The following is a 230,686-nucleotide window of genomic DNA, read 5'->3' as shown; positions in this document are numbered from 1 at the left end:
AGAAAGAAGGAAGAAAGATTGTAGCTTTAACTGCTTATGACTTCCCCACAGCTAAAATCCTTGATAATTGCGGAATTGACATGATTTTAGTAGGAGATTCCCTTGGAATGGTGGTTTTAGGATACCAAAGCACAATACCTGTCACAATGGAGGACATGATACATCACACAAAAGCCGTTTCAAGGGCAGTAAATCGTGCCTTTGTAGTTGCCGACATGCCTTTTATGTCATATCACATATCAAAAGAACAGACTATGGCAAATGCTGCAAGGCTTATTGCAGAAGGCGGAGCTCACGCCGTAAAGTTGGAGGGCGGAGAAGAAATAGCTTCCATAGTCAAAACCATAGTAGATGCAGGAATACCGGTGGTAGGCCATCTCGGACTTACTCCTCAATCAGTACATCAATTGGGAGGATATAAAGTCCAAGGCAAAGAAAAAGAAAAAGCCAAAAAAATTTTTAACGATGCAAAAGTATTAGAACTAGCCGGCATATGTGCCCTAGTGCTTGAGAGCATCCCAATGGAGCTTGCAAAAGACATTGCAGAAAATATTTCAGTTCCAACTATTGGAATAGGAGCAGGTCCTTACTGCGATGGCCAAATCCTCGTCACCCATGACATGTTAGGTATAACACAAGGTCATAGGCCTAAATTTGTAAAACAATACGCAGATATTGAAAAAATAATGATAGAGGGCATAAATGCCTACATTAAAGAAGTACAACAAGGTTTATTTCCAAATGAAGAACATTCTTTTTCTTTAGAAAAGAGGGAGAATAAATGATAGTAACAGAAAAAATTAATGATGTAAGAAATGTAATTAAAGAACAAAAACTATCAGGCAAAAAAATTGGGCTTGTACCTACAATGGGATATCTCCATGAAGGCCATTTGTCTCTTGTAAGAATTGCAAAAAAACACTCAGATTTTGTAGCTGTAAGCATATTTGTAAATCCAATTCAGTTTGGACCTAATGAAGACTTTGACAGATACCCTCGAGATTTAGAAAGAGATTTAAAACTTCTTGAAAAAGAAGGATGCGACCTTGTTTTTGCTCCTTCTACTGAGGAAATGTATCCTTCCGAGCTTCTCACAACAGTAAATGTAGATAAAATCACTGAAAAACTCTGCGGAGCCTTTAGACCAGGGCATTTTAAAGGTGTAACAACAGTAGTAGCAAAACTTTTTAACATCTTCACACCAGACATAGCGGTTTTTGGACAAAAAGATGCACAGCAAGTTGCAGTGATAAAGAAAATGGTGGAAGACTTAAATTTCCCTGTAGAAATAATAAAAGCTCCTATTGTAAGGGAAAGTGACGGTTTAGCAATGAGCTCAAGAAACGTATATCTAAATCCTGAAGAAAGAAAAGCCGCCACAATACTTTCGAAATCTTTAAAAGTAGCCGAAAAATTACTTTTAAATGGCGAAAGAAATGCCAATACTATAATAAAAAAAGTAGAGGAAGTCTTAAACTCAGAACCTTTATGCAAAGTCCAATATGTCTCCTGCGTTCATCCTGATACATTAGAAGACTTAACTTATATAAAAGATAAAGCACTTATTGCAATAGCTTGCTTTATTGGGACAACAAGGCTTATAGATAATCTATTGTGGGGGGAAAATATATAATGCAAAGGTTTATGATGAAATCAAAAATACACAGAGCAATTGTAACGGAGACAAATTTAAATTATCAAGGCTCTATAACAATTGATAAAAATTTAATGGAACTTGCTGATATACTGCCAAATGAAAAAGTACAAGTTTTAAACATCAACACCGGTGCAAGATTTGACACTTACGCAATAGAAGGCGAAAGAGGCTCAGGAGAGATACGCATAAACGGCGCAGCAGCAAGACTGTGTCATACGGGCGATATAATCATCATAATATCTTACGCAATAATAGATGATGAGGAAGCCAAAAATTACAAACCCAAAGTAATATTCCTAGATGAAAATAATAAACCTATAAATAAAATTTAATGGTAAAGGTACATATTTAATGTACCTTTACCATTAAATATAAGCTCCCTGTTTTAATAAAATATTTCTCAAAGTCCCTACATCAATATTCCAAACTTTTAGGTTTTCCTTTGCTGCTATACTTGCAGCTGTCCCTGCTGCTTGCCCCGTTGCCATAGCAATTGGTGAAACTCTTACTGCTGCGTTGGCTTCATGGGTTGATGATATACACCTGCCTGACACAAGTAAATTATCTACTTTTTTACTATACAAACTTCTATATGGTATATCATAATCACTCCCCTCTTTAAGTCTCATGTAAACAACATTTTCTCCATCAGGAGAATGTATATCAACTGGATAACCTCCTTTTGCAATGCAATCATCAAAACGCTTGTTTGAAATAAGGTCTTCAGCTGTCAATATATATTCACCAACTATTTTTCTAGTCTCTCTCACCCCTATTTGTGGACCTGTTGAAATTAATACACAATTTTCAAAACCAGGTATTCTTCTTTTCATAAAGTTAAATAATTCAATGGCTTGGATTCTGCCTACTATTTCACCTTTAGTTAAATCTTCTATATCTGTACCGTTTAGCCTTTGCACTCTTGTCATGTTTACTATAACTTCACCCGGTGTATTTGTTTCAAAAAATAGCACCATGTCTCTTTCGATATTTATTTCTCTTTTTTTTCTTGCCTCTTTTAATATAGAATAAAAACCGTTTACCGATAGTCTTTTTGCTTTTATGATTTTTTCTTTATCCACCATTCTAAATTCAGTTGGATTATTTAGCATATATTCTTTTATTTTTTCTATGTCCACATTGCCTATTCTTACATTCATTGTCATCGGTTGTGTCAAGTTATCCTGAGGTCTTCCTAATAAATAATCAACGCCACACCTTATAGCAAGGTCTGCATCTCCTGTTGAATCTACATAAATTTTGCTTTTTATAGTCATTTCCCCTGATTTGTTCACAATTTTAATTGATTTTATCTTGTTTCCATCCATCTCAACGCCTAATAAATAGCTGTGAAATAATATCTCTACACCACTATCTATGAGCATCTTTTGCAAAACATATTTCATAAGTTCTACATCAAAAGGTGTTACAGTACTTACAAACCCAGTTGTGTCAATTACGTGGCCAGGGCTTCCACCAACTTTCACAAGGTTATCTAATATCTCTTGTGGTATTCCTCTTACAACCTGTCTATCGCCCGCATGAAACGTCATCATGGGACCAACACCCATATTTGTGAGTGAACCACCAGGGAATCCATATCGTTCAATTAGAAGAGTTTGAGCTCCATTTCTTGCAGATGCTATTGCCGCAACTGTCCCTGATACGCCACCACCAACAACAACTACGTCATATAGTTTCATTCTATCACCTACCATATATCATAAAATTCTTTTACAAACGCATGTGCAGCTATTTCACTCAAGGCTCTCAATTTTCTTTTTAATACAAATGGCCCGATTTTTATCTGTATTTTTTTATTTCACTTGTTAATCCAATATATTTGGTTTCTAAATGGTGAAAATATTCATGGCTCAGAAATAAATCTACAACTTTTTCGTAATCTCTCCAAAAAATATAGTTATCTGGTATGGAAGGAATAAATATGTTTTGTATATTTTTTTTATAGAGGGTAATCTTTTCTTCTCCACTGTTATAATCACTAAAAATAACATAATATGGATTATAACTTTTTTCGTCAGTTTCTACAAGTATATTTTCTTGAGATATTAATTGCCTTATATTTTTGTCTTTTATTTTTTTTGCCTCTTTGATTCCTCTATCCCATGCCATTTCTAGTATATCATTAAGATCAAATTCACATATCCTATTGTAATAAATATCAAATTTTAACTCCTGGCTAATTAATTGTTGTTTATCAAGAAATACAGATGGTACCATCTCATCACCTTTTACTTAATAATATAAATACCCGGTCATTATCAGATAAACCGCCTATTTCTACTTTTGCCAGTGAAATTATTTGTCCTTTGTCAATGAGTCCTGATAAGTCTACTATTCTATTTGATAGTATGATAAAGCAGTCAGGAATTTCAGCTCCACCATCACCGTAAAATATGTTTTGCTCTAATGCTTTGTTTAAATCATTTTCAAAGTTTGTTATATTTGTTCTATATACTTTCCCGTTATTTTTGTTAAGTCTTATAACTCCTTCTTTGTCTATTACCAGTACGCTTTCAATTTTTTGTGATAACAATCCAAAAAATTTCTTCCTGTGTTCTATGCTTTTTACGATATACATTGAACCTGTTTCATCAATTATCTGAACGTTTTTTGCTGACTCAAACTTCATTGATTGAGCTGCTATTTTTTTTATTTCTTCTCTTCCTAAATTTTTGTTTAATATATCCTTCGAGCGTAACTCTGTAGCTCCTGTCGCAATTGCCCTTACTATATTTTTTTGCGAGTCTATTTCTACATATATTTCTACTGTTTCATCTAATGCTCCCGATTTTATTACTGCTTCTTTTGCTTCGTTTCTTATTGACAATATGTCTTTTTCAGTAGGATTTTGTATGGTACGCTCTACTATTTCTCTTACCATTGCAAGTGCTACACCTATTGTAGAGATCACCTGGGCGTTTTTGGCTATTCTATGGTTCATACCCATCATTTTTGCAACATAGGGAACTATAGATGCACTTCCTCCTCCACCACCTACAAGTACTGTAGTAGATTTGTCAAGTTTGTAATCAGTGATAAGTTGTTCAACAACTCTTATTACTTTCATGCTCGCAATGTCCATAATTCTCTTTGCTACTTCTTCAACTGTTTTATTAAGTTTTTTTGCAATTGGTTCTAAGGCCCTTCTTGCAGCTTCTACATTACCATAGGAATAATCTTCTGGTCTTACATATCCTAATACGTTTGCTGCACAGGATACAGTTACTGCAAATACTTTTCCATTTTTACTTTTGATTGCAACATAATTATCAGGATCGTTCTTTTTAGGTTTTATATATACTATTTCAGGTTCTATTATTTCTTCGGGATCACTGTAGACTGCATAAGGTAAACCTGCAATGTGGGCGCTTCTTGGTCCAACGTCTTCTATATCTTTGTCACTAAGCCTTACCATGCTTCCCCCTGCTATTCCTACCGTTCTTACGTCAAGAGAGTTAAGATATGTTTTATGCCCTCCAATTTCTGCATAATTTACCATTACTTTGCCGTTTTTTATTGCAGAGATGTCTGTACTTGTTCCTCCAACTTCAAGAAATATGCCGTCAGATATTTTTTCATACATAAGGGCACCCGCTACACCTGCAGCAGGCCCTGAAAGCAACGTAAGTATTGGCCTTTTTCTTACTTCTGATACATCCATTACGCCACCATCACACCTCATTATCATAAGAGGTGCCTTTATACCGGATTTTTTTACGCTTTCTTCTGTCATGTTTGCTGTTTCTATCATTTTGGGAAGTATACATGCGTTTATTGCTGCAGTCCTTGTCCTTATTTTTAACCCATATAGTTTTGTTATTTCGTGTGTTGCTGTCGCCGGAAGTCCTTTTTGTTCTACAATTTCTATTATTCTATTCTCGGTTGTTGGATCGTCCACTGAAAAGGCTTGAGCAGCAACAACTGCTCCTATCTCTTGCACCTTAAATTCTTCCGCTGTTTCTTCTATCTTCTCTTCAAATTTGTCGTCTAATTCAATATATTTATTGACAATTTTTAATACCTTCCCTGGCGCAAGTTCTATATCTCCAATGTTTGTATCGCTTCTTACTTTTATGCCTTCTAACCCTTTCCCTACTGCTATAATACCAACAGGTACTACATCGCCTTCTAAAAGAGCATTTGTTGCCTGTGTCGTACCATGCGCAATAAAGAGAACATCTTCAGGCTCTATATTATATTCCTCCATAAGCTTTTTTAATACTTCTATAATGCCTTTCGCTACTCCTTCTTTTGCTGTGTGCGTCGTGGGTATTTTCACTGCACCTATTATTTCATAGGTATCATTGTTTATCGCCACAGCATCTGTAAATGTTCCCCCAACGTCTATCCCGATTCTTACTCTCAACATTATCTCCTCCTAAATTTTTATAATAAGGGCTAAGCTGATTTGCTTAGCCCCTCACTTTACTTCAAATTTAGAAAAACATTATCGAGGCTGTAATTACACCAGCAATAGCAAGCAACCATATATATGGCAATAATTTTAATAATAATTTGTTGACATCTACCCCTACGTAATTGCTCAGCCAAACATTATGTGTATTTGTTGGATCTCCTATCGCTTGAATTCTTTCTGTTGATAAAAGTGCACCCATTACTGCAGTCGGTGGCAAAAGTTTTAAGCCAATTATAAGACCAGCTATGCCACTTCCTAATCCCCACAAGTTTAAAGGACCTCTATAAAGAGCCAAGGGAGCAAGTAAACTGAAAAATATAATATAAGAAATGTGGGATGTCGGAATGATATTTTTTAAAACGGGTTCAAGGCTTTTTGCAACCATAGGGTGCATAACTGCATTTAATACCATACCTATCCCTATCATTAAAAGAATAGCAGGTGCTGCATCCGCTATGCCATCATATGCTGTTTTAGTAGTTATACTTAGGGCGTTTTTAATTGATTTTTGTGTTGTAATTATACTGTAAACTATTCCTACAATAAAAGACGAGATAATTGACCATTTAAAAACTAACACAAACAAAATAGGAACAATTGGAGTTAGCAATGCTAAAAAATTAACTTTTTGCTCCACCTCTTGTATATTCTTTTCAGCCCAAGCAAATCTTAAACCTTGGCGTTTAAATTCTATTATTACAAAAATTAATGTAGTAATAGCCGTTAAAACCATAAGAATCAATGCAAAATTTCTAACTTGTTCTAACGTTACACCAGTGGCCGTTATATAAAAAGCCCAATTTCCCATATTAAGTTCAAGACCTATCGCCATACCAAACAAAAATACTGCAATTGCTGTCATAGGAGCTACACCTACTGACATCAATATAGGTATTGTTATACTGCCAATCATTATTACAGCACCAAGACCACCTACAGTCGTAAATAGTAAAGCTATTGCCACTGCAACTAAAATTGTTATTATAAAAGGTCGGTCTCCACCTAACTCCGCTGCTGTCTTAACAATTGCTTTTGATATACCAGTCTGATTCATAATTTGCCCAAGCCATGCACCAAACATTACAGCCGCATATGCAGCAGCAAGTTTTATAGCTCCTCCATCTATCACATAAGCTAAAAGCCCTGTGTCTACTTTAGTCTTAGGGTCTACCATTTTTAGAGGAACACCAGCAATTACCGCTATTCCTATCGCAAGTATTGGAAGTGCTATTAACGTCGGCAACTTCCTTGTTATCATAAGCCCTGCAATTGCTAAAAAAAGAACCAATATCAATACTGCCTGCATGATAAAAACCCCCTTACAATTTATTTATTGCTTCTCTAAACAAACTGGTTATTCTTTCAACTCCTTCTACGGTATTTCCTGTCACAATTGCACCTATCATTATCCCTTTTACTCCTAATTCATATAAGAATCTTACTTCATCCGGTTCTATAATCCTTTGAGTAGGAACTACAACAGGTTTGTCAACATTTTCAACAAGCCTACCATATCTCATTAAATCAAATACATAAATTTTTTCTCTTCTATCATCGGGAAGAACATCAGCTTCTATTACATCTACACCTATTCTATTAACTGCCCTGATATGACCTAAATCATATGTTTCATTAACAGCAATCATCTTGTCAAGATTTGAATCAATCATATAAAGTGGCATATAATGCGCAAACATAGACAAAAAACTAAAGCCAATTTCTTCTATAATTTTAATTTCATCTTTGCTTGCATATAACTGTGCGCCAGGAACAAGGCCCACAGGCACATTGGCATATTTAATTATCTTTTCAAACACCTCCTTTTGTTCCATTACACCTCCGAAATTATTGCCACTCGCCGGATGATAAACATTAGCATGGACCTTTAACGCATCTGCACCTCCTTTCACAGCAGCCTGTGCAAATTCTACTTTGTTTTCAGGTAGACTAACTATTAATGTCATTTTGTTTGAATTAAGCAAATCAAGAAATTCCATAAAGCTACGCCTCCTGTATATTTATTATTTTTTTTAAAGTAAGCTTTGCTGCTTCTCTCATAACATCCTCATCTTTTGTAGATGGGTTTTTAATCACCAAATTCTCACAAGATCTTGCCAGAGAATTAATAAGAGCTGATAATTTTAATATTTTACCATCAAATATAAAGACTTTTATATCCAGTAAATTTTTTAAATTGATAATAGCCACTTTTAAATAGTTACTTACTTCATTTATAAGACGATTTTTTTCTCATCATTTAATATTTCACACAAATTATCAATATTTATTGGAGGTATATTATCAATTTGTTCTTTTTCATGCTCTTCGATCATCATTATTAATGCTCTTTTTATTATTGATTTTATTGATACTACCGCTTCTAAGGTTGGACCATTTTTATCTACAATCATTTGTCCAATATTTATGCTAGTTTCTAAGCGCTTCCCTTTTATAATTACTGAAGACTCAATATCTTCATCTATTTTAATGTAAGCAAGATTCTCCCTCGTATTTAGGTTTTGGTATTCTACCATGGCCTTTAAATTCAATTCATCTTCCTCAACTACAGTAAGTCCAAGCTCCAAAGATAGTGACTGCTCTATCGTTATAAACTCTGAAGAAATAGATGTATTTAAAATTCCTTTCGGTTTTAAAGTTTTAACATCATTGTTCAAACAAATACCTATACCAAATATTTTTTTGCCCTCTTTACATGTTTCTTTTTCAAAAGAAAAATAGCATTCCTTTATTTTTGCCTCTAATTTAGATATTTCAAAATAATCAAATTTAATTTCCTTCTGTGATATCTTATTCATAGAAAAATCAAACAAAGAAGCTATTATTTTATTTTCATCAACCTTAACCACTAAAATATATCCACTTTCAGGATTAAACTGTAGCATAATGGGCCTTCTGCCACCCGTAGATGTACCTATTCCGTTTTCTTTTACAATATTTTCTTCTATTAATTCGTCAACCAAATCTGAAACAGCTGTTAAGCTTAAACCAGTATATTGTGAAATTTCTGTTCTCGACAACGCACCTTTATTAATAAGTGTTTTTAAGATTAATTTTTTGTTTCTGTCTTTTAATTCTTTTAAGTTGTTTTTTCGCCTCAATTACTTTTACCTCCCTAACTTATTAAGAAGTTCGTAATAAGTTTATAAAATAAAATTTAATACTACTTAACAGAAAAACAACTGCGGCCTTCCTTAAAATGACGCTATATGTACAACTTCCTATATTCTAAAGTAAATTTATGTTATTTCTAATTTCTTATTATCTTAATTCTATATATTCGACATTATTTTTTAAATTTCTTCTTAAAATATAAAAAAATTTTTATCATCAATCTTTTAGCTTTTTATAGCTTTATCTCATCTCCTTTTCCACTTTGCACTGATTCCATACCTTTCCTCTATAACAGCACCTAGATATCGAAAAAACCGGGACATTACCCGGTTTTTCAATAGTTTTTACTTTTTACATAATTTATCATTCCGCCTGCTATGAGTACTTCTCTGTTTCTATCTGAAACATCAAGATTTACTTCAAAGGTTGTGCCTTTCGTTTGATTTTTTACTGTGATCCTGCCACCTCTTTTTACTTGTTCTACCGTATTTTCTATCTTTAAAACATCCCCAACCTCAATGTTTTCATAATCTTTTTCATCTACAAAAGTAAGAGGAAGAATTCCACTATTTATAAGGTTTGCTTTGTGTATTCTCGCAAATGACTTTGCTATGACAGCCTTTACTCCTAAGTAAAGCGGAGCCAATGCTGCGTGCTCTCGGCTGGAACCTTGTCCGTAATTTGATCCACCGACAATTATACCACCGCCCCATTCAATCGCTCTTTTTGAAAAGTTTTCATCTATTATTTCGAAGCAGTGTTTCGAAAGCTCAGGGATATTAGATCTTAATGGTAACAACTTAGCATTTGAAGGCATTATATGGTCTGTAGTTATGTCATCTCCTACTTTAATTAGCACCCTCTTTTCTATATCAGAAAGAGGAGTGTTAAGAGGAAATGGTTTTATATTAGGACCTTTTATTACTTCAACTTTTTCTCTATCCTCCGGTGGTTTTACAATCATGTTATCATTTATTTCAAACTTTTCTACATAGGGGACTTCAGGGGCTTCTCCTAATTCTCTAGGATCAATTAAATAGCCTGTCAAAGCCGCAGCAGCAGCAACTTCAGGGCTTACAAGGTATACTGATGCTGACTTAGTACCACTTCTACCATAAAAGTTTCTATTAAAGGTTCTTACAGAAATTGCCCCTGTTGCAGGAGCTTGACCCATGCCAATGCAGGGACCACATGCACTTTCCAATATTCTCGCACCTGCTGAGATTAAATCAGAAAGCGCACCATTTTTTGCTAACATATTAAGGACTTGCCTTGAACCTGGAGCAATTACAAGGCTTACATGTTCCGGAATAACCTTCCCTTTTAATATAGAAGCAACTTTCATCAAATCAGCATAAGAAGAATTGGTACAGGACCCTATAGCAACTTGGTCAACTTTTGGCCTTCCTGCATCTTTTACTTTTACAACATTATCAGGACTATGAGGAAGTGCTACTAATGGTTCTAATTCATCAAGGTTTATTTCAATGACCTCATCGTACTGGGCATCTTCATCGGCAGCCAAAGGCACAAATGCATCTTCTCTCCCTTGGGCTTTTAAAAATTCATAAGTCCTCTCATCTGATGGAAAAATTGAAGTTGTAGCTCCTAATTCCGCCCCCATATTTGTTATTGTGGCTCTTTCAGGTACTGATAAAGTTTTTACCCCATCTCCCGAGTATTCAAAAATTTTGCCTACGCCACCTTTTACTGTAAGTCTTCTTAAAAGCTCCAATATTACGTCTTTTGCTGATACCCAGGGTCTTAACTTACCGGTAAGTCTTACATTTACAATAGAGGGCATAATAATTCTGTAAGGCTCTCCTGCCATAGCCAAAGCAACATCTAATCCTCCTGCTCCTATAGCTAACATTCCTAACCCACCAGCTGTTGGCGTATGGCTATCAGAACCTAAAAGAGTTTTCCCAGGCCTTCCGAATCTTTCGAGATGTACCTGATGGCAGATTCCATTGCCAGGCCTTGAAAAATATATGCCATATTTTGCTGCAACAGTCTGGATGTATCTGTGGTCATCCGCGTTTTCAGGACCTTGCTGTAATGTATTGTGGTCAATGTAAGCAACAGAAAGCTCAGTTTTTACTCTATCGATGCTGAGAGCTTCTAATTGTAGGTACGCCATGGTACCAGTAGAGTCTTGAGTCAAAGTTTGGTCAATCTTAATTGCTATTTCTTGACCTTTCACCATTTCTCCTTCTACAAGGTGAGAAGATAGTATTTTCTGCGTAAGATTCATTGCCTTCACTCCTGTAACATAGTTTTATATAGCCTTTTCTCTGTTTTTAATAACATCCTCATAAAGGTACATCAGCTCTTTATCAAATAACGGCCTTTTTAGCTGTATAGCTAATTTTCTTACATGAGGCAAAAGCTGATTTGCTTCTTCTTCTGTTAAAACTCTGCCGTATTCTTTAAACTTATTTATAAGAGCTGCAGTACCAGAATGCTTGCCTATCACAATCTGCCTTTCAAGGCCTACTTCATCAGGGTTAAATATTTCGTATGTGTAAGGATTTTTAAGGGCACCATCTACATGAATACCTGATTCATGAGCAAAGACATTTGTTCCAACTATAGCTTTCCATGCTGGCAACTGTCTTCCTGAGGCTAAAGCAACGTATTCAGAAATTTCCCTAAATCTAGTTGTATCTATTCCTAAATCTATTTTGTAGACATGCTTTAATGCCATTACAACTTCTTCTAAAGCAGCATTCCCGGCTCTTTCTCCAAGGCCGTTTACAGTAACCCCTATAAAGTTAGCCCCCGCTCTCATACCAGCAAGAGCATTTGCAGTAGCCATTCCAAAGTCATTGTGGGTATGCATTTCAATATCAATATCAACTGCTTCTTTTATTGCTTTGACCATGTCATAAGTTTTAAAAGGATCTAAAAATCCTACGGTGTCGCAAAATCTCAAACGATCTGCACCTGCTTGTTTTGCACACTTCGCAAATTCAATAAGGAAGTCCATATCCGTACGAGAAGCATCTTCTGCGTTGACAGAGACATATACGCCTTCTTTTTTAGCAAATCTAACCGCTTCGGTCATATTATCCAAAACCCATTGTCTTGACTTTTTAAGCTTGTGCTCAATGTGAATATCAGAAGTAGACACAGAGATTGCAACTGCATCAACGCCACATTCCAAAGACTCTTGAACATCTTTTACTACCGCTCTATTCCATGCCATTATGCTGGCATTCAATCCAAGCTTTGCAATTTTTGCAACAGTTTCTTTTTCGTCTCCTCCCATTGTGGGAATACCTACTTCTAATTGGTCTATCCCAATTTCATCTAACATTTGTGCAATTCTGATTTTTTCGTTATTTGCAAACACAACTCCTGCAGTTTGCTCTCCATCTCTTAAAGTCGTGTCAACAATGTAGACTTTCTTGCCCTTTTTAAGAGTCATTCCGCTTCCCCCTTCAAAAACTCTTTATAAGATATTTTATATGTAACTACTTATAAAGTCAATAGTATTTTGCAATTTTGCATTATAAAAATTGCAAAACCCGAACTAAAATTAATTTTAGTTCGGGTTTGTTAAATAGTATTGATTAATCGTTGAATGTGTATTGCAATATATCCTATTTCTTCTTCAGGAACTTCTTTTCCTAACGTATTTTCTATTACTTTTGAGACCTGCATTGCTATCTTATAAGCTCTCTTAAATTTTTTCTTTATTGAGGCTAAAAGTTCATTTGCTATTGGTGTATTTTTTTCTAATCTATCAATAGCAAAACGCAGGTGAGTTACAAGTCTTAGATAATCAATCGAATCTCTATCAATATGTTTCCCTAGGTGGTTTTCAATTGTTGACACTAATTGAGATACCAATCTAGTATTTTTTAAAGTGCTTGATAAGCCAGCATTTTCTAAAGCAGCATGCAAGTGAAGTGCTATAAAGCCTGCTTCATCTTCGGGTAGTGAAATATTAAGCCTTTTCTTTATCAGTTCTAACGCTTTTAATGCAATATTGTAATCATCTTTATATAAAGCTTTTATCTCTATATTAAAAGGATTTTTTATTTCTATTCCCATATTTATTCTTTCAATTGCAAAGGCAATGTGATCAGCAAGTGCAATGTGTATATGCTCATTAAGTTTTTTGCCTTTTATTTTTTCTGCCATAGCTATTATTTCTTCTGCAATCCCTATTACATCTCCTCTTATCTTTTCCATCAACTCAGAAAACTTAATTTTATTAGCATCTTCTTGTACATAAAATATTTTCTCCAACTTGTCTTCTTCAATAATATCACTTGGTCTTTTGCCAAACCCTATACCTTTTCCAACGACTATGCACTCCATACCTTTATCATCTTTTACCATACACACATTATTGTTAAGAACTTTTACCACTTGATACATAATTAATACCTCACTTTTCACTTGAGGTATACTCTCATAATCTTTGTCTTTCCTGCTTTTGCTTCCTCACCATCAGATTCTTTTACAATTTTATCCACTATATCCATATTAGTAATAATAATTGGAGATGTCAAGGGATGTTCTTTTTTAACCAATTCCATATCAAATTTAAGCAACTTATCTCCAATTTTCACTTTTTCACCTTCTAAAGCAAAACTTTCAAATCCATTTCCTTTCATTTCTACTGTGTCCATCCCAATATGAATTAGTATTTCTAATCCTTCTTCTGTTTTTATTCCCAAAGCATGTTTTGTAGGAAATAATTGCACAAGAGTTCCATTAACCGGTGAATATACAATACCTTCTGTGGGTTCTAATGCCACTCCATCTCCTACCATTTTTTGGGAAAATACAGGGTCTGGCACATCTTCGATTTTTAACAATATACCATTAATAGGAGAATATATATCTACGTATTTTTTCTTTTTAAATATGTTAAACATGTAATCAGCCCTTTCTGTATTTTTTATAATATCTTATTATACCCATATATTTCAAACTTCTTAAAATAATTTTGATGGCGGCCAGTTTGCGGCCGCCTAAAACATTTTCACCTTAAATTTTACCTCCTGCTTTTTTCATGTGCTTTTTCATTTCTTGTGCAATCAAATCAGCTTTTGTACCAACAATTACCTGCAGCGCATTTTTGCCCATCCGCATTACGCCTGTTGCCCCTAACTTTTTAAGTTTATCATCGTCTATTATTGTATCGTCTTTTACAGTCAAGCGCAACCTTGTTATACAAGCCTCCAAAGACTGTATATTTTCTACTCCACCTAATACCTCTACGTATTGTGCAGCAATATCTCCAATTTCTGATTTTGACATGTCTGCATATTGGTCAACAGCTTCTTCTTCTAATCTTCCAGGTGTTGGCAGATTGAATTTTACTATTACGTAGTAGAAAATTACATAGTATATTGCTCCGTAGATAATACCTACCAAAAGAAGTAAGAGCGGTTTGGTGGATATTCCATAGCTTAAAATGTAGTCAATAAGACCAGCTGAAAAACCAAAACCAGCTTTTATTCCAAGAACATAAGTTATAGCAAGAGACAAACCTGTCAAAAGAGCGTGTATTACATAAAGTACTGGTGCCAAAAACATAAATGCAAATTCGATAGGTTCAGTAATGCCTGTCAAAAAAGCTGTAAGAGCTGCGCTTATTAACACACCAGACACAGCTTTCCTTTGATTTGGCTTAGCAGCTGCCCACATAGCCAGTGCTGCTGCTGGAAGTCCAAACATCATAATAGGATAAAATCCTGCCATAAAGATACCTGCAGTCGGGTCTCCTGCAAAGAACCTGTTTAAATCGCCAGTTACAACTTTGCCGGCTGCTGTCTTAAATGTACCAAAAACAAACCAGACAAGACTGTTTATAACGTGATGAAGTCCAAAAGGAATTAAAAGCCTATTTAATACACCATATACAAATACTCCAAGTGCTCCCGCGCCAATTATCCACTCACCAAGCGCATATATACCATTCTGTATGGGAGGCCATACATAACCCATGACAAGTGCTAGTATAATCGCAGCAAAAGCCGTTACAATCGGCACAAATCTTTTGCCTCCAAAGAAGCCAAGAAAGTCTGGGAGTTTAACGTCATGATATTTGTTATACAGATAACCAGCTATTAATCCCATCAATATACCGCCTAAAACACCCATATTGATGTCTTTGTTTATTGTGGTAGCACCTTTTGTCAGTACAAAATAGCCCACCGCTGCAGCAAGAGCCGCAACTCCGTCCCCTTCTGCAAAACCTATTGCAATACCTATAGCAAAGATAAGGGGTAAATTGTCAAATACCGCTGCACCTGCTTGCATGATAAAAGGAATGTTGAAAACATCAGGTGCGCCAAGTCTTAAAAGGAGCGCTGCTGCAGGTAAAACTGCAACTGGAAGCATCAAGGCTTTACCAAGTTTTTGAACACTTGCTAACCACTTCATAAAAAACCTCCTTTTTTTATTTTTCAGGCATTTAATATAAAAAGAGCCGGCAAGGTAATAACACCTCCACCGGCTCATGCCTGCTTTAGCAGTAACACGCCGCATATTAGTATTCGTTTACGTCCATATTATATACCTTGTATTTCGCTTTGTCAATAACCATCTTGCAATTTTGCAATATATTTTTAAATCGCATTGCCTATGTCAAATTCAGTATAGGCCTTTTTGTAACCATAAATCACTTATTCAAAGAATATGCCATTCTCCTATAAGTATGCCTTACCCCTCTTATGGCAATAGACAAGGCCATTATATTTTCAGGAAGTGCTATTCCTGCATATCCTGCATCTCCTATATGCTGTATGTCTGCCCCTGCCATTTTTGATTGAACTCCGATAAATTCTATTGTGCTTTTTTGTGAACCTTCCTGTGAGGTACCAATTGTAGTCATTGCTAAAGCACTTTCCTCATGTACTCTATCTATCTGCCTTTTTGCAAGATTTAAATCAATTCCTGGAACAGTACCAGGCGCTGGTATCAAAACACAATCGGCACCTGCTTTTACAAAATCTTTTAAAATTTTGTCTTCAAATATGTTTCCTGAGCCAGCACCGTGCATTTTCCCCGCAATAATCATCATATTTTCACCCAAAATCTCTTTTGCTAATTCTATTCCTTTTATTATTGTGCTGGCACTTACCCCTGTATTGGGATTCCCGGTTATAACGATATAATCAAATCCGTATTCTTTAGCTTTTAAAAGATTTTCTCTGTTTAATTTTCGTCCCTCTACATACTTTACTCCTTCAGGAACTGGTTCTATATTTACACCTATAAACCTTCCAACTATCTTTTTGAGTCTCTTAATATAGTCAAAATCCTCTGCGTTTTTGGAAGCTATTTCAACTATTTTTTGTACTTCGGAAGGTCCAGCCGAAAAGTTTATTTCTATGTCGTCTATACCGAAAATAAATGGTTTTTGAAAGTCAAAAAAATTCAACGTAATCATATCACTGCCAAAAGCCGCTGCAAGCTCCATGTTTGATACCCCATAGATAAGCGGTGGAACTGTAACAATAGTCTCTGCCATTACCGTCCTTCCTTCAGAAGTCTTTATCGTTTCAATAAGCGTATTTTTGTCCATTCTCTCAATGTCTTTCATTGTAAGTTCAAATATCCTTTTCATAAAAATCCTCCTTTCGAAAAATTAAAAGCTGGCAAGGTAATAGTTACCTTACCAGCTCATGCCCTCCTTGGTCGCACGCTGTTTGATTAAATTATAAACCATATAGGTATCTGTGTCAAGATTATAGTTGTTTTACTATATTCGTAATTTTTTGCATATTAGACTTTTGCTCTTCAGTATATTCAACCTGTTCTTTTATGTGTTCAAGATTTTTTAAATTATTTTCATCTACTACATTTATCTCTGCCAAAAGTTGCTGGGAAGAAGCCAATATTTCTTCTACTTGTGCAGATATATTTTGTGATGCTGCCATTACGTTTTTCATGGCTTTAAGCGTTTGACTAGAACTTACAGCTGTCTCTTCTGCCGCAACAGAAATCTCACTAATAACATCAGAAACTTTGTCAAACCCTTCTTTTGTCTGTTCAAATATATCTAATACTTTATTCACCTCGCTGGAAGCTTTTGTAGAAGTATCAATGTTTTTGATAACATTATCAACAGTATCTCTTGTAAATTTGGTAAGAGATTCTATTATCTCTCCTATTCTTTCTACACTATCTGTCGATTGCGCTGCAAGTTTCCTTATTTCTTCTGCCACAACTGCAAATCCTCTTCCGTTTTCTCCAGCTCTTGCTGCTTCAATTGCCGCATTAAGTGCCAAAAGATTCGTCTGCTCAGCTATATCTGATATTGAATAAAGAATATCTTTTATACCACCCATTCTTTTCTCCAATTCATTTAATTGTTTCGAAGTATTTTTAGAAGTTTCCAAGCTTTCTTGTAAAGATTCAATTAATGATTTAACTTCTCCTCCTTGCCTGTTTGCATTTTCTTCTATTTCTTTGATTTTCATCATTGCTTCATTCATGTCTCTCATAAGTTTATCGGAAACTTGTGACAAATTTTCATTAGTCTCTGAAACTTTAGTAATAGACTCAGCAACTTCATTTATATTTTCTGAAATTATGTTAATTCCGTTCACTAAATCTTCTAAACCTTGTTTTGAAGAAGTTATGTTCAAAGTATTTTCTTCTGATTTATCTCTTATGTTTACCGCATAATTCATGACTTCCTCTGATTGTTTTACTGCATTGTCAATTTCGGAATTGATAAGTTTTGCAAATTTCTTTAACTTCCTCACGATTATTGATGCATAAATTAAGATTATCACTATGATTGCACTACTTATACCAAGTGATATATAAAAAATTTTTTATTATCTTCTATCATTTGATTGAAATACGGTAAAAAGCCCTGGGAGTATGTAGAACTAAAGTCGCTTAAAGCACTTTGAAGATGATTTAAGTAATAGGTAATGCTCGTCACTTTATCACTGTCTTCCACCGGATCATATTTTTCAGGTAAATCTTTAATTACCTTTTTTAAATTAGAAATATCTTCTTTCATGAGCGAAATGTCATTTTGCAGTTCTTTGTATTTTTCCTTATTTTTATAATCTTTTACTGTATTTTCTATATTGTAAATATATGTCTCCATGGAACTGACAGATGCCCCTATAGAAAAATTCGTTGTATTGCCAAGCATATAATCATTCAAAGTTTGCTGCAAATTGCCGCTTAACACCGCAATTTGAACTTGAGCACTTGATACATTGATTACCTGATTAACTACATATTTTCTTAGATTTTCAATATTTTTGATGGTATTAATAAGGCCTAAATTAACTGTGAAAGATAAAATTGTAATAAGGACTCCTACTATTACAAATGAACGTATGAGCTGAGCGCGAATAGTCTTTCCCATTTAATACTTCTCCCCTTCTAAATTAGATTTGAGAAAACCTCAGTATATATTTATCGGCTTCAATTAATGAAACTTTAACACAAAAAAGCGATTCTTCTTAGTAAGAATCGCTCAAAATACTACTCAAATATCAATGTAGGCCTTTCTACAGGCTCATCTGAAATCAGAATGTATTTTTTGATTTCACCAAAGGCCCATTCTAATTTATTTTCATCATTGGCATATATCGTAACAATAGGCTCTCCTTTCCTAATTATATCTCCAACTTTTCCACCCAACATTATACCAACTGCTAAATCTATTTTGTCTTCTTTTTTCTCCCTTCCTGCTCCTAACTTCATCGCTATAAGACCTAAATCTAAGGCCATTAAGTCTTTTATATATACATCCCTATCGGCAATCCAAGGTCTTACATATTTGGCCTGTGGCAAAAGTGTTAAATCATCAACAACTCTTTCATCTCCACCTTGTGCTTTTATAAACTCTTTAAATTTTTGTAGGGCTTTGCCACTGTCAAGAGCTTCTTTTAGTTTCGCCCTCGCCTCCGTATCGTCTTTGGCAACGCCTGCAATTTGAAGCATGTCAGAACCTAAAAGCATGCATACTTCTAATAAATCTTTAGAGCCATGACCTTTTAAAACTTGAACAGCTTCTATTATCTCAAGAGCATTTCCTATCGCAAGCCCCAGTGGGTAATCCATATTTGTAACATGCGCCACAGTTTTTCTGCCAACAGAATTACCGATATCTACCATCAATTTAGCAAGAGCTTTGGCACTTTCTAAATCTTTCATAAAAGCTCCTCTACCCACTTTCACATCTAATACTATCCCATCTGCACCTGCGGCAATCTTTTTACTCATAATAGAGCTCGCAATAAGCGGAATAGAATCTACTGTTGCAGTAACATCTCTTAAAGCATATAATTTTTTATCAGCAGGGGTGAGGTTTTTTGTCTGCCCAATAATAGCAATGCCGTATTTATTTACGTTATCAACAAACTCCTCCTCAGTAAGTTCCACTCTCATTCCTGGGATTGACTCAAGTTTATCTATCGTCCCGCCGGTATGTCCTAAACCTCTTCCTGACATTTTTGCAACAGGTGCTCCACAAGCTGCTACCATTGGAGCAAGCACCAGTGTAGTAGTGTCAGCTACGCCACCAGTTGAGTGTTTATCCACTTTGATTCCTTTAATGGCTGATAAATCCATCACATCGCCAGAGTAAGCCATAGCCATAGTAAGATGTGCAGTCTCTTCTGGCGTCATTCCTCTAAAATATATAGCCATTGCTAAAGCACTCATCTGATAATCAGGAAGATAATCTTTGGTATAAGAAGAAATTATAAAATCAATCTCTTCTTTTGTAAGAACTCCACCATCTCTCTTTTTCATTATAAGGTCATACATCCGCATAAATTATACCTCCTGTCATAAAGGTAATTCCCTCAAGAAGGATGTGCCATGTTTCATAGGACCTACTTTGAATATTTCAGCTATAGTAGCTGCAATATCCGCATATGTGCTCCTTACTCCTAAATTAACTCCATGTTTCATTAAAGGACTATAAACTAATAGTGGCACATATTCTCTTGAATGGTCAGTACTTGGAGTAGTAGGATCACACCCATGGTCAGCAGTTATAATTAACAAATCTTCTTTTGTGAGTTTTTCCATAATTTCTGGCAGTCTATTATCGAAATGTTTCAAAGCTTTTGCATATCCTTCCACGTCATTTCTATGACCATACACCATATCAAAATCAACTAAATTTGTGAAAATTAACCCATTTTTAACCTCATCCATTGCTTTTATAGTAGCTGTAATGCCATCGTCATTGTTTGTAGTATGATTTTTTCCAGTAATGCCCTGCCCAGCAAAAATATCTTCAATTTTTCCTATAGCAAAAACTTCATATCCATCCTCTTTTAACATATCTAATACTGTAGGTTCAAAAGGTTTGAGAGAAAAATCTCTTCTATTTCCTGTTCTCACAAAATTTCCAGGAGTACCAGTAAAAGGTCTTGCAATTACTCTTCCTATTGCATGGTCGCCTTTAAGTATTTCCCTGGCAATTTCACAAATTTTATAAAGCTCTTCAAGAGGTATGACATCCTCATGGGCTGCTACTTGAAATACGCTATCAGCAGAAGTATAAACTATCGGGAAACCTGTTTTTACATGTTCTTCTCCCAACTCTTTTATTATTTCTGTACCTGAGGCAGGCTTATTTCCCAAAACTTTTCTTCCAATTCTTTTTTCAAACTCTTTAATAATTTCATCAGGAAAACCATGGGGATAAGTAGGGAAAGGTTTCTCAATAAAGAGTCCCGCTATCTCCCAATGACCTGTAGTAGTATCTTTCCCTGCTGATTTCTCAGCCATTTTGCCATATCCACCAATAGCGTTAGGGTTTTCAGGAACACTTTTTAGAGGAATTATATTCCCTAGCCCTAATCGCCCCATATTAGGAAGTTCAACACCTGTCTTTTCTGTCACATGACCTAAGGTGTTTGAACCTTGATCCCCAAACTTATATGCATCTGGCAATTCTCCTACTCCTACGCTATCCAAAACTATTAGTATGACTCTTTTGAGCATTTTACCACCTCTTCTATGAATTTATGTCCGTATTATTTCTCTAAATCTTTTGAGGTAAAAGCACCTGGCAATAAGTCTTTAACAGTAACAACAGCATAATCGCCTTTCATATTGCTGAGTATTACCGTCATGTCTTCTCCACCCAATTCCAGCATTACCTGTCTACATGCACCACAGGGAGAAACAGGACCTTCAGTATCTGCAACTACTGCAATTGCTTTTAGTTTTCTATCTCCATTTGCATAAGCACTAAAAAGCGCTGTCCTTTCTGCACAATTGGTAAGACCATAAGAAGCATTCTCAATATTGCAGCCTTGATAAGTTTTTCCATCTTCAGTAAGCACACATGCACCTACTTTAAAGTGGGAGTAAGGCACATAGGCCTTCTCCCTTGCTTCTTTCGCTAATTCTATAAGCTTCTCGTAATCTTTATATTCCACTTTATGCACCTACTTTCATAACGTTCTTTTGCGTATAATATAGAAGTCGAATTTAGAAGCATTAAAATAGTTAGAAGAATAAAGAATCGGCATATTGTTTTCATCGTAATGCACTTGTTCTAAAAGAAGTATTGAATCATTTTTGTCCATCATCAGTTTTTTCTCAACAACCGGGTCATGTTTTATAACTCTTATATTAGAAACTGCATAGGTTATTGTGATAGAGTGTTCATTTTCAAGGTAAGAAAACACAGATTGTTCAAATCCAGTAAAAGATTCGCCTACAATGCTTTGTGGTAACCTGTCTATACAATACACCACTGGGACCTCATCTGCTGTTCTTACTCTTTCTACTTTATATATAATATCTCCTGGCTTCAATTTTAAGTGATTTGCCTCATTTTCCGTAGCAGGAAGTTTATATACAGTAAAGTCTTTTGTACCAGGTACCATTCCTTGTCTTTCAATTAAAGTAGTAACACTAAATAACTCTTCCAAGCCACTCTTTATAAGTGGTTTTCTCCTTACAAAAGTTCCTACCCCTTGCTGTTTCACTATAAGTCCTTCATCTTCTAAAATTCTCATTGCTTCCCTTAAAGTAGCTCGACTAATACCAAATTGTTTGGCAAGCTGTGATTCAGAAGGGAGCTTGCTCCCTTCTTTCCACTGCCCTGTCTTGATAAGTTCTTCCATTTTCCTTAAGGCGAGCTCATACAGCGGTTTTTTTTCAGGTAATAACATCGACATAAAATCCCCTTATTTCTTTGGTGTATAAGGTACTCCATCTGCAGCAGGTGGTACGCTCTTTCCGCCCACACCCACAAGTGCAAGGATTGTCAATATATAAGGCAACATCATGATTATATTCTTAGAAAATGCCGTATTTTGAAGCTGCATGCTAAGAGCCGTTGCAAATCCAAAGAGAAGAGCAGCGCCAAAAGACCCAAAAGGTGTCCATTTACCAAAAATCATTGCTGCCAGCGCAATATAACCTCTACCACTTGTCATATCAGGGTTGAAACTATTTAACGCACCTATCGACAGATAAGCGCCACCCATCGCAGAAAGAATACCACTTAAAGCTACTCCAAGATATCTTAATTTTATAACATCTATACCCGCTGTTTCAGCCGCCTCAGGATTTTCACCAACTGCTCGAAGTCTTAGTCCTAAATTTGTGTGAAATAGAAAATAATCGGATATAAATAAAATTATTATCATCAAATATACTACAACACTGTGCCCACTTAAAACTTGGCCTAAAAATGGTATACTTTTAATTCCCGGAATTTCTATAGTAGGTAGCATAGGAGTATCAGTAGGAGTACCTGTAAAACCATACATCGTATTTAAAAGGTATGCTGTAATACCCGATGCAAAAATATTAATGGCCATACCTAAAATTATCTGATTAGCTGTTAAGCTTACAGCCGCCCACGCAAAAATCAAAGCTACTATAAGCCCAATTATCATAGCACCTAAAAGTCCTAACCAAGCACTACCAGTAGCATGAGCAAAGACAACTGCAAAAAATGCTGCAATAAGCATAATACCTTCCATTGCTATATTTACAACACCAGACCTTTCAGAAAAGGTACCCCCTAGCGCAGGCAATGCCAATGGTGTGGCCATCGCCAAAGTAGCTGCCCAAAGTTGAGGGTTCAAAAATATTTCTTTCATGCTTCTGCCTCCTTCTTTTGCTTTTTAGCAAACATACCTTTTATAACTTCTGCTACCCTATGAGCTGCAACGAAGAATACTATAAGCCCTGTAATAACGTCTGCCATTTGACCCGGTACCTGCGCATTAAGCTGCATATACTGAGAACCTGTACCTAAAGCAGCAAACAAAATTGCTGCAAATATAACTCCTATCGGATTATTGTTTGCAAGAAGCGCTACAACTATTGCTGTATAACCATATCCAGAAGTAAAACTGTCATAGAGTCTATGCTGTACTCCTAACATTTGGACAGCACCAGCAAGCCCTGCAAATACACCGCTTAACCCTAATGAAAAGACCATATTCAAAGGCACATTCATTCCTGCGTATCTTGCTGCTCTTTGATTATATCCTACTGCTCTCATTTCAAATCCCCACGTTGTTTTAAACATAAGCCAATATACAAAAACTGCGGCAACAAGAGCAATAAAAATTCCATAAGAAAGTTGCGTATTCTTAATTAAAAATGGTATCACTGCACTTTCCTTAATTACAGGAGATTGAGGAATTGTTCCTCCTTTCTCCATCATAGGACCAAACTCAAGTAAAAAGTGGCTAAAATATATCGCAATATAGCTCATCATCATGGTAGTTATAACTTCATTCGCACCGGTATATGCTTTTGCAAGTCCTGGAATGAGTCCTGCCCAAAGTCCTCCCGCTATCATCGCAGCTATAAGTGCAAAAGGTATATGAATATACCAAGGGAGCCCACTGAAACTGTAGCCAATCCATACACCTACAATTGCTCCTATCCAATATTGACCTTCTGCACCTATATTAAAAAGTCCAGCTTTAAAGGAAATGGCTACGCCCAGTCCTGTTAAAATAAGTGGCACAGCATTTGCAAGAGTGTTTGCAATATTATTGACCGAGCCAAAAGCTCCAATAAATAATGAAGCATACGCAGTAATAGGATTAAAACCAGTAATAATCATTATGATAGAACCTATTACGATGGCTATAAGCACAGCTACAAATGGTATATAAAGTTCTTTTAAAATATTTTTCATTATCTCGCCTCCAATGTCGTCTTATCAAATCGTGAACCAGCCATAAGCATTCCTATTTGCTCTCTTGTTGCAGTCTTGCCGTCCAAAATATCCATAAGCTGGCCATTGTATATGACTCCAATTCTATCTGATAATGACATTATCTCTTCTAATTCTAATGAAACGAGAAATACAGCGGCACCTCTGTCTCTTAATTCAAGTATTCTCTTGTGAATATATTCTATAGCACCAACGTCCATTCCTCGAGTTGGCTGAACTGCAATTAAAAGCTTAGGATTGTATCCTACCTCTCTTGCCAAAATAACTTTTTGTTGATTTCCTCCTGATAAACCACGAGCCTTCAGCATGTACTCAGGAGGCCTTACGTCAAACTCTTTAACTTTTCTCTCGGCGTTTTCATAAACTTTTTTATATTGAATTACACCATGACGAGAATAGGTAGGATCTTTATATTCTCTTAAAATCAAATTTTCTGCAATTGTAAAATCCAAAACAAGTCCATCTGCTTGCCTATCTTGTGGAATATAGGATATTCCTTCTCTATAAAGTTGTTTTGTAGAGAAATTTGTAACATCTTTTCCATAAAATAAAATATTGCCTGACTTCTTAGGCCTTAATCCCATTATAGCTTCCACTAATTCTAATTGTCCATTTCCATCTATACCTGCAAGTCCGAAAATTTCTCCTTCGTGTATATCAAAACTTACATCTTTAACCTTAGGAACGTTCTGCTGGTCAACTACATTTAAATTCTTAACACTTAAAACGACATCCCCTGGCTTGTACTCAGTTTTCTCTATTCGGAGTACTACTTCTCTACCTACCATCAAATTAGCAAGTTCTTGCTCATTCGTTTCTTTTGTGTTCAAAGTACCAACAGTTTTACCTCGCCTCATAACAGTAACTCTATCAGAAATTTCCAATACCTCTTCTAACTTATGACTTATAAATATTATAGACATACCTTGTTTTACAAGTCCCCTCATTATTTCAAATAATTTTTCTGTTTCCTGGGGGGTAAGCATAGCTGTCGGCTCATCTAAAATCAAAAGTTTCGCTTTTCTATAGAAAGCTTTTAAAATCTCAACTCTTTGCTGAAGACCTACAGATAAATCTTTTACTTTTGCTTCAGGGTCTATTTCAAGATGATATTTTTGTGAAATTTCTCTTATAAGTTCATTTGCTTTTTTTCTATCATAAGTTATACCTTTAGGCTCTGCTCCTAATACAATATTTTCTGCAACTGTTAAAACAGGAATAAGCATGAAATGCTGGTGTACCATTCCTATACCTTTTTCAATAGCTTCATGAGGACCAGTTAGATTGAGTTCTTCCCCATCAAAAATAAGTTTACCTGAATCTGGTTTATACAACCCATATATAATATTCATTAAAGTAGATTTGCCAGCGCCATTTTCTCCAAGTATAGCGTGAATTTCTCCTTTTTCAACTGTAAGATTAACATTGTCATTTGCTACAACTTTAGGAAATACTTTCGTAATATTTTTTACTTCCAATATAGCACTCATACTCCTACCTCCAAAAAGGGGCTCAAAGTACGAGCCCCGTTTTTTTGATTTTAGTTTATTTTGAAACTTTATCAGATACTGTTATTTTGCCGTCTTTTATATCTTGCGCTAATTGATTAACTTTATCTATGATAGATTGCGGAACATCTTTATTCACTTTACCTATTCCAACACCATCATTTTTCAAATCAAAGTATACAATACCACTCTTGAAGTTACCATTTAAAGTATCCTTTATAACATCATATGTTGCAACATCAACTCTTTTTACTGCTGATGTCAAAACATGATCCGGAGCTAAATAGCTTTGGTCTGCATCAACACCGATAGCATATACGTTTTTCTCTTGTGCTGCTTTTATTACTCCGTCACCAGTACCACCAGCAACCTGGAAAATAATTTCTGCACCCTGACTTATTTCTGTTAAAGCCATTTGTTTACCTGCTGCTGGGTCATTGAAATTATTTGTATAATTGATGAGAATTTTTATGTCAGGATTTACAGCTTTTGCTCCTTGTTGATAACCTGCAATAAAGCTATCAACTGGTGGTATCTGCATTCCGCCAACAACACCTATGATGTTTGTACCTTTTACTTTACCAGTTTTTTCTTTTTCCATTAATCCAGCCATAGCACCTACAAGATAGCCGCATTGCTCTGTCTTGAACATAGCTGATGAAACATTAGGTCTGTCTGTCACTTCTGAGTCAATTATAAGAAATTTCGTGTCTGGAAATTTTTGTGACACTTCTTCAACAGCATCATGCATCATAAAACCTACCGCAATTACTAAGTTATAACCTTGTTGTGCAAAATTTGTTAAATTTGGAACATAGTCTGTCATCTGCTTTGACTGTATTACGTTAACTGTAACACCTAATTCTTTAGCAGCTCTTTGTAAACCTTCATAAGCCATTTGGTTAAAACTGTGGTCATTGATTCCACCAACGTCTGTAACTAACCCTACTTTAAAATCTTTGTTTTTAGCTTCTTGTGTAGTAGTTTGAGGTTGTGTGCTTTCTTGCTTTGTCTTTGAAGAGCATCCCGATAAGAATACTGATACTGACAGCAGCAAGATCAACACAGATGCTAAAACAACACGCCACTTCTTCATCATATAACCTCCTATAAAAAATTTTTGTTACCGTTTACTACTTATACAAGTAGTAAACATATAGACTTGTCTGACATCTAACTTTATTATAACTTTATTAATCTCTTGTTACAAATTCTAAAATAAGTTATTTTAGTAAGCTCTTTTATAGATATCTTTTAAAATCTTCTCTTTTCTTTATATTTCTGCAGCAACAATTTTTTATGCAAAATTTAAAGCTTATTTTTTTTGGCAATATTGGCTTAAATATAGCATAAAATTAAGAGTGCTCATCGCACTCTACAGCTTGTTGACAAAGTCAAAAATTTTTAAATAGGATATTTTGGATCGTAGCTCCGGTGTTCCAAAGCGAAAAAACTAAGCTCGACCTTCGGGTTCCGGCAGGGTTCCCCGTCAGGCGACATCCTGTCTCAGGTGCCCGCCTCCGCCATCCTGGGCTTTGGCCCTGCCTCCACCCTCGGTCTTGCTAAGTTTTGTTAACGCTTTGTCACAAGTCGCTCCTTATGCAAAATATCTCCTTTCCGAAAGTTTGTCTACAGTCTGAAGAGTGCTCATCGCACTCTATGTAGAAATTTTGTTTAAAACTTTGTTTACAATTTCATCCCTTATATTTTTGTATTTTCCCAAAATCTCATCACATTCTTTATTTGCTTTTTCAGCAATTTCTCTATCTTTAATGTAGGGAATATTCACTTTAACATTCAAAACAGCACCCTCTATTGCTGCATATAGTAGAATCGCTCCAACTGCCGCATCAGATATGGCATTAGGATTCCCGTATTCCGCAATAAGCATTGTCGGGGTAAAAGCCTCTCCACATAATCTCGCAAGTTTTAGAGGAACATCCATAGCGTTAATATAAGCTTTTTGAAGTGTTTCGCTTCTTATTTTTTTATTTTCTTCAGTATCTTTTGGTATCTTAAGTGCTTTCATCACTTCGTCATAAGCTACAGTATCTTCATCAATAAGCTTTACATATTCTGCAAGAAGTCGATTACATATACTAAGCCCTTGTTGAATCTCTTCTTTAATATCATCTGTATATTCCTCATAAAATTTTCGACCTATTGTAAGATTGTAAACCATTGTTGAAAGGGCAATCCCAAGGCTTGCTGATAACGCGGATACACTCCCCCCTCCCGGTGTTGGAGATGAAGATGCCACTTTTTCAATATACTCCTTTAATGAATCATCAATTAACATAAAACCATCTCCTTTTTATAGTATTTCCTTCAATAACTATTATACCAAAAGAATATATAATTTTTGTAATACACCTATTTACAAAACCTTTTCTCTATACTCTTTTGGAGTAAAACCTGTTATGTTTTTAAAAACTTTGCTAAAATAATGTTGATCTGTATAGCCAACGGCTTCAGCTACTTCGTAGATTTTGATCTTTACATCTTTTAAAAGTTCTTTAGCTTTTTCAATCCTATAAGCTGTTAAATAATCTGAAAATGTGACACCCATTTCACCTTTAAATAAAGCACTTAAATAGTTTGGGGTTATATATAATTTTTCAGCAATACTATTTAAAGAAATATTTAAGTCACTGTAGTTTTCCTGTATCAGTTTAATAGCCATTTCAACTAATTTTCTGTTTTTGGAATTTTTAGTAATAGAAACATACTCGCATACTACTTCTATTATATTTTCCATCCATTCGCGAAGTTTCTCTTTAGTAGACAAATCAGAAATTTGTCTCCAAGGGTCCGTTTCTTTAAATAAAATATCTGCATTTTCTCCAATTTCTATAAGTGACCGCGTAATAATTGCGACAAGCTCTAACCCCCATCTTTTTATAAAGTCTTCTGTATAACCTTTGTCCTGAAATTCATTCCAAATATTATTAAAAATGTTTAAAGCCGAATCTTTATCTCCTCGTTTTATCGCTTTTGACAATTCCTCTTCCAATTTTAAAGGATATTTAGAATATTCTGCTTTAAAAAATTTTAAATCTTCCTCATTTAGCGATGGCAATATTTCTTTTTCTTTATTTAATAATTCTTTCCTTTTAAAAATTGCTCGTTTTACAGTTTGTTTTAGAACATCAACATCTATTGGCTTTAAAATATAGTCAAAAGCTCCCAACTTTATAGCTTGCTGAGCATATTTGAAATCGTCATAAGCACTTAACAAAATCACAATAATCAAAGGATCTATTTCTTTTACTTTCCTTGTAAGTTCGAGTCCATCCATAAAAGGCATACGTATATCTGTAAGCACTATATCTATAGAAGACTTTGTAAAAATCTCAAGTGCATTTCTCCCATCCGATGCTGAGCCCACAACTTCCAAATTCATTTCGTCCCAATTTATATTATTTTTAAGCCCTTCTCTTACAATCGGTTCATCATCTACAATTAAAATTTTCATAAAATCCACCTCACAAAACAGCAGGAATTACAATACGCGCAACAGTATTGCCATCTATTACTTGGTAATAAAGTCCATACTTTTCTCCATAATATAACTTAATCCTTTCATTAACATTTTGTATTCCATAACTATCTTTGTCCTCTGCCGGCGAATCCAATAGTTTATTTACTAAATCCAAATCTATAGGATTACCATTGTTTATGATTTCAAATACAATTTTTTCGCCCTCTAAATAACCGTTAATCAAAATTTTTCCTTTCCCTTCATAAGTCTCTATCCCATGAATCATTGCATTTTCAACAAGAGGCTGCAAAATTAACTTTATTGTCTTGTAATGTAAAATTCTTTTATCTATATTAAAATTCACCTCAAACTTATCTTCAAATCTGATTTTTTGAATTGTAATATAGCTTTCGACATGCTTCAATTCATTTTCCACAGTAGTTACATCATTCCCTTTATTAATGCTATATCTCAAAATTGATGCTAAAGATTTTACAATTTTACTTATTTCTGTCACATTGTGTTGTATTGCAATCCAATTAATAGAATCAAGTGTATTATATAAAAAATGTGGATTTATCTGTGCCTGCAAAGCTTTTAATTCCGCGTCTTTTTCCTTTATTTTTGACAAATATGCTTCATGTATAAGTTCATTTATTCTTTTTATCATGTAGTTAAAACTTGAATATAACACTCCTATTTCTCCGCCCCAGTTTTCTTCAACACTTATATTGAAATTCTCTTTCTCAACTTTTTTCATTTCAGTAGCAAGTTTTATTATTGGCTGTGAAATACTGTATGAAAAATAAAGAGAAATTAAGGCTGCAATCACAAGACTCAAAAGCGCAGTAAGATAGATAAAATTTCTTATCATCTCAGCTTTTTCATTAAGTTCAGCCATAGGCACAATACCAACAAGTTTCCACCCATTTTGAGGTAGAGTATTGTATATAACCATTATTTTATTATCATTTATAGTAATAAAATCACTTCCAGAACTGCTATTGTATAATTTAGTGGTATAACGATATAAAAAGCTTTTGTCCTCTGAATATATGAGTCCCCCCTTATCGTCAACTAGATATACCTTACCTGTTTTCCCAAGGTGTATATCAGACACCACTGAAGCAATTTTGGATATGTCCATATCTACAGAAATGACTGCTATAGGTTTAGTAAAATCTTTTACATTGAAAACCAACCTTGAAACAGAAATCATCTGTTTTCCAAAATCGTCTTTTATATGCCAATACAACTTGCCATTTTGCTGTATAGTCTTTTTGTACCATTTTTTATTTTCGACTACTTTTGAAGACATCACATCATTTTGTTCTAATCTCATTGGATATTGATTTTTACGCAAAGCAAAAATTTCTATGGAAGAATAATTTTCATTAAATATTCCAGGATATAATATACTGTTTCTGATAGCCGTAACTTGTCTGTTTATTTCGAAAGGAGTTTCTGCACCATTGCGTGATAAATTATACTGAAGTTCTTTATTCATTGAAACATATAGTATAGCATTTTTCATATTTTCCAGCATTTTTGATATATTTTTATTTGCTTGATTTAAGGTCTGTAAGGTAGTCTTTTTTACCTCTTCATTTATATATCTTGATGTAATATCACCTGTTATCGCCGCCACCATTATAAGTGGTATGACTATTATCAAAATGTATGAAAGCAAAATTTTTTTATATAACATATAAACCACCTTTATATAAATATTTCAACAAAATATACAAACTACCTTCTTTTTAATTAAAAGTTTATAAAAAAGTACACAAAATATTAAAAACGTCACATTAATTTCGCAACCGATTTCTTTTATAATTATTATATAACATTAATCTTATTTAAGGGGGAATTTAGTGTGAACAAAAAAAGAAAATCTTCACTTTACTAATCTCGATGGTACTAATAGTCAGCTTGATTGCCGGTTGTAGCTCTAACACCAGCTCTTCCACATCAAGTAATACTTCTAAAAATGAACCAGTCACAATCACCTACTCCTCTGGTAAAGATTCTACACCTGCAACTCAAAAACTAGTTGAAGCTTTTGAAAAAAAATATCCAAACATTAAGGTAAAATTTCAAGAGTTGCCAAGTTCAACAGATGACCAGCACAATTCATACGTCACTGCATTGTCAGCAGGCGATTCAAGCATTGACGTCTTAGCAATGGACATTATATGGACACCTGAGTTTGCTTCCGCTAATTGGTTGCTTCCATTAGACGATAAATTTACGAAGGAAATGAGAGACAAGTTTTTGCCAGGTCCCGTTGAAGCAGTAACATATAATGGTCATGTATGGGCAGTACCGAGATTTACAGACGCTGGAGTCCTTTATTATAGGAAAGATATCATCCAAAACCCGCCAAAGACCTGGGATGAATTAATTCAAATGGCAAAAGAAAACGTTGGTAAAGCCGGTACCAAATATGGAATAGTATTTCAGGGAAATCAATACGAAGGTTTAGTGTGCGATGCTTTGGAACTTATTTATAGTAATGGTGGAAATGTTCTTGATGGAAATAAAGTCGTAATAGACTCCCCGCAATCAATAGCAGGCCTTCAATACTTGATGGACTTAGTAAAAATTGCCCCTCCAGGTGTAACAACATATCAGGAAGAAGATGCAAGGAATGTATTCCAGCAAGGCGAGGCAATTTTTATGAGAAACTGGCCTTATGCATGGTCTTTAGTAAATGGAGATGATTCCCCGGTAAAAGGAAAAGTAGGAATTGCACCGATACCAAAAGGAAAAGACGGAACAGCAGGTATGCCAGTTTTAGGTGGATGGAATCTTGGCATTAACAAATACTCAAAACATCCCGAAGAAGCATGGAAATTTATAGAATTTGTCACAAGTGAGGAAGGGCAGAAAATAACCGCTTTAGAAGCTGGCCAACTTCCAACAATAAAATCTTTGTATCAAGACAAAGAAGTATTAGCAAAAAATCCTTATTGGGCAGATTTTTATGAAGTATTCATAACAGCAAGGCCAAGACCTGTTTCTCCATTCTATCCTCAAATGTCTGACTCAATGCAAATAAATTTCCACAAAGCCTTGACAGGAGAAATAACAGCACAGCAAGCTATACAAAATGTATCGAAAGATATGAATGACATAATTAAAAAGGGAGGAAAATAAGAAGTACTTTTTCATACAAAACCAAAGTGGCAGCTTTTGCTGCCACTTAATATAAAGAGGTGATATCGTGGTAGAACAAAAAAATTTAACATCCCCAACTAAAAACTCTAAGTTCCAGCTAAGTGAAGCCACATTGGGATATATATTAGTTGCTCCTGCTTTATTGTGTATTATTGCAATAGCTTTATATCCTGTATTAAATACTTTTAAATTGAGTCTTTACTATATGAAACTTCAACTTGTGGGGCTGACCCACTTTGTAGGATTTCAAAATTACGCCCTATTATTTCATGACCCGAGATTTTGGTCAGCTACTTCAAATACAATTATTTTTACAGTTGTATCTGTAACGTTGGAATTAGTGCTTGGAATGATAATGGCACTTTTGATGAATAAAAAATTTAAAGGAACAGGATTGGCAAGGGCTGCCGTGTTAGTTCCATGGGCAATCCCCACTATAGTTTCTGCCCTTATGTGGAAATTCATTTATAATGACCAATTTGGTGTATTAAATGACATTCTTATGAGAATAGGGTTAATTCACAGTTACAGAGCATGGTTGGGTACACCTTCTTTAGCGATGGGTGCCGCTATATTTGCAGATGTATGGAAAACTGCCCCTTTTATGGCTTTATTACTGCTTGCTGGACTTCAAAACATATCTCATGACCTTTATGAAGCAGCAAGAGTAGACGGTGCAGGAAGTATAAGACAATTTTTTAGTATCACTTTGCCTTTGCTAAAACCCACAATTTTAGTTGCTCTTATCTTTAGAACTTTAGATGCTTTTAGAGTGTTTGACCTAATTTTTGTAATGACAGGAGGAGGACCAGGAAACTCAACAGAAACCCTATCAATATATGCATATAAAACACTTTTTAGAAACCTCGATTTTGGAATGGGCTCTGCAATAGCTGTTATAATATTCGTTTTTGTATTCATCTTTGCAATGATGTATATAAGACTTTTAGATAAAAATATTTTAGAATGAGGTGAAAAAATGAAATTTAAAAACACTGTAAATCAACTCGTATTTTATACGTTTTTAATAATATTTCTCGTATATATAATTTTCCCATTTTTATGGCAGTTGCTTACGTCATTTAAAACTCCACAAGAACTGTTTAGCATCCCTCCAACCTGGATTCCGAGCAAAATTTATACGGGTTACTACGTAAATGTATTTACCAAAAGGCCCTTTTTGACATATCTAAAAAACAGCTTTATAGTAGCATCTGTTACCACTCTGTTTAGCCTTTTTGTTTCTTCTTTTGCAGCATATGCTTTAGCAAGGCTTAAATTTAAAGGAAAAGCGATAATACTTTCTTTAGTTCTGTCTGTATCTATGTTTCCGGGAATTGCTATAGTAAGCCCCTTGTTTCTTTTTTTAAAAAGTATAAATTTATTGAATAGCTACCTCGGGCTTATATTAACATACACTACTTTTGCAATTCCTCTTTCTTTGTGGATTTTAACTTCATTTTTTAAAGAAATCCCCTTTGAACTTGAGGAATCTGCAAAAGTAGATGGTGCTACTCCTATGCAAGCATTTTTAAAGATAATAATGCCTCTTGCTACCCCAGGTATGTTTACAACTGCTATTCTCACGTTTATAGCTGCATGGAATGAATTTCTCTTCGCTCTTGTATTTAACACACAAGACTCAATGAGGACAGTCCCCGTTGGTATAGCTATGTTTCCTGGTGAGCATGACCTTCCTTGGGGAGACATTGCAGCAGCATCTGTTGTTGTAACAGTACCCCTTATAATAATGGTCCTCATATTCCAAAAGAGGATAATATCTGGATTAACCGCTGGTGCAGTAAAGGGATAAATAGAGAGAAAGGAGTGTCTTTAAAAATGCAAAAAAAATGGTGGAAAGAGGCAGTTGTATATCAAATATATCCTCGCAGTTTTTATGACTCAAATGGAGATGGAATTGGGGATTTGCAAGGTGTAATAACAAAACTTGACTATTTAAAAGAGCTCGGCATAGATGTCATTTGGTTAAATCCAATTTATAAATCACCAAATACAGATAATGGTTACGATATTAGTGATTATTATGCTATTATGGATGAATATGGTTTTTAGAGTCAAGAAAGTCAAAAGATAATCCTTACAGAGACTTTTATTTTTGGCGAAAGGGCAAAAATAGCAACCCACCTAATAATTGGGCCTCTTTTTTTAGCGGCTCTGCGTGGGAGTATGACCCTACAACCGATGAATATTACCTGCATCTTTTCGCAGTCAAACAACCAGATCTAAACTGGGATAACCCTAAGGTTAGACAAGAGATATACAAAATGATGAAGTGGTGGCTAGACAAAGGTATTGATGGATTTAGAATGGATGTTATAAATCTAATCTCAAAAGTTGAAGGACTACCCGACGATGTAGAAGGTGAAAAGTATGGTGGTCTTGTCGGCGCAAAATATTACGCAAATGGTCCTAAGGTTCATCAATATTTACAAGAAATGAACAAAGAGGTTTTAAGCAAGTATGACATCATGACCGTTGGTGAAACCCCATTTGTAACTCCCGAAATTGCAAAATTATATGTGGAACATGATAGAAATGAATTAAACATGCTTTTTCACTTTGAACTCATGGGCATTGACTGTGGTAATAGCAAATGGGATATAAAACCATGGAAACTTACAGATTTCAAGGAAGTTATGTACAAATGGTATTTAACCCTAAAAGACAAAGGTTGGAATTCGTTATACTTGAACAATCATGATCAACCAAGAATGGTTTCACGCTTTGGAAATGATAAAAAATATAGAGAAGAATCAGCAAAACTTTTGGCCACGCTTCTTCATACATGGCAAGGAACACCATATATTTATCAAGGTGAAGAAATTGGTATGACAAATTGTAAGTTTGAAAGCATTGTGGAATTTAAAGATGTAGAAACTTTAAATTGGTATAACGAAATGAAAAAACAAGGTAAAAGCGATGATGAACTTCTGGAAATTTTGAACAAGCGCAGCCGAGACCATGCAAGAACACCAATGCAATGGGACGATACAAAAAACGCCGGTTTTACAACAGGTATACCCTGGATTAAGGTAAATCCCAATTATAAAGAGATAAATGTTAAAAAGGCATTAAAGGATAAAAATTCCATATTTTATTATTACAAGAAGCTGATTGAGCTTAGGAAAAAATTCCCTGTTATTGTATACGGCGATATCGCGATGCTATATAAAGATGATGAAAAAATCTTTGCATATACAAGAAGTTATGAAAACCAAAGGCTTTTGGTTGTACTAAACTTTTCAGAAGATAATGTTGATTTTGCTGCACCAAAAGAGATATTTACTCATTCTCCCCAGCTTTTAATAAACAACTATCCAGTTGATGATAACATCCAAGAAAAAATTATTTTAAAGCCATATGAAGCAAGGGTATATAAAATATAAAAGTGTAAAAAATCCACAGCTCCTACTGTGGATTTTTTACACAATTATTTTACTTCTAACACTTTATTTTTTATGTCAGATATGAACTCTTCAATATCAGTAAGTTCCGAAGTAATAATCTCATACAGCTCTTCCTCTGTTACCAGATTATATAAATGGACCATGCGATTTCTATATCCAGCCATTTGTACTAACTTATCGCTTAATTCTGGACTTACATATCCATACTCTCCTAATCCTCTTGCAATTGATTTATATTCGGTTGATAAATCAATATTCCCTGTTTTAGCTAAAATGTGCCTGCCTATATCAAATATTGCCTCGAGAGTACGCCTTAAAAAACTTTCAGCTGCTGCTGCATTTCTTTTGTCACTTAAAAAAGAATTCTTATCAATAGAAGCTAAGGCTCTTAATTCTTTTAAATAGCCATCAATAAGCGTAAGTCTTTCTATTATTAACTGACGATTTATCATACTTTTCACCACATTTTTAATACTTTTCTAAAACTTCTTCATTGTATTTATCATAGACATATTTGAAATCTGCTGCACGCCTCAAAATTCGCATTTCATATGCATCTTTAAATTCTTCTGAATAGTAATAAATGCAAATTCCCTTTAAAGCTTCACATTGGAAAATGGAATGCCTTTCTTGTAAAAATATGAGGTCTAATTTGTATGGCTTAAATATCTCTTCCATTTCATTGTAAACATTGGCATAAATTTTATATCGATCTTTCATAAATTCTATATTTTCTAAAAAGACTATTCCAACATCAATATCAGTCAACGGATCGTCAATAACTACTTTTTCCTCTTTCAACAATTTTAGTGCATTTTCCTTTTGCGAGCCAAATAAATACACCAATGCGATATTGTATTTTTTACATATATTAGTTAATTTTTCTGAAACACTATACATACCAATCACCACATATAATTATATCACAAATTGCAATATTTTACATCACCCCAATTACAACCGCCTTATCCTCTTTAGACTTTATGACTGTATTTACATGGTTTACTCCAAAATGGTACATCACATAGTCAAGGTTAGGTGCATCGATTAAAAGTATATCAGCTTTTTTCCCTTTTTCTATTGTTCCTATATCGTTACCCTTATCAATAGCACAAGCTGCATTTAAAGTCACAGCAGTTAAAATCTCTTTGGCAGACATTTTCATTTTTATATACGCAAAAGACATTATAAGCTGTAAATTTTCTGTAGGGCTTGTCCCCGGGTTGTAATCCGTACCAAGAGCCACAGCAAGACCTTTTTCAATTAATTTTCTTGCATTGGCATAAGGTCTATCTAAAAAGTAAGAAACTCCAGGAAGAAGTACCCCTACAGTACCTGCTTTTTTCATAAGTTCAATTCCTTTTTCAGATACCTCTTCAAGATGATCTGCGCTTACAGCACCTAATATTCCCGCCAATTCTCCTCCACCACTTTGTGTCAACTCATCAGCGTGAATTTTAAGTTTCATTCCATACTTTTTAGCCTCTTCTAATATCTTTTTAGACTGTTCATAGTCAAAAGCTCCATCTTCGCAAAAAACATCACAAAACTCTGCAAGATTTTCCTCTTTTACTTTGGGAATCATTTCATTTATAATTTTATCAACATATCCCCAAGAATTCTCCTTAAACTCCGTGGGTATTGAATGAGCCCCTAAAAAAGTAGGAACAATATCCACAAGAGAGATTGAATTAAGCTTATTCATAAGTCTTAAAAGCCTTATCTCTTCTTCTGTGCTAAGTCCATATCCACTTTTTACTTCTACAGTAGTAGTGCCATGAGATAGCATTATATCAAGGCTTTTCATAGCTTTTTCTATCAATTGGTTATCAGAAGCATTTCTGGTTGCATTAACAGTAGAAAGTATTCCTCCACCTTGCTTTAATATGTCTACATAACAATACCCTTTTAATTTAAGTGCCACTTCATTTTCTCTTGAGCCATAATGTATAAGATGAGTATGAGGGTCTACAAATCCAGGAATTGCAATCATGCCTTTTGCGTCAATTTTTTCTTTTGCAGAAATTGCGGCAGGTGATTTCCCTGCCGCTACAATTTTTCCATCTTTTATTGCAATGTAAGCATTTTCAATCTCCTCTATCTTTTCCATGTCACTTCCACATTGTGGGCAATTGCCAAGAGGTGTATAAATTTTCTTAATGTTGTATATTAACAAATCTGCCTCCATTTTAACACCTCATTCGTATATTCTGTTTTCTAAAACCATATTTTCAGAAAAGTTCTCTATTCTTAAATAATAATCTGCCACATCAAACAAAGCCTTTGCTGGCACAAGCCCTATTATTTCACTGCCTATAACATTTACCCCATACCTACTAGCTTCTGCTTTAATTGTTTCAAAAACTCTGTAAATAGGTGTTTTATTAAAATCAGTAAGGTTCATCGACACCTGCACAATTCCTCTTTCTTTTAATTCCACCCCCATCGCCTTTACATACCGGTAACCGCCGTTTGAAAATCGGATAGCTTTAGCAATTTTGTTAGCTATATCAATATTGTCTGTAGCAAGATTGACATTGTAGGCAATGAGAAAATTTCTTGCGCCAATCACTGTCGCACCGCTTTTGGGGTTCATCTCCTGCGGACCAAAGTCTGGCTTCCATTCCGGCTGTTTTATCTTTTCAAAAAAGCCTTCATATTCTCCCCGCCTTATATTCTCTAAATTTTTTCTTTCAGGAGTTATAGCAGCTTCTTCATATAAATACACAGGTATATTAAGCTCTCTTCCAACCCTTTCTCCTACTTCTCTTGCAATTTGGATACATTCTTCCATTGTAGCATTTTTCACAGGTATAAAGGGCACCACATCTGTTGCCCCAATCCTCGGATGTTCTCCTTTATGGTACCTCATATCAATTATCTCTGAAGCTTTTTTAATGAGCTTAAAAGCCGCTTCTTTTACTCCCTTTGCATCTCCACAAAAGGTTATAACTGTCCTGTTGTGGTCTTTATCGGAAGAGTAATCCAAAAGCTTTACTCCTTCAGTCGACACAACTTCTTTGACAAGCTGTGCTATTTTTTCTTGGTCTCTTCCTTCACTAAAATTAGGTACACATTCAATTATCTGATCCATTTATTTCCTCATCCTTTCCAACATTATTTTAGCATAGGCATTTTTATTCCTTTTTCTTTCGCAGTTCTTATTGCAATTTCATATCCAGCATCTGCATGTCTCATAACACCAGAACCAGGGTCAGAGGTCAAAACTCGCTCTATTCTCAAGTCAGACTCTTTTGTTCCATCGGCACACACCACTACTCCTGCGTGTATTGAATATCCTATTCCAACTCCACCGCCGTGATGTACTGATACCCATGTAGCTCCTGAAGCAGTATTTAACAAGGCGTTAAGTATTGGCCAATCTGCGATAGCATCACTGCCATCTTTCATTGCCTCCGTTTCTCTGTAAGGGGATGCGACAGAACCTGTATCATGGTGGTCACGACCTATTACAATAGAAGCTTTCAGTTCGCCTTTTCTCACCATTTCATTTATTGCAAGTCCAAATTCCGCCCTTTGGCCATATCCTAACCAACAAATCCTCGCAGGCAATCCTTGGAATTTAATCTTTTCTCTCGCTAACCTAATCCATCTTTCAAGCAGTTTATCTTCAGGAAAAAGTTCTAAAACTTTTTCGTCAGTCTTGTAAATATCCTCAGGGTCTCCTGATAATGCAATCCAGCGGAAAGGTCCTTTCCCTTCAGAGAATAAATCTCTTATATACTCAGGAACATAACCTTGGATATTAAAAGCCTCTTTTACCCCTTCATCATAAGCCATTCTCCTTATGTTATTGCCGTAATCAAAAGCTATTGCTCCTCTTTTTTGCATCTCAAGCATTGCTGAAACGTGCTCTGCCATAGCTTTTTTAGCTCTCTTTATATATTCCTCCGGATTTGATTTTCTAAGAGCAAATGCCTCTTCTAGTGTCATTCCATTTGGCACATATCCGTTTAATGGGTCATGGGCTGATGTCTGGTCTGTTACAACGTCTGGAATTATTCCTCTCCTTACAAGCTCAGGATGGACATCTGCGGCATTTCCGACAAGTCCAACTGACAAAGGCTTTCCTTCTTCTTTCGCTTTCAAAACCATTTCTAAAGCTTCGTCAAGATTGTCTGTCATTACATCAAGGTATTTAGTATCTAATCTTCTCTGTATTCTATTTCTGTCCACTTCTACTACAAGGCATGCGCCATCCAACATGGTAACTGCTAAAGGCTGCGCTCCGCTCATACCTCCAAGTCCGGCTGTAAGTACAAACTTTCCCTTCAATGTTCCATCAAAATGTTTTTTAGCAAGAGCTGCAAAAGTCTCAAAAGTTCCTTCTATAATCCCTTGTGTTCCTATATATATCCAACTTCCTGCTGTCATTTGCCCATACATGGTAAGCCCTTTTGCCTCAAGGTCCCAGAAATTTTCCCAATTAGCCCATGCAGGTACTAACATTGCATTGGATATGAGCACTCTTGGTGCCATTGTATGAGTTTTAAAAATTCCTACAGGTTTCCCAGATTGTATGAGAAGTGTCTCATCTTCCTCCAAATTTTCTAAGCTCTCTATTATTTTATCAAAAGCTTCCCAATTCCTTGCAGCTTTTCCTGCTCCTCCATACACTATCAAATTCGCCGGGTCCTCTGCTACCTCCGGATCTAGATTGTTCATCAAAGTCCTGTAAGGCGCCTCTATTTGCCAATTCTTGCAATGTAATGTGGTCCCCCTTGGCGCTCTTATAACTCTTGACATATTTAAATCCCCCCATAAATTTTTTAATTTGGTGATATAGTATATTTCTATTTATCACTTCAAAAATCCTGCTAATATTTATACATTTTTAAATTTAAAAAGCGGGAATGACCCCGCCTTTACTCAACTTTAAATTGTTTAATTGCCTCAATAAGCGTATTGGCATAATTCTTAAGTTCATTTGCTGTTGATGCCATCTCTTCCACAATTGCCGACTGTTCTTGTGATGTTGCGGATACTTCTTCCGCTGATGCCGCTGACTCTTCTGATACAGCCGCTATGTTCTGTATTGAATCAACTATTTTGTTCTTGTGAGATTCTATCTCCTTTAAAGATTTATTAAGATTATCAATTTTTTCTACTATGAAATTCACTGCATGAATTATTCCTTCAAACACATCTTTTGTAGTATTGACTACATTGCTTTGCTCTTCTATCGATTTTGTTGAGTCTTCTACTGTTTTGTAGGTATTGTTAATAGTGTTTTGTATTTCAGATATTAAGTTTGCTATGTTTCTCGCTGCCTGTGAGGACTGTTCTGCCAATTTCCTCACTTCATCTGCTACAACTGCAAAGCCTCTTCCTGCTTCTCCTGCTCTCGCTGCCTCTATTGCCGCGTTTAGTGATAAAAGATTTGTCTGGTCTGCTATGCCTGTTATCGTCTCTACAATCTTGCTTATTTCCGTAGATTTTTCTAAAAGATAATTTGTGGATTCTTTTACATTGTTATTTGCTTCTATTGTGTGTTTTGTCTTCTCTATTAGCTCTTTTATTGTTACAAGTCCTTCACTTGATACCATGTTTACATTCTCTATTTCATGGTTTATGTCTTCTGCATTTTTTAATGAGTTATCTATTAGTTGCCCAAGTACTACAGTCGCTGTAGCACTCTCCTCTGCCTCTTTTGCTTGGCTGGAAGCTCCTTGTGCGATTTCTTCAATGGCTTTTGCAACATCCTGCGTGGCTTGAGCTGCCTGCTCTGATGCTACTGCTAAATTCTCTGCAGAATGATTTACAGATTCTGATATGCTCTTTATGTCAAAAACAAGTTTCTTTATTCCTTCTATCATTGTGTTGAAGCTGTTTGCCAGTATTCCAACTTCATCTTTTGATTTAATATCAATATTTACATTCAAATTACCATTTGCTCCCTCTTCCATTGTTTTTGATAGTTCATTAAGAGGATTAAGTTTTCTATTAAGGAACCAAATAATAAGCATAGAACCAACAATTAAATTTATTATTGATATTATAATTATTACATTAAGAACTGTTTTTACTGGTCTATAAAAGTCTTCATCATAAGCACCAACATTTACAAACCAATCCCAGGGCGCAAAATACCCAACTGCATTAGTTTTAGGACGCATTTTTTTCTCGCCAGGATTCTGCCAATAAAAATGTATAATACCATTATTTTTAGGATTCCTACCTTCTTCAATAATAAGCTTTACTATATTATTACCTTTAGGGTCTACTACTTCGGATATATCTTCTCCTTCTTTATATGGATGCATCATTTCTATTCCTTGACTATTTATAGCATACATATAAGCTCCTATATTTAGTTCTAGTTTATCATTTTGACCTCTGGTTTTTCCATCTTCCTTTTTAGGATTTAACATCTTAGATTTAAAAATTTCTTGTGCTTCTTCTCTTGTTAGTTTACCCGCTTGAACTTGTTCTTCTAATGCTTCCATGAAAGCAATTCCCATATTTACTTTATTTTTTAGTGCGGTTTCTCCAAGATTTAAAAGTGCCTTTTTAGATACATTATAAGCAGCAAAACCTAAAACAGACATACTTATTAAAGTTACTGCAATGAACATTAAAACTAATGTTGATTTAATACTTTTTGTACCTACTTTTTTCAGTTTTTTCATTTAATGTTCCTCCTTTGTTTAGTATCCATAGGTCTTTGCAGAACCCCAAAATCCTCACAAATTAAGGGGTTCTGCTATATAAAAATCTTTATTCTCTTTTATTATTTTTATTAAACCTTCTACAAAAAGCAGGATTGCACCCACTATGTGTCGAACATCTAATAACATATCAGACCTCACCTCCCTTTTGATGTTGTTTTGATTTTTTTTACGGTGAGGTCTTTTTTCTACATTTGCACCTCTTTTTCCTGCTTAATCACCTACTGAAATTTTACACTATCTTCTGTGTTTTGTTTAAAAGAATTTATGTACTTATTTAAAACCGATAAAGCTGCTTGATTGGAATCGTTTATCTTGTTTTTAAGAATACTCTCTGCAATATTTGTTGAAAAATATCCTGTTATAACAAGGGGAATTAAAATAAACAAGAGCATAAACACCAAAAGTTTTGTTCTAATGCTTTTCATTTGTTACCCTCCCATTATATAGAAATAAAGTGTTGTTGATCCCCCTTTTTTTCCCACAAGACTTCTTCCAGTGCTTCTACGATTTTGTAATTATATTTTTGTGGTTGGGTTTTTAATTCAAATATTGCCTCGTGTATACTTTTTAACCTCTTTTCATTATAAGGCCTTTTTGTAGTCATTGCATCAAAAGAATCACAAATTCCTATTATTTGAGCACTTAAAGGAATAATACTGACACCAAAAGGATAGCCAGAACCATCTAGCCTTTCATGATGGTAAAGTAACCCTGGGACCAAATCCTTCAATGAAGGAAAAATTTTCAACATTTCCGAGCCATAACTTGAATGTATCTTCACAAACTCGTATTCCAACTCTGTAAGCGGAGCTGGCTTGTCAAGAATGGTGACAGGTACTAATACCTTGCCAATATCGTGTAATAATCCCCCCTTACAGTTATAAATTTGCTCCTCTTTGGGTAATCCTAATTTTTTAGAAACTAAATAAGTAAGTTTCGCAACTCTTATACTGTGTAAATAAGTTATATAGTGATAATGTTTCAAACTCGTCATTAAATGCTTTATAAGATAATACTCGCTGTAATTGTATACTTCCACCGTTTTCCCTTCTTTTCGACATAATTTGACAAAAAAATTATACTATTTGTTTCTTATAATGTCAATTTTAAAAAAGTTTCAAAAAAAAAAAAAAAAAAAAAAAAAAAAAAAAATACAGTTTTTTTCTTATCGAATTTTTTTGACAATCATTCCTTCTCGAAAATGGTATACCCAAAAACGCTATTGGTTGCAATGTACAATAGCTGTTGTAATGATTATCCTCGTTTCATTTGGTGGAGAAACCACAGCTAAATTTTTTGATATGGATTTGTCACAAAAAAGTTTTAATTTTCTAGTTGGTGTGGTATAATTATTATGTACCTGTTATATAGCTTTAATAAAAGCAAAAATCTAAATTAATACGGTCTGTTATACACTCTATAAATACCTGTTATATAATAAAATGAAATATTGTATACTGTGCTATATCAGGTACATCCTTCTTTGATTGGTGACCTTTTTATTTAATTATATTTAAATAAGGAGAGGAGTAAAGAAATGGCTAAAGTAATGAAGACCATGGATGGTAACACAGCTGCTGCCCATGTGGCTTATGCTTTTACGGAAGTAGCTGCGATTTACCCCATAACTCCATCGTCTCCAATGGCAGAAGTGGTAGATGAATGGAGTGCACATGGAAGAAAGAACATATTTGGTCAGCCGGTAAAAGTTATTGAAATGCAGTCAGAAGCAGGTGCTGCAGGGGCTGTTCACGGATCACTGGCAGCAGGAGCTCTAACAACGACATTTACTGCATCACAAGGACTTCTTTTAATGATTCCCAACATGTACAAAATTGCAGGGGAGCTTTTACCTGGAGTATTCCATGTAAGTGCACGTGCCGTTGCAACACATGCTCTTTCAATTTTTGGTGACCATTCTGACGTTATGGCATGCCGCCAAACAGGTTTTGCTATGCTTGCTTCTGGCAGTGTACAGGAAGTAATGGATTTAGCAAGCGTCGCACACCTTTCTGCAATTAAAGGAAGAGTACCTTTCTTGCACTTCTTTGACGGATTTAGAACATCTCACGAAGTGCAAAAAATCGAAGTTTTAGATTACGAAGACCTCAAAAAACTTGTAGACTATGAAGCTTTAAAAGCATTCAGACAAAGAGCACTAAATCCAGAACATCCTGTAACAAGAGGTACAGCTCAAAACCCAGACATATTCTTCCAAGGAAGAGAAGCTGCTAATAGATTCTACAATGCTATACCTGAAATCGTAGAATATTACATGAATGAAATAAACAAATTAACAGGCAGAGAATATAAGCTGTTCAACTATTATGGTGCACCAGATGCAGAAAGAATAATAATTGCAATGGGTTCTGTAACAGAAACTATTGAAGAAACAGTAGATTACTTGATGAAAAAAGGAGAAAAAGTAGGTGTCGTAAAAGTACATCTTTATAGGCCTTTCTCTATAAAACACTTCTTAGACGTAATACCAAAGACAGTAAAGAAAATAGCTGTGCTTGACAGAACAAAAGAACCCGGTTCAATTGGCGAACCTTTATATGAAGATGTAAAAACTGCCTTCTTTGATAGTGAATTGCGTCCAGTCATTGTTGGAGGTCGTTATGGTCTTGGCTCAAAAGATACTACACCTGCACAGATCATTGCTGTATTTGAGAACCTCAAAGCTGATGAGCCAAAAGACCACTTCACAATAGGAATAATAGATGATGTAACCTTTACATCCCTTCCTGTAGGAGAAGAAGTTGACACAGCACCAGAGGGAACAACCAGCTGCAAATTCTGGGGATTTGGTTCTGATGGTACAGTTGGTGCAAACAAGAGCGCTATAAAGATTATAGGCGACAATACAGATTTGTATGTGCAAGCTTACTTCTCTTACGATTCAAAGAAGTCAGGCGGTGTAACAGTATCCCACTTAAGATTTGGTAAAAAGCCAATAAGGTCTACTTATTTAATTAACAAAGCAGACTTCATTGCCTGCCATAAGCAATCTTACGTTTACAACTATGACATATTGGCAGGATTAAAAGATGGCGGTACTTTCCTTCTAAACTGCAATTGGAAAGTTGAAGAATTAGACAAAAAATTGCCTGCTTCAATCAAAAGATATTTAGCTAAACATAACATTAACTTCTACATCATCAACGCTGTAGACATCGCAAAAGAAATAGGTTTAGGCGGAAGAATTAACATGATAATGCAATCTGCTTTCTTCAAACTCACAAACATAATACCAATTGAAGAGGCAGTAAAGCACTTAAAAGAAGCTATCGTAAAAGAATACGGACATAAAGGCGAAAAGATAGTACAGATGAACTACGAGGCTGTAGATAGAGGTATAAATTCTTTAGTCAAAGTAGAAGTACCTGCTTCTTGGGCAGATGCTGAAGATGAGCCAAAAGAAGAAAGACAAGCACCTGATTTTGTAAAAAATGTTGCCGATGTAATGAATAGATTGGAAGGAGACAAACTTCCTGTAAGTGCCTTCCTCGGAAGAGAAGATGGTACCTTTCCACCAGGTACTGCAGCTTATGAAAAACGTGGAATTGCTGTTGACGTACCTGAGTGGCAAATAGATAACTGTATACAATGTAACCAATGCGCTTTTGTATGTCCACATGCTGCAATAAGGCCCTTCTTGCTCACAGAAGAGGAAGTTAAAAACGCACCAGAAGGATTTAAAGTTAAAAAGGCTATTGGAAAGGGCTTTGAAGGACTATACTACAGAATTCAAGTCAGTGTCCTTGACTGTACAGGTTGCGGCGTTTGCGTAAATGAGTGTCCTGCAAAAGAAAAAGCACTTGTAATGAAGCCTTTAGAAACACAAATGGAAGAAGCAAAGAACTGGGAATACGCAATGACTTTATCACCAAAAGAAAACCCAATGAGCAAAGAAACAGTAAAAGGAAGCCAGTTCGAAAAGCCTCTGCTTGAATTCTCAGGTGCTTGCGCAGGATGCGGTGAAACACCTTACGCTAAACTTGTCACACAGCTTTTTGGCGATAGAATGATGATAGCGAATGCTACAGGTTGTTCTTCAATTTGGGGAGCAAGTGCACCATCTACACCATATTGTACAAACCATGAAGGAAAAGGACCAGCCTGGGCAAATTCCCTTTTTGAAGACAACGCAGAATTTGGTCTTGGCATGGCATTAGCTGTAAAACAACAAAGAGCAAAATTAGCTGATATAGTAAAAGAACTGTTGGAGCTTAACATCACAGCAGAGCTAAAAGAAGCATTGCAATTCTGGCTTGACAACATGATGGACGGCAAAAAATCAAAAGAAGCTGCCATAAAATTGTTACCAATACTTCAAAACTATAAAGCAGAAGACGCAAAAGTAAAAGAGCTTATTAATGAAGTACTTGAAAGAAAAGATTACCTCATCAAGAAGTCTCAATGGATATTTGGTGGCGACGGTTGGGCATACGATATAGGTTATGGCGGATTAGATCATGTACTTGCTTCGGGAGAAGATATAAACGTCTTAGTATTCGATACAGAAGTTTATTCAAATACAGGTGGACAATCTTCAAAGGCAACACCAGTAGGTGCAGTAGCACAATTTGCAGCAGCAGGTAAACCAATTGGCAAGAAAGACTTGGGAAGAATGGCAATGACATACGGATATGTATATGTAGCACAGGTTGCAATGGGAGCAAGCCAGACACAATTAATTAAGGCATTAGTCGAAGCTGAAAGCTATCCAGGACCATCTCTCATCATAGCTTATGCTCCATGTATCGCTCATGGCATAAAACAAGGTATGAGCTGCAGCCAATTAGAAGAAAAGAAAGCTGTAGAAGCAGGATATTGGGTTCTCTATAGATACAATCCGCTTCTCAAGAAAGAAGGAAAGAATCCATTCATCCTCGATTCTAAGCCGCCAAAACTCTCTGTTAAAGACTTCTTACAGGGCGAAATCAGATTCTCAGCTCTTGAGAAGACTTTCCCTGAAAAAGCACAAAAGCTCTTTGAAGAAGCTGAGAAGCAAGCTCAAGAGAGGTATAAAATCTACGAAAGATTGGCAAAAGATGAATAAAAAATGGAGGGAACATTCCCTCCTTTTTTATCTCTGCAAAAGGCATGTGTGTAAAATTTTAGTAGGAAAAATAATATAGCTGACATTATGCACAAAGCGCGCGACCTACAAACTTGTGATACACACTGCAAATGTCTGTAACCATTAATATTAATTCTAATGTGGTATAATATATACGGGTGTTTGTCACTTTTGTAAATATATCATATGTAAAATTATATGCACTAGTATAGCATTTTATTTATTTTTTGTTATTCTTGCTCATTTAAAATTTCACTCAGAAAGGACGGTATGGTAAATGAATCCTATAGACCAAGCTATCAGTTTTTACAAAGAAGAAGTTGAAGCTGCCGACCTTTATACATACCTCGCGAAAGTTGAGAAAAATCCACAAACTAAAAGTAATTTTGAAGCACTTGCAAAAATAGAGAAAGCTCACGCAAAATTTTGGCATCAATTTTTAAAAGACAGAAATATAGAAATTCCGGAAGAAAAATCTCGTAAATTTAGGCTTTTTACTTATAAAATATTGAGAACTTTATTAGGAAGTAAATTATTTGTCACAATACTTGAGATGAATGAAGCAACAAGTACCGAATCCTATTATCGCTATTTTAACGAAGCTTCTCTTACAGAAGAAGAAAAATTAATTCTATCAAAAATCATAGAAGATGAACTTGAACATGAAAAAATGTTTAGCAGCCAAAAAGACAAATTCAGCATAGAAAACATAAGAGACTTTATACTTGGAATGAACGATGGTCTTGTGGAAATTTTAGGAACTGTAACGGGACTTTCAGCTGTTTATCCAAAAAGCCCCATCACTGTTGGCACTGCTGGCTTGGTAGTAGGAGTAGCTGGTGCTCTTTCTATGGCAATAGGTGCATACACCTCTGTAAGGTCTCAAAGACAAGTAAATGAGGGTATAAAGAAGAAAATGGAGCTTTTATTTAGAGTCTCAAAAGACAGGGCAAAAGAGGAATTTTTAAATAAACTATCCGAATCCGGTATACCAGAAGATATCGGGAGAGAAATTGTAAACAAACTTAGTGACAATGAAGATGCCATGACAAATCTTTTAACTGAAGAGATTTCTGAAAACGAAATAAAATCTGCTCTATATACTGGTATCGCATACCTTGTAGGACTTGTATTCCCCGTTTTGCCTTACTTTATAATCACTTCATCCTCTTTAGTAGCTCTTGCATTTTCAGTAATTTTTGCAGCAATAGCACTTTCTATAGTAGGAATTATAGTATCTGTCGCTTCAGAAAGTCTGTCTATAAAAGGAAAGGTTTTAGAAATGGTAGCAACAGGCCTTGGAGCAGCAGTTTTATCATATCTCTTTGGAACTCTAGTGCAAAAAGTATTTGGAATAAGTGCATAAAAAATAAGGAGGACGAAAACCCTCCTCATAAACTGTAGACAAAGTATGTTTTTTGATTGGCACTTTGCAAGTCTGCTCCAGCAACAAAGCAGACTAAACTAACGCTCGTTCTCAGACTCAGGCTAATAATCCTCCAAAAAACTTTGAAGAAATAGAACAGTACAATAAAAAACTCATTAAAAAAGATGTTCAGGTAAAGTTACACAATACGGATAGGCGATATATGGCTGTTTTTTTGAACAGTTTATGGCTAAGAGAGAAACTATAAAAGAAGCTATAACCATCTACAGAGGTTATAGCTTTCCTAAATTTTACTTAATTACTTCCCTTTGTTTTACTCTCACTTTTACTTCTTTTCCCCCAATAAAATTAGGATAGTCAATGATTTTTAGTTTAATTGAATTGTCATAAGAAACGTTTGGTATCCTAATTAAAACTTCCTCTACTTTTCCTTCCCTTCCTCCATGAATCTCCTCCCCTAAAAAATGATATTTTTTCATAGATGAATCTTCAAATTCACTGTAAAAAGGACTATAAAAATTATTTGTATTATCTATTTTTTCAAGCGTAAATGTAAGCTGTATATCATTTTTATTGTACACTATATCATTTAACTTCAACTTTTCATCCGGTTTTTTTAAAATCATTTTATTCTTTAAATCTATAATTACCTCCGCCTTATCCTTATCAATTGCTTTAACCTTTGAAAAAGCTACATATAGTTCTTTCGGTTTTTTAAAATAATTACTCTGAAAATAAAGTACTGTATTGTTGTCATCTTTTCTTGTACCAGATACCCCATTACTTATTTGGCCAAATATATCTCCTTTCTCATCCACAATTCCTATATCCGGATAACCAAGTATTTTTTTGCTGTTTAAAGGGTTATAATGAATATAAAGAGCAATACGTGTAGGATAAACAATGGCTTTTTCGAAAGTAATTTTTTGACCATCTATTTCTATTGTTCTATTTACAGTATAAACTTCTTTTAGTCCCTTAAATTTATCTTTATCTATGTGAATAGAAAAGTTAAATGTATTGGATTTTAGGCCTTTAAATTGCATACTTAAATTTAATACTTCCGGTATGCTGTTGTTATCTCCCGAAAAAGCAATATCTATAAAACTTTCTTTTTCTACACTATTATTATCAAAACCACTCCAGCTTAAACTTATTTCTTCTAAAGGTTGATTCTTTTCATTGTATACTTCTATATTCTTTAGTTCCAGTGATTTTCCAGATTCATTTTTGATGGAATAAAAGATTATAATGCGACTTTCATCAACGATAATTCCTCCTATCGTCACTTTTACTCCATCATATTCTTTTGAAATATTAAGAGGCTGTATAAAATCATTTCTTACTGCTAGATCTAGGCCTTTATCATATCTAATAAGATTTACAATTGCTTCAAAACCCGTATTTGGCTAACATACGCTGCCACACTGGGAGATAACCTAATAGACAACACAAAGAAAATTATTAAAATACTTGCAGCAGCATAAGAAAGCATCCTTTTTTTCTTCTGTAATATCTTTTTGTTTCTCCCTTTTTCTATCCCCTTTTTTATATAATTTTCTACTTCTTCAGGAACCTCAATTTTATTTATACTTTCACTAATTTCCATCAGCACTTTTTCTGCATTTCTTCCAATACTATTTCACCTCCATGAAATTTTCTCTTAATTTTTTTAACGCTTTATAAAGCCAAGTTTTTACTGTGCCTTCAGGTTTATTCATTATAAATGCAATATCAGAAATTTTTAAATCATATAGGTATTTTAATCTAATAACTGTTTGATATTTTTCTTCCATTTGATTAAGTATTGTCTCTATCTCTATTCAGTCAAAATTCATAAATGAATTCGTTTCTTGTAACTCTTTTTCTTCTAAAACTTCCTTATTAGTAAACCTTTTTTTATTCCTAAGCTCATTTATACAATAATTTATCATTATACGTATAACCCAACTGTTAAAATATTTAGCCTTTTTTAATTTTTTGATATTTATATAAACCCTATAAGTCACCTCTTGCAAAGCTTCGAGAGATTCTTCTTCATTTTTTAAATAAGAAAATGCGATTCTATAAAGCTGTTCTTTTAAATTACTTATTAATTCGTAAAAAGCATCATCGTCGCCCTTTTTAGCTCTACTCACAAGTTCTTCTATATTCATATAAGCCTCTCCTATCACTTCTATAAATTAGACACAGAAATTTCAAAAATAGTTTTACCTTCATAAAAAATTATTCAGACATTCAGCGGACAAAGGGGACGGTTCCTTTCATCTGAACAACTTAGTAATCAGACAAAAGGAACCGTCCCCTTTGTCTGATTTTAAAAAGTGTTGATATTGCCCTTAATATCTTGTACAATGAAAGTAAGAACAATAAATTTTAACCTCTTCCCGAGGAGGGAGAAAAGATGTTTAAATTCAACCTTAAAAATCTCATCTGGGCAATAGCAGGGCTTGTTCTCCTCACAGTGGCTGTATTTTTTATAGTCAACTGGCCTGTAAATTCAAAAAAATAGCACCTCTAGTGAAAATGCGTAAGTCCATCGAGTAGGAGCTGAATAATTATTTTATTCAGCGTCCTCTCACACCACCGTACGTACCGTTCGGTATACGGCGGTTCATTAGGAACTAATGCACAGTTAGATATCTTTTTGTTAAACTCTTGTATCCAATGCTTTCAAAGTATTTGTTTGTAAGAGTTGCGTTCAGGATTGGGCTGTTGGAAATTCTCCAATAGCCTTTCCTTGTATTGGCATATTCCCAGGCTTTTTGATCTTCTACTCCTAGTTTTACTAAGTTATCATGCTTCGTTTTTATCTTCTTCCATTGTTTCCATATACATGCCCTTAGTCTTCGCCTTATCCATTCGTCAAGGGTTTTCATTATGCTTTTTGCGTCTGCTAATCCAAAATAGTTGACCCATCCTGTTGTTATTTGATTTAGTCTATTTATTCTGTTTTCCATGCTTATTCCCTTGTTCCGATTGGTTATTTCTCTTACTTTTTCCTTAAACCTTTTGATGGATTTTTCATGGATTCTTATCCTCACTTCATTTTCTTTTGTATAGAATGAAAATCCAAGAAATTTTCTTCTCCAGGGTCTATCTACAGCACTTTTTGCTTCGTTGACTTTTAGTTTTAATTTGCTTTCTATGAATTTCTTTATGCTCTTCATTACTCTGTTTCCTGCAGACCTGCTTCTTACATATATGTTGCAGTCGTCTGCATATCGACAAAATTTATGCCCACGTTTTTCAAGTTCTTTGTCTAATTCGTCCAACATGATATTTGCTAATAACGGACTTAGTGGCCCTCCTTGCAGCGTTCCTTCTTCTGTTGATACTTTGATTCCGTTTATCATTACTCCTGATTCTAAGTATCTTCGTATTAACTTTAGTACCCTTTTGTCTCCTATCCGCTTTTCTAGTTTGGACATTATTATGTCGTGGTTTACTCTGTCAAAGAACTTTTCTAAGTCCATATCTACAACCCATGCGTATCCTTCATTTATATATGCTTCTGCGGCTTTTATTGCGTCTTTTGCACTGCGTCTTGGTCTGAATCCATAACTGCTATCGGAAAATGTATGGTTGTAGACTCTATTTAGTATTTGGGCTATTGCTTGTTGTATTAGCCTATCTAGTGCTGTAGGTATTCCTAGTAGTCTTACTCCTCCATCTGGTTTGGGAATTTCTACTCTTCGCACTGGTTGTGGTTTATACTTCCCTTCCAGCAATTGTTGCTTTATGGTTGGCCATTTCTCTTTGAGATACGGTAGAAGTTCATCTACTTCCATCCCATCGACTCCATGGCTCCCTTTATTTGTAACGACTCGCTTGTATGCTAATCTCATGTTCTCTCGTTCTACTATCATCTCAAGCATATTGCTGGTATATCTTTGTACATCGTTTCTTCTATCTTCTGACGCCGATGATATACTATGCACTTCCGTTGTCTTTTGAAATTCCATTTCTCTATTCAACGGATAGCCTCTTTGTTGAGTTGTCTGCAGTCTCTGCATATCTTTCGAGTCCATAAGATTTCCAAAACCTCCTAACGTTCGGTCCTTCCTTATCTATTCATGACTAGATAAGTACTATGACCTCTGCTGACTTCTCAAGGTTCAGCCATACATCACTGCATGGGTTGTCACTTCAGATTTTACTTCCATGACTTATCCTTGAGACCTCCCCGGGTAAGAACGATAACTTTCATCTCATATATCTGCCAGATTTACTGTATGGGATTCGGGTAGTGTTGGACTTCGTTTTGTTACGCAAACTCATCCATCCCAATTCAGCCTCTTATCTGGTTCTTGTTCATCAGACCGAGATTTTGCCTTAAGCTTCCTTCAGATTCCACCTCACGATGGACACCCTTGCTCTTGGCTAGTGGTTCCCACTACCAAGCCCACAGCGGGCTTTCACCGCCTAGTTATCGCCCATGCCGGGCGCACATAAATAAAAAGACCCCACTTGAAAAGCAGGGTCTTTTGCTTTATTTTTCCAGTATTTTTATCAGGAGGTTAATACTTGCCTCTACATCCCTTTTATCCACCATCTCTGAAACGCTGTGGACATACCTTGTGGGAATAGAAATCACCCCTGAAGGTACTCCCCCTCTTGAAAGGTGAATTGCCCCTGCGTCAGTACCCCCAAATTCTAGAATCTCTAACTGATACGGAATATTGTTCTCTTTCGCAGTTTCAATCATCATATCTCTTACAGAAGGGCTCACAATTATTGACCTATCCATCACCTTTATTGCTGCGCCTTTACCAAGAGCTACCGCCATTTTCTTCGCTTTAGGAGTATCTCCCGTTGCTGTAACATCAACAGCAATAGCAAAATCAGGATTAATACTGTAAGCGGCTGTAGTAGCTCCTCTCAAACCTACTTCTTCCTGCACTGTGAAGACAAAATACAGCTCATTTTCTGTCTTCACGTTTTTTAGCGCTTCAATCGCTACATAACAACCTATTCTGTCATCAAAAGCTTTGGAGACTAACCTATCTCCAGCTTCTACAAACTCCCCTACAAAAGCCCCACTATCTCCTATTCTGACAAGCTCTTCAGCTTCTTTTTTATCCTTTGCTCCTATGTCTATATAAAGCTTTTCTAGTTTAAAATCCTTTTTATCTTCCAAATGTTCTACTCCAATCACTCCTACTGTACCATTTTTAAACACAACTCTTCTTCCCACCAGATGCTCTACATAAACGCCACCTATCGTTGTAAACCTCAAGAAGCCTTCCTCTTCAATATGCGTAACCATAATGCCTATTTCATCAGCATGAGCAGCCACCATTATCTTTTTGCCCTTTCCCTTTTTCACACATATCATGTTGCCCATTGCGTCATGAGTAATTTCATCGCAAAAGCCTTTGACTTCCTCTTTTATAATCTCAAAAACCTTCTCCTCACTTCCCGAATGTCCAAAAGCCTGTGTTAGCTTTTTTATAAGTTCCACATTTACACTCATCCTAATACCTCCTCAATATTTTTAATCACTAAGTCTACAAGTTTAACTGTATTATCAAAGTCATTCAGATTAGCTACAGAATCGAAGGAATGAATATACCTGCAAGGTACAGATATAGCTACCGTCTTTATTCCTCCCTTTGTAATGTGAATTTTCCCTGCGTCATTACCACCGCTAGCTATTCTTCTAAACTGATAGGGTATCTTATTCTTTTCTGCTATCTTGACGATTTTATCGATAATCTTTCTATCATACAAAGTGGTTCTATCCACAAGTGAAATCGCTGGTCCTTTCCCTAGTTCTGTAGAAACCAAATGAGGTTCTGAATCCACAACATCTGCAGCGACAGTGCCTTCTACCACTATTGCAAAATCAGGATCTACATTGTAAGCTGCTACACCTGCGCCTCTTAAACCAACTTCTTCTTGAACTGTAAAAGCTGTACAAACAGGATACTCATATGTATTCTTCAGAATTTCTATCAGCACGTTACAGCCTATTCTGTCGTCTAAAGCCTTTGCCTTAACGTATCCATCCCCCAAAAGTTCAAAATTTGATTCAAAGTAGACATAGTCACCGGGTGAAACGTGCTTTAAAGCTTCTTCTTTAGATGCTGCTCCAATGTCTATATAGAGTTCATGAAAGTCAAGAGGTTTTTCCTGCTCTCCTTTTTTCTGAAGATGTATAGGTTTTGCACCTATTACCCCGTTTATCTTCTTCTCCCCTACCTTTACTGCTTTGGCTACCAGAATACGGTTGTCAACTCCACCCACGGGAGAAAAACTCAATGTCCCGTCTTCATTTACAGACTTCACCATTAAAGCAACTTCATCCATGTGAGCAGCCAGCATCACCTTTGGCTTTTCCTTTTTCCCTTTTTTGCAGGCTATTAAATTTCCAATTCTGTCTACATAAATCTCATCCACATAAGGTTTTACTATTTCTCTTATTTTCTCTCTTACCTCTTTTTCATCTCCAGAAGCACCTAAAAGCTCAGTTAACTCCTTTAATAACATAAATGTCCCTCCAATTCCTCAGGCAGATTGGCAATATAGTGTGCCAGCAGTCTGCCGCTTTCTATTATGTCTTTCATATTAGCAGTTTCCACAGAAGTATGCATGTACTTCAAAGGTATTGACACAAGCCCTGTAGGAACTCCTTTTTTTGACACCTGGATTGCCCATGCATCAGTGCCTGAATGCCCAGGAAGCGGCTCTATCTGATAATTTATATTGTATTTTTTAGCTATATCTACAAGCCCTTTATATACAGCAGGATGAATATTAGGCCCCTTCCCAATCGCAGGCCCTTTCCCTACCTCTATGTCTCGGCTAACTCCCCTCGCTTTCGCATGAGTCACATCAATCGCTATAGCTATATCAGGTTCAATATTGCAAGAAGAAGTCGTAGCTCCTCTTACTCCCACCTCTTCCTGAAGAGTGGCTACAGCATATACGTCGTGATAATGGTACACCTTCTTGAGCTCCTCAAGGCATACTGCCATCACCACAACCCCTGCTCTATCGTCCAAAGCTTTTCCCGAAACATTCTCATTCAAAAGCTCTTTAAACTCCCTTTTTACGATTATTATATCTCCAATACTTACAAGCTTTTCTACCTCCTCCTTTTGAAGTCCAACATCCACATACATATCATCTATTTTTATCGCTTTTTCCATGTCCTCAGAAGACAAAAGATGTGGTGGCTTACTTCCTATAACTCCCAATAAATCCTTTTTACCGTGAACTATAACTTCTTGGGAAGGAAGAGTCCTCTGATCAACCCCTCCTACTGTTGTAAATTTTATAAATCCCTTCTCATCAATATCTTTCACCATAAGACCTATTTCATCTAAATGAGCTGCTAACATCACCTTGTACTTGCCTTTTGTGCCCTTCTTTTTAAAAATAAGATTGCCAAAATTGTCTTCTTTAACTTCATCTGAAATTGGCTCAAATTCTTTTTTTAAGAGGTCATAAATTCCTCTCTCATGCCCAGAAACCCCGTAGCTTTCACTAAGCTTTTTTAATAAATCCTTATAATCCATTTTCTACCCCTTCCCGTATAGTTTTATTAAACCACCTTCAAATTTTAATGATTAACCTCTACAAGTTTATTATTTCTACATAGATCTTTAAATTCCTTCTTATTTTTTCTAGCTTAAATACTAATGTTAAGACAGAAATTATAAAAGACAATGGTACAAAAATTGATATTCTAGGTATTCATATTAATATTCCTCCAATAACTATCCCGAATAGTTCTAATGAAATTTCTGACTTACGCCCTCATGAAAATTTTCTGCCGGATAAATCAATTTCAGTAAAAGACATAGATAGCATATCTAGTAAAGAGAATATTAAGGATAACAGTAAATTGCCCTGTCGTGTAAAACTTATTAAACTATAAGGATTGAAGGCAAAGCTATTGATATCTGTTGTGCCCATATATCCGAAAAGCGCATCTAAGAAAACTATAAAAGCGCTCCAACCTAATCCATCCATCTCAAAGCCTGAAAAAGTCATTTGAAGTCCAAATATTGCAAGTAAAAGTATTAAACTTCTCAAAATAGGCTCAAATTTATTTATAAAATGGACTCCTAAAAATATTTCTCCAATAGCAGAAGTTACAATCACAACAAGGCTTAAGAAAATGAGATTGTAAAGGAACAATTCTTTTTTAGAAAAAGGTAGGAAGTATAAAAGTTCTGCATTTTGATGTCTTATATCATACACTATAAAAGTGGCAGACAAAAACAAAAGTGCAATTGTTTTGATTAATAATACTGGTATGAATAGTAGAAGAGTAAGAAAAAGTATTCTTACAGTTTTCTCCTTTAATTCTTTCTGTATATAAATATCCATTTTATTTATCACTTCATTCATTTTTCCAGACCTCCTCAAAAATTAACATAGAAGTATAATAGTCTATACGACTGTTTTTCAATTTTGTGACACATTCTCTTATAATTTTTATTACACCTTCTTCTACATCAATGTCTTTCTTTATAAAATATCCTATGCCTTGCTCTGACTCTATATATCCTTCGTTTTTTAATTTTTCTAAAGCTTTTATAACTGTATTTATATTTACGTCAAATATCACCTGTAAATCTCTGATAGATGGAAGTGGACTGCCTTTTTGAAGGTTACCTAATAAAATTTCTGATTTTATCATGTTTACTATTTGTAAATATGCAGGTACTCCACTGTGTTTATCTACTTTTCTTAACATCTTGCACCATCACTCTCTGATTAATTTTATAATGCCTGAATTTTTTATGTCGATAGGAGCTTTGCTTTTGTTTATAATTTTTAAAGAACCGCCTGTTGCATCTATATAAAATTCACCAGTTTCATCAGAAGTATTTGCCATAATAAAAGATGGGAAAATACTATATACAGATTCCATTGATGAAGCGAAACAAAAACACAGAATAGTTAGCCTAAATGAAAACATAAAAGGGGCAAAAGTAATCGCAGTCCTCAATAACGAAGTCCTGGTAAGAACAGAAGAAGACATAGGCGAATATCCGCACTTAAACCAGATAATCGTAGGCTATCTAAAAAGTACCTAATAAACAAGGTAACAATAAGAAATTTAAATTGATTTTCCTATAAAACATCTATTGATTCTCCCCCTCTGAGATGTAAATCTAGCTCAGAGGGTTATTTTTACAGTTGGTGTACCAATTTATTTTTAAATCTATCTCTTATTCTTGCTGACTATAAAAATCAATGAATATCCTGCTACCACAGATAGTGCATTAATAACATGTCCTAGTACATAAGAAAGGTCCAATAAGATGGGATAAAGATACAAAAAAACTACTACAAATAAGGGTAAAATAAAAGCCAATAGACATTTATAATTTATCATCCAATTCCCTTCTTTCTTTGTTTCACTTAAAAAGAAAGGAATTGTTAATAATATTCCTAAAACGAAATAAAAAATTAGATTACCCCACACAAGTATTATTTGGTTGTATGTAGCTTCTGAAATACGGATTATCTTTTGTAACAATATGTTACCTACGATTAAATAAATATATATTAACAATATAAAAAACATTTTAAACTCTACATTTTCTTCTTTCATTAACACTCTCCCTTTCTTTTATTTTTATAAAAAAGAACGCCTCTGTGTTATTGTAATACTTTTCAATTCTTCTAATTTAATTTCACTTTACATATCCATTATTTAACATCAACACCCATTCACTACTAGTCTCCCTATGAAGTGTTACCCATGAAGTAGAACCATATCCATGCGAAATATCCGTTCTTACAGGTAGCCAACCATTAATCCAGTCCCTGTATCCACCCAAATAAATTCTTTGAGGTTAAAAGTTTTTTCACATCCACTCAACCCCCCATCAAATACTTTACCAACATTATACCATTATTTCGCTTATCAGATATTACAAATTAGTTACAAATTATTAAATTTCTGTTAATTTTCTTAATAAATTAAGCTTTTTAAAAAAATCCTGTCTTAACTTAAATTCAAGTATAAAATGGAAAATGCTACTTAAAAACAAATACTTGCAGAAATAAAAAAGGCAATAAATATATTTCTCATTCCAATTTGTAGGGTTAAATATTTGAAAAGAATGGGAACAAAAATTTAGCAACTTTTTATAAAATCAAATTCTAAGTTTACACAGAATATTTTTCACTCCCTTGTGAAACCCTTAAACATATCTTTATATTTATCATTAATTGATATTTTAGCTTGTTTTACATATTGATCTATTATACTGTCAACATACTTTTTATATTCATTTTGTGTATCAACAGTCATTTTATCTGTTTTTTCCAATTTTCCACTCTTAATCCCTTCATTAATTATCGTGTTGTATAATTTATCAAACAGCAGCATTCTTTTTACATTATACTTTTCATAATCATTCCAGTATTCATCATATGTCATACCACTTGCAGAAATTAACTCTTTCAATTTTTTATCTACTTCTGGAGATTCTTTGAATTGTTGCTTTTCCTTTTCAAGATACGAATTTATCTCACCTTCTGATACTTTTAGATTATACTTCATAGCAAGGTATTCTTTCACTTTCTCCCTCACCAATTTACTTAAAACAAAATTGTTTATATCGTTTACCTGTCCTTCTGATGCCAATGTCAATCCCTTACGCAATTCAAATTCATTTTTATATATCGGTATACCGTTAACTTCTGCAATTATATCCCCTTCGTTGATTTTTAATCTGTCCTTATCACCTTTTAAAAAACTGCCTACTTTTTTGATGACATTATTAAATTGTGATTCATTTGGTTTATCACTCGGATTGGCTTTTGATATCGACAATGCAACAGCAATCATACCCAATGATAAAACAATAGCGAAAGCAATTAATATAAAAATTCTTTTTTCATTAACACTCCACCTCCAAACAAATATTTTATTAACCTTTTCTTCCTAATTTATCTTCTTTTTCTACTTTGTTTTATCTGATAGATTGCCAAAAAAGCTCTAAATAATTTTGCTCAATGAAATTAGCGAGGATATTGTATGTATACCCATTTACTATAATTATACTTTTTTTGTTATCTTTATCAAAGGCTACAAATCCGTTTTCCCCATGACAATAGAAATTGATTGCATAATAAGAAAAATCTATCCTTCCTTTTACAGTGCTACTCATTTTATATTTGTATCCTCTTAACCATCCGGTTAATTCTTTAATTTTTCCTTTATCTTCTGTTATTTTTGACTGCTCATTTCTTAATATCTCTACTTTATAAACATTATCAAGATTAAACCCAATTGCTTCATCAATAGTCTTTACTCTATATTCATACAGATTTTTAGCCAAAATAGCAGCAGAGCAAATTATTACCACTAATATAATAACTTTTACTTTTTTATCCATTTTGTTATCATCCCTCTCCATTTTCTCGTTTTTATCCATTTCCCCCTATACACCTCAAATAATTGTAATTTTAAAACCGTTTATCCCACGTATAACCACCATTTTTACTGTAATATAAATTTGTTCCAGACTTCAACGTAGCTAAAGCCCAGCCAATCTTATGGTCTATAAATTGAATTTGAACAGTATTTTGAGGAACATTGAATTTATTCCATGTCTTTCCCACATCGTTTGTAGCAATCAGTTCACCATCTAATAAAATATACCAGTTGTTTCTATCCACTAAGTCAATTTCAATTGGTTTTTTATCGGACAAAAAAGATGCTTTTTCACTCCACGTACCTCCATTATCATTACTAGTTAAAAAATTGTTTGATAGTTTTTTTGTGCCCCATTATAAATAGAAACTGGCCATATAATTACTGTATTCCCTTTATTATCAAAAAATTTAAAAGGATATATAAGAATACTGTCATTTTTACATTCCGAAAGTAGTGGAATATCTTTTCTATTCCACGTATTCCCTCCATCAGTAGTTATATATAAACCATATTTTCCTGGTTCACGCCTTTCTATCGCAACAAAACCAGTTTTTCCATCAGGTAAAAAAATGAAGCTCTTTTTCTCTCCTTCATATGGAAGTGAATTAGTGGATGATGAAGTATTATTGGGTAATTCTCCTTTGTGAATGAATATCCATTTATCGCTTACCAATTTGTACACATCCACAAATACATTTCCAGAAGCAGGTCCATATTTTTTAAGTTCCCATCCTTGATATTCTCCATCTGAATTTACAAAAAATAATTTGCCCATACTAAAAGGTACTTTCTCGCCAATCCAGTTTTTACCTCTATCTTTCGTTCTATAAAGAGTCTCATTAGAATAAAATATCCAGGCATGATTGGAATCCATGAAATACCATGCGCGAATGTCACCTATAGCAGAAGGTGAAACATTATCCATGTACTGCCTCCCTCATTTGTAATAATACTTTATTTCCTCCAATAGCCCATCCATTCTTTCTATCGACCATTTGAAAATATTGAAAATTAGGAATTAATTTAAGAGCAGTATTTCTTGCATTATCGTCTTTTTTAATTTGACATCCACCAAAAAACAAAATTAAAATTATCAAAATTACAAAGACTTTTTTCATTTTTTACTCAAGCCTCCCATAAATGCTTCTACCAAGATTATACCACTATCTCGTTTATCAGATATTACAAATTGGCTACAAATTATTAAATTTTTATTAAGTATCTTTTAATATCTTCCCTCTTTGAAATTTTTATCATTTTATGTTATCCTTAATAAATAAGTCTAAACACAGTGCTGTACTCTCTCATAAGGAGGCTTTTTTGATGGACACCTTCTTCTCATCAGTTCAAGGAGTTTTAACAATTGTATTTATATTAGTTCTCGGATATTATTTATCTAAAATAGGGTGGTTTGACAAATCAACATCGGATCTGTTTGCAAAGCTTGTAGTGAATGTATCTTTACCTCTTAATATGATTGTAAACATTTCCACAACTTTTTCAAAAGAACAATTGGAACACTCAGTAAGAGGACTTTTAATACCGTTTTTGTCAATACTTATATCCTATTTTATTGCTTATGTACTTGCAGAAATTTTTAAAGTCAAAAGAAAAAGAAGAGGAGTGTTTGTAGCTATATTTTCACTCTCAAATTCTATATTTGTAGGACTGCCAATGTCTCAAGCTCTTTTTGGAGAAGTTGCAACACCCTATACTTTATTATATTACATGGCAAATACTACAATTTGGTGGACATTAGGGGTTTACGGTATTATTCGGGATGTAAATGGAAAGGAGCAAAAAATACTAAATTTAGACACCATAAAAAGAATATTTAATCCTCCTCTTCTAGGTTTCATCATAGGAGTGATTTTTGTCTTTGCAAATATTTCTTTTCCAAAATTCCTTTTTGACAGCTTTAAAATGATTGGAAACCTTACTACTCCTTTATCAATATTCTATATCGGTATAGTCATTTATGAAATGGGTTTCGACAAATTTAAAGTTGACAAAGATGCTATTTTAGTTTTTGTCGGAAGATTTTTAATAACTCCTGCTTTCGTATTGCTTCTAAACATATTCATTCCAGTACCAAAGCTTATGAGAGATGTATTTGTCATAATGTCAGCAATGCCTGTGCTGGTAAACTCTGCAATTATTGCAAGAGTTTACGGAGCAGATTATGAATTTGCCACAAGTATGATCACATATACAACAATATCCAGTGTCGTTATAATGCCCTTTTTGATGGCCTTACTGAGAGTAATTTAATACTCTCTTTCCAATCCATGTAAGAATATCTTCATAAACCTTTTCCCTCTCTACTTCATTGAGAAGCTCATGCCTTTTCCCTGGATAAAGCTTTATATTCACTTGTTTTAATCCTATACTTTTGTAAAGCTCATAGAGCCTCTTTACTAATTTACCATACTCACCTACAGGATCTTCTTCTCCAGAAATTACAAATAAAGGCAAATCTTTTGGTATTGCCAGTAACCTTTGAGTCTTATACAGATTTAAAAGTCCTTTAAAAAAGTAATAAAAAAATCCAACTGTAAAAACGCCACCGCAATAAGGGTCTTCCTCATACTTTTTAACCTCTTCCTTATCTGTTGAAAGCCACTCAAATTTGCTTAAATTATCCTCCTTTATTTTTTTGTTGTAGCTTCCAAATGTAAGTTTATCTAAAATTTTGCTTCTTTTTTTCTCACCAAAGAGGGTTTTTTCAACAAAAGCTAAAGCATAACCAAATCTAAGGGGTAATTCTTTAATCGCAGAAGAACCGCTCAATATAACGCCATTTGTTTCTTTCCCATGCCTTATCATAAACTCTTGGGCTATAAAAGATCCAAAACTATGTCCAAATATTACAACAGGAAGATTTTCGTACTTTTCTTTTAAAAATTTCATTATTACATATTCGTCTTCTACTATTTTTTCAAAGCCATTTTTCCCTATGTAGCCTATATCATCAAGAGTTCCTGCCGTTTTCCCATGACCCCTGTGGTCATTAGCACACACTATAAAACCTTTTTCATTCATATAACGGGCAAAATTCCCATACCTTCCTCCGTGTTCAGCCATTCCATGAAATATCTGAATAATCCCTTTTGGAATTTCTACAGGCTCCCATAAATGAACGTATATATCTACCCCGTCTTCACCTTTTATAAAAAAGTTACTGTAATTACTTGCCATTTTGCTCCCCCTCTTCAAACTTCTTTACAATAATATTTATTCTATAGAAAATTCATTTAACCTGCTAAATTTTACAAAGAAAATTTCCATTGGCAACCCCAAAAGGTCTTTTTCCTTAAAATTTGTGGGAAAAGAGCATATTTCACTCCCCACTTTTTCTCCTTTAATTGCCAAGATTCCTGTCATCAGCAAAATCAAGGCATCTACTATATCGTCTCTTTTCAACCCTTCAATTTTATTTTCAACTATCTCGCAATTAAAATTTTTAAAAAGTTTTCTCAAAAATTCTATTCGCTCTTTATACCCTTCTTCATCTCTTTTACTGAATTTTGCCGCCTCACCTTTTAAACCTTTAAAAGCCACTTCTGGATGCGATTCTTTTATCAATTCAATTGCTTCTGGATTTTTAATTATAAATTCATCCACTTCCTTTATTTTAGGAACAATATTCCAGACTTGTTTTGACAGCCCTTTGCCCAGAACTTCTTTGTTTATAGCCAAGGCCTTTGTGTAACTTTTCGCCTTAAAAACTTCTCTACAAGGGGGAGAAAATATACTGGAAGAGCGAGGATAACCCAAAAATTTCCTCACTTCTTCATCACAGCTTCTATACCTTTTTTGAGAATGAGGAAGACCAATGGGAATGTCAATAAGAATAAGTTTGGCTTTACTCTCATAAAGCTGCCATACATCCTCAATTTTCTCAAAAAATTGGACAAAAACCTCTCCTTTTTTACAAGTGGCTACCACCCATCCCCCTTTAGCGCCGTCTATACCTAAAACTTTTTCGTCAATATCCATAATTTATCCCTTCTTTTTATCCCAATTCTACTTCTTCTGCTTTTTTATAGTAATAATACAATACTAAAAGAGTAATTAAAATAACAGAAGTTGCAATTATTCCTCCCTCCAGTCCAAAATCCCCTCCAGAAAGAAAATTGTTTCTCGGAAAAGCATTGTAAATACCTCTTATAGCATTGCCACTCACATTAAACCAAAATATGTAACCTTGGAAATAATTCCACGATATGTGATATCCAATCGGCATCCACAGATTCCCTGTCTTTAGATACATGTAGGAAAATAAAACTTACAGTATACATAGGTTCTATGGATTCTTACTTCTACGCAATAGGAAGATAATAAGACAGATATTTTTGCAAATGTAAGGAGGAGTTTAAAATTGAAAAGAATATTGGTTCATGGATTACTTCAATTTTACTAATAACTTCATTAATTTTAAACCTGCAACACTATAAAGTTATCCAGAATTATAAAGCTCAAATGGATAGTATTAATGGATATTTTATGAATAGTTTACGCTTTTTAAGTTTAGATATTGAAAAATTTGATGGAAGCGAAAGGGACTTAATATTTTTTAGTTCTATATTTCTCATAAGCATTTGTTTCGCCAAATTCTTTATCTAATTGACGCTTTATTTTTTCATAATCTGGTTCAGGTAATTTTTTATCAATCCATAATTCATACTGTGTCAAGCCTTGATATGTATGATTTATTATCTTCCAATGCCCGTCTTGTTTTTCCAATTCAAAGATATTATCACCTGGACATATAAACATTGGGTAAGCCTTAGTACGATCTATTTCTAATTCCACTACTACTTTTGCTCTGTTACCATTTATATCTATATTTTTGTAATTAAATTTCAAAGGAAATCGCCTTCTTTCAACGTATCCATACCCTTTTTCAAAAGCATATTTTCTTCTAAATGTTAATTCTTTAAGTGCTATTACTTTATTTTGATTCTGTATTTTTGTCATATCCAGATATGGTGTTGTGTCAATATATTCCATTTTTAAGTACGCTTTATACTGCACATTGTAAAACTTTTCAATTGTATACTTAACATGGTCTTCTTCATTTTTAAATGTATAACCACATGCCGATAATAATCCGGATAAAGTAAATAAAACAAGCATGATTTTTAAAGGTTGTTTAAACATCATTTATTGACCCTTTCCATATATTTTTTAATATCTCAAAGACTCTTTCTTCCATTATACCCTTTTAAATGTTAAAATTTATTAAGAAATTCTTAAATTCTGGTTACAAAATGGTTACAATGTAAATTGCTGTCCTATATACAAGCAAAAAAATACAGGGTTTCCCCTGCTATTTGCAAATTATAAAAGATTTTTTACACCCTAAATAGTGCCCATTCCTGCTTAAACATCAAAGTTGCCAAATATACACTAATACCCACATATATTATTGATGAAAATACAAATATACCTATATGTGCCATATTTACAATACCATAAAGCAATTCTTTAAAAACCGAAATAGTTCCAAATACAGGTATTGCAAAATAAGACAATGGTATTTCATTGGGCATTTTATACATCACCATATATGCAGGAATTATCACAATAAACATTATTGGTGAAATATATATCTGCCCTTCTTTAAAAGATTTCGCATATGCACTTAAACCAAGCTCTAAAGCTGCAAATATTGAAGCTGTAAAAAAGGCAGCCACGAACATAACAATCATTGCTGTTGACTCATTTTAAAATCGGCATTTAGAGATGCCATGTCTTTGTTAAAAGCAAAAGATGCGAAAAGTCCCAAAAGTGAAGCAACAGCACTAAGCAGTGCCATAGATGTTACAGCCAAGTATTTTCCCGCCATTATTGAAAGTCTTGATGCAGAAGTCGTAAGCAAAGGTTCTAGAGTCCCTCTTTCTTTCTCACCTGCAGCCAAATCTACAGCAGCCCCTATACCTCCTGTCGCTGTCCATAAAGTCAATAACATTGGTACAATGAATGCTAAAAAAGACCCTGCCATTTTACTCTGTGAAGCTATGTTTTTTGTCTTTACCTCAATTGGATCTAATATTTTAGGATCTATCCCTTTTGCTATAAGTCTTTCTTTTACAATATTATTCGCATATTCTTTTATAAGACCTCTTATCATATTCTCCGCATTTGAAGATTTTATATTTTCCCTTGCAGTAAGCCTGTCGTATAAACCGCTTTCTCCTCCAAAAAGTATCCCAACTTCTTTTCTTATCTCTTCTGGCTCTTTTACCAAGTCTTTTCCACCTATAACTGCTGTTCCACTTTAGGTTTAACCATTGTAGCAAGCATCCTCAAAGTTGTGGTTTTGCCTACACCATTTTCACCTAAAAGCCCGTATATTTCTCCTTCTTTTACCTTAAAACTTAAATCGTCTACAGCTCTTACGTTTTTAAACACTTTAGTCAATCCCTTAACTTCTACCAAAATTACCCCCTCACCTTCAATTTTTATCATTTTCTAGGTCTGACACCAATTTAGATAATGCTTCTTGAATCGCCTGACTGATTTCTTCAAGAAAATCTTTTGAAATTCCCTCTGATTTAATTCCCGGTTCTAGAATAGGTTCAAACCAAGTAAGAAAGAGTTTTTCCATAAATTCTTTAGCAAAATTCTCCGTCACAATGCGATCATCAAAATCTGAAACTGATAGAAGTTTTCTTCCATCCCTAAAAAGTATAAAGTCCCAAAGCCTTATTCTTCCAGTTTCTATAATTTGTAAGAATAATTCTCTTGCCTCTTTTGTCATCTCCCCTTTTACAGCAATAGCTCCCTTCATACCACTCCATGGCTCCACAGAAATTTTAGGTAGCCCAAGAAATTCTTCTCTTCCTTCAGAAAGTGTCATTGTTGGATCATCAGGAAATCGAACTTCAAAATGAGATGCTGAAAGTACACCATATTTAAGTATAAGCTTCCATATATCAGTACCTATTCTCTTCCTTTCTCCTATGTAATAGAATTCTCTTTCTTTTGACATAGTTGTTACTCCCCTCTCAGTAAGAAATATTCGTAACTACACTATAATAAATTTTAAAGTTAAAAACGAAGAAATTTTATTTTAATCCCAACTTCTCAAATATAAAGTTTGCAAAGAGTAAAAACACTCCCGATTCTAAAAACATCATTAAAGATGCTGTTAAAACACTTTATTTATTATTTTTAACTTCTTTTAGCTTATACACAAGTTTTCCATTATCATATTGATACAAAAACTTATTTTCATCATCTGAATACCATATATACTGTCTTGATGTTCCAGCCTTTAATTCAACTCTAAAGCATTCTGCTTCTCCATAAGGGGCAGTAACTTTCTCTTTAGATACAACTTTATTTGTAATAGGCACTATCTGAGCAGTTGAAGCTATTGAATCGTATATAGTAAACTCTGCTCCTATTTTAAAGGGATATGCCCTCATAATCATAAGAAGAGAATCATTGTCATAATAATATTTAGGAAGTTTTACAGTTAGATTCTGCTCCCCTTTGGAAGTTTTAGCCTTAATATTCCACTTATCCTTATAGGTAGTTTCTATCTTTATATCCCCTTGTGGTGACATCACATTGTAGTAAGAACTTACAGGCATTAAAGTATCAGACGTAACTGATGTACTTGTGCTCAACTCTGCTGAGTCAATCTTTGTAATAGATGATATCTCATAAGTATTTGTGCTTTGAGACTTTTCAATTATAAATTCCGCTGTGCCAATTAATTTGTTATTTTCAAAAATGTCATAGGTAAGCCTCTGATAGCCTACCCAAGGAATCTTGCCAATCTCCATAGGCTTTGCACTCTGTGAACAGCCTGCAAGAATAAACAATGAAAAAATTATAACTGGCATTAAAAATTTTTTAAACATACTTAGACTCTCCTTTCCACTTTAATAGCATTTTTATAAAGAAAATAAAGCAAAACATAGCCTAACAGTGTACTTGACAGCAAAAATACTGCATAAACATAAATAAGAACATAACGCAAAGCAGGATAATATTGAAAAAACATTGCAAAGTTGTCAATAAACATGTGATAAAACATTGCAACAACAAAATATATTAAGAGACTAATGAATTTTTTATTAAAAACATACCTGCTAAAGCCTATTCCTATTATGCCTCCCATAATGCCGTGCATTTGAATAGCAAGAAATCTTTCAAAAACATAAACAAAACCGACAAATGTTCCTACAGGGAACTGCATTCCGAAAACTCTACCATATTGAGGATTATAAAGCAAAAACATCAAAGACATCGCTTCACCTATACCATAAGCAAGCCCTGTATATGTAAAAATCGCTGTAGAATATTTTAAATCTTTAAATTGTACCATCATATTCTTATCAAGAAAGTATACTACAACCAAAACAGCTAATAATTTAGCTAATTCTTCCCAAAAAGCATTATCCGCCTGCACAACTGTAAGCACATACCACAATGAAGTGTTTAAACTTAAAAGATAAACTTCCCAGTGTTTTCTCAATAAAAATATTATTTGAAATAAAAAACCAGAAATGAACAAATACACCCACATTCTGTTTTTTATATGTATATCACCTTTTCTCAGTGCTATAAACAAGAACGAAAATACTATAATTACATCAACAAGTACCATTACAAAAAACATTTAAAGCACCCCTTTTAGATTATAAAATCATTTCCATTTTTATACTTTGAGGCTTGAAAGACAGGGATTCATAAAATTTTATTGCTTCTTCATTAAAAGCCCATACAGTCAATTCAATTGAAGAAGCATTAATTTCTTTCCCATATTCAATAGCACTTTCTAAAAGTTTCTTTCCAATACCTTTTCTTTTAAATCTTCCTGCTACGCATAAATCTTCTATATATACTACTACTCTGTCAACAAGAAGCGGATGCTCTTCAATCTTTTTTATTTTATAAATTATATACCCTGCTATCTCATCGTTTTCATTTTCTGCAACCATAATTTTATACTCTGTGTGAGACAACTTATTTATAAAATCTTCTTTGTCCAGTGGAATATCGGTATCTTTGTAATAATCTGGCCTAGCTTTATAATGAATCTCATGCACTTCCTTCACTAGTAATAATAAATTTTCATAGTCCGAAATAATAGCTTCTCTAATTTTTAATCCCATAAAATTACCTCCATTTGGAAGTTATTAGACAAGAAATTTTTTACACAATACTATAAATTCTACAAAATTCCCTAAAATCCTTCTTTTATTTCCAAACCATAGCAAAATTTAACATAGTTTTAACATATCTCTATCAGGTTGCCTTCTCACAGTTCTAACTATTTATAATCAGAAAGGGTACTATTTTCGTATAAAAACATACAATAGAAAAATGTCAAAAAATAAAAGTATAACCCCTGCTGCAATATCATATATCCCATGAGAAATTTTCCTTTTCCCTTTTGCGTGAGGATATTTTATTGCAATATAAGAAAACAACTGCAATATAGGTATAAAAAATATAAATTCCAACTTAGATACAGTATAATTTATATTTCCAAAAGCATCCCTTTGAAGTGGTATACTTTCAGGTAGATACTTATATGCAAAAATATTTATAATAAAGGTTATAACTAGAAACATCCACCCACACTTATACAAATATCTCATTACTCTTTTTAGCATTTTTAACATCCTCCTCTCAATTCACTTGCTTTTATTGTAAAATGTATTTAATATAAAGTCTACTATACTTTTGTATAGTCTATTATTTAGACATACAAAGGGACGGTCCCTCTGTCCGGATTACTCTAGGCAGAAAAACCGTCCTCAAAAAGCACGGATTTTGAACAAATTTTATTTAATGATATTACACCGCTAATTAATATCAAAAGTCCCCCTAATATCAACACAACCCTAACTCTAAAAATCTTTGCCGCAAATCCACCAAAAACTAGAGAAATTATTGATGAAATATTCATTAACATTGTATTCATACTAAATACCCTACCTAGATATTGTTTATCACAACTATGTTGCATAATCGTAGTTCTTGATATAAAGAACAAAGAATTAAATATTCCATTAAAAAACTGTATTACAATGGCCAAAATAAAAAATTTATTTAAAGGGAATATAGTAGTTGAAATTCCTAAACCTATTAAACCCGTTTTAAAAACAGCATCAATTGATACATTTTTCAAGTATTTGTACAGAACCAAAGAAGTTAAAATCATAGCTAAACCTTTAAATGTAAGAATAGTGCCATATCCCTGCGAATTTGTGTTTAAAAACTCATAAACATACATGATTAATAACCCATTTAGCATACCAGCAGCTAATCCAACTATTGTATTTATTAACAATAGATTATAAATAATCTTGTTACTTTTTATATATTCTAACCCTTCAATAAATGAAATTCTATCTATTTGATATAGTCTCACAGCCTTTGGAGATTCATATTTATATAACCTAATCATATAAACTAACACCATTGATATTAGAAATGTTAAGGAATCAACATAAAAACAATACTCTATATTAAGCTTAGAAATAATAACGCCGGCCAATGAAGGACCTATTACCATCATCAATGAAGAAAAAGAACTACTTAAACTGTTAACCTGCTTTAACTCTTCTTTTTCCACTAGCTCTGGCAATATACTACTTCTAGCTGTATCATAAAATATAGAGACAGAAGAAACAGCAAAAATTATAAAAAATATGTATTCTTTAAAAAAGGGTATTAGAAAGACCAAAATAGCCCTTATGAAATCTCCTAAAACTAAAATTTTTTTCTTGTCGTAACTATCAACTATTTTCCCAGCAAAAGCTCCAAATATTATTGAAGGTAATAACATCATAATAGATAAAAATGACATGCTTATAGGTGACTTGTTAATATCGTATGCCAACGTTAAAACAGCAATTCTATCTATCCAATTTCCTATATCTGAGACTACCTGTGAGGATATAAGAAAATTAATATCCCTATTCATATTTTCACCTTTTTATAAAAAATAAGAAGTTCTTTAATTATATCATATACATTAATAAATCTACAGCCTTTTTATCACATCCATAGTATGTCTTTGATACATTTTCTAAAATAAGCATAATTAGTGCAGCTCTTATTAGAAAATTTTTAAATTTATTAAGATGATTACTATATCAACAATTAATATAAGCAGATTAACAAATATAGAATATTAAGTCAGTATAAAGAGTTGTGCTTTTCCCTTTTGTCTTGAGTTTTATATACCCATAAACAAGTAATTGCATCAAGGGAAGTATAAAAACAAATGTTGTTTTAGATGTAGTATTTGAAATACTACCATCAAAATGCCACTGAATAGCAACTGTCTGTGGCAATGCCTTATAAAAAATGATGTTTATGATAAATGTAAAAACAGCAAATAACCAATTATTTTTGCCTAAAAAATTTATTGCTCGCATAAAATTTTTCTCCCTTCTTATATTACGTTTTTCTCTTCATTTAACTTTTTTCTTTTCATACATCAAGCTAAATATAAGAGCTAAAGAGATTATCAGAAATATCGTTATAAATATAACAAAATTTAATATATGCATTTTATATACGTTGTAATATAATATATCAAATATCATCAATTCAAAAAGTGAATATATAAGTAATAGAAATATTGGTAAAAGTTTGCTTATCCTGATCTGTGATATACAATAATACGGCAGAAAAAGACCAATCCATCCCAATATCAATATAACTTCATCTATTACCATTGCTGTAGCTTTTCCAACAACCCACTGATCTGGATTTCCAGTTAAAACTCTAACTCCTTTTTCTTCTTTTATTTTAAACCGCATTTTATATAAAATCTACTATACTTTTGTATAGCCCTTTTCATCGAGGTATAAAAGGTATAACATGGATAGTTCCTCTTCTCTAAATTTTTGTAAAACCGTAATAAAACAAATCTTTTTGTATATTTTCATTAATTCATTTCTATTAAACCCAACTTAATAGCTTTTGCTACTGCTTCTTGAATGTTTTTTGCTTCAAGTTTTTCTACTATCTTTCTTTTGTGATATTTCACAGTCACAACTTCTATTCTAAGAGCTTCTGCTATGGCTAATTCCTTGTACCCCTTTGCCTCTAATGTCAGTATTTTCATTTGCTTATCATTCAATTTAATCTTTATCTTATTTAGCTCTTCTTCTCTTACCCGCTTTTCATATTCATTTGCTATTTTTTCACCAAGCAATTTTATCACCATTACTATTTCATTCGCAATCTTTTTATCAATTGTAGATATGTCTATATAGCCTATTATTTCCCCATCTTTTGTCGTTATGGGCGAAGCAATGCAGTACCATCTTTTAAATATGTTACAGTAGTGTTCTTGGGGTCTGATATAGACTAATCGCTTTAATCTCATCGCCATTGAAATTGCATTTGTTCCACAGCTTTCTTCTTTAAAGGATACCCCTGGTTTAAAGCCTGAATCTTTTATACACCTTTCTTCTTTTGTACTGCATTTTACCTCTAATAAATATCCTTCAACGTCTGTAAGCAAAAATAGATACTCTCCTATTATCCACTCTTCCTCTATACTCTGGTAAAAAGTATCTATAAGCTTTTTATTTTCATATATCTTTATCTCTAACTCCTTTGGGTTTAGCATTATTAACGGTACAGTTGTTGAAGGATCAACACCTATTATGTTACATCGTTTATAAGAAGAAAGTAACTCCCCCTGTGGCCATAAAAAATCCACCTTCTATACCCCCAAAAAATGTAAAAACACTTTTTAAACATTATACAATATTTGAGATTAAATTTGTGAATTTTGGAACGAAAGTGTCATTTTGGGGAACGAAAATGCATTTTTCGCCTAATATTTTACAATTAGAAATTATAAAAAATTGAGGAAAATAACCTCCTCTTTTCCTGGCACTTAATAAATTTACTTAATCATTACAATATTACTTTTTCAGAATTACTTGTGCTATAATCTTAATATAATTTTGATTTGATACGGAACTCGGTTTTCCTGCAAAGGTAGAATAAAAAAAGTGGAGGGTCTAAAGATGTTTCCAATCAGGGATAATATACCAAGCAGACGACCACCCCTCATTACGCTCCTGCTCATAATAATAAATTCGCTCATCTTCTTCACTCTTTCAAGTGCTTCATACAGCACTTTTGCCGGGTTTGTTTACAAATACGGGCTTATACCAGCAAAAATTACAAAACTGGTTATATCCGGTGTACCGTTTTCCGGCAGCGACTTATACCCTTTTATCACCAGTATGTTTCTTCACGGTAACACATTTCACCTAATTAGCAACATGTGGATACTTTGGCTGTTCGGAGATAATGTTGAAGATAGGATGGGTCATATAAGATTCTTCATTTTCTACATCCTTAGTGGGGTAATCGCAGGTGTATTTCACCTGGTTTTTAATCCCATCTCACCAGTGCCGGTGGTAGGGGCTTCTGGAGCTATTGCAGGCGTTATGGGTGCATATTTCGTATTATTCCCGTCGGCAAGGATAATCACCCTGGTACCAACCTTTTTCCTGGTTCCAGTCTTCCTCCCGATACCCGCCGTAGTCTATCTCTTCCTATGGTTCCTGACCCAGCTCTATTCCGGCACGGTCTACTCTGCCATTGGTGGTACAACGGTTGGTGGAATAGCCTGGTGGGCGCACATAGGAGGATTTATCAGTGGTGTGTTGTTAAATAGGTTGTTCCTTAGAGATAGGTATTAATTAACTCGTGCTCACAATGGCGATTTCTCCACAGTCCCAAGGAAGCTAATATGTACCCAATAATCCATTTTTTCTGGCATACCTACTACTCATACCAAAAACTACCGAACCAACTATAAACCACAAGATACCTAGAAGTATAAGTATCAGCAACTCATTGTAAGAAATGGCAATATTACTTACTGATTTTCTCGCTATATCATTTCCCACTGTAAGTGGTAAAATCAAACTAATTGCGCTGGACGAAGATGTTTTAGTTAACGTGTCTGTTATAAAAAGAAGCATGATTTGTATGAGTAGCGTCAATTGATTAATTCTTTTTGCTATTAGGGAAAGTCCTCCCAAAATAAGACCCATGCCATACATTCCAATTAAGGTCGCTAAAAGGGATAGTATAACTTTTCAATTTATTATAATACTCACTCCCATAATTAGGTTTGAAAAAGTAATTATTACAGAAGCTACGATACTGCTTAATAGAAGGCTGCTAATTATATTTCCTGCTATAAGAAAAGGGTAGGGAATTACTGCCATAAATTTTTGTTCCAAAGTCCCTTTAACTGCTTCTATGCTAATTTCAGTGCTTACTCCACTTATAGCTGCTATTGAATAGCTCCAAAAAATATACCCCAAAAGGAGGAGCGTTTTAGAATTTCCCGGATTGTTATAATATTCTCCTAACATACTACCTGTATCCATGAAAATAAGGCCAGCATAAAGAAGTGTTAATACTACAATATCACTGACCAAACCCATTTTATATGAAAAACTTTCCTTTAAACTTCTTATTATTTCGGCTCTTACAATGTTTAAATATTTTAACATACTGATTTAAACCTCCTTCAGATTTGTATGTATTTTATATTTATTTTCTATGTCTTCTGCTGTAATATTGGTATTCTCGAATTCATCAACGATGTTCCCATTGTTTATTATTATAAATCTGTCAACTGTTTTTCTTAAAAAGTCAGTATCATGAGAAGCAATCAATACTGTTATCTTCATCTCCTCTCTCAAGGTCTTAATAGCATTGGTAAGTAAAATACGCGATTCTATATCTAATCCATTAGAAGGTTCGTCCAAAATTAAAGGCTCCAGCTCGTGAAGCAAAGAAGCAGTTATCGCTACCCTTTGTTTTTGCCCCATTGAAAGTGTATTTACTTTTCGTATTAATAATTCTTTTGTTTTTAGAATGTCTTCATATTTTTCTATATTTTTCTTTATTTCTCCCATTGTTTTTCCCTTTATACTTCCAAAATAATAGTAATTATCAAGGACCGAAATAGCCCAGTATAAATTCTTGTTGCCTTCAAGTACTACGCCTATTTTTTCCATTATTTTTAATCGAGTTTTGTCTTCCATTTTGATATTAGATATAATAACTTCACTTGAATCAGGAATTGTTAAACCGCATATTATTTTGAGTAAAGTGGTTTTCCCTGCTCCATTCGGGCCGAGAAGTCCTACTATTTCCCCTTTATTTATATCCATAGATATATTGTTTGAAGCTATAGCCTTGCTTTTATTGTATTTTTTGTATAAATTTTTAACAGTAAGCAAATCTTTTATCCTTCCTTGTTATTGTCTATCGAAAGTATAATTACATCATTTTCTAAACCTGCTTGATTTTAGCATTATTAATGGTGCAGTTATTGAAGTGTCGATACCCATTTTATTGCATCGTTTATAAGAAGAAAGTAATTCCTTTTGTGGACATAAAAAGTCCATTTTTTATACCCCCAAAATGCTATAAACATTTTTAAAAATTTATTAATTCCATAAAATATTATACAATATTTAAAATTAAATTTGTGGAATTTGGAACGAAAAGGATAAAATAATTTTTCTGTTGCGAAAATATGACTTATCCTATATAATAATATTCAAGTTATGCTTTATCAATTTGTATTGATAAATTTTCGAAGTTTTTGTTATATTTCAAACAAAGGAGAGAAATAAATGGCTGATAAAATTCAAATGAAGGTTCCCCTCGTTGAAATGGACGGGGACGAAATGACAAGAATCATATGGAAATTAATAAAAGAAATACTCTTAGAGCCCTATATAGACCTCAAAACGGAATATTATGACCTTGGAATTAAAAACAGAGACGAAACAGAGGACCAAGTCACAGTTGATGCGGCATATGCCATCAAAAAATATGGTGTTGGTGTAAAATGTGCAACAATTACTCCCAATGCCCAGAGAGTTGAAGAATACAATCTTAAAAAAATGTGGAAAAGCCCTAATGGTACAATCAGAGCAATACTTGACGGAACAGTTTTTCGCACACCTATTATTGTAGAAAGTATCAAACCTCTCGTAAAAACATGGAAAAAGCCCATTACAATTGCAAGACATGCCTATGGAGACATTTATAAAGATGTGGAATACAGAGTCAAAAATAAAGGAAAAGCAGAACTTGTTTTCGTATCAAAAAGTGGTGAAGTGTCAAAGCAGACAATACATGAATTTGAAGGTCCTGGAGTTATCCTCGGCATGCACAACACTGATGAATCAATAAAGAGTTTTGCAAGAGCATGTTTTAACTATGCCTTAGACACCAAGCAGGATTTGTGGTTTGCGACCAAAGACACCATATCAAAAATATATGACCACAGATTTAAAGACATATTCCAGGAAATATATGAAAATGAATATAAAGAAAAATTTGAAGAAGCAGGAATTGAATACTTCTACACCCTTATTGACGATGCAGTAGCTCGCATTATACGCTCTGAAGGCGGAATGATTTGGGCATGCAAAAATTATGACGGCGATGTAATGTCAGATATGGTGGCAACAGCCTTTGGAAGTCTTGCCATGATGACATCAGTACTGGTTTCTCCTGATGGCAAATATGAATTTGAAGCAGCACACGGAACAGTTACAAGGCATTATTACAAATACCTTAAAGGAGAAGAAACTTCTACAAATTCTATTGCTACAATTTTCGCATGGACAGGTGCTTTGAAAAAGAGAGGAGAACTTGACGGAATAGAAGACCTTGTAAACTTCGCAGATAAACTTGAAAAAGCATCCCTTCAGACAATTGAAAAGGGCATAATGACAAAAGACTTAGCTATGCTTTCTGACTTGCCAAATAAAACTGTTGTAAATACAGAAAGTTTCCTCATTGAAATTAAAAAGACATTAGAAGAAATATTATAAAAAGGATAGACAAGGGAACCGTCCCCTTGTCTATCGTTCTTTCGTTGCCTTTTGATCAATCTCTTTGATAAAGTAATCCTTCCCTTTAATATATTCCTCAATATTATAGGGATACTTTTTGGCTAATTCGTCTTTTAAGGTAGAGTAGGTCTCTGCCTCATCTGGATGGTTCAATTCGAGCTTTCCTCCTGTCATTTCTTGCATATCAATCCAGCAGTTTATAATAATCAATATTTATAAATATACTAATTAGAAACACAAAAGCAGTAACCCAATATACATCGCTTTTTTAAGTTCACTTGTCATCTTGATTCCTATACCTATGATTATAAACTACCACACCATGAAGGGATCAATACTCCTTAAAAAGCCATATATAGTAGTTCCTTTTAAGGAAGGAACAAGCAATGCTAAAGACATATTCACATAAAGTTGTCCCGTAAAAAAGGATGCAATAAAGCATATTAGAAAATATATTAAAACAGGAGTATAGGCATAACCAGTAATTGAAAATAATTGTGCTACATCCGCTTTTCCTCTAAATACCCATTTGATTACAGCATAAAGAGCTAACACGATAAAAATCCACGAAAGTGTATTATTTATAAGCGTAGAAGTTATTACAGATCTTGGCGCCAACTTAATAGCTAAATCTATTTCCTGTGGCGTAAATCTTTCAAAAAAATTTCTGCCAATCACATAAAATACTATATAAAATTTTTCAGTTATGTTAAAATGTTATTAAAGGGGGGGAACAAAAAGTGTTTAAATTAAGGAAAATTTTACTATTTATAATCTTGTTAATTTTTGTTATACTGCCACTTTCTTCTTTAAAAGCAGTTCCGCCCCAAAGCCCCGTTTATGTACTATCCATTGATGGCCCTATTGTACCAGTTGTCGCTGATTACATTGAAAGCGGTCTTCAGGAAGCAGAAAAAAATGGTGCAAGTTGTATAGTCATAGAACTTTCTACACCTGGCGGTTTGTATTCTACTACTCAAAAAATCGTCACAAAAATACTAAATTCTCATATTCCTGTTGTAGTATATGTCTCTCCCGCAGGAGCTTGGGCGGGCTCTGCTGGTACTTTCATAACACTTTCAGCAAATGTCGCTGCAATGGCTCCTGGAAGTAGAATAGGCGCCGCCCATCCTGTGTCAATGGAAGACGACTCTGCTTTATCAGATGTACAAAGGCAAAAACTCACTCATGACGCTGCTGCCTGGATAAGAAGCATCGCAGAAAACAGAGGGAGAGACCCCAAAAATGCTGAAATGGCAGTTATTGAAAGCAAATCTTTTACTGACACAGAAGCATTAAATGCCCATTTAGTCGATTTTAAAGCTACTAATTTAAATGACCTTCTAAAAAAATAAACGGCCTTACAGTCAAAAATTTTGACGGCACAACTACAACTTTGCAAACTGATGGTCCAATCAAATACTTCCCAATGTCTTCAGCTCAAAAATTTCTCTTTGCAATAAGCGATCCAAATATTGCTTATCTTCTCATGAGCGCTGGTATCTTGGGCATTGTATTGGAGCTTTATCATCCTGGGGCTATCTTTCCCGGTGTGGCAGGAGGAATAAGCTTACTTTTAGGCCTCTACACACTTGGAACATTAAATGCTCAATTAAGTGGAATGCTTCTTGTCATATTAGGGCTTGTGCTTTTGGCATCTGAAGCCTTTGTGGTAAGCCATGGAATTTTAGCAGTGGGCGGTATAACTTCCTTCGTACTTGGCTCTTTAATGTTATTTAGTGGAAACCAAATGGGACTCACTATAAACAAAGGAGTAGTTTTCGCAACAGCCTTTTTCATGGCAGCTTTTGTTTCTTTCCTCTTAGCTGCTGTTATAAAAGCTCAAAAGAGAAAAGTAGTCACAGGAGTAGAAGGTCTAATTGGTGAAATAGGTATTGCAGTAAGTGATATTAATCCAAATGGCATAGTCTTGGTAGAAGGAGAAAGGTGGCAGGCAGAATCTAAAGAGTATATTGCAAAAGGCGAAAAGGTGGTCATTACAGCAGTAGAGGGTTTGACAGTTAAAGTTGAAAAAATAAAAGAGGGAGGCAGTAAAAAAAATGATTGAGAGTTTTGCATTTCTATTCACCTTATTAATAATCCTTATAAGTTTAATTTCCGCATCCATTAGAATAGTACAGGAATACGAAAGGGGCGTAATTTTTCGTCTTGGGCGCTACGTAGGTATAAGAGGACCAGGAATATTTTTCTTGATTCCTATAATAGAGAGAATGCAAAAAGTAGATTTGAGAGTCATAACAATGGAAGTACCAACACAAGAGGCAATTACAAGAGACAACGTTACTGTTAAAGTAAATGCAGTAGTATACTTCAGAGTAATAGACCCTGCCAACGCTGTTATAAAAGTTTTAGACCACATAAGAGCAACATCTCAGCTGGCACAAACTACATTAAGAAGCGTTTTAGGTCAGTCTGACTTAGACGAATTATTATCTCACAGAGAAGAAATAAACAAGAGGCTTCGCGAGATTATAGATGAGGGAACAGAACCATGGGGAGTAAAAGTAAATCTTGTAGAAATAAGGGATGTAGAACTACCACAAAGCATGCAAAGGGCCATGGCAGCACAAGCAGAAGCAGAAAGGGAACGCCGTGCTAAAATTATAAATGCTGATGGAGAATATCAAGCAGCGGCAAAACTCGCTGAAGCTGCCCGCATCATAGCCTCACAACCCGTTTCTCTGCAACTTAGGTATCTTCAAACTTTAAGAGAAATAGCTAATGATAGGTCAAACATAGTAGTTTTCCCAATGTCTTTAGATATTTTTCAGCAATTTTTCCCTCAAGGGCCGAAGGAAAATAAAATCGAATAAAAGCTGCTGAAACCTCAGCAGCTTTCAGACTGTTGACAAAATATCGGGAACCCGTTATTATGAAAAGGGTTCCTTGTTTTTTTATTTTTAGTAGTATAAAGCAAAAGAGGAGAGGAAAAGGAAGATGTTAACAAAGAAACAGGATGCAAGACATCAAATAGAATTTGTAAGCATAGATCAATTAGTACCAAAAGATCACCTTTTAAGAAAGATAGAAAGAGTTATAGACTTTAATTTCATATACGATTTAGTAAAAGACAAATATTCCGAAGATCACGGCAGACCAAGCATAGATCCAGTAGTATTAATAAAAATCCTGTTTATTCAGTATCTTTTTGGCATACCCTCAATAAGGAGGACAATATCAGAGATAAAAACAAATGTGGCATATAGGTGGTTTTTAGGGTATGGGCTAACAGAAGAAATACCTCATTTTTCAACATTTAGCCAGAACTACATAAGAAGATTCAAAGGGACAGACATATTTGAGAAAATATTTACGAAGATTTTAGAAGAAGCAATAAGGCATGGGCTAGTAAATGCGGAGGAAGTATTCATAGATTCAACCCATGTAAAAGCAAGTGCCAACAAGAAGAAATACACCAAAGAAATAGTAGAACAAGAAGCCAGGACTTATCAAGAAAAACTAGAAGAAGAAATAAACAAAGATAGAGAAGCTCATGGCAAAAAGCCATTAAAGAAAATCAAGAAAATAAAGACGAAAGAAGTGAAAGTAAGCAAAACAGACCCAGATAGCGGAATGTTAAATAAAAATGGAAAAGAAAAATGTTTTGCATATTCTTTTCACACAGCCTGCGATAAAAACGGATTTGTATTAGGAGTAAAAGTTGAAGCTGCAAATGTCCACGACAGCGTAATGTTTGAAGAAGTATTAGAAGAAGTTGAAAAGAGAATAGGAAAACCGAAAGCAATAGCAGTAGATGCAGGATACAAAAATCCGTACATATTAAAGACAATATTTGATAGAGAAATAATACCAGCAGTGCCATACACAAGACCAAAAACAAAAGACGGTTTTATGAAGAAACATGAGTTTGTGTATGATGAATATTATGACTGTTACATATGCCCACAAAATGAAATACTAACATATGTCACAACCAATAGAGAAGGATATAGAGAGTACAAATCAAATCCAGAAAAATGCAAGAATTGTCCTTTAAGAGAAAAGTGTACCCAAAGTAAAGACTACACAAAGAGGATATTCAGGCACATATGGGAAGGATATGTAGAAGAAGCAGAACACTTAAGACATACACCTTATTGTAAAGAAGTATATGAGAGAAGGAAAGAGACAATAGAGAGAGTGTTTGCAGATTTGAAGGAGAAGCATGGTTTGCGATGGACAACATTAAGAGGAAAAGAAAAATTGTCCATGCAAGCGATGCTTGTTTTTGTTGCCATGAATTTAAAGAAAATGGCAACATGGTTATGGAGGAGGGGTAAGAGCCCTTTTGGCACTTTAAATTTTTACCCATTATTTGGAACTTTAAGGAAAATTTTATCCAGATATATACAGCCCCTGTTTTCGGGACTAAGAAAACAGGGGCTTAAATTTCGTTTTGTCAATCGAGTAGGAGCTGAATAATTATTTTATTCAGCGTCCTCTCACACCACCGTACGTACCGTTCGGTATACGGCGGTTCATTAGGAATTATGTACAATTCTTAGTACATCGTTTCTTCCATCCCTTGACGCCGATGATATACTATGCACTTCCGTTGTCTTTTGAAATTCCATTTCTCTATCCAACGGATAGCCTCTTTGTTGAGTTGTCTGCAGTCTTCGCATATCTCTCGAGTTCATAAGATTTCCGAAACCTCCTAATGTTCAGTCCTTCCTTATCTATTCATGTCTAGATAAGTACTATGACCTCTGCTGACTTCTCAAGGTTCAGCCATACATCACTGTATGGGTTGTCACTTCATATTTTACTTCCATGACTTATCCTTGAGACCTCCCTGGGTAAGAACGATAGCTTTCATCTCATATATCTGCCAGATTTACTGTATGGGATTCGGGTAGTGTTGGACTTTGTTTTGATGTGCAAACTCATCCATCCCAATTCAGCCTCTTATCTGGTTCTTGTTCATCAGACCGAGATTTTGCCTTAAGCTTCCTTCAGATTCCACCTCACGATGGACACCCTTGCTCTCGGCTAGTGGTTCCCACTACCAAGCCCACAGCGGACTTTCACCGCCTAGCTATCGCCCATGCCGGGCGCACACAAACTGAAAGCTGCTGAAACCTCAGCAGCTTTTTATTTTATACACTTCTTTAATTCTTCCATATTTTTTGGTATATTACTTTCGTCAATAACTCCTTTCTCTTTTAAAATTTCATATATTTCCAAAAGCATAGACCTTCTCAAATCACTCCAATCGAGTTCTTTTGCGTTAGTAAAAACAACCGCAGGTTCGCCTTTTGCAACAACTTTTCCATTCTTTATGACATATATATAGTCAGCCCATGAATAAGCAAAGTCCACATCATGAGTTGATAAAATGAGTGTCTTTCCCTCTTCAACCAATTTGTCAAACAAGCCCATAATCTCTTGAACATGCTTAGGGTCTAAATAAACCGTTGGCTCATCCAATATAATAACTTCAGGCTCCATAACTATAATATCAGCTATTGAGACGCTTTTTTTCTGCCCATAGCTTAAAAAATGGGTGGGCTTGTCTTTTAAATCAATAATTCTCGTTTCCTTCATGGCTTTTTCCACTTTCTCTTTTACTATATTTTCTGGATAACCCAGGTTCATAGGGCCAAAAGAAATTTCTTGGTATACACTAGCAAAGAAAAGCTGTATGTCAGGATTTTGAAATTATTGTAACATTTGTATAGGCATCAAATTCAAAGCATAAAATCATAGTCAAAAAAGCAAATAAAAATTTTTCAACAGGATGTACATTCAACAGGATGTACATCCTGTTGGTGTAAGCATAACTATCTATTAGCATTTTTTCTCCCCTTCGCAACACCTATATAATATCCCAAAAAGCCTGCACCAATTGCAGCCTGTAAGGCGGCAAACAAAAGGCTTTCAATTTCTCCACTTGGTGGCTCCCAAATTGGTTTAAAGGCATAATGTAAAGAGCTCACCATCACAGTGGCGGGACCGTGCAGGCTTTTCACCTGCTTCCCTTTTAACCCAATTTGATTGCAAAATTAGGCACCTGTATTCGCTTGTTATTAAATTTTGTTCTAAATAAAGCATACCATTTTGCAAATAGTTGTCAATAAATGTAAAGATGCCTTTATTCTAATTGCTGACTTATAATTTTCGCCACTTCAAAACTTGTTTCAATCGTTTTTTCAATGTCTTCATCTGTGTGAGCAGTTGACAAAAAGAAGGTTTCAAATTGCGAAGGCGGCATGTATATTCCCCTTTTAAGCATCTCTCTAAAATATTTAGCGTACAAAGTAGTATTTGATTTTAGCGCAGACTCATAGTCTTTTACTTCGTGTTTATTAAAAAACATGCACATCATGCTGCCTATTCTATTTATTGTAACATCAATTCCATTTTGAACCATGCTTTCTTTTAGCCCTTTACACAATTTTTCTGCTTTCTTGTCTAACTCTTCATAAATATTGGAAGTTTCAGATAATATTTTTAAAGTCTCAAAGCCTGCTATCATTGCTAGAGGATTGCCAGACAAAGTCCCTGCTTGATACACCGGTCCATCAGGAGAAACCATTCTCATAATCTCTTCTCTTCCTCCATAGGCACCAACAGGAAGACCTCCACCAATAATTTTACCAAGCGTAGTAATATCAGGCATAATGTTGTAAAGTCCTTGTGCCCCTGAATAAGACACTCTAAAACCTGTCATCACTTCATCAAAAATTAAAAGTGATTTATACTTTGTAGTAATCTCTCTCAATCCCTTTAAAAACTCTTCATCAGGCAAAACAGTACCCATGTTTCCGGCAACAGGTTCTACAATGACACCAGCAATATTTTCACCATAAACTTTAAAAATATCTTCTACCATTTTGATGTCATTGTATCTCGCTATAATTGTGTTCTTTGCTACCTCTTTTGTCACGCCCTTTGAATCAGGCATTCCAAAAGTAAGTGCCCCTGAGCCTGCTTTTATAAGTAAGCTGTCAGAATGTCCGTGATAACATCCTTCAAATTTTACAATGATGTCTCTGCCCGTATATCCCCTTGCCAATCTTATAGCACTCATAGTGGCTTCTGTGCCTGAATTTACCATTCTGACAACTTCTACAGATGGAACAGCCTCAATTACTTTTTCTGCCATCTTAACTTCTAACTCTGTGCAGGCTCCAAAACTGGTCCCAAGTTGTGCCTGTTTTTTAATAGCTTCTACCACTTGTGGATGTGAATGCCCAAGTATTAGCGGTCCCCATGAAAGAACATAGTCTATGTATTCATTGCCATCTTCATCCCAAATATGACTTCCTTGTCCCTTTTTTATAAAAACAGGAGTAGCTCCTACTGATTTAAAAGCTCTTACAGGGCTATTAACACCACCTGGCATAAGTTTTTTAGCTTTTTCAAAAAGCTTTTGCGATTTATCAGTTTTCACAGAACCACCTCTTCCTAAATTTTTATCATTCTCTGTTTAAATTTCATGAATAAATCATAAGTAATTGAAAAATAATAAATCATGTATTATAATCTAAGTAAAAGATGTGTGGAGGTGAAAAAATGATACATGCTACGTCTACAATTACAGGCAAAGGGCAAATTCAATTGCCTGCAGAAATCAGAAAAGCTATTGGTGCTGATATAGGAGATAACGTCATCTTTATAGTACAAGACAACAAAGAAATAGTGTTGAAATTAATAAAAAAGAAAAAGCTTTCACAATTAGGTGGAACGTTAAAATCTCAAGTAAAATTCAAAAGCATTGATGAAGAAACAGAAAATACAAAAGAAATTTGGGTAAATAAAAGAGTAAGGAGAAATTACAATGGAGAAAATATGGATTGATGCCAATGTCATTTTGAGATACCTTTTAAAGGACAATGAAGAATTTTATGCAAAAGCGTATGAAATTATGAAAAAAGCGGACAGCGGAGAATTAAAACTTCTCGTATCTCCTCTCACTATTGCAGAAGTAGTATGGACACTTGAGTCTTTCTACAAAATATCAAAGGATCAAATATCTGATACGCTTATTACCTTTATATGTTCTGAAGCTGTGGAAGCAGAAGAACGGGACACATTAATTCTATCTCTAAACAGTTATAGAGAAAATAATGTTGATTTTATTGATGCGTATATAGCTGCCCATGCAATAAATTCAGGAAACAAAAAAGTATTTACTTTTGATAAAAAACATTTCTCAAGGCTTAACGTAGAATTATTTTAACAGCCCGCTTTTTTCAATAATTTTTCTGTAAACAGCCATTTTTTCTTCTTCAGCAAAATCTTTTTCCTTTAATTCTATCCTCTTCTGATATAGCTTTTGTAATAGTTTTTCATAGTCATCATTGAAGATTGACTCCAACTTTTCCTTTATCATTCTCGAAAGAAGTGGACTTTTGCCACTTGTAGATATAGAAATAATTAAGTCTCCCCTTTTTACAATGGCAGGTACAATAAAAGAAGAAAGGTCTTTATCATCAACCACATTTACAAGCACATTGTATTTTTCTCCATCTGACGCCACAAGTTTATTTACCTTCTCATCATTTGTAGCAGCAATCACAACAAAAAATCCCTTTACATCCCCTTGTTGATACTCACGTCTTATAAGTTCCACCTTTCCTTTTGCTGCAAGCTCAATTATTCCTTGATCAAAAGAAGGAGAAATGGCAGTAACTAAAGCTTCTCCTTCAACAAGAGATAAAATTTTTCTAAGAGCAACTTTTCCACCTCCTACAACAAGGCATTTTTTGTTTTTTATATTAAGCATTACAGGGTAGTAAGCCATTTCGCAACATCCTTTGCAAAGTAGGTTATAACCATGTCTGCTCCTGCTCTTTTAATCGAAGTAAGTATTTCTAAGACTACCGATTTTTCATCAATCCAACCCATCTTAGCTGCCGCCTTTACCATTGAATATTCTCCACTTACATTGTAAGCAGCAATAGGAATATTGAAATTATCCTTTACCCGCCTTATAATATCAAGATAAGAAAGTGCAGGTTTTACCATGACAATATCTGCTCCTTCTTCAATGTCAAGAGCTATTTCTCTTAAGGCTTCATTGGAGTTTCCATAGTCCATTTGATAAGACTTTCTGTCGCCAAATTGTGGGAAAGAATTTGCTGCTTCTCTAAAAGGTCCATAAAAAGAGGAAGCGTATTTAGCACTGTAAGCCATAATAGGTGTGTTTACAAATCCTTTACTATCTAAAAGCTTTCTTATGGCAGCTACTCTTCCATCCATCATGTCAGAAGGCGCTACAATATCCGCCCCTGCCTCAATATGGGACAAGGCTATTTTAGCAATGTAGTACACTGTTTTGTCATTTAGAACTTGGCCATTTTCAACAATGCCACAGTGTCCATGAATTGTATACCCACACATACACACATCTGTTATTACCACAATTTCTGGCACTTTTTCTTTTATTTCTCTCACCGCTTTTTGAACGATGCCTTCCTCACTATAAGCCTCTGACCCCAATTCATCTTTATATGAAGGCACACCAAAAAGTAAAATAGCAGGAATTCCAAGGTTACGCACTTCTCTAACTTCTTCTATAAGCAAATCTATAGAAAAATGATAAACACCCGGCATTGAATCTATCTCTTCTTTTATATTATCTCCTGGCACAACAAAAAGAGGATATATAAGGTCACCTACATCTAAAGAAGTTTCTCTTATCATATCCCTTAAAATGCTGTTCGCTCTAAGCCTTCTTGGCCTTTTTACCAAATCCATTTTATCTCCTCTTTCTATTGGTTTTGATAGTTTTTTAATATTTCTTCAATAAGTTTTCCCGTTGTGTATTCACTTGGCATTGTGTCTACATCAAATCCTTTATCCTCTATAGCTTTCTTTGTTACAGGTCCTATTGCAGCTATTTTAGAGTTTTTTAGAAGATTTATTTCGTCTCCTATTAATTGATGCATATAATTAAAAGTAGAGGAACTTGTAAATACAGCAATATCTATTCCTTTGCGGAGTTCACTTATAAGATTTCCCTTTATTTCATAATTTGGTTCATTTTTATATGCGACAATTTTTTGTACGTTAGCACAATTTTCTAGACTTTCCATTAATATATCCCCGCCTATCTGAGAAGTCAAAAGCGCTATGTTTTTTCCTTCAACATGTTTTTTAAGTGCATTTGCTAAAGAGTATGAGGTGTACTCCTCAGGAATTATATCTGGATATATAAAAATATTTTCTAAAGCTTCCGCAGTCTTACTTCCTATCGCTACTACTTTAATACTTAAATTTCTTAAATCAAACCTTTTTTCTCGGGAAGCTTCAATAAAACTCCAAACGCCATTTACACTTGTAAATACAGCATAGTCGAATTTATGTATTTCTTCTAAAAACTTTACTATATTATCTGAAAACGGCGTGATTTTAATAGTAGGACAAACAACAACATCTGCTCCCTCTTCACTCAAAATTTTTTTCATCTGCTGTGACTGTTCATAGGTCCTTGTAAGCAAAATCCTTTTTCCAAAAAGCTTTTTGTTTTCGTACCATTTTAATCTATCCCTTAATGCCACAACATCTCCTACAGCGATAACTGCAGGATTTTTTATTCCTTCTTTTCGGACGAGACTTGGAATATCAATGAGTTTCCCAGTTACAACTTTTTGCTTTGGAGTAGTGCCTTCCATTACTACTGCTGCTGGTGTATGAGGATCTTTGCCGTAATTGAGAAGTTTTTGCACAATTTTTTCTATATTTTTTATCCCCATGAGAAATACAAGTGTCCCCTCGAGTTTTGATATGACCTCCCAATCGAGGATTTTATCTTTCCCTTCCCGTTCATGACCCGTTATTACGTGAAATGAAGAGCTTAAATCTCTATGAGTTACAGGAATTCCTGCATAGGATAGGACAGCCACTGCAGATGTTATGCCTGGCACTACCTCATAAGGTATTCTTTTTTGTGAAAGGTATTCAGCCTCTTCGCCACCTCTTCCGAATACAAATGGGTCCCCTCCTTTAATTCTCGCTACTTTTTTGCCAGAAAGGGCCTTTTTCGCAATTATTTCGTTTATTCTACTTTGAGGTACTTTGTGATTATCCGGAAACTTTCCAACATCAATAAGCTCTGCATCCTTTTTTGCCATTTTTAAGATATCTTCATTAATGAGCCTGTCATACACCAGCACATCTGCATTTTTTATAACTTCCACTGCTCTTAAGGTTAAAAGCCCAATATCTCCAGGTCCTGCTCCGATCAAATATACAATCCCTGACATCATATACCTCCAAATTCTTTAATAAGCTTTTCTATCATTTTATCGGTTTCTACAATTAAGCCAGTCATTTCACTTTTTAAAAGCTTATCCTCTTTTTGATAAGCAACTTTTATGTCTATTTTTTCTCCATCATTCTCTCTCCCATATTGGGCATAGGCACCAAAAGGCTGTCTGCAATTAACTCCAAAGACTTTTAGAAGTTCCCTTTCAACAGAAGCCTCAAAAAATGTTCTTCTATCAACAATATAGGGATAAAACTCTTGAAATATATTATCAAAACTTTCTGCAATTTCTACTGCAAGAATTCCCTGACAAGGTGCTGGTACAACTACATCAGGTGGGAAATATTCAGTAATAATACTCTCCAATCCTAACCTGTGCAAACCCGCCGCTGATAAAACAATGCCGTCAAGGTTTAGTTCTTCCATTTTTTTGAGCCTCGTCCTCACATTACCTCTTATTGGAACAATCTGTATATCTGGCCTTAAAGCTTTAAGCTGCACTTGCCTTCTTAAACTGCTGGTCCCAATTTTAGCCCCTTTTTTTAAATCTATAAATTTCGTTCCATTTCTTGAAACAAACACATCCTTTGGGTCTTCTCTTTTTAAAACTGCCATGAGCTTGAGCTTTTCAGGTATTTCATAAGGCATGTCCTTCATGCTGTGGACTGCCATGTCAATTTCACCTTTGAGCAATGCACTTTCTATTTCTTTTACAAAAACCCCTTTTCCCCCTATTTCACTAATAGGTTTGTCAATTAATGCATCCCCCTGTGTGGTTATCTTTACTATTTCAAATTCAAAATCCTGCCTAAACTTTTTTATTTCATTTATAACCATTTGAGTTTGTACTAAAGCCAATTCACTTGACCTTGAGCCGACTTTTATAACTTTTTTCATCTTTACCTCCAGATTTTAATAGGCGTTTTCTTTAAGGTACGCTATCATTTTATTAGCCATTTTATTTGCAACTCTTTTTAAAGCGATTTTTATATTTTCCTTGTCTTTTTCAGATACGTCAGTCAATTTATTTATAATTCTTTGAAATTCTGTGTTACAAACTTCATTGGCATATCTACTTACTTCTTTTATATAAGGCTCTATTTCAAGTGTTTTGTACCATTTTTCAAATTTATTCACTTCCTCTTTCACCATTTTTTCAATAACGGGAATAAGTGAAAGCCTCTCTTTTTTGTTTTCCTCCGCTGTCTTTTTTAGATCGTCAATAGTATAAAGACTTACTCCTTCTATTTGTCCAATTCTCGGGTCTATATCCCTAGGAAGAGCTATATCCACCATACAAATTTTTCTGCCGTCGTATATTTTTTTAAACTTATCATAATTTACTGTGTAGTGAGGAGCATTTGTAGCACTTATTACAATATCACTGGTGGCAATGTGCAGGTACTTCTCTTCATAAGGTACAATATTTATCTGTGGAATTTGCTCCTTTAATTCAATAGCTTTTGAAAAAGTCCTGTTTGTAACAAATACATCAGCACCTTTATCTAAAAGATTTTTCATAGCATTTTGCCCCATCTCGCCAAGACCTATCACAAAAGCCTTTTTGCCTTTTATATCCTTAAATACTTCTTGAACAAATTTAACTGCAATATAGCTTATAGACAAAGCCAGATCTTTTATACCCGTATCTGTACGAGCTTTTTTCCCAAGAGTTACTGCATCCCTAAAGAGTTTAAAAAATATCTTTCCGGAAGAGTTGAAAGTCTGTGCGGTATCTATAGCCTCCTTCACCTGTGACAATATTTGGTCTTCACCTACTACCATAGATTCAAGTCCACAGGCAACTCTAAAAATGTGTTCCACTGCATCAAGTCCGTAAATTTGCCTTAAATATTTTATGAAATCTTCTTTTAAGCCAAAGTAATTTATGAAAAAATCTTTTACTTCATCCGTGGATATTTTTTGTGAATAGAAGTAAATTTCACTTCTGTGACAGGTGGAAAGTATTACAACCTCTTCCAGTCCCAACTCTTTTAATTTTATTAATGCCTCTCCAATATCTTTAAAAGAAACTTTTTCTCTCAATTCTAAAGGAGTATCCTTATCTACTCCCACCATTTTAATATTATTTATGTCCACTTTTTGTCACCTCATTTATGAGACTATCAACATCTGTTACTACAATAGGATAATTTATATCAGGCCTTTTTATTAAAATCACAGGAATACCTAGCATTTTAGCAGCTTCAAATTTTTCTAATACTCCTCCCACAATGCCACTGTCTTTTGTCACAACCACTTCCGCATTTCTTTCTTTAAACATTTGATAATTAAGCTCTTTGGTAAAAGGGCCCTCCATCGCTATTATATCTTTGGGTTTTAATCCTAAATCTTCACACTTTTTTATGGCGCTACTTGAAGGAAGCACTCTCACTGTCACCTTTTTCCCTGCTTCCCAAAGGAATTTGAATTTTTCAAGGTTTTTGCTACCTATTGACAAAAAAATACTATCGTATTTCTTACATTCTTCTGCTGCCTCTTCAAAACTTTTAACTACAATCGCTTTGTAGTAATATAGACTTTCTCTTTCATACCTTATATGCTTGATACCAGTTTTGTTACAGGCATTTATAGCATTTATGCTTACATCTTTTGCAAAAGGATGAGTCGCATCAACTACAACATCTATATAGTTTTTATAAATAAAATCAATGAGGCTTAGTTCATCCAGCGCCCCTTTGTGAACTTTAATTCCCCCACTAAGAGGAACAAATTCTCAGAAGCTATTCCTTTTTTGCAGCCTAAACCAATAACTATATTTTTAGGCCTTAATATGACATAAGGTTTTTCTAACGGTTTTTTTATTTCTTTGTCAGTTATGTAAACAAAAGCGTCAACTTGACGGTCATCTTCGTTTTTTACATAATCTTTTAGCAAAGGTATTTTCTCTACATCTTCATCAAGGATAAAACGTACATTTTCTCCATTTACAAAGGCGGCGCTAACCTTTTTTAAATCTTCTTTATTTTCAATTTGGTACCCGTAGTCCTTAGCAATAACGTCAAGGGATATGACTCCCTCTACATCTGTTGCAGTTGTTATGACAGGCTGCGCTCCAATTATAGAATCCACTTTGAGGGCAAGTCTGTTTGCACCTCCCACATGTCCGGACAAAAGGCTTATGGCAAACTTCCCTTTTCGTCTACTACCACAACAGCAGGGTCAGTAAATTTATCCTTCACAACCCCTGCAATTGCCCTTACCACAATCCCTGTAGCCATTACAAAGACCAACCCTTGATATTTTCTGAATATTTTATGGACAAAGTCTATAAAATCTCCTTCTATTGCGTAGCCTTCAGGGATTGTGTATTTTTCTTTTACATACACATCCCCTTTTAATTTTTGGCCAATCTCATTCGCCAACTTTGATGCGTTTTTTGTAAGAGCGATTATCGCTATTCTCATAAATCTTCCTTCTTTCTGAAGCTATGAGAAAATTCCTTATCATAAAGCTTTGAATAAGACGTTACATCTTTTAAAAAATCTCCTACAAGTATCATGGCTGTTTTATTTATTCCCTTTGATTTGACCTTTTGTGAAATGTCATTGAGAGTACCTGTAACAATCACTTGGTATTCCCAAGTAGCTTTGTACACAACTGATACAGGTGTAGTCTCTTCATAACCCTCTTTCAACTCTAAAACAACTTTGTCAATGTCCTGCACACTTAAAAATATCGCCATTGTAGCTTTGTGGCGGGATAAATCTTTTAAGTCTTCTTTTGGAGGTACTTTTGTCCTTCCGCCTATTCATGTTATAATAACCGTCTGGGTTATTTCAGGAATCGTCAGCTCTTTTTTCAAAACTGCCGCTGCTGCCAAAAAAGAACTAACACCGGGAATTACTTCATAATCTATATTTTCTTCTTCCAGCCTTCTAATCTGTTCATGTATGGCACCGTAAATAGCAGGGTCTCCTGTGTGTATTCTCGCTACATCTTTCCCCTCATTATAAGATTTTACCATAAGCTCAATTATTTCATCAAGATTCATTAAAGCGCTATCGTAAATTTCAGCCTCTGGTTTTGCGTATTTCAATATCTCTTTATTGACAAGCGACCCTGCGTATATGATGACATCACAAGCCTGTATTATTTTCATCCCCTTTAATGTTATAAGTTCAGGGTCTCCTGGTCCTGCACCAATAAAATAAACCACAGCTACTTCACCTTCTTTGCAATAATGAGTGACAAATAGTCTATCTTTTTCCCTATATATCTATCAAGGTCGTAGGATATTTTTTCCTCTTTATGGCCGCACTTTATCACAAGGTACCCCTTGAAGCTTTTTTCTTTTAGAAGATTTACTATTTCCTCGTATCTTCTCGAAATTTTCATTAATGCCACGTTATCAAACATATCAAGAGCTTTTGAAATTTCCCACATCTCCTGATGAAATCACTGCAAAAGTCTCGTTTCCCTCCGCAATTGGGATATTTAACCTTGAGGCGGCTGCACTATAGGGGTAATTCCAGGAATCGTCTCTACTTCGTAATCCTCAATTCCTTTTAAAATGTATATGTAGGTGCTGTAAATCATAGGGTCTCCTATTGTTATAAAAGCTACGTCTTTCCCCTCATCAAGCAACTCTTTGATTTTTTTAACATTTTCTTCCCACTTTGTTTTGAGGTCTTCTTTTGAGTAGGTCATGGGAAATTCCATAAATACTACATCGCCTTTTATATAAGGCTTTGCAATCTCATAAGCAATACTTCCTTCTCCTTTGCTTGTGGGCCTACGATCCTGTCATCATACCCTATAGACTTTGCAAACTTTTATCTTTAAACCCGGATATTTTTCTTTTTCTTTTCCAAAAACCTCAGGTATATCATGTAACACATGGTTTCCTTCAAATAAAAACATAGGAACTGCTATGATATCGTAAATTCCTTCTTCGACAAATTCTCTTATGGAAGTAGATATATCAGGCTCGTTAAATTCCATAAAACCTGCCTTTACATCTTTGGTATTTTTTAGGCTCTTTATTTTTTCTACAACCTTAGTAACTATATCTTTAGTCTCTTCAACACGACTTCCATGTGCTATTATTAATAATCCTTTTCCCATAAAAATCTCTCCTTTTTTATAATGACACACTTACAAAGCAAATGAGTGCAGTAAGCTCTGCCAATTCATTTACTGCACCTAAAGTATCCCCAGTCATACCACCTATTCTCAGCGAAATATATTTTGATACAATATAAGTAACAAAAAGCGATATAGTAAGTATTTTTACAAAAACCGCTAAAGGCAGTATAAAATAGCTTGTAGCAATTGAAATAACAAAAGCAATTGCAAATTCCCTTATCCCTACTTTACCCAGCATGAGTCCTCCAAGGCCTTCTCCACCTCTTGCAGATTTACTTATCATCATAGAAAACACAATTGACAATCTCCCAATAATTGGGGTAATTAAAAGTGCTGTTAAAGTAATATTTTCGTGTATATTGGTGAGAAATAATATTTTTAAAACAACTATAAAAATTGCAGCTAAGACTCCATTAGTGCCAAGTCTCGAGTCTCTCATTATCTCCAGCATTTTACTTTTATCCTTATTGCTAAAAAGGCCATCAAAAGTATCTGCAAGCCCGTCAATATGCATTGCTCCTGTTAAAATATAAGAAAAAGCTACAATAAAAGTCATTACAATTTCCCGGGAAAAGAAATCCTTTAAAGCAATATACAAGAGTGAAAGGATACCTCCTATAACAATTCCGACTATCGGAAAATAAGATGCTATTCTATAAAACTCTCTTTTTTCAACATCAATTTCTATTGGTATGGGAAGGCGTGTCATAAATTGCATCGCAAGTACCAATCTTTTAATTTCTTCCATAAAAATGTTGCATCCCTTTCAATTATCCCTTTATTTTAAGAGGTATTCCTGAAACCATTAAATAAACTTCATCTGCAGCATCTGCCACTTTTTTATTCATCCTGCCTGCTATATCTCTAAATATCCTGCCCAGTTTGTATTCGGGCACTAATCCCATTCCCACTTCATTTGTCACAAGAATTATATCCCCCTTAAAATCTTTCTTAGCAGTCAATATTTCATCCACTTCATCAGCAATCTGATTTTCTATATTATCAATCTCCTCCATTCCTGCGTTCTCCCATGTTAAGTCAACTTCCATTAATAGGTTTGTAATCATAACTGTAAGGCAGTCAATCAATGCGACTTTCGCACTGCTTTCTGCAATTACACTGTATAGATTTTTATAGACCTCTTTCGTCTGCCAAGCAGAAGATCTTCTCTCTTTATGCCTTTTGACTCTTTCCTTCATTTCTTCGTCAAAAGGAATAGAAGTAGCTATATAAAGGACACTGTTTCCTCCTTTTTCTAAAGCCAATTTTTCAGCAAATTCACTTTTGCCAGACCTTGCACCACCTGTGATCATAACAAGGCTCATTATATTACAACCCTTTCTTTATCTTCTACTAAATATTTTATATCTATTTCTTTCAAAGCCTGTATCAATTTTTCATTGTCTTCATGTCTTTTTATAGCAACTCTAAAAAAGCTTTTATCAAGATACCTAAAATTAGAAGCATCTCTTATGAGAATTCCTTTTTTCAAAAGTATTTGTTTAAGGTCATTTACCCTTCCTGTTCTTAACTTTAACAATATAAAATTTACTTTTGTATCAAAAGCAACTAAATAATCAATTTTTCTTAAAACATAAAGCATATACTCTATTTCTTTATTTACATATTCCCTTGTTTTTTCTATATAAGCTTCATCTTTAAATATTTCTCTCCCCACAGCATCTGCAAGAGCATTTACTGTCCAAGGTTCTTTGTATTCTTCTAACTTTTGTATCAAAGAAGGACTTCCAATCCCGTACCCCAATCTCAGCCCTGGCATGCCAAAAAATTTTGTGACAGCTCTTACAATAAACAATTTATCATGCTTTTTTGCAAGAGGTAAGGCTTCATAATTTTTATAGTCTTTCATAAATTCAATAAAAGCTTCATCTATCATGACAGGTATATTCAAAATCTCCGCTTTTTTTAATAAAATTCCTATTTCCTCTCTAATTATGGCTTGTCCTGTAGGATTGTTAGGATTCCCAATGATTAAAGAATCCGCCTCTTCCATTTGTGAAATAAGCTTTGCGAGATTTACTTTAAACCCATAGTCTTCTTCCAGCCTGAAATATATCGGTTGACCACCGTTTATGTGGACTGCCCTTTCATATTCCAAAAAAGCAGGAGATGGAATGAGGGGTCTTTTCACCTTAAATGCTCTCACAAAAAGATGTATGAGCTCTGTCGCGCCATTCCCAACAATTATATTTTCTTGTGAATACCCCACATACTGTGAAATAGCCTCTTTTAGTTTTCGATATTTTATATCCGGATATTTCGTTAAATCAACATTGTTGATAATATTAAAAACACATTCCGGCACCCCAAGAGGATTTATATTTGAACTAAAATCAATTATTTCTCCTTCATAGTCATAAACATTTCCGCCATGCTCATAAGGCTTCATTGAAACACCTTCTTTCATTTACGCTAAATCAGCACTCCGACATATGTTAAGGGTTTATCTGTCAGTCCTTTAATAGAGGCTGTATCTTCCTCACTGTGGACTACAAGGCAGCAGGTAGAAGGCCCCCCTGATTTTAATACATCAAGATGTTGTGGAAAATTCGCCTCCACCTTTAATCCTGATATCTTCTCTAATATGCCAATTTCATATTTTATCCCTTTTGAACCCACAGGTATTGCTTCCACTATTTCTTTTGAGTTGGAAATTTTTACGTAGTCTTTCAATGTAAGCACATCGTTTGAGCTTAAAACTTCACTTCCTACACGTGGATAACCTAAAATAGAAACATGCATACCTGTTTTGACTTTTTTTATTTTTAAGTCTCCAATATTTGCTTTTGCTATTACAGTGATTCCTATACCTGTAATAGATGTGGGAAAATTTTCTTCAGTACTTCCTGTAAAAACTACGTCTGAAAGTCCGTTCTCTTCAAGCTCGCTTTTTATGCCTCTTAAAATTTTTTGCCCTGTTGGATTCATTTCAACGGATAAAGTATCTGATATGACTAAGGGTTTTGCCCCTACACATAGTACTTCCGAAAGAGCCACTTTTACAGTAGTCCTTCCTACAATCTCTTCATCAACTTTTAACACATCATGCTCTTTATTCCCTATTGCTCCGAGGCTGTCACAAGATATCACATATGCCACATCATTTTCATAAATTATCACTAAATCTCTGTATCTCTCAATCACTTTTTATTCTCTACTCCTTTTAGGTATCGCTTTGTAAACCAATGCTGCAAGAAATACATTTGCAAATGACGCAATTGTTAGGGGAAGTACCCATGCCGCAAAAAATCCCCATCCGAATATGGGCACAAACAAAAGGGTTGCAACAGGACCATTTAATATCGTAGCAGCGATTACTGCAATATAGATGTTAAATTTTCGATAAAAAAATTTAAACAAATAGGCATATAATGCCATTTGCACTGCTATGTATATGTGATTTGTAAGCCCTAAAGGAAATCCAGAAGTAATTGCTGTAAGCATATGCCCTAAACTTATCACAAGGGCTCCATACCAACCTCCAAGGTATAATGCGGCAAAGTATCCTGGCATTGAATCGAAAGCAACTGTGTTAAAAACTTTTATGAGAGCACCTACTGCACTTAAGGCTATAAGCATAGCAACAAGAGTAAGAGTTTTAACATTTTTTAATGCATTTGCTTTTTCTTTCACATCAATCTCCTCCCTATATAAAATACTACAAGCCCCAAAAATGAAGTCATGTACATTATTTTGATGCTGTCTTTTATATGTTGGGGGGTAATTTTTTCTTTTCCATCCCCAAGAGTTGGTTTAATTTCAGGCTTTCCAAAATAATAATTAAGCCCTCCCAGTTGTATATTTAAAGCACCGGCAACTGCTGCTTCTCCGTGGGCGCTGTTTGGACTTTGATGTTTCAACCTATCTCTTAAAAAAATCCTCCAACTGTTTTTATAATCATAGCCTAATAGAAAAGCAGCTACAACAATTAGAAAACCTGTTATGCGCGCAGGGATAAAATTTAATATGTCGTCAAGTTTTGCAGAAGCAAATCCTAAATCAAAGTATTTTTCATTTTTATAACCTACCATGGAATCAAGAGTACTTGCCGCTTTATAAAAGACAGCCAACGGCGCACCCCCTATAAACGCGTAAAACATAGGAGCTATTATGCCGTCTGATATATTTTCTGCAACTGTTTCTATCGCTCCTCTGGAGATATTCTCAACATCAAGTTTATCTGTATCCCTACTGACTATGTAAGACAGCCTTTTCCTTGCATCAGTGATGTCTCCTTTTATCAAGGCTTCGTATACTTTTCCTGCAGCTTTACCAAGGTCTTTTGTAGCAAGACAGGTATATATAATTAAAACGTCGAAAGCGTACTTTAAATATGGGTGTATAAGTCCTGCAATATAAAGTAGCTCATATGTTGCTGCAAATGCCAAAGTTACTGTAAATCAACACAGCATAAAACCTGCTATTTTTAAAGTTCTGTCACTTTTAGCATATTTTCTAAGTATACTCTCTAAATGCGATACCACTTTCCCTATAATTCTTACAGGATGAGGATATCCTTCAGGGTCTCCTATCAACAAATCTAATAAGTAGGCTAATACCACTTCCATTAATCTTTATACCTCTCCATAATTTCATAGACTTCTTTCATGTCGATACTTTTTCTCACAATATCTGCAAGCTTATCATATTCTCTTTCTTTAAATTCTTTGTAATCAATAATTTCCTCTATAGGAGAAAGTCCTTTTGATTTTCTCACAATATTTATAAATTCCCTGACAAACTCTCTGTTTTCAAAAATTCCGTGTATGTAAGTTCCAAACACTTTTCCATCATCGCTTATACAACCGTCATAGACTTCGATTTTTTCTCCATTTCTATGAGTTATTACTGAAAAAGGCTGACAATCTCCCAAAATTCGACTTTGCCCCATGTGTATTTCATATCCCTCTACAGCAATATTTCTAAGAGGTGATAATATTGATGGTAAATTATTGCGAATAACCGCCTTAATTTGGGTTGTTGTCTTTTCATTTTCAATTACAGTCTCTACATCTAAAAGTCCAAGCCCCTCAATTTCTGAAGTTGTACTTTCAATTCTTCCTGGGTCTTTAATGACTTTTCCTAGCATTTGGTATCCTCCACAAATGCCGACTATAAATTTCCCTTTTTTTCTCATTTCAAAAATTTCCTTGTCAAGCCTATATCCTTTTAATGCTTGCAAATCTCCAATTGTGTTTTTTGTTCCCGGAATTATAACCACATCACAATCTCCAATCCTTTCCCCTTTATTCACATAGCGAAGCTTTACTCCGGGAATTTTAGCAAGAGGTTCAAAATCCGTAAAATTCGATATGTGGGGAAGATTTATAACTGCAATCTCTATATCTCCTTCTGTATTCGTGCGATAAAATCTTTCCGTCGCCCCGTCCTCTTCATCAATGTGCACATCCATATAAGGGACAACACCTAAAACCTTTTTGTGTACAATGTTTTCTAACATCTCCAAACCCGGCTTTAATATTTCAATGTCTCCTCTAAACTTGTTTATAAGTACACCTTCAATGCGATTTCTCTCATTTTCTTTTAAAAGGAGCAAAGTGCCAGCTATTGAAGCAAATACACCTCCTTTATCAATATCTCCTACAAGAAGTACTGGTGCATTTACCATCTCTGCCATACCCATGTTTACGACATCTCTATCTCTTAAATTTATTTCTGCAGGACTTCCAGCGCCTTCTATTACTACAATGTCATTTTGACTTGCAAGAAAATCAAAGTCCTCTTTAATAAACTTTAAAAGCTGTGGCTTAAATTGGTGGTATTCGGCTGCAGACATGTTTTTATAAACTTTGCCTCTTAAAACAACTTGGCTTTTTTTATCAGAGCTGGGCTTTAAAAGGATTGGATTCATGTGATAAGAAGGCTTAACTCCTGCCGCTTCCGCCTGCATAGCTTGTGCTCTTCCTATTTCTAATCCCTCATCAGTTATATAAGAATTTAAAGCCATATTTTGAGACTTAAAAGGGGCTACTCTGTAACCATCTTGCTTGAAAATTCTGCAAAAAGCGGCAACCAATAAGCTTTTGCCCACAGACGATGCGGTCCCTTGTATCATCAATTTAAGTGCCATATTAATCCTCCTGAAAAGCATTTGAGTTTCGGTATTGAACACATTTGTCAACAAACCTCTTGACAGCCTCTTTATATGTGTATAAATTTATGTGAACATACGTCGCCAGACAATTTTTATGCACAAATCCACATTCCCAAGCATTTTCTTTTCCCGGTTTATGCACAACGTATGAGGCTTTCTGTGAAAAACCTTTTATTATTGAGTGGTGAAACTCATGCCCTTTTATTTTATCCCCTTTTCTAAAAAGGACGTTATCTTCAATAACTTCTGCCTCAACATAGCCAAATCTCTGAAGCCTTTTTGTCATGACAGTTTCAAAATCGTAAATTCCTGCCATTTCAAAAGTATTTCCTTGTACATCTGTTATGCTTTTTGTAAGATACATAAATCCGCCACACTCTGCATATGCAGGCATACCTGAATCTATTGCATCTTTAACCGATTTTAATATTTTTTTGTTTTTATTAAGCCTCTCCGCGAAAACCTCTGGAAATCCTCCCCCTATGTACAAACCCGATATTCCATCTGGTAACTTATAATCTTTAAGAGGGCTAAAGGGTACAAGCTCTGCTCCCATTTCTTCAAAAAGTTCCAAACTCTCTTTGTAATAAAAGTTAAAAGCCTCATCAAACGCATACCCTATTTTTACCCTTTTTAAATCATGACCTTCACCAATCGTGTTTCTAAATGTATTTGAACAGTCAATTACACCTACATTAAGAATTTTTTCTATATCAATGTATTTTTCAATATAATCATATAAGGTATCAAACTTGTGTTTAATTTCTGGCATCTCATATATCGGTACAAGGCCCAAGTGTCTTTCTGGCAAATCTAATTTTGGATCCTTTGGAAGATAGCCAAAAACCTCAATACCTAAATCTCTTGTTATGCATTCTTTCAAAAGGGCATAGTGTTTTTCACTTCCAACTTTATTTAATATCACTCCTTTAATTTTTACTTCCCTGTCATAGTGCATATAACCCATTATTAAAGCTGATACACTTGTCGCCATAGAAGAAGCATCTACAACTAAAATCACAGGAATATCTAAAATTTTCGCAATGTCAGCACTGCTCCCCTTTTTTGTAGTATCAATCCCATCGTACATTCCCATAACACCTTCAATTATAGAAATGTTAGCATTGCAGGCATTTTTGTAAAAAAGCGATTTAAGGTTTTGTTCCCCCAACAGGTACAAGTCGAGATTGCAGGAAAAATTCCCTGTGACATATCGGTGATAAGCAGCATCTATATAATCTGGACCTACTTTAAAAGGCTGAACTTTATACCTTTTTGACAGCACTCCCATAATTCCAAGGCTTACAGTAGTTTTACCTGCTCCTGAATGGGTGCCTGCAATCATTAAAGCTTTACACAACTTTGAGTTGCTCCTTTCCATTTAGCGATGGAATGACGTAAGGAGTATGGGTGATGGGATTTTCAAACACTTCCACATCTATTGAAAAGGCTGATTTTATGTTGTTCAATGTTAAAACATTTCCGGGAGACCCAGATGCTATTATTTTGCCTTCTTTCATTATGAAAATCTCATCACAAAACTGTGAAGCGAGGTTAATATCGTGAAGCACAACAATTACAAGTATCCCTTTTAAGGATAAATCTTTTACAAGAGACAGTATTTCAACTTGGTATTTTATATCAAGGTGAGAAACTGGCTCATCCATGAGTAAAATTCGAGCTTTTTGTGCTAATGCCCTCGCTATATACACCCTTTGTCTTTCACCGCCACTTAACTCTTTTATACTTTTGTCTTTAAACTGCCATGTATTTGTAATTTCCATACACTCTCTTACAATATCTCTGTCTTCTTTTCTCTCCAACTGAAACCTTTTAAGATAAGGAATTCTTCCCATCATTACCATGTCATAACAGCTAAATTCAAAGTCGTAAACTATATCTTGAGGCACATACCCTATATATTTTGCCTTTTCTTTTATAGTAAAGTCTTTGATATTTTTCCCTAATATAAAGACATCCCCAGCTGCTGGCTTTAAATAGCCTGATATATTTTTTAAAAGAGTAGTCTTACCACTGCCATTAGCTCCTATTATTCCTAAAACCATATTTTTGTTTATGGTAAAATCTATTCCTTTTAAAACTTCCTTTTCTTCATAAGAAAAGTGCAAATTATCCACCTGTAAAATAGCCATATCATCACATTCCTTCACTTTTTTGTTTGCTCTTTATTAACAGATATAAAAAGAATGGTCCTCCAAATGCTGCTGTAATTATCCCAATTGGAATTTCCATTGGCTTTAAAATAATTCGTGCTAATAAGTCTGCAAAAGTTAAAAATATCGCTCCTGATATAGCACTAAAAGGTACAAGAATTCTATTGTCAGGTCCTACAATAAGCCTTGATATATGAGGCACAATAAGTCCCACAAAACCTATAATTCCACCAACTGACACAGCAGTTGCAGTCACCAAAGACCCTGTAATAAGAATTATTTTCTTGACTAATTCTGTGTTGACACCTAAATGTTCGGCAACTTCTTCTCCTGTCAATATCGCATTTACATCCCTTGAAAATACATACATCACAAAAGAGCCAATTACTATTATAGGAGTAGTAAAGACCACACTATTCCAATTTATGAGGCTAAATCCTCCCATAGTCCAAAAAACAATTCGAGAAAACTCATCATGGTTTAAAAGCATCATGAGAGAGATAATTGCAGACATAAAAGCACTTATAGCTATACCTGCCAATAACATTGTGGTCATGGATACTCTTGTGCCAGTTTTAGAAATAGTGTATACGAAAAATACAGTCATTAAAGAAGTAATAAATGCCATAAAACTAAGTCCAAATATTCCAAGTCCTAATATTATCGCAATAGTAGCTCCAAAAGCCGCTCCTGATGATACACCCAATACATAAGGGTCTGCCATTGGATTTCTCAAAAGCCCTTGAAAAAATGTCCCAACAACAGAAAGTCCCATACCTACAATCGCAGATTCAATAGCTCTTGGAAGTCTTAAATTAAGGATTATTGTCCTAGAGGTTTCACTGCCACCGCCCAAAAAAACATTTAAAATCTCCTGCAGGGGTATTTTTACCGCCCCTGCAGAAATTGATAAAATCATGGTAAAGACAAGCAGTGAAAAGGCTGTACCAAAATATATCCCTTTTTTTACTCCCACTTTACCTAAATGCCTCCGGATGTAAGAATTTTGCGATTTCTTCAAGTCCTAAAACAATTCTATTAGAAGCTCTTGATATTATGTCGTCATTGCTTATCACAAATACTTTGTCATTTTTAACAGCATTAGTATCTTTGTATCCTGCCATATTTTTGATGTCTTTTACATCCCCTGCATGAGGAGATGTTATTATCACATCAGGATTTTTCTTGACTAATTCTTCTACGCTGTACTGCGCCCAACCATTTACATCCTCTGCAACGTTTTTGCCACCTGCAAGGTTTATAAGCTCATCAATAAATGTGCCTTTACCTGCTGTCCAGTTCCCTTCAAGAGAGACCAGATAAAATACGCTGACTTTTGGAAGCTCTTTGACTTTGTCATTTATTTCTTTTATTTTATCTTGCATTTGTTTAATTAACTCTTCGCCTTTTTTCTCAGTTCCTGTTATTTGACCTATTATTCTTATAGACTGGTATATCTGGTCAATATTTTTTGCCTCCAACATTACAACAGGGATACCCATCTTTTCTAAAGATTCCATCTGCTCTTTGCCTGAAAGAGTGGAAGCAAAAATTATATCGGGCTTTTGAGCAGTAATCGCTTCTACATTTGGCCCTTTAAAACCACCCACTTTGGGTACATTCTTGACCTCAGGTGGATAATTGTCAAAGTCTGTAACACCCACTACTTTATTTCCTGCTCCTAAAGCATATATAAGCTCTGTTGTAGAAGGCGCAAGAGAGACTATCCTTTGGGGTTCTTTCTCTATAGTTACTTCTCTTCCCAAAAAATCAGTAACCTTTAACGGGAATTGACTTTTAACAGTTTCAGTTGCTGTTTGAGAAGTGTTTTCTGGCTTTGTAGCAGTGTTTGTTGAACAAGCCGCTAGTGAAAATATTAAAGCAAAGATTACCAATAAAGCAAGTAAACCTTTAAATTTTCTCATACGTACCCTCCTAATTTAAATTTTTCAAGTATCAAAAAAGGCCTACCCTACGGAGGTAGACCTTTTTTACCAAAATTAAGCATAAAAATTCCATTCCACCTTCCCTCCGAAGGCGAACTTCCGAAATCTTATGGCAGGTCTCCTGGCTCGCGATTCATCTTCCACCCTGCCTTCCCACCCGGTACCTCTCTTGAGTGCCAGGCAGTGGCGTTATTAGGGCTTCATCCTCGCTCACAGTAGCGGGGGCTGCAGCGGATTTTCACCGCTTTCCCTTTTAACTTCTCAAGACCATAAGATTTTTTATATTCACTTGCACACCTATATTTTACATCTACTTATTATTTAAGTCAATGGGTTGTGGTTTCGGTCCATAATACTGATAATAGTAAGCTTTTATCATCCCATTGTAAAGTTTCCTCTTTTTAGAAGCTTGTCTTCCAAAAAGTTTTTCAAATTTTTCATGGGAAGTCAGTATATAAAAAGACCACGTATCAAGTTTTTTGAAAACTTTCCCCATTTCTTTATAAAGCTTTTCTACTTCCTCTAATTCCCCCATCCTTTCACCATAAGGAGGATTGCATATTATAACACCATATTTATCATCTGTTTTTAAATCTTTTAATGGGATATTTTCAAAAGTTATGTATTTCTCTACACCAGCTTTCCGCGCATTGTCTTTTGACAATTTGATGGCGTTTTTGTCAATGTCATATCCTTTTATATTTAAAGTTATGTCTTTTTTAATAGCACCAACTGCTTCTTCTCTCGCTTCTTTCCATAATTTATTTGATATTCTCCCCCATTTTTCGGAAACAAATTGTCGTTTTAATCCTGGTGCGAGATTTATACCAATCATAGCTGCCTCGATCGGAATCGTTCCAGAGCCACAAAAAGGATCCATCAAAGGTCTATCCGGTTTCCAAAAGCTCAACATTATCATAGCGGCAGCTAAAGTTTCTCTCAAAGGTGCTTCATTGGACATGACTCTATAGCCCCTTTTGTGTAAACCGATACCGCTTGTGTCAATCATAAGAGTAACCTTATCTTTCATTAATGAAAATTTTATTTTATAAGTTGCGCCGTTTTCTTCAAACCACTCTTTTTTGTATTTTGTTTTAAGCCTTTCTACCACAGCTTTTTTCACTATTGCCTGGCAGTCTGACACACTGAAAAGCTTGGATTTTATTGAATAACCCTCCACAGGAAACCTGCCATCTTCAGGTATCCAAACCTCCCATGGAAGAGCCTTTGTACCTTCAAAAAGTTCTTCAAAAGTTGTGGCAGTAAATTCCCCTATTTTTACGTATATTCTCTCTGCCGTTCTAATCCACAAGTTTGACCTAGCTAAAGCCACCTCATCGCCTACAAAAGTGACTTTTCCATCTTCTACAGTGATATCTTGATACCCTAGCTCTTTTACCTCTCTTGCAGTTATTGCTTCAACGCCAAAAAGAGTTGTTGCTATAAATTCTATTTTTGACATATTTTATCTCCTTTTGCTTCTAAGTTTGACTAATTCAGCCTTATTATATCACTTGTATCTATAAATATAAATCATTTTTTCCCTTTTATCTTGTTTTTATTATGATATAATTAAAATAATAATAAGTTAATGATAGATGATGGAGGGTATTTTATGCCATTGCCCGAAAAAAATAAAAAATATACTTATGCCGACTATTTAACCTGGTCTGAAGAAGAAAGATGGGAAATTATTAATGGTGTTCCCTATCTACAAGCAGCTCCAACATGGCAACATCAAGCAGTATTGTTAGAACTAGCAAGGCAATTTGCAAACTATCTGCAGGATAAATCTTGCAGAGTATTTACTGCTCCTTTCGATTTGCGAATACCAGAAGCAAATGAAAAAGATGAAGAAACTACCAATGTAGTACAGCCTGATATAATCATTATATGTGATAATTCAGGACTTAAAAAGACAGGTTATTATGGAGTTCCAGAATTAATTATAGAAGTAGTTTCTCCTTCAACTGGTCAAAAAGATAAAATAGAAAAGTTTAATTTATACGAAAAAGCAGGGGTAAAAGAATATTGGATTGTAGAACCCGATGAAAAGGTGGTTATGGTATTCACACTTGAAGAAGGACGTTATGGAAGGCCTCAAATGTATTCTGAAGAGGATAAAGTAAAAGTTAGTATATTTGATAACCTTGTAATTGAGTTAAAACCTGTATTTGAGAGAATTTAAAAAACAAACTGAGGGTGTTTCTAAAGTTCCCTCAGTTTGATAAAAACTAAGATATCTAGTTTAGCGGCTAGCTCCTCCGCCTCCGGCAGAACCTCCGCCGAAGCCTCCTCCACCGCCGAAGCCACCACCTCTAAAGCCTCCAAATCCTCTTGAGCCAAAGCTTCCTGGACCCCACCAGTCCCTTCTTATATGTCTTCCTCCTCTTCCAAAGATAATAAATATCAAAATAAGTATAATCACTACAGCAATATCTTCCCACGATATACCACTATCATTGCTACTTGTATTGACACTGTATTTGGAAGCATCCAATCCCTGAAGGTCTATATTGTACTCTTTTGCAACCCTTGAGGCTATAGCCATATAACCAGCGTATATGCCTTTAGAGTACTCGCCTTTTGCCCAAGAAGTTAAAACAAAATCGTCTAAAATCCTCCCTGCAACAGAATCCGGTATTGCCCCTTCCAAGCCATAACCTACATCAATTCTCACTTTTCCAGCCTGACCTTTTAAAAGTCTGTCTTTTACCACTAAAAGGAGAACACCGTTGTTTTTCTCCTTGTCTCCTATTCCCCACTTTCTAAAAAGGCTAAGAGAATATTCCTCAATTGGGTAATCTCCAATGCTGTCAACTGTAACAACTATTATTTGTGCCTTTGTGGCATCATCTAAAGCTTTCCCTACTTTTTCGATCTCTTCTATATCATTTTGGGACATAAGCCCCGCATAATCATATACATATTTAAACTGAATAGGCTTAGATGGAACATCAGGAGCACAAAAAGCTATGGAATTAAATAATAATAAAAAGGCAATTGCAATTAAAAAAATTCTCTTTTTCATTTTGCCTCTCCCTATCTTAATATTTTGTAATTAACTTAATTAAGCTTTAAAAATATCATTCTTTCGCTAAATTTAAACTATTTTAATGTATTACTGTTCATGTCTAGTATATTAGCATAGATAATAATAAGTATCAACACAAATTTATAAAATATGCTGGCTTTTTAAAAAAAGTTATATTATTATCCTGAGAATCGTTAGACCTCAAATAGGAAGAGGCAGATTTTAAAAATATTCGCATTCATGTCAAAAGAACATTATCAAACTTTTATCTCTTTTTTACAAAATTTCCTGGAGCGTTTTCCATGCCAGTAATGCACATTTTACGCGGGCAGGAAAGTCAGATACTCCCTGCAGTACTTGAGCATCACCTAATTCATCAAGATTTACATCTTTTTTGTGCATCATGTCTATAAATTGTTGCACAAGCCTTAAAGCTTCTTTTTTGTCTTTCCCTTTTATAAGGTCTATCATCATAGAGGTTGAGGCTTGGCTTATGGCACACCCATGGCCCGTGAAAGAAGCATCTTCTATAATGTCACCATTCATTTTTAAATAAAGAGTAATATTGTCGCCGCAAAGAGGATTGTAACCTCTTTCTTTGTGGGTAGCATCTTTAAGTTCTTTTTCATGGGGAGAGTTTTCGTAATGTTCCATTATAACCTCAGAATAAAGCTGATTCAAATCGCTCATTTAAACCACTTCCTAACTTTTTTAAGTCCTTCAACAAGTGCGTCAATATCGTCAAAGTCGTTGTAGAGGTAAAAGCTTGCTCTTACAGTTGCAGGAACACCTAAGTACCTCATTAAAGGCAGACAACAGTGGTGCCCACTTCTTACAGCAATTCCTTCTTCGTCTAGTATTGTAGCAACGTCGTGAGGATGGACACCTTCTACATTGAAGGAAATTAAGCCTCCCCTTTCCTTCGCATCGTTGGGGCCATACAATTTTACAAAGTCTAATTCTTTCATTTTCTGAAGGCCATACTCCAAAAGCTCGCCTTCGTGATTATGAATATTGGAAAGCCCAATTTTTTCTATATAATCTATTGCAGAAACAAGCACACAAGCCCCTTTTACGTTGGGAGTACCTGCTTCAAATTTAAGAGGTGGGGGAGCAAAAGTTGCACGGTCTTCAAAGACTTCGTCTATCATCTCTCCACCTCTTAAAAAAGGAGGCACATCAGAAAGCAAGTCCTCTTTTATATAAAGTACACCGATTCCCATAGGTCCGAGCATCTTGTGACCAGAGAAGGCAAAAAAGTCACAATCTATCTTTTGTACATCAACAGGCATATGAGGTACACTTTGTGCTCCATCTATTAACACTTTTGCGCCGTATTTGTGGGCAATATGTGTAATCTCCTCCACAGGATTTATTATACCTAAAACATTTGACATGTGTTGCACAGCAACCAATTTTACTTTGTCAGACATTTTTTCTTTAAAGTCTTTCATAGAAAGCCTAAAATTTTCATCAAGATAGACATATATAAGCTTTGCCCCTTTAGCTTCTGCTACCATTTGCCATGGAAGCATATTGCTGTGGTGCTCGGCTATTGTCAGTATTATTTCGTCCCCTTCGTTTATATATTTCATTCCCCACGTATATGCTATAAAGTTTATTGATTCTGTAGTATTTCTCGTAAATATTATGGATTCTTCTCTTTTTGCGTTAATAAATTTTTTTACTCTTTCTCTTGCCTCTTCATAAGCCTGTGTGGAAAGAGCGCTTAAATAGTGTGGGCTTCTGTATACATTGGCGTTTAATTCTTCATAATATTTATCCATAGCTTTTATGACTTCAATTGGCTTTTGAGTTGTGGCAGCATTGTCAAGGTAAATAAGCTTTTTACCATGAGGTTTAACATTCAATATAGGAAAGTCTTTTTTAATCTTTTCTACATCAACATATTTCACTTTAAAATCCTCCTCCATATATGACCCTTTTAGGTTAATTTATTGTGAAACCAATTATTTTTAGAGCCTTTTGAGGTTTCACAATAACCTAGAGAAATTTTATCATATTGTGCATTTTAGTCCACTTCGCTTGAGGGCCAACAAGCTTTAACAAACACAAATAAGTCATTTTATCTGTTAGGGTATTCGATGTCAAAATTAATATCAATTTCCTTCCTCGCCTGTCTTAGAAAAAGTTCCCCTTCCCTAGTGAGCTCATAATATGTGTGATTGCGATGCTTAACACTTTTTCGTCGTCGATGGTAATATTTAACTATTCTTCTTTCCACTCGCTTGATTAGTCCTCTCTCCTCCAAACTTTGAAGTCGCTTTCTGCTTTCTTCTAATGATAAACCTAGGCGCCTCGCCAAAAGTTTCGCATATTCCGGCCCAAGCTTTTTGAGGTAGGTGAGGATTGTTAAATCAAGAAATTCATCTTGGTCATTGTTGAGTGGCATACTCTTCTCTCCTTTATTATGGATTTACCACTAAGTAGGTTGGTTTTTAAATACTATGACTTAGTAATAAATCATATTGCTGAGCGTTTAAATACCAAAAACTTCTTCAGCATTGTATCTCGCAATTCGAGCAATGACTTCAGGAGAAGCTCCGTTCAATTCTAAGTACCACACGGTCTTGGGTACGCTCAGCAGATCATTGGGTTTTAGATTGCTGTAATCGCTATTTAGTACACCTCGTTGGAAGCGTTCCAGATGATTCATCAATAGTTGAGAAGTGAACCCCTCTTGGCGAATAGTAAGCCCAGGAACGGCCCCAAAGTCTTCGATTAAGTCAATAATATCTAAATTAGCATGGTCTATAATCATTTTTCCGGGTTCCATCCCCACAGTAGCAGCAATCTCAATTATTTTTTCGGTAATTTCAACTCTATTCTGTGGCGGAGTATGAATGATTGCTGGAACCCTGTATTCCTTGGCAATCTTCAATTGCTCATGGAGAACCTCCTGTTCCCGCTTGTTTCCCTCATGTAGCCCGATCTCACCAAGCCCAATGACACCACTCATTTTAAGGTAGGATGGAAGAGCGTCGATCACCCTGGGCCAGTCGTCCGGTATTCCCATGGGGTGAATGCCAATGGCCACGTAAAGCTTAATATCATTTTTAGCGGCATTACTTATAGAAAGAGTTAACATCTGATGGAAATGATCAAAGAGTGTTTCTGCATGTTTTGCCCCAAAAAATAGGGAACAGCCAATAATTTTCCTTACTCCGGCCAGCGCCATACTCTTCCATCCTTCGAATGGAAGTAATGAAACATGTACATGAGAATCTACAATTTCTTTCATCAATCCTATTCGCCTGCCTTATTCTAGATCTTTTCGTGCACCTATGCACGTCTTGATTCCTCACTATTCCATGCCAACTTAACGTTGGGTTACGGGTTTTACATTAAAATTAGACCTGTATTCGGTTTCTGTCCATAATACCCTTTCAGCCACCATAGCTTCTGGGTTTAGTTTAACATCTTTTAATATCATTTCTTTAAATTTGTTATATCCCACTCTGTCAATAAGGTGTCCACCATGGATGTATTCAGGTTTGTTGTTCATAACATAAGCAGAAAATGTCTCCCAGTTTTTAAGTACACCTAAAACCACATCTTCTGTAACCCAGTTTAAAAAGATTTTTCCCATACGAGGTGTTTGCTTTCCTGTTCTGCCGCCGATCAATACTCTGTAGAATTTTTTAGGGTTCCTGGTCCAAGCACCAGTTGGACACACTAGGACGCATTCGCCACAGCCGACGCAGCAGCAGGTATCTTTCACGATTTTTCCTTTTTCTACAGATAAAACACGCGTTGCATGATGAGCACACGCTTCTACACACTTTTTACACCCTATACAGCGCTCATAATCGTATTCCGGCTTTGTAATACCAATTATACCGATATCACTAACGTGAGCTTTAGCACAGTCGTTAGGACATCCTGATATATTTAATTTTATATGATAATCGCTGGGGAATATAATCTTTTCTATTTTTCTGGCCAGGTCGGTTGTATCAATGTTAGCATATATGCAATGACGATTACCTATGCAAGCCATTATATTACGAGCTCCTATGGTCGGATACCCGTTGTCATCAACTGCCATATCAACGCCGCATAAATTTACTTCAATTTCTTCGATATATGGTCTTATATATTTGTTAACCTCATCTATATATTCATATTTGATCCCTGGTATTGAAATTGTCTGTCTGACTCCCAGGTGAAATTCTCCGTTTCCCCAAGTTTCCGCAATATGCTGAAAAAATGACAGATATTTGGCATCTATAACACCGCCGGGAACGCGTATCTGGAGCATGAACTCCCCCCGCACTTTTGACTGACGATAACAATTTCTTCGAACCTTTTTTATATCTATATCGTAACTCATATAATTATCCCTCCGATTAATCCAACAGATTTTTTGCTTTAGTATAATTAAAGACAGGCCCTTCCAGACAAACATATGTCTCATTTATCTTGCAATGGCCACACTTGCCGACGCCACAAGACATTTTCCTTTCAAAAGATAACCAGATTTTATCTTCGGCTACACCGTTCTTTAAACATTCTAAAGCGGCAAAGTGCATCATAACAGGAGGACCTACAATTACTACATTGTAATTTTCAAAGCTGTCAAATGGTATTTTCTTAATGTGTTCTGTAACAAGGCCGACCTCAAAGCCTTCTATCTTATCTTTATCAAGAGTATAAATTGTGTTAAACCTGCTTCTAAAATTATTTAAATCCTCTTTGAACAGTATACTCTTTTCGTCCTTAAATCCCGCGATGAAATGCAGAGAGTGTATTTCATCTGGATGTTCATAAAAATACTTTAAAAGGCTTCTAACAGGAGAAACCCCAGTTCCACCGGCAATGACAACTAGATCCTTACCCTTAAAATCATCTACAGGGAATGAATTACCATAAGGGCCTCGCATAAATATCTTATCACCGGGTTTTAAATTAAATATTTCATTGGTGAGTTTTCCTACTTTCCGTATGGTGAGTTCTACCCAATTATCTCCCATAGAACTTACAGATATAGGGCCTTCTCCGATTTTAGGTAAAGACACCTGAAAGAATTGTCCATGTTTTACCTTTGCATTGGTTTCTATTCTGAAAGTATATTCATTTTCTGTTTCGTGTATAATATCGATTATTTTATGGGGAACTGGAAGCATTATATTTTCACTCATTTACTTTACCTCCTCAATTGATGCTATTTACCTTATATCTTTATTTGTTGTCTCCGCTTTTTTGAGTTTTTCCACTTCATCATACAGGCGATTAATGGTAGCCGGAAAAGATATTAGTTCAGGACATCTTTCATCACATCGCCCGCATCCTACACACATGTGCTCGTCTTTGAAACGAAGTTTATAGTCATAAATTTTATGCAGAGTTCTGAATCTCATCCGCTCTCCCGCGGTTTTCCTGAAACTCAGTCCACCTGCCATTGTCGTGAAATCTTCGTGCATACAGCTAGCCTGAACCCTTCTCCTCTCACCAACTTTTCCGTTTTCTGTGTATATTACGTCTAATGTGTTAAAACAGCTGCAGGTTATGCACACAGCGGTACAGGCTCCACAGCTTATACATCTTGAATTATAACTTTTCCACATATCGAGTTCGTAAATTTTTTCTAATAATTCATGGCTATCAATTTCAGGGATGTTAACTTTTGTCGGGTTAGAGGTAACGAATTTAGGGGTAAATTCTACTTCTCTTTCATCGGCAAATAAATTGGTAAATTCATCGTCTTTTATTTCTACCAATATCTTATCATCGCCAAATCTAACTGCTAAACTGTAGTCGTCGGTTTTATTGGAGCCCATTGAGACGCAGAAACAACTATCCCAACCTCCTTCTTTGCATTCCATTAAAATAAACTTTACTTTTTCCCGTAAACGCTTGTAGTAAATATCTTCTGTTCCTCCGTTTTTGAGAAAGATAGTATCAAGTCGTCTAAAGCCATTTATATCACAGGGGCGTGCAAATATCAGAATCTTTTTGTCATCTACCTTGCTTTCCATATATTCATATTCGGTAAAGTAGAATAGCGCCTGGGTAATCGGATAAATCACTTCTTTTGGTGAAAAATCTGATTTCTCATCGTAGACTACATCCTCAATTGAGTTAATTTCTGCATATCGAATCAAATCAGTGTCTGAATAACGACCACGCTTTTCAAAGCGGACAGGAGCATATACCTTATACTCTTTTTGCAATTCTTTTAAGATTTCATTCATCCTTTTAATGTTTACACAATAACTCATCTTCTTCCTCCTCAATACATGGCATTTGATATTTTTTATAATCTCTTCATCAAATAATTAACCGTCCACGCTTAGCAAAGCACAACCAAGAATGAAAATATATTTTCATGTTAAATAATTAACTTTCTTTGATATAAGTATAACACTCACGAAAATTTTAGTCTAATAATAAATAGTTATATTAATGATAATAATATTTTATATAAACCGCTAATTTTTATACATCTATACTATTGTAAACCAAAATCTAAAAAGTAACATTTCCTAATTGAGCAAAGTACAATAATACGAAAAAATAACAAGTGCAACAAAACACAAGACTTGAGAAGGTTGAAAAGTGCCGAATTTTTTCCTTTTATCTTTTCATTAGTAAAGTATTATGATATTATGAAAATGATAATTTTATGGTTATATGAGGTGATCGTTGTGACCCTCAGGGATATAGAGATTTTCGTAACCGTTTGCGAGTTAAAGAGCATGTCTGCTGCCGCAAAAAAACTTTATATGTCTCAACCTGCTATCAGCCAGGCCATATCGCAGATGGAGGGAGAACTCCAAGTTAGACTCTTTGACAGGATAGGTAGGAATCTCAGTCTCACGTATGCTGGGGAAATCCTGTATAGTTACGGAAAGCGGATACTCAATCTTGTCAAGGAAGCAGAGAGTACTCTTGATGATGTGAAGAACATGAGGATGGGAAGGCTGAGAGTGGGAACCAGTACAACGGTGGGAATTTACCTGCTACCGGAGATAATCGGCGAGTTCAGGAAAAAGTTCAGTATCGACGTCTACTTTACGATTGGCAACACGGCAGAGATAGAAAAGCTGGTATTTAACAATTCTATAGACCTTGGCATTGTCGAAGGTCCGGTCCATTCAAGGGACATTGTTGTAACACCCTATATAGATGATGAGCTATATCTTGTATGCTCAAAAAGCCACAGGTGGGCAGAGAAAAAAAGCATCAGCCCCGCAGAGATTGAAAATGAGGATATAATCATGCGAGAAAAGGGAAGTGGAACGAGGGAGATCTTTGAGGAGACCATGGCGAGAAATAACGTAAGGTACAGAATAAAATACGTTCTTAACAATACGGAGGCCATAAAAAAGGCCATCGAAGCTAATATAGGCGTTTCGGTCATATCCAGGCTGGCCGTGAAAAAGGAGATAAGAGGCGGTAGGCTCGTAAAAGTTGACATTGAAAATATAAGGTTTGAAAGGAAGTTTAGCATCATTTATCATAAAGATAAGTTCAAGTCGAATCTGTTCGAAGAGTTTATAAAACACCTTTATAATTACAGCATAAGGTAGTACCGCAAAGCACAGCCTGCAGCCACACCGGTTAAAATGCACCCATCAGCTTCAACATTTTGACAAGAAGACCTCCGCAAAAAACAGAGATAAAGTAAAATATTAACCATTTTTGCAAAGGCTATTTTAATTTATTGCAGGAATGCTTATTTGGAAAAATCTACTTTAGGCACAGTCTTTGCTGCTTCATCTGTTTTAAAATATTCTCTTTCCTTAAACCCAAACATATTGGCGATGATAGAGGTTGGAAAAGACCTTATCTTGGTGTTATAAGCTTGAACAGCATTGTTATAATCCATTCTCGCTACAGCTATTCTGTTTTCAGTTCCTGCTAGTTCGTCGCTTAACTGCCTGAAATTTGCATCAGCTTTTAAATTAGGATAATTTTCTGCAATAGCAAGAAGCCTTCCCAATGCTGTATTTAATTCATCATTTGAAGCTGCTTTTTCAGCAACAGTGTTGGCACTTAAAAGTTTTTCTCTCGCTTTATTTACACTATCAAAAATCTCTTTTTCATGTGCTGCATATCCTTTAATAGTCTCTACTAAATTAGGAATTAAATCAGCCCTTCTTTGAAGCTGATTATCAATCTGACTCCATTTACTATTTACATTTTCATCTAACGCCACTAATTGGTTATAAGTTCCATAAATTGTTCCAAATACTAATACAGCTATTACAGCCAAAACAATCAATGTAATAATTAGCGGATTTTTCACTGCCATTCCCCTCTCACTATTTTCTAAATATTTTCTATAGTACTATTATATACGATTTATTCCAACAAAGTAAATCTAAATTTGTTTCAAATTTTTTATAATTTCTCTTAACTTTATTTCAAATTCCTTTACTTCCTCATATTGAGGATAATAATTTCCATATCTTACTTTTTCGTAAAGAGCTGTAATTTCCTCCATTGCAGAATGCACAAAAGGAAAAACTTCCACCACTTTTTTATAAACATCTTCACTAGAATGGTTGCCTTTTACAAGAATTTTGTTTTCGTATAAGTGTTTTAAAAATCTTTTATAATAATACCTTACCCTTTCCCTCGAATCCCTATAAATTTTTACTCGCTCTCGAACATTTTCAGCCATTTTCTGGCTTATGCCTTTTAATCTTTTATATGTTTGCAAATCCCCAATTTTTATATCAATCTCTTTTTCTTCTGTAAAATCTCTTTCATGCTTTTCTTTTTGTAGCTTTGTTATTGCTTTTACAATATATACTATCAAAGCAATTATTATAACAACAGCTAATAAAGTAGCTATTCCATTTATCATGTGGACAAGCCAAGCATAATCCTGAGGAATCTGCTCCTCAAACATATTTTCCTTACTATTACCTTGTTTTAAGGCTTCCTCCATCGCCTTTTTAAAATACTCTTCGTCTATATGCAGCAGGCTAAAAAGCTTTGACAACATTAAAAACAAACCATAAGCTAAATAAGAAGCGCCATAAACAAAAATTTTTACAATGCCTTCATACAAATAATGATAGATAAATTCTCTCACAGCAGGAGAAGAAAGTAAAATCATAGTTAAAATTATAAGGCTTACTGCTGCCCACTCAAAAGCCGAAACTCTTTTATTTGAGCTATTATCGGCGTATCTAAGATTTTTAACTTCTAAAAGCAAAAAAATGCTCAACAGAATATAAATAATGCTATATTTAGGAATTATCAATATCCCCTCAAGAGGCATAAAATAGTTCGCAATATTTATGACAAATAGACCTATTAACTGCTTATAAAATTGTTCTACATTTAACATATCATTAACGAATATTCCTCTGTTTTTTACTCCTCTTGACCAAATATACAAAAACACTATGAATATGGCCACCAGTTGATAATAATTTTCACTAATTATTGCGCTCAACAAAATGCTAATTACAACACCTATAGTTAAATTCAATTGTTTATAAGTTTTCTCTTTCATCTCAATTTCTGCATTGTTAAAAACCCCGCTTATTAAAGAAGCTAAAAGGATTATTCCAAAGGAAATACCTTTTTCTCTAATAAAAAGCCCATTTAATAGGGTGTAAATTAAAAATACCATCATGCCGTCTAAAATTGTCAAAAACGTCCTCACAAACTTTTCTCTATCCCACAGTTTCAAGTTGCTTCCCCTCTTCATTATAAAAGAATAACTTAATATTTGTTGGCAAATGACCAATTTCATTAGGCTTTATTGAAACAATTGAAATTTTTGTATTTCCTATGTCAGAAAGAGCATTTACAACTTTATCATCTACAAAAGGCGTTACAACCACTAAATCTGTGCCCCATGACAAATGATTTGTCATAAGCCTTAAAATTTCTTCAAGGTCATATCTCTTAAAAAAAGACAAACCTGCAAAAACCTCAAGAAGCTTTGAAATCTGAGATTCTCCTGCAGAAGGCTCTATAATACTGTAATCCCCCTCAAAAAGGCAGATAGCATTTGTAGAAAATCCAACAGGAATGCCTTTTTTTAATAAATCCACTGATAAAGAAGCTGCTACTTCCACTGCCTTTTCAAACTCTTGTAGGTCAATAGTCTTAAACAGATACCTGTGAAAATCAATGTTAAACAATATCATTATTTTTTTATCTGCTGTATAATCATATTTATTCACTTTTAATGTCTGATTTTTGGCAGTGGCTTTCCAATTTATGTCTTTATAATTGTCAGAAGGAGTATAATCTCTGATTCCACTTATCATAATAGGGTCTTCTATTATCCATCTTCTTACAAACACGTCTCCTTGAAGAGAATCAGCCACAACAAAAGAACTATTCAAATCTATTAGATTAGGATAAACCACCAGTCTCGCATGAGCCAATATTTCACTTTCATATTCCTCACTGCCAAATAAATCGGTAGAAAAAACTTTAACGGGGTCAAAAAGATTGTATACTCCTCTTTTTATACCTACAATTTCAAATTTCCTTGTAACTTTCTGAAAAGGCATCATAGAAAGCACTGTAGTGTGAAAATACTTAACTTTATCATTATTTTCCACCATAGATGATTTTACCATTTGAAGTTCCACAGGAATCTTTTGCTGTAACTTCAAATAAGTAATAGGGAAAATTTTTTTATTTACAAGTGTAACCTTAAGCGTTGTCTTTTCTTCAGGAAAAATAGCTGGATTTTCAAATTTCCGTTCTATTTTCAAATCCTTAAAAATGTATTTTTTATAAAGATTAGCTTGCATGGCTAATACAAAAGCCACAACAAGAATAAACCACAAAGCATTCATTTTCAAAACCACCTAATTTCTATTTTTCAAGAGGGATTGGAACTTCTTCTAAGATTCTTTTCACTACATCTTCCGCCTTTAAATTTTTAAGTTTACCTACCCCTTTTAAAATAATTCTGTGAGAAAGCACAAATGGTGCAATATACCTTACATCGTCTGGTGTCACAAAATCTCTTCCTTTTATATAAGCATAAGCTTGAGAAGATTTATAAAAAGCCAATGTAGCCCTTGGGCTTGCTCCCAATTCTATCTCCCTATCTTCTCTTGTCCTTTCAATTATATCTAAAATATAATTGGCAACATCTTTTTCCACATACACATTGGTATACTCTTTTTGCATTTTTATTATATCCTCTTTGCTGCAAACTGGCTGAATATTCTCTAAGGGACTACCTTTATCAAAAAGGTCTATTATTCTCTGCTCTTCCTCTCTTTTAGGATATCCCATTTTTATTTTCATCAAAAACCTATCTATTTGAGCCTCGGGAAGAGGAAAAGTGCCGTAACTTTCTATAGGATTTTGCGTAGCAATAACAAAAAAGGGTTTGTCTAAAGGATAAGTGACACCGTCTACAGTTACCTGCCTTTCTTCCATACATTCAAGAAGGCTAGACTGAGTCCTGGGTGTCGCTCTATTTATCTCATCAGCTAACAATATATTGGTAAACAAAGGGCCTTTTTTAAACTCAAATTCATTGAGTTTTTGATTGTAAACATTTATCCCTGTCAAATCGCTAGGAAGTAAATCGGGAGTAAATTGCACCCTCTTAAACTCACAACTAATAGATTTAGCTAATGCTTTGGCAATAGTAGTTTTACCAACTCCTGGCACATCCTCTAAAAGAATATGCCCTGAAGATATTAAAGCTGTAAGCATTAAATCAATTACTTCTCTTTTCCCTACTATCACTTTTTCAATGTTTTTCCTTACGTCTTCTAATATTTTTGCATATTCCATCCTATCACCTTTTTCCAAATAAATTTTACCTTATCTTTTTATTATAGAAAACATTTTCTGAAATTTCAATAGTATATGTAAAAGTTAACATTTAATTTAAATTTATGCAAATTTCCTATTGACTTTTTTGCTAAATTGTAATATCATCTTAATTAAGAAATATTTCTTATTTAATAAAGGGTTGTGATTAAAATGCATAAGCAAGAGGCAATAAAAAAATTAAAAGAGCACAATTACAAATTAACTCCTCAAAGGGAATTAATACTGGATATCATGTTAAATCAGCAGGGGTATCTCTCTGTGAGACAAATCTATGAAAAAGTAAAAGAAGTCTTTCCTCAAGTAAGTATTGACACAGTTTATCGCAATTTGAGCCTTTTGAAAGATATAAATATTTTAAATGAAACGACAATTGGCAATAATATTATGTATGTAATGCGAAAAGAAATACACAGTCATACCATGAGATGTTTAAAATGCGGCAAAATCTTTGAACTAGACATATGCCCTCTCGAACTTTGGATAAACCAGATAAAAGACTTTGAAATTGTAGACCACAAAATAGAAATCGTTGGTTATTGCAAAGATTGCAGGAGCAATAAAAACTAACTATAGGAGGTAATATTTATGAAAAAAACTTTAATCGCTATACTGCTTATCATGACTTTAATTTTAGGTATAACCTCTTGTGGCACAAAAACAGTAGAATCTTCAAAACCTGTAGTATATGCATCTTTTTACCCAATTTATGACCTTGCATCAAAAATTGGTGGTGACAAAATAACAGTAAGAACTATAATACCGCCAGGAATCGAACCCCACGATTGGGAACCTGCCACAAAAGACGTGGCAGAAATGACAAAGGCAAAAACTATTCTTTACTTAGGTTTGGGAATGGACTCTTGGATTGACAAAATAAAAACCAATGCTCCAAATGTAACATTTTATGAAGTATCAAAAGGCATAACCCCAATTATTGAAGGCAATCAAACAAATCCTCACATATGGCTTTCGCCAAAAGAAGCTTTGATAATGGCTAAGAACATACATGAGGCTTTACAAAAAAGTTTCCCTAATGATAAAGATTATTTTGAGAAAAATTATCAAAATTTAAAAACTACATTAGAAACTCTTGATAAAGAGTACACTGACACTCTTTCACAGACAAAGCACAAAACCTTTATTGTATACCACAGCGCTTTTGATTATTTAGCAAGAGACTATGGCTTAAAGCAAGAAGCATTGGTAGGTTCAGATGAAGAAGCAGAGGTAAGCCCTGCTAGAATGACAGAAATTATAAATCTTATAAAAAGTGAAAATATAAAATACATTTTCACAGAACCCTTGACTTCTCCAAAGCCTATACAGACTATAGCGAAAGAGTCAGGAGTACAAGTCTTACATCTTAATACAATTGAAGGCCTTACAAAAGAAGATATAAAGAAAAAAGAAGATTACCTTTCACTAATGAAGCAAAACCTTGAAAACTTAAAAAAGGATTGGAGTAGGTGAAAATGAACTTGGTTGAACTTAAGAATGTCAGCTTTGCTTATGATACTAAAAAAATATTAAATAATATCTCTTTAAAAATAAATAAAGGAGAATTTGTTGCAATCATCGGACCTAATGGTTCCGGAAAAAGCACTTTAGTCAACATTATGGTAGGAAATCTTATTCCCACTTCTGGTGAAGTTCTGTACGATGGAGTAAAGCTGCAAAATATAAAAAATAGGTCTTTTATAAGTTATGTACCTCAAAAGTCTTATTCATTTAATGCCTCTTTTCCTGCCAGTGTAGAAGAAGTAGTATCAATGGGTTTATACGCAAAGAAAGGAATATTTAAAAGACTTTCTAAAAAAGATTGGGAAGAAGTATATGAAGCTTTAAAAATTGTAGACATGCTCGATTATAAGCACAGTTTAATAGGAAGACTATCGGGAGGACAACTACAAAGGGTCTTCATAGCCCGCTCTTTAGTTGTAAAACCAGAAATACTTTTTTTGGATGAACCTACAACAGGAATTGATGCAAAGTCTGAAAAGGCTTTATACGCTATCCTTGAAAAATTAAATAAAGAAAAAGGAATAACTATAGTAATGGTAACCCATGATGTTTGGGCAATTACTGATAAAGTATCCAGGATAATATGCATGAGTGAAGGTAAAATAAATGAAAAATGTGAAGCCGTCGACCTTACAGCAGGAGAATTAGCTGAAGTATATGGATATCCAGTAAAAATAACAAAACATCATCACAATGGGAGTGTTAACAATGATTGATATTTTTTCCTATGAATTTATGAGAAGAGCATTTATAGCCGGAAGCATTATTTCAATAATTGCACCTTTAACAGGTAGCTTTCTTGTGCTAAGACGGCTTTCACAAATAGGAGACACCCTTTCTCACGTTGCTTTAGCAGGAGTGGCAGCAGGTATTTTACTTGGAATAAATCCTACATTAGGTTCCATAATTGTAGTACTTTTAGCTTCTTTTGGAATAGAAAGACTGAGGAAGACATATTTCAGGTATTCAGAAATATCAATAGCCATAGTAATGTCTGCAGGAATGGCAATTGCCATAATTCTTTTGAGCTTATCTCGTGGCGGCGCAGCCAACATAATGAATTATCTATTTGGAAGTATTGTGTCTGTAACAAATACTGACGTCCTTTTGATTTCGACTCTCGGTATTGTTGTAGTGGCGTCAATTGTTTTGCTGTACAAAGAGTTATTGTACATCACCTTCGATGAAGAAGCCGCAAAAATTTCAGGGATACCCGTAAGCTATATCAATTTCTTCTTTACAATACTAGTAGCTTTAACCGTTGCCCTCGCCATGAGAATTGTAGGTGCGCTTTTAGTCTCAGCCCTAATGGTAATACCGGCTGCCGCAAGTTTAAGAATCGCCAAAAGCTTTAAACAGACAATATTTTATGCAATACTCTTTTCCTTCATATCAGTTTTTTCAGGAATATTTCTATCCTTTTACTTAAACTTATCTCCCGGTGGAAGTATAGTTATCATCTCACTTATAATAATGGGACTTGCCTCTTTGAAGAAGAGGTAAAAGTAAAAACAGGCCGTTAACAATAGACTTCTATGTTAACAGCCTGTTTATTAACTGTTATTCTTCAATAGCACTTTTCTCTATTACCTCTTTATACCACAATGCACTGTCTTTTAATATTCTCTTTTGCGTGTTAAAATCTACATAAACTATTCCAAATCTCTTTGAATATCCATGTGCCCATTCAAAATTATCCATCAGCGACCATACAAAATATCCTTTTAAATTGCCTCCCTCTTCTATAAATTTTGCTGCCGCTTTTAAATGCTCTTTTATGTATTCTATTCTTTCATCGTCGCGTACTCGTCCATCCTCTGTTACTTCGTCTTTAAATGCTGCTCCATTCTCTGTTATATACATAGGCAGTTTTGTATATTCTCTATCTAATCTCTTTAAAAGGTCATACAAAGACTCTGGGCTTATCTCCCATCCCATCTCTGTCCTCTTACCTGGACCCGGCACATTCTCTGCCTTTAACATAGATTCTTCATCATATTTTACAATGCCTCTTGTATAATAATTGACTCCAAGGAAATCTATCGGAACACTTATAGTCTTTAAATCTCCTTCTCTTATAAAATCAAATTCTCCAATTATTTTACTATATAATTCCATCATGTCCTCTGGATAATTGCCTTTAAATATTGGATCTAAAAACCATCTGTTAGAAAATCCGTCAGCATATTGGGCTGCTAATTTGTCTTCTTCTTTTTCGCTGGCAGGATATACAGGGGTTAAGTTTAGTGTTATGCCTATTTTACTCCCTTTTATATTCATTTCTCTGAAGGCTTTTACTGCTTCTCCATGGGAAAGTAGTATATGATGAGCTGCAATTAGTGCTTCTCTGTAGTTTTTGTGTCCAGGCGCATGTTCTCCTATCCCATAGCTTAATATTGATGCACACCATGGTTCGTTGTGGGTTATCCATAAGGGTATTGCATCCCCTAATTCTTCAAATAGCTTTGTGGCGTATTCTACATACCATTTTACACTGTCCCTATTTAGCCAACCTCCTCTTTTGTCATACGCCCATTTCGGTAAATCCCAATGGTAAATTGTTGCAGCTGGCGTTATATCTCTCTTCAATAATTCATCTACTAATCTCTTATAAAAGTCCATTCCCTTAGGATTGTATTTCCCTTCTTCTGGGAATATTCTTGGCCATGCAATGGAAAATCTATAAGCTTTAACGCCTATTTCTTTCATTATCTCTACATCTTCTTTATAACGGTGATAATGGTCACAGGCTACATCTCCTGTGTGACCATTATAGGTTTTCCCTTCTGTTTTTGAAAATGTGTCCCATATGGAAGGAGTTCTTCCATCTTCATTCACAGCTCCTTCAATTTGGTACGATGATGTAGCTACACCCCAAACAAATTCTTTTGGAAATTTTATCAATATTATCACTCCTATCTTTAATGGTAATTGGTGAAGGATTTTATTTACTTCAAATATTCGCTATTAATTGAGTAATGTCAAATACCTTTACATTCTCTGGATTTTGTGAACATTTTATTTCATATTTTTTGTTTGGCATCATATTTAAACAATTATCCGATAACTCTACATCATTATCAGTCTCTATAAAAACTCCAAATGCTGGAATATCTGTTTCTAAAACTATTTTATTCTCCACTATTTCATAAGAAATCCTTGGCTGTAATAGGTTCAAGTTTCTAAACCTATCAAATACTTTATAATTTTCATAAGTCTTCCCATTAGCGATTATTTCTACATATATTACGCTGTTTAATAATTCTCCATTTTCCTCTATTGGTAATGTACAGCCAGGTATTGCTATGGGCATCTCCTTTGCACGATATCCAATATTTAATTCCTCAATTTGGTAATGAGCTATTTTTGTAACGTCATTTGCTATTAATTTCGTTTTTAAATGTTTCTCTGCAATTTTTTCACCGTTTAGTTTAAAAACTTTCATAACTACATCTACTTCTTCATCACAAGTTAAATCACTTATTCCATAAATTGTGATACCCCCATCTTCTCCTTTTATATATGGTAAAATCTCTGCATAAAATTTCTTTGAATAGTGATACAATGCTTTTTTCCTCTTGTAATAATCAATACAAGACCAGCTTGCTACAGGCCAACAGTCGTTAAACTGCCAGTACAGTGTCCCTCCTGTCTTAAATTTTCTTGATCTCCAATGTTCTACTCCTGTCTTTATAGCTTCTCCTTGGTTAAATTGACTTAAGTAAACAAAGCTTTTAAGGTCTTTAGGAAATCCTAAGTGTCCTACCATAAATCTTATTAATCTTTCCATTCCTTCTACCATTTTGTTGTGAGAAATCATAACTGGACTCAGTATTGTTCTATCTTCAGGATCTGTATAGGAGAGCACTGTTTTCCAATCTGGCATTGATTGGAATCCAAATTCGCTTAAAAATCTTCCTCTATCTCTTGTATACTCTTCATAATCTATCCATCCGCTCCATACATTCCATTGATGTCTATCTCCTTCTGATTCACTATTTGGATCTTCTCCTCCATAAGGACTTGATACCCAATAAGGCCTCGATGGATCTAATCTGGCACACACTTTAGGCAATATTTCTTTATAAATGTAATTGCCCAAATATTTTGGATCTTTATTATTCCACCAGGAATGAAATCCCCAATTGTTTTCATTGTTCCCACACCACAATACAATCGAGGGATGATTTCTAAGACTTAATATGACTTTTTTTGCTTCTTCTTTTGCTAATTCTTGAAACCATTCAAATTGGTCAGGGTACTGAGCACAGGCATACATAAAATCCTGCCATACCATTATGCCCATTTCATCACAGGCATCATAAAATGCTGGATCTTCATATATCCCTCCTCCCCATATTCTTAACATGTTCATATTTGCATCTTTTGCAAGTCTTATATATTCATAATAATCTTCCTTGGTTAATCTGGGTAATAGGTTGTCAGCTGGTATCCAATTGGCTCCTTTTGCAAAGACTTTTACTCCATTTATTTCAAATATAAAGCTTTCTCCTTCTTCATCTTTTTCTCTTATTAACTTCACAGTTCTTATTCCGCTTCTAAAGCTTTTTTCATCTATTATTTCTTCACCCGTTAAAAGTCTTATTCTTATATCGTAAAGTGGCTGTTCTCCAATTCCATTTGGATACCACAATTTAGGATTTTCTATAAGCATTGTGGTTTTTATTCTGTTCTTTTGAACTTTTACTCGCTTTTTCCCATATGAAATGTCGTTATGTATTATCTCTATTTCAGCTTCAAAATCTTGCACTATATACCCTTCTATCTCTGCACTTATTACTACATAAGCTTTGTTTTGCTCAATTTTTTCTGTATAGAAATATGGGTTTTTAATCTCTGCATATTTTACTAAAGACAAGTATACACCTCTCCATAAACCAACTTGAACTATCCTTGGTCCCCAATCCCAACCATAAGAATATTGAGCCTTTCTTACATAAGGCCTACCACTTTCTCCTGACCATTCAAGTTTCACAGGACTTGTTTGTTCCATAGCTTTTATAGTTTTTGTTATGGAATCAAAGTGCACTTCCAATACATTATTTCCATCTTTTATTATGTTTTTAATATCAAATTCATAAGGTATAAACATATTTTGTACTTTTCCTAAATGTATTCCATTTAAGTATATATCAGCAAAAGTATCTATTCCTTCAAAAACTAATTTTATCGCGTCATATTCATTTTTGTCTTTTGCATTAAAATCAAATTCTTTTTTGTATACCCATTCTTTTTCTTCTAATTTGTGAAATTTTACCTCATTCATTCGATAATAGGGATCATCTATTTCCCCAAGTCTCATTAAATCTAGCTGGACACATCCTGGAACTTCTCCTTCATACCATTTCTTAGAATTTGCTTCTTTAAAATGCCATACCCCATTTAAAGAAATACGTTTTTCCATAATTAAATCACCTTTTTTAAATTTTCTTGCCTTACCATTTTTACTGTAATTTAATTTCTATTTTTAATCAAAGTTTTACACATGCAACATAATGGTCTTCCTCTACTAATTTAAGTGTAGGTTTAAAGCAACTTGTATCTGCTATAGGGCATCTATCTATATACTTACATAGTCCCTCTTTCCATATAGCCTGCTTTTTGTCCGAATCTTCAATATCAATTCTGTCAGTTTCCCATTTTCTATCTAATTGTGGTATTGAGTCTAATAGCATCTGTGTATAAGGATGTCTGGGATTAGAAAATACTTTTTCTATTGAGCCCATCTCTACAATTGACCCTCTATATAAAACCACTATCTTATCGCTTATATAATACGCCTGTGAAAGGTCATGGGTAATAAACATTATAGCAGCTCCTATTTCTTTTAAACTAAGCAATGCTTCTAAAACATCTACACGAGTTGAAGCATCCAACATACTGGTAATTTCGTCTGCTACTAATACCTCTACATCCATAAGTAAAGCTCTTGCTATTAATAATCTTTGAAGCTGTCCTCCACTCAATTGGTGGATATACTTGTTTAACACATCTCCAGCGTTCAGTCCCACTTTCTTTAATACATTTTCTACTCTGTCATTCCATTCTGATGCAGGCACTTCTTTTTTAAAGGATTGTCTTACTAATTTAAATACTCTATTTACTTTAAATATTGGATTAAAAGAGGAAAAAGGGTCTTGAAAAATTCCTTGTACTCGTGAGTAAAACTCTTTATTGTTTGATAAGTTCCAAATATCCTTATCCTCAAGTAAAATTTGGCCACCACTTGGTTTTAGCAATTTTAACATCATTTTACCTATTGTAGACTTTCCACTGCCACTTTCACCTACTAAAGCTAAAATCTCTCCTTTGCCTATTTCAAAGTTTACATCATCTACTGCTGTTATTGTATTTTTGCTAAATAAAAACCCCGAATTGAAAATCTTTGTAAGATTTTTGGCTTTGATCATAAGTCTTTCACCTTCCAACAAGCCACAAAGCGGCCTTCTTTAATTTCTTGAAGTGGCGGCTCCTCTACACAACTTTCATCTGCAATGGGACATCTATCTTTAAACCGGCATCCTTCAGGGGGATTAATTAAATTTGGCGGATGACCGGGTATGCCTTCTAATTTTTCTTTGGTGTGTCTTATACCTGCATTGGGCAACGATTTAATCAAAGATTTTGTATATGGATGTAAAGGCTCCATAATTATTTCCTCTGTATTACCAATTTCAGCCACTTTTCCGGCGTACATAATTACTATCTTATCAGCTATCTGGTACAATACTGCTATATCATGAGTTATAAATATTATTGAATTAACTATACCTTTATCTCTAAAATCTTTAAACATAAGGGATACTGCTTTTTGAGAGGATACATCAAGTGCTGACGTGACTTCATCTGCTATCAAAAGGTCTGGATTTAGCAAAGTAGATATTACCAAAACTACCCTTTGCTTCATCCCTCCCGATAGCTCAAAAGGATACATATTTAAAACTTCTTTTGAAAGTTTTACCATGTTTAAGCGTTCATAAAGCCTTCCTTCTATTTCTTCATATTTTATTCTGTGCTGTCCTATTAAATCTTTTATTATTCCCCCTATTTTACGGGTTGGATTTAGAGCATCCATAGCATACTGAGGAATAAGTGAAACTGTCTTGTAACGATACTTTCTCATTTCTTTTGTATTGTCTATTGGCAATCTATCTCCATTAATCTTTACTTCTCCACCTACATATTTCATTGGTGGTTTTAAAAGTATGAGTGAATTTCCCAAGGTTGACTTTCCACATCCCGATTCTCCGGCTATACCTACAATTTCCTTATCATTTATTGTAAAGCTTACATCATCTAATGCTTTAGCATCTCCATGCAACGTCCTGTAATAAATCTTTAATTTTTCTATTTGTATCAAGTTGTTCACTCCTCTCTCAACCTTGGATTGAATATTTCGTCAAGCCCTATATTGAGTAAATATAAAGAACTAACTATCATTGTGATTGCCAACCCTGGAGGAATAAACCACCACCATATACCCAATTGAATAGCATTCCACAAAACTGAATACTGCATCATCAAGCCCAACGAAATGCCTCTTGTTGGTCCAAGCCCTATAAAATCCAATCCTACTGCTGCCAGTATTGCTCCGGCAAACTGGAGAATAAATACCATTACTACATATGACATCATGTTTGGCGCAATTTCCTCAAAAACTATCTTTAAAGGCCTAAGAGCTGTTATTTTAGCCAAATTTACAAATTCTCTTGACTTTAAAGAAAGAGTCTGAGCTCTCACAGCCCTTGCCGTCCACGGCCATGCAGTCAAACCTATAATTATGCTCTGTATACCTATCCCCCTATATGGCAAATACGCAGCTATAATGATAAGTAAAGCTAATGTAGGTATAACTATTAAAATATTGGTCAACATCATTAAAAGGTCATCTACTAAACCACCTTTGTACCCTGCAATAAATCCTATAAAAAGGCCCACTATTGTAGCAATTCCTCCACCAATTAATCCTATAAAGAGAGAAGACCTTAAACCATACACAAACTGAGTAAAAACATCCTGACCAAATGTGGTCGTCCCTAACCAATTTTCTCTATTCGGTGGAAGATTACTCATACTTACATACTCTAGTGGATCTTTATATGGAGTAATATATGGTCCTATTATAGCAAGTACTATGAAAAACAATAATATGCCTATACCTATCTTAAATTTGGTATTACTAAGCGCAAAATGTGTAAATTCTTTCATGAGTTTTCTCCTCCATAACCCAGCCTAATTCTCGGATCAAATACCATGTATAGTATATCTACTATAAAATTAGCAAGCAATACACCTATGATTATAAACAAGAAAGTACCTTGTACTAAAAAATAATCTTGATTCAAAATTCCCTGCAATAATAAATAACCTACCCCTGGATAGGAAAAAACCACCTCTGTAGCTATAGATCCTGCTACAATTGTACCTAATTGAAGGGCTAAACCTGTAATCTGAGGAAGTATAGCATTTCTAAAAGCATATTTTCTAATAAGCCCTTCCGATGCACCTAAAGCTTCCAAATATCTAGAATAGTTAGCATCAAGTTCATATATAATTAAATTTCTCATACCTATTGCCCATCCACCAATCTGCACAATAAACAATGATAGGAAAGGCAATATCCAATGTCTTAAAAAATCAGTAACAAACTGCCAAGACCAATTAGGTCTCATGCTAAAACTATAAGCTCCTGCTATAGGAAAAATTCCAAAAACAACACCTAATGCCCATGCTAATAATATTCCTAACCACATATATGGTATAGATGTAAGGATATAAAAAATCGGTAACATTTTAGAATCCAAACTTTTATGCCTTGCCGCTGCTGCTCCAAAAGTATTGCCTACTATCCAACTTAATAAAATTGATGGCAATAAAACTATTAATGTATATGGTATAGCTTGAGCTATAACATCTAAAACAGGCTTAGGATACATATACACACTAATCCCTAAATCACCTTTAAATACCGCTAACCAAAAGTTAATGTATTGCTTCCACAAAGGTAAATCTAAACCAAATGCTTTAGTTAGGTATCCATACATTACTTTTGCAGATTCTGGTAGCCCCGAAAATCTTGATACTAATACAAGAATGGGGTCCCCAGGCATGAACCTGGGGATTAACCAGTCAATACTTACTGCAAAAAAGAATGTTAACAAATAAATGTACATTTTCTTTATCAAATACTTTAACATTTATATACCCCCATTTATTATTGCGAAGCTTTCGGTTTTATCTTCATCAACATCATTGTACCACCTGTCTGCCATCTGCCGCCCCAAGTAACTGGATACGCATATGGGTCATGTTCTGTAGGCCAATTCTCCCATGCTGCATTAGATGCTTGGAACCAAAGTCCATTGTACCAAAGTGGGATAGCTGGCATATTCTTTAAGAAAGTCTCTTCCAGTTGTGCAGCTGCTTGTTTGGCTTCTGGACTTCCTAATTTTGTTTGATTAAATTTTGCTATTAAGTCTTGTAAACCTGGTACGTCAAATCGTCCAAAGTTTCCATTGTTCTGTGGACCGTTTTCTTGAACTTTATTAAACAACCAATTATAGAGAGTCCATGGCGTTGATGTTACTTGGCTTCCAAAGTTATTAAATGATAAGTCAAATGTTCCCTTCGTTAAATCCTCATAATATTTGCTGTAATCTGGGAATTTAGCTTCCGCATCAATACCTACTGCCTTTAATTGATCCGCAACAATTTTGGCTGCTTCCATCCAATCTGTCCAACCATATGGCACACTAATCTCTAACTTAAATTTTTTCCCATCGGGTGTTGTCCTTACTCCATCACTTCCTAATTTAAATCCTGCTGCGTCCAAAATAGATTTCGCTTTTTCTGGATTATAGGTATATCCATATTTATCTACTACATTTTGATCATAATACTCTTGCCAAGATTTAGCTGGCACAAATCCTAATGGATTTGCTGGCTCTACCTGATTTTCATATACTTTTTCTGCTATTACCTTAGGATTGATTGCATATGCCATTGCTCTTCTTAATTCAACATTATTTAATGGTGTTTTGGTAGTATTTATAAACATAAACACAGTATTATCTGGGATCATATAAGGCGGATTATCATAAAAAGTTGTTATACCATAATTGGCTTTTAGAGTCGGAATACCTGGTAAGAAAAAGTTACTAAGATCTAGCTCCCCTTTCATTAACATTCCTAAAGCAACGTTGTTACTTGGTACCATTAAATAAACTATTCTCTTAGGCGCTGGTGTCATATTCAATGCTTTTATGCCCCACCAGTTGTCATTTCTCTTATATACCATACGATCGTTGCTGTAAGTATCAAATAAATATGGTCCTGACCCTATCGCTTTATCATTTGCACCATTTAATAAATCATCTTTCGATTTGTTTGCCCAAATATGTTTTGGTATAATAGGTATTTGATATAAATTATAGGTCCATTCGTGATAATTGGGAGTAGAAAATTTAAATATTATAGTCTTATTATCTGGAGTATCTATAGATTGCAACCATTGCCACATTGGGCTATAATAAATTTCAGGGTTTTGTTTTGCTAATTCAAAGGTAAATTTTACATCATCAGAGGTTAGTGCTTGCCCATCTTGCCATGTGAGCCCGTCCCTTAAGATAATCTGATAAGTATTATCAGAGGTCCATTCGCCTTTCTCTGCTAACCATGGTATGAATTCGTTTTTAATCGGGTCATAGTTGAATAATGTTTCATAGATTAATCCAACTGTACCTGTTACAGCATTCCATGGGGTTAGTGGATTCCAGTTGCTGGGCGGGCTCCATAATCCCCCACCGAAATATACTGTTTCATTTCTAGGATAAGTTGTCTCCTGCGCAACTTGCTGGGTATTTTTACTTTGCTGGTTGGAATTATCACTTGCTTGTTGATTACTTTGTCCACAGCCTGCCAATGCACCCATTATTAGCAGCACTACTAATAATAGACTTAAAAGCTTTTTCACTTTTTAATCCCCCTTCTTAGTTTGATATTTACTTATGTTTAGAAATTTTATTTTATCCCTTGCAAATTATTCCCCCTTTCTTTAAAATTTTTAAAACAAAAGGCCAAAAGCCTTTTGTTTTACGCATTTATCAAGTTTATTTTTAGTAATTTTATAAAAACGTGTTTATTATTGATAATTATATTTTATCTAAAAGACACTCCACCTCTTTTGTTGTGAAGTAAAAGTTTTCAAAGATGTTGATTTAATTTTAGGTAATACTTTTTACTGAATTTCGAATAACTAAATTTGTACTTAACTTGATATCTTCATATATTTTAGTTGGACTTTCTAGGCGATACAGTAACTGTTGAATAGCTTTTACACCTAATTGTTGCTTAGGGACATTTATAGTAGTTAAAGCAGGATAAGAAATTGTACTGATATCGATATTATCAAAGCCAATTACAGAAACATCTTCAGGAACTTTTATATTTAATTCAGACAAAGACCTCATAAATGCCAATGCAATTTTATCATTGGCACATATCCAAGCGGTTGGAAAATCAGTATCATTTACATCTATTTTCTTTTTAAAATAATCCATGTCTTCTAAAAAGTTTGGTCCTTTCAAATTTATATCAAGCCACACAAATTTTTCGTCGATTTGTATCTTAAATTCTTCCATATACATAATATACGCTTGATAACGTTTTTTAAAACTATATGACCATTCGTTATTACCAATAAATCCTATTTTTTTATGCCCATTTTGAATTAAGTAATTTATTGCATCATAAACCCCCTTTTCATTCGCCGAATTGATATAGTCATTTTTCTTATTGTTACTTAACACGTGTTCACAAATATTCATAAATAAAGGCGTAACGCCTTTATTTCATAGTTAGTGCATATTTATCATTTATTTTTTCTCTTTGCATTTCAATTCTTTTACAGGATTCTCTTTCTACAAGTTTTACAGGAACAACAAATTTAGCTGTAATAGCTATTTCTTCTTCAATAGACTTAATCAAATTTTCTACCGCCAATTCCGCCATTTGCAATAAAGATGCACTCATTGTTGTTAAAGCAGGTTTTAAATAACGAGATATTGTAATATCATCAAATCCGATTATAGAAACATCTTCAGGTACTTTAAATCCCATCTCTTCTAAAGCATGCATAGCTCCTATAGCCATTTGATCGTTTGATGCAAAAATTGCAGTCGGTTTTGCTTTTTTAAATAATTTATATGCAGCTTTATAACCGCTTTCTTCAACAAAATCTCCTTTTACAATTAAATTATTTTTAAATGGAATTCCTGCTTCTTTCAATGCTTTTTTATATCCTTCTAATCTTGCAAATCCAGAAAGTTTTTCCATATCACCTGTTATATGAGCAATTTCCGTATGCCCTAAATTGATTAGATATTTTGTCGCTTCATACGCACCATTTACATTATCCATGTTCACTATAATGCTTTTGTTAAAAGCGTCATCTTCATCTTCCTTAATTTCCTGATCAATTACGGCAGTCTTCAATCCAGCCTCAATTAAATTTTTTATATCTGGATCATCATTTTTTACTCCAATAAAGATTGCCCCATTTATAGTCTTGTTATAAAAGACTTCTCTTATTTTCTTATAATCTCTTGTTTTGTAAACAGTTATCACAAGCACGTTATAGCCTAATTGATTCGCAAAATCAATAACCGCCGTCGTAAAAGGCCCAAAGTAAACATTATCATACACCTTATGAATATCACTATTTTTCTTTAAATCAACTATCACCAATCCAATAGTTTTTGAACTTTTTCCTCTAAGCATCCTTGCTGAGGCGTGAGGAACATAATTATATTCCCTGATAACTTTTAAGACCTTTTCTTTAGTCTCAGGCGGAACATTCGGATAATTATTTATTACTCTTGAAACTGTACTACGTGAAACACCTGCAATCCTTGCAATATCCTTGCTATTCATGCACCTTACTCCTTATTAAGAGATAATTATAAATTCGTGTTTCTCTAATTATAATACAAATTTCCTTATATTTCAACAAAAGAAGCCCTCACCTGCTACAAAAAATTATTTTATTCTGTTCTCTATTTTTCAAGTCATATCTCGGTATTCCGCCTGTACTTTTTTTAAATCTTACCATGCAAAGAAGTGCTATATTTTTTAACACTATATTATGCTATTATTTTTAAAAGCAATATGTTATTAAGAATCTTTATAACACAATCTTATAAACACGTGTTTACGGAATTATTATATAATATAACATTTACAAAAGTCAATATGACTTTTGATTTTCTTTTTGTTTTCAAATTATCAGACATCTTACAACAGCCTGAAGGTCGAGCTTTAGTTTTGTCGCTTTGGAACATCGGAGCGACGATGCAAAATATCTCCTTTGAAAATTTTTTAACTTTGTCAACAAACTGAGGGATAGTACATACTATCCCCTTGAATACTCAAAAACTTCAGTATATTCACTCATAAAAATGTCAATAGGTAAAACCCAATATCCGTCATTATAGTCAATATCAATACCTGTAATTTTATAATATCCTCTCCAAGGAACCAATGAACAATACCAAACTTTTGAGTTGCTTTTATGAGCACTCCAATAATATCTCTCTCCTATATGTTTTGCTATTTCATCGACAACTGCAATTCTTTGTTGTAAAGTGGTATTGGGCACATAAAGTCCCCATGCTTCTCCAAAGTTTTCATGATAAAATCGAATAGACTCGTATATTACTCCTTTATTTGGTTCTGCAGTGAGTAAGCATTCATCATCAACGCTCCCATGATATCTTCTGCTATCGAATATAGCAGCATGTCTAATAGCACCTTGTATGTGAAATCCCGGGCTTGTGGCTAAAACAATATCGCCTATAGTAAAATTTTCAAAAGAGATATTGTTGCGATAGACTTCTTTTTTTCTTTTGGAAGAAATGTTTATCCCAAATACTTCTTCATAATATACGTTTTTTAACAGTTCATAAAGGCTGATTTTATATCTTTTCTCTTCAAACTTTTCCTCATAGGGTTTTGATATCATTATGTGGTCTCCAATTTTCAAAAATCTATTATAAAAAGTTTTTTTGGGTATTGTGTTTTTCCTTTTAATTGCCTCTTTTTGATAGAATTCTATAATGTCAATTCCTTTATATTTTTTTGTTCTATTTTCCTCCCACATATATGCATCATCTCCATGATACATATATGTGGTTAATCCCTTTTATTTGTGCATGTCTTACTTTAATGATTTGTTATATCAAAAATCATTTTCACTGCATACAACAAAGTGACAGAAATCAATATAGGCCTTATAAGCCGAGCTCCATTTTTTATAGCCAGCTTTGTCCCCAATCTTGCCCCCAGTATCATTGCTAACGCCATGGGAATTGCAATAGAATACAATATCTTACCATGTAACGCAAACATAATTAGTGAAGTTATATTGCTTACAAAATTCAGTATTTTCCCATTTCCTGCACTTATTTTAAAATCATAATTCAAAAGTGTTAAGAATAAAAAAATGTAAAATGAACCTGTTCCCGGTCCAAAAAAGCCATCATAAAAGCCAAGAATTATAGAAATTATAAGGCCTATTGCAATAGTCTTTTTATTAACGCCTTCAAATTTGTTTTCATTGCCTATATTTTTAACAAACAAGGTATATATTGCAACAAACATCATTAGAATAATTATAATTATCCTTAATTGCGAGCTATCTAACAAAAGTACAGTTTTGACTCCAAGAATTGCACCTAATAAAGTCCCAAATACCAAGTATTTTAACAAATCTCCATCATACACTCTATACTTTATAAAAGTTAAAGAACTAGTAAAAGAAGCACAAGAAGCAGCAAATTTGTTAGTTCCAAGCGCAAAAGCTGGAGGTACTCCAAGTACTAAAAGCCCTGGAAGGCTTATTATACCGCCTCCACCCGCTATAGAATCAATAAAAGCAGCTGCAAATCCTATACCGCAAAGTGCTACAATATATTCAATTGACAACGTTACCACCTCAATGTAAATAAAATACTCCTCAATTTATAATAGCATCTCTTTTACATTTTGTCACTTATCTTTTAAAAGTCCTGCTAAAATCGCTGCAGGACTCAGGCTGTAGACAAGTTTTTTAATAAGCTTCCTCTTTTTTGCGCAAAGTGCATTTCGAAGTATCTTAGTGTGCCCCTCTGCTCAAAACAAGCTTTAGGCATACTTAGATACTTAAAATGCACTTAAGGATATAAGCAGGAGACTTTTAATACAATAAAAAGTTCGTCTTCAATCTGCATAGGTCTTTGCTATATTTAATAAAAACTCTTTTATTTGCTCATATTTTTCCATTTTAAATACTGCTTCCCTGAGTTTGGCGCTGCCATATAATCCCTTTAAATACCAAGCAATATGTTTTCTCATTTCAAGAATACCTGTACGTTCACCTTTGTATTCTATCATCATTTCCAAATGCCTGATAATCACTTCTATTTTTTCTTGTATTGTCGGCTCGGGAAGTAATTCTCCGGTATTTAAAAAATGTACAGTTCTTTTAAATATCCAGGGATTACCCTGCGCCCCTCGTCCTATTAAAATTGCATCGCATCCCGTTTCCTCCAACATTCTTTTTGCATCTTCTGGTGTAAATACATCGCCATTGCCCATAACAGGTATTTTTACACTTTCTTTAACTTTTTTTATTATACTCCAGTCAGCTTTTCCAGAATAAAATTGTTCTCTCGTCCTTCCATGTACTGCTACTGCTTTAACGCCAACCTTTTCAGCAATTTGTGCTATTTCCACAGCATTTACGTGATTATCATCCCACCCTTTTCTTATTTTAACTGTCACAGGTTTATTTGATGCTTTCACAACAGATTCCATTACTTTTTCTGCTAATTCTGGTTTCAGCATAAGTGCCGCTCCATCACCATTTTTAACTATTTTAGGGGTAGGACATCCCATGTTTATATCGAGAATTAAAGCTTTGCTATCATTTAGCCTTCTTGCTATCTCCCCCATAATATCTGGATCAGAACCAAATATTTGAAGAGCCACCTTCTCTTCCTCATCAATATCTGTCAACACTTTTGTATTTTCACTGCCATAATAAAGGCCTTTGGCACTAACCATTTCTGTGTATGCAAGGCCACAACCCATTTCTTGGCAAATCAATCTAAAAGGCTTATCTGTAACCCCTGCCATAGGAGATAAAAATACGTTATTTTTTAAAACTACATCGCCTATTTTCAACCTTATTTCATCCTTTCGCTGTAAATCTCCTCTATATAATCCACTTACCTATATATTTTATCACATATTTTCTTCTCCCCAACAGTTTTTGCAAAAGAGAAAAGCTGCGGTTTCCCACAGCTTTTCTCTTTTTACATTTATTTTGTATATTTTGCGTATACATATCCAAATCCGCCATTATACTGTATCTGATACCATCCATTATATTCTCCAACTACTTTTAGTTCTGTACCATATGGTACTGCTCCTATCTTCTTTGCATTTATAGAATTCCCTACTCTTACATTTAACCCGCTCTTAGCAGTGACTTTTACAGCTTTCAAAACAGTTACATTTGACGGATTGGGCGTTGCAGCAACGTATTTACCATAGATGTATCCTGTCTTGCCATTGTAGTCAATCTTGTACCATCCGTTGACTTCTTCAAGCAATGTCACAACTTTTCCGGCAGGAAGTACTCCTATAATTTTGCTTGAAGTGCTTGCACCTGCCCTCACATTAAGCGCTGATGCAGTTACAATGCCATAGTTGTATACAGGTTGTGGTGCAGGTTGTGGTTGTGGAGTTGTAGCAGGTGTTGGTTGTGTTACTGGTGATGGTGCTTCTTCTGCCACAGGAGTAGTTGATACATACCAGTAATTCTCGACGGTTGGTGTAATTGTACCATGCTCTTGAATATATCTGATCATCAAATTCCTTACCTGTCCGTCGTCGCCATAAGCTTTTGCGGAATCAAATACAATTTCTGGATTTGTTATTCCAGCAGCTTGCATAAATCCGCCGCCACCATTGAACCTGTAGTTATTTATTGCTACTGTGAATACATCATCGTCTTTGACAAGTTTACCATTTACTTTAAGGTTTTTAATCCTATGTCCTGCTGGTTGTGTTAAATCTATTACATAGCTTGCACCGTACAATTGATCAAGATTGTAATCAGGTATATTCAAAGTAGGATCTTTTGTTATAGGATCATTTGGCGAGGAGACTTGTTTGTAATACCTTGCTGACCATTCCAACCAGTCTTTTAACTGTTTCCCAGTCATCTTTATTCCATACAAGTAATTTTCATATACATATACACCCATAATGTCTTGAATTGTTATATCGCCTTTCAATATCTTTGCTGAACTGCTAAGTGGTGCAGCAATTGATAGATCAGTTTTTGCATAATATTTTTGAACTTTATTGATGAGGTCCATTATAGCTGTCTCTTTTACTGTCTGTTCAGTACCTAAGAAGTCACCTGTTGCAACACCGATTTTTGTTCCTATATATTTAAGTGTTGCATCTTGATATGGTTGTGCAAGGTTTAAAATATCTGAATCTGCTTGTACAGAATCATCCATTTTTATAGTTGCACTCCATTTGCTATCTATTACCCATTTTCCATCAGCATTTTTGCTTATATTAAAGTTTATCTGTGATACATATTGTCCCCATTTACCTGGTTCTGTCACTATAACTGTTTCGCCTGCCGGGTTCTTATATGTGTGCTGTGATATAATAGCATGTGTATGTCCTGCAACTATTGCATCAATACCATTTACTTGAGTTGCAACGGCTTTAACTTGATTTTCAGGTATTACATCTGTCGGTGATTCTTCACCAGAGTGAATTGTAGCAATTATTATATCTGCTCCTGCTTCTCTTAATTTGGGTACCCACTTATTTGCTTCCTCTACAAGGTCATTGAAGTGTAATCCTGCATAGTGGTCTTTGTCTTCCCATGATGGTATAGTTTTAGTCGTAAGGCCTAATATACCTACTTTTACAGGTCCTTGTGGCGTATCAAATGTCTTAATATAGTAAGGGTCAACAAAGTTTGTTCCGTCACCTTTGTAAGTATTTGCTGAAAGTACATGTATGCCTTCATTTCTCATATCATTTATAATCCTGTTTAAAACGTCAAGCCCATAATTGTATTCATGGTTGCCCAATGTCCAGGTGTCATATTTCATTGCTCCCATTACTTTTGCTAATGGATATTCTGTAGTGGTATCTATCTTGTCATAATAGTAAGAAAGTGGTGTTCCTTGTATTGTGTCTCCATTGTCTACTAATACCACATAAGGATATTGCGCTCTTACCTGTTTTACATAAGTAGATACCTTTGCAAGACCTTGGTTAGCTGATTTTGCAGTATTGTAGTCCCATGGGTATATATTGCCATGTATATCTGACGTAGCAACTACTGTTATTGTCGCATCGCTCATTTTAGCTGGTACAATTCTATTATCTATTTTCGAAGTAACTGTCTTTTGGGCTTTAACTGCATCTATGAATGCATCTCTTACAAGCTTATATGTATCAACATAAGTTTTTGCAACATCAGGGTCTGTAAAACCTTTAAAGCCATCTCCGCCAGTGCCCATAAAGTTGTTTGTCGCAACAAGATAAGTTTTATCCATGAGTATTGGCGTTCCGTCGGACTTTCTCATATCAAATACTCTTTGCATTGAAGGCTTAGATGGATCATACTTGAAAGTAAGTCCCGCAACCTGTATACCCTTGCCACCATCTTGTACAGCCTGTTCAAGTATAGTTTTTACTTGCGCCCCTGTCATTTTCATTGTAACTATTGTGTTGTCAAAAGGCATCAATTGATACATCATTCCAACAGTTATATCGCCTTTTGGAATATCTATCCTAAGCCCACCATTATTGGCAAATCCAAAATCTGCTCCAACTGCATCCTTTGTCACTTGTGCTGCCCAATTGCCTAAGAGAGAATCTCCATAAGGCTCAGCACTTTGAGTCCTTGTCAAATCTATTGCAGCTTGACCTATCACTTCGTTAAATATTGGTCCTACATCTTGAACAGCTTTATCGACAATGGCTTGTACTTCAGGATCCACTACAGGATTTTGTGTAGAATACAAACCTGTAATATCAATGTATTGCATATCGCCTGTTGTAACTGTGCCATCATCATTTAATGTTATCTTTAAATCGATGAATCCTCTGCCATAATAGTAAGCAACCCCTACAGGAATTCCATTTACTCTTGTAGTGACAATTGAATGTGTATGTCCACCAAATATAGCATCTACACCTTTAACTTGTTTTGCAAAGTCTATAAGATTGCCTGTTGCATTACCTGACTTATCTTGATATGCACCCATATGTGCCAGTACAACAACAATTTGCACACCTTGTTGTCTTAACTGCTGCGCTAAGTCATTTACAATTGGAACAGGATCTTTAAATTCAACATTTTGTATATATGCAGGCATTATTATATTTGGGAATTCTTTATTGTCTACGATGCCAATTATGCCGATTTTTACTCCATCTCTTTCAATAATTACATAGGGCTTTACATAACTCACAGGCTTCCCAGTTGTTTTATCATACACATTTGCTGCAAGAACGGGAATTGCTGAATCTTTAAGTGTAGCATTTTGCGTATCAATTACTGAATTAATACCCCAGTCATATTCGTGATTCCCAAGAGTTATTGCGTCAAAGCCAATGTTTTTCATCATGTCAATAACTGGCTGTCCTTTTAAGACGTTGGAAAGCGGCGTTCCTTGGAACATATCTCCGCCAGATAAAATTACAGTTCTGTCAGGATTTTGAGCTTTTATGTCTTTAATTTGTTTTGCCAAAACACCTGCTATTTGCTGCTTATAAATTGTCCCATCACTTAATTTACCATCGTTTTGTAAATAACCGTGAAAATCGGTGACTTCTATAAAGTCAAATGTTTTTGACGTTGCAGCAAAGACTATCTGCGGTACCGCAGAGAAAAACATACTAAATACCATTATTGCTGCAACAAATATTGCAAGTATCCTTGACCTTGACCTAAACATTTACATCCTCCTTTTACTAGGATTTTTGTTCTTAGAAAACAAATAGATTTTCAACAACCACCTCCATAAAAATTACAGGAAAAATTTTAGACATTTTAAGTATACCAGCGGAGTGTTAAATAGAAGTTAAACTATTATTAATTTTGTGTAAATTACAACACACATCAGATGTCAGACAAGTCTTAATATAATTATATAAAAGACTTTTTTGACCTTCAACAGCGATTTAGGGCAATATCACATGTTTATTTCCAATTTTACTCCCATTTGCTTTTTCTTTTATACGTTTACTTAATATTGTAGACATTTTTAACTTTATTACAATAAGCTTTCATCAAAAAAAGAGAAAAGACGATATAGAATCCAATCTATATCATCTTTTTCCAAAAGCTTCTTTCAATTCTTTATATTTTTTTACAATTTCCTGCAATAAGTCACTATTTTCTTCTAAACCTGTAACTTTGCTTATTGTTTTTTCTAACCCAAGATTTCTAATGTCATCTTGAATTTCACAAGCTTTAGGGTCTTCCTTATAATTAAACAAAAACCCTGCAGCTATACCGTATAGTATAAATTGGGGCATAACTCCAATTTCATAGCAAAGCTTAGCAGGCATCATTAACCGGTCATTTCCCGCCAATTTTCTTGTAGGTTCCCTTCCTACTCTTACAACTTCGTCTTTCAAATAGGGGCTTTTAAACCTTTTTATTACCTTACTTGCATACCTCTCTAAATCATCTTTTTTTATATTGTGCTTTCTAGAAAGCGCAAGAGAAGCTTCTTCTTGCATTCCAGACACTATATTTCTTATAAAATCGTCCTCAATCGCTTCATGTATATATTTATATCCTTTTAAATATCCTAAATATGCAGTGGTAGCATGTGCACCATTTAATAAAAATAATTTTCTTTCTATATATGGCTCAAGGTCATCAACCAGCTCCGCCCCTTTGATATTTACATCCCCAATAATTGCTTTTTTCTCAATATCCCATTCATAAAAGTCTTCTACAGCTACATCTATTGGCAGTTCTTTCTTTATATCTACATTCGGTACTATCCTGTCCACAGCCGTATTAGGAAAACCAATTTTTTGATTTACGTAATCAATAAAATCTTTATCCCCTTTTTCCAATATACTATTTTTTAGTATATTTGTTGCAAACAGTGCATTTTCACATGCCATTATATTCAAAGGTTTATCAATGTTAGCTTTTCTTATCTTTAAATAATTTATCAACTTTTTCCCTATGCTCTTAAGATTATTAGCTCCTACTGAAGTCGTAATTATATCTGCATCTACAATAGCCTTGGATAGATTTTCTTCATCTTCTATATGAATAGCTTTGATATTTTTTACTTCTTCCTTTTCCACATTATCTTTTAAAATAATCACATTATATCTTTTATAATTATTTATGCTTTCTACTAATTCTTTTGATATATCAACAAAAGTTATTTCATATCCAGACTTATACAACAAATATCCTATAAATCCTCTGCCTATATTCCCTGCTCCAAAATGAACCGCTTTTAACATATTATTCATCACCTTTTTGAAGTATTTCTATTATTTCTTGTTTTGTCCTTGCCTTTTTCAATTTCTCGACATTTTCTTCATACTGGCAGGTAAGAGCTATTTTTGATAATATCTCTAAATGTTCATCTCCCTTGCCTGCAATTCCTATGACAATATAGGCAATATTTCCATCTCCAAAATCTACTCCTTTAGGATATTGCGCTATAACTATTCCAGATTTTTTTATATATTTTACATACTCAGAAACACCGTGAGGAATAGCAATACCATTACCTATATAAGTTGTTACATCTTCTTCTCTTTTCTTCATACCTTCTATATATTCTTTTTCAACATAGCCATTTTTAAAAAGCAAATTTCCTACTCTTTCAATAGCTTGTATTTTAGATTCTGACGGCACATTTAATACGATATTATTTTCGTTTAGTATTTCTTTATTCATCCTCCAAAGCCTCCTGTGTATCATTTAGTATTTTAACTAAGCTATTTCTAATATCTTTGATATCACCAAACCTCAATATTTCATTAAAGGCTTTATCCTCAATCAATGAAATACTTATTTTACCTAACATCTCTAATATCTCACTGCTTTCTGTTTTCCTTGCCAGCATCACAAGAAAAGTGTCTACTTCTTCATAAGAAAAACCAGCACTTTTCATCTTTAATGGAGTTTTTAGTTTATAGATACCGACAAAAGGTATTGCCATTTTGTCACTTCTTGTATGAATTAAAGCAATGTGGGTGTTTGGTATGACAACATTGCCCATGGCTTCCCTTTTAAAGATTAGCTCCTCTATTTCTTTTGCATCTTCAGTAAGCATTAAATCATATAAATCTTTTGCTATGAATTTTATTAAATCTTCAATAGTTTTTGCTTCCACGTATTTCAATTGCAAATTTCGAAGTATTTCATCTGCTATTTCAAAATTTCGTCTCCTTTCCACCATCGGCAAATTCCTTGGCAATTCTTTTTCTTTCTTGACTACATATTTCTCTATAAACTCTTCTACCTTTTTAATATCTTCTTCTGGCAAAAAAGGCGATACTACAATTACATTATCTTTTAAATCTTCAAGCTTTACTGTAGAAATTATTAAGTCATAGTCATCACTCTTTTTCTTATACTCCCATATTGCCCCAATGTCAATAGCATCAATTTCTCTAAAAAGAGTTTTTAATTTAGCTGATAATATTCTCGCCGTGCCAATCCCATTCGGACATATAACAAAAACTCTCAATTTTTTTGATAAAGCTTGCTGTCTTTCAATTGCAGCTCCAATATGCATTGTAATATATCCAATCTCTTCTTCAGGTATCATGAGATTATATTTAGAAAAAATTAACTTGCAAGCTTTATTTACTGCTTTAAACAAATTACCATAGTAATTTTTAATTTCTTCTACTAATGGATTGGTAGTCTGAAGTCCCATTGTCAATCTATAAAGGGCAGGTTCAAAATGCTGGGATAATCCTACAATAAGTTGTTCGTCGCAATTTATCTTTATATTTAAAAGCCGAGAAACTTCTTCCACAACCTCTTTTGATAAATCTTGTAAAGAAATGCCAAGTTCTTCAAATCTATTTTGTTTATAGACGTATTTTTTGGGACTTAAATGAAGAGCCAAATATGCCAATTCAGCATCTGGCAAATATACTTCATTTTCTTTCAATATTTTCTCTACATCTTTCATGAAAATAAATTCATTAGAAAGTAAAATGTCCTTTACAAATTCATCGTTAAACTGTATTGGCTTGTCTATTTTTGTTCTGTAAATAGAAACAAGTAAATGTATAAACATTCCAAAGTAATTTAAGTCAGATAAGTGACCATGTATAACATTTTTAATTTGTTGTGCAATTCTTTTCACTAATTGAACTAACTCATTGTCAAAAACTGTGCTAAAAAATGTGTATACATATTTGTCTTTTTCATCATTATAGACAAAAGCTAAAAGTTCTTCTATGGGTTTATAGTTATAAAACAGCTCCACAATTGCATTTCTTTTATCTAATTCACTTCCCTCTACTTTAATCCCATAACCTCTTCTTCTAATAAGAGATAAATTTCTCATTTTTAGCCACTCTTCTATTTTGTCAAGGTAAAGACTTATAGTTCCCTCCACAACATTAAATTGATAACTAAAATAAGCTGCTTTTATAGGTTCTTCCGAAAGTAATAACTGTATTGTCATCAATATTTGTCTTTGCTCTGGAGTTAAGAGCCATTGGAGAGGAATAGCACCTAAAGAAGCATGGATTTTATCTAACGCTTCTTCCTCTCCTTTTAAAATGATTTGTCCATTGTCCTCTACAATAACAGCGTTATATTTTTTTAAATTATGGTTTATAGAGGCTATTTCTCTCATAATAGTTCTTCCACTTACATCCATAAGCTTGGAAAGGTCCTCTATATTAGAAGGACCTTTCTCCAATAAAGTTTTTAATATAAATTTTTGTCTTACAGTTAGATCTTCCATACTCTTCACCATAATTTATCTATTTATTATTTTCCGCAAGACTTTTTACAAATTCATCGTAAGCAGTATTATCTAAAAAGTTTTTTACTGTAACGATTTTCGCATTTGGTACAACTTGAGAAGCCCTTTCTGCGAGATTTTCTTGGGTAAATACAATATCCGCTTCTTTTGGTATTTGATTTACAGCTGAATGCTTAACTGTAATATTAAGTCCTGCTTCCTTTAACTTCTTCTTTAAAATAGTTTCTCCCATTGCTGACGAACCCATACCAGCATCGCAAGCAAAAACAATCATTTTAGGCATGCCATCTATTTTTTGTACATTTGGCTTTATTTCTTCAACTTTTTGTCCTTTGCTTTGCGCTTTAAGTCCACTAACGATCGAGCGAGCAAAAGTCATGCTTTCGGCACTCATGCTTTCTTCGCTTGCCCTTTTTACAATGACAGAAGCTATGAGGAAGGAAACAACAGCTCCAACTGTAATACCTGCAAGTACAGGAAGTAATCCGCCTTTTGGTGACATAGCTATCTCTGCAAATATACTACCAGGTGAAGGCGTAGCTACCAAACCTGCTTTTGTCAAAACAAATGTCGCGTCTGCAGCCATTCCACCGCCTATAACTGCCAAAAGCAGTGATGGATTCATTAAAACATAGGGGAAATATATTTCATGTATTCCGCCAAAGAAGTGTATTATGATAGCACCTGGAGCTGATTGTTTTGCATCACCTTTTCCAAAGAACCAGTATGCCAGTAAAACTCCCAATCCCGGACCTGGATTTGTTTCCAGCAAGAAGAATATTGACTTTCCAAGTTCTTTAACTTGTGCTACTCCAAGAGGAGCCAATATACCGTGGTTAATAGCATTATTTAAAAATAAAATTTTACCCGGTTCTATAAAAATCGCTATTAAAGGTAATAAGCCTTTGTTTGTCACCCATTGAGCTGCTGCACCTAATCCTACTGAAATTCCATTTACCACTGGTTCAATGAAAAGAAATGCTAAAATTGCTAATAAACCACCTAAAATACCTGCTGAAAAATTGTTGACAAGCATTTCAAAACCTGCTGGGATTTTTCCCTCTACAAGCTCGTCAAATTTTTTAATGACATAACCTCCTAAAGGACCCATCAGCATGGCACCAAGAAACATCGGTATAGATGAACCGATTATAATACCTGCTGTTGCAATAGCACCAACTACTCCACCTCTTACATCGTATACAAGTTTTCCACCTGTATAACCGATTAAAATTGGTAAAAGATAAGTTATCATAGGTCCAACAAGTTTAGCCAAATGTTCATTTGGAATCCACCCTGTCGGAATAAAGAAAGCAGTAATAAGTCCCCATGCTATGAAAGCACCAATATTAGGTATTACCATGCCAGCCAAGAAGCCACCAAGCCTTTGCAACTTCGCCTTTACACTTCCGCCACCAGTTATGAGAGCATTAGTGTTTTGCATAAATTTTACCTCCTTTTCGCATTTATTCTTCTATAATTATTGTAAACCTCAATATGTATTTATGCAATTTAAAGAAAATCAGTTTTGTCATTCGTTTTCTTTGACAAAATTGAAGATAAAAAAATACCCGGCAAAAAAGCCAGTTATGATTAATCAACAAATCCATTGCTTTCAGATAATTCTTTATACCAATATCCACTTTTCTTTATAGTCCTTTTTTGTGTTTTTAGATCGACAGATACAAGACCGTAACGGTTTTTATAAGCATTTATGAAAGGCCAATTATCCATAAATGTCCATAAATGATATCCTTTAACATTGCATCCTTCTTCAATTGCTTTATGGAGCCACTTTAGATGTTCTTTTATAAACTCTATTCGGTAATCGTCCTGAATAATCCCATCTTTTATAAAACGCTCTTCTCCTTCTACTCCCATTCCATTTTCTAAAATAGACTTGTGCATATCTTAGGTTAAGTCTATATATTGTGTAAAAAGGAAGTTTTAAAAAAAGGTTGAGCTAGCTCCTACCCTTTAGTTAGACTTTACGTCCTTTACTTGGCTTACTTGTAGTAGGCTCTGGATAAATGGCGGATATGCCTATTTCTCACATGTGGCGCTGGACTGTTTTGGGGTTGATTATAAAACCTTCCCTTCTTAAAACAGATGTAATTCGCTTTGAGCCATAAAAGAGACACCTGCGTAGATTTCATCGATTCTGTGCTTAATTGCAAGTTTCTCAGAAAATGGTTCCTGAGACTTTTAGTAAATGCCAGATTGATTTAGGTTTAAGAGCTCAGCCTGGATTTTTAAGGGAATTCCGCGGTTTCGAAATCTATTAAAGCTATACATTCGTCATGAGTTAATTGTGAGGCCAGATTTTTTGAGCCAGGTTAGTTGTGTGGTTAAATAGCCTATTTCCTAGCAAATATCTTGGATTTTATCTCCATATTCAGCTTCATGGTTTCAATAAGTTTTTTCCATCAGAGAAAAGCTGTAGTAGGTTTTCTAACGCTTGTTTTTCCCAACGGTCAAACGTGTTTGGTGTATACTATGTTCTGTTGCGATTTGAGTTATTGTTTTTTCTTCCTTCTTTAAGAATTTCCAGTATCGTTTGGGCTTTGAATTCGGGTGTATAATTTTTTCGAATTTTCATCTAAGCCTTAAATTCCTCCTTTTTTGTGTCCAATTTTTCTGGATTCATTATAGTCAAGAGGTTACTGCGACAAAAGGGTTTTAAGGACCAACAAAAATTAGACAATGTGGTAGAGGTGGTTATAAAACAAGCTGTATCTTTCTTTGAAGATACAGCATAAAAGGTAATTTCAATAATGTTTAACAATATTATTAAAAGGAAGGTTAATCACCTTCCCCAGATTGACGACAAACCCCACTTTTTATACACGTAAAAAAGGGGGTTATCGTCAATCTGATATGATTTCTCCCTAAAATCTCTTATTCAATTGTTTCTTGTAATACTTCTATCTCATCCCCGGCTTTAACATATCCTCCCTTTATAACCTTTGCAAATATACCTTCTGTTGGCATAATACAATCTCCCGTAATTTTTCTTATTTCGCAACCTCCATGGCATTTCTTACCTATTTGAGATATCTCAAGTATAACTTCTTCTCCTATTTTAAGCCTTGTCCCAACGGGAAGCGTATAAAGTTCTATCCCTTCAGTTGTTATGTTTTCTGCAAACTTTCCAGCAACTAAATCCCATATTCCCTTTTGTTTCATCTTATCTATGCTCTCTTGTGCAAGTAGGCTTACTTGCCTGTGCCAACTACCAGCATGTGCATCGCCTTCAAGTCCATGATTTTTTCTAAAATAACCCATTTCAATAGGTTTTTTTATCGTTCCCTTTTTCTCACTTATATTTACTGATACTACCTTTGCCATTATTAAACCTCCCTCTCATAAAGGCCTGATTTTCCACCACTTTTTTTCACAAGCATTATTTCGCTTATAACCATGTCTCTATCTATTGCTTTACACATATCATAAATTGTAAGAGCTGCAACCGTAACTGCAGTCAATGCCTCCATCTCAACCCCTGTTTGTCCAACAGTTTTAACTACCGCTTTAATGTCAATCTTTGAATTTTCAAAATCCAAACTAAAACTAATATCACACCCGGTTATCATGATAGGATGACACATTGGAATCATATGAGATGTATTTTTCGCAGCCATAATACCAGCAACCTGTGCAACTGCTAGGACATCTCCTTTTTTAATAGTTCCTTCATGTATTCTTCTTAAAGTTTCACTTTTCATATAAATGCTTCCTATTGCAACAGCTTCCCTTTTTGTCTCATCTTTATCGCTGACATCAACCATCCTTGCTCTACCTTCTTCATTAATGTGTGTTAAATTCATATACTATCCCCCTATTTGAAACATCATTTTTTGACTCTGGCTTATTTCCTTTTCAAGATTATGCCCTGCCGGCTTACTTAAGATTGCATGTTCCAGCATTGCTCTTATCTTGTCTTCATCATTTAAAAAACTTTTAATATCTACTTCATATTTTGAATGCAGACAAGGTTTTATAGTTCCAGTTGCAGTAAGTCTAATCCTATTACAACTTGAACAAAATTTACATGACAAAGGTGCAATAAAACCAACCGTTCCCTTTGCTCCTTTTCTTTTAAAAACCCTTGCAGTGTTACCCGGTTCTGTTTCAACCGGAGTCAGTCCGGGAATGCTACTTATTAAATCATCCGACGATATATAGTTATCTTTGAATTTTGCTCCTTCACCTATCGGCATTATTTCAATAAATCTGATATGAAGCGGGTTTTCATCGGCAAGTTTTACAAAATCAAAAATTTCATCGTCATTTATACTTTTTATTACAACCGTATTAATTTTTACAGGTTCAAGTCCAATAGATAAACTTTTGTCAATAGCCCTAAATACATCATCAATATTCCCAAGCCTTGTAATCATACGGTATCGATCTTTTTTAAGACTATCAAGGCTTATGTTAACTCTTTTAAGTCCTGCTTCTTTTAAAGTATCTGCCATTTCATAAAGTTTTGTTCCATTAGTTGTAAGTGCAATGTCTTCAATGCCTTTTATTTTTGATGTTTCATAAATTATGTTCTCAATTCCCTTCCTTACAAGTGGCTCGCCTCCTGTAAACCTTACCTTTTTAATGCCAAGTTCGGCTGAAATTCTAATTATTTTTAAAATCTCTTCGTTCCTTAGAATCTCATTATGATCTTTTTTGGGTATTCCCTCCTCCGGCATACAATAAATGCACCTTAAGTTACATCTATCCGTAACAGAAACTCTTAAATAATCAGCATTTCTTCCTAACCTATCTCTCATAAAAACTCTCCTTTACTCGATAATGATAATTTCTCCTAAATTGCTATAGTCATACCCTCCAAGCTTATCAATCTCATTTTTAAATTCTTCTGAATTTATAACCTCCAAAAACTGCTTTACCCCTTCAAGTTCTAAGTACTCAACGGGAATTGCAATGTCATACTCTTCATTTGCTATCGGAATAAAATCAAGCTCCATAATCTTAGCAGCAGAAAATACCCCAAGTCCAGCATCTGCATTTCCTTTAGCTATTTGTGCTGCAACCGAAATATGAGTATATTCTTCCCTTTCATAACCTATAATGTCTTTGGGATTTATACCCAATCTTTTTAATTCATAATCAAGCAAAATCCTTGTGCCAGATCCCTTTTGCCTGTTCACAAACCTTGCACCTTTTTTTACAATATCCTCCAAAGAATTAATCTCTAGTGGATTACCTTTTTTAACCATAAGCCCCTGAATTCTTTTTACAAATTTTATAAGGGCAATTTTTCTGTTTGGAATATATCTTTTCACATAAGATTTATTATACTCACCCGTTTCCACATCAAGAAGGTGAATTGTTGCAAAATGTGTTTCCCTATCCTTCAATGAGAGTATTCCCCCAATGCTTCCGACATGGGCTGAAGATAGCGTGAATTTTCCTCTTTTGGCAAGAAGATCTGCTGCAATATCAAGTATCAAATCGTGGCTTCCTATACAAAGAATTGTATTTTTAATCTCGTCTTCGCTTTTTAATATGTTTACATTAACCCTTGTCCCTTTTTCATAACCCTCAAGCTCCTCAGGTATTTCCAAAATCCCATCAGCCCTTACAAGGCTCATTGTAGTACCTGCTCCTCGTTCAATTGGCGCTGCGATGTATTTACCGTCTATAAAACCAAGTTTTACTCTTACAAACTCAAGATATTTTGAAGATGACATAATTCTTTTTGAAAGAGTTGCTTCTATATATCTTTTATCTTTATCTTTTATATCATATCCCTGAACAAAGTTGATAAGCTTCTTAACTATGTTTTCCATTATAAAATAAGCTGAAACAGGAAAACCTGGTATTCCAACAATAGGCTTATTGTTTACCTTTCCTAGTATAACTGGCTTTCCAGGTTTTATAGCAATTCCATGAATATAGACTTCACCTAAGGTTTCAATAACCTTTTTAGAATAATCCTCACGTCCTGCAGATGAACCAGCATTTAATAGGATAATGTCGTATTCCTTTGAAGCTTTATCAACAACAGCTTTCAATTTCTCAAAATCATCTTTTACAATATCAAATCTTGTTGGAATTCCGCCGTATTCTTTAACCTGCGCGGCAAAAACTCTTGAGTTAAATTCTATTATATCTCCAACTTTAAGTTCTTCCCCCGGTTCTACCAGCTCTGTTCCTGTCGGAATGATTGCAACTTTAGGCTTTTTATAAACTTCAACTTCAAATACTCCTCCTGCAATCAAAGCACCAATATCAGCCGGTCTTATCCTATGGCTTTGAGGAAGTATAAGTTGTCCTTCTACTATATCCTCACCAATTTGTCGTATATTTTGCCATGGAATAGCAGGCTTTATTATCTCAACCTCATCTTGAGATACCCATATTAAATCTTCAGCCATAATTACACAATCATATTCATCTGGAATAGGATCACCTGTATCAACAACTACATAATCAACTCCTTCTTTAAGCCTTACAGGATTTTTGTCTGTGGCAGTAAATGTCTTTTTTGCTACTGTTGCAATCCCGTCAACAGCAGAACTGTTGTAAAAGGGCGATGAAATTTTGGCAAATATAGGTTTTGCTGTAATTCTACCATTTGCTTCATAAGTTTTTACATATTCTGTTTCAACCTTAAAATCTTTTATTTTTTCAAGAAAAATATTTATTGCCTCATTCAAGCTTATATTTGAAAGATAGATATTTTGCCTCATAGCACCCTCCTAAAATTTATAAACTTTAACTATTTGTCCTTCAGATATGCCCTCTAATTCTTTTTCAATGTAAACATATCCAAAGGATTTTGCAAAACGAGATATAAGCCCTGATTCATAATAAGTGGGATACGCAATTAATTTTCCTTCCGCTTCTTTTATACTAATAGGTAAAAATTCTGCTCTACCCTCAGCCTTATGATAGTTTACGGCAAACCTGCACTCAACCGGATATTCTTCTCTTTCAAAATTCTTTATCCTGTCCAAATAGTGAATAACAAGGGTTTTAAATATTGCCGCACAGGCCAGTGGATGCCCCGGAAGTCCAAATATGAATTTATCCCCTACTTTTCCAACAATCGTAGGTTTCCCAGGTCGTATAGCAACTCCATGAATAAAAATATTCGAATTTTCAAATGAACCTATAACCCTGAGAGTTTCATCTTTGTTGCCGGCTGAACTGCCACCCGACATCAAAACTAAATCGCATTCACTTATTGCCGCTTGCAATTTCTCTCTTAATTTTTCATAATCATCTTTAACAATGCCGTATAGAACAGGCTCTGCTCCTTCTTCAAGACACAGAGAGTATAACAGATAGCTATTTATGTCCCTGACCTGTCCTTTATTAATTTTCTCCTTAGGGTCCACTATCTCATCGCCTGTGGAAATAATTCCAACCTTTACTTTTTTATAAACCTCCACCTCTAATATTCCAAGACTTGATAAAACCCCTATCTCGTAGGGTCTCAATTTTGTGCCTTTTTTTAAAATGAGTTCACCTTTTTTTACATCTTCTCCAATTTCAATTATGTTTTGAAAGGGCGCAGCTGGTTTATTGACTAAAATAGTTTCATCATCAAGTTTTTCTGTGTATTCAATCATAACAACAGTATCGGCACTTTTAGGAAGCATACCCCCTGTTGGAACATACATGCACTCTCCTGGCATTATATCCAGGGTTGGTTCCGTTCCTATCTTGACTTCTCCAACAAGCTTTAAAATTGCAGGTAAACTCTCACTCGCTCCAAAAACATCACTCGAAATCACAGCATATCCATCAACGGTTGATTTTCTAAAATCGGGAACATTTTCCGGTGCATATATGTCTTCTGCTAAAATCCTTCCTAACGAATTTAAAATACTTATTTTCTCTATGCCAGGTTTAAAACTAATATTTTTTTCTATTATCTCCTTTGCCTCTTTTACTGTAACAAGTTTTAAAAGTTCCATTTTAATCGTCCTTTCTTGCACATTCTGAAGCTTCACCCTTTAAAATCTCAATTCCATGCTTAAGAGCAGGTAAAACAACATTTAAGTTTTCAACAGCCCCCTTAGGGCTTCCTGGAAGATTTATGATTAAAGTGCTCTTTCTAATTCCTGCAACTGCACGAGATAGCATAGCATGTGGAGTTATTTCTAAAGACTTTGCCCTCATTGCTTCTGGAATTCCAGGAACCAATTTCTCAACCACAGCCATCGTTGCTTCTGGTGTTACGTCCCTCTTTGAAAATCCAGTTCCTCCATTTGTCAAAACAAGGTCAACTTTTAATTCATCACAAAATCTTATTAGTTCACGTTTTATATCTTCTATTTCATCTGGAACGATTCTTATTTCTTCAATAGAATATATCGCTGGATCTAAAACTTCTTTTATAGCAGATGATGTTGTGTCAATTCTCTCTCCTCTAAAACCCTTGTCACTAACAGTCAAAATAGCAACTTTAATCATTAATTTATCATCCCCTTTCTTGCTTTTCCTCACTAATTTATTTTTTTATCCTGCCTTCATTTATAATAAAAGTATAGTAATTAGTATTCCTTCTACTTGAAATAAAAAACTTTTTTCGCAAACTGCTTAAATAAGTATTAGAGTAGAGACATATTGAGCAACCTTTGTATCCCGAAAAACTTTACTCCGGAAAAATCTCACGCACGAGTGGAGATTGTATGCGCAAAGTTTGGGTTTTACCTTGTGCAACAATGTGCCCATCCAAAAGAACCAGCGTGCGCTCAGTAAGATCGAGAAGGTCACGAAAATCATGACTAATAAGAAGCAGTGAAACCTTGTTTTTTGCCAGAATCTCCCGAAGAAGGACCTTTAGTGGACTGCGTGAAGTAGCATCCACTGCTGCAAAAGGTTCATCAAGGAACAAAATTTCCGGTTCCATAGCAAACGCCCTTGCTAGCTGAAGACGTGCAAGTTCTCCCCCAGAAAGCGTATGTATCCGCTGAAAAGCAAGCTTTTCTAAATCAAAACACTTAAGCCACTCATATGCCCGCTTGGTTGCTTCTCGGGCAGAAAGTCCTCGCATGCGCAGGGGAATACTCACGTTTTGCAAAACACTCCCTGTGAGCGTCGTCGGTTGTTGAAAGACGATAGACATCTTTCGGCGAACAGTCACTGAAGACCGCCCGTCTCCCATAAAGCCAAGAACTGTAAGCCTCCCAGAAGACGGTGGAATTAGTAAGGATAAGACTTTAAGGAGCGTACTTTTTCCTGAACCATTGGGACCCGCAAGTCCCAAACGTTCCCCTTGATGCAAAACGAGGCTTATGTTTCGCAGGATAAAGCGTTCATTGCGCCGTACACTAATATCTTCGGCTATAATAACCGGCGTTTGATTCTCTATATCCCGAAAATCGGTAGCTTTGCGTTCAAACATATAATTCATACTCCTCTACCTCCTTTCTTTAATCTAATTATTTCTTGTTTTTCCCGCTTCTACTTTAAGTTTTGTTGATACTGAAGGTGGGTAATAAAGGCAGTAATAGAAAACGATAAGGCAAGAAGTACAAAACTTATCGCTAACGCGCGGTCAAACTCACCCTTAGATACTTCAAGAACAATAGCGGTGGTAAGCGTGCGGGTTTCCCCAGCGATGTTCCCTCCTACCATCATTGCTGCTCCTACCTCCGAAATTGCACGTCCAAAACCGGCAATGATTGCTGTTAAAACTGAGCTACGAATTTCCCGAAGTAAAAGCCACATATATTGAAGAGGGTTCAACCCTAAAGAAAGAAAAAAATCGTGTAATTTAGCTTTTTTATCCGACGCAGCTGCAGCTACCAAAGCTATAATAATAGGCACGGTAAGAATTACTTCAGCAATGATGATGGCAGTAGGAGTATAAATCAGCTTTAATCCTCCTAAAGGGCCGGTACGCCATAGCACAATAGCTACCCAAAGCCCCACAACTGTCGGTGGAAGTCCCATGCCGGTATTGGCTAAAGTCAGAAGAAAATCCCTGCCACGGAACGTGCTTACTCCAAGTGCAATCCCAAGTGGAAGGCCAATGACTGAACTTATCCCTATAGCCCACGCAGCAATCCTAAGAGAAAGAAGAGTAATTTCTCTGATTTCTGGATCCCCATGAACAAGAAACTTGAATGCTCCTTTCAGGCCTTCCCAGATAAGCTCCACTTTTATTCAACTCCTACCTCAATATTTTGTAATTAGCTCAATCAAGCTTAAAAAATCCCATTTTTTTGGCTAAATCCGAGCTTTTTGCCTTTTTTAAACGAAGCCTTTTTAAAACAACGTAACAACTCCCTATCTTAATTCTAATTCCCTTTTTGAGCATCTGGGAAAAAGAGCGGCATCCCGTACTTGTCTACCCCAAATTTGCCAATAAGTTCCTGCGTTCTGGGCGAAATCATAAACTCTATAAAAGCTTTGGCTCCATCGCTGTTTATGTGTTTCCCAGGATGTTTCTCGGGGTTAACCTGCATGACGTGATAAATATTAAGAAGACCCTTATCTCCTTCTCGAACAATGGTAAGATCTAATCTATCGCGGTATGCAAGGTATGTTCCCCGATCAGTTAGTGTATACGCCCGTTTTTCGTTAGCAATAAGGAGCGTTTGTCCCATTCCTGTGCCGCTTTCTATATACCACGACTTCCCCTTGGGATCAATCCCTGCTGCTTTCCATAAACTCAATTCCTTTTTGTGTGTACCCGAATCATCACCCCTCGAAACAAACGGTACACCTTTTTCAGCAATCGCCTGAAAGGCTGCTTCTACTGAAACCGCATTCTTAACTTGCGCTGGATCCTCTGAAGGACCAACCACAATGAAATCATTGTGCATTACCAACTGATAGTTTATAACATCCTTGTTGTCCACAAGTTCTTTCTCTGCCGCAGGAGCATGTGTAAGAAGAACATCTGCTTCCCCCCTTTTTCCCATCTCCAGAGCCTGTCCTGTCCCCACGGCAACCACTTTTACTTTGTATCCTGTTTCTTTCTCAAAGATCGGTAAAAGGTAATCCAAAAGCCCACTATCCTGCGTGCTTGTTGTTGTCGCCAAAATTACATCTCGATTACCTGGGGAAATCTTCTCTGAAGTTTTAGAACCTGTACAACCGTTCAGAGAAAATAAACTAAACAACAAAATAGAATATAAAAGGATCATCAAAAACTTCTTTGATATTCTTGCCATGGTATTCATCCTCCATCATCACTATTAGTTTTTGTTTAAACCTTACCTATTAAAACTGGAAAGATTCCATTCTTTAGCTTTTACCATTAAAATTAGTCCCTAACAAAGGTACAAAAAAATGCCTTCCGGAGAAGGCACTGCATCGTTTTCGCAAAGCAAGGACACAATTACTTTACCTTACGCATTCTTGCTTTGCATAAATGCAAATGCATTGCCTCTCCTTTCCAACACGGGAGGCATTGATGTTTCCATCAATACCCTATCGGCCTTTATCTCATAGGGCTCTTCGCCCCTTAGACATAAAGGCTCGGAGAGTTATTCTCCTTACTTTTAATAATTTTTTTATCTCGATTAATTAGCTTCGTCAAGCGATCTTAGATACATAATTTTTGTCCACCCCAACATTATTTATAGTAAGAACACCAGCATTGGTTAAAAAAAACTAATAACACTTCACATTACTCTTCCTGTCATAAGATCCTTAAGTCTGTGGTAATTATCCTAAACTAATAATTTCAATTCATCTATGCGTTTATGGTGCATTATTCATAATTATTTTTTATAATTAACTCAACCTTCTCAATTTTGTGGTTTTTCATGTCAAGTGCATCGATCATACCAAGAACTGTTTTTGATATAAATTCCTGTACAAATGGATTCATAGGTACCGGGTGACCATTTATTTTCAGAAGAGCCCCTTTTGGCTGGCTCTTACAGTTTATATCATCTGCAGCTCCCTGGACCTTTGCCATTGCAAAGTCCCTGCATGATTCAAAACCACACTTTTTACAGTTAAGCCCCTGCAGCAAACAGTAACTTCTGTTCTTTATGACTTCAATGAGTTCATCCAATTCTTCCTCCTTAAGGGAGAATGGATCCACCTTTCTTATTGTGAATTCATTTTCAGTGGAAGTGGAAATGTTTGCATAGGGCATCTCTTTAAAACCCTCGATAACCAGGAAATCGAAATCCCCAAGAAGCTGGATAGTACCTACAAGTTCATCAAGCACCATTTTCCTACCAAGAAGAAAAAAGGTTTCTTCTCCACTACCGACTACAAGCTCTGCCCCTGCTTCTCTGTGTTTACCAGTGTCTTTATCTGCAAAATCAAAGCCTGTATGGGTGTGTTTCAGGGTGACAACCCTGTACCCCTCATCCACTAATTTTCTAACAATTTTTGTTACAAGAGTGGTTTTACCTGTATCTTTTGTTCCTATAACACCTATTATCTTCAATTTTAATACCTCCTAGGGTATTGACAGTTTGTCAGATATGCTCCTTCCTTTAAGGGCTATCAAACCTTACAACATTTGATACCAAAAGATTTGAGAAAATTTGAGAAAAAAGAAAGATTCCCTCCCCTTGGAGTTGAAGGTGGTAGTTGTCGAATGTCAGGCACATTAAGCCTCCTGAAGTAGATGTCAATGAATGTCCTGTATGCAGCACTCCTCCTCTCTTTTTGCACAGTTTCGGCAAAGACCTTGAGGACTACCAGAAGCTACAACGTAAAGTGTATAAACATAAGTGGGCACCTGAAAAGCCCTCTCCTAAAAAATCATCATACTTATCGTTGCCCTTTCTGCGACTATGCTCTAAATCTGTAGAAAGCCACTTTTACTATTATAAAACATTCTCGCAAGTTCAGGTTTCTCACAGCTCTTCTACAAGCATTTGAAACCTCATATTACCTTCGGAAACAAGCTACCTTTAGCCCTCGCCGCGGGAACCCGCTTGATGTACCTTTGCAGGATCACTCTTAGGACCTACAATAACAACATTCAGAAAAATACCCACCCCAACTATTGACAAAGAACCTTCATAAAAAAACTCCTTTCGTTTTAGTATGCGAAAGGAGAATAGCAGCCTTCCTATTCTCCTTTCCAGGCGGGAGGCAGCACCGTTTCCAGCACTACCCTATCGGCCTATAATCCATAGCTCTTGCCCTAGGATTACAGACTCGGAGAATAAGTAATAAAATATTAAGTTTATTTCGTCCTTTCGTTACAATAGTACACCAATTTCAAAGAACTATAATCTCATATTCTTGCTCAAAGGTATTTATAAATAACACCTTCCGTCTTAATACTTCTCCTCTTCCTATCAAAACTTTTAGTGCTTCACTAACTTGAATGGAAGCAACAAGAGCAGGAGTGAACGAAGGATTGCCAAGTTCTTTTTCAATTCCCTTCCTCATTTCTTTTTTATACAAAAACTTAAGCGTCTTATCGCCAGGAAAAACTGTAGTAACCTGCCCATACCAGCCCGCAATAGCACCATGAACAAATGGAATGCCAAGCTCCTCGCAGATATCCTGTAAAGTAAGCTTTCCCTCAATATTATCAAGAGCATCGATTACAATATCATGTCCTTTTATGATATCTTTTCCATTTTCAAAATTAAATTCATCTACAATAGCTTTTACAAAAACTTCTGGGTTGACAAGTTTCATTCTTTCCGCCGCCATTAATGCTTTACTTTTACCCAATGAATTCATATCACTTAAAATCTGGCGGTTTAAATTCGTTTCCTCAAAAACATCCTTATCAACTGCAGTTATATATCCTATACCTAATCTACCAAGCATTTCAATAGCATACCCACCTAATCCTCCACATCCCAATACACAAACCCTAAAGTCCTTTAGTTTTTCATTTTCTTCCTTAGATAGCATATTCATATTTCTGTCGTATCTTCCCATAAAGACACTCCTTTCCCTCAACCACCACCAACAGGTGGAAAAAGGGAAATCACATCTCCATCACTAAGAGGATCATCAAGCTTCCCATCAAGTCCATTTACTAAAAATATTGCTACAGCTTCTTCTTTTATGTTAAGTTTGTTTATTATAAATCTTCCTGTAATTCCCTCAAAATAATCAAAATTTATTTCCTTTTCTCTCCCCTCTTTAAAGGTTCCAAATACCTTTACTTTAATCAATATAATATCACCCCTTCTATGATTTTGTGTCTGCAAATTCTATTTTATCACAGGGGTTGTCTCTTGTTTTTTTCACTTAAAAATCCTACGATAATTTTACACTATGTTTAATAAGAATCGAAAAACTTAGCAATCACAGGTCTCTTGTTGTCAATAGCGGATTAAAATTGACCCATTTTCAACGGTTTTAAATTGACCCACCCTACATTTTTTTAATTTAAGCCTTACCGTTTGGACTACCGTAATAAAGACCAGTCTTTAACCTATCCTTTAAACGATAGCTGTTACCCCTTATGTTGATTATATGAGCATGGTGCAGCAATCTGTCCAAAACTGCAGTTGCAAGAACCGGATCCCCCATTAGTTCACCCCATTCCCCAAATCCTTTGTTGCTTGTAAGTATTATGCTCCCTCTCTCATACCGTGCACTTATCAGCTGAAAAAAGAGATTTGCTCCAAGGTTATCTAAAGGCAAATATCCTACTTCATCTATAACAAGAAGCCTTGGCCTTATGTAGTTCCTCATCCTTCTGTCTAATCTGTTCTCTTCATAACCTTTTTTAAGGTCTTCAATTAGTTTTGATAAGGCGATAAAGTAAACTGGTATTCCCTGCGATAGTGCTTCTACAGCAAGTGCTACAGCTAGATGTGTCTTACCCACTCCAGGAGGGCCAAGAAATATTACATTCTCCGCACGGTGTACAAAGGCCATCGTAGCAAGTTCTTTTATCAGCTTCTCATCTATACTTGGCTGAAATGTGAAGTCAAATTCTGCTAGCGTTTTTCGGTATGGAAGTCGGGCTAGTTTGAATCTTACCTCAATATTTCTCTTCTGTCTCTCTGGAAGTTCTGTTTCAAGAAGCTCATTTAAGAAGTCAAGATATGTGCTGTTTTTGTGCTGCGCTCTTTCAAGGAGTGATTCAAGTAAAGAAGCTGCACTCAGAAGTCCCAGTTCTTCAAGATGTAGTCTGGCTTTCTCCAGATCTATCATATCCTGTCACCTCCGCTAGACTTTCATAAAGGCTAAGGGAACGTCTCTCAACCTCTAGTGAAAATAACTTGATTGCTTTTGGTCTGGGATAAAGCAGACCTTCTGCTGCTTTTAAGCCTTTGTACTGGTCTTTGAGAAAAACTGGACTTCCTGAACGATAATGTTTGTCATGTACTGCTATTATCTTGCTATCATAGAGAACTTCAATTTTGCCATTTTTCTCCCTTACAACTACCTCTTTCCCGCTGTACTGCCATGGTACTCCATACCTTACACCATCATAACTTAAGAGACCATCTTTATGTACCTTCCTTGGTTCCTCCAGAAATTTTTGATATTTATCTAATGGAGGCAAAGGCTTTAAGTTTTCCCTCTTTAGTCTGTCAATTGGTCTTTCTCCTGTAGTACCATGTACCCTTCTGTTTTTCTTATCACACCACTCTACTGCCTGACGATTTAAGTCACCATAATCTAAAAATCTTCTCCCGGGTAGAAAATTGTCCTTGACAAAGTCTATTCCACTTTCTACTTTGCCTTTTGTCTGTGGACGTCTAGCTTTGCAGACTTTAGGTACAAATCCCAAAGTTGCTGCAAGGTCCTCAAATACTGGATTCCATAAAGGTTTCTTGTTTGCATCTGTACCTATGATTACAGTTCTCATTCTGTCACTAAGTACAACGTCAGTTACTCCACCAAAATATTCAAAACCATGGATAAGGCAGCGGTTGAAAGTGTGAACATCACAGCGATTTGTGAATTCAACATACATTGCTCTTGAATAACCAAGTACCATGACAAAGAGATAGAGTTTTCTTACTTCTCCTGTTTCCTGATCAATGTAATTGTATTCACCCCAGTCAACCTGGGCTTGTTCTCCAGGCTTTGTCTCATAGCGGCATACAGCCTGAATATGCTTTGAAGGTCTAAACTGCCTTACATAGTCTCTTAAAATAGTCTTTCCTCCAGTGTAACCTTCTTCTTTTATTCTTTCGTAAATAACTTCACAGTTAAATATTCCCATGTTAATGTACTCATGAATAGTATCTTTGTAAGGGTCAAGTTTTGAGCCCCTCTTAGGACGAGGTTTTCTTTCGGGAATTCCCTCTGTTCTGAGATACTTTCTTATTGTGTTTCGAGAATGCCCTGTTTCTCGTGAAATTGCACGAATACTCTTGCCTTTTGCCCTGAGTTCATGTATCATGATAATAGACCCACTCCCTAGCATTTTTTATCTCCCTCCGATCCTCTGAGGTTTAATTCAGATCAGAGGGATATTTCGACAGGGGGTGGGTCAATTCCTTCTCGTTACCCCTGGGTCAATTATACACCGTTAGTGACACTTGATTTTAATCCTCTATATAGCAGCGTAACTTTCCCATATTCTAAGTATATTTATGTAATCTCTCTGCTACATATTTTCTTACTCGCCTTTTGTTGCTATTCATAATTTTCTCATTCATAATTTTCTTTATCTTCTAAGTGTTGTACTGGCTACTTTTTTATCTAATTCCTTCTCTATTTTGCCATATAAAGGTGCTTATGTTATATTAACCTTAATTCTTTAAGTTTTTCGTTGGTGGGAATCCCATTTTCGTCCCATCCTCTAAGCTGGTTGTATCGTAACATCATTTGCGATAATTTGTTTTCTTCAAAATAATGACCTTTCATTTTCCCGTCAGGCAAAGGTTCCTTAAATCGACTCGGCATAGCCGAATAATTTTGTTTCCAACCTTCCCTTATATTAAATAATCTAGCTAAATTCCATATACGTTCTCCAATTCTAAAAAATTCATCTTGGTCTATATCTCTTCCTGTTGCATATTTAAACATATCTAGGTATTGATTAACTGTTATACCTCCCCTTGCAATTTCACATATCGTTAGTGAATACAGTGCCGCCAACAAATTTTGCTCCCATATAACTATTTCAGGTTTTAAATTAATACTTTTACCGTCCTCAACAGGTTGCCCCTGCCATACCCCTTCCACCTCATAAGCAATGGGAAAAGCTCTCTGATGACATCCTCCTCGGTCACCTGTCAGGTAGGCTAACCCCATTCCTTCTGAACCTCTTGGACCCCACGCTGGAACCTCATATCCCTGAATAGTTACAGCTAATTTCTCAGCTCCTCCTCCTATAATGGATGATGCTTTTAATACCCCTTCTGCCAAAATATTGCCTATACCTTTACGATAAGCTATCTGGTTGAGTAAAAAAGCAACAGCTTTTGTATTTCCAAAGTCTATGTCAGTGCCCAAATCTTCTTTTGAAATTAATCCATTTTTATATGCCTCTATTGTAAAACCAACTACTCCACCTGCGCTAATTGTATCTAAACCTAATTTATCACATAGAAGATTAAGGTAGTTCAAGTCTTCTACATTTGAAATACCTATGTTACCCCCTAAAAGGCCTGCTGTTTCATATTCTACATTGTCACACAAGCTACCTTTATACGCTCCCCTTCTGATCACTCCTAACTTGCTACAATGAATAGGACATGCCGCACAGGCACTATCTCGTAACCAAACTCTCTTATCATGTTGGTCATAATTTATGCTACTTCTCTTTTCAAAAGACCCTGATGAGTAATTTCTTACAGGAAAAAAACCCATTTCATTTGAAAAAGGGATATTTATCAAAGTTGAATATTTTGCCAAGGGTTTTGTACTCTCTTTTAAAAACTCATGAGCTTTTTTAACTTCTTCAAAGAATAATTTTGGTTCTTTAATTTTTATACCTTTACTACCTCTAACGGCTATGGCCTTAAGTTTTTTTGAACCCATAACTGCTCCTAATCCACCCCTACCCGCTTGCCTATGTGGATCACAATCAATTAGTGCATATTTCACTAGGTTCTCTCCCGCAGGGCCAATACAAGCAATTTTTACGTCTTTACCTAATTTGCCTTTTAATACATCATAAGTTTCATAAGTGTCAAGTCCCCATAAATAATCTGCTTCTAATATTTTTACATTATCGTCTTCAATAAGAATAAAAACAGGTGTCTCAGACTTTCCGCTTATTACAATTGCGTCATAACCAGCATATTTGACTTCCTGGATAAAATGCCCTCCAAAATAAGAATCATCAAACATATTATTGAGAGGAGATTTTGAAATAACGCAACCTCTCATGCTGGGAGCTAAGGTCCCGGTAAGAGGTCCACTTACAAAAATCAAGAGGTTTTTTTCGTTAAAAGGATCTAATTTAGGAGGTAGTTCATCATATAATAATTTCAAACCTAACCCTTTCCCACCTATAAATAATTCTACTATCTCCTGTTGAAGTTCTTTAAAATAATATTTTTTTTGAGTTAAGTCAATGTATAAAATTTTATTCATATAAGCGTACATAACTTAGTCACCTCCAAGCTAATATGAAATTGCTCCTGTAGAACAAACTTGTACACATGCTGGAGCGCCCTCACACAATTCACATTTGAATGCTTTTCCTGATATCACCTTTATTACACTTTGTGGGCAATATTGAGCACATATTCCACAACCAACACATTTTTCTTTGTCTATTTTCACGATACCATTTTGTCTTTTTATCGCTTTACTCGGACATACTCTGATACATACAGCATTTTTACACTGAATACAAGTAACCACCTCAAGATAGATGTTTTCAGTCTCTCTGATATCCATCAATGATAATTTTGGATTACATATACCAAAATTTTTCATAGAGCATGCTAATAAGCATGCTCTGCAATTCGTACACAAAGATTTATCTATTCGGATCCCCATTTTTAAACGCTCCCCTGTATAGATTCTGAATAATTAATTACAAAAGTGTAAATGTTAATTATATTAGTTTTGTTAAGAATTCTTGTTATTTTATTAATAAATCTTTTGCCTTATTTTTTATCAAATTTTTATGGTGTGTTTTTTTTCATATTTTCATAAATTAATTTATACAAATCAACCATCCGTTCAATAAGATTTTTTTCCGCCATAGCTGTCATTACATGATCCTGCGCATGAACCATTAATAATGTTATTTTACTCTCTCCGCCTGCTGCTTCTTTTTGGATTATATCTGCTTGGACTTGATGTGCTTTATGTAGTTCCTCAGATGCAGCCTCAATATGACGTTGCGCTGTCTCAAAATCTCCAACTTTAGCATATTTTAATGCCTCATATGCCTCTGTTCTAGCATTACCTCCATGTAATATCATTTGAAAAATAATTTCTTCTGAGGACATAATATTCCCCCTCTCTTCATATTTATTTACAATCGCGAAATTTTTTGAATACTCTCAAAGTAAAAACACTTGTTCCCCTTATTAAATTGTAAGCTTTAATCAGAAACCATTGATATTTATGAAGATATAAAGGGTAAGTTTTCTTTTTAATTCATTACATTATTGAAAATCTATGAAACAAAATATATAATTTCTCATTTACTCATCTGATATTTTTATACCTCCTTCTTCAGCAAGTTGTAGCAATAATTTATAAGTCTCATCATCAAGTTGTATATCTTCTTTATTATTTTCGATTTTCTCAAACAGATCTTCTCCAGGAATCATAATTCTATTATATCCCGGAGCAGTAGGTAGCCCTTTAATAATCTCCAAATACCTTTGTATCTCAATATAAAACTCTTTTAAAGGCTTTATTAGTTCTATATCTATTGCCATTACCATCAAACCACCCTGTGAAGCCCACCCCGGCTGAAGTTCAAGTCCATACCCTCCACCAATTAAGATACCACAAATTATATCAATAATTAATGCCAACCCATAACCCTTGTGCATACCTATCGGGAGCAACGTCCCATTCAATGCTTCGTTAGGATCTTGGGTGGGGTTCCCTTCAGCATCAAGAGCCCAACCAATAGGAATTTTTTCGTTGTGCTTTTTCGCAAAAAGAATTTTCCCACCCGATGCCACAGACAACGCCATATCTAAGAGAATCGGTGAATTACCAGTAGGAATTGCAATCGATATGGGATTTGTCCCTAGCGCAGCTTTTCTTGAACCAACTGGCGCAATTGCCGGATCAGTATTTGTAGTGGCAAACCCTATCATTCCGTGTTCAGCGATCATCAGAGTATAGTAACCCAACATCCCAACATGACTAAGGTTCTTAGCACCAACAACACTTATTCCCTTTCCTTTAGCAGAAGTAATTGCGTGCTCCGTAGCATATCTTGCAACAATCTGTCCAAAACCCTTATCCCCATCAATTATTGTAAAGTCGCCAATTCGTTTTGTTTTAAAAGTCGGAAGTTTGTTAATATTTCCCTTTTTTACTTCTTCTAAATAATAAGGTAGTCTCATAACACCATGTGAATCCATACCCATAATATTAGCTTTAATAAGGTGATTAGCAATTTCTTCTGCATCCGCAGGTAAAATATCGTACCCCCTCAGTATTTCTTGTACTATTTTTTTCAATTTTTCTACTTTGATTTTTATCATTTCAGAATTCCCACCTCTAGTTTGAATCAAATATAAGATATTTCTTAATTTCAGAACATACTCTCATTAATATTCTATCTTGGGCTTCTTTTGTAAAATCCCCTACATGTGGCGTCAATACCACGTTCTCCAGTTTAAAAAATTTATGAGTGTATAGCGGTTCTGATGTATATACATCAATACCCGCACCACCTATCAAGCCTTCTGACAATGCATCATATAGCGCATCTTCGTCTACAATCGCTCCACGTGCAGTATTTATCAATATCGCACCTTGTTTCATCAGTTTTATTTTTTCCCTGTTTATTAAATGATAGGTCTTTTGTGTCAAAGGAACATGAAGCGTTACTATATCACTCTTACTTAAAACGCTTTCGAGAGATGCATACATCACATTTTCTCTTTGAATGTTTTTATTCTCTTCAATATCATTATATAGCACGTTCATACCAAATCCTAAAGCTATACGCATAACTTCCTTTCCAATTGCTCCCATTCCTATGATACCAATAGTTTTGCCAAATAGTTCAATCCCTTCATACTTTATTTTTTCTTTCCAACGACCCTCCCGAATAAGCTTATCAAGGCATGTAAGACGTCTACTAACAGCTAATATCAATCCAAACACATGTTCTGCAACAGATATTGCATTTTCACCGGGTGTATTTACCACAACTATACCCTTCTGTTTACATGCTTCTGTGTCTATATTATCAATACCAACCCCAAGACGTCCGATTACTCTTAACTTGTTAGCACCTACAATCGTTTCCTTTGTAACCTTAGCATCACCTAATATTATCGCATCCATATCAATAATTTCTTTTGCAGGTACAATATCATATATATTCGTTTTATAAATAATCTCCGCTACTCCTCCAAGATTTGCTTCAATTATATTTTGACTTCTTTTGTTAACATTCTCAATGACACCCACCCTGTACATGTTTCCTTCAACTCCACCTCAATATATTTCGTTTTTATGCTGCTTTATGCTGCCATTTTACTAGTTATGTTTAGCAAAGACCCAGCTCTTTTAGAACAGTCTTAAGTTTTTCTATATTTTCCTGACGCATTGGCTGAAGAGGGGGTCTGCAAGGACCAGCTGGCATACCCATAATATTTAATGCCGTCTTAATAGGCACGGGATTAGGCTCAATAAACAAAACTTCATATAACGGTAATAAACGATAATGTAGCTCTTTTGCAGCTTCTGGCTCGATCATAGCCATTTTATAAAGTTCTACCATTTGCCGTGGAATTATATTTTGCGCAACCCCTATCCCACCAGTTGCCCCCAATTGTATAGCAGACAAGAAAAATATTTCAAGGCCTGTTGTAATAGCATACCTTTTCCCAAAATGTGCTATAAGTAACATTGTATGTTCGAGCGGAGCTGTATCTTTTATGCCTATAATATTGTCAAATTCGCTGAGTTTTTCAAGTGTTTCTATTGATATATCAATATTTGTACCTGCGGGCCAATTATAGATGATAATAGGTATATTTACGGATTTTGCTAATTCTTTAAAGTGTTCATACAATCCATTCTGTCCAGGGTTTGGATAATACGGATTTATTACTAATACTGCATCTGCCCCAACTTCTTCTGCATACTTTGATAATCGAATAGTAGCATCTGTGCTGTTACTACCCGTCCCTGCTATAACAGGAATTCTCCCCGCAGCATACTCAACTGCTACTCTTATTATCTCGCGACGTTCATCCTCAGTCAAAAGATTATATTCACCTGTACTACCACCAACTATTATGCTGTCAGACCCTGATTTTATTTGAAAATCTATCAATTCACACAATCCTTTTAAATCCAATTTATAATCCTTCGTCATTGGAGTAACCAAGGCAGGTATTACACCCTTCAGTTCAAACATTTTTCCCATCCTTTCTTTATTATTTTTTTAAATAGTTTTTCTATTTTCTATACTTTCCCTTCTATTGTCGTTTTTTATAAATAGCGCCCCTGAGAAATCATGGAGCGCTATTATTTTCTAAATTAGCCAAGGATTATATCTAATGCTTTTTTATGTTTATCTCCTCTCTTTCTAATTAAATCAGGAAATACATTTCTTGATACAGCAAGCCAATATGCCACCATTTGCATAGGAACTATAGTATAAACTGGTATTAAAGATTCATCATCATAAGGTATCTTTACTCCACCCTCAGTTATTTTGTTAGAAAACTCTACTACCATTGCTCCCATTTCTTTTGCCGCATTTACTACATCTTTAGCCCGAGCTTCATCTTTAGGAGTTTTCAAAACAAACAACACAGTTTCTTCATTAACCACAGTTGCAATAGGCCCATGTCCGATTTCTTCCAGTTCCATAGCAAAAGCAGGAACATTACTTGTTTCCATAATCTTTAATGCAGCTTCTGCAGCAACTCCATAATTAGGACCAGCACCTACTACATATATCCTGCGTCCTAACATTTTCTCGCTGAGATCCTTAATCTCTGTCACCCACCTGTCTATTTCTTGTTTTAGTCCTTTGCTTATTCGTTCTAAGTATTCTACTATTTCAAAGTCTTTCTCACCAACTAACATTGAAACCAATAAAGCAACAATCAAACCTAAGGTATAACTTCTAGTTTTAGGACCAACTTCTTCCCACCCCGGTACAAGTATACTCGCATCAGCTACGTTCATTATTCTACTTTTGTCAGTATTTGTTATGGCTATCTTTAAAATATCAGATTGCAACAATTTATTCAGCACTTGTACTGAAGCCCCAGTTCCACCAGAATGTGATATCGAAACTATTGCTGATTTAGAGGCATCTACCACATCAACATGATGTAACATTTCGTAAGCTGGCAGTGCTATAGCACACTTTTTGCCATAATTATTCAAAAAATTCGCGAATGTAAGTGCTAGATTATATGAAGTGCCACATCCAGTTATATATACAAAATCCTTTTCCCTTAAGAGCTTAGCTACTTTTCTTATTTCTTCCATATGGTTGCCTATTTCAGGAATTAAATTTGGCGTTGATAAAATTGTTTCCCACATCATATAAGGATGCTTATCACGAATTTCCATTTTATTTACCTCCTATCTCAATATTTTGTAACTTAGCTCGTATTATGATTGTAATCCACATTAAAAATTTAATAATAAACATACAAATCAAACCCTCAAAAACCATTTTTACCCTGGTAAAATAATCTCATAATTAAATCTCTCATTTTTTATTTAAATGGTCCTTTGTCTCTGATAAACTTAAAAGTGGAAGGTCCCTTTTAAGTTTACTGAGGTAATTTTGGCCACCTCCTGTGGAATGCTGACAAATCAGTATCACCACTCGAGAAAGACTGAACCTCTGGAGTTATTTGAGTAATACATACTCGTTTGTTGTGCCTCTTTAGCTTATCTGGCCATCGCCTGAGCATCGATGGTCAGGCAACCTATAAGCTAAATCTGAGCACTAATCACGGCGAGGGTGTATTACAAATAACTCTCAGAGACAAAGGACCTTTAAAAAACTTTTTACAAAAAGGAGCGTGAATTTATCCATGAGCTCTACACTTATCGTGGGCATTAATATTTCTAGTGAATTAAATGCTACTTCTTTTATTGATGAGACCGGCATTCGTTGAGTTAAAAAAGCTTTCTTCTTCCCTAATGATTTAAGCTCAGCAGCTTATAGATGGAATAAATATCAATCTGGTAATTTCAATACCCAGGATACTTCTTTGGTTAAGTGTGGTGATCAGTACCTGCGATACTATCTTGTTGAAGCCGCTAACTGTGGTAGAGTGCACACAGTGAGGTTTAAAGAGTACTACAACAAGAAGTATCGCGAGGTACCTAAACACCAACATAAACGTGCCCTCGTCTTAACTGCTAGAAGATTAATTCCTCTGATCTTTGCAATGCTCAGCAAAGGTCAAATATATCAAGAAAAAGGTGTTGCTAGTATTTAAATACTTTTTTGTTAAAGATTAGTAAACAATCTTGTTCTGGAACTTCCACTACCATTTATTGGTATATTGGAAGAAGGGTATCTTTTTGTCTTTTTGCCCTTTAAATGCATCAGAAATTTTTTAATTACCCCCTTGACATTTTACCGTTTGTCTTTCTCTCAAATTTACAAAATCTTTCACCATTTCAACTTTCAAAGACTCTGCTAAAGACAAATAAGCTCAACCCCAGTTGAAAACGAGCTATTCTAATGACTTATTTGCTTCAATTTTTTCAATTACTGATTTAAACTGAGGTAAATATTCCTTATCAGCGATCAAATATTCATCCAATAATTTTTTGGCCAGTTCATATTGTCGTACCAATGGGTGTGCCATTAACGCTTTTAATGCATATTCATAGGAACCTTCAACAGCTGCTTTTATCGTCAATGTCTCATATGTTTTAACAGCCACAATTAAACCTCTAATTTCAAGAGGAAGCTTGCCAATTCTAAACGGCATAAAGCCACTTCTTGTAAGGACCCCAGAAACCTCAATTGATGCTTCGTCATCCAGATCATCTATTGCTCCTTGATTAGGTACATTTAGTGCTAATATCTCTCTTGTATCATTAATTAAGCCATCCATTGTAGCAATCATACCCCTTACATATCCCGCTAGTGCACTTTCAGCCATTTCTTTGCGTTCAAGCTCCGTCGACCCTCTTGCACGCATCTTTAATGGCAGATCGTCCCAATGAGAAGCGTGTTGAATTGCTTCAAAAAGTTCTTTTTGCGTTGCTACTACCTCTTCACCACGTGTTTTTTCTCTTTTCCTTTCAAGTTCAAATATCCTATCAGTATGGTACCAATAATGCCAATAGAGACCAACAAAATAAGGCCACTTCCACAACCTTACGAATTCAGGATCAATTCTGTCATGTAAAGGCTGGTTTGCAAAAAACTCTGCAATCCTCTCCACCATCTCTTCACGAGGTACCTCCACCCCATCACGAAGCACCTTCAGTACCACACCCAAGTGATTAATGCCTGCATAAATAACCTTTACTCTTTTAGGATCATCAATTTTTAGAAAATGTCGTGCCACCTTATTATCTAAAGTAATACCTCCATGACACATTCCGAAGACTTTCGCTTTTGTATACCTAGATATAGCCTCAGTAATTATTCCTGCTGGGTTCGTAGCTGATATAAGGAATGCATCGGGAGCCACTTCTTCAATTGTTTTCCCTATCTCTATTGATGGCCTAATACATCTTAATGCAAAGGCAAAACCTGCAGGTCCCGTTGTTTCCTGTCCCACAACACCATTTTTTATAGCAATTTTCTCGTCTATTGCTCTCAATTCATTCCCACCAGGCCTTATGGTAGATACTACAATTTTGGAACCTTCTATTGCAGCCCTCAAATCTGTTGTCCGATTAATCTTAGTTTTAACCCCTACCCTTTTAACCAATCTTTCGCAATAGTCTGCCATGATATTCAAGCGTTCTGTATTAGTATCCATTAATGTGATATCAGTAAAAGGCAACCTTTCATGTACTAACATCAAATTGTGCATAAGATGTGGTATGTATGCACTACCTCCTCCAATTATTGCTAATTTCATAAAAAACATCCCTCCTATTTTTTATGTGTTTTTTATGTGTAGATTTTTATGTGTAGATAAGACCCTTGCAGAACCCCAAAACCTTAAAAATTAGAGGGTTCTGCTATATGTTTTCAAAGGAATTCCTCCGCTTTTGTGGAATTCTTACATAGACTACCAAATTCAAAAACAAAACGGAGGAAATCCTCTAAAATCAAAGCCAAACAATTATCTCTAAATATTTATAATTATTTAATTATTTATAATAATGTCCAACCTTTCTTTGAAGAAGAGAAACCTAACTTTATTAAACTCTCTGATTCTTTTGTTGCTTTGTTTGAACTTATTCCCCCTGCCATTATACAAGAATATTTCTTAACTTTTCTTAATTAACCCTGAACAAACATTGCAACTGACCTTGCATGGAGGCCACTTGGATTTATTATCTTCAAGAGTAAATTTTTCATTAGACATTTATTCACCACTTGAAATATTCACCACTTGAAACTAAGAAAGTCTTTTCACAGGATCTCCCACGAATTGTAATGGAGATCCTGTGAAAAGATTATATTCTCTTTAAATATATTTTAAATATACTTTTGTCTTACTGCGCATCTTTCTGTGCAGCTTTCTGCTCCTGCTCAAACATTTGCTTGTCATAAACTTTAAGAAAAGGCCAGTAAATAAGAGTCGCAATTACTGTTAGCACTATTACTAATATAATGGATCTCCAATCACCACCCGTCGCAAGAAATGCACCTACCGGCGCAGGAGCTGTCCACGGAGGTATTATAAACATGGGACGAACCCATCCTAGAAGATGTGCTATATATGCTAGAACTCCTATTATTCCTTGAGCAAATACAAACGGTATAAACATTACTGGATTGAGCATCAGGGGTACACCAAATATAAGTGGTTCATTGATATTGAAAATAGCCGGTATTAGTGCCACTTTACCAATATTTCTTAAGTGAGCAGACTTAGCTCTTAATAACATGATTGCAAGTCCTAATGTTGCACCACATCCGCCTATACTCAGATAAAATGAATAAAATGGATATACGAAGATATGTTTCATCGGCTCACCAGCTGCCCACGCCGCTGCGTTTTGGTCTATTAAGGGCATCATAAATGGTTTTAGGATTCCAAGTACAATCGAACCGCCATGTATACCTACTGACCAAAGGAGCTGAGCTAGCGTCGAACTTAAAAATACAGCGCCAATACTATCACTAACCGCTACTAATGGTTCGAATAACTTCATTATAATCCCAGGTATAGGCTGACCAGTAGCATATTTTATTGCAAGATTCAATGGATAAAATATAATTATCAATACGGCAATCGTAGGAAGAGATTCAAATGCTGCTGCTATAACTGGCGGTACACCTTCTGGCATCTTAATTGTCGCTCCCCTTTTTACCATAGAACGAAATATTTCCACCGCCACTATTCCTACTAACATAGCCGTAAACAATCCAGCACTACCAAGATAATCTGTCGGTACAAATAACCCCTGTGCCCCGTTTGCTAAATCTACTCTTGTAATGGGTGCAGCTACCAATAGAAATGTCATTATTGCCACTAGCCCACCAGATAACGGGTTTAAATCATATGATTTCGATAGGCTATAAGCCAACGCAAAGCAAACGTATATGCTCATAATACCCATTGTCATCCTGAATGGTGTCATAATAAGATCTTTATAAGGAGCTATTGCATCAGCCCAAGACTGTACAGGAGGATTAGCGAATAAGATAAAAAAGCTTCCTACAATAAAGAATGGCATTGCACCAACAAACCCATCTCTTACAGCAACCATATGCCTCTCGCGTCCAATAGGTTCGAAAATTGGAACCACCCACTTCTCAACAAACGATGTAACTTTCCCCAACATAATATTAGCCCCCTTGTATAATCAATCTTAAAGGCAATAAATTTGCCTCACTTAATTAATTTCGTTTAAGGTTATGGCAAAACCCAACTCTATTTTTACATCAACTCCTATAAGCAAAGTCTTGTTATTATTCATTTGCTTTGCAGAGACTCAACGCTTGTTCTAACACCTTCTCGCCATTTATGGTTCCGTAAGTCATCGGATCAATAGCAGCAACCGGAACTTTAGCTATTTTTTTATTTCTTCTTCTCGGAACCGAATTTGAGGACCTAATAAAACTACATCAGCATTATTTATCTTGGTTTCAAGTCGTTCAACACCTACTGCTTCAACAGAAATATCAAGCCCCCTTTTACTTGCAGCTTTTTTAATAGCCTCCACTAGTAAACCAGTTGACAAACCCGCAGCACAAACTAATACAATCCTCACCAAAGTTTTTTCACCCCCTCCCTTTCTATTTATATAGGCTTGTGCATAATTTGAAAGCCTTCATTTAAGCCACTCCTAGGATGTACTTTCTTGCTATCACTCTTAATTTTTTTATCTTTTATGTAGGATTTCCTCCCTTATTTGTCGAATTTATAAGGAGAAAATCCTACATGTATCAGCTTCAATTACTCTTAAGTATTCCTGAACTCCTTACTTCTTAATCTAAAATTGATTTCTATTCTTCTGTGTTTGAAAATCTTGACCTATCTCTAATACCTGAATTCCCTTCTTCTGACTCAGGTCCCGTAAGGGATACTCCCATCATGCAATGTTTAGTGCCTTTATTTACCATCTACAGGATATTTATACCCTTTTTTAGCCTCTTCTTTGCCTTTATTTGATTTTCAATGTTCAAACGAAGTTTTTGATGCTTGTATATTATATATTCTGTATAATTTTGTTTTCGTTTTTGATAATTTTAGTTAATTTTGCTCACGTCTAAAATCTTCTGTATTATACTTTATGCAAATCTCATGCCAAATAGTAATCGCCTCTACAAAATTGCTACTTTTCCGCCTTCAATGACAATGTTTATTGAACCGTTTCAATGTGTATCATTTAAAAACGTATTTAATACACATATGTGTATTAAAGTGAATAGATTATTTTCATCAGAGTTATACATTCTTTGTCTGAAATTTTTACATTACATCCTTCTTCGATAATCCTTATAGCTTTTTTTATAATATCAAACTCTTTTGGATAATTCTTAATGTATTCTTGGGTATTCTTCATGTGTATTAACTCTTTCCCTTGTAATATACGCTCAACTACACAAGCAAGATGAAGTATTAATCCTATTGTAATATCTTCGTTTAAATTTACCCCCTCTCTTATTAAAGCTGCGTAAAATTTCTTAAAAGAAGATATATATTTTTCTGAATCTATCTTTATATTTTCTCTTATGACCTCCTTCATGTTATCAATTATCTCAATTTGTGAAAGAGCTTCAATTTTATTTCTCAATACAGATAATTTATCATTATCAAACACATCCGACGTAGAGATATACAATATAGAATCATCTTCTGGATTTATAGCACTTACAACAACCAAAATATTTTTTTCTTCTTTGATGTTGAGAAGTTTTCTTTGGAATTCTCTTTTATTTTCAATCTCAATAGGAATAACATCAATATCTTTCTCTTTTAACTTGAGGTCTTTTTCAAGTATTGATTTAAGTTTAACTGCTGTCCCTTCACCAGTTATACAAGCAGTTATAATAACATTCTTTTTAAGAGCATCTTCAAATTTAACACTGTCTTTATAGATTCTCCCTACATAAGGACTTAAATTGACGACTGCATCATACACTTCCTCTAAAGATGCGTTAAGTAAAGCCTTTCTTGCGGCCTCTAAAACCATGGGAGTAGAAACCATTTCAATTGTTTTGACGGGTATTCCTGTTCTTTCGTATATCATGTCACCAAATAATACCAATGAACCCATGTCGACAAGGAGTAAAACGCCTCTCCCTTTGTCAACTCTTTTTACAATATCAGTTAAATTATTTAACGCAACTTCTGGTTTTTGATCAAGTGGCATATTGTATCCAATTACATAATTTTCACCTAAAAGTCTATTGGAAACCTCTGCAATGGAAGTAGCAGCAGCCTCTCCATGCATTGCAACAACAATGCCTACCCTTTCGTCTTTTTCTTTTGTTTCCTCGTCAAGGCATAAAAACATTGTAACAAAGCCTACTTCATCATCAGGTACTTTTATGTTAAACTCTTTTTGGACCCTTTCTCTTAACACATTTGCCACTTCAAATTCTTTTTCGTACACCCTCTTTATATTTTCCAACTGATGATTTACAATGTCTTTGCCACTTAGTATTCTTTCAATAGAACTGGCTACATGCATAGAAAGACCGTATAAGGTTTTATCACTGAACTGCCTGTTAAGTTTTTTGCTGGCATAATTCAAAAAATCGTTTACTATATCGACAATCTTTTTATCTACTACTTTATATAATTCCTCCAAATTATTTTTATCAAGATTTAAAAGATATTTTTTCAGATATGTCTCTATGTCAATACTCATAATGAGTTTTATATCATTTTCGCTAAGTCCTTTTTGCTCCAAAGCTTTCCTCTTCTCTTCTAACGCCTCATAAAAATTAAATATCTCTTTATTATGTTGAACAACAGGAGTAACATTATCAACGGAAAACTTTATTACATCTCCAGTAATAAAGTTAGCAATTTCATCCTTTGCATCTCTATACTTAAACAATCCTTTTCTCACATATTCAGGCAAATCTTCACTGTGTACACATACGCTTTTATCCCTTTTCATCATGTATCCAAGATAAGCTTTTGCAATTGAAAGTTTTATATCACTTTTCAGTTGACCTATATTATTAGGACACTCATAAAGCAAAAGAGCTTTTAGAGCATTTGAAGTGATCATAATATCAGTGTTAATAATAGCTGCTTCTTCTCTAAAGAAATTTTTAATAAGTTCAAATCTTTCTTCATATGTTCTATCTGCTAAAGTTGGTAGTTTAATCACCATTGGTATCCGCCTTATAAAAGTCCTAAGAAGAGTAGACTCAATGTTCTCTGTTGTAGCGCATATTATTAAAACATTCGCTTTATGTTGTGTTTCAGATTCTCCAAGCCGTCTATAAAGTCCTTTATCAATCAGATAAAAAAGCATCTCTTGTCCTTCTGGCGGAAGCCTATGGACTTCATCAAGGAAAAGTATGCCACCATCTGCTTTTTCAACAAGGCCCATTCTATCCTTATCGGCACCAGTATACGCTCCTTTTTTCACTCCAAACAGTTGTGACATTAAAAGTTGCGGATTATTAGCATAATCAGCACAGTTAAAAGTCACAAAAGGAGCGTTCCTTTTTATCCTTCCAATTTCTTTTGCGAAACTATACATGACCTCTGCAAACATGGATTTGCCTGTACCCGTCTCCCCAAGCAAAAGTGTATGAAGGCCATTAGGTGGGTAAATTATAGCAGCTTTTGCTTGCTGTACGGCATTTTTTAGGCTTAAATTAGCTCCTATTATGCTGTCAAATACATCTTTCACTACCACATTTTCATCAGAAACCATATCAAGTTCTTTAACCTTATACAAAACTGGTTTACCTTCAACTTTTATAACTTTTCCTTCTTTATAAAGTGCATTTAAATCGCTAGAAGCATTTGTTCTTTGTATATTAAGAGCATATGCAATTTCCATAGCTGAAACTCCTACTACTTCTCCTCTTTCAGCAAATTGCTTGCTACATAATTCTTTTACACAATTATAAACTTTATCAATCCTTTTCATATACCTCGCCCCCTTTACAGTACATTTTATCATAAGATACAAAAAAACAATACACTTTAAAACACTTAATTTTTTATCTTTGCTCGGAGCACCTACCTAAATTTACACCATTAAAAAATGAATAAAAATAAAAGCGCCCCAATGAGCGCTTTCAGTTCGCAACATTTCCATCACCTCCGCAAAAACTCTCTCTATAACTTTATACCACACTTTACATCATTTTTACATAAATATGCCCTAAAATATCTCCTGCAAGGTCTATTTTGTCTGCACAGTTGCTTAAATGCCTGAAGATTTCTCTCATCTTTAAAATATATCTTATATCCTCTTCCTCAAACAACTTAGCCAAATTTTCTCTATATAAATTTTCTACTTCGTTTTCATATTTTTTCGCTTTTAGAGCCTGTCTCATGCCCTCTCTTTTATCTCTGTTAAGATTACATACTGATTTATAAATGAGGTCTGTGCTGTATTTTATCACCGTCACAATTTCCTGAAGCTCACCAGTAGGTTGCAAATTATATGCTTCCATTTCCTTCACAGTAGTGTTAGAATAATCTAATATATCATCAATAGCTTTAGATAAATTGAATATATCTTCTCTATCAAATGGAGTAATAAAAGTTTTATCGAGTTCATCTATTAACTCTTCTCTTTTTCTGTCTGCAATTTTTTCTAATCTATTTACCTCATGCCCATCTTCTATATTCCCTGTCATCATATATTTTTCCAAAGCATAAACCCCTTGTAATGTGAGTTTAGACTGCTCTCCTAATAATTTATAAAAATCTGTATCTTTGGAAAATAACCATTTGAACACATTTATCTTTTATCCCTTCCTTATAAAAGTTTAGTCAAATCGTAAATTAAACAAGAAATTATAAAGGATACAGGAATTGTTATAAACCACGCTGTAATCATCCCTTTCGCAAACTGCCATCTTACAGCTGTAGGTCTTTCTTTTGCTCCAATGCCTAAAATAGAAGAATTAATTAACTGTGTACCGCTGATTGGCGCACCAATGATTGCTGCTATACTTACAACTAAAAGGGAAGAAAGCTGTGCTAGGGATGTGCAAAATTAAATAAAATAATCATAATCAAAAGCCAAAATATGTATGACATACAATATATAGTAATCAAGACTGACAATCAAACATAAAGGAAGTGGTAAGGGAAAAGAAAAGATAAAAAGAGGGCTAAAAAAGGGCATAAATATCCTGTAGGAGTCAAATGTTAAAAAATGGCATGAAATAGATTCAGTAAAAATTAGGCCGATTGCATCAAAGCAACAAGAGATCTAAACTCATCATATTTGCCCAACTTAATAGCTACAATAGCGACAGTAAGCAAAGTAATATGGCCAAAAGTATTAAGGTTGCTCACAGAATTAATATTTCTAACATAAGCCTTTTCAAAATCCAGAGCTTTAAAGCGGGAATTATATCTTTCTGATTCAATTCTCAATCTATAGACAGCCTTAAAATATAGGGAGTCTCTATTAATAGAGGACCTATAATCAGAAGATATAATAGCATACTTAGTACAGCCTCTATGCTTTTTGCCATTAAAATATTTAGGATGCTTTATAGGGCAGGCAGAATCATCTTTAGAATTACAGAACTTGCAAACAAATTTTTGCTTAATAAAACCATTAAAATACTGTTTGCCATCTTTAAGCATTTTAATACCCGCTTCACAAACCATATAACCATCATCAGTCAGAGGGGGATTTTTAGAATTACGCTTGTTAAGAGGGATAAAGCAATGACCGTGGAGAGTATCTCTAACATAATTATAGAGTTTCTTAACGTCATAACCTTTATCAGCGATAAAATTAGTACCAGTCAGTTTAAACCAATTATTAGTCTTTTCAAGTAAAGACAAAGCAACTTCAAAATCAGGGACATCAGCGGGAGTAGTAGTTTCAGCGATAGGTAAACCAGAGATAGCATCAACAATAATATGATTTTTATATCCCCAATAAAACTTATAACGTTTATTAGAAGAATCATTAGAAGCAGAATAAACGCCTAATTTACAATCCTTATCAGACTTAGGCTGATTATCTTTAGAGAATTTATTTTTAGAAAAAGACTTAGGGTTATTTAACTTAGTGTTAGCTTTAATAGGAGTAGAATCCATGGAAATAAACTCACCAGAGATAATACCCATATTTTTGAGGATATTGACTTGATTTTGAAAGATAGTGGTTAAATAATCATGAGAGAAGTCATTAATAAAACGGCGAAAAGTCCAATAAGAAGGAAGAGGTTTAGAAATATCGAAGCCACAAAGATGAGCAATGATAAGATTATTGCGGAGATAATCTAAAAGGTCAGAAATTGTACCGAATCTTTCAGCTTTCATAACAATAAAAGCTCTAAAAAGTGCATGATGAGAATAACCCTTACGTCCATGATTAGAGGAAGGGAATTCAGGTATTGAAGACAGGTCAAGATTTTCAAACATAGAAGAATAGAAATCAATTTTAGACTGAGAGGTAAAGAGTTCAGGTATATTTAAAAGTAATTGAAGCTGGTACATGTAGGAATTCCTCCTCCTTAAAAAAATTTTTATAGTGTATATATAATAATTCGACAAATGGGAGGGGAAATCCTACATAAAAGATAAAAAATTCAAGAGTGATAGAAAAAAAGCATGTCTATGAAATGGCTTAAATGAAGGCTTTTGAATTTTGCACAAGTCTAAGCTGTGCATTAAAGGAGTGAAAAGGCCTCACTCTGTATATTCCTGCTCCTACATTCTTGATTATTCTAAAACCTCCTAATATAAATCCAAAAGAAATCATTAAAGCCGATATGTATTTTACATCAAATGGCACTTCAAAATTATGAGTTTGTCCCTTTATCATCATTAAAATAACGATTAAACCCATCCCTTTTTGGGCATCATTTGACCCCTGTCCTGCATTGAGAAAAAAGAGAGTAAAACATTGCAGTTTTTTAAGCCCGTTATTCGCTGCCGGCGTATGATTTTTCAATATTTCTGATAAAAAAAATGTTACTAAATATCCCGTAACAAATCCTATTATAGGAGACAGAAACAACGGAAGAATAGCTCTAAATAGTATACCTTGTACATTTATTGAGTTAAAACCGTATTCTAAGACAAAAGGTCCTAACATTCCGCCAATTAACGCATGAGAAGAACTAGAAGGTATTCCAAAATACCAGGTAATAAAGTTCCATATCATGGCACCAATTAAACCGCATAATATCAACAAACTGATATTGTGACCACTTTTAAATAAATACTCATATTTTACAATGTCATTTGCCATTGTCTTACTGACATTAGTACTTATTATTGTTGTACCCAAAAATTGTGCAATAGCTGCAAGAATAAAAGCTTTTTTTGCATCTATAGACCTTGAAAATATAATAGTAGCAACAAGATTCCCTTCGTCGTGAAAACCAGTTACAAATATATAAAAAAATATTACTATAATTGCAATAAAATAAAAATCCATGACATCACCTCAAGTAAAAAAGCCATATTTAACTTTTATTTTATGCACAAATACTTAACACAATTATACAGGTTATTTACATATACTTCAAATTTTTAAAAAACAAAAAGCATGTTTTAAAATTTTCGCACTTAAAAACATGCTTTTTCTATAATACATATAAATATTTTTTATGAACAAAATAAATATGAGAAACTTTAAAATTAGGAGTGAGATTTATGGCAAAGGAAAATGATAAATACGCAAAACCTCCAAAGCCGGATGACCGCACAGACAATGTAGAGAAATTACAACAGATGATACACGATACTATAGAAAATTATAGAGAAGCAGAAGATTACCTAAAACTACACGCAGAAGAACTTTCTCCTGAAGAAATAGAAAGGATTAAGCAAAAAAACAAAAATAGGCTTATAAGCATACAAAACATGAGAGAAGAAATAATAGATGAAGTACACGATAAAGACAAAAAATCGAGTAGGAGCTGAATAATTATTTTATTCAGCGTCCTCTCACACCACCGTACGTACCGTTCGGTATACGGCGGTTCATTAGGAATTGTGTACAATTAGATATCTTTGGGATAAACTCTTATAACCTATGCTTTCAAAGTATTTATTTGTAAGAGTCTTATTTAGGATTGGGCTATTGGATATTCTCCAGTAGCCTTTCCTTGTATTGGCGTACCCAGGCTTTTTGTTCTTCTACTCCTAGTTTTACTAAGTTATCATGCTTCGTTTTTATCTTCTTCCATTGTTTCCATATACATGCCCTTAGTCTTCGCCTTATCCATTCGTCAAGGGTTTTCATTATGCTTTTCGCGTCTGCTAATCCAAAATAGTTGACCCATCCTGTTGTTATTTGATTTAGTCTTTTTATTCTGTTTTCCATGCTTATTCCCTTGTTCCGATTGGTTATTTCTCTTACTTTTTCCTTAAACCTTTTGATGGATTTTTCATGGATTCTTATTCTTACTTCGTTTTCTTTTGTATAGAATGAAAATCCAAGAAATTTTCTTCTCCATGGTCTATCTACAGCACTTTTTGCTTCGTTGACTTTTAGTTTTAATTTGCTTTCTATGAATTTCTTTATGCTCTTCATTACTCTGTTTCCTGCAGACCTGCTTTTTACATATATGTTGCAGTCATCTGCATATCGGCAGAATTTATGCCCTCGTTTCTCAAGTTCTTTGTCTAGTTCGTCCAACATTATGTTTGCTAATAGGGGACTTAATGGCCCTCCTTGGGGTGTCCCTTCTTCTGTTGATACTTTGATTCCGTTTATCATTACTCCTGATTCTAGGTATCTTCGTATTAACTTTAGTACCCTTTTATCTCCTATCCGCTTTTCTAGTTTGGACATTATTATGTCGTGGTTTACTCTGTCAAAGAACTTTTCTAAGTCCATATCTACAACCCACGTGTATCCTTCATTTATGTATGCTTCTGCGGCTTTTATTGCGTCTTTTGCACTGCGTCCTGGTCTGAATCCATAACTGCTATCAGAAAATGTATGGTTGTAGACTTTATTTAGTATTTGGGCTATTGCTTGTTGTATTAGTCTGTCTAGTACTGTAGGTATTCCTAGTAGTCTTACTCCTCCATCAGGTTTGGGAATTTCTACTCTTCGCACTGGTTGTGGTTTGTATTTCCCCTCCAGCAGTTGTTGTTTTATGGTTGCCCAGTTTTCTTTGAGATACGGTAGAAGTTCATCTACTCCCATCCCATCGACTCCATGGCTTCCTTTATTTGCAACAACGTGCTTGTATGCTGCTTCCATGTTCCCTCGTTCTACTATCATTTCAAGCATCTTGCCGGTATATCTTTGTACCTCGTTTCTTCCATCTTCCGACGCCGATGATATACTATGCACTTCCGTTGTCTTTTGAAATTCCATTTCTCTATTCAACGGATAGCCTCTTTGTTGAGTTGTCTGCAGTCTCTGCATATCTTTCGAGTCCATAAGATTTCCAAAACCTCCTAACGTTCGGTCCTTCCTTATCTATTCATGACTAGATAAGTACTATGACCTCTGCTGACTTCTCAAGGTTCAGCCATACATCACTGCATGGGTTGTCACTTCAGATTTTACTTCCATGACTTATCCTTGAGACCTCCCCGGGTAAGAACGATAACTTTCATCTCATATATCTGCCAGATTTACTGTATGGGATTCGGGTAGTGTTGGACTTCGTTTTGTTACGCAAACTCATCCATCCCAATTCAGCCTCTTATCTGGTTCTTGTTCATCAGACCGAGATTTTGCCTTAAGCTTCCTTCAGATTCCACCTCACGATGGACACCCTTGCTCTTGGCTAGTGGTTCCCACTACCAAGCCCACAGCGGACTTTCACCGCCTAGTTATCGCCCATGCCGGGCGCACGTAAGTATAAAGAGGCGGATTATGCCTCTTTATACAATTTATTTAATTCAATAGCAATTTTTGCGCCAACAAAAGCATTGTTTTTAACAAGTTCAATATTAGCCTTTAAGCTTTTTCCTTCAGTCAAATCTTTTATTTTATCTAACAAAAAGGGTGTTATTTCTTTACCTTTTATATTGCGTTTTTCTGCCTCATAAAGGGCATCTTCTATTGCCTTATCTATATAAGCCTTATCCAAGGCATATTCTTCTGGAATAGGATTTGCAATTAAAATCCCACCGCGAAGGCCTAAATCCCATTTCGTCTTTATAATTTTTGCAGCCTCTATTTCGTCATTAACTTTGTAATCAACTTTAAACCCACTTTCTCTTGTATAAAAAGCTGGAAACTCTGAAGTTTTAAACCCTACCACAGGAACCCCAAAGGTTTCAAGGTATTCAAGAGTGCGAGAAAGGTCGAGTATTGCCTTTGCACCTGCACACACAACTGCTACATTTGTATTTGCAAGTTCTTGTAAATCAGCTGATACATCAAAGGTTTGTTCTGCTCCTCTGTGAACACCTCCTATGCCTCCTGTAACAAAAATCTTTATGCCCGCAAGATTTGCACAAATCATTGTTGCGGAAACTGTAGTGGCTGCACTAAATCCTTTTGCTAAAACTGCTGGCAAATCTCTTCTGCTGGCTTTTAATATTTCTTTTGAGGTAGCCATAAATTCAAGCTCTTTTTTGCTTAAACCTATTTTTATTCTTCCATTTATAATTGCAATTGTCGCAGGTATAGCTCCCTCTTCTCTTATAATGTTTTCTAAAGCTTTAGCCGTTTCAATGTTTTCAGGATATGGCATTCCGTGAGATATTATAGTGGATTCAAGTGCAACAACAGGTTTTCCTTCCTCCATTGCTTCTTTAACTTCTTTTGACATATCAATGAAATTATTCATTTTACAATCTCCTTTACTATATTTTTTAATTGATTTTCATTTAAAAATGGATTTACTGTATAAGGTGAGGATATTGTAAGAGATGCCGCAGCAAGACCAAATTTTGCTGATACATCCAGAGGATAGCCATTAAAAATACCATAGACCAAGCCAGCGGTCAAAGCATCTCCTGCACCTGTAGCATCAACAATTTCGGTATCATAGGGTTTCATAAATTTTTCAAATTCTGCCGTTGAAATATACACTCCTCTTTCTCCTAAAGTTACTATGACATTTTTGACACCTTTTTGCCTTAAAAGCTTTACTGCTTTTTTCATATCCTCATCGTTTTCTACTTTAATTTCAGATATCGATTCAAGTTCTTCCTTATTTGGAGTTATATAATCGATTTTGTCAAGTACACCTATTAATTTTTTTGCTTTGTCTATTGAAACAGGTTCTGCAACTACAGGAATATTGTGATTGGAACAAAGTTCCACAATATATTTGATACTGTCTTCAGGAATATTGGTATCAAAAACTACAATCTCACTATTTTTTATAACTTCCATCTTTGACTCAAGATATTGTATATTTAGTTCTTCTAAAATGTCCATTCCAGAAAGAGCCACATCCATATCCCCAATTGCATTAAGAATGGCAAGATATATCCCTGTGCGCCTTGTATTTGAAATCACTACCTGCTCCACATTCACTCCTGCTTGCCTTGTCTCCTCAAGAAGTCTTCTCCCTTCATCATCATTCCCTACGACAGACAAAAGCGTAACAGGTAAACTAAGCTGTGCAAGATTGTGAGCAATGTTTCGTCCTACACCACCAGGCGCTATGTTTATGTGTCCCGGATTTGAAGTGTGTTTTTTAAGCTCTGAATAAGGTTTACCTTTTATATCTATATTTGCTCCTCCAACTACAGTAACACCTTTAAAGTCCCTCACTACATAGCCTCTTCCTAATATAAAGCCCTTTTTCATGAGGTTTGCTATGTGCCCTGCAACAGCTGACCTGCTAATACCCATAAGTTTCGACAATTCTTCTTGGGAAATCATAGGATTTTTCTTGATTAATCTTAGTATCTCTTTTTCTCTTTGTGTTAATGCCACATTCACACACTCCCAAACAATTATTTGTTTATCAAACATTTGCAAGTATATTATATCACAAAAATGCAAACAAAAAAACTGCTTATTTTAAAAAGCAGTAAAAACATTGTTATCCAGAAAGCATACCAATCTACTTAATAATAAATGATAAAATCACATAGCTGACAATACCAACAACAACAGGTGTAAATAACTTTCTCGTAAAATACGCGGCTATAAATGTCGGTATTGCTGAAAGTAAATATATATTTGACAAAGCTAGAAATAACCTTCCATCCTTAATGAAAATTACCGGAAATAAAAGAGCTGAAAGAACTGCTACAGGCACATACTCAAGAAACGACTTTACAGCTTGAGGAAGTTCTATTTTAGTTAAGCCATAAACAGGCATAAATCGCGGAATATATGTCATTAAAAACATTCCAATAACACTTATTATAAATTTCGTACCCATTTGTCAAGCAATACCCCCATTCCTGCACCTATTAATGCGGCTACAATGACATTTGTATTTCCCGGTAATACAAACATCAAAGTTATAGACAACAGCCCCGAAAAGACACTTATAAAAACTTTTTTATACCCTGATATTTGCATTAGCAACAAGGCAATATACATTGCTGGAAGTGCAAAATCAAGCCCTACGTTTATAGAGCCTCCTATCAAACTTCCTGATACAGCACCTAAAAATGAAGAAAATACCCAGGCAGTATAGGAGGTTAAAAATAGTTGGTAGAAATAACCTTCAGTATATTCAGAGTTACTTTGCAAATCTGTAATCGCAACAGCATAGGTCTCATCCGTAATAAAAAAAGATAATATTGGTATATGTTTCCTCGATATGTGTTTCATATACTGCGATAGTGATGTACTATATAAAAAGTGCCTCAAATTCACTATAAATATTGTAGATACCAATGTAACGATACCTGTTCCTGCACTAAGCAAACTTATAGCAATAAATTGTGCTGAACCCGCATATACAAAAAGGGACAATGCCATCACTTGTGAAATAGTAAAACCGCTTTTCATGCCAACTAGTCCATAAGCAAAGCCTATTGGCAAATATCCTAACACAATAGGTAGTGCACTTTTAACTCCATTTATACTCTTCCTAACATCACTATCTACTATCATAATTTACTCCCTCACCATCACTAAAAATATTTATTTAAAAGCAGGAGCATGCCTCCTGCTTTCAATTATTTCGCAACAATATTTACAAGCCTGTTTTTGACGACTATGACCTTCTTTATCTCTTTTCCATCCACATATGCTTTTACATTTTTATCTGAAAGAGCGAGCTTTTCTACTTCTTCGTCAGTAGCATTTGAAGGAACTTCAAGTCTCCCCCTCACCTTACCGTTTACCTGGACAGCTATCTCTACAACATCTCTTTGTAGAGCTTTTTCATCCCACTTTGGCCATTTTTGATTGAAAACAGAATATTCATATCCAAGCTTTTCCCACATTTCTTCAGAAAAGTGAGGAGCAAATGGCGCTAAAAGCCTTATTAAATCTGTCACCACTTCTTCATAAAATTTGATATTTTTAACTTCCACATCCGTCTCGTATTTATAAAGAGCGTTTACTAGTTCCATTATCCTCGCTATTGCAGTATTAAACTGAAATCTCTCTGCATCTTCTGTCACACCTTTTATAGCATAATGTCTCACATAGTTTAATTCATTTTCATCTTTTCCCATTTCGTCTTTGGTCTTGCCAGGATTGTTTCTTGTCTCAATAAATTTATCTATAAACCTCTCCACTCTATTGATAAATCTGGAAATTGCCTTAATACCATCATCATTCCATGGCCCACCTTCAGAATAAGCAAATCCAAACATCAGATAAAGTCTAAATACATCAGAACCGTATTCTTTAATGTATTCGTCAGGCGAAATGACATTTCCTTTAGATTTACTCATTCTGCTTCCATCAGGTCCCAATATTGTGCCTTGGTGGACTAATGATTTAAAAGGTTCATCAAAATCAAGATATCCCAAGTCTCTTAAGGCTTTTGTGACAAACCTTGCGTACAAAAGATGCATTGTCGCATGCTCTGCTCCACCTACGTACTTGTCAACAGGCAACATTTTATTTATCCATTCTTTATTGAAAGGCTCTTTGTCGTTTTTGTTGTCGGGATATCTTAAAAAGTACCAGGAAGAATCCACAAAAGTGTCCAAGGTATCGGGGTCTCTTAAGGCCTTACCACCACATTTAGGACAAGTTACATTCATAAAGCCCTCATGCTTTTTAAGTGGAGACTCACCTGTTGGAGCAAATTCCACATCATAAGGAAGTAACACTGGCAAATCTTCTTCTGGGACAGGGACTATGCCGCAGCGTTCACAGTGAATGACAGGTATTGGAGCACCCCAGTATCTCTGCCTTGAAACAAGCCAATCCCTCAATCTGTAATTTACTTTAAACTCTGCTCTACCTTCTTGCTTTAATTTTTCTACAATTTTTATCCTCGCTTCTTCTGATTTCATGCCTGTAAATTCTCCACTGTCTATAAGCACTCCATACTCAACAAAGGGTAGACTGTCGTCTATATCTCCAATTCCTTTTATCACTCTTTTTATAGGAAGGTCGTATTTTGTTGCAAATTCATAATCTCTTTCATCATGGGCAGGAACAGCCATGACACATCCTGTTCCATATGTTGCAAGGACGTAGTCTGCTATCCAAATAGGAAGTTTTTCTCCCGTCAGAGGGTGTATAGCATAGGCCCCTGTAAATACCCCTGTCTTTTCTTTTTCAGTAGACAACCTTTCAATTTCACTTTGTTTTCTCGCGTATTCTTTATACTCTTCAACTGATTGCCTATATTCATCTGTAGTAATTAAATCCACAATCTCATGTTCTGGGGCAATAACTACATACGTCGCTCCATATAACGTGTCAGCTCTTGTTGTAAACACCTTAAATGTCAGGTCTTTGCCGTCAACTTTAAATTCTATCTCTGCCCCATCCGACTTTCCAATCCAATTTCTCTGCATTATTTTTGTCTTCTCAGGCCAATCAAGTTCATCCAGTTTTTCAAGGAGTTCTTCTGCATAAGCAGTTATCTTAAAAAACCACTGAGTCAAATCTTTCTTTGTAACTTCAGTACCGCACCTTTCACATTTTCCATCTATAACTTGCTCGTTTGCAAGAACAGTTTGACAGCTGGGACACCAATTTACTGGAGCTTTTTTTCTATAGGCAAGACCTGCCTCAAAAAGCTTAAGGAAAATCCACTGTGTCCATTTATAGTATTCCGGTAAGCAAGTTATTACTTCATAGTCCCAATCAAAAGTTGCCCCCATTTCTCTTAACTGCTTTTCCATTGTTCTTATGTTTTCCATAGTGGAATCATAAGGATGTATTCCTGTTTTTATCGCGTAATTTTCTGCAGGAAGTCCAAAGGCATCAAATCCCATTGGATGAAAAACCTCATAGCCTTGCATTCTTTTCATTCTCGCCCAAGAATCAGTAGGTCCGTAATTGTACCAATGTCCTACGTGGAGCTTTGCACCCGAAGGATAAGAAAACATCTCAAGGCAATAAAGCTTTTTATCTACATTTTCAGGATTAAACTTGTAAAGTTTTGTCTCTTCCCATCTTTTTTGCCATTTTCTATCAACATCCACTGAGTAAGCCATAAACCTCCACTCCTATCTATGATTTTTTAGCAAACTCGATTTTATTAAAAAAAGTCTTTCATCTTTAAGAGACGAAAGACTTGCACTTCCGTGGTACCACTCTTCTTGGCATAAGCCCACTTAAACCTGTAACGGCAGTAACCGTGCATACCTACTACACTTCAGTATGCCTGCTCCATGGCGAGTTTCGGCATCTTAGGCTACCGTTTTGCACCCACCAACGGCTCTCTTAAAGCTTACAATGCCTACTGCTCCACTTCATCGCATTTAAAAAATTGACTTGTACATTATTTTATTACAAAATAGGAATAAATGCAATATCATTTTAAACAATATTATTGTAAATCAATCACTAATTGATGATGTTTTGTAAAAAAGTTTCTATAGGTGAGAAAAGTAACACTAAAACATGAAATCGCTACTGTAGAAGCCAACATAAAAGTAACCATTATCTGGTACTTAACTGCATCAATAGGGTCTACTCCACCCAATATTAGCCCTGTCATCATTCCTGGAAGCTGGACAATGCCTAGAGTTTTCATGCTGTCAACTGTTGGAATCATCCCTGTCTTTATCGCTGTCTTTATCACTTTTTGAGCTGCTTGCCTTGAAGTTGCACCAAGTGACAAATACGCCTCTATTTCCTCTGACTTATTTTTTATTTCGTCTTTTAGCCTTGAAACAGCAAGTCCTGAGGCTACCATTGAATTTCCTATTATCATTCCTGATACAGGTATAACTTCCTGGGGTCTAAAATGTATATTTCCAAACAAAATGAGCAGAGAAATTGTAATCGCGGCACTTAAGGCAATTGAAAAAGTGATAAAATAAAAAACATTCGGTATTCCCTTCCCTCTCTTTGAAGCATTATTTCCAGCAACTACTATCATTAAAGTCACCATTGCCAAGGTAAATAAAGCATTATTTGCAGCAAATATGTAGTGTAAAATGTATCCCACTATTGTAAGCTGCACAACCGCTCTTATAGTACCTATAACTATTTCCTTTTCAATCCCCAGCTTTTGGTAATAAGAAACAAAAATTGATATTAGCACAAGACTTGACGCCAATGTCAAAGACAATACACTCATTTAACTTCCTCCTTTAACTTGCCTTGTATAAACAATTTTGTAATTTCATTTTGGGGATTTGTAAAAAAATCATAAGTTTTAGCATATTCTATTAATTGCCCTTTGTTAAGCAGTGCTGTGTAATCTCCAATGCGCTTAGCCTGTTCCATGTTGTGAGTTATCCAAATAATCGTCAAATTCATTTTTTCTTTTAGGTTAAATATTAATTTCTCTACTATTTCTGTAGAAGTAGGGTCAAGAGCTGAAGTAGGTTCATCAAGTAAAAGAGCTTCAGGATTATTTGCAAGAGTTCTCGCTATAGAAACTCTTTGCTGTTCCCCTCCTGATAAATTTTTCACATCTCTTGTAGCATACTCATTATTCAATCCTACAATGCTCAAATAATACTCCACGTTTACATTTTTTTCGCCTTTAAGCATTGGACCATACTCAATATTCTCTTTTACTGTTCCTTCAAAAAGATGAGGCTGCTGAAAAACCATTCCAATTCTCCTTCTTAAGTCTATCACATCTATTGTTTTAATATCCACGTCGTCTATTAAAATACTGCCATGGGTTGGATCTATCAATCGGTTTATCAGTTTAATCAGCGTCGATTTTCCAGCTCCAGAAGGGCCGACAATAGTATGTATTGCTCCGCCTTCAAATTTCACTGAAATATTTTTTAATATCTCTTTTCCAAAACTACTGTAACTTACCTCTTTAAATTCTATTTCATTCACATAAATCACCTCTATTGTAACAACTGTTACATTTATATTTAAATTGTATCTCTATCTCTCATTAAAGTCAACAAAGTAAAAAATTCTTTGTAACTTTGATATTTATTTGACATTCTTCTGCTAGAGTAATAAAATATAATTGACAATAAGAGGAAAGGAGGCGATTCGTGTGAATACAAAATTCATAACAAGAACTGCTATTTTGCTCGCCATCACTTTAATATTTCAGTTCTTAAAAATGCCCCAACTTATAACAGGTTCTATCGTTAATGCAATGCTTTTAATCGCAGCTGGAACTGTAGGAATGTGGTCAGGAATTATAATAGGACTTTTAACACCAGTAATTGCATTTTTAGTAGGCATAATGGGATTTCCTTTAATGATTCCTTTCATAATGGTGGGTAATGGGTTATATGTAATGCTTTTTTCAACGCAAAAAAACAAAGTAATAGGAATGATAGTAGGTGCTGTAGTTAAGTTTATATGGCTTGCTTTATCAGTAAAATATATAATGCAGCTGTTCAATGTAAAAGTTCCCTTAAAAATTGTACAGGCTTTTACAACACCTCAGCTTATAACAGCTTTAATAGGAGGTACGTTAGGAATTATAGTAATTGCATTGCTTGAAAATTACTTCAAAAAAGCGAAAGAACAATAATAAAAAACAAGGGGAGAAGGTTTTATTCTCCCCTTGTTTGGCGAACTAAGCTAGAGACTTTTTTGTACTACTAACCCTTTCTATTTATCAGCCCAACATTCTCGCAACATTCATATTCCATCTGCAAAGTAACATGATGTATGCCAAAAGTTTCATCAAGAATAGTTTCAATCTGATCCATTAATAATTTCGCTTGACTTAATTTAATGTCATCTCTTGTGTTGACATGGCACTCAAAATGTATATCTTTATCATTAGTTTGCCACACGTGTACATGGTGTATATTTTTTACGTCTGGAAGTTTCTCAATTTCCTTTTTTATGATGTCAAGATTTATATTCTCGGGTGTTTTTTGCATCAATATTCCTATCGTTTCATCTATTATTTCAAAGCTTTCTTTTATTATATAAGCTCCTATTAAAACTGTTAGCAGCGGATCAATCCAGTAAATATTGTATGCATAGATAAATATACCTCCAATAACTACCCCAAGCGATGACAAAGCATCAGAAAGCAGATGTATATATGTCGATTTTATATTTAAATTTTTTTGAGCATTTTCCTTCAGTAAAAACACTGATAACGTATTTGCCGCAAGTCCTATAATAGCAACTACTATCATTAAAACACCATCAATCGGTTCCGGTTTAAAAAATTTTATATATGCTTCTTTAAAAAGATATAAAGATATAACTACCAAAACCACCGAATTAAACAGCGCCGCAAGTATCTCTGCCCTTTTATAGCCAAATGTCATTTTTTCATTGTTCTCTTTTTTAGATATTTTTATTGCAACGTAACTTACAATTATTGAGATTCCATCACTAAAATTGTGAAGTGCATCTGATATAAGAGATAAACTGCCTGACAATATACCTCCTATTATTTCGCCTATTGTTATCACAAAATTTAGTATCATCGCAATAACTAAGTTCTTTTTGCTTATCTCACCATGATCATGATGATGGGCCATATCTAAGCCTCCTTATGCTTATATAACAGAGTTTGACCATCTGCCACACCTATCTCCTGTCATCGCAATTACTTTGCCATTTGCTTTAATTTGTATTATTTCACACTCGTTAGGACAGGCTTTGCAAATAAAGCTCGTTGTCTCAAACTTTTCCTCTGAAACCCCAAATCCCTTAAACTTAGTGTGATTGCCCGTTCGCTTCATTTCATCCTTTGCTAACATTGCGATACCTATCGCTCCCATAACATTGTAATACTTTGGAACAATTACTTCATGGCCTACTTCTTCTTCAAACGCCTTTTTTATCGCAATATTTGCCGCAACACCACCTTGGAATACAAAAACCGGTTTTAATTTTCTTCCTCTTACAAGATTGTTCATATAATTTCTCACTAAGGCCTTAGAAAGACCTTTTAATATTTCAGCTTTACTAAACCCGTATTGCTGTTTCGATATCATATCAGATTCTGCAAAGACTGTGCATCTACCTGCAATTCTCACATCTCGCTTTGCAGTCAATGCAATTTCACCAAATTCCTCAATCTTTATCCCCAGCCTTTGTGCTTGATGGTCAAGAAACGACCCTGTACCCGCTGCACAAACTGTATTCATAGCAAAATCAGCTATTGTTCCATCATTTATAATAATAAGTTTGGAGTCCTGTCCACCAATTTCAAAAATAGTACTAACATCTGGATGAAAGTGTAATGTAGCAGTAGCATGGGCAGTGATCTCATTTTTTACTACATCGGCACCAAGGACATATCCAAGAAGCTGTCTACCACTCCCAGTTACGCCAACCCCGCCTATTTCTTTGTCGGGCAATTCATTGTGTAATTTTGCTAGCTCATCCTTTACAGTGTCAATTGGTTGCCCAACATTTCTTACGTACGACTTGAATAAGACCTCGTTATTTTCATCAATGGCTACAACATTTATACTTACTGACCCTACATCAACACCAATATATATTTTCTCCACTTTTGTCTACCTCGCTATCCTTTTTCTGTGTTTTTTTAGTTTTATTACATCTAAAAAAGCTTCTATTCTCGTTAATACATTGGCAATAGCCATTTGCTCATCTACAGAAAGTGACAAAATTGGATAGTCATATTCTCTCATTATTTTATCTATCACACTTTGAGAAACAAGTTCTGGTAAACATCCAAAAGGTTTCAAGTGAATGACTCCATCAAATCCTCTTTCCATAAAATCAATTATTGCGCCTACAGACTGTTTCGCATGCCCACCAATTATTATCTCTATGTATTTCTCGCCTTTTTTCAATATTTGATGTTCTTTCTCTTTGTAAGAAGGCAAAGGTATTAAATTAAAATCAATCCATTCGGAAATGTAATGAGACCTTTCTACTTCTGCGCCATAAGCATTTAAAACTTCTTCTATATTACCATTTATTGAAGGCTCCATCACAACATATATTTCTCCTACTATTCCAATCTTTATTTTTTCTTCTTCCGGTACTTCACAAATCTTTATACTATTTAACCTCTCGATCGCCTTTTTTTCTACCCTTTTTACATCTTCAGAAGATTCTATTTTCCTGTACTCTTCTGTAATCTCATGCCATGCCTTAGTAAACTCTCCCTTATTACACTCATAAGCTCTCTTGGTCTCTATGATTTTCTCTACTTTATCCATCGATTTTGCCATGTCATATACAGTTTTTACAGTTTTAATAACCCGTCGCCATGAATTATTTCCTTTTATCTTTTTTACATTGTCCATAAAAGTCTTTAAATCTCTCTTGGGCTCATCAAATATTATAAATTCGACATCATATCCCATATTTTTAAGTATTTTTTTCTGAGCCTCTCCATAATACCCAGCCCTGCAGGGTCCATTCCCACCAGAAGTCACTATAGTATCCGCTCCTAATTCTAAAGCCTCAAGATAAGTCCCTAAAATAACCTTTAAAGGAAAACAAGCAAATTCAGGACTATATTTTACCCCATAATCTACAGTTTTTTGTGAAGGCTTCGGGGGAGTTATCACTTCATGCCCTAATAATGTAAAAAGTTTTTCATACATATAAGGAGAACCCATATAAGGAAATGTTATCTTCACTTAAATCACGCCTTCCACAGATTTTTCAGCTTTATATTTTTTAATCCTTATGAGGTCCGTAAATGCCTCAACTCGTGTAATTACGTGACTTTCACCAGTTTGTTCGTCAATTCTTAAAGTCATAAAAGGTTTTTTATGTTTTTCAGAATCTATAGTTAAAAAAGGCTCAAGAATTGAATCAGGACCGCATCCAAAGGCAGTAATATGAATAATGCCGTCAATGTCATCTCTTTCCATAAACTCATAAGCTGTGCCTAAAAGCATATTAGTAAATTCCCAAAACATATTTTTTTAAATTTTTTCAATTGACGTTGTATTATCCTTTCTTCCATCATATCAAAAGTCACAACTTTTATGTTGAGCTTGCGAAAAACATTAAGCAAGTCCATATTAACAAATCTATCATAAACATTATATACATAACCAATTAGACCTATTGTAATATCGCCATCATATTTTTTGGTTTATCACTCGTCAAAAGCTCATTTATATCATATCCTTGCTTATTCAAAGCTCTAAACTCAAGCCATTTGTCTCGGGCTTTCTTTAAAGCATTTTTTAAATCTTTTCTACTCACACCCAATTTATCGATAAAAACTGTATAATTGTGAAACTCTGATATGTCAGTACTTTTTGACACTATGTTATGAGTCAAAATTTTATTCTCAATGCCATTAAAAAGACCTTTTATCATGTCAGGCAACCCCATAAATTTAGGGCACATAAATATACCTTTCCTTAAGCTTACAAACCTAGGGATATATATATAATCAACATTCTTATCCAGCAAATTTAAAACATGTCCTGTATATACCTTCATAGGTACACATATTTCCGCAACTGCTTCTTTTACCCCTATGTCTAAAATACTTTTTGAAGTATCGTCAGAGGTGACCACTTCAAAACCAAGGCTTTCGAAAAGAGTTTTCCAGAATGGATAATAAAAATAATACATTAAAGCTTTTGGAATACCTATTTTCATTATTTGCTCTCCTCTCCTCCAAGTACATCATATATCATATTCTACACTACTTCAATCACTTTTTTCTATTGCTTTTACAAAAATTTCTATGCTTTTTTTAACAAATTCTCTATCGCTAAAGCCAATTAGCTTGTTACCATAGGAGGCATTCATTAAAACAAAACCGAAATTCAATGATATAAAAGCAAAGGCTAAAAGTTCAAAATCATCAGTATTTAATAATCCCTTCTCATACATTTTTTCAAAATACTTTATCAAAACTTCTTTAAAGCCTTTTGGAATCCTGATCAGATATTCTTTTACCTCTTCAAAAATCTCTGGACTTCTCAAACCTATCATGATTTTCGCTTTTTCTTCTGTAAAATTTTTATGATATTCATGAGCCAACATGAATAGGTCTTCTTTTAAATCCCATGTACATTTGTCTAATATTCTTTCATTTACAGGCTTTAATAATTCCAGCTCTTTTAATGCATAAAGCACTATATCTTTTTTGCTTCCAAAACATCTAAAAATTGTAACTTCATTTACTCCTGCCTCTTCTGCAATATTTCTTGTAGTTGTAGACTTATATCCTTTTTCAGAAATTAGTTTTAAAGTAGACATAACTATCTTTTCCTTCACCGAATCGCCCATTAAAACACCTCACAATATGTATGCAAGTAATTGCTTGCATACATATTATAACATATTTAAAAGCAAAACAAAATATACCTTGCTATTTAATTCCTAATATTTCTCCAAGCTCTAATATCCGCATTCCCAATCTTTTTGTTGCTTCTATTGCTTCCGTATCATTTAAAATTTCTCTTTCTTTATAAGCAATGCCACAAACGCCTCTGTTTGCGGGAATCATATCGTGCTTAAGTAAAAAAGCATTTATAGCCGTTATAGCACTTTCTTCTCCATATTTTCTACCCACCACAATAGCACCGCCAATTTTGTTTCGCAACTGTCCTTTTATGCACCATGTTCTATCTATAAAAGCCTTTAGTTGAGCAGAAATATTGTTAAAGAAAACTGGACTCCCTATCACAATTCCATCACTTTTTAAAAGGAGCGGTATAAGTTTTTTTGTCATGTCATCTTCTACAGGGCATTCTTCGTCTTTTTGACAAGCCCAACAAGCCATGCAAGGCTTTATATTATAATCTATAAGCTTTATAAATTCGCCTCCCGTAATTGACATAGTTAATTTTAAAAGAATATCAGTGTTACTCTTTTTTCTTGGACTCCCAGAAATATATAAAATATTCATATAATCCCCTCTTTTTTATATCCTTTAACTTTCTGTGCTAATTTTAATTTGTTTTACAACACAGTTTATAAAAACAGTGTTATACTGGAAAACTCTTAAAAGCTATTTAACGCTTTTTCTACTGCTTCCGCTATTACCTCACTCAAAGTTGGATGTGTGTGTATAATTGCCATAATATCCTCAATTCTTCCGTTCATTCTGATAACCTGCGTTGCTTCTGCAATCAATTCACCGGCCCCTTTGCCAACTATCTGCATACCATATAATTTATGTGTTTTGGGGTCGGCAATTATTTGGACAAATCCTTTTTTATCACCTACAATAAGAGCCCTGGCATCTTCCTCATAAGAATATCGTACAATTTTATAACCAAGCTCTTGGGCCTTTGTTGAATCTATACCAACACTTGCAGCTTCCGGTTCAGAAAATATTGCATGGGGAATTGCATTATATGTCATAGGTACTTTTTCTCCCAGTATCGCTTTTGCTGCAATAATAGATTCTCTCGTCGCTGCATGTGCAAGCATTATTCTTCCGTTTACATCCCCGGTTGCATATACATTTATATTTTCCGTTTGCATATACTCATTTACTGGAATTCCTCCATGATTTCCTAACTTAATATTTAGCTCATCAAGATTTAATTCTTTTGTACGTGGTCTTCTTCCAACAGCAATAAGAATTTTTTCAGCCTGAACAGTTTTATTTTCACCATTTTGTATATAATTTACTTTTAATATTTCTCCTTCTTTTTCTATAGCTGAAACTTTTGCATCCGTATATATGTTAACATTATCATTTTTTAGTTCCTCTGTAACCGCCTTGCTTATTGAGACATCTTCACTTGTAAGAATCCTTGGTAACGCTTCAATAATAGTTACCTTTGTATCTACCCTTGCAAACATAGAAGCTATCTCAACCCCTATATATCCTCCACCTATAATAACAATAGAGGCAGGCTTAGCTTCTAATTTAAATATATCTTCACTAAAAATAACACCCTGTAAATCAATCCCTAGAATAGGAGGCTTCACTGTTTCAGAACCAGTCGCTATAATAAGCTTGTCAAACAATAATTTTACTTTTTCGTCTTTGATAGTGTCAAGATACTGTAGGATTTTTTTAAGACAACCCCTGAAACTTAGTTAATTTCAGCCTTCAACTTATCATGCTTTTTATATAACTTGTGCATATTTTAATGCTCTTAAAACCCTATATATTGGCGTTACTTTCCCTATATTCAAAACCGTAATATTGTTTATTTTTTCATTTGTAGACGTTTTAACTCTCCTTACCGCCTCTTTTATTTGCTTCTTCGTTAATTTGTAGCTCCCTTCATTTATATTCTCTTTCTTACCCCATTCTATTTCTCTCAAATCTCCTCCATTCTTGCTGAATACTCTTAATTTCGCCATTAACTTTAATCCTTCTCTACTCCATCCTAATGGATTCCTACTTAATCTAGAAGAAAATACATGACTTATATGCCCTTCTGCACTGCACCCTATTACATCTTTGTCTTTACTGTATATCACTATCCCTTCCCATTTGTTTAGTATGTATCTCTTTACTTCTTTTATCTTCTCTTTCTCTTCCTCCTCCACTCTCTTTATTAGTTCATCAAATATATTCTTCACTCCCTCTTTATCTCCTTCATTTATTGCTCTCCATATCTTATCCCTATACTTTGGCTCTTTCGATGTAGCTTTTAATACGTATTTGTTTAAATGATATCTGTCTAACACAAACCTTGATTTTACTATCCATTCTAACCAACATCCTTTCGCTTTGCTCAAGCACAAATTGTAATGAAAGTATGCTTCTAAGCGATATTTTCTGATATAATTATTTAAAATATATAGATATACTACAAAGCACGGAGGAGGGAGTGGAATTATTTCTCCCACTCATTGGACTCAAGTCCGCATTTTAACATGTGCAGAATATCTTCTCAAGCACAAATAAGTGTGACTCTGATCACGTACACTAATCATTGTATAAGCAATTCCTTAGTGTTTTTGTGCTGGATATTCAGTCAATGTCTATATATTTTAATTTTTTCTCTTTTGGAGGGTTATTTATGTTAAAAATTGTTCACCCTATCTGCTGTGGCATAGATGTCCACAAAAAATTCCTAGTTGCTGCTATTGCTATTACTGATTCTAACAATGTTACTACTTATGTTAAAAGACGCTTTTCTACCTTTAACTCTGACCTTATTAAGTTAAGGGATTGGCTTCTCAGTTACAATTGTTTCGAAGTCTGCATGGAATCCACCGGTAAGTATTGGATCCCAATCTTTAATGTCCTTGAAAAATCCTGCCATGTTGTTATTGCTAATCCTAAGTATCTCCGTGCCATTAAAGGGCAAAAAACCGATGATAAAGATGCTACTTGGATTGCCGATTTGTTTAAATTCGATATTGTCCCTTCTAGTTTTATTCCTTCTAAGGATATCCGCATGTTACGTGAACTTGTTCGCTATCGTTTTAAACTTATTGGTCATCGCTCTAGTGAAAAAAACAGGCTTCAAAATGCCCTCACCGTATCCAACATCGCTTTAGCCTCCGTCGTCACTGATTCTTTCGGTAAATCTGCTTCTTCTATCATTGATATATCTTAACTTGCGATACTTTTGACCCTGAATACTGCAAGTCACTTCTACACAAAAGGCTTTATAAAAAGGCTGACGACGTAATTCAGTCGATTATTGGATACGAATTGAGGGATGATCAATCAATCAAGATGAAGGTTTGCAGAAAACACTATGATTTTATCAATCAATGTGTTTCTGATTTAGATAAAGCCATTTCTCAATTAGCCAAACCTTATCAAGACTTGATTGATATCGCTGTTACTCTCCCTGGCATAACCGAAAAATCGGCAACTTATATCATCGCTGAAATCGGCTGTCCATGTCTCAAGAGCAGGTGTTTATTTAAAACCTCTCTTAATACAGTGTGCCAATGCAGCAATTAGGGATAAAAAGAATCCTTATTTTAGGCTTAAATATGAACGTATTAAAAAGCGTCGCGGTCATAAACGGGCAATTGTTGCTATTGCTCGTATGATCCTTACTTGTCTCTATCATATGCTTTTGAAAAGGGAACCTTTTAATCCTTCTGACGCCGATTACATTAACATGCCAGAAAAACTTTATCAAAAGCATAAGCAACAATATATTAAGAAAGCTATTAAACTTTTAGAAAAAGAAGGTTGTACTATTATCCCTCCAAAAATTACTTAACATCATTATATATTACCATTATCTGGATTCTGGGCGGCTTTATTTGGTGCCCTTTTTGGCGTGCCCAATTTTCACTATTTCTCTTTCACACTAATCCCTCTTTTATCCACGGTGCCCCATCTCCTGCTATGTATATCTTCTCTATCTTCTCTTCCTTGTAATTTTCTTCTATGTAATTTGCTACATCTATCCATATGTCTTCAGCTTTCTCTCCTACGTATGCCTTGTAATACACATTTTTCAGTACGTTTCTTCCGTTTCTCTCTTCCCTCCCTTCATGTATGTACACCAATCGAGGTGTTTCATCTCCACCCTCTTGTAAAGGTACATGGTCTTCATCTGCCTCTATGTATAATATGTATAATACCCTTACTTCTTTCTTCTCTTTTATTTCTCTCTTTACTTCTACTTCCCCTATTTCCCTTATTGCGTTTAATACCGTCTGTTTACTTAGCTCCTCTGGACATGCTTTTTTACTACTTCTTTCATATGATTCTTCTATCGCGTTTTCTACTAACTTTATCTTTACTCCCTTTTCTATCCTATCGTGCCGCCCTATCTCTAATGCATCATCCACCAAATATGTATATCTCCCATCCTGCCTAGATTTGTAATATGTCATCTCATATTCAATATCTCCAAGAATTGTCGTTAACCTCTTTTTATCTTTTCTTTCTACTATCCATTTTTCTTTCCTTCTCTTGTCTTCTTTTATTATCCTATCTAACTCTTCAATAATTGCTTCTATTACTTCACTACCTAGTTTGTCCGTGATTCCCTTTATTCTTGCTACAAGTCTTGTAATATCCATTCCTTCGTTTAATAAATCGCTAAAAATTTCTATCACTTCTCTAGTGAAATTTAGAGCATTTTGTAGTATAATATCCTCAAAGATATGTTTGTTCACAAGAGACACCCCTTTCTGTGATGTTTTGTTTCCAAGTTCTATTTTATCACAGGGGTTGTCTCTTGTTTTTTTCACACAAAAAATCCTACGATAATTTTACACTATGATAATTTCGCCTCTCTTTAAAAACACAACTATTCATCATAATACTTTTTTATCCATGGAGCTGCTTTTAAGTATAAAATCAACAGAATAATTTGAAATATAGGCATGGTAGCTGCTGGTATAGCAACCATAGGGGAAAAAGCAGCGGTAGCTAAAGCAACAGCCGTTCCATTGTTTTTGCCAGTACTGGCGAAAACAATGGCCATATGCTGCTTGTATGAAAAATGGAATACTTTATTGAGCCATGTAACAACTAAAAGAGTAATTGCTATAAAAATAGCATTTGGAATAAGCAAAAATAATATTAACCCTATTTTATCAACAATCATACCGGCTTTACTAAAAAATATTAAGAAAATTAAAATGTACATTGAAATTATAAATATAGATGGAAAAATTGGTTGTATATTTTTAAATTTCTCTTCTCCAAAAGCTTTCACCAACAAAGTCCTTGTTAAATAGCCTAACATCATTGGCAAAATAAGAACTTCTAATATAGACATAAGCAGTTGGCCTGTCGGTACAGGAACATTCGTATGAGACGCAAAAATTCTCATCCAAAATGGAACTGCAAAAATTGCAGCAATAAAACTTAAAGCTACAATCATAGTGCTTAATTCAACATCTCCTTCAGAAAGGCCTGTATAAGTAATACTCATACTTGAACAAGGAACCACCATAACCAGCAAAAATCCAATTGACAAAGTAGGATCTTTTATCATATATGTTGCAATAAAATATCCAAAAATCGGTGCCCAAACAAAGTTATATATCAAACTCAGTAGCAATGCTTTCCAATTTTTAATTGACTTTAAAAGCAATTCAAGTTTAACATTTACCATCATAGGATAGATGATAAAGAAAACTGCAACAGTATTTAAAAGAGTCAAAAACTGTTGATTTGCTTTTACCCATGAAGTAGCAGTATGATCATAGCCTATCAAAACACCAACGACCATCAATATCAACGTATAGATGAGCATCCAATTATTAAGATGGCTTTGCAATTTTTTAAGATTACCCATTTCTTACACTCCTTTTTGGTTTAAAAAGAACTTTCAAACATTCGATTTATCGAATATTTTAGCTAAAATATTTTGGCCTACTGGCCAAAATATTTAGACTATTTCTTATTACTTTCTGAAGGAAACAATAGTGTCCCATTAAGCGTTCCAATCAAAGACTTTATAAAAGTACTTATCCACAATATAGCAAGTAAAATTGCTAATAATACTGTATACCAGTATATAAGCTGGATTTTTGTATACATAAATACATTATAAGCTGACAAAGTATATGCTGACAGTGGAAATATAAACGCCCACCATGAAAGCGAAAAAGGTATTCCGCCTTCCATAAGGTATTTAATTGTTATTATAACAGTAAGCACAAATGCCCAAAGTCCAAAGCCCCAGAAAATAAGTGAAATCATTTTTATACCATCAACTATTGAAATAAGTCCCATCATTTTTGATGTATCGGCAATACCCATCAAACTTACAGTCCCTACTCCAATAGGACCAAGTATAATCCAAAAAGTTGGTACTGCTATAGCATGCGGCATTTTATGACTTATAAATCTTCCTAAAATAATACTGCTTAGTATGACAAAAAGCATTAATCCAATTCCATAAAATGCTACATCGGTAATATTTATTAATTTTGCTAATTCAACATTTTTTGTTGCGTAAACTTTAACAAGGAGATTTCCTAACAAGGGCACTACAATACTTGCAACAGGAGTGATATACCATGAATAATTTGTAAGTTCAGGTCCTATATTTTCTGTTATCATCATATTGTATGTTACAAAAACTCCAAAAATTAAGGCAAGAGCAACACCATATATCCACAAAATAGTACCTAAGATAACAATAAAAGCCATGCTAAAAAATTCTTTACCTATTATAAAAAAGTTTGTCCCAAGAATTAAACCTCCCACGGGCATAGTAACAAAAAAGTTAGACATAACTGGATGCTTTAAATCCTCTATTAATTTATCAAAATGTAAAAACCATCTTCCTACCCATGGAATTATAAATATAAAAAACAAAAATATATTTAAAAAGAAAAGTGCTACGGCTGCTGGTTTTAAAAAAGGCATTCTTGCACTTAACAAATAAAGAACATTAGCAAATCCACCAGTACCCATAACGGATGCATACCATGCCGGTGAAAAGTGCCTTATAATGCAGTTAAAGCATATTCTGTGTTCCATTGGTCGCTCCTCCATTAATATATTCGAATTAACGAATATATTATATCAACATAATTAACATATGTCAATAAATAATATTAAACTCTCTTTTAACTAACCCTCTATTTTTCTTTTTAAACAGCATTCTTATTCATATCTTTGTAAGACTTCCTTAATTGTTTCTCTCTTTTTCAAAAAATAGCAATAATAAAACAATTTAATATTGGTAATACTATAAAAGTATAACTTCGATTACTGCTAAATATTTATTAGTTTTAGCAGTAATCGAAGTTTCACCTTTTGTTAAAGTAATTTATTTTTGAGATTCTTCTCTTTGAGAAACAGCCTTTTTGATTTCATCTATAACCTGCTCTGTATTCATGTTTCTTATTTCAATTCCAATGTGCTTATCTCTAGGAAAGCCTACATCGTCAAAAGCATCTCTGTACATTTTCTTTTGCATTGTAGGGTCACAAGCAGCGACATAAAGTTCATCTATTTGTGCCCCTCTTAATAGTTCCCTTAAATACCTATCTCCATCATCTGCACAAAGTTGAGGATGTAATCCTACCCATTCAAAAATACCCTCTCTTCTTAAAGTGTTTAAAACTTCAAATGTGTCCATTTCTTGAAATGATGGGCAAGTACCTTGGCATACGCATAAAAGCAATCCTTTTTTGCTCATAAAAATTACCTCCTATCTCCAAAATATGTTATAGCTTCATTATCACAAACTTTTGAACATCCACGGCAAAATTCCACGCAGTTGTCTGGATTTACAACATCCGGATATCCATCGTCACCGATGGTATAAACGTCGTGTGGACAAAAGTTCACACATTGGTAGCACTGAATGCATTTATCCTCATCTATTATTGGATACCAATTTTTTGCCACATGTTTCACCTCCTCTCCAGTGTTTAAAGCTCTTTCAACATATCAGCTATCCTTCCATTTACATTCTTTATAACTTCTATATCATTTAATAAAAGCTCATTTTCTATGTCAGCATTATCTACAACTGAAATTACGATTTTTTGTGCATTGGTATTTTTGATAAAATCGACAAAATTTTGTGCATTTATTTCCTGTTCTTTAAAAAAAGGGTTTTCTATATTCTTAACCTTTTTAAGTTTGCCATTTTCAATTTCTGCAACAGTAAAATATTCTGATAAAGCAATGTTATTTCCTATATCGCTATTTAAACCAAGATGATTCTTTGATGCAAAAGCAATTATCATTAATTTTCACCTCCTTTTATATTGCTATATTCGAATATTCAAATATATCAAGTAAAAAAACTCTATTTTTTAACAGAAAAAACATTTTTTACTTCGTCAATAATATTTGTGATATTTTTATCTGTCAAAGAATAATAAATTATAGTGCCTTCTCTTCTAGTTTTTACCATTTTGTTTGCTCTTAACACCATCAAATGCCTTGATACATGAGATTGATCTAAGTTTAATGCTGCCATCATCTGACACACACACATTTCTTTTTTGCTTAAAAGTTCTATTATTTTTATCCTTGTAGGATGAGATAATGCCTTAAAATATTCGGCAGCTTCAGTATATACGTCAGCTTCCACTTTTTTCACCCTTTCATATACATTATATTCGATTTTTCAAATATAGTCAAGTTAATTTTTTGTCAATTTAATCTTTGTGCTACTTTAACCAAATATTCCTTAAAAAATTCCTCTTCATAACTTAAAAGTTCTGTATCGACATTTTCTATTGTATCTGTATGCCAATGGTAGTTACCTAGTCTTCCATTTTCATCTTTTCCAAGAAACGCTATTGCATCAAATCCAGCAGCTATTGCTGGAAGAGCATCTGTAGGAAGGAGCAAATTTTTCATTTTTTGAATTTTTCCGTCATGACCTTTTACCATCTCCTCTGCTATATCAAGTAACATTTTCCCGGCTCTTTTATAAAATATCATTCCTTCCCCCTCAAGGTACGTAATTTTTCCAGTTCCAAGGTTGTCAAGTATTATAAATTTGGTATCTAAAGTAAGTTTTTTTCTATATTTTTTTATAAAATTTTTCATCCCTCTTTCTCCTGTTTCTTCACTTCCAGTAAATAAAAATACCATATCAACATCATCTGGAAACTTGTCTTTATGGTTTATATAATAATTTGCCAATGCTAGAGTAAGAGCTGTCCCTGTGCCATTATCATTTGCTCCTTGTGTGTACCTACCCGTCACTTCACATACAGCCATAAAAATTATATTTGCAAAAACAATAATAAGCCCTATATACAATATCACAGAAGCTATAACATCTAAATTAAAAATATTAAGCAAAATTCCAATTGGAATAAGTCCAAATCCTATATATGAAATGTTGTAAATTACACTTAGTTTATCGACAATTTTAGGATGAAACATAAGACTTCCTCTTTGCGTATCATAATGAGCTGATACAATTATTCTTTTGCTGCGGCTTTCATCAAAACTTGTAAAAACATTTTGTGACAAAAACTTCGGCATTATACTAGTTTCAACAGGCTTACCACTTATTTCTAATAACAAAAGACCTATTGCAAATAAACTGAGTAAAAATGCTGCTATTTCTAAAGGTCCGCCGTACATCTGTGAGAAAAAACCGCAAATAAATAACAAAACACCCACTTGTAAAGGAAGCATGTAGAGATTGTCTCTTGTAGTTTTAAAAGTCTGCTTCTCAACCTTATACCCCATCTTCTTCAATTCCTGCAAAATATACTCTGCGGCTTGCCTTTCATTTTTTGTCGCAGAGCCCCTGTGTTCAAACTTAGTCAATTCCTTTAAATAGTCAATGCTCTTCAAATTAAAAGCCCCCTCTCAGTAAAACTATTTATTGCGATACTTATATACGTAACCATCTGCGGAATATATGTACAAGTTAGAACCATCCTCCGTAATAGCAATATCATAAATACCGCTTTTATGATAATAACTATATAAAGTATTTCCTTGTTTGTCGTACATAGTTATTTTATTAGCATTGTTTATGGTATTGTCATATTCTTGAGATAAAATTACTATATAATTTCCATCAGGTGTCATAACTGCTTTTTTAACTTTCCAACTAGAAGTTATAGTTTTTGTCATATTAAAATTGTTAAAAAATGTAATATAATATTCTTTATAATCTTTGCTGAAAGATATTAGAACCGCTGCTTTCCCATCTTTAGACATTAAAGCTTGTTGTATAACTCCTTTTTTTGTATAGTTTTCACTTAAAAGTGCCTTTTCTCTATTATAAAATCCAATACTACCGTCAAAACCTAAGAGTAAAAACGCTTTTCCATCCTCTGAAGCTGTTATAAAAGGTTCATTGCTTTTCATGTCTTTATTATAAAAAACTTTGCCGCTAAAATCCATCGCTAAAATTCCAGAAGAATTACCATCATCAAAAGAGGCAGTTACTATATCTTTATTTATAGATAAGTCATAAACAAAAGTAGATTTTATTTTTTGCTCCCATATCATATACCCTTTATCATTAAAAAAATCAATAAAAGAGCCATATTCCTCATTTTCAGGCGTTGATACTGCATAGGAAAAATATTCTCCATCAGGAGATACAGAAACGGAAGTTACTTCGTGCCCTTTTATTATGTATTTGTGGGAAATCACCATACCTGACTTATCATAAACTATCACTTCACTGCCTTTTTCATCTTCTATGACTAAAGCAATTAACTCTCCATTGCGAGATAAATCCAAAAATTTGATAGGTTTACTTGTACCTACCATCCAAAACTGATTGCCATTTTTTGTAGCCTTTATCAAATTAGTATTTTTAGCTATATAAATATTTTCTAATTCATCCGTAAATATAAAAGCATTTTCTCCTTCAATATCTTCATTTAACAACCTTTTCCAGACAAACTCAGGATATTTTCCGTTTATAGGGCGAGGTATAATGTCCATTTTCCCATTGTGATAGTCATATACTGATATAGATTTAGAAGACTGTGCCATAATTCTTTTGCCATCTGGAGAAAATTTAAGCATTGCTATAGTATCATAGACTTTGGCAGTCCAAATCATATTTCCACTTTCATCCATGACCCCTATGTAATCTTTAGTTTTCGCGTTAGGAATTGTTGTGCCATTTATAGCAAAATAAGTATTATTCCCTTCAAAACGCACATCATTTATAAGTCCGTAATTTACTACAATATAATCTACAAGCTTTCCACAACTATCATAAATTTTAGAAACTCCATAATTGCCTATAACAAACTTAGTAGCATCTTTATTAGTGTAAAACCTCTCTGCTATCGTTGGGATCTCTGTTTTGTCGCCATTTAATTTTTCTATATAAAGTTTTTTATCAAAATAACTGGAAAATAAAATTGTATTGCCATCAGCAGATAATAAAGCCGAAATTTTTGTCATGCCAGAAGTTCCTTCTACCTTTGATGGGCTGAGCGGCATCTTTATTCTTTTTATCATTTTCCCATTTCTATTATACACATAAATGTTATATTGTAGCAAATCACTAGAGGAAAGATAAAGAACATCATTTTCTTTCTCTTGCATCAAATTATTGTTGTCATTTCTATTACTTAAATCAATAAACAAAAATTTTTCGCTATTATCGCTAAAATTTTCAAGTTTCGGTATTACATGATTTATCTTTTTGACAATTTTATTTTGATTGAACAATATTAATTCGCCATCAGCTGGATAATTATCCTTATAGTATACATTGGAAATAACAACAGCTTCTCCATCAGGAGACACCATAGCATCTAACACATTCTTTTGATAATCAATCTTTTTAGACTCCACATTATAATTTAAAATTTCAGTTAACTTATCATCATAAAGTGCTATTTCTGTTTCTCCTTTTTTAACCACAAATTTATTTAAAGAGGTATTTAATATTCTATAATCTGCTTTTGTCCCCAAAAGTTTTTCTTCAATCATTTTATCTTTGTCATAACTTCTCAAATATATGTTGCCATCTTTATACACTAAAGTAACGATTTCATCTTCTGATATAAATGTCGTATCAAAAAATCTTTCTCCATTACTTTGAATTGTCCACAAAGGCACATTGCCGTCTTGCAAGGCGGCATTTGCAATATTTTTCGGAGGTTTTATAGCTTCCCCTGGGGTTTTTAAATTGTCACACCCTGATAAAAATAACACTAAAACCATCATTAATAAAACAATCTTTTTCAAATTTAACCCCTCCAACTGTACCTTAAGTTAATAATAGCACATTTTATAAAAACAAACTGAAGCATACTTGAAAGCTATGCTTTCAAGTATGCTTTTTTCTCATGGTGTTGGATTTGTTGTGGGAGGAAAGTTATTACTAGGCGGAGTAGTTTGAGAATTACCATTGTTAGGAGGCGGATTGGTCGTTTCTCCTCCAGGAGGTTGCTCTGTACCACCGTTATTAGCGGGCGGTGGTTGAGTATTATCCCCTGGAGCATTACCATTAGTAGAATTCTGTGGTGGCGGAACAATATCGTCGTATTCTTTTGGAACCACATATTTTCCATCTAGTGCAACTGCATTCTGCGCTGGTGTTCTACCCGGTGGATCTATAAACACAGCTTCTTTTACCAAATCAGGAGGAGTTAAATCCGTTGCTAGTTTACCATTTTGAGAATTTATTTTAACCATTACGTGAACAGTACAATAAGTTGTGGGTTGGGTACCTTGTGCAAAAATTTCAGTATAGGTTCTGTCACCCCGAGGATCTAAATGACACAAATCTGTAGGAAGTTCTCCTGAATCGCGACATACTGTCGCAGAAATAATTCCTGATGGCCTTACAAAATCTTTATATGGTAAATCTTTGTGTATCTGAAGCATCACTGTCTTCCACAACTGAGCAGGGTAACTGCCACCTACTACCTTAGTACCTGTTCTGGTATCGTATAATGAAATAGAATTATTATCATAGCCCATCCACACAGTAGCAACATAATAAGGAGTAAAACCTGAAAACCATGCATTACTGTAATTATCAGTAGTTCCAGTTTTACCAGCAACAGGCATATTAGGAATCCTCGCACGAGTACCTGTGCCGTATTTTACAACGTCTTGCATCATGTTCATTAATATATAAGCATTTTGCTCGCTTAAAACTACATGTCTTAACGGTTTATTTTCTAAAATCAAATTCCCTTCAGAATCTGTGACTTTAGTAAAAGTAATAGGTGTTGTATAAACTCCTCCATTTGCAATTGCCCCATAAGCAGCAGCTTCTTGAAGAGGCGTAACTCCTTTGTAAAGTCCCCCAAGGGCAAGAGCGGGTAAATACATATCGTTCTTGGTTATATCAAGTCCAAATTTTTTGCCATAGTTTGCAGAAGTAGCTATACCTATCCTATCAACAACTTTGACAGCAGGGATGTTTAATGAATGAGTCAAAGCTTCTCTCAAGGTAACAAGCCCTCTATAAGTGGAACTTTCGTAATTGTGAGGAGTCCAATTGCCAAAAGTTGTTGGAACATCATCAACAACTGTTGCTGCGGTGAGCCCACTTTCCAAAGCCGGTCCATAAACTGTAAGAGGTTTTATTGAAGAGCCCGGTTGTCTATAAGCTTGAGTTGCCCTATTGAATCCTCTAACTATATTAGAAGTATCACGTCCCCCTACAAGTCCCTTAACTTCTCCTGTTCTCCAATCCATAACAACCATTGCACCCTGAACTTCGTCTTTAATCTTTGAATTCATAGGAAAAAGTTCTGGGTTTTTAAAAGCCTCTTCAACATAATTTTGTATTTTCAAATCCATTGTCGAATAAATTCTGAGTCCGCCATTATATATTTTGTTTATTGCTTCGTCATGAGAAATATTGAGTTTTTTAGACAATTCATCTGCTACATCATTTATGACTTGGTCTATAAAATATTTATGTTCATATGTGGTAAAATTCGTCTTTTTAAATACCAATTTCTCTGCTATTGCTTTATCGTACTGTTCTTTAGTAATATACCCTTGTTCGAGCATTTCTTTTAAAACAAGGTGTTGTCTTTGTGTAGCAGCTTCTAAATTGGCATAAGGTGAATACAGTGACGGGTTATTAGTAATGCCAGCAATCATAGCAGATTCGGCTAAATCTAATTGGCTTACATCTTTGCCAAAGTAAGCTAAAGCTGCTGCCTGCACTCCATAAGCATTTACATTAGGCCCTCCAAGATATATTGTATTAAGGTATGCTTCAAGTATTTGCTCTTTTGTATACTTTTGTTCTAATCTCCACGCAAGTACAGCCTCTTGTATTTTTCTGGTAAGTGTTTTTTCATTGGAAAGCATGGTATTTTTTATAAGCTGTTGCGTTATAGTACTTGCACCCTGAACAGGTTTACCTCCTGCTTTAATATCTGCAATAAGAGCTCCAATGATTCTTTTGGGGTCAATCCCTAAATTATTTTTATAAAACCTTTGGTCTTCTATAGCAACAAAAGCATTTTGCAAATCTTTGGGTATTTTTTCTATAGGAACCCACAGCCTATTGTCAGCCCCATGAAGTATTGCTACTCTTTGCCACTGACCATTGCTGTCTTTTGCATATACAATGGAGGATTGGCTTTGTGCTGTCAAAGCCTCCTGCGAAATCGGTGGAGTATTTTTAATTATTGCCCAAACTTTGCCTCCTATTACCCCAACTCCTATAAAAATCAAAATCAATATTGCATATCCTAAAAATTTTAATATATTTCTAATGGTACTGTTGTTTTCATTTTTTCTTTTATGCTTTCTCCTTTCACTTCGCTTTAAATTTGCATTATTTTCCATATCGATCCCCCATATTAAAAATACTCGGTTCACACGTCACATTTTGTCAATATAGATTATATCATAAATTATATCAGTTTTTATGTCCAATTTGTAACAAATTATTAATTAATTATTAAAAAAATATAAAATCACAGCAAAAAAGTCAGCCAATAATGACTGACTTTTAGAAATTCTACTTTGCTAATTTATAGATATTAATGACATCTTCCTTTCCTAACTTTACGAAATTGCCGAGTTTTTTGTTGCCATTGTCTGTACATTTATTGGCCATCTCTTCAAATCTGTCATCAGAAATGCCTGCTTCTTTAAGGGTAACAGGAAGACCAATCTCTTTAAAAAATTCTGTCATTCGTCTTATACCCTCTAATGCTATGTCTTCGAGGTTTTCATAAGGTAAGTCCACATCCCATACTCTTACAGCAAATTGTACAAAGCGATTTATATCATGCTTGTATACATATTTCATCCAGGCTGGAAAGATAATTGCAAGTCCTGCTCCATGAGCAATATCGTAAATAGCGCTTAGTTCATGTTCAATTCTATGGGAAGCCCAATCTCCTATCCTTCCTGTGCTTAATAAATCATTGTGTGCGATGGTACCCGCCCACATAATTTCTGCCCTTGCATTGTAATTTGTTGGGTCTTTTAGCACAATACGCACATTATTTATAACAGTTTTTAAAGTAGCTTCACAAAGCCTATCAGTCAAATCAACATTTTTGACATTTGTAAAATATCTTTCCATGACGTGGGCCATAATATCTGCAACACCACAGGCCGTTTGATAATTGGGTAATGTATATGTAAGCTCTGGATTCATAATTGCAAACTTAGGCCTTATCAAGTCATGATGAAACCCTTTTTTAAACCATCCGTCTTCATTTGTAATAACTGTAGCATCGCTTGCCTCACTTCCTGTTGCAGGGATAGTTAAGATGACACCTACAGGTAAAGCCTCTTCAAGCTGCGCTTTTCCCGCAAAAAAGTCCCACACATTTCCCTCATAAGGCACACCCATTGCAATAGCCTTTGCAGTGTCAATAACGCTTCCTCCGCCAACAGCTAAAATAAAATCGATATTATTTTCTCGGCATAATTTTATTCCTTCCTGCACAAGGCTAAGCCTTGGATTAGGCTTTACACCTGATAGCTCTATAAACTCAACTCCAACTTCTTTTAAAGAATTTACAACTTTATCATATAGGCCAGACTTTTTTATACTTCCTCCACCATAACAAAACAACACTTTGTTGCTATACTTTTTTACCTCTTCACCCACTTGATGTTCTGTTCCCTTACCAAAAATAATTTTTGTAGGGCTTGAAAAAACAAAGTTTTCCATAAAATCACTCCCCCAAAAGTCTTTTATCGTGTTGCCATATGTGAAGTTATCAAGATGTCAAAACACATTAATAAAAATGTCCCTTAGAAAATTATAACACAAAGGGAGAAAATAATGAAATGGGATAAAGGTAAAAGTCAACAGTAGCGCTGGACGCAAAACGAATACATCACAAAATTTCTTAGCTTTCTCATTTACAAATTCCACCTACGGGCATATTTATATCAAAACTCTTTTCTATGGCTTTAACTATTCCTTGTGCAATCTTATATTCTTTTTTATCTTTCATATTTTTAAAAGCTTCATTGGAAACGTTTATTGTTTTATTTTGCTTTATTCTCTTAATTGCAATTGCTATATGAATTAGTAAGGTATAAAATGCAATATCTGAAAGTTTATAATCCATCTCTTTTTGAGCATCAATTATGATATTTTTCATTTTTTCAAGACTAATATCTTTAAACATCTCTTCAAAAGCAGACACATCATATAATGCCGATTTATTATTTTGTTCATTAAGGTAGTCAGATATTGCAAATCTTAGATTCATTTCATTCCATTCGATTTTAATGCCATCATTAGGCTTTCTAAAAAGTTTAAGGTTATGCTTTGTAAGCCATTCTACTGCTTTATTTACATCATTTACTATCGTTGATTTACTTACATAAAGATCTCTCGCAAGTTCCTCAAATGTAATAAAGCAATCATTATATAAAAGTTTCTTAATTATACACCTTACCCTTTCTTCCGGCATGGTAGGAACGACGTAGTTATCATCATCCATCACTTCTTTTATAATACCTTTTTCTTTATCACCTCCAGTGAATCTAATGAAATATCCTACTCCCGGGAGTGAAATTATTTTCTATTGATTTATCTTTCAGCTCTTCGTTTAATTCTTTTATATCATTCCGTATTGTTCTTGAAGACACACCAAGTAATTTTGATAGATATTCACTTGTAATCGGCTTTTTATTTTCAAGTAGCTTCTTGAGAATCTTCTTTTTGCGCGCATCCATTTGATGATCAACCTTTTAAGAGCTTACCCATCGTTTACAGTTGTATTATAACAAGTAAGTGTCTAAATTAAAATTTATTACTTTTCCATAATAAATGCGGAAATTTTAAATGTTTTATAATAAAATCCACTTCGTCGATACAATAATATTTCTTCAAGATGATTTTGTATAGTGGCTATTTTCAGGAATTATTCGTTTGGCGTATTTTACACACACTAATGCAATTTTACTTATTATGATTATGTTATCATCTACTTTGTGTTATTATAGATGCAGAATGAAAAAAGTAAAGCAAGAAACAAAAAATTTTGCGATAAATATCTTGGATTTCTGAATACTATAATGTTCCTAACTATGGAAAGTCTATATATAGAAGTTCTAATAATACTAAGACTCTCGGATGTACTCCAAAAAAATTTTAAAGTTACAATTGAAAGACCAACAACATCATCTGCCATATTAAATAGCCTTCAGATGGACATTTAATTTGTTTGTCACTTGCCAAATTCAAGGATAGTGTAAAATTATCGTAGGATTTTTAAAGTGAAAAAAACAAGAGACAACCCCTGTGATAAAATAGAAATAGGAAACAAAACATCACAGAAAGGGGTGTCTCTTGTGAAAAAATATATTTTTGAAGATATTATACTACAAAACGCTCTAAATTTCACTAGAGAAGTGATAGAAATTTTTGGTGATTTATTAAACGAAGGAATGGATATTACAAGACTTGTAGCAAGAATAAAGGAAATCACGGACAAACTAGGTAGTGAAGTAATAGAAGCAATTATTGAAGAGTTAGATAGGATAATAAAAGAAGACAAGAGAAGGAAAGAAAAATGGATAGTAGAAAGAAAAGATAAAAAGAGGTTAACGACAATTCTTGGAGATATTGAATATGAGAGGACATATTACAAATCTAGGCAGGATGGGAGATATACATATTTGGTGGATGATGCATTAGAGATAGGGCGGCACGATAGGATAGAAAAGGGAGTAAAGATAAAGTTAGTAGAAAACGCGATAGAAGAATCATATGAAAGAAGTAGTAAAAAAGCATGTCCAGAGGAGCTAAGTAAACAGACGGTATTAAACGCAATAAGGGAAATAGGAGAAGTAGAAGTAAAGAGAGAAATAAAAGAGAAGAAAGAAGTAAGGGTATTATACATAGAGGCAGATGAAGACCATGTACCTTTACAAGAGGGTGGAGATGAAACACCTCGATTGGTGTACATACATGAAGGGAGGGAAGAGAGAAACGGAAGAAACGTACTGAAAAATGTGTATTACAAGGCATACGTAGGAGAGAAAGCTGAAGACATATGGATAGATGTAGCAAATTACATAGAAGAAAATTACAAGGAAGAGAAGATAGAGAAGATATACATAGCAGGAGATGGAGCGCCGTGGATAAAAGAGGGATTAGAGTGGATAGTAAAATCAAGGTTTGTGTTAGACAGATATCATTTAAACAAATACGTATTAAAAGCTACATCGAAAGAGCCAAAATACAGGGATAAGATATGGAGAGCAATAAATGAAGGAGATAAAGAAGAACTAAAGAAGGTATTTAATGAACTAATAAAGGTAACAAAGGAAGAGAGAGAAAAAGAGAAGGTAAAAGAGGCGAAGAGGTACATACTAAATAATTGGGAAGGAGTAGAGATATACAGTAAAGACAAAGATGTAATAGGGTGCAGTGCAGAAGGGCATATAAGTCATGTATTTTCTTCTAGATTAAGTAGGAATCCATTAGGATGGAGTAGAGAAGGATTAAAGTTAATGGCGAAATTAAGAGTATTCAGCAAGAATGGAGGAGATTTGAGAGAAATAGAATGGGGTAAGAAAGAGAATATAAATGAAGGGAGCTACAAATTAACGAAGAAGCAAATAAAAGAGGCGGTAAGGAGAGTTAAAACGTCTACAAATGAAAAAATAAATAATATTACGGTTTTGAATATAGGGAAAGTAACACCAATATATAAGGTTTTAAGAGCAATAAAATATGCGCAAGTTATATAAAATGCATGATAAGTTGAAGGCGGAAATTAACTAAGTTTCAGGGGTTGTCTTAAAAAAATCCTACAGTATCTTGACACTATCAAATTCAAGTTTAACTTTTAACGAAAAGTTTTTGCTGTGATATAATAAAAATAAAAAAGAAGATGTATTGATAAAAACAGGTAGTATGATAATCCAGAAAAATCCCTGCATAAGGGAATGAAAATAGTTTCCTAGGAGGTATTACTTTATGACTAATAATGACAATGAATTAGAATTTCTAAAAGAACAGCTTAATGCAATACTGGAATCAAGCTATGATGGAATTTATATTACTGATGGAGAAGGACGATTTTTGAATATAAACAGCAGATTGCTGGAAATGGCTGGATATAGAAGAGAAGATGTGATTGGAACCCGGGCACAAGATCTAGTAAAAACAGGAGTAATTAATAAGTCAATCATAGAAATGGTTATAGAAAAAAAGAACGTGTTACAATAACTCAAACTTTAAAGGGTAGAACCATAAAAGAAATTATGGTAACAGCTACGCCCATATTAGACAGGAACCGAAAAATAAAATATATTGTTGCAAATGTTAGAGATATGACAGATTTAATTTATCTTGAAAACGAATGCAAAAAAGCTGAGACTCTTTCCAAACAATATTACTTAGAATTAATGAAAGAAAGGGGCTATTCAGGAAAGATAGTTGCTGAAAGTGAAGAAATGAAAAAAATAGTGCAATTAGCATATCGTGTAGCACAAGTAGATTCTAATATTTTATTAGAAGGAGAATCAGGAACAGGGAAAGAAGTAATTGCAAGATTTATTCATGAAGTGAGTCCTCGTAATAAAGCACCTTTTATTTCTATAAATTGTGCTGGGATACCAGAGTCATTGCTGGATGCTGAATTGTTCGGCTATGAAGAAGGTGCTTTTACTGGCGCAAGAAAAGGAGGAAAAGTAGGACTAATAGAGCTGGCTGATGAAGGAACACTTTTTTTAGATGAACTTAATTCTCTTCCGATCAGTCTACAGGGAAAACTTTTGAGAGTGATTGAGACATTTGAAATAACAAGATTAGGTTCTGAAAAATCCAAAAAAATCAATTTTAGATTAATTGCCTCGACTAATAAGGATTTAAAAGAATTGGTTAATAAAGGACTATTCAGGGAAGATTTATATTTTAGAGTAAATACCGTTCCTATAATTTTGCCACCTCTTCGACAAAGAAAAGAAGATATAATCCCCCTTGCGCTTCATTACCTTCAGTATTTCAATAATAAATATAACTCTCACAAAGATTTGTCTATAAATACATTTAAATATTTTGAAGCATATAATTGGCCAGGCAATGTGAGAGAATTAAAAAATGTTATTGAAAGATTAGTCGTCATGACTGAGAATGATGTAATCACTGAAAAAGATCTCCCAACCGAACTTATAGATAGCTTAAGCAATGATAAATTTCAGATTATAATTAGAGACATTGTACCACTAAAAGAATTAATTGAGGAAGCTGAAACGAAGTTGATCAAACTTGCGATGGAACATTGTCATTCCACGAGGGAAGCTGCAAAAGCTTTAAAAATTAGCCAAACGTCGATTGTAAGAAAATATAAGAAGGTACGAGAAAAATTGGAGACTTGAACCAAAAATGTTTCAACTGGATCATTAATAAATCACAATAAAAACGCTAAATTTAAAGTATTATACTTAAGAAGAGTCATATATGAACCTTGAATGGTTCATATATGACTCTTCTTTTTAACTATTAAATTCTTAAAAAGTTTAATAACTAAAGTTAAATTAAATAGTATATGAATTTGGCACGCTTATTGCTAATATATTAACATAACAAATGCCTTTTATTAATAGAAATGCTTTGCTATATACGGATAAATAGGTTAAAAGTAATGACTACGTAAAAGGAGGTGATTTGATGCTTAAAAATTGTTGAAGGAGTAGAGACAACAAGTTTGTTTGTTTATTAACAATCAAACATTACCACAAGCAGCACGTGAGAAATAATGGCAACACTGACTTGTATTTGCTGTACGGAAATTTATATCAATAATTTGAGGGGGTAATGAAGTTGGAAAAAAGATATTCTAACTTGTTTGAACCTTTTAAAATCGGAAAGCTTGAAATTAAAAACAGGTTTGTGATGGCACCAATGGGACCGGGTGGATTGTCAACACCTGATGGGGCTTTTAATGAGAAAGGCATTGAATACTATGTAGAGAGAGCTAAAGGTGGCACCGGTCTTATAATTACCGGCATATGCTACGTGGAAAATGAAATTGAAAAAAAAGCCATGCCTACAATGCCATGTCCTACCTTGAATCCTGTAAGCTTTATTAAAACCGCCAGTCAAATGACTGAAAGGGTACATGCTTATGATTCAAAAATATTTTTGCAATTAACTGCAGGATTTGGAAGGGTGGCGATACCAGCCATATTAAGAGGTGAAGCCGTAGCACCGTCGCCTATTGAGAACTTTTGGAATCCTAAAATAATGTGCAGAGAACTGACCACCGAAGAAGTCGAGACTATTGTAAAAAAGTTCGCTGAAGCTGCAGTTATAGCTAAGATGTCCGGCTTTGATGGTGTAGAGATTCATGCTGTACATGAAGGATACTTACTTGATCAGTTTACAATAGCACTATTTAACAAAAGGACTGATAAATATGGTGGAGATTTAATGGGAAGATTGAGATTCCCTATAGAAATAGTTCAGGCCATAAAAAAAGCCTGTGGAGACGATTTTCCTGTATCATTGAGGTATAGTGTAAAGAGTTATATAAAGGGTATAAGGCAAGGGGGACTTGCTGAAGAGGAATTTACTGAGCTTGGTCGCGATATTGATGAAGGGCTTGAAGCCGCTAAAATACTTGAAGAAGCAGGCTATGATGCATTTAATGCTGATGCAGGGACATATGATTCCTGGTATTGGAACCATCCGCCCATGTATCAAAAGAAGGGACTTTATTTGCCTTTGACCAAAAAACTAAAGAAGGTGGTAAATGTTCCGGTATTAGTGGCGGGAAGAATGGAGGATCCAGAGTTAGCAAGCAGTGCATTAGAGGAAGGAAAAGCTGATGCCATTGTTATTGGGCGAGGTCTTTTAGCAGATCCTCAATTGCCCAATAAGATAAAATCAGGAAAAGTAGACGACATTCGCCCATGTCTTGGCTGCCATGACGGCTGCATGGGAAGAATAGCTCAGGTAAAGCCACTATGCTGTGCTGTTAACCCACAAGTTGGCAGAGAAGCTGAATATGGGGTAAAACCTGCTGAAAAAACAAAAAAGGTAATGGTTATTGGCGGTGGAATAGCAGGCATGGAAGCTGCGAGAATTTGCGCACTAAGAGGGCATAAAGTGAGTCTTTACGAAAAAGGCGATAATTTAGGCGGAGTACTTTTAGCAGCGGGTGTGCCTGATTTTAAAAAGGACGACATAAGATTGGTGCACTGGTATGAAAAGCAACTTAAAGATCTTAAAGTCGATGTGCATTTGAATACAGAAGTTACAAAAGAACTGGTGGATGAAATTAATCCAGATGCTGTTATAGTGGCCACAGGCTCTACTCCAAAACAACTAAATATGCCGGGTATTGAAAGAACTTTGCAAGCCACAGATGTACTACTTGGGAAAAAGAAAGTAGGAGATAAAGTAGTTGTGATCGGAGGTGGTCTTGTAGGATGCGAACTGGCGCTGTGGCTTGCTAAACAGGGCAAGAAAGTTATTATTGTGGAACTATTGAAAGACATATTATCAGCTGGAATGCCGATACCGCATATGAATTCAGAAATGTTGAAGGACTTGTTAAAATTCTACAATGTTGAAATAAGAACCAATACTTCTATAGCTGCAGTAAATGATACAGGAGCTGTTGTAAAGACTGAAACTGGCGAAGAGATTATAGTAGCAGACAGTGTCATTATGGCAATAGGTTATGATTCTGATAACAGATTATATAAACAAATAGCACCGTATAAGGCCGAAACTTACCTTCTGGGTGATGCAAGAAAAGTACAAAATATAATGAATGCAATCTGGGATGCTTATGAAGTTGCCAGGAACATTTGAGGAGGTGAATAAGCCATGAAGCAGTATAAGATGGAACTTACCGATGAAGAAAAGGAGATATTAGAAGGTAAACATGGCGAAGTGATGCGAAAAGTATTGGAGTCTGTAGTTCTTTACGGAGAAGCCTTTGAAGCTAGAAGGCTTCTCCCTATTGATGGTCCAGTACATTTGGTTACATCATTTGCGCTGACAGGGATAGAAAGTGTATTTGATATGATGGATGAACTAATAAATGCAGGATTGAAAACAAAAGAACCTTTTACGGTAGATCCAAGACCTATTGATTATGATAATGTAGAATGTACCGAAGCACAAAAAAAGATATTTAATGCTATGTATGAAAATCAGGAAAAATATGAGATACAGCTTAAAAAATTAGGCCTAAAGGATGGTAATGCATTTACCTGTACATGTTACATGCCAGAAGTCGGAAACATTCCCAAAAAAGGTCAGATCCTCTCGTGGGCTGAATCTTCGGCTGTAGTATATGCAAATTCTATAATAGGTGCGCGAACTAATCGAATGTCTGCCCTTATAGAGCTTTTATGCGGTATCATTGGCAAAGTGCCAGAATTTGGCCTGGTAACAGATGAGGGAAGACGGGCCACATGGCTTGTTGAAGTCAAAACTTCTACACTTCCAAACGCGCAAGTTTTAGGAAGTGCAATAGGTATGAAAGTTATGGAGGATGTACCGTATATTGTGGGTCTTGATAGATTCCTTGGAAAAGGGATTAATAGTGCTACTTTAGATTACCTTAAAGATATGGGTGCTGCTAGTGCATCAAATGGTGCCGTGGGTTTATATCATGTAGAAAATATAACTCCAGAAGCGGTTGAGCAAGGTAGATCTCTTTTGGTTGAAAACTACCGCATATATACCATAGATGATAATGAGATTAAAAGAGTAATTGATTCGTACCCGATACTCTGGAAAGATTTAAATGCAAGGCCTACTATGTGCTTTATAGGGTGTCCCCATCTATCACTTGAGCAAATTTATGATTGGGTTGAAAAGATTTCTGATAGACTTTCAAAAGCAGGAAAAGATAAGGTTTCAATAAATACTGTATTATGCGCAGCTCCAGACGTTATTTCAAAGTTTAAATTAGATAGTGAGGCATATAAAAAATTGGTTGACATGGGATTGCATCTAACTTATATATGCCCGCTTATGTACATGAGTAATCCTGAGTGTGCAAAACAACCAATTGTAACAAACTCAAATAAATTAAGAACTTATTCTACAGCTAGATTCTTCCTTGACGAGGATATATTAGACATAATAGTAAATGGGAATATATAAGGGGGTGTGGAATTTGACAAGGACATTTAAGGGAAGGGTTGTTCTGGGTGGAAATGTAAGCGGAGAAAGTATTGTAACTCGTCAAGGGTTAAATATACTCGCATCATATTTAAAAAGCCTTAATGATAGAAATGGAAAGGCAATTTGCTCTGATCAGAATAATAAAGATCTTTACAACAAGGATCTAGCAGGTAAAATTATTTGTCTTCCGCAAACTATTGGTTCTACCACTGGAGGTATGATTTTACAGAGCGTTACAGAACTGGGTATAGGTCCAAAAGCAATGCTTTTTTCAAAGCATATAGATTCTCTTGCAGCTGCTGGGATTATACTTTGTTATGTATGGAACAATAAAAAGATTGTAACTATTGACCAATTAGGAGATGAATTTTTAGAATTTGTAAAAGATGGGCAGCATATTGAAATAAGAGAAGACGGTACTGTGATTGTAAGTTAGAATCTACGATAGCAACGATGAAATGTCGGACTTACTCGGAAATTTAAGTCCTGAGTAAGTCCGACAAAATTCTTAAAATGTCTTCCTCTTTAAAATTATTTCAATAAAACTCTCATAATTGGTGTACCGCAAATAACCGTATTATCTAAATTTAACTTTTTCATTTTCGTTACCTTTTCATCCATATTCGTAATTACTACCGGCGATATCAGATTATATGATTTACTATGTATTTTTTCAAGAGCAAATGTTAACAATTTGTCGCCTTTCTTAACATCCTGACCGTCCTCTACATACATTTCAAAACCTTCACCGTTTAATTCAACAGTCTCAAGGCCTATGTGAATCATAATTTCGACACCACATTTTGAACGGAGGCCGATAGCGTGCTTTGTTCTAAAAACATTTATGACAACACCATCTACAGGTGATACAACCACTCCATCGGTCGGCACTATAGCAATTCCGTCTCCCATCATTTTTTGTGAAAATACCGGCTCGGGAACATTTGTAATATCAACTAAATCGCCGGACATCGGAGATGTAATTATTTTTTCCTGGTTGTCACTTTTCTTTTTACCAAATAAATTTCTAAACACAATGAACACCCCGTTTTATTCAAGTCCGAGAATATCTTTTATTTTACTCTTGTAGACATCTGCTTTTGTACCAAAAATAACCTGTACCCCATTTTCGACTTTTAAAAATCCACTAGCACCAAGTTCGCGCCATATTTTTTCATCGCTGACGCGGGCTACATCTTTTACCTTTACTCTCAGCCTCGTGAAGCAAGCATCTACATTAAATATTTTCAGCACCACCAAGTGCTGTTATTATTTCATTAATAATGTCATTTGAAACTGATTTCTTTTGCACCGATTGTATATTGTCATTAAGGGTATCTATAATACTGATTTCACAGCCAGGTGTTTGTAAATTATACCTTTCTATCATAAACGAAAAACGAAATAATATACAAAGAAATACACAATACCGATTATTAATCCGTAGATCCAATTGGAACCTTTACCTTGCTGCATTATTCCATTGAATATAAAGCTTAAAAATGGTCCACCAAAAGCTGTAGAGCCCGGTATATTAACTTTAAATAAATATGTCAGAAAATATGCAAAACCTGCTAATACTGCGTGTATACCATATAGCAATAGCTTATACAGGCTATTCTATTCGTCGATATTTTCAAGGAGCTACTTGGCAGGAATGTCAAACCCACTTTATGCGTAATATTCTTGACAAAACTCCGAAAGTTTTACAAAAAGAAATCCATGCCAAGGTAAGAGCTATATTTGAAGCACCATATGCCAAAACAGCAAGAATGGTACTAAACAAGTATTAGATGAATATAGAAATAAAGCACCTATGGCAATGGAAGTTTTAGAAGAGGGGTTTGAAAATGCAATACGGATTTTAGAACTTGCTGAACTTTACCAAAGGAGACTTCGCACTACTAATATGTTATAGCGGCTAAATGAAGTGATTTGCCGCCGTGAAAGAGTGATAAGGATATTCCCCAGTCGAGAATCTGCTATTCTCCTAATCGGAACTTTACTAATGGAACAACAAGATGAAAAAATGGTCTTGTGGCAAAAAGTACTTGGATACGGCCGAGTATTTTAAATGGCAAAAAAACAAGAAAAGATAGTTAACCATTATCACCACCGGTAGCTTTTAATAACTGCTGAAGGCTCTTGGTGTCAAGGGCTGTCAAGGCCCGGCGATAGCGTATCTTTGACACCTACATGTCCGGAGGCAGTATAATAGGCCGTGCAACGGTAATATGAGCATCTGGTTGTATCCAGCGGAATTTTTATACAGAAATTTGGACTTGACCTATTCTGATGCCTCTTTTTTAAAAAGCTCCCTGTTTTGATAAAATATTTCTCATGCTGCTCTACTCGCGACGGTCTCTGTCATTTGCCCCGTTGTCATAGCAATTGGTAAAACTCTTATTTAGTCTATATTGACAGAGTAACTCTCTTTTGCAATGTAGTCATCAAATTTCATCTTTCAATATTTTAAAGCCGCAATCTCAATTTATTTATAATTATGTTATTTCATATTTTCGTATTATCCCAAATTTTACCTGTTTGCAATTACTTCTAAATATAATTTCCTATGTTCGTATTTTTTTATTACCATAAAAATTTTCCCAATCTTTAACAAATTGCAACACACTCCAATCAGTCATTGGATGGAAAATCATTTGATTTATCATATCATAATTAACCGTAATAGCATGAGCTCCAGCCATACATACTCCATAAATTTGTTCGACATTTTTAAAACTTGCTGCAATAACTTTAGTATTAAAATTATATATATTTATAAGTTTTACAATATTTGATACAACTTTAATGCCATTTGCGGATATATTATCTAATCTGTTTACATAAGGCGCAACAAAATCGGCACCAGATTTAGCCGCTATAAGAGCCTGTTGAGGTGTAAATACAGCAGTTGCCGTTGTTTTTATTTCTCCTTTAAGCATTTTTATGGCTTTTATTCCTTCAGGTATTACGGGTATTTTTATATATAAATTTCCTCCTATTTCTTTATTTATATATTTTGCTTCTTCTACAATTTCATCTGCTTTCTGGCTAATAACCTGTACATGAAGCATTTTATCATATCCTATTATATCTCTAATTTCCTTCAATAATTCAATAAAATCCCTTTTTTCTTTTGCTATTATAGAAGGATTTGTCGTTACACCATCTATTGGATACATTTCAATGCTTTGTTTAATTTCTTTTATGTTAGCTGTATCCATTAATAATAACATAATAATTTTCCTCCCTTTTTTTGTCCTTGTATAACCTTAAATTTTTCATAAACTAAACAAAACGAAACGGAGAAAATCTATGAAAAGCAAAGTTAAACACACATCTCTACTTGGTTTTATGGTTAATTAATTATTATTATTCCCTCACAATTACTATTGCATCCCCTACATTTATAATTGGTATATTTTTATTTTCTACATGTAAAGTTCCGGGTAGTTCTGCTATCGTACTTCCGTCAAATTTTATAGTAATGTGTCCTAGATTTTTAAGGTTAATATTGACCAATTCACCCACTGCTGTTATTTTAAATTTTTCTTCATTTATCTTAAGTATATCTCCAACTTCTATATTTTTATAATCTATATGCGCTTTATCTATGTTATTATTATGTAGTACACAATACTCAATTAATTCATCCGGAACATTATCTCCAAATAATATAACAATTTTTTCTGAATAAAAATCTTGTGCTTTTGCACCTATTTTAGTAACTATCGTTTCATAAATAGTATTCATTTTGCTCTCCTCCTAATAAAATTCTTAACATTAATTAATAATAAGGAAAGAAGATAGTGGTACTATCTTCTCAGTTTGTTGACAAAACGAAATTTAAGCCCCTGTTTTCTTAGTCCCGAAAACAGGGGCTGTATATATCTGGATAAAATTTTCTTTAAAGTTCCAAATAATGGGTAAAAATTTAAAGTGCCAAAAGGGCTCTTACCCCTCCTCCATAACCATGTTGCCATTTTCTTTAAATTCATGGCAGCAAAAACAAGCATCGCTTGCATGGACAATTTTTCTTTCCCTCTTAATGTTGTCCATCGCAAACCATGCTTCTCCTTTAAATCCGCAAACACTCTCTCTATTGTCTCTTTCCTTCTCTCATATACTTCTTTACAATAAGGTGTATGTCTTAAGTGTTCTGCTTCTTCTACATATCCTTCCCATATGTGCCTGAATATCCTCTTTGTGTAGTCTTTACTTTGGGTACACTTTTCTCTTAAAGGACAATTCTTGCATTTTTCTGGATTTGATTTGTACTCTCTATATCCTTCTCTATTGGTTGTGACATATGTTAGTATTTCATTTTGTGGGCATATGTAACAGTCATAATATTCATCATACACAAACTCATGTTTCTTCATAAAACCGTCTTTTGTTTTTGGTCTTGTGTATGGCACTGCTGGTATTATTTCTCTATCAAATATTGTCTTTAATATGTACGGATTTTTGTATCCTGCATCTACTGCTATTGCTTTCGGTTTTCCTATTCTCTTTTCAACTTCTTCTAATACTTCTTCAAACATTACGCTGTCGTGGACATTTGCAGCTTCAACTTTTACTCCTAATACAAATCCGTTTTTATCGCAGGCTGTGTGAAAAGAATATGCAAAACATTTTTCTTTTCCATTTTTATTTAACATTCCACTATCTGGGTCTGTTTTGCTTACTTTTACTTCTTTCGTCTTTATTGTCTTGATTTTCTTTAATGGCTTTTTTCCATGAGCTTCTCTATCTTTGTTTATTTCTTCTTCTAGTTTTTCTTGATAAGTCCTGGCTTCTTGTTCTACTATTTCTTTGGTGTATTTCTTTTTGTTGGCACTTGCTTTTACGTGAGTAGAATCTATGAATACTTCCTCTGCATTTACTAACCCATGCCTTATTGCTTCTTCTAAAATCTTCGTAAATATTTTCTCAAATATGTCTGTCCCTTTGAATCTTCTTATGTAGTTCTGGCTAAATGTTGAAAAATGAGGTATTTCTTCTGTTAGCCCATACCCTAAAAACCATCTATATGCAACGTTTGTTTTTATTTCTGCTATTGTTCTTCTTATCGACGGTATACCAAAAAGATATTGAATAAATAGTATTTTTATCAATACTACTGGATCTATGCTTGGTCTGCCGTGATCTTCGGAATATTTGTCTTTTACTAAATCGTATATGAAATTAAAGTCTATAACTCTTTCTATCTTTCTTAAAAGGTGATCTTTTGGTACTAATTGATCTATGCTTACAAATTCTATTTGATGTCTTGCATCCTGTTTCTTTGTTAACATCTTCCTTTTCCTCTCCTCTTTTGCTTTATACTACTAAAAAAACAAGGAACCCTTTTCATAATAACGGGTTCCCGATATTTTGTCAATCGAGTAGGAGCTGAATAATTATTTTATTCAGCGTCCTCTCACACCACCGTACGTACCGTTCGGTATACGGCGGTTCATTAGGAATTATGTACAATTCTTAGTACATCATTTCTTCCATCCCTTGACGCCGATGATATACTATGCACTTCCGTTGTCTTTTGAAATTCCCTTTCTCTATCCAACGGATAGCCTCTTTGTTGAGTTGTCTGCAGTCTTCGCATATCTCTCGAGTTCATAAGATTTCCGAAACCTCCTAATGTTCAGTCCTTCCTTATCTATTCATGTCTAGATAAGTACTATGACCTCTGCTGACTTCTCAAGGTTCAGCCATACATCACTGTATGGGTTGTCACTTCATATTTTACTTCCATGACTTATCCTTGAGACCTCCCCGGGTAAGAACGATTGCTTTCATCTCATATATCTGCCAGATTTACTGTATGGGATTCGGGTAGTGTTGGACTTTGTTTTGATGTGCAAACTCATCCATCCCAATTCAGCCTCTTATCTGGTTCTTGTTCATCAGACCGAGATTTTGCCTTAAGCTTCCTTCAGATTCCACCTCACGATGGACACCCTTGCTCTCGGCTAGTGGTTCCCACTACCAAGCCCACAGCGGACTTTCACCGCCTAGCTATCGCCCATGCCGGGCGCACACAGTCTGAGAAGATAGTGGTACTATCTTCTATTCCCTTATTATTTTACCATTTTATTTTGAATAAAGGCCAAAACTTGCAAGCCATGCAATAAATACAGTGGTAGGACCAGTCAAGAATCTACTATACAATACAGATGGTACACCAACTTCTACTGTTTCCGGTTCTGCTTCTGCAAGTCCAAGTCCCACAGGTATAAAATCACATGCTGCCTGTGAGTTTATTGCAAATAAAGCAGGTAAAGATAATTGTGGAGGAATATGGCCTTTGCCTATTTCAACACCAACTAATACACCTATAACCTGAGCTATTACCGCGCCAGGTCCCAAGAACGGCGAAAGAAATGGAAAAGAACAAATTGCTGATATCAGTAACAATCCAGGTAATGTACCAGCAAGATGCGTTAATACATGTGCCAACGCATCGCCTATTCCAGATTTTAATATTATGCCAATTAACATAGATACAAAAGCCATAAATGGAAGAATCGTCCTTAATACTGTATCTATAGTATCACGCCCTGCTTGATATAGTACCCCAACTAAGTATCCCATGCCTTTACCTATTTTAACCATTATATTTCCTGTATTTGATTGTTCACTAATTTTTTTACTTGTATCATACTTTGGCTTTGGAGTTGCTGCTGCAACTTCTTCAATGTTAGCTTTTATCTCTTCTATAGGCCCATTAAATAGTTCTATGTTGTTCGTTTTAACTCCTGAGACATATATATCAGGTTTAATATATTGTGAAAGCGGACCGCTTGGGCCAGCAGGTGTCAAATTTACTGTTGGTATATTTTTTTGAGGGTATATACCACACCTTAATGTTCCACCACAATCTATTATTACGCATGCAATTTCATCATCTGGAACTGTAGTTTTGAAACCGTCTATCAGTTCACAACCCGTTAACTCAGCAATCCTTTTCGCAACAGGTGAAATATCTCCTCCTGTAATCGTCACAACTTTGTTTCTTTTCTCTGTAGGCGTTATAATTAAAGGTCCACCAAATCCACCTGGCCCCGCAGTTATCTTTATACTCCTATATTTGCTCATTTTTCATCCTCCTTTATTGTAAATTTTGTGTTATTAAAAGTATTTTAACTAAAAATTTCCTTAGTAAAGGCTTCATAAATATTTTTGTTTAACTTCATTTCTTCTGTTAAGCAATTTATCTAAGATAACTTATTTTTTATCACTCAAGATTATTTAAGAGAAATTACCGTCTTTAATTTAACATTTTGTTGCTTTTCAACCCAAGAAGTTGTGAAATCTGTTATCCAACCTCTAAAGAAATTCGTTACAACTCCTACCAAAAAATATCTTAAAGCCAAGTCACTTGTTGGCAAACCTAGTTGAGTAATACCATTCGCTATACCTAAAAACACAAAGAGTTCAGCTGGATTTACATGCGGAAACAGTCCATTCATGGTATGACATGAAAAGGATGCTGCTGCATAATAGCTAGGTTTGTATTTTTCTGGTAAAAATTTACCTAATGATAATGTCATGGGATTGCAGAAAAAGAATGTTCCAACCACAGGTAGTATAAGATATCTTGTAAATACATTTCTTGAACTAGCTTTTGCTAATTTTTCAACCTTTTCAGGACCAACAAATTTTATTAATGCATTCATCGCAACAAGGAGCATTATTAATGTGGGAACTATCCCAGAAAGCATATTTACAAATGTTTTCCCACCTTCTTGAAATAAACCTATAAAAACTTCCGCCGCATGTGTCAATACTTCCATAAAATTACCTCCTTTTTGTTCTTTTATTTAATTTTGCATAACTACTCATAAACTATTTAAAACATTTCTTCTATTCCTCACCTCCTTCACCAGAAAATTTTTTAAAATTTTCTATTGCATTCTCTATAGCTTTAGCTGTCAATTTGTCAAAATTTTTTAGTGTGTTATTATCTATACTGAGAATATTTTTGTCTTCTAATCCTTTCACAGGTTTCATTCTGGCAAAGACCGAAACACCTTTCATTTTTTCAACTCGAATAATGTTACCCTTTCCGTCGACCGCAATTAGAACAACTACCCCAGCTCTTATTTTGCCTTTGTTCTTCCCTATTGCAACTCTTCCTAATTCTCTCATTTTTTTAAAATGCTTATTAAAATGTTTTATTTGTAAATATCCTAAAATACTCTGTATAAACCATGTGATTCCAAGTAATATAACTATATACCAAACCATAAAATCCCTCTTTTAGAAACTGTTTTTAAAATTTAATAATACATTTTCTACATATTGCTATTTAACTCAATTAACAATTTTGCAGTTCTTTCCGTAGTAATAAGCACATTTATAAATCTACCATTTAACGCTCCTAATATTGAGGGAACCTTTTCAAGAGATTCAGCAACTCCTATTGAATATTCAATATTTCTCAGCTTTTCTAAATCTATCGCTATTGTTCTGTCATTTAAATCCGAATTTATAATATTACCATTTATGTCGTAAAATCTAGAACATATATCACCAACTGCATTTACCCTTTTCAAAAATTCAATATCCTCATTTCCAAAATAACCTGACCATATTAGATTAGAAGACTTAATAGGTGCCCCTATTCCTACCACTGCAATATTAACTTTATTCCATAATTCCAGTATTGATCTAAAATTATTATCATTCATAATAGCTTTTTTTGTTTCTTTTTCTGCAGTAATAGCCGGAGCATAGAGATAATGTCCTTTAGCCTTAAAGGCAGACGCAACTTTTGAAACTATTGTATTAACATGGTATTCACTTTCTATGTTTCCTGGTCCTCCTACAAGTGGAATAATATTAGCAGATATACTATTACAGTCCGACAATGCATTTGCAACTGCAGCCATTGTAGTACCCCATGCAAACCCTATTACGTCTCCATCTTTAACAATTCTTTTTAAATATTCTGCTCCTGCTTTACCAAGCATTTGTTTTAATATTATTTCGTTTTGCTCATCAGTAGATGGTATAATAATTGCTTCTTTTAAAGAAAATGTACTTTCTAATAATTTTTCTAATTCTAGACACTCATCAAAATCACTTTTAATCATGATTTCCACTATTCCCTTTTCTCTTGCCCTTTTCAAAAGTCTACTTATAGTTGTTCGATAAATACCTAATTTTTCGGATATCTCACTTTGAGTCAAGTTTTCAATATAATACATCTGAGCAATTTTAGCAAGAAGTCTTGTTTCTTCCCACTTACTCATAATATCACCCCTCATCTCTTAATCTACTCTATTAGTATAAACTTTTTAACACAAATGTGCAATAGTGTAACATTTGATTTATAAAAACGCAAAACATGAGGGGCAATGAGAGTAGAAAATTATATGTTGAGCAACTTAACCACGAGATTTTCCACCTGAAATGTTGTAAGTAACTCCATGAATATAACTTGCTCTTTCTGAAGACAAATAACAAACCAAATCAGCTATCTCACTTACTCTACCAGCTCTGCCAAGAGGTATTGACATATTTTCATAATTTTCTCTTAATTTTTCTACAGTAATACCTCTAGTATAAGCAAGAGCCTCTTCATATTCTAAAGTTCTTAATCCTGTATCTTCAATAATCCCTGGAGCAACTCCTACAACTCTTATTCCGTATTTACCTAATTCCTTTGCCCATGACCTTGTAAAAGCATAAATAGCACCTTTTGTTCCTGCATAGCAACTCTGACCTTCTGACCCTTCAAGACCTGCTTCCGAGCTCATATTAATTATGACGCCATATCCATTTCTTATCATTTCTCGAGCTACTTCCTGAGTACAGAAAAAAGTACCTTTTTGGTTTACTGCTATCATTAAATCAAAATCTCGTTCGTTTAACTCATATTTTCCATTTGGATCTTTAGGATCTACTAAAAGTCTTGGAATGTTTATACCAGCATTATTAACCAATATATCAATTTTCCTAAATATTTTAATAACATTCTCTACCATCTTCCTAACACTATCTCTTTTAGTAACATCTGTTTGTAAAAATAGATGTCTTTTCCTTTCCCCATTTAATTGACTTCTGACTTTTTCACCATCAACATTTATATCAGCTATAACTACTGATGCTCCTTGTTCTGCTAACTTAATTGCTATTTCTTTACCTATGCCAGAAGCACCTCCTGTTACTATCGCAACCTTGTTTTCTAGATTTAACCACGAATTTTCCATCGTATCTACCTCCAACTATATTATTTTAATTGTCATCAAGCTTTTTATTTATCTTTTTGCTTCTTCTAACTTATTACTGCAATGATATACTTTAGTCGTATCTCAATTAAATTTTGCACATTTGTGCAATATAATGTAATTTGTGCTTTAGCTTACATTATATATATTCGCCACAAATTTCAAAATTCCTGCTTATAATAAAAAATTTTTTATTAATCTTATCAATCTCTTATTCACTACAAAGCCTATTCCTTTTACACAGCCTGCGATAAAAATGGATTTGTATTAGGAGTAAAAATAACAGCAGCAAATGTGCATGACAGCGTGATGTTTGAAGAAGTATTAGAAGAAGTTGAAAAGAGAGTAGGAACACCAAAAGCAATAGCCCCACTTTCTACGTTCCGAAAGTGGGGCTTAAAATTAATTTTGTCAACAAACTGAATATCACTTTACACTTTGTATATAAAGTGATATTCAGTTTGTTGACAAACCCCACTTTTTATACATGTAAAAAGTGGGGTTTGCTTTATATTTGGATATAATTGTATATAATCTGATGAATATTGGATAAAAACATGCAAATTATGAATTTGTGTTTTATTGCTTCTTCTAGTATCCTCGTAAATATTTTTTCGAATATATCTGTGTTTTTGAATTTTCTTTCATAGTTTTTCCCAAAGGTAGAAAAGTGGGGTATTTCTTCGTTTAATCCATATCCTCAAAACCATCTGTAGGTCACATGTGTTTGTATTTCTATTGTTAGTATGTTTTTGTAAATGATAAAATATGTATTTAATGCACTTATTCTGTATGCCTAAATTTTAGCATCTAAACAATATATATATATAATAGACATTCAAAATAAGT

The 230,686-nt window shown here is 34.6% G+C and carries 217 protein-coding genes, 21 pseudogenes, 4 riboswitches and 1 other annotated feature (2 of these 243 only partly in view); of the genes and pseudogenes, 38 read left to right on the top strand and 200 right to left on the bottom strand.

Features of this window, described 5'->3' with window-relative positions; translation table 11 throughout:
• Window position 1: a 1-nt sliver of a Rossmann-like and DUF2520 domain-containing protein gene (locus THEWI_RS02650; protein ID WP_014062350.1), read on the top strand. It extends 890 nt beyond the left edge of the window; only 1 of the gene's 891 nt is visible here; its start codon lies off the left edge, out of view; the stop codon is cut by the window's left edge — 1 of its three bases falls inside, at window position 1.
• A protein-coding gene (gene panB / locus THEWI_RS02645; RefSeq protein ID WP_014062349.1) for a 3-methyl-2-oxobutanoate hydroxymethyltransferase crosses the window boundary here: on the top strand, window positions 1-785 show its 3' portion. The gene continues 40 nt to the left of window position 1, outside the view; the window shows 785 of its 825 coding nt (coding positions 41-825); its start codon lies beyond the left edge, outside the window; the stop codon is at window positions 783-785. Before THEWI_RS02650 ends, panB begins: the two co-directional genes overlap by 41 nt.
• Window positions 782-1,633 carry a pantoate--beta-alanine ligase gene (gene panC / locus THEWI_RS02640; RefSeq protein ID WP_014062348.1) on the top strand — a complete coding sequence of 284 codons (852 nt, stop codon included), beginning with the start codon at window positions 782-784 and terminating at the stop codon, window positions 1,631-1,633. Before panB ends, panC begins: the two co-directional genes overlap by 4 nt.
• The gene (gene panD / locus THEWI_RS02635; protein WP_014062347.1) at window positions 1,633-1,989 is read left to right on the top strand and encodes an aspartate 1-decarboxylase; all 357 of its coding nucleotides are present in this window, start codon (window positions 1,633-1,635) and stop codon (window positions 1,987-1,989) included. The genes panC and panD overlap by 1 nt, the downstream gene beginning before the upstream one ends.
• Window positions 1,990-2,022: 33 nt before the next feature.
• Here the strand turns inward: panD and THEWI_RS02630 are convergent, their stop codons facing one another.
• From THEWI_RS02630 to THEWI_RS02510, 25 genes and pseudogenes are all read right to left on the bottom strand, one after another.
• Window positions 2,023-3,360 (bottom strand): FAD-dependent oxidoreductase, encoded by a 1,338-nt coding sequence (locus THEWI_RS02630; RefSeq protein ID WP_014062346.1) that lies wholly within the window; start codon window positions 3,358-3,360, stop codon window positions 2,023-2,025.
• A gap of 100 nt (window positions 3,361-3,460) precedes the next feature.
• A complete protein-coding gene (locus tag THEWI_RS02625; RefSeq protein ID WP_244262301.1) occupies window positions 3,461-3,898 on the bottom strand; it encodes a hypothetical protein in 438 nt (145 codons plus the stop codon).
• Between the two features lie 4 nt (window positions 3,899-3,902).
• Complete coding sequence (locus THEWI_RS02620; protein ID WP_014062344.1) at window positions 3,903-6,050, bottom strand: hydantoinase/oxoprolinase family protein; 2,148 nt, start codon at window positions 6,048-6,050, stop codon at window positions 3,903-3,905.
• Window positions 6,051-6,117: 67 nt separating this feature from the next.
• Window positions 6,118-7,404: a hypothetical protein gene (locus THEWI_RS02615; protein WP_014062343.1), complete on the bottom strand. Its 1,287-nt coding sequence runs from the start codon at window positions 7,402-7,404 to the stop codon at window positions 6,118-6,120.
• A 13-nt stretch (window positions 7,405-7,417) separates the two neighbouring features.
• Window positions 7,418-8,095 (bottom strand): hypothetical protein, encoded by a 678-nt coding sequence (locus THEWI_RS02610; protein ID WP_014062342.1) that lies wholly within the window; start codon window positions 8,093-8,095, stop codon window positions 7,418-7,420.
• Between the two features lie 4 nt (window positions 8,096-8,099).
• Window positions 8,100-8,306, bottom strand: a complete 207-nt coding sequence (locus THEWI_RS15535) for a hypothetical protein (protein ID WP_041589186.1) — start codon at window positions 8,304-8,306, stop codon at window positions 8,100-8,102.
• A gap of 23 nt (window positions 8,307-8,329) precedes the next feature.
• Entirely contained in the window at window positions 8,330-9,217 is an 888-nt protein-coding gene (locus THEWI_RS02600; protein WP_041589185.1) for an ROK family transcriptional regulator, read from the bottom strand.
• 347 nt (window positions 9,218-9,564) lie between these two features.
• Window positions 9,565-11,484 (bottom strand): aconitate hydratase, encoded by a 1,920-nt coding sequence (locus tag THEWI_RS02595; protein ID WP_014062341.1) that lies wholly within the window; start codon window positions 11,482-11,484, stop codon window positions 9,565-9,567.
• A gap of 24 nt (window positions 11,485-11,508) precedes the next feature.
• Window positions 11,509-12,660, bottom strand: a complete 1,152-nt coding sequence (nifV, locus tag THEWI_RS02590; protein WP_014062340.1) for a homocitrate synthase — start codon at window positions 12,658-12,660, stop codon at window positions 11,509-11,511.
• Window positions 12,661-12,791: 131 nt separating this feature from the next.
• On the bottom strand, window positions 12,792-13,619 hold the full coding sequence (gene glcT / locus THEWI_RS02585; protein ID WP_014062339.1) for a glucose PTS transporter transcription antiterminator GlcT: 828 nt from the start codon (window positions 13,617-13,619) through the stop codon (window positions 12,792-12,794).
• 17 nt (window positions 13,620-13,636) lie between these two features.
• Window positions 13,637-14,122: a PTS sugar transporter subunit IIA gene (locus THEWI_RS02580; protein WP_014062338.1), complete on the bottom strand. Its 486-nt coding sequence runs from the start codon at window positions 14,120-14,122 to the stop codon at window positions 13,637-13,639.
• 112 nt (window positions 14,123-14,234) lie between these two features.
• Window positions 14,235-15,635 carry an N-acetylglucosamine-specific PTS transporter subunit IIBC gene (gene nagE, locus THEWI_RS02575; RefSeq protein ID WP_014062337.1) on the bottom strand — a complete coding sequence of 467 codons (1,401 nt, stop codon included), beginning with the start codon at window positions 15,633-15,635 and terminating at the stop codon, window positions 14,235-14,237.
• A 238-nt stretch (window positions 15,636-15,873) separates the two neighbouring features.
• A complete protein-coding gene (locus tag THEWI_RS02570) occupies window positions 15,874-16,821 on the bottom strand; it encodes a DUF7916 family protein (RefSeq protein ID WP_014062336.1) in 948 nt (315 codons plus the stop codon).
• Between the two features lie 121 nt (window positions 16,822-16,942).
• Window positions 16,943-18,588: pseudogene (locus THEWI_RS15395) on the bottom strand (methyl-accepting chemotaxis protein).
• A gap of 119 nt (window positions 18,589-18,707) precedes the next feature.
• Window positions 18,708-20,003, bottom strand: a complete 1,296-nt coding sequence (locus THEWI_RS02560) for a pyrimidine-nucleoside phosphorylase (protein ID WP_014062334.1) — start codon at window positions 20,001-20,003, stop codon at window positions 18,708-18,710.
• A 15-nt stretch (window positions 20,004-20,018) separates the two neighbouring features.
• Complete coding sequence (locus tag THEWI_RS02555) at window positions 20,019-21,188, bottom strand: phosphopentomutase (protein ID WP_014062333.1); 1,170 nt, start codon at window positions 21,186-21,188, stop codon at window positions 20,019-20,021.
• Window positions 21,189-21,220: 32 nt separating this feature from the next.
• Window positions 21,221-21,628 carry a cytidine deaminase gene (locus THEWI_RS02550; RefSeq protein WP_014062332.1) on the bottom strand — a complete coding sequence of 136 codons (408 nt, stop codon included), beginning with the start codon at window positions 21,626-21,628 and terminating at the stop codon, window positions 21,221-21,223.
• Between the two features lie 15 nt (window positions 21,629-21,643).
• Window positions 21,644-22,369, bottom strand: coding sequence for a GntR family transcriptional regulator (locus THEWI_RS02545; RefSeq protein WP_014062331.1), 726 nt, complete (start codon window positions 22,367-22,369; stop codon window positions 21,644-21,646).
• Between the two features lie 15 nt (window positions 22,370-22,384).
• The gene (locus THEWI_RS02540) at window positions 22,385-23,308 is read right to left on the bottom strand and encodes an ABC transporter permease (RefSeq protein ID WP_014062330.1); all 924 of its coding nucleotides are present in this window, start codon (window positions 23,306-23,308) and stop codon (window positions 22,385-22,387) included.
• Window positions 23,305-24,363 carry an ABC transporter permease gene (locus THEWI_RS02535; protein WP_014062329.1) on the bottom strand — a complete coding sequence of 353 codons (1,059 nt, stop codon included), beginning with the start codon at window positions 24,361-24,363 and terminating at the stop codon, window positions 23,305-23,307. The genes THEWI_RS02540 and THEWI_RS02535 overlap by 4 nt, the downstream gene beginning before the upstream one ends.
• Window positions 24,363-25,892, bottom strand: coding sequence for an ABC transporter ATP-binding protein (locus THEWI_RS02530; protein ID WP_014062328.1), 1,530 nt, complete (start codon window positions 25,890-25,892; stop codon window positions 24,363-24,365). Before THEWI_RS02530 ends, THEWI_RS02535 begins: the two co-directional genes overlap by 1 nt.
• A 55-nt stretch (window positions 25,893-25,947) precedes the next feature.
• Entirely contained in the window at window positions 25,948-27,006 is a 1,059-nt protein-coding gene (locus THEWI_RS02525; protein ID WP_014062327.1) for a BMP family lipoprotein, read from the bottom strand.
• A 561-nt stretch (window positions 27,007-27,567) separates the two neighbouring features.
• On the bottom strand, window positions 27,568-28,209 hold the full coding sequence (locus THEWI_RS02520; RefSeq protein ID WP_014062326.1) for a cyclodeaminase/cyclohydrolase family protein: 642 nt from the start codon (window positions 28,207-28,209) through the stop codon (window positions 27,568-27,570).
• Between the two features lie 78 nt (window positions 28,210-28,287).
• Window positions 28,288-29,385: a response regulator transcription factor gene (locus THEWI_RS02515; RefSeq protein ID WP_014062325.1), complete on the bottom strand. Its 1,098-nt coding sequence runs from the start codon at window positions 29,383-29,385 to the stop codon at window positions 28,288-28,290.
• A gap of 10 nt (window positions 29,386-29,395) precedes the next feature.
• Complete coding sequence (locus THEWI_RS02510) at window positions 29,396-31,099, bottom strand: cache domain-containing sensor histidine kinase (RefSeq protein WP_014062324.1); 1,704 nt, start codon at window positions 31,097-31,099, stop codon at window positions 29,396-29,398.
• A 206-nt stretch (window positions 31,100-31,305) separates the two neighbouring features.
• Between THEWI_RS02510 and THEWI_RS02505 the strand changes: the two genes are divergently transcribed.
• The 5 genes and pseudogenes from THEWI_RS02505 to THEWI_RS15755 all read left to right on the top strand — a co-directional run bounded on the left by THEWI_RS02505 (window position 31,306) and on the right by THEWI_RS15755 (window position 35,978).
• Window positions 31,306-32,550 carry an ABC transporter substrate-binding protein gene (locus THEWI_RS02505; RefSeq protein WP_014062323.1) on the top strand — a complete coding sequence of 415 codons (1,245 nt, stop codon included), beginning with the start codon at window positions 31,306-31,308 and terminating at the stop codon, window positions 32,548-32,550.
• A 67-nt stretch (window positions 32,551-32,617) separates the two neighbouring features.
• On the top strand, window positions 32,618-33,541 hold the full coding sequence (locus tag THEWI_RS02500) for a carbohydrate ABC transporter permease (protein WP_014062322.1): 924 nt from the start codon (window positions 32,618-32,620) through the stop codon (window positions 33,539-33,541).
• Window positions 33,542-33,751: 210 nt separating this feature from the next.
• The gene (locus THEWI_RS02495) at window positions 33,752-34,384 is read left to right on the top strand and encodes a carbohydrate ABC transporter permease (RefSeq protein WP_244262298.1); all 633 of its coding nucleotides are present in this window, start codon (window positions 33,752-33,754) and stop codon (window positions 34,382-34,384) included.
• 26 nt (window positions 34,385-34,410) lie between these two features.
• Window positions 34,411-35,684 (top strand): annotated as a pseudogene (locus THEWI_RS15530) (alpha-glucosidase); the annotation flags it as partial.
• A gap of 69 nt (window positions 35,685-35,753) precedes the next feature.
• The gene (locus tag THEWI_RS15755; protein ID WP_483027928.1) at window positions 35,754-35,978 is read left to right on the top strand and encodes an alpha-glucosidase C-terminal domain-containing protein; all 225 of its coding nucleotides are present in this window, start codon (window positions 35,754-35,756) and stop codon (window positions 35,976-35,978) included.
• A 44-nt stretch (window positions 35,979-36,022) separates the two neighbouring features.
• On the opposite strand, the gene hepT is transcribed toward THEWI_RS15755, so the two are convergent.
• The 8 genes from hepT to THEWI_RS02450 all read right to left on the bottom strand — a co-directional run bounded on the left by hepT (window position 36,023) and on the right by THEWI_RS02450 (window position 43,730).
• Window positions 36,023-36,451, bottom strand: a complete 429-nt coding sequence (gene hepT, locus THEWI_RS02485) for a type VII toxin-antitoxin system HepT family RNase toxin (protein ID WP_014062320.1) — start codon at window positions 36,449-36,451, stop codon at window positions 36,023-36,025.
• A 16-nt stretch (window positions 36,452-36,467) separates the two neighbouring features.
• The gene (locus THEWI_RS02480; RefSeq protein WP_014062319.1) at window positions 36,468-36,899 is read right to left on the bottom strand and encodes a nucleotidyltransferase domain-containing protein; all 432 of its coding nucleotides are present in this window, start codon (window positions 36,897-36,899) and stop codon (window positions 36,468-36,470) included.
• A gap of 40 nt (window positions 36,900-36,939) precedes the next feature.
• Entirely contained in the window at window positions 36,940-38,187 is a 1,248-nt protein-coding gene (hutI, locus tag THEWI_RS02475; protein WP_014062318.1) for an imidazolonepropionase, read from the bottom strand.
• 9 nt (window positions 38,188-38,196) lie between these two features.
• The gene (ftcD, locus tag THEWI_RS02470; protein ID WP_014062317.1) at window positions 38,197-39,093 is read right to left on the bottom strand and encodes a glutamate formimidoyltransferase; all 897 of its coding nucleotides are present in this window, start codon (window positions 39,091-39,093) and stop codon (window positions 38,197-38,199) included.
• Window positions 39,094-39,116: 23 nt separating this feature from the next.
• Entirely contained in the window at window positions 39,117-40,766 is a 1,650-nt protein-coding gene (gene hutU, locus THEWI_RS02465; protein ID WP_014062316.1) for a urocanate hydratase, read from the bottom strand.
• A gap of 119 nt (window positions 40,767-40,885) precedes the next feature.
• Window positions 40,886-42,649 (bottom strand): methyl-accepting chemotaxis protein, encoded by a 1,764-nt coding sequence (locus THEWI_RS02460; RefSeq protein ID WP_014062315.1) that lies wholly within the window; start codon window positions 42,647-42,649, stop codon window positions 40,886-40,888.
• A gap of 260 nt (window positions 42,650-42,909) precedes the next feature.
• Window positions 42,910-43,116 (bottom strand): chemotaxis protein, encoded by a 207-nt coding sequence (locus THEWI_RS02455; RefSeq protein WP_041589183.1) that lies wholly within the window; start codon window positions 43,114-43,116, stop codon window positions 42,910-42,912.
• A 14-nt stretch (window positions 43,117-43,130) separates the two neighbouring features.
• Entirely contained in the window at window positions 43,131-43,730 is a 600-nt protein-coding gene (locus tag THEWI_RS02450) for an HD-GYP domain-containing protein (protein WP_014062314.1), read from the bottom strand.
• Window positions 43,731-44,228: 498 nt separating this feature from the next.
• Here THEWI_RS02450 and nifJ point away from each other — a divergent pair, with 498 nt between their 5' ends.
• Together nifJ and THEWI_RS02435 are read left to right on the top strand one after the other, a co-directional pair.
• On the top strand, window positions 44,229-47,756 hold the full coding sequence (gene nifJ, locus THEWI_RS02440) for a pyruvate:ferredoxin (flavodoxin) oxidoreductase (RefSeq protein WP_014062313.1): 3,528 nt from the start codon (window positions 44,229-44,231) through the stop codon (window positions 47,754-47,756).
• Window positions 47,757-48,054: 298 nt separating this feature from the next.
• Window positions 48,055-49,143, top strand: coding sequence for a VIT1/CCC1 transporter family protein (locus THEWI_RS02435; protein WP_014062312.1), 1,089 nt, complete (start codon window positions 48,055-48,057; stop codon window positions 49,141-49,143).
• Window positions 49,144-49,454: 311 nt separating this feature from the next.
• On the opposite strand, the gene THEWI_RS02430 is transcribed toward THEWI_RS02435, so the two are convergent.
• From THEWI_RS02430 to THEWI_RS02395, 11 genes and pseudogenes are all read right to left on the bottom strand, one after another.
• A complete protein-coding gene (locus tag THEWI_RS02430) occupies window positions 49,455-50,453 on the bottom strand; it encodes a DUF5643 domain-containing protein (RefSeq protein WP_425274162.1) in 999 nt (332 codons plus the stop codon).
• Window positions 50,454-50,540: pseudogene (locus THEWI_RS15525) on the bottom strand (hypothetical protein); the annotation flags it as partial.
• Between the two features lie 5 nt (window positions 50,541-50,545).
• Window positions 50,546-50,773 (bottom strand): hypothetical protein, encoded by a 228-nt coding sequence (locus tag THEWI_RS14660; RefSeq protein ID WP_244262297.1) that lies wholly within the window; start codon window positions 50,771-50,773, stop codon window positions 50,546-50,548.
• A gap of 28 nt (window positions 50,774-50,801) precedes the next feature.
• Window positions 50,802-50,972: an RNA polymerase sigma factor gene (locus THEWI_RS13815; RefSeq protein WP_279625636.1), complete on the bottom strand. Its 171-nt coding sequence runs from the start codon at window positions 50,970-50,972 to the stop codon at window positions 50,802-50,804.
• A 15-nt stretch (window positions 50,973-50,987) separates the two neighbouring features.
• Window positions 50,988-51,320, bottom strand: a complete 333-nt coding sequence (locus THEWI_RS13620) for a sigma factor (protein WP_052877848.1) — start codon at window positions 51,318-51,320, stop codon at window positions 50,988-50,990.
• Window positions 51,321-51,788: 468 nt separating this feature from the next.
• Window positions 51,789-53,195: a group II intron reverse transcriptase/maturase gene (gene ltrA, locus THEWI_RS02420; protein ID WP_014062310.1), complete on the bottom strand. Its 1,407-nt coding sequence runs from the start codon at window positions 53,193-53,195 to the stop codon at window positions 51,789-51,791.
• A gap of 461 nt (window positions 53,196-53,656) precedes the next feature.
• Window positions 53,657-54,640, bottom strand: a complete 984-nt coding sequence (locus THEWI_RS02415) for a M42 family metallopeptidase (protein WP_014062309.1) — start codon at window positions 54,638-54,640, stop codon at window positions 53,657-53,659.
• Complete coding sequence (locus tag THEWI_RS02410; protein WP_014062308.1) at window positions 54,637-55,656, bottom strand: M42 family metallopeptidase; 1,020 nt, start codon at window positions 55,654-55,656, stop codon at window positions 54,637-54,639. Before THEWI_RS02410 ends, THEWI_RS02415 begins: the two co-directional genes overlap by 4 nt.
• A complete protein-coding gene (locus tag THEWI_RS02405) occupies window positions 55,647-56,687 on the bottom strand; it encodes a M42 family metallopeptidase (protein ID WP_014062307.1) in 1,041 nt (346 codons plus the stop codon). Before THEWI_RS02405 ends, THEWI_RS02410 begins: the two co-directional genes overlap by 10 nt.
• A 241-nt stretch (window positions 56,688-56,928) precedes the next feature.
• A complete protein-coding gene (locus THEWI_RS02400; protein WP_014062306.1) occupies window positions 56,929-57,525 on the bottom strand; it encodes a hypothetical protein in 597 nt (198 codons plus the stop codon).
• The gene (locus tag THEWI_RS02395; RefSeq protein WP_014062305.1) at window positions 57,518-57,874 is read right to left on the bottom strand and encodes a GntR family transcriptional regulator; all 357 of its coding nucleotides are present in this window, start codon (window positions 57,872-57,874) and stop codon (window positions 57,518-57,520) included. The genes THEWI_RS02400 and THEWI_RS02395 overlap by 8 nt, the downstream gene beginning before the upstream one ends.
• Before the next feature lie 133 nt (window positions 57,875-58,007).
• Between THEWI_RS02395 and THEWI_RS14655 the strand changes: the two are divergent.
• Window positions 58,008-58,217: pseudogene (locus THEWI_RS14655) on the top strand (ABC transporter ATP-binding protein); the annotation flags it as partial.
• A 128-nt stretch (window positions 58,218-58,345) separates the two neighbouring features.
• Here the strand turns inward: THEWI_RS14655 and THEWI_RS02390 are convergent.
• From THEWI_RS02390 to THEWI_RS14640, 6 genes are all read right to left on the bottom strand, one after another.
• Entirely contained in the window at window positions 58,346-58,738 is a 393-nt protein-coding gene (locus THEWI_RS02390; protein WP_014062304.1) for a hypothetical protein, read from the bottom strand.
• Between the two features lie 576 nt (window positions 58,739-59,314).
• Complete coding sequence (locus tag THEWI_RS02385; protein ID WP_014062303.1) at window positions 59,315-59,983, bottom strand: SurA N-terminal domain-containing protein; 669 nt, start codon at window positions 59,981-59,983, stop codon at window positions 59,315-59,317.
• 124 nt (window positions 59,984-60,107) lie between these two features.
• Window positions 60,108-60,572 (bottom strand): hypothetical protein, encoded by a 465-nt coding sequence (locus tag THEWI_RS02380; protein ID WP_014062302.1) that lies wholly within the window; start codon window positions 60,570-60,572, stop codon window positions 60,108-60,110.
• Window positions 60,573-60,603: 31 nt separating this feature from the next.
• Entirely contained in the window at window positions 60,604-60,849 is a 246-nt protein-coding gene (locus THEWI_RS14650; protein WP_244262296.1) for a beta propeller repeat protein, read from the bottom strand.
• A 44-nt stretch (window positions 60,850-60,893) separates the two neighbouring features.
• A complete protein-coding gene (locus tag THEWI_RS14645) occupies window positions 60,894-61,499 on the bottom strand; it encodes a beta propeller repeat protein (protein ID WP_244262295.1) in 606 nt (201 codons plus the stop codon).
• A complete protein-coding gene (locus THEWI_RS14640; RefSeq protein WP_244262294.1) occupies window positions 61,492-61,692 on the bottom strand; it encodes a hypothetical protein in 201 nt (66 codons plus the stop codon). Before THEWI_RS14640 ends, THEWI_RS14645 begins: the two co-directional genes overlap by 8 nt.
• A 205-nt stretch (window positions 61,693-61,897) precedes the next feature.
• On the opposite strand from THEWI_RS14640, the gene THEWI_RS02370 reads away from it, so the two are divergent.
• Window positions 61,898-62,845 carry an AEC family transporter gene (locus THEWI_RS02370; protein ID WP_014062301.1) on the top strand — a complete coding sequence of 316 codons (948 nt, stop codon included), beginning with the start codon at window positions 61,898-61,900 and terminating at the stop codon, window positions 62,843-62,845.
• Here THEWI_RS02370 and THEWI_RS02365 read toward each other — a convergent pair.
• The 16 genes and pseudogenes from THEWI_RS02365 to THEWI_RS02295 form a co-directional block, all read right to left on the bottom strand.
• Window positions 62,828-63,772, bottom strand: a complete 945-nt coding sequence (locus THEWI_RS02365) for an alpha/beta hydrolase (RefSeq protein WP_014062300.1) — start codon at window positions 63,770-63,772, stop codon at window positions 62,828-62,830. The two genes, THEWI_RS02370 and THEWI_RS02365, sit on opposite strands and share 18 nt — an antisense overlap.
• A 36-nt stretch (window positions 63,773-63,808) precedes the next feature.
• Window positions 63,809-64,573, bottom strand: a complete 765-nt coding sequence (locus tag THEWI_RS02360) for a DUF429 domain-containing protein (protein ID WP_014062299.1) — start codon at window positions 64,571-64,573, stop codon at window positions 63,809-63,811.
• A 16-nt stretch (window positions 64,574-64,589) separates the two neighbouring features.
• Window positions 64,590-64,850 (bottom strand): annotated as a pseudogene (locus tag THEWI_RS02355) (CPBP family intramembrane glutamate endopeptidase); the annotation flags it as partial.
• A gap of 290 nt (window positions 64,851-65,140) precedes the next feature.
• Entirely contained in the window at window positions 65,141-65,740 is a 600-nt protein-coding gene (locus THEWI_RS02350) for a hypothetical protein (RefSeq protein WP_014062298.1), read from the bottom strand.
• Window positions 65,741-65,931: 191 nt separating this feature from the next.
• Window positions 65,932-66,288 (bottom strand): ABC transporter permease family protein, encoded by a 357-nt coding sequence (locus tag THEWI_RS14635; protein ID WP_244262293.1) that lies wholly within the window; start codon window positions 66,286-66,288, stop codon window positions 65,932-65,934.
• Window positions 66,285-66,827, bottom strand: coding sequence for an ABC transporter permease (locus THEWI_RS14630; RefSeq protein WP_341853091.1), 543 nt, complete (start codon window positions 66,825-66,827; stop codon window positions 66,285-66,287). The genes THEWI_RS14635 and THEWI_RS14630 overlap by 4 nt, the downstream gene beginning before the upstream one ends.
• 11 nt (window positions 66,828-66,838) lie before the next feature.
• A complete protein-coding gene (locus tag THEWI_RS15750) occupies window positions 66,839-67,018 on the bottom strand; it encodes an ATP-binding cassette domain-containing protein (protein ID WP_052877879.1) in 180 nt (59 codons plus the stop codon).
• A gap of 16 nt (window positions 67,019-67,034) precedes the next feature.
• Window positions 67,035-67,571 carry a hypothetical protein gene (locus THEWI_RS02335; protein WP_014062297.1) on the bottom strand — a complete coding sequence of 179 codons (537 nt, stop codon included), beginning with the start codon at window positions 67,569-67,571 and terminating at the stop codon, window positions 67,035-67,037.
• Between the two features lie 169 nt (window positions 67,572-67,740).
• Window positions 67,741-68,451 (bottom strand): DUF3108 domain-containing protein, encoded by a 711-nt coding sequence (locus THEWI_RS02330; protein ID WP_014062296.1) that lies wholly within the window; start codon window positions 68,449-68,451, stop codon window positions 67,741-67,743.
• A 2-nt stretch (window positions 68,452-68,453) separates the two neighbouring features.
• Window positions 68,454-69,212, bottom strand: coding sequence for a hypothetical protein (locus THEWI_RS14625; protein WP_014062295.1), 759 nt, complete (start codon window positions 69,210-69,212; stop codon window positions 68,454-68,456).
• Window positions 69,213-69,231: 19 nt separating this feature from the next.
• The gene (locus tag THEWI_RS02320; RefSeq protein ID WP_014062294.1) at window positions 69,232-69,708 is read right to left on the bottom strand and encodes a GNAT family N-acetyltransferase; all 477 of its coding nucleotides are present in this window, start codon (window positions 69,706-69,708) and stop codon (window positions 69,232-69,234) included.
• Between the two features lie 180 nt (window positions 69,709-69,888).
• Complete coding sequence (locus THEWI_RS02315; protein ID WP_014062293.1) at window positions 69,889-70,212, bottom strand: DUF1648 domain-containing protein; 324 nt, start codon at window positions 70,210-70,212, stop codon at window positions 69,889-69,891.
• Window positions 70,213-70,337: 125 nt separating this feature from the next.
• A complete protein-coding gene (locus THEWI_RS02310) occupies window positions 70,338-71,528 on the bottom strand; it encodes an MFS transporter (RefSeq protein ID WP_014062292.1) in 1,191 nt (396 codons plus the stop codon).
• Window positions 71,529-71,721: 193 nt separating this feature from the next.
• Window positions 71,722-71,985: a DUF1648 domain-containing protein gene (locus THEWI_RS02305; RefSeq protein ID WP_014062291.1), complete on the bottom strand. Its 264-nt coding sequence runs from the start codon at window positions 71,983-71,985 to the stop codon at window positions 71,722-71,724.
• Between the two features lie 36 nt (window positions 71,986-72,021).
• Window positions 72,022-72,372, bottom strand: coding sequence for a hypothetical protein (locus THEWI_RS02300; protein WP_014062290.1), 351 nt, complete (start codon window positions 72,370-72,372; stop codon window positions 72,022-72,024).
• A gap of 128 nt (window positions 72,373-72,500) precedes the next feature.
• The gene (locus THEWI_RS02295) at window positions 72,501-73,283 is read right to left on the bottom strand and encodes a LuxR family transcriptional regulator (RefSeq protein ID WP_014062289.1); all 783 of its coding nucleotides are present in this window, start codon (window positions 73,281-73,283) and stop codon (window positions 72,501-72,503) included.
• 313 nt (window positions 73,284-73,596) lie between these two features.
• Here THEWI_RS02295 and THEWI_RS02290 point away from each other — a divergent pair, with 313 nt between their 5' ends.
• Entirely contained in the window at window positions 73,597-74,280 is a 684-nt protein-coding gene (locus tag THEWI_RS02290; protein ID WP_014062288.1) for a rhomboid family intramembrane serine protease, read from the top strand.
• A 402-nt stretch (window positions 74,281-74,682) separates the two neighbouring features.
• Here the strand turns inward: THEWI_RS02290 and THEWI_RS14620 are convergent, their stop codons facing one another.
• Window positions 74,683-75,105, bottom strand: coding sequence for a hypothetical protein (locus tag THEWI_RS14620; RefSeq protein WP_244262292.1), 423 nt, complete (start codon window positions 75,103-75,105; stop codon window positions 74,683-74,685).
• Between the two features lie 6 nt (window positions 75,106-75,111).
• Entirely contained in the window at window positions 75,112-75,840 is a 729-nt protein-coding gene (locus THEWI_RS13795) for an ABC transporter ATP-binding protein (RefSeq protein ID WP_014062287.1), read from the bottom strand.
• 399 nt (window positions 75,841-76,239) lie between these two features.
• Here THEWI_RS13795 and THEWI_RS02275 point away from each other — a divergent pair, with 399 nt between their 5' ends.
• Window positions 76,240-77,451: an NADP-dependent isocitrate dehydrogenase gene (locus tag THEWI_RS02275; RefSeq protein ID WP_014062286.1), complete on the top strand. Its 1,212-nt coding sequence runs from the start codon at window positions 76,240-76,242 to the stop codon at window positions 77,449-77,451.
• Between the two features lie 30 nt (window positions 77,452-77,481).
• Here THEWI_RS02275 and THEWI_RS13790 read toward each other — a convergent pair whose 3' ends face one another.
• Entirely contained in the window at window positions 77,482-77,625 is a 144-nt protein-coding gene (locus THEWI_RS13790) for a GrpB family protein (protein WP_244262291.1), read from the bottom strand.
• A gap of 159 nt (window positions 77,626-77,784) precedes the next feature.
• Window positions 77,785-78,150: a YIP1 family protein gene (locus tag THEWI_RS02270; protein WP_014062285.1), complete on the bottom strand. Its 366-nt coding sequence runs from the start codon at window positions 78,148-78,150 to the stop codon at window positions 77,785-77,787.
• A 62-nt stretch (window positions 78,151-78,212) separates the two neighbouring features.
• On the opposite strand from THEWI_RS02270, the pseudogene THEWI_RS15520 reads away from it, so the two are divergent.
• The 3 genes and pseudogenes from THEWI_RS15520 to THEWI_RS02255 all read left to right on the top strand — a co-directional run bounded on the left by THEWI_RS15520 (window position 78,213) and on the right by THEWI_RS02255 (window position 81,915).
• A pseudogene (locus THEWI_RS15520) lies at window positions 78,213-79,540 on the top strand (NfeD family protein).
• The gene (locus tag THEWI_RS02260; RefSeq protein ID WP_014062283.1) at window positions 79,533-80,306 is read left to right on the top strand and encodes a slipin family protein; all 774 of its coding nucleotides are present in this window, start codon (window positions 79,533-79,535) and stop codon (window positions 80,304-80,306) included. Before THEWI_RS15520 ends, THEWI_RS02260 begins: the two are co-directional and overlap by 8 nt.
• Window positions 80,307-80,430: 124 nt before the next feature.
• Complete coding sequence (locus THEWI_RS02255; protein WP_014062282.1) at window positions 80,431-81,915, top strand: IS1182 family transposase; 1,485 nt, start codon at window positions 80,431-80,433, stop codon at window positions 81,913-81,915.
• 59 nt (window positions 81,916-81,974) lie between these two features.
• On the opposite strand, the gene THEWI_RS14335 is transcribed toward THEWI_RS02255, so the two are convergent.
• From THEWI_RS14335 to hemL, 5 genes and pseudogenes are all read right to left on the bottom strand, one after another.
• The gene (locus tag THEWI_RS14335) at window positions 81,975-82,133 is read right to left on the bottom strand and encodes a hypothetical protein (protein WP_041589179.1); all 159 of its coding nucleotides are present in this window, start codon (window positions 82,131-82,133) and stop codon (window positions 81,975-81,977) included.
• Window positions 82,134-82,587: 454 nt separating this feature from the next.
• Window positions 82,588-83,106, bottom strand: a complete 519-nt coding sequence (locus tag THEWI_RS02245) for an energy-coupling factor ABC transporter ATP-binding protein (protein WP_425274178.1) — start codon at window positions 83,104-83,106, stop codon at window positions 82,588-82,590.
• A 34-nt stretch (window positions 83,107-83,140) separates the two neighbouring features.
• A complete protein-coding gene (locus THEWI_RS14105) occupies window positions 83,141-83,290 on the bottom strand; it encodes a hypothetical protein (protein ID WP_244262287.1) in 150 nt (49 codons plus the stop codon).
• Window positions 83,277-83,384, bottom strand: a pseudogene (locus THEWI_RS13785) (energy-coupling factor ABC transporter substrate-binding protein); the annotation flags it as partial. The pseudogene THEWI_RS13785 and the gene THEWI_RS14105, both read right to left, overlap by 14 nt.
• A riboswitch (cobalamin riboswitch) is annotated at window positions 83,351-83,525 on the bottom strand. Its footprint overlaps the pseudogene before it by 34 nt.
• Before the next feature lie 62 nt (window positions 83,526-83,587).
• On the bottom strand, window positions 83,588-84,889 hold the full coding sequence (gene hemL, locus THEWI_RS02235) for a glutamate-1-semialdehyde 2,1-aminomutase (protein ID WP_014062281.1): 1,302 nt from the start codon (window positions 84,887-84,889) through the stop codon (window positions 83,588-83,590).
• 122 nt (window positions 84,890-85,011) lie between these two features.
• On the opposite strand from hemL, the gene THEWI_RS02230 reads away from it, so the two are divergent.
• Together THEWI_RS02230 and THEWI_RS02225 are read left to right on the top strand one after the other, a co-directional pair.
• Window positions 85,012-85,296, top strand: a complete 285-nt coding sequence (locus THEWI_RS02230; protein ID WP_014062280.1) for an AbrB/MazE/SpoVT family DNA-binding domain-containing protein — start codon at window positions 85,012-85,014, stop codon at window positions 85,294-85,296.
• Window positions 85,277-85,678 carry a PIN domain-containing protein gene (locus tag THEWI_RS02225; protein ID WP_012994508.1) on the top strand — a complete coding sequence of 134 codons (402 nt, stop codon included), beginning with the start codon at window positions 85,277-85,279 and terminating at the stop codon, window positions 85,676-85,678. The genes THEWI_RS02230 and THEWI_RS02225 overlap by 20 nt, the downstream gene beginning before the upstream one ends.
• Here the strand turns inward: THEWI_RS02225 and THEWI_RS02220 are convergent.
• The 24 genes and pseudogenes from THEWI_RS02220 to THEWI_RS02115 form a co-directional block, all read right to left on the bottom strand.
• Window positions 85,670-86,242: a precorrin-2 dehydrogenase/sirohydrochlorin ferrochelatase family protein gene (locus THEWI_RS02220; RefSeq protein WP_014062279.1), complete on the bottom strand. Its 573-nt coding sequence runs from the start codon at window positions 86,240-86,242 to the stop codon at window positions 85,670-85,672. The genes THEWI_RS02225 and THEWI_RS02220 overlap by 9 nt on opposite strands.
• The gene (gene hemB, locus THEWI_RS02215; RefSeq protein WP_014062278.1) at window positions 86,224-87,198 is read right to left on the bottom strand and encodes a porphobilinogen synthase; all 975 of its coding nucleotides are present in this window, start codon (window positions 87,196-87,198) and stop codon (window positions 86,224-86,226) included. The genes THEWI_RS02220 and hemB overlap by 19 nt, the downstream gene beginning before the upstream one ends.
• A gap of 14 nt (window positions 87,199-87,212) precedes the next feature.
• Entirely contained in the window at window positions 87,213-88,706 is a 1,494-nt protein-coding gene (gene cobA / locus THEWI_RS02210; protein WP_014062277.1) for a uroporphyrinogen-III C-methyltransferase, read from the bottom strand.
• Window positions 88,706-89,605, bottom strand: coding sequence for a hydroxymethylbilane synthase (gene hemC / locus THEWI_RS02205; RefSeq protein ID WP_014062276.1), 900 nt, complete (start codon window positions 89,603-89,605; stop codon window positions 88,706-88,708). Before hemC ends, cobA begins: the two co-directional genes overlap by 1 nt.
• 15 nt (window positions 89,606-89,620) lie before the next feature.
• A complete protein-coding gene (gene hemA, locus THEWI_RS02200; protein ID WP_014062275.1) occupies window positions 89,621-90,808 on the bottom strand; it encodes a glutamyl-tRNA reductase in 1,188 nt (395 codons plus the stop codon).
• Window positions 90,795-91,382: a precorrin-6A reductase gene (gene cobK, locus THEWI_RS02195; protein WP_341853098.1), complete on the bottom strand. Its 588-nt coding sequence runs from the start codon at window positions 91,380-91,382 to the stop codon at window positions 90,795-90,797. The genes hemA and cobK overlap by 14 nt, the downstream gene beginning before the upstream one ends.
• 5 nt (window positions 91,383-91,387) lie before the next feature.
• Window positions 91,388-91,801 (bottom strand): cobalamin biosynthesis central domain-containing protein, encoded by a 414-nt coding sequence (locus THEWI_RS14605; RefSeq protein WP_244262348.1) that lies wholly within the window; start codon window positions 91,799-91,801, stop codon window positions 91,388-91,390.
• Between the two features lie 12 nt (window positions 91,802-91,813).
• A pseudogene (locus THEWI_RS14600) lies at window positions 91,814-91,950 on the bottom strand (cobalt-precorrin 5A hydrolase); the annotation flags it as partial.
• A gap of 182 nt (window positions 91,951-92,132) precedes the next feature.
• Window positions 92,133-92,888, bottom strand: a pseudogene (cobM, locus tag THEWI_RS02185) (precorrin-4 C(11)-methyltransferase).
• A gap of 2 nt (window positions 92,889-92,890) precedes the next feature.
• Entirely contained in the window at window positions 92,891-93,088 is a 198-nt protein-coding gene (locus THEWI_RS14595) for an SAM-dependent methyltransferase (RefSeq protein ID WP_244262286.1), read from the bottom strand.
• Between the two features lie 78 nt (window positions 93,089-93,166).
• Complete coding sequence (locus THEWI_RS14590; protein WP_244262285.1) at window positions 93,167-93,391, bottom strand: SAM-dependent methyltransferase; 225 nt, start codon at window positions 93,389-93,391, stop codon at window positions 93,167-93,169.
• Between the two features lie 87 nt (window positions 93,392-93,478).
• Window positions 93,479-93,796 (bottom strand): sirohydrochlorin chelatase, encoded by a 318-nt coding sequence (locus tag THEWI_RS02175; protein WP_014062274.1) that lies wholly within the window; start codon window positions 93,794-93,796, stop codon window positions 93,479-93,481.
• A 16-nt stretch (window positions 93,797-93,812) separates the two neighbouring features.
• Window positions 93,813-94,565: an adenosylcobinamide-GDP ribazoletransferase gene (cobS, locus tag THEWI_RS02170; protein ID WP_014062273.1), complete on the bottom strand. Its 753-nt coding sequence runs from the start codon at window positions 94,563-94,565 to the stop codon at window positions 93,813-93,815.
• A gap of 22 nt (window positions 94,566-94,587) precedes the next feature.
• The gene (cobU, locus tag THEWI_RS02165) at window positions 94,588-95,142 is read right to left on the bottom strand and encodes a bifunctional adenosylcobinamide kinase/adenosylcobinamide-phosphate guanylyltransferase (RefSeq protein WP_003870871.1); all 555 of its coding nucleotides are present in this window, start codon (window positions 95,140-95,142) and stop codon (window positions 94,588-94,590) included.
• On the bottom strand, window positions 95,142-96,227 hold the full coding sequence (cobD, locus tag THEWI_RS02160; RefSeq protein ID WP_014062272.1) for a threonine-phosphate decarboxylase CobD: 1,086 nt from the start codon (window positions 96,225-96,227) through the stop codon (window positions 95,142-95,144). The genes cobU and cobD overlap by 1 nt, the downstream gene beginning before the upstream one ends.
• 23 nt (window positions 96,228-96,250) lie before the next feature.
• Entirely contained in the window at window positions 96,251-96,982 is a 732-nt protein-coding gene (locus THEWI_RS02155) for an AIR synthase related protein (protein ID WP_004399801.1), read from the bottom strand.
• A 3-nt stretch (window positions 96,983-96,985) separates the two neighbouring features.
• The gene (locus THEWI_RS02150) at window positions 96,986-97,471 is read right to left on the bottom strand and encodes an ECF transporter S component (protein ID WP_009051851.1); all 486 of its coding nucleotides are present in this window, start codon (window positions 97,469-97,471) and stop codon (window positions 96,986-96,988) included.
• Window positions 97,468-98,406 (bottom strand): annotated as a pseudogene (gene cbiB / locus THEWI_RS02145) (adenosylcobinamide-phosphate synthase CbiB). Before cbiB ends, THEWI_RS02150 begins: the two are co-directional and overlap by 4 nt.
• Entirely contained in the window at window positions 98,406-99,929 is a 1,524-nt protein-coding gene (locus tag THEWI_RS02140; RefSeq protein ID WP_014062271.1) for a cobyric acid synthase, read from the bottom strand. Before THEWI_RS02140 ends, cbiB begins: the two are co-directional and overlap by 1 nt.
• Window position 99,930: 1 nt before the next feature.
• Entirely contained in the window at window positions 99,931-101,313 is a 1,383-nt protein-coding gene (locus THEWI_RS02135; protein WP_014062270.1) for a cobyrinic acid a,c-diamide synthase CobB, read from the bottom strand.
• On the bottom strand, window positions 101,306-102,106 hold the full coding sequence (locus THEWI_RS02130; protein WP_014062269.1) for an ABC transporter ATP-binding protein: 801 nt from the start codon (window positions 102,104-102,106) through the stop codon (window positions 101,306-101,308). Before THEWI_RS02130 ends, THEWI_RS02135 begins: the two co-directional genes overlap by 8 nt.
• Window positions 102,107-102,110: 4 nt before the next feature.
• Entirely contained in the window at window positions 102,111-103,103 is a 993-nt protein-coding gene (locus tag THEWI_RS02125) for a FecCD family ABC transporter permease (protein WP_014062268.1), read from the bottom strand.
• A gap of 1 nt (window position 103,104) precedes the next feature.
• Window positions 103,105-104,052 carry an ABC transporter substrate-binding protein gene (locus THEWI_RS02120; RefSeq protein WP_014062267.1) on the bottom strand — a complete coding sequence of 316 codons (948 nt, stop codon included), beginning with the start codon at window positions 104,050-104,052 and terminating at the stop codon, window positions 103,105-103,107.
• 115 nt (window positions 104,053-104,167) lie between these two features.
• Window positions 104,168-104,360, bottom strand: a riboswitch (cobalamin riboswitch).
• Window positions 104,361-104,383: 23 nt separating this feature from the next.
• On the bottom strand, window positions 104,384-105,535 hold the full coding sequence (locus tag THEWI_RS02115; protein WP_014062266.1) for a THUMP domain-containing class I SAM-dependent RNA methyltransferase: 1,152 nt from the start codon (window positions 105,533-105,535) through the stop codon (window positions 104,384-104,386).
• Window positions 105,536-105,688: 153 nt separating this feature from the next.
• Here THEWI_RS02115 and THEWI_RS02110 point away from each other — a divergent pair, with 153 nt between their 5' ends.
• Complete coding sequence (locus tag THEWI_RS02110) at window positions 105,689-106,261, top strand: Uma2 family endonuclease (protein WP_012994480.1); 573 nt, start codon at window positions 105,689-105,691, stop codon at window positions 106,259-106,261.
• A 60-nt stretch (window positions 106,262-106,321) separates the two neighbouring features.
• Here THEWI_RS02110 and THEWI_RS02105 read toward each other — a convergent pair whose 3' ends face one another.
• From THEWI_RS02105 to asrA, 8 genes are all read right to left on the bottom strand, one after another.
• On the bottom strand, window positions 106,322-107,104 hold the full coding sequence (locus tag THEWI_RS02105) for a TPM domain-containing protein (protein ID WP_014062265.1): 783 nt from the start codon (window positions 107,102-107,104) through the stop codon (window positions 106,322-106,324).
• Between the two features lie 279 nt (window positions 107,105-107,383).
• Window positions 107,384-107,797 carry a Fe-S cluster assembly sulfur transfer protein SufU gene (gene sufU / locus THEWI_RS02100; protein WP_003869854.1) on the bottom strand — a complete coding sequence of 138 codons (414 nt, stop codon included), beginning with the start codon at window positions 107,795-107,797 and terminating at the stop codon, window positions 107,384-107,386.
• Complete coding sequence (locus THEWI_RS02095) at window positions 107,794-109,023, bottom strand: cysteine desulfurase (protein WP_014062264.1); 1,230 nt, start codon at window positions 109,021-109,023, stop codon at window positions 107,794-107,796. The genes sufU and THEWI_RS02095 overlap by 4 nt, the downstream gene beginning before the upstream one ends.
• Before the next feature lie 170 nt (window positions 109,024-109,193).
• Window positions 109,194-109,520: a DUF2250 domain-containing protein gene (locus THEWI_RS02090; RefSeq protein ID WP_003867166.1), complete on the bottom strand. Its 327-nt coding sequence runs from the start codon at window positions 109,518-109,520 to the stop codon at window positions 109,194-109,196.
• A gap of 87 nt (window positions 109,521-109,607) precedes the next feature.
• Window positions 109,608-110,369 carry a TatD family hydrolase gene (locus tag THEWI_RS02085; RefSeq protein ID WP_004399789.1) on the bottom strand — a complete coding sequence of 254 codons (762 nt, stop codon included), beginning with the start codon at window positions 110,367-110,369 and terminating at the stop codon, window positions 109,608-109,610.
• A 78-nt stretch (window positions 110,370-110,447) separates the two neighbouring features.
• Window positions 110,448-111,461 (bottom strand): sulfite reductase subunit C, encoded by a 1,014-nt coding sequence (gene asrC / locus THEWI_RS02080; protein WP_014062263.1) that lies wholly within the window; start codon window positions 111,459-111,461, stop codon window positions 110,448-110,450.
• A gap of 16 nt (window positions 111,462-111,477) precedes the next feature.
• Window positions 111,478-112,269 carry an anaerobic sulfite reductase subunit AsrB gene (asrB, locus tag THEWI_RS02075; protein ID WP_014062262.1) on the bottom strand — a complete coding sequence of 264 codons (792 nt, stop codon included), beginning with the start codon at window positions 112,267-112,269 and terminating at the stop codon, window positions 111,478-111,480.
• Between the two features lie 27 nt (window positions 112,270-112,296).
• Window positions 112,297-113,349, bottom strand: coding sequence for an anaerobic sulfite reductase subunit AsrA (gene asrA, locus THEWI_RS02070; protein ID WP_014062261.1), 1,053 nt, complete (start codon window positions 113,347-113,349; stop codon window positions 112,297-112,299).
• 426 nt (window positions 113,350-113,775) lie between these two features.
• Between asrA and THEWI_RS02065 the strand changes: the two genes are divergently transcribed.
• Window positions 113,776-114,660 (top strand): selenium metabolism-associated LysR family transcriptional regulator, encoded by an 885-nt coding sequence (locus THEWI_RS02065; protein WP_014062260.1) that lies wholly within the window; start codon window positions 113,776-113,778, stop codon window positions 114,658-114,660.
• 146 nt (window positions 114,661-114,806) lie between these two features.
• Here the strand turns inward: THEWI_RS02065 and THEWI_RS02060 are convergent, their stop codons facing one another.
• The 4 genes from THEWI_RS02060 to THEWI_RS02045 all read right to left on the bottom strand — a co-directional run bounded on the left by THEWI_RS02060 (window position 114,807) and on the right by THEWI_RS02045 (window position 118,864).
• Entirely contained in the window at window positions 114,807-115,379 is a 573-nt protein-coding gene (locus tag THEWI_RS02060; RefSeq protein ID WP_014062259.1) for a LemA family protein, read from the bottom strand.
• A 75-nt stretch (window positions 115,380-115,454) separates the two neighbouring features.
• A complete protein-coding gene (locus THEWI_RS02055; RefSeq protein ID WP_014062258.1) occupies window positions 115,455-116,780 on the bottom strand; it encodes a hypothetical protein in 1,326 nt (441 codons plus the stop codon).
• Window positions 116,764-117,906, bottom strand: a complete 1,143-nt coding sequence (locus THEWI_RS02050) for a DUF58 domain-containing protein (protein ID WP_014062257.1) — start codon at window positions 117,904-117,906, stop codon at window positions 116,764-116,766. Before THEWI_RS02050 ends, THEWI_RS02055 begins: the two co-directional genes overlap by 17 nt.
• A 19-nt stretch (window positions 117,907-117,925) precedes the next feature.
• On the bottom strand, window positions 117,926-118,864 hold the full coding sequence (locus THEWI_RS02045; RefSeq protein ID WP_014062256.1) for an AAA family ATPase: 939 nt from the start codon (window positions 118,862-118,864) through the stop codon (window positions 117,926-117,928).
• A 192-nt stretch (window positions 118,865-119,056) separates the two neighbouring features.
• Here THEWI_RS02045 and THEWI_RS02040 point away from each other — a divergent pair, with 192 nt between their 5' ends.
• Genes THEWI_RS02040 through THEWI_RS02025 form a run of 4 tightly spaced genes read left to right on the top strand, consistent with a single transcriptional unit; the run spans window position 119,057 to window position 121,930 of the window.
• Window positions 119,057-119,473, top strand: coding sequence for a Fur family transcriptional regulator (locus THEWI_RS02040; RefSeq protein WP_003869866.1), 417 nt, complete (start codon window positions 119,057-119,059; stop codon window positions 119,471-119,473).
• A gap of 18 nt (window positions 119,474-119,491) precedes the next feature.
• Window positions 119,492-120,376 carry a metal ABC transporter substrate-binding protein gene (locus THEWI_RS02035; RefSeq protein ID WP_014062255.1) on the top strand — a complete coding sequence of 295 codons (885 nt, stop codon included), beginning with the start codon at window positions 119,492-119,494 and terminating at the stop codon, window positions 120,374-120,376.
• 2 nt (window positions 120,377-120,378) lie between these two features.
• Window positions 120,379-121,143 carry a metal ABC transporter ATP-binding protein gene (locus tag THEWI_RS02030; protein WP_014062254.1) on the top strand — a complete coding sequence of 255 codons (765 nt, stop codon included), beginning with the start codon at window positions 120,379-120,381 and terminating at the stop codon, window positions 121,141-121,143.
• The gene (locus tag THEWI_RS02025; RefSeq protein WP_014062253.1) at window positions 121,136-121,930 is read left to right on the top strand and encodes a metal ABC transporter permease; all 795 of its coding nucleotides are present in this window, start codon (window positions 121,136-121,138) and stop codon (window positions 121,928-121,930) included. The genes THEWI_RS02030 and THEWI_RS02025 overlap by 8 nt, the downstream gene beginning before the upstream one ends.
• A gap of 57 nt (window positions 121,931-121,987) precedes the next feature.
• On the opposite strand, the gene THEWI_RS02020 is transcribed toward THEWI_RS02025, so the two are convergent.
• The 40 genes and pseudogenes from THEWI_RS02020 to THEWI_RS01830 form a co-directional block, all read right to left on the bottom strand.
• Window positions 121,988-123,331, bottom strand: a complete 1,344-nt coding sequence (locus THEWI_RS02020; protein ID WP_014062252.1) for a GH1 family beta-glucosidase — start codon at window positions 123,329-123,331, stop codon at window positions 121,988-121,990.
• 49 nt (window positions 123,332-123,380) lie between these two features.
• Window positions 123,381-125,852: a beta-mannosidase gene (locus THEWI_RS02015; protein ID WP_014062251.1), complete on the bottom strand. Its 2,472-nt coding sequence runs from the start codon at window positions 125,850-125,852 to the stop codon at window positions 123,381-123,383.
• A gap of 67 nt (window positions 125,853-125,919) precedes the next feature.
• Window positions 125,920-126,858 (bottom strand): ABC transporter ATP-binding protein, encoded by a 939-nt coding sequence (locus THEWI_RS02010; protein ID WP_004399777.1) that lies wholly within the window; start codon window positions 126,856-126,858, stop codon window positions 125,920-125,922.
• Complete coding sequence (locus THEWI_RS02005; RefSeq protein WP_014062249.1) at window positions 126,855-127,808, bottom strand: ABC transporter ATP-binding protein; 954 nt, start codon at window positions 127,806-127,808, stop codon at window positions 126,855-126,857. The genes THEWI_RS02010 and THEWI_RS02005 overlap by 4 nt, the downstream gene beginning before the upstream one ends.
• Window positions 127,809-127,813: 5 nt before the next feature.
• Window positions 127,814-128,656 (bottom strand): ABC transporter permease, encoded by an 843-nt coding sequence (locus THEWI_RS02000; RefSeq protein ID WP_014062248.1) that lies wholly within the window; start codon window positions 128,654-128,656, stop codon window positions 127,814-127,816.
• The gene (locus THEWI_RS01995; protein ID WP_014062247.1) at window positions 128,653-129,645 is read right to left on the bottom strand and encodes an ABC transporter permease; all 993 of its coding nucleotides are present in this window, start codon (window positions 129,643-129,645) and stop codon (window positions 128,653-128,655) included. Before THEWI_RS01995 ends, THEWI_RS02000 begins: the two co-directional genes overlap by 4 nt.
• 17 nt (window positions 129,646-129,662) lie before the next feature.
• The gene (locus tag THEWI_RS01990; protein WP_014062246.1) at window positions 129,663-131,420 is read right to left on the bottom strand and encodes an ABC transporter substrate-binding protein; all 1,758 of its coding nucleotides are present in this window, start codon (window positions 131,418-131,420) and stop codon (window positions 129,663-129,665) included.
• Between the two features lie 250 nt (window positions 131,421-131,670).
• On the bottom strand, window positions 131,671-132,273 hold the full coding sequence (locus tag THEWI_RS01985; protein ID WP_014062245.1) for a substrate-binding domain-containing protein: 603 nt from the start codon (window positions 132,271-132,273) through the stop codon (window positions 131,671-131,673).
• A gap of 19 nt (window positions 132,274-132,292) precedes the next feature.
• Window positions 132,293-133,378: a LacI family DNA-binding transcriptional regulator gene (locus THEWI_RS01980; RefSeq protein WP_014062244.1), complete on the bottom strand. Its 1,086-nt coding sequence runs from the start codon at window positions 133,376-133,378 to the stop codon at window positions 132,293-132,295.
• Window positions 133,379-133,856: 478 nt separating this feature from the next.
• Window positions 133,857-134,627, bottom strand: coding sequence for a hypothetical protein (locus THEWI_RS01975; RefSeq protein ID WP_014062243.1), 771 nt, complete (start codon window positions 134,625-134,627; stop codon window positions 133,857-133,859).
• Window positions 134,628-134,665: 38 nt separating this feature from the next.
• Complete coding sequence (locus tag THEWI_RS01970; RefSeq protein ID WP_003869880.1) at window positions 134,666-135,427, bottom strand: TSUP family transporter; 762 nt, start codon at window positions 135,425-135,427, stop codon at window positions 134,666-134,668.
• A 273-nt stretch (window positions 135,428-135,700) separates the two neighbouring features.
• A complete protein-coding gene (gene dusB / locus THEWI_RS01965; RefSeq protein WP_014062242.1) occupies window positions 135,701-136,666 on the bottom strand; it encodes a tRNA dihydrouridine synthase DusB in 966 nt (321 codons plus the stop codon).
• A gap of 137 nt (window positions 136,667-136,803) precedes the next feature.
• Window positions 136,804-140,484, bottom strand: coding sequence for a 5'-nucleotidase C-terminal domain-containing protein (locus THEWI_RS01960; protein ID WP_014062241.1), 3,681 nt, complete (start codon window positions 140,482-140,484; stop codon window positions 136,804-136,806).
• 373 nt (window positions 140,485-140,857) lie between these two features.
• Complete coding sequence (locus tag THEWI_RS01955) at window positions 140,858-142,024, bottom strand: mannitol-1-phosphate 5-dehydrogenase (protein ID WP_014062240.1); 1,167 nt, start codon at window positions 142,022-142,024, stop codon at window positions 140,858-140,860.
• A gap of 1 nt (window position 142,025) precedes the next feature.
• The gene (locus tag THEWI_RS01950; RefSeq protein WP_004399758.1) at window positions 142,026-142,466 is read right to left on the bottom strand and encodes a PTS mannitol transporter subunit IIA; all 441 of its coding nucleotides are present in this window, start codon (window positions 142,464-142,466) and stop codon (window positions 142,026-142,028) included.
• Entirely contained in the window at window positions 142,459-144,513 is a 2,055-nt protein-coding gene (locus tag THEWI_RS01945) for a BglG family transcription antiterminator (RefSeq protein WP_052877847.1), read from the bottom strand. The genes THEWI_RS01950 and THEWI_RS01945 overlap by 8 nt, the downstream gene beginning before the upstream one ends.
• Window positions 144,514-144,520: 7 nt before the next feature.
• Window positions 144,521-145,966, bottom strand: coding sequence for a PTS mannitol transporter subunit IIBC (locus THEWI_RS01940; RefSeq protein WP_014062238.1), 1,446 nt, complete (start codon window positions 145,964-145,966; stop codon window positions 144,521-144,523).
• Between the two features lie 149 nt (window positions 145,967-146,115).
• Window positions 146,116-146,418 (bottom strand): annotated as a pseudogene (locus THEWI_RS01935) (family 1 glycosylhydrolase); the annotation flags it as partial.
• Window positions 146,419-146,572: 154 nt separating this feature from the next.
• Window positions 146,573-146,644: pseudogene (locus THEWI_RS15515) on the bottom strand (hypothetical protein); the annotation flags it as partial.
• A gap of 776 nt (window positions 146,645-147,420) precedes the next feature.
• A complete protein-coding gene (locus THEWI_RS01930; protein ID WP_014062237.1) occupies window positions 147,421-147,870 on the bottom strand; it encodes an MOSC domain-containing protein in 450 nt (149 codons plus the stop codon).
• A 2-nt stretch (window positions 147,871-147,872) separates the two neighbouring features.
• Window positions 147,873-148,349: a cyclic pyranopterin monophosphate synthase MoaC gene (gene moaC, locus THEWI_RS01925; protein WP_009052272.1), complete on the bottom strand. Its 477-nt coding sequence runs from the start codon at window positions 148,347-148,349 to the stop codon at window positions 147,873-147,875.
• Between the two features lie 3 nt (window positions 148,350-148,352).
• Window positions 148,353-149,306 carry a GTP 3',8-cyclase MoaA gene (gene moaA / locus THEWI_RS01920; protein WP_014062236.1) on the bottom strand — a complete coding sequence of 318 codons (954 nt, stop codon included), beginning with the start codon at window positions 149,304-149,306 and terminating at the stop codon, window positions 148,353-148,355.
• A 12-nt stretch (window positions 149,307-149,318) separates the two neighbouring features.
• Window positions 149,319-151,232 (bottom strand): molybdopterin biosynthesis protein, encoded by a 1,914-nt coding sequence (locus THEWI_RS01915; RefSeq protein WP_014062235.1) that lies wholly within the window; start codon window positions 151,230-151,232, stop codon window positions 149,319-149,321.
• A gap of 9 nt (window positions 151,233-151,241) precedes the next feature.
• Window positions 151,242-152,465, bottom strand: a complete 1,224-nt coding sequence (locus THEWI_RS01910; RefSeq protein WP_014062234.1) for a molybdopterin molybdotransferase MoeA — start codon at window positions 152,463-152,465, stop codon at window positions 151,242-151,244.
• Window position 152,466: 1 nt separating this feature from the next.
• Entirely contained in the window at window positions 152,467-152,964 is a 498-nt protein-coding gene (locus tag THEWI_RS01905) for a MogA/MoaB family molybdenum cofactor biosynthesis protein (protein ID WP_014062233.1), read from the bottom strand.
• Window positions 152,965-153,145: 181 nt separating this feature from the next.
• A complete protein-coding gene (locus THEWI_RS01900; protein WP_014062232.1) occupies window positions 153,146-153,907 on the bottom strand; it encodes an energy-coupling factor ABC transporter ATP-binding protein in 762 nt (253 codons plus the stop codon).
• Between the two features lie 50 nt (window positions 153,908-153,957).
• On the bottom strand, window positions 153,958-154,656 hold the full coding sequence (locus THEWI_RS01895) for an ABC transporter permease (protein ID WP_014062231.1): 699 nt from the start codon (window positions 154,654-154,656) through the stop codon (window positions 153,958-153,960).
• A 140-nt stretch (window positions 154,657-154,796) separates the two neighbouring features.
• Window positions 154,797-155,675, bottom strand: a complete 879-nt coding sequence (locus tag THEWI_RS01890; RefSeq protein WP_014062230.1) for an ABC transporter substrate-binding protein — start codon at window positions 155,673-155,675, stop codon at window positions 154,797-154,799.
• A 201-nt stretch (window positions 155,676-155,876) separates the two neighbouring features.
• A riboswitch (molybdenum cofactor riboswitch) is annotated at window positions 155,877-156,000 on the bottom strand.
• Between the two features lie 217 nt (window positions 156,001-156,217).
• Window positions 156,218-156,910 (bottom strand): molybdopterin-guanine dinucleotide biosynthesis protein B, encoded by a 693-nt coding sequence (gene mobB / locus THEWI_RS01885; protein ID WP_014062229.1) that lies wholly within the window; start codon window positions 156,908-156,910, stop codon window positions 156,218-156,220.
• Window positions 156,911-157,532: 622 nt separating this feature from the next.
• Window positions 157,533-157,650, bottom strand: a riboswitch (molybdenum cofactor riboswitch).
• Window positions 157,651-157,695: 45 nt separating this feature from the next.
• Complete coding sequence (locus tag THEWI_RS01880; protein ID WP_014062228.1) at window positions 157,696-158,373, bottom strand: HesA/MoeB/ThiF family protein; 678 nt, start codon at window positions 158,371-158,373, stop codon at window positions 157,696-157,698.
• Between the two features lie 17 nt (window positions 158,374-158,390).
• Window positions 158,391-158,612: a MoaD/ThiS family protein gene (locus THEWI_RS01875; RefSeq protein WP_014062227.1), complete on the bottom strand. Its 222-nt coding sequence runs from the start codon at window positions 158,610-158,612 to the stop codon at window positions 158,391-158,393.
• Between the two features lie 217 nt (window positions 158,613-158,829).
• The gene (gene istB, locus THEWI_RS01870) at window positions 158,830-159,603 is read right to left on the bottom strand and encodes an IS21-like element helper ATPase IstB (RefSeq protein ID WP_014062226.1); all 774 of its coding nucleotides are present in this window, start codon (window positions 159,601-159,603) and stop codon (window positions 158,830-158,832) included.
• A complete protein-coding gene (istA, locus tag THEWI_RS01865; RefSeq protein ID WP_014062225.1) occupies window positions 159,569-160,828 on the bottom strand; it encodes an IS21 family transposase in 1,260 nt (419 codons plus the stop codon). The genes istB and istA overlap by 35 nt, the downstream gene beginning before the upstream one ends.
• Before the next feature lie 317 nt (window positions 160,829-161,145).
• Window positions 161,146-162,960 (bottom strand): aldehyde ferredoxin oxidoreductase family protein, encoded by a 1,815-nt coding sequence (locus THEWI_RS01860; protein ID WP_014062224.1) that lies wholly within the window; start codon window positions 162,958-162,960, stop codon window positions 161,146-161,148.
• Window positions 162,961-162,978: 18 nt separating this feature from the next.
• Entirely contained in the window at window positions 162,979-163,257 is a 279-nt protein-coding gene (locus THEWI_RS15510) for a 4Fe-4S dicluster domain-containing protein (protein WP_425274177.1), read from the bottom strand.
• 230 nt (window positions 163,258-163,487) lie between these two features.
• Window positions 163,488-163,817: a PTS lactose/cellobiose transporter subunit IIA gene (locus THEWI_RS01850; RefSeq protein WP_014062222.1), complete on the bottom strand. Its 330-nt coding sequence runs from the start codon at window positions 163,815-163,817 to the stop codon at window positions 163,488-163,490.
• Window positions 163,818-164,015: 198 nt separating this feature from the next.
• A complete protein-coding gene (locus THEWI_RS01845) occupies window positions 164,016-165,038 on the bottom strand; it encodes an Ldh family oxidoreductase (protein WP_014062221.1) in 1,023 nt (340 codons plus the stop codon).
• Between the two features lie 16 nt (window positions 165,039-165,054).
• Window positions 165,055-165,984, bottom strand: a complete 930-nt coding sequence (locus THEWI_RS01840; RefSeq protein ID WP_014062220.1) for a hydroxyacid dehydrogenase — start codon at window positions 165,982-165,984, stop codon at window positions 165,055-165,057.
• A gap of 70 nt (window positions 165,985-166,054) precedes the next feature.
• The gene (gene dapA / locus THEWI_RS01835; RefSeq protein ID WP_014062219.1) at window positions 166,055-166,930 is read right to left on the bottom strand and encodes a 4-hydroxy-tetrahydrodipicolinate synthase; all 876 of its coding nucleotides are present in this window, start codon (window positions 166,928-166,930) and stop codon (window positions 166,055-166,057) included.
• A gap of 122 nt (window positions 166,931-167,052) precedes the next feature.
• On the bottom strand, window positions 167,053-168,102 hold the full coding sequence (locus THEWI_RS01830; RefSeq protein ID WP_014062218.1) for an SIS domain-containing protein: 1,050 nt from the start codon (window positions 168,100-168,102) through the stop codon (window positions 167,053-167,055).
• A gap of 596 nt (window positions 168,103-168,698) precedes the next feature.
• Between THEWI_RS01830 and THEWI_RS13775 the strand changes: the two are divergent.
• A pseudogene (locus THEWI_RS13775) lies at window positions 168,699-168,986 on the top strand (transposase); the annotation flags it as partial.
• Window positions 168,987-169,226: 240 nt separating this feature from the next.
• Here THEWI_RS13775 and THEWI_RS01820 read toward each other — a convergent pair.
• The 8 genes and pseudogenes from THEWI_RS01820 to THEWI_RS01790 all read right to left on the bottom strand — a co-directional run bounded on the left by THEWI_RS01820 (window position 169,227) and on the right by THEWI_RS01790 (window position 179,745).
• The gene (locus THEWI_RS01820) at window positions 169,227-170,594 is read right to left on the bottom strand and encodes a family 4 glycosyl hydrolase (protein WP_014062216.1); all 1,368 of its coding nucleotides are present in this window, start codon (window positions 170,592-170,594) and stop codon (window positions 169,227-169,229) included.
• A 583-nt stretch (window positions 170,595-171,177) separates the two neighbouring features.
• Window positions 171,178-172,473 (bottom strand): PTS sugar transporter subunit IIC, encoded by a 1,296-nt coding sequence (locus THEWI_RS01815; protein WP_014062215.1) that lies wholly within the window; start codon window positions 172,471-172,473, stop codon window positions 171,178-171,180.
• Between the two features lie 228 nt (window positions 172,474-172,701).
• The gene (locus THEWI_RS01810) at window positions 172,702-172,902 is read right to left on the bottom strand and encodes a PTS sugar transporter subunit IIB (protein WP_244262346.1); all 201 of its coding nucleotides are present in this window, start codon (window positions 172,900-172,902) and stop codon (window positions 172,702-172,704) included.
• A gap of 648 nt (window positions 172,903-173,550) precedes the next feature.
• On the bottom strand, window positions 173,551-176,253 hold the full coding sequence (locus tag THEWI_RS01805; RefSeq protein ID WP_014062213.1) for a sigma-54-dependent transcriptional regulator: 2,703 nt from the start codon (window positions 176,251-176,253) through the stop codon (window positions 173,551-173,553).
• A gap of 211 nt (window positions 176,254-176,464) precedes the next feature.
• The gene (locus tag THEWI_RS01800) at window positions 176,465-177,079 is read right to left on the bottom strand and encodes a DUF47 domain-containing protein (protein ID WP_041589173.1); all 615 of its coding nucleotides are present in this window, start codon (window positions 177,077-177,079) and stop codon (window positions 176,465-176,467) included.
• Between the two features lie 14 nt (window positions 177,080-177,093).
• Window positions 177,094-177,306, bottom strand: a pseudogene (locus THEWI_RS13760) (inorganic phosphate transporter); the annotation flags it as partial.
• A gap of 215 nt (window positions 177,307-177,521) precedes the next feature.
• A complete protein-coding gene (locus THEWI_RS01795) occupies window positions 177,522-178,799 on the bottom strand; it encodes a transposase (protein ID WP_014062211.1) in 1,278 nt (425 codons plus the stop codon).
• A 130-nt stretch (window positions 178,800-178,929) separates the two neighbouring features.
• Window positions 178,930-179,745: an inorganic phosphate transporter gene (locus THEWI_RS01790; RefSeq protein ID WP_014062210.1), complete on the bottom strand. Its 816-nt coding sequence runs from the start codon at window positions 179,743-179,745 to the stop codon at window positions 178,930-178,932.
• Window positions 179,746-179,963: 218 nt separating this feature from the next.
• Between THEWI_RS01790 and tlp the strand changes: the two genes are divergently transcribed.
• Window positions 179,964-180,233 carry a small acid-soluble spore protein Tlp gene (gene tlp / locus THEWI_RS01785; protein ID WP_014062209.1) on the top strand — a complete coding sequence of 90 codons (270 nt, stop codon included), beginning with the start codon at window positions 179,964-179,966 and terminating at the stop codon, window positions 180,231-180,233.
• 63 nt (window positions 180,234-180,296) lie between these two features.
• On the opposite strand, the pseudogene ltrA (THEWI_RS01780) reads toward tlp, so the two are convergent.
• The 8 genes and pseudogenes from ltrA (THEWI_RS01780) to THEWI_RS01745 form a co-directional block, all read right to left on the bottom strand.
• Window positions 180,297-181,707: pseudogene (gene ltrA, locus THEWI_RS01780) on the bottom strand (group II intron reverse transcriptase/maturase).
• A gap of 439 nt (window positions 181,708-182,146) precedes the next feature.
• A complete protein-coding gene (locus tag THEWI_RS01775) occupies window positions 182,147-183,070 on the bottom strand; it encodes a pseudouridine-5'-phosphate glycosidase (protein WP_014062207.1) in 924 nt (307 codons plus the stop codon).
• Entirely contained in the window at window positions 183,067-184,170 is a 1,104-nt protein-coding gene (locus THEWI_RS01770) for a carbohydrate kinase (protein WP_014062206.1), read from the bottom strand. The genes THEWI_RS01775 and THEWI_RS01770 overlap by 4 nt, the downstream gene beginning before the upstream one ends.
• 130 nt (window positions 184,171-184,300) lie before the next feature.
• Window positions 184,301-184,624, bottom strand: coding sequence for an AzlD domain-containing protein (locus THEWI_RS01765; RefSeq protein ID WP_014062205.1), 324 nt, complete (start codon window positions 184,622-184,624; stop codon window positions 184,301-184,303).
• Complete coding sequence (locus THEWI_RS01760; RefSeq protein WP_014062204.1) at window positions 184,606-185,307, bottom strand: AzlC family ABC transporter permease; 702 nt, start codon at window positions 185,305-185,307, stop codon at window positions 184,606-184,608. The genes THEWI_RS01765 and THEWI_RS01760 overlap by 19 nt, the downstream gene beginning before the upstream one ends.
• A gap of 65 nt (window positions 185,308-185,372) precedes the next feature.
• Complete coding sequence (gene leuS / locus THEWI_RS01755) at window positions 185,373-187,823, bottom strand: leucine--tRNA ligase (RefSeq protein WP_014062203.1); 2,451 nt, start codon at window positions 187,821-187,823, stop codon at window positions 185,373-185,375.
• A 64-nt stretch (window positions 187,824-187,887) separates the two neighbouring features.
• Window positions 187,888-188,094, bottom strand: a binding site (T-box leader).
• A 64-nt stretch (window positions 188,095-188,158) separates the two neighbouring features.
• Window positions 188,159-188,914 (bottom strand): ABC transporter permease, encoded by a 756-nt coding sequence (locus tag THEWI_RS01750; RefSeq protein ID WP_014062202.1) that lies wholly within the window; start codon window positions 188,912-188,914, stop codon window positions 188,159-188,161.
• Window positions 188,911-189,636: an ABC transporter ATP-binding protein gene (locus THEWI_RS01745; protein WP_014062201.1), complete on the bottom strand. Its 726-nt coding sequence runs from the start codon at window positions 189,634-189,636 to the stop codon at window positions 188,911-188,913. The genes THEWI_RS01750 and THEWI_RS01745 overlap by 4 nt, the downstream gene beginning before the upstream one ends.
• A gap of 169 nt (window positions 189,637-189,805) precedes the next feature.
• Here THEWI_RS01745 and THEWI_RS01740 point away from each other — a divergent pair, with 169 nt between their 5' ends.
• A complete protein-coding gene (locus THEWI_RS01740) occupies window positions 189,806-190,294 on the top strand; it encodes an ECF transporter S component (RefSeq protein WP_014062200.1) in 489 nt (162 codons plus the stop codon).
• A 70-nt stretch (window positions 190,295-190,364) separates the two neighbouring features.
• On the opposite strand, the gene THEWI_RS01735 is transcribed toward THEWI_RS01740, so the two are convergent.
• The 8 genes and pseudogenes from THEWI_RS01735 to THEWI_RS01700 all read right to left on the bottom strand — a co-directional run.
• Window positions 190,365-191,267 (bottom strand): cation diffusion facilitator family transporter, encoded by a 903-nt coding sequence (locus tag THEWI_RS01735; protein ID WP_014062199.1) that lies wholly within the window; start codon window positions 191,265-191,267, stop codon window positions 190,365-190,367.
• Between the two features lie 18 nt (window positions 191,268-191,285).
• A complete protein-coding gene (locus THEWI_RS01730; RefSeq protein WP_014062198.1) occupies window positions 191,286-192,248 on the bottom strand; it encodes an acyl-CoA dehydratase activase in 963 nt (320 codons plus the stop codon).
• A gap of 6 nt (window positions 192,249-192,254) precedes the next feature.
• The gene (locus THEWI_RS01725; protein WP_013570848.1) at window positions 192,255-193,352 is read right to left on the bottom strand and encodes an acyl-CoA dehydratase activase-related protein; all 1,098 of its coding nucleotides are present in this window, start codon (window positions 193,350-193,352) and stop codon (window positions 192,255-192,257) included.
• A pseudogene (locus THEWI_RS01720) lies at window positions 193,353-194,334 on the bottom strand (acyl-CoA dehydratase activase-related protein).
• Window positions 194,335-194,385: 51 nt separating this feature from the next.
• Complete coding sequence (locus tag THEWI_RS01715) at window positions 194,386-194,970, bottom strand: TetR/AcrR family transcriptional regulator (RefSeq protein ID WP_003869910.1); 585 nt, start codon at window positions 194,968-194,970, stop codon at window positions 194,386-194,388.
• An 82-nt stretch (window positions 194,971-195,052) separates the two neighbouring features.
• Window positions 195,053-195,592, bottom strand: coding sequence for a flavodoxin family protein (locus tag THEWI_RS01710; protein WP_014062196.1), 540 nt, complete (start codon window positions 195,590-195,592; stop codon window positions 195,053-195,055).
• Between the two features lie 95 nt (window positions 195,593-195,687).
• Window positions 195,688-196,689, bottom strand: a complete 1,002-nt coding sequence (locus THEWI_RS01705) for a dihydrolipoyl dehydrogenase family protein (protein ID WP_279625635.1) — start codon at window positions 196,687-196,689, stop codon at window positions 195,688-195,690.
• A 78-nt stretch (window positions 196,690-196,767) separates the two neighbouring features.
• Window positions 196,768-197,364 (bottom strand): annotated as a pseudogene (locus tag THEWI_RS01700) (UPF0236 family transposase-like protein); the annotation flags it as partial.
• A gap of 308 nt (window positions 197,365-197,672) precedes the next feature.
• Here THEWI_RS01700 and THEWI_RS15745 point away from each other — a divergent pair.
• Complete coding sequence (locus tag THEWI_RS15745) at window positions 197,673-198,215, top strand: IS110 family transposase (protein ID WP_052877845.1); 543 nt, start codon at window positions 197,673-197,675, stop codon at window positions 198,213-198,215.
• 715 nt (window positions 198,216-198,930) lie between these two features.
• Here the strand turns inward: THEWI_RS15745 and THEWI_RS01690 are convergent.
• The 13 genes and pseudogenes from THEWI_RS01690 to THEWI_RS14585 all read right to left on the bottom strand — a co-directional run.
• A pseudogene (locus tag THEWI_RS01690) lies at window positions 198,931-199,746 on the bottom strand (UPF0236 family transposase-like protein); the annotation flags it as partial.
• A 134-nt stretch (window positions 199,747-199,880) separates the two neighbouring features.
• Entirely contained in the window at window positions 199,881-200,876 is a 996-nt protein-coding gene (locus THEWI_RS01685; protein ID WP_014062195.1) for an arsenic resistance protein, read from the bottom strand.
• Between the two features lie 98 nt (window positions 200,877-200,974).
• The gene (locus THEWI_RS01680) at window positions 200,975-202,069 is read right to left on the bottom strand and encodes a TDT family transporter (protein ID WP_014062194.1); all 1,095 of its coding nucleotides are present in this window, start codon (window positions 202,067-202,069) and stop codon (window positions 200,975-200,977) included.
• A gap of 292 nt (window positions 202,070-202,361) precedes the next feature.
• A complete protein-coding gene (locus THEWI_RS01675) occupies window positions 202,362-202,733 on the bottom strand; it encodes a hypothetical protein (RefSeq protein WP_014062193.1) in 372 nt (123 codons plus the stop codon).
• 5 nt (window positions 202,734-202,738) lie between these two features.
• Window positions 202,739-202,945, bottom strand: a complete 207-nt coding sequence (locus THEWI_RS01670) for a 4Fe-4S dicluster domain-containing protein (protein WP_014062192.1) — start codon at window positions 202,943-202,945, stop codon at window positions 202,739-202,741.
• Between the two features lie 23 nt (window positions 202,946-202,968).
• A complete protein-coding gene (locus THEWI_RS01665; RefSeq protein ID WP_014062191.1) occupies window positions 202,969-203,289 on the bottom strand; it encodes a NifB/NifX family molybdenum-iron cluster-binding protein in 321 nt (106 codons plus the stop codon).
• Window positions 203,290-203,351: 62 nt separating this feature from the next.
• Window positions 203,352-203,639, bottom strand: coding sequence for an ArsR/SmtB family transcription factor (locus THEWI_RS01660; RefSeq protein WP_014062190.1), 288 nt, complete (start codon window positions 203,637-203,639; stop codon window positions 203,352-203,354).
• 62 nt (window positions 203,640-203,701) lie between these two features.
• Window positions 203,702-204,865, bottom strand: a complete 1,164-nt coding sequence (locus THEWI_RS01655; RefSeq protein WP_014062189.1) for a M28 family peptidase — start codon at window positions 204,863-204,865, stop codon at window positions 203,702-203,704.
• Between the two features lie 24 nt (window positions 204,866-204,889).
• The gene (locus tag THEWI_RS01650) at window positions 204,890-207,238 is read right to left on the bottom strand and encodes a WD40 repeat domain-containing protein (protein WP_014062188.1); all 2,349 of its coding nucleotides are present in this window, start codon (window positions 207,236-207,238) and stop codon (window positions 204,890-204,892) included.
• Between the two features lie 99 nt (window positions 207,239-207,337).
• Window positions 207,338-209,812, bottom strand: a complete 2,475-nt coding sequence (locus tag THEWI_RS01645) for a transglycosylase domain-containing protein (RefSeq protein ID WP_014062187.1) — start codon at window positions 209,810-209,812, stop codon at window positions 207,338-207,340.
• A gap of 175 nt (window positions 209,813-209,987) precedes the next feature.
• Window positions 209,988-211,157: an iron-containing alcohol dehydrogenase gene (locus THEWI_RS01640; RefSeq protein WP_014062186.1), complete on the bottom strand. Its 1,170-nt coding sequence runs from the start codon at window positions 211,155-211,157 to the stop codon at window positions 209,988-209,990.
• Between the two features lie 190 nt (window positions 211,158-211,347).
• The gene (locus THEWI_RS01635; protein ID WP_244262281.1) at window positions 211,348-211,941 is read right to left on the bottom strand and encodes a BglG family transcription antiterminator; all 594 of its coding nucleotides are present in this window, start codon (window positions 211,939-211,941) and stop codon (window positions 211,348-211,350) included.
• Between the two features lie 43 nt (window positions 211,942-211,984).
• On the bottom strand, window positions 211,985-212,176 hold the full coding sequence (locus THEWI_RS14585) for a helix-turn-helix domain-containing protein (RefSeq protein ID WP_244262280.1): 192 nt from the start codon (window positions 212,174-212,176) through the stop codon (window positions 211,985-211,987).
• Between the two features lie 618 nt (window positions 212,177-212,794).
• Here THEWI_RS14585 and THEWI_RS01625 point away from each other — a divergent pair.
• The 6 genes from THEWI_RS01625 to THEWI_RS01605 all read left to right on the top strand — a co-directional run bounded on the left by THEWI_RS01625 (window position 212,795) and on the right by THEWI_RS01605 (window position 220,035).
• Window positions 212,795-214,198, top strand: a complete 1,404-nt coding sequence (locus THEWI_RS01625) for an ISLre2 family transposase (protein ID WP_041589293.1) — start codon at window positions 212,795-212,797, stop codon at window positions 214,196-214,198.
• A 229-nt stretch (window positions 214,199-214,427) separates the two neighbouring features.
• Window positions 214,428-214,679 carry a PAS domain S-box protein gene (locus THEWI_RS14580; protein ID WP_244262279.1) on the top strand — a complete coding sequence of 84 codons (252 nt, stop codon included), beginning with the start codon at window positions 214,428-214,430 and terminating at the stop codon, window positions 214,677-214,679.
• 104 nt (window positions 214,680-214,783) lie between these two features.
• Window positions 214,784-215,830: a sigma-54 interaction domain-containing protein gene (locus THEWI_RS01620; RefSeq protein WP_244262278.1), complete on the top strand. Its 1,047-nt coding sequence runs from the start codon at window positions 214,784-214,786 to the stop codon at window positions 215,828-215,830.
• A gap of 439 nt (window positions 215,831-216,269) precedes the next feature.
• Window positions 216,270-218,273 carry an oxidoreductase gene (locus THEWI_RS01615; protein ID WP_014062182.1) on the top strand — a complete coding sequence of 668 codons (2,004 nt, stop codon included), beginning with the start codon at window positions 216,270-216,272 and terminating at the stop codon, window positions 218,271-218,273.
• A gap of 15 nt (window positions 218,274-218,288) precedes the next feature.
• Window positions 218,289-219,578 (top strand): aconitase X, encoded by a 1,290-nt coding sequence (locus THEWI_RS01610; protein WP_014062181.1) that lies wholly within the window; start codon window positions 218,289-218,291, stop codon window positions 219,576-219,578.
• 13 nt (window positions 219,579-219,591) lie between these two features.
• Entirely contained in the window at window positions 219,592-220,035 is a 444-nt protein-coding gene (locus THEWI_RS01605; RefSeq protein WP_014062180.1) for an aconitase X swivel domain-containing protein, read from the top strand.
• 95 nt (window positions 220,036-220,130) lie between these two features.
• On the opposite strand, the gene THEWI_RS01600 is transcribed toward THEWI_RS01605, so the two are convergent.
• Complete coding sequence (locus THEWI_RS01600) at window positions 220,131-220,634, bottom strand: PTS sugar transporter subunit IIA (RefSeq protein WP_014062179.1); 504 nt, start codon at window positions 220,632-220,634, stop codon at window positions 220,131-220,133.
• A gap of 15 nt (window positions 220,635-220,649) precedes the next feature.
• Window positions 220,650-220,853, bottom strand: coding sequence for a PTS sugar transporter subunit IIB (locus THEWI_RS14415; protein WP_208854400.1), 204 nt, complete (start codon window positions 220,851-220,853; stop codon window positions 220,650-220,652).
• Window positions 220,854-221,218: 365 nt separating this feature from the next.
• Here THEWI_RS14415 and THEWI_RS15500 point away from each other — a divergent pair.
• A pseudogene (locus tag THEWI_RS15500) lies at window positions 221,219-221,698 on the top strand (transposase); the annotation flags it as partial.
• A gap of 471 nt (window positions 221,699-222,169) precedes the next feature.
• Here the strand turns inward: THEWI_RS15500 and THEWI_RS01585 are convergent.
• From THEWI_RS01585 to THEWI_RS01545, 9 genes are all read right to left on the bottom strand, one after another.
• The gene (locus THEWI_RS01585) at window positions 222,170-222,838 is read right to left on the bottom strand and encodes a transaldolase family protein (protein ID WP_014062178.1); all 669 of its coding nucleotides are present in this window, start codon (window positions 222,836-222,838) and stop codon (window positions 222,170-222,172) included.
• A 136-nt stretch (window positions 222,839-222,974) separates the two neighbouring features.
• Entirely contained in the window at window positions 222,975-223,355 is a 381-nt protein-coding gene (locus THEWI_RS01580) for a PTS glucitol/sorbitol transporter subunit IIA (protein ID WP_003871454.1), read from the bottom strand.
• 62 nt (window positions 223,356-223,417) lie between these two features.
• Window positions 223,418-224,899, bottom strand: a complete 1,482-nt coding sequence (locus THEWI_RS01575) for an IS1182 family transposase (protein ID WP_014062177.1) — start codon at window positions 224,897-224,899, stop codon at window positions 223,418-223,420.
• A gap of 164 nt (window positions 224,900-225,063) precedes the next feature.
• The gene (locus THEWI_RS14095) at window positions 225,064-225,222 is read right to left on the bottom strand and encodes a hypothetical protein (RefSeq protein WP_014062067.1); all 159 of its coding nucleotides are present in this window, start codon (window positions 225,220-225,222) and stop codon (window positions 225,064-225,066) included.
• 473 nt (window positions 225,223-225,695) lie between these two features.
• Window positions 225,696-226,700: a PTS glucitol/sorbitol transporter subunit IIB gene (gene srlE / locus THEWI_RS01565; RefSeq protein ID WP_014062176.1), complete on the bottom strand. Its 1,005-nt coding sequence runs from the start codon at window positions 226,698-226,700 to the stop codon at window positions 225,696-225,698.
• 149 nt (window positions 226,701-226,849) lie between these two features.
• Window positions 226,850-227,398, bottom strand: a complete 549-nt coding sequence (gene srlA / locus THEWI_RS01560; protein ID WP_003871419.1) for a PTS glucitol/sorbitol transporter subunit IIC — start codon at window positions 227,396-227,398, stop codon at window positions 226,850-226,852.
• Between the two features lie 70 nt (window positions 227,399-227,468).
• The gene (locus tag THEWI_RS01555; protein WP_014062175.1) at window positions 227,469-227,852 is read right to left on the bottom strand and encodes a transcriptional regulator GutM; all 384 of its coding nucleotides are present in this window, start codon (window positions 227,850-227,852) and stop codon (window positions 227,469-227,471) included.
• A gap of 47 nt (window positions 227,853-227,899) precedes the next feature.
• Window positions 227,900-228,859, bottom strand: coding sequence for a sugar-binding transcriptional regulator (locus tag THEWI_RS01550; RefSeq protein ID WP_014062174.1), 960 nt, complete (start codon window positions 228,857-228,859; stop codon window positions 227,900-227,902).
• Between the two features lie 135 nt (window positions 228,860-228,994).
• A complete protein-coding gene (locus THEWI_RS01545; protein ID WP_014062173.1) occupies window positions 228,995-229,819 on the bottom strand; it encodes an SDR family oxidoreductase in 825 nt (274 codons plus the stop codon).
• 243 nt (window positions 229,820-230,062) lie between these two features.
• Here THEWI_RS01545 and THEWI_RS14575 point away from each other — a divergent pair.
• Window positions 230,063-230,206, top strand: a pseudogene (locus THEWI_RS14575) (transposase); the annotation flags it as partial.
• Between the two features lie 169 nt (window positions 230,207-230,375).
• On the opposite strand, the pseudogene THEWI_RS13735 reads toward THEWI_RS14575, so the two are convergent.
• Window positions 230,376-230,573 (bottom strand): annotated as a pseudogene (locus THEWI_RS13735) (IS5/IS1182 family transposase); the annotation flags it as partial.
• Window positions 230,574-230,686: the final 113 nt, after the last annotated feature.

The sequence above is a fragment of the Thermoanaerobacter wiegelii Rt8.B1 genome (assembly GCF_000147695.2).
Lineage (GTDB): Bacteria > Bacillota > Thermoanaerobacteria > Thermoanaerobacterales > Thermoanaerobacteraceae > Thermoanaerobacter > Thermoanaerobacter ethanolicus.
This window is presented reverse-complemented; position numbering and strand designations above follow the sequence as displayed.

Excerpts from the sequence above, each read along its gene's own strand:
- THEWI_RS01980 (WP_014062244.1), bottom strand. The coding sequence starts at position 133,378 with ATGAATAGCAAGGATATTGCAAGGATTGCAGGTGTTTCACGTAGTACA.
- THEWI_RS01860 (WP_014062224.1), bottom strand. The coding sequence starts at position 162,960 with ATGTACGCTTATATGAATAAAATTTTATACATTGACTTAACTCAAAAA.
- THEWI_RS02615 (WP_014062343.1), bottom strand. The coding sequence starts at position 7,404 with ATGCAGGCAGTATTGATATTGGTTCTTTTTTTAGCAATTGCAGGGCTT.
- dapA (WP_014062219.1), bottom strand. The coding sequence starts at position 166,930 with ATGTTTGAACTGAAGGGTGTAATACCTGCCTTGGTTACTCCAATGACG.
- THEWI_RS01820 (WP_014062216.1), bottom strand. The coding sequence starts at position 170,594 with ATGAAATTAGCAATAATTGGAGGAGGTAGTGCATACATACCACATCTT.
- THEWI_RS01790 (WP_014062210.1), bottom strand. The coding sequence starts at position 179,745 with ATGGATTTTTATTTTATTGCAATTATAGTAATATTTTTTTATATATTT.
- THEWI_RS01955 (WP_014062240.1), bottom strand. The coding sequence starts at position 142,024 with ATGTTAAAAGCGGTTCATTTTGGAGCAGGGAATATAGGCAGAGGATTT.
- THEWI_RS01975 (WP_014062243.1), bottom strand. The coding sequence starts at position 134,627 with ATGTATCATGGAGATGATGCATATATGTGGGAGGAAAATAGAACAAAA.
- THEWI_RS01550 (WP_014062174.1), bottom strand. The coding sequence starts at position 228,859 with ATGAGTAAGTGGGAAGAAACAAGACTTCTTGCTAAAATTGCTCAGATG.
- THEWI_RS02390 (WP_014062304.1), bottom strand. The coding sequence starts at position 58,738 with ATGAAAGAAGAAAATGTAGAGTTTAAAATGTTTTTTATATTGTTAATA.
- hemC (WP_014062276.1), bottom strand. The coding sequence starts at position 89,605 with ATGAAAAAAGTTATAAAAGTCGGCTCAAGGTCAAGTGAATTGGCTTTA.
- cobD (WP_014062272.1), bottom strand. The coding sequence starts at position 96,227 with ATGAAGCCTTATGAGCATGGCGGAAATGTTTATGACTATGAAGGAGAA.
- THEWI_RS02380 (WP_014062302.1), bottom strand. The coding sequence starts at position 60,572 with ATGGATAAAAACGAGAAAATGGAGAGGGATGATAACAAAATGGATAAA.
- THEWI_RS01930 (WP_014062237.1), bottom strand. The coding sequence starts at position 147,870 with ATGGCAAAGGTAGTATCAGTAAATATAAGTGAGAAAAAGGGAACGATA.
- THEWI_RS15755 (WP_483027928.1), top strand. The coding sequence starts at position 35,754 with ATGCTATATAAAGATGATGAAAAAATCTTTGCATATACAAGAAGTTAT.
- THEWI_RS02365 (WP_014062300.1), bottom strand. The coding sequence starts at position 63,772 with ATGGCAAGTAATTACAGTAACTTTTTTATAAAAGGTGAAGACGGGGTA.
- THEWI_RS02350 (WP_014062298.1), bottom strand. The coding sequence starts at position 65,740 with ATGATGTTTAAACAACCTTTAAAAATCATGCTTGTTTTATTTACTTTA.
- THEWI_RS01850 (WP_014062222.1), bottom strand. The coding sequence starts at position 163,817 with ATGTCCTCAGAAGAAATTATTTTTCAAATGATATTACATGGAGGTAAT.
- THEWI_RS02120 (WP_014062267.1), bottom strand. The coding sequence starts at position 104,052 with ATGAGAAAATTTAAAGGTTTACTTGCTTTATTGGTAATCTTTGCTTTA.
- THEWI_RS01985 (WP_014062245.1), bottom strand. The coding sequence starts at position 132,273 with ATGAATATTTGTGAACACGTGTTAAGTAACAATAAGAAAAATGACTAT.
- THEWI_RS01815 (WP_014062215.1), bottom strand. The coding sequence starts at position 172,473 with ATGTTGGGGAAAGTTACATCGTTTGTTGAGAAGTGGGTGGTTCCAATT.
- THEWI_RS14095 (WP_014062067.1), bottom strand. The coding sequence starts at position 225,222 with ATGAACTCGAGAGATATGCGAAGACTGCAGACAACTCAACAAAGAGGC.
- THEWI_RS02370 (WP_014062301.1), top strand. The coding sequence starts at position 61,898 with ATGGACACCTTCTTCTCATCAGTTCAAGGAGTTTTAACAATTGTATTT.
- THEWI_RS13620 (WP_052877848.1), bottom strand. The coding sequence starts at position 51,320 with ATGAATATAGAAGAACTTGTGAGTAGAGCTAAAAAGGGCGACGATGAT.
- THEWI_RS02515 (WP_014062325.1), bottom strand. The coding sequence starts at position 29,385 with ATGAAAATTTTAATTGTAGATGATGAACCGATTGTAAGAGAAGGGCTT.
- THEWI_RS02535 (WP_014062329.1), bottom strand. The coding sequence starts at position 24,363 with ATGAAAAATATTTTAAAAGAACTTTATATACCATTTGTAGCTGTGCTT.
- THEWI_RS01635 (WP_244262281.1), bottom strand. The coding sequence starts at position 211,941 with ATGGATGATGATAACTACGTCGTTCCTACCATGCCGGAAGAAAGGGTA.
- moaA (WP_014062236.1), bottom strand. The coding sequence starts at position 149,306 with ATGAGAGATAGGTTAGGAAGAAATGCTGATTATTTAAGAGTTTCTGTT.
- nagE (WP_014062337.1), bottom strand. The coding sequence starts at position 15,635 with ATGAAGTGGTTAGCAAGTGTTCAAAAACTTGGTAAAGCCTTGATGCTT.
- THEWI_RS01585 (WP_014062178.1), bottom strand. The coding sequence starts at position 222,838 with ATGTTATTATTAATGGATACAGCTAACATAAAAGAAATTAAACAAAGC.
- THEWI_RS02525 (WP_014062327.1), bottom strand. The coding sequence starts at position 27,006 with ATGAAGAAGTGGCGTGTTGTTTTAGCATCTGTGTTGATCTTGCTGCTG.
- srlA (WP_003871419.1), bottom strand. The coding sequence starts at position 227,398 with ATGGAAGTATTGACACATGCGGCGGAAGTTTTTATAGGTTTATTTCAA.
- THEWI_RS02025 (WP_014062253.1), top strand. The coding sequence starts at position 121,136 with ATGATTGATATTTTTTCCTATGAATTTATGAGAAGAGCATTTATAGCC.
- THEWI_RS01945 (WP_052877847.1), bottom strand. The coding sequence starts at position 144,513 with ATGGTGAAGAGTATGGAAGATCTAACTGTAAGACAAAAATTTATATTA.
- cobA (WP_014062277.1), bottom strand. The coding sequence starts at position 88,706 with ATGTCAGGGATTGTATATTTGATCGGAGCAGGACCTGGAGATATTGGG.
- THEWI_RS02435 (WP_014062312.1), top strand. The coding sequence starts at position 48,055 with ATGAATCCTATAGACCAAGCTATCAGTTTTTACAAAGAAGAAGTTGAA.
- THEWI_RS02415 (WP_014062309.1), bottom strand. The coding sequence starts at position 54,640 with ATGAGTGTAAATGTGGAACTTATAAAAAAGCTAACACAGGCTTTTGGA.
- glcT (WP_014062339.1), bottom strand. The coding sequence starts at position 13,619 with ATGTATCAAGTGGTAAAAGTTCTTAACAATAATGTGTGTATGGTAAAA.
- THEWI_RS02175 (WP_014062274.1), bottom strand. The coding sequence starts at position 93,796 with ATGGGAAAAGGATTATTAATAATAGCACATGGAAGTCGTGTTGAAGAG.
- THEWI_RS02050 (WP_014062257.1), bottom strand. The coding sequence starts at position 117,906 with ATGAATGCTTTGTGGTTTATTCTTGTTGTGGCTTTTGTATTAGCCATG.
- hemB (WP_014062278.1), bottom strand. The coding sequence starts at position 87,198 with ATGGATTTGGTAAAAAGGCCAAGAAGGCTTAGAGCGAACAGCATTTTA.
- THEWI_RS14590 (WP_244262285.1), bottom strand. The coding sequence starts at position 93,391 with ATGGAATTTCCCATGACCTACTCAAAAGAAGACCTCAAAACAAAGTGG.
- THEWI_RS01795 (WP_014062211.1), bottom strand. The coding sequence starts at position 178,799 with ATGTACCAGCTTCAATTACTTTTAAATATACCTGAACTCTTTACCTCT.
- THEWI_RS14645 (WP_244262295.1), bottom strand. The coding sequence starts at position 61,499 with ATGGATAATGTTTCACCTTCTGCTATAGGTGACATTCGCGCATGGTAT.
- THEWI_RS02105 (WP_014062265.1), bottom strand. The coding sequence starts at position 107,104 with ATGAAAAAGAGAATTTTTTTAATTGCAATTGCCTTTTTATTATTATTT.
- THEWI_RS02360 (WP_014062299.1), bottom strand. The coding sequence starts at position 64,573 with ATGGATATTGACGAAAAAGTTTTAGGTATAGACGGCGCTAAAGGGGGA.
- moaC (WP_009052272.1), bottom strand. The coding sequence starts at position 148,349 with ATGAATTTAACACACATTAATGAAGAAGGTAGAGCAAGGATGGTTGAT.
- THEWI_RS02395 (WP_014062305.1), bottom strand. The coding sequence starts at position 57,874 with ATGTTAAGAAAAGTAGATAAACACAGTGGAGTACCTGCATATTTACAA.
- THEWI_RS02320 (WP_014062294.1), bottom strand. The coding sequence starts at position 69,708 with ATGGGATTAAAAATTAGAGAAGCTATTATTTCGGACTATGAAAATTTA.
- THEWI_RS15745 (WP_052877845.1), top strand. The coding sequence starts at position 197,673 with ATGTTAAAAATTGTTCACCCTATCTGCTGTGGCATAGATGTCCACAAA.
- THEWI_RS01555 (WP_014062175.1), bottom strand. The coding sequence starts at position 227,852 with ATGGTTTGGTATATAGTTATATTACTTGGAATCACATGGTTTATACAG.
- THEWI_RS01615 (WP_014062182.1), top strand. The coding sequence starts at position 216,270 with ATGAAGTTGGAAAAAAGATATTCTAACTTGTTTGAACCTTTTAAAATC.
- THEWI_RS01610 (WP_014062181.1), top strand. The coding sequence starts at position 218,289 with ATGAAGCAGTATAAGATGGAACTTACCGATGAAGAAAAGGAGATATTA.
- THEWI_RS01830 (WP_014062218.1), bottom strand. The coding sequence starts at position 168,102 with ATGGAAATTCGTGATAAGCATCCTTATATGATGTGGGAAACAATTTTA.
- THEWI_RS02085 (WP_004399789.1), bottom strand. The coding sequence starts at position 110,369 with ATGAAAGAAATTGTAGATTCTCATGTACATGTTTCATTACTTCCATTC.
- THEWI_RS02035 (WP_014062255.1), top strand. The coding sequence starts at position 119,492 with ATGAAAAAAACTTTAATCGCTATACTGCTTATCATGACTTTAATTTTA.
- THEWI_RS14105 (WP_244262287.1), bottom strand. The coding sequence starts at position 83,290 with ATGCTAATAGATAGTTATGCTTACACCAACAGGATGTACATCCTGTTG.
- asrC (WP_014062263.1), bottom strand. The coding sequence starts at position 111,461 with ATGAGTTACGATATAGATATAAAAAAGGTTCGAAGAAATTGTTATCGT.
- THEWI_RS01760 (WP_014062204.1), bottom strand. The coding sequence starts at position 185,307 with ATGATAGTAGATAGTGATGTTAGGAAGAGTATAAATGGAGTTAAAAGT.
- THEWI_RS02115 (WP_014062266.1), bottom strand. The coding sequence starts at position 105,535 with ATGTCAAAAATAGAATTTATAGCAACAACTCTTTTTGGCGTTGAAGCA.
- THEWI_RS02225 (WP_012994508.1), top strand. The coding sequence starts at position 85,277 with ATGGAGAAAATATGGATTGATGCCAATGTCATTTTGAGATACCTTTTA.
- THEWI_RS01805 (WP_014062213.1), bottom strand. The coding sequence starts at position 176,253 with ATGAAAAGGATTGATAAAGTTTATAATTGTGTAAAAGAATTATGTAGC.
- THEWI_RS02090 (WP_003867166.1), bottom strand. The coding sequence starts at position 109,520 with ATGCCACTCAACAATGACCAAGATGAATTTCTTGATTTAACAATCCTC.
- THEWI_RS01715 (WP_003869910.1), bottom strand. The coding sequence starts at position 194,970 with ATGGGCGATTCGGTGAAGGAAAAGATAGTTATGTCTACTTTAAAACTA.
- THEWI_RS02315 (WP_014062293.1), bottom strand. The coding sequence starts at position 70,212 with ATGCTAAAAAGAGTAATGAGATATTTGTATAAGTGTGGGTGGATGTTT.
- THEWI_RS14580 (WP_244262279.1), top strand. The coding sequence starts at position 214,428 with ATGACTAATAATGACAATGAATTAGAATTTCTAAAAGAACAGCTTAAT.
- THEWI_RS02545 (WP_014062331.1), bottom strand. The coding sequence starts at position 22,369 with ATGTTATTACCTGAAAAAAAACCGCTGTATGAGCTCGCCTTAAGGAAA.
- THEWI_RS02570 (WP_014062336.1), bottom strand. The coding sequence starts at position 16,821 with ATGAAAAGGATATTTGAACTTACAATGAAAGACATTGAGAGAATGGAC.
- srlE (WP_014062176.1), bottom strand. The coding sequence starts at position 226,700 with ATGAGCAAATATAGGAGTATAAAGATAACTGCGGGGCCAGGTGGATTT.
- THEWI_RS02540 (WP_014062330.1), bottom strand. The coding sequence starts at position 23,308 with ATGAAAGAAATATTTTTGAACCCTCAACTTTGGGCAGCTACTTTGGCG.
- THEWI_RS02330 (WP_014062296.1), bottom strand. The coding sequence starts at position 68,451 with ATGTTTAAAAAATTTTTAATGCCAGTTATAATTTTTTCATTGTTTATT.
- THEWI_RS02410 (WP_014062308.1), bottom strand. The coding sequence starts at position 55,656 with ATGTTATTAAAGGAGTTAACTGAGCTTTTAGGTGCTTCTGGAGATGAA.
- THEWI_RS02275 (WP_014062286.1), top strand. The coding sequence starts at position 76,240 with ATGGCTGATAAAATTCAAATGAAGGTTCCCCTCGTTGAAATGGACGGG.
- THEWI_RS01995 (WP_014062247.1), bottom strand. The coding sequence starts at position 129,645 with ATGTTAAAGTATTTGATAAAGAAAATGTACATTTATTTGTTAACATTC.
- THEWI_RS01665 (WP_014062191.1), bottom strand. The coding sequence starts at position 203,289 with ATGATAATTGCTTTTGCATCAAAGAATCATCTTGGTTTAAATAGCGAT.
- THEWI_RS02505 (WP_014062323.1), top strand. The coding sequence starts at position 31,306 with ATGGTACTAATAGTCAGCTTGATTGCCGGTTGTAGCTCTAACACCAGC.
- THEWI_RS02130 (WP_014062269.1), bottom strand. The coding sequence starts at position 102,106 with ATGGCTATTTTACAGGTGGATAATTTGCACTTTTCTTATGAAGAAAAG.
- THEWI_RS01960 (WP_014062241.1), bottom strand. The coding sequence starts at position 140,484 with ATGTTTAGGTCAAGGTCAAGGATACTTGCAATATTTGTTGCAGCAATA.
- THEWI_RS01640 (WP_014062186.1), bottom strand. The coding sequence starts at position 211,157 with ATGGAAAACTTTGTTTTTTCAAGCCCTACAAAAATTATTTTTGGTAAG.
- THEWI_RS01840 (WP_014062220.1), bottom strand. The coding sequence starts at position 165,984 with ATGTACAGGGTGGGTGTCATTGAGAATGTTAACAAAAGAAGTCAAAAT.
- THEWI_RS14595 (WP_244262286.1), bottom strand. The coding sequence starts at position 93,088 with ATGTTTGATAACGTGGCATTAATGAAAATTTCGAGAAGATACGAGGAA.
- cobU (WP_003870871.1), bottom strand. The coding sequence starts at position 95,142 with ATGAGCCTTGTTATGATCACAGGTGGTGCAAGGTCTGGCAAAAGTGAA.
- istA (WP_014062225.1), bottom strand. The coding sequence starts at position 160,828 with ATGCTAGGGAGTGGGTCTATTATCATGATACATGAACTCAGGGCAAAA.
- THEWI_RS01580 (WP_003871454.1), bottom strand. The coding sequence starts at position 223,355 with ATGAATACTATTTATGAAACGATAGTTACTAAAATAGGTGCAAAAGCA.
- THEWI_RS02560 (WP_014062334.1), bottom strand. The coding sequence starts at position 20,003 with ATGCGGATGTATGACCTTATAATGAAAAAGAGAGATGGTGGAGTTCTT.
- THEWI_RS01915 (WP_014062235.1), bottom strand. The coding sequence starts at position 151,232 with ATGAGGCAAAATATCTATCTTTCAAATATAAGCTTGAATGAGGCAATA.
- THEWI_RS01750 (WP_014062202.1), bottom strand. The coding sequence starts at position 188,914 with ATGAGTGTATTGTCTTTGACATTGGCGTCAAGTCTTGTGCTAATATCA.
- THEWI_RS02480 (WP_014062319.1), bottom strand. The coding sequence starts at position 36,899 with ATGTATAGTGTTTCAGAAAAATTAACTAATATATGTAAAAAATACAAT.
- THEWI_RS02455 (WP_041589183.1), bottom strand. The coding sequence starts at position 43,116 with ATGAAAAGCATTAGAACAAAACTTTTGGTGTTTATGCTCTTGTTTATT.
- THEWI_RS02010 (WP_004399777.1), bottom strand. The coding sequence starts at position 126,858 with ATGATCAAAGCCAAAAATCTTACAAAGATTTTCAATTCGGGGTTTTTA.
- THEWI_RS01950 (WP_004399758.1), bottom strand. The coding sequence starts at position 142,466 with ATGAATAAAGAAATACTAAACGAAAATAATATCGTATTAAATGTGCCG.
- hutU (WP_014062316.1), bottom strand. The coding sequence starts at position 40,766 with ATGTCAAGAGTTATAAGAGCGCCAAGGGGGACCACATTACATTGCAAG.
- THEWI_RS02015 (WP_014062251.1), bottom strand. The coding sequence starts at position 125,852 with ATGGAAAAACGTATTTCTTTAAATGGGGTATGGCATTTTAAAGAAGCA.
- THEWI_RS02335 (WP_014062297.1), bottom strand. The coding sequence starts at position 67,571 with ATGTCAAAAGAAAGAGAATTCTATTACATAGGAGAAAGGAAGAGAATA.
- THEWI_RS02625 (WP_244262301.1), bottom strand. The coding sequence starts at position 3,898 with ATGGTACCATCTGTATTTCTTGATAAACAACAATTAATTAGCCAGGAG.
- THEWI_RS02140 (WP_014062271.1), bottom strand. The coding sequence starts at position 99,929 with ATGGCACTTAAATTGATGATACAAGGGACCGCATCGTCTGTGGGCAAA.
- ltrA (WP_014062310.1), bottom strand. The coding sequence starts at position 53,195 with ATGGACTCGAAAGATATGCAGAGACTGCAGACAACTCAACAAAGAGGC.
- THEWI_RS02610 (WP_014062342.1), bottom strand. The coding sequence starts at position 8,095 with ATGGAATTTCTTGATTTGCTTAATTCAAACAAAATGACATTAATAGTT.
- nifJ (WP_014062313.1), top strand. The coding sequence starts at position 44,229 with ATGGCTAAAGTAATGAAGACCATGGATGGTAACACAGCTGCTGCCCAT.
- THEWI_RS02595 (WP_014062341.1), bottom strand. The coding sequence starts at position 11,484 with ATGAATCTTACGCAGAAAATACTATCTTCTCACCTTGTAGAAGGAGAA.
- THEWI_RS02405 (WP_014062307.1), bottom strand. The coding sequence starts at position 56,687 with ATGGATTATAAGGATTTATTAAAAAAGCTTAGTGAAAGCTACGGGGTT.
- cobS (WP_014062273.1), bottom strand. The coding sequence starts at position 94,565 with ATGGAAGAAATTAAAAGATTGGTACTTGCGATGCAATTTATGACACGC.
- THEWI_RS02030 (WP_014062254.1), top strand. The coding sequence starts at position 120,379 with ATGAACTTGGTTGAACTTAAGAATGTCAGCTTTGCTTATGATACTAAA.
- THEWI_RS14585 (WP_244262280.1), bottom strand. The coding sequence starts at position 212,176 with ATGGATGCGCGCAAAAAGAAGATTCTCAAGAAGCTACTTGAAAATAAA.
- THEWI_RS01710 (WP_014062196.1), bottom strand. The coding sequence starts at position 195,592 with ATGAATATTTTATATATTTCTGGGAGTCCAAGAAAAAAGAGTAACACT.
- asrB (WP_014062262.1), bottom strand. The coding sequence starts at position 112,269 with ATGAGTGAAAATATAATGCTTCCAGTTCCCCATAAAATAATCGATATT.
- THEWI_RS02305 (WP_014062291.1), bottom strand. The coding sequence starts at position 71,985 with ATGCGAGCAATAAATTTTTTAGGCAAAAATAATTGGTTATTTGCTGTT.
- THEWI_RS01880 (WP_014062228.1), bottom strand. The coding sequence starts at position 158,373 with ATGGGAAGATACGACAGAAATATGAATATGCTATCTAAGGAAGAAAAT.
- THEWI_RS01685 (WP_014062195.1), bottom strand. The coding sequence starts at position 200,876 with ATGGGTAATCTTAAAAAATTGCAAAGCCATCTTAATAATTGGATGCTC.
- hutI (WP_014062318.1), bottom strand. The coding sequence starts at position 38,187 with ATGGAGGCAGATTTGTTAATATACAACATTAAGAAAATTTATACACCT.
- ftcD (WP_014062317.1), bottom strand. The coding sequence starts at position 39,093 with ATGGATCAGATAATTGAATGTGTACCTAATTTTAGTGAAGGAAGAGAC.
- THEWI_RS01940 (WP_014062238.1), bottom strand. The coding sequence starts at position 145,966 with ATGCAAAACACTAATGCTCTCATAACTGGTGGCGGAAGTGTAAAGGCG.
- nifV (WP_014062340.1), bottom strand. The coding sequence starts at position 12,660 with ATGACTCTTAAAAAGGGCAAGAAAGTCTACATTGTTGACACGACTTTA.
- THEWI_RS01905 (WP_014062233.1), bottom strand. The coding sequence starts at position 152,964 with ATGATTAAAGTTGCTATTTTGACTGTTAGTGACAAGGGTTTTAGAGGA.
- THEWI_RS14620 (WP_244262292.1), bottom strand. The coding sequence starts at position 75,105 with ATGTTAAAATATTTAAACATTGTAAGAGCCGAAATAATAAGAAGTTTA.
- THEWI_RS02530 (WP_014062328.1), bottom strand. The coding sequence starts at position 25,892 with ATGAGTGCTATATTGGAAGTAAAAAATATTACGAAAGTATTTCCTAAA.
- THEWI_RS01575 (WP_014062177.1), bottom strand. The coding sequence starts at position 224,899 with ATGTTAACAAAGAAACAGGATGCAAGACATCAAATAGAATTTGTAAGC.
- THEWI_RS14635 (WP_244262293.1), bottom strand. The coding sequence starts at position 66,288 with ATGATTGTTATGTTCGTGGCTGCCTTTTTTACAGCTTCAATATTTGCA.
- THEWI_RS01890 (WP_014062230.1), bottom strand. The coding sequence starts at position 155,675 with ATGGCAAGAATATCAAAGAAGTTTTTGATGATCCTTTTATATTCTATT.
- THEWI_RS02110 (WP_012994480.1), top strand. The coding sequence starts at position 105,689 with ATGCCATTGCCCGAAAAAAATAAAAAATATACTTATGCCGACTATTTA.
- THEWI_RS02000 (WP_014062248.1), bottom strand. The coding sequence starts at position 128,656 with ATGAAAGAATTTACACATTTTGCGCTTAGTAATACCAAATTTAAGATA.
- THEWI_RS02290 (WP_014062288.1), top strand. The coding sequence starts at position 73,597 with ATGTTTCCAATCAGGGATAATATACCAAGCAGACGACCACCCCTCATT.
- tlp (WP_014062209.1), top strand. The coding sequence starts at position 179,964 with ATGGCAAAGGAAAATGATAAATACGCAAAACCTCCAAAGCCGGATGAC.
- THEWI_RS14660 (WP_244262297.1), bottom strand. The coding sequence starts at position 50,773 with ATGGAAATTAGTGAAAGTATAAATAAAATTGAGGTTCCTGAAGAAGTA.
- THEWI_RS02255 (WP_014062282.1), top strand. The coding sequence starts at position 80,431 with ATGTTAACAAAGAAACAGGATGCAAGACATCAAATAGAATTTGTAAGC.
- leuS (WP_014062203.1), bottom strand. The coding sequence starts at position 187,823 with ATGGCTTACTCAGTGGATGTTGATAGAAAATGGCAAAAAAGATGGGAA.
- THEWI_RS02510 (WP_014062324.1), bottom strand. The coding sequence starts at position 31,099 with ATGTTATATAAAAAAATTTTGCTTTCATACATTTTGATAATAGTCATA.
- THEWI_RS02385 (WP_014062303.1), bottom strand. The coding sequence starts at position 59,983 with ATGATTGCTGTTGCATTGTCGATATCAAAAGCCAATCCGAGTGATAAA.
- THEWI_RS01845 (WP_014062221.1), bottom strand. The coding sequence starts at position 165,038 with ATGATAAAAATCAAAGTAGAAAAATTGAAAAAAATAGTACAAGAAATA.
- THEWI_RS02460 (WP_014062315.1), bottom strand. The coding sequence starts at position 42,649 with ATGAAAAAACTGAAAAAAGTAGGTACAAAAAGTATTAAATCAACATTA.
- THEWI_RS02040 (WP_003869866.1), top strand. The coding sequence starts at position 119,057 with ATGCATAAGCAAGAGGCAATAAAAAAATTAAAAGAGCACAATTACAAA.
- THEWI_RS15510 (WP_425274177.1), bottom strand. The coding sequence starts at position 163,257 with ATGGATATCAGAGAGACTGAAAACATCTATCTTGAGGTGGTTACTTGT.
- THEWI_RS01910 (WP_014062234.1), bottom strand. The coding sequence starts at position 152,465 with ATGGAACTTTTAAAACTTGTTACAGTAAAAGAGGCAAAGGAGATAATA.
- THEWI_RS02045 (WP_014062256.1), bottom strand. The coding sequence starts at position 118,864 with ATGGAATATGCAAAAATATTAGAAGACGTAAGGAAAAACATTGAAAAA.
- THEWI_RS02620 (WP_014062344.1), bottom strand. The coding sequence starts at position 6,050 with ATGTTGAGAGTAAGAATCGGGATAGACGTTGGGGGAACATTTACAGAT.
- THEWI_RS02630 (WP_014062346.1), bottom strand. The coding sequence starts at position 3,360 with ATGAAACTATATGACGTAGTTGTTGTTGGTGGTGGCGTATCAGGGACA.
- THEWI_RS02310 (WP_014062292.1), bottom strand. The coding sequence starts at position 71,528 with ATGAATAGGGATATTAATTTTCTTATATCCTCACAGGTAGTCTCAGAT.
- THEWI_RS14625 (WP_014062295.1), bottom strand. The coding sequence starts at position 69,212 with ATGTTTTTTGTAATGGTACTTGTTGATGTAATTATAGTATTTTCGTTC.
- THEWI_RS01645 (WP_014062187.1), bottom strand. The coding sequence starts at position 209,812 with ATGGAAAATAATGCAAATTTAAAGCGAAGTGAAAGGAGAAAGCATAAA.
- THEWI_RS02230 (WP_014062280.1), top strand. The coding sequence starts at position 85,012 with ATGATACATGCTACGTCTACAATTACAGGCAAAGGGCAAATTCAATTG.
- THEWI_RS02300 (WP_014062290.1), bottom strand. The coding sequence starts at position 72,372 with ATGCGGTTTAAAATAAAAGAAGAAAAAGGAGTTAGAGTTTTAACTGGA.
- THEWI_RS02260 (WP_014062283.1), top strand. The coding sequence starts at position 79,533 with ATGATTGAGAGTTTTGCATTTCTATTCACCTTATTAATAATCCTTATA.
- sufU (WP_003869854.1), bottom strand. The coding sequence starts at position 107,797 with ATGAGCGATTTGAATCAGCTTTATTCTGAGGTTATAATGGAACATTAC.
- hepT (WP_014062320.1), bottom strand. The coding sequence starts at position 36,451 with ATGATAAATCGTCAGTTAATAATAGAAAGACTTACGCTTATTGATGGC.
- THEWI_RS01620 (WP_244262278.1), top strand. The coding sequence starts at position 214,784 with ATGACAGATTTAATTTATCTTGAAAACGAATGCAAAAAAGCTGAGACT.
- THEWI_RS01775 (WP_014062207.1), bottom strand. The coding sequence starts at position 183,070 with ATGAATAATTTCATTGATATGTCAAAAGAAGTTAAAGAAGCAATGGAG.
- THEWI_RS01735 (WP_014062199.1), bottom strand. The coding sequence starts at position 191,267 with ATGGCCCATCATCATGATCATGGTGAGATAAGCAAAAAGAACTTAGTT.
- asrA (WP_014062261.1), bottom strand. The coding sequence starts at position 113,349 with ATGAGTTATTGTGTAAACATTAAAAGGATGAATGAAATCTTAAAAGAA.
- THEWI_RS01900 (WP_014062232.1), bottom strand. The coding sequence starts at position 153,907 with ATGAATTATATGTTTGAACGCAAAGCTACCGATTTTCGGGATATAGAG.
- THEWI_RS02400 (WP_014062306.1), bottom strand. The coding sequence starts at position 57,525 with ATGAATGAAGTGATAAATAAAATGGATATTTATATACAGAAAGAATTA.
- THEWI_RS02555 (WP_014062333.1), bottom strand. The coding sequence starts at position 21,188 with ATGCTCAAAAGAGTCATACTAATAGTTTTGGATAGCGTAGGAGTAGGA.
- THEWI_RS01680 (WP_014062194.1), bottom strand. The coding sequence starts at position 202,069 with ATGGAACACAGAATATGCTTTAACTGCATTATAAGGCACTTTTCACCG.
- panC (WP_014062348.1), top strand. The coding sequence starts at position 782 with ATGATAGTAACAGAAAAAATTAATGATGTAAGAAATGTAATTAAAGAA.
- THEWI_RS02580 (WP_014062338.1), bottom strand. The coding sequence starts at position 14,122 with ATGTTTAACATATTTAAAAAGAAAAAATACGTAGATATATATTCTCCT.
- THEWI_RS01765 (WP_014062205.1), bottom strand. The coding sequence starts at position 184,624 with ATGGGTACGAAATTTATAATAAGTGTTATTGGAATGTTTTTAATGACA.
- panD (WP_014062347.1), top strand. The coding sequence starts at position 1,633 with ATGCAAAGGTTTATGATGAAATCAAAAATACACAGAGCAATTGTAACG.
- istB (WP_014062226.1), bottom strand. The coding sequence starts at position 159,603 with ATGATAGATCTGGAGAAAGCCAGACTACATCTTGAAGAACTGGGACTT.
- THEWI_RS14640 (WP_244262294.1), bottom strand. The coding sequence starts at position 61,692 with ATGAAAAAAGTCTTTGTAATTTTGATAATTTTAATTTTGTTTTTTGGT.
- THEWI_RS02520 (WP_014062326.1), bottom strand. The coding sequence starts at position 28,209 with ATGTTAATTGATGATTCATTAAAGGAGTATATTGAAAAAGTGGCATCT.
- THEWI_RS02220 (WP_014062279.1), bottom strand. The coding sequence starts at position 86,242 with ATGGCTTACTACCCTGTAATGCTTAATATAAAAAACAAAAAATGCCTT.
- THEWI_RS01545 (WP_014062173.1), bottom strand. The coding sequence starts at position 229,819 with ATGGAAAATTCGTGGTTAAATCTAGAAAACAAGGTTGCGATAGTAACA.
- THEWI_RS14335 (WP_041589179.1), bottom strand. The coding sequence starts at position 82,133 with ATGAACTCGAGAGATATGCGAAGACTGCAGACAACTCAACAAAGAGGC.
- THEWI_RS01675 (WP_014062193.1), bottom strand. The coding sequence starts at position 202,733 with ATGAGCAAAAAAGGATTGCTTTTATGCGTATGCCAAGGTACTTGCCCA.